General features: G+C 66.0%; 221 protein-coding genes, 2 tRNA genes and 5 pseudogenes (2 of these 228 only partly in view). 159 read left to right on the top strand and 69 right to left on the bottom strand.

Annotated elements, in window-relative coordinates:
- Together tssG and tssH are read left to right on the top strand one after the other, a co-directional pair.
- Positions 1–630: the 3' portion of a type VI secretion system baseplate subunit TssG gene (gene tssG, locus FHT98_RS01710; protein WP_465246901.1), read on the top strand. The gene continues 435 nt to the left of window position 1, outside the view; the window shows 630 of its 1,065 coding nt (coding positions 436–1,065); its start codon lies beyond the left edge, outside the window; its stop codon occupies positions 628–630.
- An 11-nt stretch (positions 631–641) separates the two neighbouring features.
- Positions 642–3,371 (top strand): type VI secretion system ATPase TssH, encoded by a 2,730-nt coding sequence (gene tssH / locus FHT98_RS01705; RefSeq protein ID WP_142111971.1) that lies wholly within the window; start codon positions 642–644, stop codon positions 3,369–3,371.
- A gap of 168 nt (positions 3,372–3,539) precedes the next feature.
- Here tssH and glpD read toward each other — a convergent pair whose 3' ends face one another.
- A complete protein-coding gene (gene glpD, locus FHT98_RS01700) occupies positions 3,540–5,075 on the bottom strand; it encodes a glycerol-3-phosphate dehydrogenase (RefSeq protein WP_142111969.1) in 1,536 nt (511 codons plus the stop codon).
- 171 nt (positions 5,076–5,246) lie between these two features.
- Here glpD and FHT98_RS01695 point away from each other — a divergent pair, with 171 nt between their 5' ends.
- From FHT98_RS01695 to rplQ, 46 genes are all read left to right on the top strand, one after another.
- Positions 5,247–7,097, top strand: coding sequence for a TRAP transporter large permease subunit (locus FHT98_RS01695; RefSeq protein WP_142111967.1), 1,851 nt, complete (start codon positions 5,247–5,249; stop codon positions 7,095–7,097).
- A 68-nt stretch (positions 7,098–7,165) separates the two neighbouring features.
- Complete coding sequence (gene pncB, locus FHT98_RS01690) at positions 7,166–8,440, top strand: nicotinate phosphoribosyltransferase (protein WP_113586707.1); 1,275 nt, start codon at positions 7,166–7,168, stop codon at positions 8,438–8,440.
- A gap of 100 nt (positions 8,441–8,540) precedes the next feature.
- Positions 8,541–9,731, top strand: a complete 1,191-nt coding sequence (tuf, locus tag FHT98_RS01685; RefSeq protein WP_091861302.1) for an elongation factor Tu — start codon at positions 8,541–8,543, stop codon at positions 9,729–9,731.
- A 193-nt stretch (positions 9,732–9,924) separates the two neighbouring features.
- Entirely contained in the window at positions 9,925–10,824 is a 900-nt protein-coding gene (locus FHT98_RS01680; RefSeq protein WP_142111964.1) for a dihydrodipicolinate synthase family protein, read from the top strand.
- Between the two features lie 61 nt (positions 10,825–10,885).
- Positions 10,886–10,961 (top strand) — tRNA-Trp (locus tag FHT98_RS01675).
- A gap of 55 nt (positions 10,962–11,016) precedes the next feature.
- Complete coding sequence (locus FHT98_RS01670) at positions 11,017–11,748, top strand: class I SAM-dependent methyltransferase (RefSeq protein WP_142111962.1); 732 nt, start codon at positions 11,017–11,019, stop codon at positions 11,746–11,748.
- A gap of 161 nt (positions 11,749–11,909) precedes the next feature.
- Positions 11,910–12,104, top strand: coding sequence for a preprotein translocase subunit SecE (gene secE / locus FHT98_RS01665; protein WP_061966725.1), 195 nt, complete (start codon positions 11,910–11,912; stop codon positions 12,102–12,104).
- 14 nt (positions 12,105–12,118) lie between these two features.
- Entirely contained in the window at positions 12,119–12,652 is a 534-nt protein-coding gene (nusG, locus tag FHT98_RS01660) for a transcription termination/antitermination protein NusG (RefSeq protein ID WP_061966724.1), read from the top strand.
- A 210-nt stretch (positions 12,653–12,862) separates the two neighbouring features.
- The gene (rplK, locus tag FHT98_RS01655; RefSeq protein WP_061966723.1) at positions 12,863–13,294 is read left to right on the top strand and encodes a 50S ribosomal protein L11; all 432 of its coding nucleotides are present in this window, start codon (positions 12,863–12,865) and stop codon (positions 13,292–13,294) included.
- Positions 13,295–13,304: 10 nt separating this feature from the next.
- Positions 13,305–14,003 (top strand): 50S ribosomal protein L1, encoded by a 699-nt coding sequence (gene rplA, locus FHT98_RS01650; protein WP_061966722.1) that lies wholly within the window; start codon positions 13,305–13,307, stop codon positions 14,001–14,003.
- 571 nt (positions 14,004–14,574) lie between these two features.
- Positions 14,575–15,090 (top strand): 50S ribosomal protein L10, encoded by a 516-nt coding sequence (rplJ, locus tag FHT98_RS01645; RefSeq protein ID WP_061966721.1) that lies wholly within the window; start codon positions 14,575–14,577, stop codon positions 15,088–15,090.
- A gap of 50 nt (positions 15,091–15,140) precedes the next feature.
- Positions 15,141–15,521: a 50S ribosomal protein L7/L12 gene (rplL, locus tag FHT98_RS01640; protein ID WP_061966720.1), complete on the top strand. Its 381-nt coding sequence runs from the start codon at positions 15,141–15,143 to the stop codon at positions 15,519–15,521.
- A 281-nt stretch (positions 15,522–15,802) separates the two neighbouring features.
- Complete coding sequence (rpoB, locus tag FHT98_RS01635) at positions 15,803–19,954, top strand: DNA-directed RNA polymerase subunit beta (protein WP_061966719.1); 4,152 nt, start codon at positions 15,803–15,805, stop codon at positions 19,952–19,954.
- A gap of 109 nt (positions 19,955–20,063) precedes the next feature.
- Positions 20,064–24,248 carry a DNA-directed RNA polymerase subunit beta' gene (gene rpoC / locus FHT98_RS01630; protein ID WP_113586820.1) on the top strand — a complete coding sequence of 1,395 codons (4,185 nt, stop codon included), beginning with the start codon at positions 20,064–20,066 and terminating at the stop codon, positions 24,246–24,248.
- 597 nt (positions 24,249–24,845) lie between these two features.
- Positions 24,846–25,217, top strand: coding sequence for a 30S ribosomal protein S12 (gene rpsL / locus FHT98_RS01625; RefSeq protein WP_057189964.1), 372 nt, complete (start codon positions 24,846–24,848; stop codon positions 25,215–25,217).
- A 73-nt stretch (positions 25,218–25,290) separates the two neighbouring features.
- Positions 25,291–25,761 (top strand): 30S ribosomal protein S7, encoded by a 471-nt coding sequence (rpsG, locus tag FHT98_RS01620; RefSeq protein ID WP_061966717.1) that lies wholly within the window; start codon positions 25,291–25,293, stop codon positions 25,759–25,761.
- Positions 25,762–25,794: 33 nt separating this feature from the next.
- On the top strand, positions 25,795–27,870 hold the full coding sequence (fusA, locus tag FHT98_RS01615; RefSeq protein WP_061966716.1) for an elongation factor G: 2,076 nt from the start codon (positions 25,795–25,797) through the stop codon (positions 27,868–27,870).
- Between the two features lie 53 nt (positions 27,871–27,923).
- The gene (gene tuf, locus FHT98_RS01610; RefSeq protein WP_091861302.1) at positions 27,924–29,114 is read left to right on the top strand and encodes an elongation factor Tu; all 1,191 of its coding nucleotides are present in this window, start codon (positions 27,924–27,926) and stop codon (positions 29,112–29,114) included.
- A 69-nt stretch (positions 29,115–29,183) separates the two neighbouring features.
- A complete protein-coding gene (gene rpsJ, locus FHT98_RS01605; RefSeq protein ID WP_043237115.1) occupies positions 29,184–29,492 on the top strand; it encodes a 30S ribosomal protein S10 in 309 nt (102 codons plus the stop codon).
- 69 nt (positions 29,493–29,561) lie between these two features.
- Positions 29,562–30,290, top strand: a complete 729-nt coding sequence (gene rplC / locus FHT98_RS01600; protein ID WP_061967345.1) for a 50S ribosomal protein L3 — start codon at positions 29,562–29,564, stop codon at positions 30,288–30,290.
- Positions 30,290–30,910, top strand: a complete 621-nt coding sequence (rplD, locus tag FHT98_RS01595; protein WP_061967347.1) for a 50S ribosomal protein L4 — start codon at positions 30,290–30,292, stop codon at positions 30,908–30,910. Before rplC ends, rplD begins: the two co-directional genes overlap by 1 nt.
- Positions 30,907–31,218, top strand: coding sequence for a 50S ribosomal protein L23 (locus FHT98_RS01590; RefSeq protein ID WP_047582026.1), 312 nt, complete (start codon positions 30,907–30,909; stop codon positions 31,216–31,218). Before rplD ends, FHT98_RS01590 begins: the two co-directional genes overlap by 4 nt.
- Before the next feature lie 10 nt (positions 31,219–31,228).
- Positions 31,229–32,071: a 50S ribosomal protein L2 gene (gene rplB, locus FHT98_RS01585; protein WP_091861300.1), complete on the top strand. Its 843-nt coding sequence runs from the start codon at positions 31,229–31,231 to the stop codon at positions 32,069–32,071.
- Between the two features lie 8 nt (positions 32,072–32,079).
- Positions 32,080–32,358: a 30S ribosomal protein S19 gene (gene rpsS, locus FHT98_RS01580; RefSeq protein ID WP_061967350.1), complete on the top strand. Its 279-nt coding sequence runs from the start codon at positions 32,080–32,082 to the stop codon at positions 32,356–32,358.
- A gap of 3 nt (positions 32,359–32,361) precedes the next feature.
- The gene (gene rplV, locus FHT98_RS01575) at positions 32,362–32,745 is read left to right on the top strand and encodes a 50S ribosomal protein L22 (RefSeq protein ID WP_061967352.1); all 384 of its coding nucleotides are present in this window, start codon (positions 32,362–32,364) and stop codon (positions 32,743–32,745) included.
- Between the two features lie 10 nt (positions 32,746–32,755).
- Positions 32,756–33,481: a 30S ribosomal protein S3 gene (gene rpsC / locus FHT98_RS01570; RefSeq protein WP_061967354.1), complete on the top strand. Its 726-nt coding sequence runs from the start codon at positions 32,756–32,758 to the stop codon at positions 33,479–33,481.
- An 18-nt stretch (positions 33,482–33,499) separates the two neighbouring features.
- Positions 33,500–33,913, top strand: a complete 414-nt coding sequence (gene rplP / locus FHT98_RS01565; RefSeq protein WP_038365403.1) for a 50S ribosomal protein L16 — start codon at positions 33,500–33,502, stop codon at positions 33,911–33,913.
- A gap of 11 nt (positions 33,914–33,924) precedes the next feature.
- Positions 33,925–34,137 carry a 50S ribosomal protein L29 gene (gene rpmC / locus FHT98_RS01560; RefSeq protein ID WP_061967356.1) on the top strand — a complete coding sequence of 71 codons (213 nt, stop codon included), beginning with the start codon at positions 33,925–33,927 and terminating at the stop codon, positions 34,135–34,137.
- Positions 34,138–34,147: 10 nt separating this feature from the next.
- Complete coding sequence (gene rpsQ, locus FHT98_RS01555) at positions 34,148–34,390, top strand: 30S ribosomal protein S17 (protein WP_061967358.1); 243 nt, start codon at positions 34,148–34,150, stop codon at positions 34,388–34,390.
- A 209-nt stretch (positions 34,391–34,599) separates the two neighbouring features.
- The gene (gene rplN, locus FHT98_RS01550; RefSeq protein WP_038365406.1) at positions 34,600–34,968 is read left to right on the top strand and encodes a 50S ribosomal protein L14; all 369 of its coding nucleotides are present in this window, start codon (positions 34,600–34,602) and stop codon (positions 34,966–34,968) included.
- Complete coding sequence (rplX, locus tag FHT98_RS01545) at positions 34,968–35,285, top strand: 50S ribosomal protein L24 (RefSeq protein WP_142111960.1); 318 nt, start codon at positions 34,968–34,970, stop codon at positions 35,283–35,285. Before rplN ends, rplX begins: the two co-directional genes overlap by 1 nt.
- Entirely contained in the window at positions 35,278–35,844 is a 567-nt protein-coding gene (rplE, locus tag FHT98_RS01540; protein ID WP_061967361.1) for a 50S ribosomal protein L5, read from the top strand. Before rplX ends, rplE begins: the two co-directional genes overlap by 8 nt.
- 36 nt (positions 35,845–35,880) lie before the next feature.
- The gene (rpsN, locus tag FHT98_RS01535) at positions 35,881–36,186 is read left to right on the top strand and encodes a 30S ribosomal protein S14 (protein WP_091861294.1); all 306 of its coding nucleotides are present in this window, start codon (positions 35,881–35,883) and stop codon (positions 36,184–36,186) included.
- 14 nt (positions 36,187–36,200) lie between these two features.
- Positions 36,201–36,599 (top strand): 30S ribosomal protein S8, encoded by a 399-nt coding sequence (gene rpsH / locus FHT98_RS01530; protein WP_061967365.1) that lies wholly within the window; start codon positions 36,201–36,203, stop codon positions 36,597–36,599.
- Positions 36,600–36,637: 38 nt separating this feature from the next.
- The gene (rplF, locus tag FHT98_RS01525) at positions 36,638–37,171 is read left to right on the top strand and encodes a 50S ribosomal protein L6 (protein ID WP_061967366.1); all 534 of its coding nucleotides are present in this window, start codon (positions 36,638–36,640) and stop codon (positions 37,169–37,171) included.
- An 11-nt stretch (positions 37,172–37,182) separates the two neighbouring features.
- Positions 37,183–37,545, top strand: a complete 363-nt coding sequence (rplR, locus tag FHT98_RS01520) for a 50S ribosomal protein L18 (RefSeq protein WP_061967368.1) — start codon at positions 37,183–37,185, stop codon at positions 37,543–37,545.
- Positions 37,546–37,687: 142 nt separating this feature from the next.
- Positions 37,688–38,251, top strand: coding sequence for a 30S ribosomal protein S5 (gene rpsE / locus FHT98_RS01515; RefSeq protein WP_061967370.1), 564 nt, complete (start codon positions 37,688–37,690; stop codon positions 38,249–38,251).
- Positions 38,252–38,261: 10 nt separating this feature from the next.
- A complete protein-coding gene (rpmD, locus tag FHT98_RS01510; protein ID WP_061967372.1) occupies positions 38,262–38,456 on the top strand; it encodes a 50S ribosomal protein L30 in 195 nt (64 codons plus the stop codon).
- A gap of 12 nt (positions 38,457–38,468) precedes the next feature.
- Positions 38,469–38,945, top strand: a complete 477-nt coding sequence (gene rplO, locus FHT98_RS01505) for a 50S ribosomal protein L15 (protein ID WP_061967373.1) — start codon at positions 38,469–38,471, stop codon at positions 38,943–38,945.
- 156 nt (positions 38,946–39,101) lie between these two features.
- Positions 39,102–40,439 (top strand): preprotein translocase subunit SecY, encoded by a 1,338-nt coding sequence (secY, locus tag FHT98_RS01500; RefSeq protein WP_061967375.1) that lies wholly within the window; start codon positions 39,102–39,104, stop codon positions 40,437–40,439.
- A gap of 1 nt (position 40,440) precedes the next feature.
- Positions 40,441–41,034 (top strand): adenylate kinase, encoded by a 594-nt coding sequence (locus FHT98_RS01495; RefSeq protein WP_091861291.1) that lies wholly within the window; start codon positions 40,441–40,443, stop codon positions 41,032–41,034.
- 237 nt (positions 41,035–41,271) lie between these two features.
- A complete protein-coding gene (locus tag FHT98_RS01490; protein ID WP_142111958.1) occupies positions 41,272–42,471 on the top strand; it encodes an ABC transporter substrate-binding protein in 1,200 nt (399 codons plus the stop codon).
- 350 nt (positions 42,472–42,821) lie between these two features.
- Positions 42,822–43,190: a 30S ribosomal protein S13 gene (gene rpsM / locus FHT98_RS01485; protein WP_061967380.1), complete on the top strand. Its 369-nt coding sequence runs from the start codon at positions 42,822–42,824 to the stop codon at positions 43,188–43,190.
- A 114-nt stretch (positions 43,191–43,304) separates the two neighbouring features.
- Positions 43,305–43,694 carry a 30S ribosomal protein S11 gene (rpsK, locus tag FHT98_RS01480; RefSeq protein WP_043237079.1) on the top strand — a complete coding sequence of 130 codons (390 nt, stop codon included), beginning with the start codon at positions 43,305–43,307 and terminating at the stop codon, positions 43,692–43,694.
- A 91-nt stretch (positions 43,695–43,785) separates the two neighbouring features.
- Entirely contained in the window at positions 43,786–44,802 is a 1,017-nt protein-coding gene (locus FHT98_RS01475) for a DNA-directed RNA polymerase subunit alpha (protein WP_061967382.1), read from the top strand.
- A 114-nt stretch (positions 44,803–44,916) separates the two neighbouring features.
- Positions 44,917–45,333, top strand: a complete 417-nt coding sequence (rplQ, locus tag FHT98_RS01470) for a 50S ribosomal protein L17 (RefSeq protein ID WP_061967384.1) — start codon at positions 44,917–44,919, stop codon at positions 45,331–45,333.
- 69 nt (positions 45,334–45,402) lie between these two features.
- On the opposite strand, the gene FHT98_RS01465 is transcribed toward rplQ, so the two are convergent.
- Positions 45,403–45,822 carry a BLUF domain-containing protein gene (locus FHT98_RS01465; RefSeq protein WP_142111956.1) on the bottom strand — a complete coding sequence of 140 codons (420 nt, stop codon included), beginning with the start codon at positions 45,820–45,822 and terminating at the stop codon, positions 45,403–45,405.
- Positions 45,823–45,969: 147 nt separating this feature from the next.
- Between FHT98_RS01465 and FHT98_RS01460 the strand changes: the two genes are divergently transcribed.
- From FHT98_RS01460 to FHT98_RS01450, 3 genes are read left to right on the top strand one after another with little or no spacing between them, the layout of a single operon-like run.
- Positions 45,970–47,406, top strand: a complete 1,437-nt coding sequence (locus tag FHT98_RS01460) for a Do family serine endopeptidase (protein ID WP_142111953.1) — start codon at positions 45,970–45,972, stop codon at positions 47,404–47,406.
- Complete coding sequence (locus FHT98_RS01455; protein WP_091861279.1) at positions 47,403–48,710, top strand: replication-associated recombination protein A; 1,308 nt, start codon at positions 47,403–47,405, stop codon at positions 48,708–48,710. The genes FHT98_RS01460 and FHT98_RS01455 overlap by 4 nt, the downstream gene beginning before the upstream one ends.
- A gap of 2 nt (positions 48,711–48,712) precedes the next feature.
- Positions 48,713–48,892 (top strand): hypothetical protein, encoded by a 180-nt coding sequence (locus FHT98_RS01450; protein WP_061967390.1) that lies wholly within the window; start codon positions 48,713–48,715, stop codon positions 48,890–48,892.
- 7 nt (positions 48,893–48,899) lie between these two features.
- Here the strand turns inward: FHT98_RS01450 and FHT98_RS01445 are convergent, their stop codons facing one another.
- Complete coding sequence (locus tag FHT98_RS01445) at positions 48,900–49,250, bottom strand: hypothetical protein (protein ID WP_113585101.1); 351 nt, start codon at positions 49,248–49,250, stop codon at positions 48,900–48,902.
- Between the two features lie 94 nt (positions 49,251–49,344).
- Between FHT98_RS01445 and crcB the strand changes: the two genes are divergently transcribed.
- From crcB to FHT98_RS01400, 9 genes are all read left to right on the top strand, one after another.
- On the top strand, positions 49,345–49,761 hold the full coding sequence (gene crcB, locus FHT98_RS01440) for a fluoride efflux transporter CrcB (RefSeq protein WP_349236259.1): 417 nt from the start codon (positions 49,345–49,347) through the stop codon (positions 49,759–49,761).
- Positions 49,758–51,011 carry an RluA family pseudouridine synthase gene (locus tag FHT98_RS01435; RefSeq protein ID WP_142111952.1) on the top strand — a complete coding sequence of 418 codons (1,254 nt, stop codon included), beginning with the start codon at positions 49,758–49,760 and terminating at the stop codon, positions 51,009–51,011. Before crcB ends, FHT98_RS01435 begins: the two co-directional genes overlap by 4 nt.
- A gap of 93 nt (positions 51,012–51,104) precedes the next feature.
- Complete coding sequence (locus tag FHT98_RS01430) at positions 51,105–51,605, top strand: hypothetical protein (RefSeq protein WP_142111950.1); 501 nt, start codon at positions 51,105–51,107, stop codon at positions 51,603–51,605.
- 74 nt (positions 51,606–51,679) lie between these two features.
- Positions 51,680–52,357 carry an HAD-IA family hydrolase gene (locus tag FHT98_RS01425; RefSeq protein WP_142111948.1) on the top strand — a complete coding sequence of 226 codons (678 nt, stop codon included), beginning with the start codon at positions 51,680–51,682 and terminating at the stop codon, positions 52,355–52,357.
- 490 nt (positions 52,358–52,847) lie between these two features.
- The gene (locus FHT98_RS01420; RefSeq protein WP_244512118.1) at positions 52,848–53,222 is read left to right on the top strand and encodes a hypothetical protein; all 375 of its coding nucleotides are present in this window, start codon (positions 52,848–52,850) and stop codon (positions 53,220–53,222) included.
- Between the two features lie 257 nt (positions 53,223–53,479).
- The gene (locus FHT98_RS01415) at positions 53,480–55,480 is read left to right on the top strand and encodes an acetyl-CoA carboxylase biotin carboxylase subunit (protein ID WP_142111944.1); all 2,001 of its coding nucleotides are present in this window, start codon (positions 53,480–53,482) and stop codon (positions 55,478–55,480) included.
- A 194-nt stretch (positions 55,481–55,674) separates the two neighbouring features.
- Positions 55,675–56,295 (top strand): glutathione S-transferase family protein, encoded by a 621-nt coding sequence (locus FHT98_RS01410; protein ID WP_142111942.1) that lies wholly within the window; start codon positions 55,675–55,677, stop codon positions 56,293–56,295.
- A 50-nt stretch (positions 56,296–56,345) separates the two neighbouring features.
- The gene (locus FHT98_RS01405) at positions 56,346–56,849 is read left to right on the top strand and encodes a lysozyme inhibitor LprI family protein (RefSeq protein WP_142111940.1); all 504 of its coding nucleotides are present in this window, start codon (positions 56,346–56,348) and stop codon (positions 56,847–56,849) included.
- 118 nt (positions 56,850–56,967) lie between these two features.
- On the top strand, positions 56,968–57,756 hold the full coding sequence (locus FHT98_RS01400; protein WP_061967406.1) for a YdcF family protein: 789 nt from the start codon (positions 56,968–56,970) through the stop codon (positions 57,754–57,756).
- On the opposite strand, the gene FHT98_RS01395 is transcribed toward FHT98_RS01400, so the two are convergent.
- Together FHT98_RS01395 and FHT98_RS01390 are read right to left on the bottom strand one after the other, a co-directional pair.
- Positions 57,757–58,023 (bottom strand): DUF3253 domain-containing protein, encoded by a 267-nt coding sequence (locus FHT98_RS01395; protein WP_142111937.1) that lies wholly within the window; start codon positions 58,021–58,023, stop codon positions 57,757–57,759.
- Positions 58,020–58,712 (bottom strand): DUF599 domain-containing protein, encoded by a 693-nt coding sequence (locus tag FHT98_RS01390; protein WP_061967409.1) that lies wholly within the window; start codon positions 58,710–58,712, stop codon positions 58,020–58,022. Before FHT98_RS01390 ends, FHT98_RS01395 begins: the two co-directional genes overlap by 4 nt.
- Before the next feature lie 132 nt (positions 58,713–58,844).
- Between FHT98_RS01390 and FHT98_RS01385 the strand changes: the two genes are divergently transcribed.
- From FHT98_RS01385 to FHT98_RS01380, 3 genes are all read left to right on the top strand, one after another.
- Positions 58,845–59,258, top strand: a complete 414-nt coding sequence (locus tag FHT98_RS01385) for a rhodanese-like domain-containing protein (RefSeq protein WP_142111935.1) — start codon at positions 58,845–58,847, stop codon at positions 59,256–59,258.
- A gap of 9 nt (positions 59,259–59,267) precedes the next feature.
- Positions 59,268–59,441 carry a hypothetical protein gene (locus FHT98_RS26065; protein ID WP_156134565.1) on the top strand — a complete coding sequence of 58 codons (174 nt, stop codon included), beginning with the start codon at positions 59,268–59,270 and terminating at the stop codon, positions 59,439–59,441.
- 324 nt (positions 59,442–59,765) lie between these two features.
- Positions 59,766–61,559, top strand: a complete 1,794-nt coding sequence (locus FHT98_RS01380; RefSeq protein WP_091861243.1) for an ABC transporter ATP-binding protein — start codon at positions 59,766–59,768, stop codon at positions 61,557–61,559.
- Between the two features lie 61 nt (positions 61,560–61,620).
- On the opposite strand, the gene FHT98_RS01375 is transcribed toward FHT98_RS01380, so the two are convergent.
- Complete coding sequence (locus FHT98_RS01375) at positions 61,621–62,139, bottom strand: gamma-glutamylcyclotransferase family protein (protein WP_142111934.1); 519 nt, start codon at positions 62,137–62,139, stop codon at positions 61,621–61,623.
- A gap of 14 nt (positions 62,140–62,153) precedes the next feature.
- Positions 62,154–63,326 carry an isovaleryl-CoA dehydrogenase gene (locus tag FHT98_RS01370; protein ID WP_061967414.1) on the bottom strand — a complete coding sequence of 391 codons (1,173 nt, stop codon included), beginning with the start codon at positions 63,324–63,326 and terminating at the stop codon, positions 62,154–62,156.
- A 158-nt stretch (positions 63,327–63,484) separates the two neighbouring features.
- Here FHT98_RS01370 and FHT98_RS01365 point away from each other — a divergent pair, with 158 nt between their 5' ends.
- Both FHT98_RS01365 and dmeF read left to right on the top strand, forming a co-directional pair.
- Entirely contained in the window at positions 63,485–63,751 is a 267-nt protein-coding gene (locus FHT98_RS01365) for a metal-sensing transcriptional repressor (RefSeq protein ID WP_061968262.1), read from the top strand.
- A 17-nt stretch (positions 63,752–63,768) separates the two neighbouring features.
- Complete coding sequence (gene dmeF / locus FHT98_RS01360) at positions 63,769–64,776, top strand: CDF family Co(II)/Ni(II) efflux transporter DmeF (RefSeq protein ID WP_142111933.1); 1,008 nt, start codon at positions 63,769–63,771, stop codon at positions 64,774–64,776.
- A gap of 22 nt (positions 64,777–64,798) precedes the next feature.
- Here the strand turns inward: dmeF and FHT98_RS01355 are convergent, their stop codons facing one another.
- From FHT98_RS01355 to FHT98_RS01335, 5 genes and pseudogenes are all read right to left on the bottom strand, one after another.
- A complete protein-coding gene (locus FHT98_RS01355) occupies positions 64,799–65,791 on the bottom strand; it encodes a CorA family divalent cation transporter (RefSeq protein ID WP_142111932.1) in 993 nt (330 codons plus the stop codon).
- 173 nt (positions 65,792–65,964) lie between these two features.
- Positions 65,965–66,930 (bottom strand): glycoside hydrolase family 25 protein, encoded by a 966-nt coding sequence (locus FHT98_RS01350; RefSeq protein WP_082617402.1) that lies wholly within the window; start codon positions 66,928–66,930, stop codon positions 65,965–65,967.
- A 349-nt stretch (positions 66,931–67,279) separates the two neighbouring features.
- Positions 67,280–68,053 (bottom strand): annotated as a pseudogene (locus tag FHT98_RS01345) (glycoside hydrolase family 25 protein); the annotation flags it as partial.
- 219 nt (positions 68,054–68,272) lie between these two features.
- Positions 68,273–68,357: transfer RNA gene (locus FHT98_RS01340), tRNA-Leu, on the bottom strand.
- Positions 68,358–68,482: 125 nt separating this feature from the next.
- A complete protein-coding gene (locus FHT98_RS01335) occupies positions 68,483–68,752 on the bottom strand; it encodes a FliM/FliN family flagellar motor switch protein (RefSeq protein ID WP_082617404.1) in 270 nt (89 codons plus the stop codon).
- Positions 68,753–68,891: 139 nt separating this feature from the next.
- On the opposite strand from FHT98_RS01335, the gene lipB reads away from it, so the two are divergent.
- The 3 genes from lipB (at position 68,892) to FHT98_RS01320 (ending at position 71,582) form a co-directional block, all read left to right on the top strand.
- A complete protein-coding gene (gene lipB / locus FHT98_RS01330) occupies positions 68,892–69,596 on the top strand; it encodes a lipoyl(octanoyl) transferase LipB (protein WP_061967419.1) in 705 nt (234 codons plus the stop codon).
- A 59-nt stretch (positions 69,597–69,655) separates the two neighbouring features.
- Positions 69,656–69,862 carry a hypothetical protein gene (locus FHT98_RS01325; protein WP_061967421.1) on the top strand — a complete coding sequence of 69 codons (207 nt, stop codon included), beginning with the start codon at positions 69,656–69,658 and terminating at the stop codon, positions 69,860–69,862.
- 112 nt (positions 69,863–69,974) lie between these two features.
- Complete coding sequence (locus FHT98_RS01320; RefSeq protein ID WP_142111931.1) at positions 69,975–71,582, top strand: carboxyl transferase domain-containing protein; 1,608 nt, start codon at positions 69,975–69,977, stop codon at positions 71,580–71,582.
- 40 nt (positions 71,583–71,622) lie between these two features.
- Here FHT98_RS01320 and FHT98_RS01315 read toward each other — a convergent pair whose 3' ends face one another.
- From FHT98_RS01315 to FHT98_RS01305, 3 genes are all read right to left on the bottom strand, one after another.
- On the bottom strand, positions 71,623–72,159 hold the full coding sequence (locus FHT98_RS01315) for a hypothetical protein (RefSeq protein ID WP_142111930.1): 537 nt from the start codon (positions 72,157–72,159) through the stop codon (positions 71,623–71,625).
- Positions 72,160–72,405: 246 nt separating this feature from the next.
- A complete protein-coding gene (locus tag FHT98_RS01310) occupies positions 72,406–72,879 on the bottom strand; it encodes a hypothetical protein (RefSeq protein ID WP_142111929.1) in 474 nt (157 codons plus the stop codon).
- A gap of 97 nt (positions 72,880–72,976) precedes the next feature.
- On the bottom strand, positions 72,977–74,197 hold the full coding sequence (locus FHT98_RS01305) for an MFS transporter (RefSeq protein WP_248309311.1): 1,221 nt from the start codon (positions 74,195–74,197) through the stop codon (positions 72,977–72,979).
- Between the two features lie 188 nt (positions 74,198–74,385).
- Here FHT98_RS01305 and FHT98_RS01300 point away from each other — a divergent pair, with 188 nt between their 5' ends.
- The 4 genes from FHT98_RS01300 (at position 74,386) to FHT98_RS01285 (ending at position 78,694) form a co-directional block, all read left to right on the top strand.
- Positions 74,386–74,838 (top strand): winged helix-turn-helix transcriptional regulator, encoded by a 453-nt coding sequence (locus FHT98_RS01300; RefSeq protein WP_091861210.1) that lies wholly within the window; start codon positions 74,386–74,388, stop codon positions 74,836–74,838.
- 221 nt (positions 74,839–75,059) lie between these two features.
- Complete coding sequence (locus FHT98_RS01295; RefSeq protein ID WP_142111927.1) at positions 75,060–75,821, top strand: SDR family oxidoreductase; 762 nt, start codon at positions 75,060–75,062, stop codon at positions 75,819–75,821.
- Between the two features lie 163 nt (positions 75,822–75,984).
- Complete coding sequence (locus FHT98_RS01290) at positions 75,985–76,677, top strand: cation efflux transmembrane domain-containing protein (protein WP_248309123.1); 693 nt, start codon at positions 75,985–75,987, stop codon at positions 76,675–76,677.
- 31 nt (positions 76,678–76,708) lie between these two features.
- Positions 76,709–78,694, top strand: coding sequence for an acetyl/propionyl/methylcrotonyl-CoA carboxylase subunit alpha (locus FHT98_RS01285; protein ID WP_142111925.1), 1,986 nt, complete (start codon positions 76,709–76,711; stop codon positions 78,692–78,694).
- A 162-nt stretch (positions 78,695–78,856) separates the two neighbouring features.
- On the opposite strand, the gene FHT98_RS01280 is transcribed toward FHT98_RS01285, so the two are convergent.
- Together FHT98_RS01280 and FHT98_RS01275 are read right to left on the bottom strand one after the other, a co-directional pair.
- Positions 78,857–79,708 (bottom strand): aminoglycoside phosphotransferase family protein, encoded by an 852-nt coding sequence (locus tag FHT98_RS01280; protein WP_142111923.1) that lies wholly within the window; start codon positions 79,706–79,708, stop codon positions 78,857–78,859.
- Positions 79,705–80,607, bottom strand: a complete 903-nt coding sequence (locus FHT98_RS01275) for an SDR family oxidoreductase (protein WP_142111921.1) — start codon at positions 80,605–80,607, stop codon at positions 79,705–79,707. Before FHT98_RS01275 ends, FHT98_RS01280 begins: the two co-directional genes overlap by 4 nt.
- Between FHT98_RS01275 and FHT98_RS01270 the strand changes: the two are divergent.
- Positions 80,506–80,861: pseudogene (locus FHT98_RS01270) on the top strand (VOC family protein). The gene FHT98_RS01275 and the pseudogene FHT98_RS01270 sit on opposite strands and share 102 nt — an antisense overlap.
- 64 nt (positions 80,862–80,925) lie before the next feature.
- Positions 80,926–81,363, top strand: a complete 438-nt coding sequence (locus FHT98_RS01265; protein WP_061967442.1) for a DUF1489 family protein — start codon at positions 80,926–80,928, stop codon at positions 81,361–81,363.
- Between the two features lie 15 nt (positions 81,364–81,378).
- Here FHT98_RS01265 and FHT98_RS01260 read toward each other — a convergent pair whose 3' ends face one another.
- The 3 genes from FHT98_RS01260 to panC all read right to left on the bottom strand — a co-directional run bounded on the left by FHT98_RS01260 (position 81,379) and on the right by panC (position 83,317).
- Complete coding sequence (locus FHT98_RS01260) at positions 81,379–81,876, bottom strand: MarR family winged helix-turn-helix transcriptional regulator (protein ID WP_142111919.1); 498 nt, start codon at positions 81,874–81,876, stop codon at positions 81,379–81,381.
- A 5-nt stretch (positions 81,877–81,881) separates the two neighbouring features.
- Positions 81,882–82,334 carry a hypothetical protein gene (locus FHT98_RS01255; protein ID WP_142111917.1) on the bottom strand — a complete coding sequence of 151 codons (453 nt, stop codon included), beginning with the start codon at positions 82,332–82,334 and terminating at the stop codon, positions 81,882–81,884.
- Positions 82,335–82,468: 134 nt separating this feature from the next.
- The gene (gene panC, locus FHT98_RS01250) at positions 82,469–83,317 is read right to left on the bottom strand and encodes a pantoate--beta-alanine ligase (protein WP_465246900.1); all 849 of its coding nucleotides are present in this window, start codon (positions 83,315–83,317) and stop codon (positions 82,469–82,471) included.
- Between the two features lie 93 nt (positions 83,318–83,410).
- Between panC and FHT98_RS01245 the strand changes: the two genes are divergently transcribed.
- Positions 83,411–84,151: a VWA domain-containing protein gene (locus FHT98_RS01245; protein WP_248309122.1), complete on the top strand. Its 741-nt coding sequence runs from the start codon at positions 83,411–83,413 to the stop codon at positions 84,149–84,151.
- Entirely contained in the window at positions 84,148–84,867 is a 720-nt protein-coding gene (locus FHT98_RS01240) for a J domain-containing protein (RefSeq protein WP_142111915.1), read from the top strand. The genes FHT98_RS01245 and FHT98_RS01240 overlap by 4 nt, the downstream gene beginning before the upstream one ends.
- 58 nt (positions 84,868–84,925) lie before the next feature.
- On the opposite strand, the gene FHT98_RS01235 is transcribed toward FHT98_RS01240, so the two are convergent.
- Positions 84,926–86,560, bottom strand: a complete 1,635-nt coding sequence (locus tag FHT98_RS01235) for a D-alanyl-D-alanine carboxypeptidase (protein WP_142111913.1) — start codon at positions 86,558–86,560, stop codon at positions 84,926–84,928.
- Between the two features lie 296 nt (positions 86,561–86,856).
- Here FHT98_RS01235 and FHT98_RS01230 point away from each other — a divergent pair, with 296 nt between their 5' ends.
- Positions 86,857–87,204 (top strand): phasin family protein, encoded by a 348-nt coding sequence (locus tag FHT98_RS01230; RefSeq protein ID WP_061967455.1) that lies wholly within the window; start codon positions 86,857–86,859, stop codon positions 87,202–87,204.
- 40 nt (positions 87,205–87,244) lie between these two features.
- On the opposite strand, the gene FHT98_RS01225 is transcribed toward FHT98_RS01230, so the two are convergent.
- Both FHT98_RS01225 and FHT98_RS01220 read right to left on the bottom strand, forming a co-directional pair.
- Positions 87,245–87,769, bottom strand: coding sequence for a GNAT family N-acetyltransferase (locus FHT98_RS01225; RefSeq protein WP_113585073.1), 525 nt, complete (start codon positions 87,767–87,769; stop codon positions 87,245–87,247).
- A 93-nt stretch (positions 87,770–87,862) separates the two neighbouring features.
- Positions 87,863–88,561: a L,D-transpeptidase gene (locus FHT98_RS01220; RefSeq protein WP_091861175.1), complete on the bottom strand. Its 699-nt coding sequence runs from the start codon at positions 88,559–88,561 to the stop codon at positions 87,863–87,865.
- Between the two features lie 555 nt (positions 88,562–89,116).
- Here FHT98_RS01220 and FHT98_RS01215 point away from each other — a divergent pair.
- The 3 genes from FHT98_RS01215 (at position 89,117) to FHT98_RS01205 (ending at position 94,519) form a co-directional block, all read left to right on the top strand.
- Positions 89,117–92,284, top strand: coding sequence for an autotransporter outer membrane beta-barrel domain-containing protein (locus FHT98_RS01215; protein WP_142111911.1), 3,168 nt, complete (start codon positions 89,117–89,119; stop codon positions 92,282–92,284).
- A 216-nt stretch (positions 92,285–92,500) separates the two neighbouring features.
- Positions 92,501–94,030, top strand: coding sequence for a UxaA family hydrolase (locus tag FHT98_RS01210; RefSeq protein WP_142111909.1), 1,530 nt, complete (start codon positions 92,501–92,503; stop codon positions 94,028–94,030).
- Positions 94,031–94,126: 96 nt separating this feature from the next.
- Complete coding sequence (locus tag FHT98_RS01205; RefSeq protein ID WP_142111907.1) at positions 94,127–94,519, top strand: hypothetical protein; 393 nt, start codon at positions 94,127–94,129, stop codon at positions 94,517–94,519.
- Positions 94,520–94,647: 128 nt separating this feature from the next.
- Here the strand turns inward: FHT98_RS01205 and FHT98_RS01200 are convergent, their stop codons facing one another.
- Positions 94,648–95,832, bottom strand: coding sequence for an aminotransferase (locus tag FHT98_RS01200; protein WP_142111905.1), 1,185 nt, complete (start codon positions 95,830–95,832; stop codon positions 94,648–94,650).
- A 106-nt stretch (positions 95,833–95,938) separates the two neighbouring features.
- Here FHT98_RS01200 and FHT98_RS01195 point away from each other — a divergent pair, with 106 nt between their 5' ends.
- The gene (locus FHT98_RS01195) at positions 95,939–96,703 is read left to right on the top strand and encodes an SIR2 family NAD-dependent protein deacylase (RefSeq protein ID WP_142111904.1); all 765 of its coding nucleotides are present in this window, start codon (positions 95,939–95,941) and stop codon (positions 96,701–96,703) included.
- Between the two features lie 92 nt (positions 96,704–96,795).
- The gene (locus tag FHT98_RS01190) at positions 96,796–97,413 is read left to right on the top strand and encodes a cold-shock protein (protein ID WP_061967468.1); all 618 of its coding nucleotides are present in this window, start codon (positions 96,796–96,798) and stop codon (positions 97,411–97,413) included.
- 116 nt (positions 97,414–97,529) lie between these two features.
- Here FHT98_RS01190 and FHT98_RS01185 read toward each other — a convergent pair whose 3' ends face one another.
- Positions 97,530–97,880: a HesB/IscA family protein gene (locus FHT98_RS01185; protein WP_061967469.1), complete on the bottom strand. Its 351-nt coding sequence runs from the start codon at positions 97,878–97,880 to the stop codon at positions 97,530–97,532.
- A gap of 100 nt (positions 97,881–97,980) precedes the next feature.
- On the opposite strand from FHT98_RS01185, the gene FHT98_RS01180 reads away from it, so the two are divergent.
- The 15 genes from FHT98_RS01180 (at position 97,981) to FHT98_RS01110 (ending at position 114,016) form a co-directional block, all read left to right on the top strand.
- On the top strand, positions 97,981–99,222 hold the full coding sequence (locus tag FHT98_RS01180) for a deoxyguanosinetriphosphate triphosphohydrolase (RefSeq protein WP_142111902.1): 1,242 nt from the start codon (positions 97,981–97,983) through the stop codon (positions 99,220–99,222).
- A 35-nt stretch (positions 99,223–99,257) separates the two neighbouring features.
- Complete coding sequence (argS, locus tag FHT98_RS01175) at positions 99,258–101,024, top strand: arginine--tRNA ligase (protein WP_142111900.1); 1,767 nt, start codon at positions 99,258–99,260, stop codon at positions 101,022–101,024.
- Positions 101,025–101,123: 99 nt separating this feature from the next.
- The gene (locus tag FHT98_RS01170) at positions 101,124–102,692 is read left to right on the top strand and encodes an SPOR domain-containing protein (protein WP_142111898.1); all 1,569 of its coding nucleotides are present in this window, start codon (positions 101,124–101,126) and stop codon (positions 102,690–102,692) included.
- A 184-nt stretch (positions 102,693–102,876) separates the two neighbouring features.
- The gene (locus FHT98_RS01165; RefSeq protein ID WP_142111897.1) at positions 102,877–103,971 is read left to right on the top strand and encodes a TRAP transporter substrate-binding protein; all 1,095 of its coding nucleotides are present in this window, start codon (positions 102,877–102,879) and stop codon (positions 103,969–103,971) included.
- A 117-nt stretch (positions 103,972–104,088) separates the two neighbouring features.
- Complete coding sequence (gene nagZ, locus FHT98_RS01160; protein WP_142111895.1) at positions 104,089–105,099, top strand: beta-N-acetylhexosaminidase; 1,011 nt, start codon at positions 104,089–104,091, stop codon at positions 105,097–105,099.
- 48 nt (positions 105,100–105,147) lie between these two features.
- Positions 105,148–105,975: a segregation and condensation protein A gene (locus FHT98_RS01155; protein ID WP_142111893.1), complete on the top strand. Its 828-nt coding sequence runs from the start codon at positions 105,148–105,150 to the stop codon at positions 105,973–105,975.
- Entirely contained in the window at positions 105,972–106,670 is a 699-nt protein-coding gene (scpB, locus tag FHT98_RS01150) for an SMC-Scp complex subunit ScpB (RefSeq protein ID WP_113584332.1), read from the top strand. The genes FHT98_RS01155 and scpB overlap by 4 nt, the downstream gene beginning before the upstream one ends.
- Positions 106,671–106,782: 112 nt before the next feature.
- Positions 106,783–107,823: an ABC transporter ATP-binding protein gene (locus FHT98_RS01145; RefSeq protein ID WP_465246927.1), complete on the top strand. Its 1,041-nt coding sequence runs from the start codon at positions 106,783–106,785 to the stop codon at positions 107,821–107,823.
- Positions 107,824–107,904: 81 nt separating this feature from the next.
- Positions 107,905–108,150, top strand: coding sequence for a twin-arginine translocase TatA/TatE family subunit (locus FHT98_RS01140; RefSeq protein WP_061967485.1), 246 nt, complete (start codon positions 107,905–107,907; stop codon positions 108,148–108,150).
- A 47-nt stretch (positions 108,151–108,197) separates the two neighbouring features.
- Positions 108,198–108,869, top strand: coding sequence for a Sec-independent protein translocase protein TatB (tatB, locus tag FHT98_RS01135; RefSeq protein ID WP_142111889.1), 672 nt, complete (start codon positions 108,198–108,200; stop codon positions 108,867–108,869).
- A complete protein-coding gene (tatC, locus tag FHT98_RS01130) occupies positions 108,866–109,678 on the top strand; it encodes a twin-arginine translocase subunit TatC (RefSeq protein WP_061967488.1) in 813 nt (270 codons plus the stop codon). The genes tatB and tatC overlap by 4 nt, the downstream gene beginning before the upstream one ends.
- 115 nt (positions 109,679–109,793) lie before the next feature.
- Positions 109,794–111,095 carry a serine--tRNA ligase gene (gene serS, locus FHT98_RS01125; RefSeq protein ID WP_113584330.1) on the top strand — a complete coding sequence of 434 codons (1,302 nt, stop codon included), beginning with the start codon at positions 109,794–109,796 and terminating at the stop codon, positions 111,093–111,095.
- A gap of 3 nt (positions 111,096–111,098) precedes the next feature.
- Entirely contained in the window at positions 111,099–111,860 is a 762-nt protein-coding gene (surE, locus tag FHT98_RS01120; RefSeq protein ID WP_113584329.1) for a 5'/3'-nucleotidase SurE, read from the top strand.
- Positions 111,861–111,879: 19 nt separating this feature from the next.
- On the top strand, positions 111,880–112,542 hold the full coding sequence (locus FHT98_RS01115; RefSeq protein ID WP_061967494.1) for a protein-L-isoaspartate O-methyltransferase family protein: 663 nt from the start codon (positions 111,880–111,882) through the stop codon (positions 112,540–112,542).
- A 244-nt stretch (positions 112,543–112,786) separates the two neighbouring features.
- Positions 112,787–114,016, top strand: a complete 1,230-nt coding sequence (locus FHT98_RS01110) for a LysM peptidoglycan-binding domain-containing M23 family metallopeptidase (protein ID WP_113584328.1) — start codon at positions 112,787–112,789, stop codon at positions 114,014–114,016.
- Between the two features lie 218 nt (positions 114,017–114,234).
- On the opposite strand, the gene FHT98_RS01105 is transcribed toward FHT98_RS01110, so the two are convergent.
- Positions 114,235–115,113 (bottom strand): ATP-binding protein, encoded by an 879-nt coding sequence (locus FHT98_RS01105; RefSeq protein WP_113584327.1) that lies wholly within the window; start codon positions 115,111–115,113, stop codon positions 114,235–114,237.
- A gap of 339 nt (positions 115,114–115,452) precedes the next feature.
- Between FHT98_RS01105 and yajC the strand changes: the two genes are divergently transcribed.
- The 5 genes from yajC to FHT98_RS01080 all read left to right on the top strand — a co-directional run bounded on the left by yajC (position 115,453) and on the right by FHT98_RS01080 (position 119,774).
- A complete protein-coding gene (yajC, locus tag FHT98_RS01100) occupies positions 115,453–115,728 on the top strand; it encodes a preprotein translocase subunit YajC (RefSeq protein ID WP_061968270.1) in 276 nt (91 codons plus the stop codon).
- Between the two features lie 62 nt (positions 115,729–115,790).
- A complete protein-coding gene (gene secD / locus FHT98_RS01095) occupies positions 115,791–117,401 on the top strand; it encodes a protein translocase subunit SecD (RefSeq protein WP_061967500.1) in 1,611 nt (536 codons plus the stop codon).
- Positions 117,402–117,434: 33 nt separating this feature from the next.
- Positions 117,435–118,397 (top strand): protein translocase subunit SecF, encoded by a 963-nt coding sequence (gene secF, locus FHT98_RS01090; RefSeq protein WP_061968272.1) that lies wholly within the window; start codon positions 117,435–117,437, stop codon positions 118,395–118,397.
- A gap of 7 nt (positions 118,398–118,404) precedes the next feature.
- Positions 118,405–118,782, top strand: coding sequence for an Mth938-like domain-containing protein (locus FHT98_RS01085; protein WP_248309119.1), 378 nt, complete (start codon positions 118,405–118,407; stop codon positions 118,780–118,782).
- Between the two features lie 80 nt (positions 118,783–118,862).
- Positions 118,863–119,774 (top strand): phytoene/squalene synthase family protein, encoded by a 912-nt coding sequence (locus FHT98_RS01080; protein ID WP_248309118.1) that lies wholly within the window; start codon positions 118,863–118,865, stop codon positions 119,772–119,774.
- 19 nt (positions 119,775–119,793) lie between these two features.
- Here the strand turns inward: FHT98_RS01080 and FHT98_RS01075 are convergent, their stop codons facing one another.
- The 3 genes from FHT98_RS01075 to FHT98_RS01065 all read right to left on the bottom strand — a co-directional run bounded on the left by FHT98_RS01075 (position 119,794) and on the right by FHT98_RS01065 (position 122,971).
- Positions 119,794–121,104 carry an MFS transporter gene (locus tag FHT98_RS01075; RefSeq protein ID WP_142111887.1) on the bottom strand — a complete coding sequence of 437 codons (1,311 nt, stop codon included), beginning with the start codon at positions 121,102–121,104 and terminating at the stop codon, positions 119,794–119,796.
- Positions 121,105–121,227: 123 nt separating this feature from the next.
- Complete coding sequence (trmFO, locus tag FHT98_RS01070; protein ID WP_142111885.1) at positions 121,228–122,631, bottom strand: methylenetetrahydrofolate--tRNA-(uracil(54)-C(5))-methyltransferase (FADH(2)-oxidizing) TrmFO; 1,404 nt, start codon at positions 122,629–122,631, stop codon at positions 121,228–121,230.
- A gap of 184 nt (positions 122,632–122,815) precedes the next feature.
- Complete coding sequence (locus tag FHT98_RS01065; protein WP_082009515.1) at positions 122,816–122,971, bottom strand: DUF1127 domain-containing protein; 156 nt, start codon at positions 122,969–122,971, stop codon at positions 122,816–122,818.
- A gap of 555 nt (positions 122,972–123,526) precedes the next feature.
- On the opposite strand from FHT98_RS01065, the gene FHT98_RS01060 reads away from it, so the two are divergent.
- On the top strand, positions 123,527–123,871 hold the full coding sequence (locus FHT98_RS01060) for a hypothetical protein (RefSeq protein WP_142111883.1): 345 nt from the start codon (positions 123,527–123,529) through the stop codon (positions 123,869–123,871).
- A gap of 85 nt (positions 123,872–123,956) precedes the next feature.
- Here FHT98_RS01060 and FHT98_RS01055 read toward each other — a convergent pair whose 3' ends face one another.
- Both FHT98_RS01055 and FHT98_RS01050 read right to left on the bottom strand, forming a co-directional pair.
- The gene (locus tag FHT98_RS01055) at positions 123,957–126,278 is read right to left on the bottom strand and encodes a heavy metal translocating P-type ATPase (RefSeq protein WP_142111881.1); all 2,322 of its coding nucleotides are present in this window, start codon (positions 126,276–126,278) and stop codon (positions 123,957–123,959) included.
- 213 nt (positions 126,279–126,491) lie between these two features.
- A complete protein-coding gene (locus tag FHT98_RS01050; RefSeq protein WP_142111879.1) occupies positions 126,492–127,976 on the bottom strand; it encodes a M81 family metallopeptidase in 1,485 nt (494 codons plus the stop codon).
- Positions 127,977–128,162: 186 nt separating this feature from the next.
- Between FHT98_RS01050 and FHT98_RS01045 the strand changes: the two genes are divergently transcribed.
- The 11 genes from FHT98_RS01045 (at position 128,163) to FHT98_RS00995 (ending at position 141,466) form a co-directional block, all read left to right on the top strand.
- Entirely contained in the window at positions 128,163–129,623 is a 1,461-nt protein-coding gene (locus FHT98_RS01045; protein ID WP_142111877.1) for a M81 family metallopeptidase, read from the top strand.
- The gene (locus FHT98_RS01040) at positions 129,614–130,918 is read left to right on the top strand and encodes an alanine racemase (protein ID WP_142111875.1); all 1,305 of its coding nucleotides are present in this window, start codon (positions 129,614–129,616) and stop codon (positions 130,916–130,918) included. The genes FHT98_RS01045 and FHT98_RS01040 overlap by 10 nt, the downstream gene beginning before the upstream one ends.
- Positions 130,919–131,134: 216 nt before the next feature.
- Positions 131,135–132,739 (top strand): ABC transporter substrate-binding protein, encoded by a 1,605-nt coding sequence (locus FHT98_RS01035; RefSeq protein WP_248309117.1) that lies wholly within the window; start codon positions 131,135–131,137, stop codon positions 132,737–132,739.
- 34 nt (positions 132,740–132,773) lie between these two features.
- Positions 132,774–133,715 carry an ABC transporter permease gene (locus tag FHT98_RS01030; RefSeq protein WP_142111871.1) on the top strand — a complete coding sequence of 314 codons (942 nt, stop codon included), beginning with the start codon at positions 132,774–132,776 and terminating at the stop codon, positions 133,713–133,715.
- A gap of 8 nt (positions 133,716–133,723) precedes the next feature.
- A complete protein-coding gene (locus FHT98_RS01025) occupies positions 133,724–134,578 on the top strand; it encodes an ABC transporter permease (protein WP_091861096.1) in 855 nt (284 codons plus the stop codon).
- Positions 134,575–135,387, top strand: coding sequence for an ABC transporter ATP-binding protein (locus FHT98_RS01020; protein ID WP_142111869.1), 813 nt, complete (start codon positions 134,575–134,577; stop codon positions 135,385–135,387). The genes FHT98_RS01025 and FHT98_RS01020 overlap by 4 nt, the downstream gene beginning before the upstream one ends.
- On the top strand, positions 135,384–136,346 hold the full coding sequence (locus FHT98_RS01015) for an ABC transporter ATP-binding protein (protein WP_142111867.1): 963 nt from the start codon (positions 135,384–135,386) through the stop codon (positions 136,344–136,346). Before FHT98_RS01020 ends, FHT98_RS01015 begins: the two co-directional genes overlap by 4 nt.
- A gap of 174 nt (positions 136,347–136,520) precedes the next feature.
- On the top strand, positions 136,521–138,029 hold the full coding sequence (locus tag FHT98_RS01010) for a M81 family metallopeptidase (protein WP_142111865.1): 1,509 nt from the start codon (positions 136,521–136,523) through the stop codon (positions 138,027–138,029).
- A gap of 32 nt (positions 138,030–138,061) precedes the next feature.
- Complete coding sequence (locus FHT98_RS01005) at positions 138,062–139,600, top strand: ABC transporter substrate-binding protein (RefSeq protein ID WP_248309116.1); 1,539 nt, start codon at positions 138,062–138,064, stop codon at positions 139,598–139,600.
- A gap of 43 nt (positions 139,601–139,643) precedes the next feature.
- Positions 139,644–140,522: an ABC transporter permease gene (locus tag FHT98_RS01000; RefSeq protein ID WP_113584316.1), complete on the top strand. Its 879-nt coding sequence runs from the start codon at positions 139,644–139,646 to the stop codon at positions 140,520–140,522.
- Positions 140,519–141,466: an ABC transporter permease gene (locus FHT98_RS00995; RefSeq protein ID WP_142111863.1), complete on the top strand. Its 948-nt coding sequence runs from the start codon at positions 140,519–140,521 to the stop codon at positions 141,464–141,466. The genes FHT98_RS01000 and FHT98_RS00995 overlap by 4 nt, the downstream gene beginning before the upstream one ends.
- Positions 141,467–141,528: 62 nt before the next feature.
- Here FHT98_RS00995 and FHT98_RS00990 read toward each other — a convergent pair whose 3' ends face one another.
- Complete coding sequence (locus tag FHT98_RS00990) at positions 141,529–142,320, bottom strand: IclR family transcriptional regulator (protein ID WP_142111861.1); 792 nt, start codon at positions 142,318–142,320, stop codon at positions 141,529–141,531.
- A 134-nt stretch (positions 142,321–142,454) separates the two neighbouring features.
- Here FHT98_RS00990 and FHT98_RS00985 point away from each other — a divergent pair, with 134 nt between their 5' ends.
- The 3 genes from FHT98_RS00985 (at position 142,455) to FHT98_RS00975 (ending at position 145,911) form a co-directional block, all read left to right on the top strand.
- The gene (locus tag FHT98_RS00985; protein ID WP_244492824.1) at positions 142,455–143,771 is read left to right on the top strand and encodes an aspartate aminotransferase family protein; all 1,317 of its coding nucleotides are present in this window, start codon (positions 142,455–142,457) and stop codon (positions 143,769–143,771) included.
- A gap of 151 nt (positions 143,772–143,922) precedes the next feature.
- Complete coding sequence (locus FHT98_RS00980) at positions 143,923–145,116, top strand: CaiB/BaiF CoA transferase family protein (protein WP_142111859.1); 1,194 nt, start codon at positions 143,923–143,925, stop codon at positions 145,114–145,116.
- Positions 145,117–145,128: 12 nt separating this feature from the next.
- On the top strand, positions 145,129–145,911 hold the full coding sequence (locus tag FHT98_RS00975; protein ID WP_142111857.1) for an enoyl-CoA hydratase/isomerase family protein: 783 nt from the start codon (positions 145,129–145,131) through the stop codon (positions 145,909–145,911).
- A gap of 24 nt (positions 145,912–145,935) precedes the next feature.
- Here FHT98_RS00975 and FHT98_RS00970 read toward each other — a convergent pair whose 3' ends face one another.
- Together FHT98_RS00970 and FHT98_RS26060 are read right to left on the bottom strand one after the other, a co-directional pair.
- Positions 145,936–147,315: a M20/M25/M40 family metallo-hydrolase gene (locus tag FHT98_RS00970; RefSeq protein ID WP_142111855.1), complete on the bottom strand. Its 1,380-nt coding sequence runs from the start codon at positions 147,313–147,315 to the stop codon at positions 145,936–145,938.
- 103 nt (positions 147,316–147,418) lie between these two features.
- Positions 147,419–147,655: a hypothetical protein gene (locus FHT98_RS26060; RefSeq protein WP_185745039.1), complete on the bottom strand. Its 237-nt coding sequence runs from the start codon at positions 147,653–147,655 to the stop codon at positions 147,419–147,421.
- A 15-nt stretch (positions 147,656–147,670) separates the two neighbouring features.
- Here FHT98_RS26060 and FHT98_RS00965 point away from each other — a divergent pair, with 15 nt between their 5' ends.
- From FHT98_RS00965 to FHT98_RS00945, 5 genes are all read left to right on the top strand, one after another.
- The gene (locus tag FHT98_RS00965) at positions 147,671–148,102 is read left to right on the top strand and encodes a 2'-5' RNA ligase family protein (RefSeq protein WP_162766140.1); all 432 of its coding nucleotides are present in this window, start codon (positions 147,671–147,673) and stop codon (positions 148,100–148,102) included.
- 118 nt (positions 148,103–148,220) lie between these two features.
- On the top strand, positions 148,221–148,928 hold the full coding sequence (locus FHT98_RS00960) for a glutathione S-transferase N-terminal domain-containing protein (RefSeq protein ID WP_061967541.1): 708 nt from the start codon (positions 148,221–148,223) through the stop codon (positions 148,926–148,928).
- A 12-nt stretch (positions 148,929–148,940) separates the two neighbouring features.
- Positions 148,941–149,297, top strand: a complete 357-nt coding sequence (locus tag FHT98_RS00955) for an ArsC family reductase (RefSeq protein WP_142111853.1) — start codon at positions 148,941–148,943, stop codon at positions 149,295–149,297.
- Between the two features lie 82 nt (positions 149,298–149,379).
- On the top strand, positions 149,380–150,543 hold the full coding sequence (gene tgt, locus FHT98_RS00950) for a tRNA guanosine(34) transglycosylase Tgt (protein ID WP_142111851.1): 1,164 nt from the start codon (positions 149,380–149,382) through the stop codon (positions 150,541–150,543).
- Positions 150,540–151,325: a hypothetical protein gene (locus FHT98_RS00945; RefSeq protein ID WP_061967544.1), complete on the top strand. Its 786-nt coding sequence runs from the start codon at positions 150,540–150,542 to the stop codon at positions 151,323–151,325. Before tgt ends, FHT98_RS00945 begins: the two co-directional genes overlap by 4 nt.
- On the opposite strand, the gene FHT98_RS00940 is transcribed toward FHT98_RS00945, so the two are convergent.
- On the bottom strand, positions 151,239–152,228 hold the full coding sequence (locus FHT98_RS00940; RefSeq protein ID WP_113584307.1) for a DMT family transporter: 990 nt from the start codon (positions 152,226–152,228) through the stop codon (positions 151,239–151,241). The genes FHT98_RS00945 and FHT98_RS00940 overlap by 87 nt on opposite strands.
- Before the next feature lie 171 nt (positions 152,229–152,399).
- Here FHT98_RS00940 and FHT98_RS00935 point away from each other — a divergent pair, with 171 nt between their 5' ends.
- Positions 152,400–153,017: a hypothetical protein gene (locus FHT98_RS00935; protein WP_142111849.1), complete on the top strand. Its 618-nt coding sequence runs from the start codon at positions 152,400–152,402 to the stop codon at positions 153,015–153,017.
- A gap of 24 nt (positions 153,018–153,041) precedes the next feature.
- On the opposite strand, the gene eno is transcribed toward FHT98_RS00935, so the two are convergent.
- Both eno and FHT98_RS00925 read right to left on the bottom strand, forming a co-directional pair.
- Entirely contained in the window at positions 153,042–154,325 is a 1,284-nt protein-coding gene (gene eno, locus FHT98_RS00930) for a phosphopyruvate hydratase (RefSeq protein ID WP_142111846.1), read from the bottom strand.
- A 200-nt stretch (positions 154,326–154,525) separates the two neighbouring features.
- Positions 154,526–154,849, bottom strand: a complete 324-nt coding sequence (locus FHT98_RS00925; protein ID WP_061967550.1) for a hypothetical protein — start codon at positions 154,847–154,849, stop codon at positions 154,526–154,528.
- Between the two features lie 275 nt (positions 154,850–155,124).
- On the opposite strand from FHT98_RS00925, the gene queF reads away from it, so the two are divergent.
- Positions 155,125–155,580: a preQ(1) synthase gene (gene queF, locus FHT98_RS00920; RefSeq protein ID WP_142111844.1), complete on the top strand. Its 456-nt coding sequence runs from the start codon at positions 155,125–155,127 to the stop codon at positions 155,578–155,580.
- On the opposite strand, the gene FHT98_RS00915 is transcribed toward queF, so the two are convergent.
- Both FHT98_RS00915 and kdsA read right to left on the bottom strand, forming a co-directional pair.
- Positions 155,565–156,788 carry an MFS transporter gene (locus FHT98_RS00915; RefSeq protein ID WP_142111842.1) on the bottom strand — a complete coding sequence of 408 codons (1,224 nt, stop codon included), beginning with the start codon at positions 156,786–156,788 and terminating at the stop codon, positions 155,565–155,567. The two genes, queF and FHT98_RS00915, sit on opposite strands and share 16 nt — an antisense overlap.
- Entirely contained in the window at positions 156,781–157,653 is an 873-nt protein-coding gene (kdsA, locus tag FHT98_RS00910; protein WP_142111840.1) for a 3-deoxy-8-phosphooctulonate synthase, read from the bottom strand. The genes FHT98_RS00915 and kdsA overlap by 8 nt, the downstream gene beginning before the upstream one ends.
- A gap of 268 nt (positions 157,654–157,921) precedes the next feature.
- On the opposite strand from kdsA, the gene clpS reads away from it, so the two are divergent.
- The 5 genes from clpS (at position 157,922) to FHT98_RS00885 (ending at position 162,389) form a co-directional block, all read left to right on the top strand.
- On the top strand, positions 157,922–158,281 hold the full coding sequence (clpS, locus tag FHT98_RS00905) for an ATP-dependent Clp protease adapter ClpS (protein ID WP_082617444.1): 360 nt from the start codon (positions 157,922–157,924) through the stop codon (positions 158,279–158,281).
- Positions 158,282–158,327: 46 nt separating this feature from the next.
- Positions 158,328–160,853, top strand: coding sequence for an ATP-dependent Clp protease ATP-binding subunit ClpA (gene clpA / locus FHT98_RS00900; protein ID WP_142111838.1), 2,526 nt, complete (start codon positions 158,328–158,330; stop codon positions 160,851–160,853).
- Positions 160,854–160,859: 6 nt separating this feature from the next.
- Positions 160,860–161,159, top strand: coding sequence for a hypothetical protein (locus FHT98_RS00895; RefSeq protein WP_142111836.1), 300 nt, complete (start codon positions 160,860–160,862; stop codon positions 161,157–161,159).
- Positions 161,160–161,307: 148 nt separating this feature from the next.
- A complete protein-coding gene (locus FHT98_RS00890) occupies positions 161,308–162,030 on the top strand; it encodes an AzlC family ABC transporter permease (protein WP_142111834.1) in 723 nt (240 codons plus the stop codon).
- On the top strand, positions 162,027–162,389 hold the full coding sequence (locus FHT98_RS00885) for an AzlD domain-containing protein (protein ID WP_142111832.1): 363 nt from the start codon (positions 162,027–162,029) through the stop codon (positions 162,387–162,389). The genes FHT98_RS00890 and FHT98_RS00885 overlap by 4 nt, the downstream gene beginning before the upstream one ends.
- Here the strand turns inward: FHT98_RS00885 and FHT98_RS00880 are convergent.
- From FHT98_RS00880 to FHT98_RS00850, 7 genes are all read right to left on the bottom strand, one after another.
- Positions 162,386–163,279, bottom strand: a complete 894-nt coding sequence (locus FHT98_RS00880; RefSeq protein WP_142111830.1) for a sigma-70 family RNA polymerase sigma factor — start codon at positions 163,277–163,279, stop codon at positions 162,386–162,388. The two genes, FHT98_RS00885 and FHT98_RS00880, sit on opposite strands and share 4 nt — an antisense overlap.
- Before the next feature lie 19 nt (positions 163,280–163,298).
- Positions 163,299–163,769, bottom strand: a complete 471-nt coding sequence (locus FHT98_RS00875) for a carboxymuconolactone decarboxylase family protein (protein ID WP_061967564.1) — start codon at positions 163,767–163,769, stop codon at positions 163,299–163,301.
- 62 nt (positions 163,770–163,831) lie between these two features.
- Positions 163,832–164,260, bottom strand: coding sequence for an HIT family protein (locus FHT98_RS00870; RefSeq protein ID WP_142111829.1), 429 nt, complete (start codon positions 164,258–164,260; stop codon positions 163,832–163,834).
- 89 nt (positions 164,261–164,349) lie between these two features.
- Entirely contained in the window at positions 164,350–165,126 is a 777-nt protein-coding gene (locus FHT98_RS00865) for a hypothetical protein (RefSeq protein ID WP_142111827.1), read from the bottom strand.
- Positions 165,119–166,357, bottom strand: coding sequence for a GNAT family N-acetyltransferase (locus FHT98_RS00860; protein WP_142111825.1), 1,239 nt, complete (start codon positions 166,355–166,357; stop codon positions 165,119–165,121). The genes FHT98_RS00865 and FHT98_RS00860 overlap by 8 nt, the downstream gene beginning before the upstream one ends.
- Positions 166,354–167,133: a glycerophosphodiester phosphodiesterase family protein gene (locus tag FHT98_RS00855; RefSeq protein ID WP_142111823.1), complete on the bottom strand. Its 780-nt coding sequence runs from the start codon at positions 167,131–167,133 to the stop codon at positions 166,354–166,356. Before FHT98_RS00855 ends, FHT98_RS00860 begins: the two co-directional genes overlap by 4 nt.
- On the bottom strand, positions 167,133–167,606 hold the full coding sequence (locus FHT98_RS00850) for a RidA family protein (protein ID WP_061967573.1): 474 nt from the start codon (positions 167,604–167,606) through the stop codon (positions 167,133–167,135). Before FHT98_RS00850 ends, FHT98_RS00855 begins: the two co-directional genes overlap by 1 nt.
- Before the next feature lie 195 nt (positions 167,607–167,801).
- Here FHT98_RS00850 and FHT98_RS00845 point away from each other — a divergent pair, with 195 nt between their 5' ends.
- Positions 167,802–168,647, top strand: a complete 846-nt coding sequence (locus tag FHT98_RS00845) for a cell envelope integrity EipB family protein (protein ID WP_162766137.1) — start codon at positions 167,802–167,804, stop codon at positions 168,645–168,647.
- Here FHT98_RS00845 and FHT98_RS00840 read toward each other — a convergent pair.
- A complete protein-coding gene (locus FHT98_RS00840) occupies positions 168,604–169,953 on the bottom strand; it encodes a DNA polymerase IV (RefSeq protein ID WP_142111821.1) in 1,350 nt (449 codons plus the stop codon). The two genes, FHT98_RS00845 and FHT98_RS00840, sit on opposite strands and share 44 nt — an antisense overlap.
- A complete protein-coding gene (locus FHT98_RS00835; protein WP_047574544.1) occupies positions 169,950–170,240 on the bottom strand; it encodes a DUF3572 domain-containing protein in 291 nt (96 codons plus the stop codon). Before FHT98_RS00835 ends, FHT98_RS00840 begins: the two co-directional genes overlap by 4 nt.
- Before the next feature lie 129 nt (positions 170,241–170,369).
- Here FHT98_RS00835 and FHT98_RS00830 point away from each other — a divergent pair, with 129 nt between their 5' ends.
- Together FHT98_RS00830 and FHT98_RS00825 are read left to right on the top strand one after the other, a co-directional pair.
- On the top strand, positions 170,370–170,738 hold the full coding sequence (locus FHT98_RS00830; RefSeq protein WP_061968283.1) for a response regulator: 369 nt from the start codon (positions 170,370–170,372) through the stop codon (positions 170,736–170,738).
- Between the two features lie 18 nt (positions 170,739–170,756).
- Positions 170,757–172,133: a PleD family two-component system response regulator gene (locus FHT98_RS00825; RefSeq protein ID WP_142111819.1), complete on the top strand. Its 1,377-nt coding sequence runs from the start codon at positions 170,757–170,759 to the stop codon at positions 172,131–172,133.
- Between the two features lie 568 nt (positions 172,134–172,701).
- On the opposite strand, the gene FHT98_RS00820 is transcribed toward FHT98_RS00825, so the two are convergent.
- Positions 172,702–173,247 (bottom strand): ureidoglycolate lyase, encoded by a 546-nt coding sequence (locus FHT98_RS00820; RefSeq protein WP_142111817.1) that lies wholly within the window; start codon positions 173,245–173,247, stop codon positions 172,702–172,704.
- A 543-nt stretch (positions 173,248–173,790) separates the two neighbouring features.
- On the opposite strand from FHT98_RS00820, the pseudogene FHT98_RS26590 reads away from it, so the two are divergent.
- Positions 173,791–173,916, top strand: a pseudogene (locus tag FHT98_RS26590) (PLP-dependent transferase); the annotation flags it as partial.
- Positions 173,917–174,013: 97 nt separating this feature from the next.
- On the opposite strand, the gene FHT98_RS00810 reads toward FHT98_RS26590, so the two are convergent.
- The 7 genes from FHT98_RS00810 to FHT98_RS00780 form a co-directional block, all read right to left on the bottom strand.
- Entirely contained in the window at positions 174,014–175,789 is a 1,776-nt protein-coding gene (locus tag FHT98_RS00810; protein ID WP_142111815.1) for a CopD family protein, read from the bottom strand.
- A 1-nt stretch (position 175,790) separates the two neighbouring features.
- The gene (copC, locus tag FHT98_RS00805; protein ID WP_113584291.1) at positions 175,791–176,144 is read right to left on the bottom strand and encodes a copper homeostasis periplasmic binding protein CopC; all 354 of its coding nucleotides are present in this window, start codon (positions 176,142–176,144) and stop codon (positions 175,791–175,793) included.
- A 38-nt stretch (positions 176,145–176,182) separates the two neighbouring features.
- Complete coding sequence (locus tag FHT98_RS00800; RefSeq protein WP_142111813.1) at positions 176,183–176,989, bottom strand: ABC transporter ATP-binding protein; 807 nt, start codon at positions 176,987–176,989, stop codon at positions 176,183–176,185.
- Positions 176,983–178,002: an ABC transporter permease gene (locus FHT98_RS00795; protein WP_142111811.1), complete on the bottom strand. Its 1,020-nt coding sequence runs from the start codon at positions 178,000–178,002 to the stop codon at positions 176,983–176,985. Before FHT98_RS00795 ends, FHT98_RS00800 begins: the two co-directional genes overlap by 7 nt.
- Positions 177,989–179,011: an ABC transporter substrate-binding protein gene (locus FHT98_RS00790; protein ID WP_142111809.1), complete on the bottom strand. Its 1,023-nt coding sequence runs from the start codon at positions 179,009–179,011 to the stop codon at positions 177,989–177,991. Before FHT98_RS00790 ends, FHT98_RS00795 begins: the two co-directional genes overlap by 14 nt.
- A 50-nt stretch (positions 179,012–179,061) precedes the next feature.
- Positions 179,062–179,598 (bottom strand): OsmC family protein, encoded by a 537-nt coding sequence (locus FHT98_RS00785; protein ID WP_142111807.1) that lies wholly within the window; start codon positions 179,596–179,598, stop codon positions 179,062–179,064.
- A 595-nt stretch (positions 179,599–180,193) separates the two neighbouring features.
- A complete protein-coding gene (locus FHT98_RS00780) occupies positions 180,194–180,430 on the bottom strand; it encodes a hypothetical protein (protein WP_142111805.1) in 237 nt (78 codons plus the stop codon).
- Positions 180,431–180,545: 115 nt separating this feature from the next.
- Between FHT98_RS00780 and FHT98_RS26055 the strand changes: the two genes are divergently transcribed.
- The 3 genes from FHT98_RS26055 to FHT98_RS00770 are packed head-to-tail and all read left to right on the top strand — an operon-like array spanning position 180,546 to position 184,710.
- Positions 180,546–180,713: a hypothetical protein gene (locus FHT98_RS26055; protein ID WP_170843491.1), complete on the top strand. Its 168-nt coding sequence runs from the start codon at positions 180,546–180,548 to the stop codon at positions 180,711–180,713.
- A 27-nt stretch (positions 180,714–180,740) separates the two neighbouring features.
- A complete protein-coding gene (locus FHT98_RS00775; RefSeq protein WP_349236258.1) occupies positions 180,741–182,909 on the top strand; it encodes a glycoside hydrolase family 3 N-terminal domain-containing protein in 2,169 nt (722 codons plus the stop codon).
- A gap of 22 nt (positions 182,910–182,931) precedes the next feature.
- Positions 182,932–184,710: an ABC transporter ATP-binding protein/permease gene (locus tag FHT98_RS00770; protein WP_142111803.1), complete on the top strand. Its 1,779-nt coding sequence runs from the start codon at positions 182,932–182,934 to the stop codon at positions 184,708–184,710.
- Between the two features lie 299 nt (positions 184,711–185,009).
- On the opposite strand, the pseudogene FHT98_RS00765 reads toward FHT98_RS00770, so the two are convergent.
- From FHT98_RS00765 to dsbD, 5 genes and pseudogenes are all read right to left on the bottom strand, one after another.
- Positions 185,010–185,331 (bottom strand): annotated as a pseudogene (locus tag FHT98_RS00765) (metalloregulator ArsR/SmtB family transcription factor).
- Positions 185,328–186,638, bottom strand: a complete 1,311-nt coding sequence (blh, locus tag FHT98_RS00760) for a bifunctional sulfur transferase/dioxygenase Blh (RefSeq protein WP_142111801.1) — start codon at positions 186,636–186,638, stop codon at positions 185,328–185,330. The pseudogene FHT98_RS00765 and the gene blh overlap by 4 nt, the downstream one beginning before the upstream one ends.
- Positions 186,639–186,690: 52 nt before the next feature.
- Positions 186,691–187,350: pseudogene (locus FHT98_RS00755) on the bottom strand (L,D-transpeptidase); the annotation flags it as partial.
- Positions 187,351–187,399: 49 nt separating this feature from the next.
- Positions 187,400–188,050 (bottom strand): DsbA family protein, encoded by a 651-nt coding sequence (locus FHT98_RS00750; protein ID WP_142111797.1) that lies wholly within the window; start codon positions 188,048–188,050, stop codon positions 187,400–187,402.
- Positions 188,051–188,098: 48 nt separating this feature from the next.
- Positions 188,099–189,835, bottom strand: a complete 1,737-nt coding sequence (dsbD, locus tag FHT98_RS00745) for a protein-disulfide reductase DsbD (protein ID WP_248309309.1) — start codon at positions 189,833–189,835, stop codon at positions 188,099–188,101.
- Positions 189,836–189,999: 164 nt separating this feature from the next.
- Between dsbD and FHT98_RS00740 the strand changes: the two genes are divergently transcribed.
- Both FHT98_RS00740 and FHT98_RS00735 read left to right on the top strand, forming a co-directional pair.
- Positions 190,000–190,662: a response regulator gene (locus FHT98_RS00740; protein WP_061969064.1), complete on the top strand. Its 663-nt coding sequence runs from the start codon at positions 190,000–190,002 to the stop codon at positions 190,660–190,662.
- Positions 190,659–191,999 (top strand): ATP-binding protein, encoded by a 1,341-nt coding sequence (locus FHT98_RS00735; protein ID WP_142111793.1) that lies wholly within the window; start codon positions 190,659–190,661, stop codon positions 191,997–191,999. The genes FHT98_RS00740 and FHT98_RS00735 overlap by 4 nt, the downstream gene beginning before the upstream one ends.
- An 811-nt stretch (positions 192,000–192,810) precedes the next feature.
- On the opposite strand, the gene FHT98_RS00725 is transcribed toward FHT98_RS00735, so the two are convergent.
- A complete protein-coding gene (locus FHT98_RS00725; RefSeq protein WP_142111791.1) occupies positions 192,811–194,130 on the bottom strand; it encodes a porin in 1,320 nt (439 codons plus the stop codon).
- A 405-nt stretch (positions 194,131–194,535) separates the two neighbouring features.
- Between FHT98_RS00725 and FHT98_RS00720 the strand changes: the two genes are divergently transcribed.
- Entirely contained in the window at positions 194,536–194,946 is a 411-nt protein-coding gene (locus FHT98_RS00720; RefSeq protein WP_139163611.1) for a hypothetical protein, read from the top strand.
- A gap of 715 nt (positions 194,947–195,661) precedes the next feature.
- Entirely contained in the window at positions 195,662–196,243 is a 582-nt protein-coding gene (locus FHT98_RS00715) for a hypothetical protein (RefSeq protein ID WP_142111789.1), read from the top strand.
- A gap of 177 nt (positions 196,244–196,420) precedes the next feature.
- On the opposite strand, the gene FHT98_RS00710 is transcribed toward FHT98_RS00715, so the two are convergent.
- Entirely contained in the window at positions 196,421–197,434 is a 1,014-nt protein-coding gene (locus tag FHT98_RS00710) for a SphA family protein (RefSeq protein ID WP_142111787.1), read from the bottom strand.
- A 182-nt stretch (positions 197,435–197,616) separates the two neighbouring features.
- Between FHT98_RS00710 and FHT98_RS00705 the strand changes: the two genes are divergently transcribed.
- From FHT98_RS00705 to FHT98_RS00620, 18 genes are all read left to right on the top strand, one after another.
- Positions 197,617–197,862 carry a hypothetical protein gene (locus FHT98_RS00705; RefSeq protein WP_091860940.1) on the top strand — a complete coding sequence of 82 codons (246 nt, stop codon included), beginning with the start codon at positions 197,617–197,619 and terminating at the stop codon, positions 197,860–197,862.
- Between the two features lie 121 nt (positions 197,863–197,983).
- A complete protein-coding gene (locus FHT98_RS00700; protein ID WP_142111785.1) occupies positions 197,984–198,802 on the top strand; it encodes a hypothetical protein in 819 nt (272 codons plus the stop codon).
- 139 nt (positions 198,803–198,941) lie between these two features.
- A complete protein-coding gene (locus FHT98_RS00695) occupies positions 198,942–200,537 on the top strand; it encodes an arylsulfatase (RefSeq protein ID WP_091860937.1) in 1,596 nt (531 codons plus the stop codon).
- An 83-nt stretch (positions 200,538–200,620) separates the two neighbouring features.
- Positions 200,621–202,090, top strand: a complete 1,470-nt coding sequence (locus FHT98_RS00690) for a DUF1254 domain-containing protein (RefSeq protein WP_142111783.1) — start codon at positions 200,621–200,623, stop codon at positions 202,088–202,090.
- Positions 202,091–202,100: 10 nt separating this feature from the next.
- On the top strand, positions 202,101–203,102 hold the full coding sequence (locus tag FHT98_RS00685; RefSeq protein WP_465246899.1) for an HAD family hydrolase: 1,002 nt from the start codon (positions 202,101–202,103) through the stop codon (positions 203,100–203,102).
- A 40-nt stretch (positions 203,103–203,142) separates the two neighbouring features.
- Positions 203,143–204,102, top strand: a complete 960-nt coding sequence (locus FHT98_RS00680) for a formylglycine-generating enzyme family protein (RefSeq protein ID WP_091860928.1) — start codon at positions 203,143–203,145, stop codon at positions 204,100–204,102.
- A 103-nt stretch (positions 204,103–204,205) separates the two neighbouring features.
- Complete coding sequence (locus tag FHT98_RS00675; protein ID WP_113584273.1) at positions 204,206–205,189, top strand: AAA family ATPase; 984 nt, start codon at positions 204,206–204,208, stop codon at positions 205,187–205,189.
- Between the two features lie 9 nt (positions 205,190–205,198).
- Positions 205,199–206,197, top strand: coding sequence for a DUF58 domain-containing protein (locus FHT98_RS00670; protein WP_142111781.1), 999 nt, complete (start codon positions 205,199–205,201; stop codon positions 206,195–206,197).
- On the top strand, positions 206,194–206,673 hold the full coding sequence (locus tag FHT98_RS00665; RefSeq protein ID WP_142111779.1) for a DUF4381 domain-containing protein: 480 nt from the start codon (positions 206,194–206,196) through the stop codon (positions 206,671–206,673). Before FHT98_RS00670 ends, FHT98_RS00665 begins: the two co-directional genes overlap by 4 nt.
- Before the next feature lie 2 nt (positions 206,674–206,675).
- A complete protein-coding gene (locus FHT98_RS00660) occupies positions 206,676–207,692 on the top strand; it encodes a VWA domain-containing protein (protein WP_142111777.1) in 1,017 nt (338 codons plus the stop codon).
- Complete coding sequence (locus FHT98_RS00655) at positions 207,689–208,597, top strand: vWA domain-containing protein (RefSeq protein ID WP_248309115.1); 909 nt, start codon at positions 207,689–207,691, stop codon at positions 208,595–208,597. The genes FHT98_RS00660 and FHT98_RS00655 overlap by 4 nt, the downstream gene beginning before the upstream one ends.
- Positions 208,594–209,226, top strand: a complete 633-nt coding sequence (locus FHT98_RS00650; protein ID WP_210244309.1) for a tetratricopeptide repeat protein — start codon at positions 208,594–208,596, stop codon at positions 209,224–209,226. Before FHT98_RS00655 ends, FHT98_RS00650 begins: the two co-directional genes overlap by 4 nt.
- Positions 209,223–210,479 carry a BatD family protein gene (locus tag FHT98_RS00645; RefSeq protein ID WP_142111774.1) on the top strand — a complete coding sequence of 419 codons (1,257 nt, stop codon included), beginning with the start codon at positions 209,223–209,225 and terminating at the stop codon, positions 210,477–210,479. Before FHT98_RS00650 ends, FHT98_RS00645 begins: the two co-directional genes overlap by 4 nt.
- Before the next feature lie 173 nt (positions 210,480–210,652).
- Positions 210,653–212,062: a DUF1254 domain-containing protein gene (locus tag FHT98_RS00640; RefSeq protein ID WP_142115645.1), complete on the top strand. Its 1,410-nt coding sequence runs from the start codon at positions 210,653–210,655 to the stop codon at positions 212,060–212,062.
- Between the two features lie 18 nt (positions 212,063–212,080).
- Positions 212,081–213,115: a DUF1254 domain-containing protein gene (locus tag FHT98_RS00635; RefSeq protein ID WP_142111772.1), complete on the top strand. Its 1,035-nt coding sequence runs from the start codon at positions 212,081–212,083 to the stop codon at positions 213,113–213,115.
- A 9-nt stretch (positions 213,116–213,124) separates the two neighbouring features.
- Positions 213,125–213,385 carry a DUF3302 domain-containing protein gene (locus tag FHT98_RS00630; protein ID WP_142111770.1) on the top strand — a complete coding sequence of 87 codons (261 nt, stop codon included), beginning with the start codon at positions 213,125–213,127 and terminating at the stop codon, positions 213,383–213,385.
- Positions 213,382–214,323, top strand: a complete 942-nt coding sequence (locus FHT98_RS00625; RefSeq protein ID WP_091860904.1) for an HlyD family secretion protein — start codon at positions 213,382–213,384, stop codon at positions 214,321–214,323. The genes FHT98_RS00630 and FHT98_RS00625 overlap by 4 nt, the downstream gene beginning before the upstream one ends.
- A gap of 41 nt (positions 214,324–214,364) precedes the next feature.
- The gene (locus FHT98_RS00620; protein ID WP_142111768.1) at positions 214,365–214,811 is read left to right on the top strand and encodes a hypothetical protein; all 447 of its coding nucleotides are present in this window, start codon (positions 214,365–214,367) and stop codon (positions 214,809–214,811) included.
- Positions 214,812–215,373: 562 nt separating this feature from the next.
- Here the strand turns inward: FHT98_RS00620 and FHT98_RS00615 are convergent.
- The 6 genes from FHT98_RS00615 to FHT98_RS00590 form a co-directional block, all read right to left on the bottom strand.
- Positions 215,374–217,209, bottom strand: a complete 1,836-nt coding sequence (locus tag FHT98_RS00615) for a TniQ family protein (RefSeq protein ID WP_091860899.1) — start codon at positions 217,207–217,209, stop codon at positions 215,374–215,376.
- Positions 217,206–218,270 carry an ATP-binding protein gene (locus FHT98_RS00610; protein WP_091860897.1) on the bottom strand — a complete coding sequence of 355 codons (1,065 nt, stop codon included), beginning with the start codon at positions 218,268–218,270 and terminating at the stop codon, positions 217,206–217,208. Before FHT98_RS00610 ends, FHT98_RS00615 begins: the two co-directional genes overlap by 4 nt.
- Before the next feature lie 5 nt (positions 218,271–218,275).
- Entirely contained in the window at positions 218,276–220,426 is a 2,151-nt protein-coding gene (locus tag FHT98_RS00605; protein ID WP_091860894.1) for a Mu transposase C-terminal domain-containing protein, read from the bottom strand.
- On the bottom strand, positions 220,426–221,094 hold the full coding sequence (locus tag FHT98_RS00600; RefSeq protein WP_162766133.1) for a TnsA endonuclease N-terminal domain-containing protein: 669 nt from the start codon (positions 221,092–221,094) through the stop codon (positions 220,426–220,428). Before FHT98_RS00600 ends, FHT98_RS00605 begins: the two co-directional genes overlap by 1 nt.
- Positions 221,095–221,359: 265 nt before the next feature.
- A complete protein-coding gene (locus FHT98_RS00595) occupies positions 221,360–221,587 on the bottom strand; it encodes a hypothetical protein (protein ID WP_142111766.1) in 228 nt (75 codons plus the stop codon).
- 1,148 nt (positions 221,588–222,735) lie between these two features.
- On the bottom strand, positions 222,736–222,939 hold the full coding sequence (locus FHT98_RS00590; protein ID WP_185745038.1) for an XRE family transcriptional regulator: 204 nt from the start codon (positions 222,937–222,939) through the stop codon (positions 222,736–222,738).
- A gap of 511 nt (positions 222,940–223,450) precedes the next feature.
- On the opposite strand from FHT98_RS00590, the gene FHT98_RS00585 reads away from it, so the two are divergent.
- On the top strand, positions 223,451–224,224 hold the 5' portion of the coding sequence (locus FHT98_RS00585) for an HAD family hydrolase (RefSeq protein WP_091860882.1). It continues 330 nt past the right edge of the window; 774 of the gene's 1,104 nt are visible here — the first part of the coding sequence; the start codon lies at positions 223,451–223,453; its stop codon lies beyond the right edge, outside the window.

Below are 224,224 nucleotides of genomic sequence, written 5' to 3'. Positions count from 1 at the left end.
GACCGGCCCGATCTCGACCGGTTCGCCGCCTATATCGGCAGCATGATCGGGATGGGCTCCAAGCCCTATCTCAAGCGCGACAGCGTGCCCGATGCCGAAAAGCTCGCCCATGCCGGGCTGATCGGCGCGCATGCGAAATCGGCCTCGCGGCTGCGGCGCTTTCTGGCCGGCTTGTTCAAGACGCAAGTCGAGATCGAGCAGTTTACGGGCATGTGGCTGGTCTTCGACCCGGCCGACCGGACGCGGCTTGGCGGCTCGCATTGCTCGCTCGGCAGCGACGCGCTGCTTGGCGGCAGCGTCTACAGCGTCGAGGACAAGTTCCGGGTCAAGATCATCGCTGCCGACCTCGAACAGTTCGAGCGCTTCCTGCCGAACGGCGACCGCTGCGAGCCCCTGGCGGATGCGGTGTTCTTCCATCTCGGCGAGCAGTTCGAATGGGATGTCGAGCTCGCCTTGCCGGTCGGCGAGGTCAAGCCGGTCCGGCTCGGTCAGTCCGGCCATCTCGGCTGGACGAGCTGGATGGCACCGAACTGGGATGTCGAGGAGGGCGCCCTGCGCCGCGACGCCCGCTTCCATCCCGCCGAAAGCCTGCGCCTGAAACGAAGCCGCACTGCCTCCACCGGACATTGAAGGAGACGACCATGGCCGATATCAGCCTCGAAGCCATGACGGGCAAGCTCAATCGGGTCGGCTACGACACCTTCCTCCAGGCGTTCAGGCAGACGAAGGGGGCCGGCAACCGCAATGTCGAGCTGGCGCATTGGCTGCTGCAGATCCTGCAGGGCACCAGCAACGACCTGACCCTGACCGCGGACCATTACAAGCTCGACCGCGCCAGGTTGCTGATGGATCTCGGCGGCATAGTCGGGGGCTTCCGCCGCAACGAGACGGAGATGCCCGGCATTGCCATCCAGATCTTCGATATCCTCGAACGTGGCTGGCACTACGCGACGCTGTTCTTCGGCGAGACGCAGATCAGGACCGGCCATCTGCTGGTCGCGGCGTTGAAATCGACCGAACTGCGCCGCGTGCTGACGGGCTTTTCCAAGGAATTCTCCAAGATCCCGGTTGAGGAACTGGCCGCAGGTCACGGCAAAATCTGGGAAAGATCGGAAGAGGAGAACCTCCGTCCGATGGACGGCTCGGGCCTGCGTGCGGCGGGCACGCCTGGCGCCGAACAGGCCGAGGGGGCGAAGGGTACGACCGCGCTCGACCGCTTCTCGCAGGATCTCACCGTCAAGGCCCGTTCCGGCACGATGGACCCGATCCTCGGCCGCGACGACGAAATCCGTCAGGTCATCGACGTGCTGATGCGCCGGCGCCAGAACAACCCGATCCTCACCGGCGAGGCCGGTGTCGGCAAGACCGCCATCGCCGAGGGCTTCGCCCAGCGCGTCGCGGCGGGCGACGTGCCGCCGCCGCTCAAGGGCGTGCGCGTCTGCGCGCTCGATATCGGCCTGATGCAGGCCGGCGCCTCGATGAAGGGCGAGTTCGAGCAGCGGCTGCGCTCGGTGATCGACGAGGTGCAGTCCTCGCCGACGCCGGTGATCCTGTTCATCGACGAGGCGCATACTCTGATCGGCGCCGGCGGGCAGGCCGGCACGGGCGATGCTGCGAACCTGCTGAAGCCGGCGCTGGCGCGCGGCACGCTGCGCACGATCGCCGCGACGACATGGTCGGAATATCGCCAGTATTTCGAGAAGGATCCGGCGCTGACCCGGCGCTTCCAGCCGGTGCAGGTCGACGAGCCCGACGTGGCGCGCTGCTGCACGATGCTGCGCGGCCTGATCGGCCCGATGGAAAAGCACCACAAGGTCCGCATCTCGGACGCGGCCATCGTTGCGGCGGTCTCGCTCTCCTCGCGCTACATCCCGGCCCGCCAGCTCCCCGACAAGGCGGTGAGCCTGCTCGATACCGCCTGCGCCCGCGTCGCCATCAGCCAGAACGCAACGCCGGCCGCGATCGAGGATGCGCGCGTCGCGATCTCCTCGCTGGAGCAGGAGAAGGCGGCGCTGACGGCAGACGCCGATCTCGGCACCGATGCGACCAAGCGGCTCGGCGAGATCGAGGCGGAGATGGCGGAGAAGGGGGAGAAGCTGACGGGGCTGGAAGGGGCCTGGACGGGCGAACTCGCCATCGTCAAGGAGATCAAGGCGCTATGGACCAAGCTCCGCGAGAAGGCGGCGCCGCAGACGACCGATGCCGCCCAGCCGGAGGCGAACGAGAATGTCGCGCCTGCGCCGGCCGAAGCCGAAGCTCCCGCACCCGAGCCAGCCGTCGATCCGGCGGAATCGCGCGCCGCGCTCAATGCCAAATTCGCGGCGTTGAGCGAGGTCGATCCGGCCAACCGGATGATCTATGCCCATGTCGACGAGCAGTCGGTGGCCTCGGTCGTCTCGGACTGGACCGGCATCCCGGTCGGCCGGATGGTCAAGGACGAGATCGAGACCGTGCTCAACCTCGCGGAGACGCTGAACAAGCGCGTCGTCGGGCAGGGCCACGGCATCGGCATGATCGCCAAGCGCATCGAGACCAACCGCGCCAGGCTCGACAATCCCAACAAGCCGATCGGCGTGTTCATGCTCTGTGGCCCCTCGGGCGTCGGCAAGACCGAGACGGCGCTGGCGCTGGCGGAATCGCTCTATGGCGGCGAACAGAACGTCATCACCATCAACATGAGCGAGTTCCAGGAGGCGCATACCGTCTCGACGCTCAAGGGCGCGCCTCCCGGCTATGTCGGCTATGGCGAGGGCGGGCGCCTGACTGAGGCTGTCAGGCGCAAGCCTTATTCGGTGGTGCTGCTCGACGAGGTCGAGAAGGCGCATCCCGACGTGCACGAGCTGTTCTTCCAGGTGTTCGACAAGGGCCAGATGGAAGACGGCACCGGCCGGCGCATCGACTTCAAGAACACGCTGATCATCCTGACCTCGAATGTCGGCACCGACGAGATCATGAGCATGTCGGCGAACGGCGCGGCCAAGCCCGATCCGGAGGCGATGGCGGTGAGCCTGCGTCCGGCGCTGCTCAAGGTCTTTCCACCGGCACTGATCGGGCGGCTCGTCACCATCCCCTATTACCCGCTGTCCTCGGACATGCTGGCCGGGATCGTGCGGCTCCAGCTCGGGCGCATCGGCAAGCGGCTCAGCGAGAACCACAAGGCGGCCTTCGTCTATGACGATGCGGTGGTCGAGCACATCGTCGGGCAGTGCAACGATCCGGATTCGGGCGGGCGCATGATCGACAACATCATCACCAACTCGATGCTGCCGGCGCTCTCGCGCGCGATCCTCAACCTGCAACTGGAGAAGAAGCCGTTGACCGAGGCGAAGGTCTCGGTCGAGGAGGGGCAGTTCGCGTATCAGGTGGCTTGACGTTTCCTATGGCCACTCCGTCATGCTCGCCCTTGTGGCGAGCATCCACGTCTTGAACACGACCTGCGACCAGCGAAGACGTGGATGGTCGGGTCAAGCCCGACCATGACGGAACATCGGTTTTCGCCAGCTCCTGGCTCGTCGCTCCGCTGCGCTTCGGGATGACGCTCACGCCTGCTGCATGAAATCGTCGAGCGCCTCGCTCTCGGCTTTCGACAGCCGCAGGCCGAGCTTGCCGCGGCGCCAGAGCACGTCCTGCGCCCGGCGCGCCCATTCCGCCTTCATCAGGTAGCGGACTTCGCGCTCGTAGAGATCCGCGCCGAAGTGCCGGCCGAGATCGGCGAGGCTCTTCGCGTCGCCGAGGATGTCGCGAGCGCGGGTGCCGTAGGCGCGGGCGAGCCGCGTCGCGCTGCGGCGTTCCAGCCAGGGATGGGTGGCTGCGATCTCACCGACCAGCTTGTCGAAACCGCCGACCGGGAAATCGCCGCCGGGCAGGGCGCCCGTCACCGTCCATTCGGCGCGGGCCGCCCAGGGCGCGAGCGGCGCGAGCCTGGCGATCGCGGCCTCGGCGAGGCGGCGATAGGTCGTGATCTTGCCGCCGAAGACGGAGAGCAGCGGTGCTTCGCCTTCGGGCGCGTCGAGCGTCAGCACATAGTCGCGCGTCGCTTCCTGCGCCTTGGAGGCGCCGTCATCGTAGAGCGGGCGCACGCCCGAATAGGTCCAGACCACCGATTCCGGCGTGACGGGCTGGCGGAAATACTCGCTCGCCGCGGCGCAGAGATAGGCGATCTCGTCCGGCGTCGCGACGACCTCGGAGGGGTCGCCGTGATAGTCGCGGTCGGTCGTGCCGATCAGCGTGAAATCCTGTTCGTAGGGGATGGCGAAGATGATGCGCCCGTCCGCGTTCTGGAAGATGTAGCAGCGGTCGTGCTCGTAGAGCCTGGGCACGACGATATGGCTGCCCTGCACCATGCGGACGCCGGCCCTGGCATTGGTGTGGATCACGCCGTTCAGGACCTCGCCGACCCAGGGGCCGGCGGCATTGACGAGCGTGCGCGCCCAGATCGTCTGCCGGCCCTCGGGGCCGTCCGTCTCAAGCTGCCAGAGGCCGTTCTCGCGCCGCGCCGCAGTGACGCGGGTACGGGTGTGGATCGCGGCGCCGCGCACGGCGGCATCCATCGCGTTCAGCACGACGAGGCGGGCGTCCTCGACCCAGCAATCGGAATATTCGAAGGCCTTGGCCTGGTCGTCCTTCAGCGGCTTGCCGACCGCGTCATGGGCGAGGTCGAGCGTGCGCGTCGCGGGCAGGAGCTTGCGGCCGCCCATATGGTCGTAGAGGAACAGGCCGAGCCGCAGCAGCCAGGCCGGGCGCAGGCCCTTGTGATGCGGCAGCACGAAGCGCAGCGGGCGGATGATATGCGGCGCGATGGCCCAGAGGCGCTCGCGCTCCATCAGGGCCTCGCGCACCAGCCGGAACTTGTAATGCTCGAGATAGCGCAGCCCGCCATGGATCAGCTTGGTCGAGCGCGAGGAGGTGGCGCTGGCGAGATCGTCCTTCTCGAACAGCACGACGGAGGCACCGCGCCCGGCCGCATCGCGGGCGATGCCGCAGCCATTGATGCCGCCACCGATGACGGCGAGGTCGTAAGGCGTGGCGGGGTCGGTGCCGAAGCCGGCTAAGGGCGGGGTCGTTTCGGAAGCCATGCGCATCTTCTGGAAGGCTGGAAAGGCTGATCGGGGACGCCATCCAATCCCGGCTGGGGCGGCGCCACAAGCCCGCTCCTGCGGTCAATTCAGGGATGATGTCAATTCGAGTGGCTTGACGCGACGGGCGCGAGGCCGGAACAGGGCATCCGGGCAGGGCATAGCGGCAGGATGAGCCAGTCGGACGATCAAGCGCGCGGGAAGCCGCTCCCGGAACGGGTCGAGGCGACCTTCCGCACGGCACTGGAACTCGCCGGCGCCGCGATCCTGGCGGCGCTGTTCCTCGTGGTCATGGCGGCCGTCCTGCAGCGCTATCTGTTCGGCGGCGGCTTCGTCTGGTCGGACGAGCTCGCGATCTGGCTGCATCTGGCGCTGATCGCGGTCGGCGCGCCGCTTGCGGTCACTGGAACGCTGGCGATGCGGCTCGATGTGCTCGTGCGGCTGTTGCCGGCGCTGCTGCGCAGGCTCGCCGCCGTGCTCGCCGATGCGATCGCCTTTCATGGTGCGTTGGTGCTGGCGGCCGGCGGGGCGAATGTCGCCGCGCTCATCGGCGGGCATTCCACCGTGCTCGGCCTGCCGGAATCCCTGCGCTTCGCCGTCTTCGCCTGCGGCGGCGGGCTGACGATGCTGGCGTTGTTCCTGCGTGCCGGGATCGAACGAGGCTGGGCGGGAGCGGTCGCGGGGCTCGGGCTCGGCGGCTGTTTCTACGGGCTAGCGCAGCTCTCCTTCGATCTCTTTCCGACGCCGAGCCTGGTCGCTGCGCTGGTCGCGGGGGCGGGGCTCCTGCTCGGTGCGCCCTTGCCTTTCGCGCTTCTGGCCGGCGTCTCGCTGACCGGGCCGTTCGGCGGGCTGATGCCGGAGCCTGCGATCGTGCAGACCCTGGTCGGTGGCATCGGCAAGTTCCTGCTGCTGGCGATTCCCTTCTTCCTGCTGGCGGGCGAATTGCTGACCACGGGCGGGCTGGCCGAGCGCCTGATCCGCTTCGCCGCGACGCTGGTCGGGCATTGGCGGGCGGGGCTGGCGCAGACGGCGCTGGTGGCGAGCGTGCTGTTCTCGGGTGCCTCGGGCTCTTCGGTTGCGAATGCCGCCTTCGGCGCGAAGGTCATGGCGCCGACGCTGGTGGCGCGGGGTTATCCGCCGGCCAATGCGGCGGCGATCGTCGCGGGCGTCTCGATGCTCGACAACATCATCCCGCCCTCGATCGCCTTCCTGATCCTGGCGAGCGCGACCAATCTCTCGGTCGGCTCGCTATTGGTCGGCGGTTTCGTCGCCGGCGGTGTCTTGGCGCTGGCGCTCGCGATCGGCATCCATCTCAGCGTTCGTGGCGTCGTCGATGCCGCGCCGAAGGCCAGCGCGGCCGAGCGGGGCAGGGCGCTGATCGGCGCCATTCCCGCCATCGGGCTCGGCATCGTCGTGGTCGTCGGCATCCGCTTTGGCGTGGTGACGGTGACGGAGGCCTCGGCGCTCGCTGTCGCCTATGCCGTGATCGCCTGCCTCGCGCTGCGCAGCCTGAACGCGCATGGCGTGCTGGCGGCCCTACGGAAATCGGCGACCGAGGCTGCGGCGATCGGCTTGCTGATCGGCGCTTCCGCGCCTTTCGCCTTCCTGCTCGCGGTCGACCGGGTCTCCGAGCAGATGGCCGGGCTCGTCACCGCGTTCGGTGCCGGTCCCTATGCGGTGATGCTGCTCGCCAATCTCGTGCTGCTGGTCGCCGGGCTCTTCCTCGATATCGGCGCGGCGATCCTGCTGCTGGCGCCGCTGCTCCTGCCGGTCGCGGTGGCAGCGGGGCTCGATCCGATCCAGTTCGGCGTGGTGCTGGTCGTCAACCTGATGATCCATGGGCTGACGCCGCCACTCGGCATCCTCGTCTATGTCGTCAGCGGCATCATGCGGGTGCCGGCCGGGGCGGTTTTCCGGGCGGTGCTGCCGCTGCTCGGTGTACTGCTCGCCGCCCTCATGGTGCTGTCGCTGGGCATGGCTGCGTGGCCTGCGCTTGCGCCGGGGCTCAAGGCACTGTTCTGATGCGCCTTCCTTCGCCCGGCGCCTGCGCCGTTCCACAGCCTATGCCGTGAGCCGGCCCGGACTTCGATATGATCTTCACCGACATCGCGACGCGGACCTACAACCACGGCTGGCGGCTCGACCCGATCATCCGCAGCCTGCTCGATACCGATTTCTACAAGCTCCTGATGCTGCAGATGATCCGGGCTTTCCACCCGGAGGTGCAGGTCACCTTCTCGCTGATCAACCGCTCCAAGCATATCCGGCTCGGCGACATCGTCGACGAGGGCGAGCTCAGGGCGCAGCTCGACCATGCCCGCTCGCTGCGCTTCACCAAGAACGAGCTGATCTGGCTGTCCGGCAACAGCTTCTACGGCAAGACCCAGATGTTCTCGCCGGAGTTCATGGGCTGGCTCGCCGAGTTCCAGTTGCCTGAATACGATCTGCGCAAGGTCGACGGTCAGTACGAACTGCATTTCGAGGGGCCCTGGACCCACACGACGATGTGGGAGGTGCCGGCGCTGGCGATCATCAACGAGCTGCGCGCCCGGCGCGTGATGGTCGGCCAGAAGCGTTTCTCGCTGGACGTGCTCTATGCCCGCGCCAAGGCCAAGATGTGGGACAAGGTCGAGCGGCTGCAGAAGCTGCCTAACCTCAAGCTCTCCGATTTCGGCACGCGCCGGCGCCATGGCCATCTCTGGCAGCGCTGGTGCGTCGAGGCCTTGAAGGAAGGCTTGGGCTCGGCCTTCACCGGCACCTCGAATGTGCTGCTGGCGATGGATGCAGATCTCGAGGCGATCGGGACCAACGCCCATGAATTGCCGATGGTGCTGGCGGCGCTGGCCGAAACGGATGAGGAATTGCTGGGCGCGCCCTATCGCGTGCTCGACGAGTGGCGCCAGGTCTATGGCGGCAACCTCCTGATCGCGCTGCCGGACGCCTTCGGCTCGCAGAGCTTCCTGCGGCATGCGCCGGACTGGGTCGCCGACTGGACCGGCTTTCGCCCTGACAGCGCCCCGCCGATTCCGGCCGGCGAGACCATCATGGCCTGGTGGCGCGAGCGCGGGCGCGACCCGCGCGACAAGATGCTGGTCTTCTCCGACGGGCTCGATGTCGAGGCGATCGAGCGCGTCTACCATCATTTCGACGGCAAGGTCCGCATGGCCTTCGGCTGGGGCACCGACCTCACCAACGATCTCGTCGGCTGCTCGCCGGATGGCTCGCGCGCGCTCGATCCGATCTCGCTGGTCTGCAAGGTCACCAGGGCGAACGGCAGGCCCGCGGTGAAGCTCTCTGACAATCCCGAGAAGGTCTCCGGCGATCCGCAAGCCGTGAAGCGCTACCGCCGGGTGTTCGGGGTCTGATTTCGAGCCCTCGCGCTACCGCCTTGCATCCCCGCTCAAAAACCCCTAATGCGACCCCCGTTTCTGGGCCCGAAGGGCCGCCTTCGAGGACAAGGGTGTCATGGCCAAAGAGAAATTTGCGCGCAACAAGCCGCACTGCAACATTGGAACGATTGGTCACGTTGACCATGGCAAGACGTCTTTGACGGCTGCGATCACGAAGGTGCTTGCGGAGTCGGGCGGCGCTTCGTTCACGGCGTATGACCAGATCGACAAGGCTCCGGAAGAGAAGGCCCGCGGCATCACGATCTCGACCGCTCACGTCGAGTACGAGACCCCGGCGCGTCACTACGCCCACGTCGACTGCCCCGGCCACGCCGACTACGTGAAGAACATGATCACGGGTGCGGCGCAGATGGACGGCGCGATCCTGGTGGTTTCGGCGGCCGACGGCCCGATGCCGCAGACCCGCGAGCACATCCTGCTGGCGCGCCAGGTCGGCGTTCCCGCGCTGGTGGTGTTCATGAACAAGGTCGATCTCGTCGACGACGCCGAGCTGCTCGAGCTGGTCGAGATGGAGATCCGCGAGCTTCTGTCGAAGTACGACTTCCCGGGCGACGACATCCCGATCACCAAGGGCTCGGCGAAGGCCGCGCTGGACAACGTCACGCCGGAGATCGGTCATGACGCGGTGATCGCGCTGATGAAGACGGTCGACGACTACATCCCGCAGCCGGAGCGTCCGATTGACCAGCCGTTCCTGATGCCGGTCGAGGACGTGTTCTCGATCTCGGGCCGTGGCACGGTGGTGACCGGCCGCGTCGAGCGCGGCATCGTCAAGGTCGGCGAGGAAATCGAGATCGTCGGCCTGAAGGACACCGTGAAGACGACCGTCACGGGCGTCGAGATGTTCCGCAAGCTTCTGGACCAGGGCCAGGCGGGCGACAACATCGGCGCGCTGCTGCGCGGCACGAAGCGTGAGGACGTCGAGCGCGGGCAGATCCTGTGCAAGCCGGGCTCTGTCAAGCCGCACACGAAGTTCAAGGCCGAGGCGTACATCCTGACGAAGGAAGAGGGTGGCCGTCACACGCCGTTCTTCACCAACTACCGCCCGCAGTTCTACTTCCGCACGACGGACGTGACCGGCGTGGTCTCGCTGCCGGAAGGCACGGAGATGGTGATGCCGGGCGACAACATCTCGATGGAGGTGACGCTGATCGCCCCGATCGCGATGGAAGAGAAGCTGCGCTTCGCCATCCGCGAAGGCGGCCGCACCGTCGGCGCCGGCGTCGTCGCATCGATCATCGCCTGATCGATTGCACGCAAAGTGATTTGGGAAAGGGCGGTGGCGACACCGCCCTTTTTCTTTTGCTTGTGTTCGGCCGCACCCATGCCTTGCACGCAAGGGCGGCTCCAGCCGCTTGGGCTGCGCGGGCTTGCCGTTCCGTGCTCTCAATGGCTGTGAGAGAGCGGGCCAGCCGCTCCCGCCGCGGAGGAGCCAGCCCATGCCATTCAAGCCGCCGTTTCCGGGTATCCATTCGATCGTCTTCGCCCTGTTCGACGCGCATGAGCGGCTCGATCGGGCGGCGATGCGCAAGCAGGCCCAGATCAGCCTCGATCTCGACGTGCAGGGCATGGCGGCGCTCGGGCTCGCGACCGAGGTCTCGAAGTTGAGCTTCACCGAGCGCTGCACTGTGATGGAGTGGATGGCGGAGGATGTGGCGGGCAGGAAGCCGCTCGCCTTCACCATCTTCGGCTCCTCGGTTGCGGAGCAGGTCGCGCTGGTGAAAGTCGCGGAGCAAAACGGTGCCGACTGGGTGATTCTCCAGCCGCCGATGGTCGGCAGCTTCGGCGCGGCGGAATATATCAGCTTCTTCGGGCGGATCGCCGAGACCACCACGCTTCCGGTCGCGATCCAGAACGCACCGGCCTACATGGGCCGCGGCCTCTCGGCCGAGGATATCCGCGAGCTGACGCGGCGCTATCCGAATATCAGCCTGATCAAGGGCGAGGGCTCGGTCGTGGAGATCGAACGGCTGATCGCGGTGACCGAAGGCCACCTGCCGATTCTCAACGGGCGGGGCGGGCTGGAGCTCATCGACAATTTCCGCGCCGGCTGCGCCGGCATGATCCTGGCGCCGGACACGATCGACTACGCACTGCGCGCCTATAACCGCTACAAGGCCGGCGACGAGGCGGGGGCGGATGCCGCCTATCGCGAGGTCTTGCCGGCGATCACCTTCATCATGCAGTCGATCGAGACGCTGCTTTGCTACGGCAAGCGCATTTTCGGGGCGCGCGCCGACATCCAGATCCATGATCGCGGCCCGGCGCTGCGGCCGACCGAATTCGGGCTGAAGCTGGTCGAGCGCTACGCGCGCGAGCTCGGCCCCTACAGCAAATGAGGATGATCAACGATTTCGACTTGAAATGCACCGCGCCTTGGGGCACATGACGCCCACCTGCAGGGGTATAGCTCAGTTGGTAGAGCGGCGGTCTCCAAAACCGCAGGTCGCGGGTTCGAGCCCTGCTGCCCCTGCCAGTCGTCCCGCTGGCGACGTCTAGCCCGGATGCCCAAGCAGGTTGGCGAGGCATCCATGACCCAGAACATCTACGACGACGAGACCTTCTTCGCGGGCTACAGCCAGCTAGCGCGTTCCGTCCATGGATTGGACGGCGCGCCGGAATGGCCGGTGCTCCGCGCGATGCTGCCGGAGTTGGTCGGCAGGAGCGTGCTCGATCTCGGCTGCGGCTTCGGCTGGTTCAGCCGCTCCGCGGCGGGCGAGGGCGCCGCGAGCGTGCTCGGCGTCGACGTCTCCGCGAAGATGCTGGAGCGGGCGCGCCGCGAGACGGATGATTCCCGCGTCGCCTATGAGCGCGCCGACCTCGAAGATTACGCGCCGCCGGTCGATGCCTTCGACCTCGCCTATAGCTCGCTCGCCTTCCACTATATCGACGATCTCGCCGGGCTGTTCGGGCGCGTGCATGCGGCACTGAAGCCAGGTGGCGCGCTGGTCTGCTCGGTCGAGCATCCGATCATGACGGCGCCCGTGCGGCAGGAATGGCTGGTCGATGCCGATGGCCGCGCGGCCTGGCCGGTCAACGGCTACCATGACGAGGGCAGGCGGGTCAGCAACTGGCTGGCGGAAGGCGTGGTCAAGCGCCATCGCACCATCGCGACCTATCTCGACCTGCTGCTGGGGGCCGGCTTTCGGCTGGACAAGCTGGTCGAATGGGCGCCGAGCCCGGAGCAGGTCGCGAACGAGCCGGGCTGGGTGAAGGAGCGCGAACGGCCCTTCTTCCTCCTCATCGCTGCGAGCCGGGCCTGAGCGGGGCTAGCCGAAAGGGTCTTGGCTAAAGGCCTCAAGCGATGTAAGAGGCTTGCAACGACGGCGCGCGACCCTCCCCGGGTTCCGCGCCGCGAATGTTTCAGGACGGCCGAATCGGCGTCGCGCGGGATCGCGGGCCGGCTCGGAACCCGAGGTGGTTCATGGCGAAATCCAATCCCTTCCAGTTCCTGCAGGACGTGCGCTCGGAGGCGACCAAGGTCACCTGGCCGTCGCGCCGCGAGACGCTGATCACCACGGGCCTCGTGCTCGCCATGGTGGTCCTGTCCAGCCTGTTCTTCCTCTTCACCGACACCGTCATCCGCTGGGTGCTCGGCCTCGTCCTCGGCGCCCGTTGAACGGAATTACGAACGTGAGCACCCGCTGGTATATCGTCCACGCCTATTCGAACTTCGAGAACAAGGTCGCCCAGTCGATCCGCGACCAGGCCGCGCAGCGCAACCTTGCCGACAAGTTCGAAGAGGTTCTGGTTCCGACCGAGAAGGTCGTCGAGGTTCGCCGCGGCCGCAAGGTCGAGGCCGAGCGCAAGTTCTTCCCCGGCTATGTGCTGGTGAAGTGCGAGATGACCGACGAGGTCTACCACCTCATCAAGAACACGCCGAAGGTCACCGGCTTCCTGGGCGCCGACAAGGCCAAGCCCATGCCGATCCCCGAGAGCGAGGCGATGCGGATCAAGGGCCAGGTGGCCGAGGGCGTCGAGCGGCCGAAGCCGACGATCGTTTTCGAGGTCGGCGAGCAGGTCAAGGTCGCGGACGGGCCGTTCGCCTCGTTCAACGGCGTCGTCGAGGATGTCGATCACGCCCGCGCCCGCCTCAAGGTCGCGGTCTCGATCTTCGGTCGCGCGACCCCCGTGGAGCTCGAATACGGTCAGGTCGAGAAGCTCTGATCCTGATCGGGAAGCCTTTCGGGGCTTCCCTTCGGTGCCGCCCTGTGTCATAGGGCGCGCCTCAACCGCGTGGGAGGCGTGCCGGTCGCCAGCCGGATCACAGGCGCCGCACCACGCACTGCAACCACCCCGGCCCCGATGAAGAGCATCGGCAGGCGGGGTCGTCGTCGTTCCGGATAGGCATCGGGGCGGACGGCAGGAGCAGCCATCATGGCGAAGAAGATCACGGGTTACGTGAAGCTTCAGGTTCCGGCGGGCGCGGCCAATCCGTCGCCGCCGATCGGTCCGGCGCTGGGTCAGCGCGGCCTCAACATCATGGAATTCTGCAAGGCCTTCAACGCGAAGACCCAGCAGATGGAAAAGGGCATGCCCATCCCGGTGATCATCACCGCGTATGCGGATCGCTCCTTCACCTTCGAGATGAAGCAGCCGCCGGTCTCGTACTGGCTGAAGAAGGCCGCTGGGCTGACCTCCGGCTCGAAGACGCCGGGCCGCGGCGGCAACGTCGGCAAGGTCAGCGCTGCGCAGATCAACGAGATCGCCGAGAAGAAGATGGCCGATCTCAACTGCGACACCGTCGAATCGGCTTCGGCCATGATCCGTGGCTCGGCCCGCTCGATGGGCCTGGAAGTCGTGGGCTGAGGGGGCGATCATGGCACATACCGGAAAGCGCGTCGTCAAGGGCCGTGAAGGCATTGACCGCACCAAGCTGTACTCGCTCGACCAGGCTGTCACGTTCATCAAGGAACGCGCCAACGCCAAGTTCGACGAGACTGTCGAGATCGCGATGAATCTCGGCGTCGATCCGCGCCACGCCGACCAGATGGTCCGCGGCGTCTGCAACCTGCCGAACGGCTCGGGCCGCACGCTGCGCGTCGCCGTCTTCGCCCGCGGCGCCAAGGCCGACGAGGCCAAGGCTGCCGGTGCCGACATCGTCGGCGCCGAGGAGCTGGTCGAGAGCGTCCAGAAGGGCGAGATCAACTTCGATCGCTGCATCGCGACCCCGGACATGATGGGTCTGGTCGGCCGTCTCGGTAAGGTGCTCGGCCCGCGCGGCCTGATGCCGAACCCGCGCGTCGGCACCGTCACCATGGACGTGACCTCCGCCGTCGCCGCCTCGAAGGGCGGTTCGGTCGAGTTCCGCGTCGAGAAGGCGGGTATCGTCCATGCGGCTGTCGGCAAGGCCTCGTTCTCGGCCGAGAAGCTCTCGGAGAACATCAAGGCGTTCGTCGACTCCGTCGCCAAGGCGAAGCCCGCCGGCGCCAAGGGCACCTATATCCAGCGCGTCGCCCTGTCGTCGACCATGGGTCCCGGCGTCAAGATCGAGCCGAACACCGTCACCGGCGCCTGATCGGCTGATCGATCAGGCCATCGGATTTATCCGAAAAGTGGAATCCACTTTTCGGTCCGATGCCAGGGGAGGGCGGCCGGATTGCCGGCCGCTCGCCTGCTCTTGATTTCGTGATGTCAAGAGCCTACTTGGCAGAAGCAGGCGAAGGCGCTATGACGCAGGCCTGTTTCCATGAGTGAAGGGGCTCCGGCGTGCCTGGCACGAAGGGGTCTGTTTCGCGTTTTTCGGCGGTTTTCGCCGAAGAATGGGTGATTTGAGCGGCGGAAAGCGATTTCCAAGGCTTGGAATCATCCAGTCCTGTCTGAGACTGCAGGTGCGCTCCGGATTCGTCCGGGGGCATAATTTCGCCAAGAGGCCTGCATAGACGGTGCAAGAGCTTAGTCCCGGATCGCGAGATCCGGACAAGACGGTTCGAACCATCTCGCCCGATCGTGACCCTCAGGGGTCGGGAGCGGGGACAGGGCACCAAGCGTCGCTTTGCGGGGCGCCGGTGTCAACCGGGGTTCTGAAGAGCGGCATTTGCAACCGGCGGCGAGCCTTCGAAAGCTTGTCGCCTACCGGAGAGAGCCCAGTGGATAAAGCGGCAAAGAAAGATGCCGTCGCGTCGCTGAACGATGTGTTTGCGAACACGTCGGTCGTCGTCGTGGCCCACTATGCGGGTTTGACCGTGGCCCAGTTCCAGAAGCTTCGTCGCGAGATGAAGGCGAATGGCGCCACTGTTAAGGTCGCAAAGAACCGCTTGGCCAAGATCGCTCTTGAAGGCACCGACGTCGCGTCCATCAGCAACCTGCTGACGGGTCCCACCCTGATCGCTTATTCAAACGATCCGGTCGCGGCGCCGAAGGTCGCCACCGCTTTCGCCAAGGAGAACGACAAGCTCGTCATCCTGGGCGGCGCGATGGGCACGACCGCCCTGAACCCCGATGGTGTCAAGGCCCTGGCCACGATGCCCTCGCTCGACGATATGCGCGCCAAGCTCATCGGCCTTATCCAGGCCCCGGCTACGAAGCTCGCGCAGCTCACGAACGCGCCCGCCGGCAAGCTGGCACGCGTGGTTCAGGCTTATGCCGACAAGAATGCGGCTTGATAGCCAGCAAACCCTTATCGTTCGAACCTCTTAAGACAGGAAGTTAAACCATGGCCGATCTCGCCAAGCTCGTCGACGATCTCTCGTCGCTCACCGTTCTCGAGGCTGCTGACCTCGCCAAGATGCTCGAAGAGAAGTGGGGCGTTTCCGCTGCCGCCGCCGTCGCCGTTGCGGCTGGCCCGGCTGCTGGCGGTGGCGCCGCTGCCGCTGCTGAAGAGCAGACCGAGTTCACCGTCGTTCTTGCCGCCGCCGGCGACAAGAAGATCGAGGTGATCAAGGAAGTCCGCGCCATCACCGGCCTGGGCCTCAAGGAAGCCAAGGACCTGGTCGAAGGCGCTCCGAAGCCGGTCAAGGAGTCGGTTGCCAAGGACGAGGCCGAGAAGCTCAAGAAGCAGCTCGAGGCCGTCGGCGCCAAGGTCGAGCTCAAGTGAGCTTGGGCCGGCTGACGCCGGTCCATCTCTAATACTACAGGCAGTCCCGGGGCGCTCCACGCCTCCGGGGCTGTCGCGTCGTTTCCGCAAGGGGCGACGAATCGATGAGGCAGATCGGTGCGATTTGTCTCGAACGGCTGACCCGGCGGCCTTGCCGTCGGCTCGGTGGGACCTCCGGGTCAGCCGTCTGCAACAGCGGTTCATCGTCGGATGAATGCGCGCGGATGTGTCAAGGTTGGGCATGGCGTTCTCCGCCGGGCCCGAAGAACGCGAGGAACAACATGGTCAATTCGCTCCAGGGCCGCAGGCGCGTCCGCAAGTTCTTCGGCAAGCTCAAGGAAGTGGCGGAGATGCCGAACCTCATCGAGGTTCAGAAGGCGTCCTACGATCAGTTCCTGATGGTCGACGAGCCCAAGGGCGGTCGCGGCGACGAGGGCCTGCAGTCCGTCTTCAAGTCCGTCTTCCCGATCGGCGATTTCTCCGGCGCCTCGCTGCTGGAATTCGTGAAGTACACCTTCGAGCCGCCGAAATACGATGTCGACGAGTGCCGTCAGCGCGGCATGACCTTCTCGGCGCCGCTCAAGGTGACGCTGCGCCTGATCGTGTTCGATATCGATCCCGACACCCAGGCCAAGTCGGTCAAGGACATCAAGGAGCAGGATGTCTACATGGGCGACATGCCGCTCATGACCGACAACGGCACCTTCATCGTCAACGGCACCGAGCGCGTCATCGTCTCGCAGATGCACCGTTCGCCGGGCGTGTTCTTCGACCACGACAAGGGCAAGACCCATTCCTCGGGCAAGCTGCTCTTCGCCGCGCGCATCATCCCCTATCGCGGTTCCTGGCTCGACATCGAGTTCGACGCCAAGGACATCGTCTATGCCCGTATCGACCGGAAGCGTAAGATTCCGGTCACGTCGCTGCTGTTCGCGCTCGGCATGGACGGCGAGGAGATCCTCAGCCGCTTCTACAACACCATCACCTACACCAAGGACGCCAAGGGCTGGCGCGTTCCCTACGACGCGGAGCGCATGAAGGGCTTCAAGGCGACCGAGGACCTGATCGACGCCGACACCGGCGAGGTCGTGGTCGAGGCCGGCAAGAAGCTCGTCGCCCGCACCGCCCGCCAGCTCGCCGAGAAGGGTCTGAAGTTCCTGCGCGCCTCGGACGAGGATCTCGTCGGCCAGTATGTCGCCGAGGACATCGTCGATCCGGAAACGGGTGAGGTCCACGCCGAGGCCGGCGAAGAGCTGGCTATGGCGGCCGAGGCCAAGACCGGCGAGATGAAGGGCAACCTCGTCGACCTGATCGCCAAGGGCTATACCGAGATCCCGGTGCTCGACATCGACCACATCACGGTCGGCCCCTATATCCGCAACACGCTGAACGTCGACAAGAACTCGCGCCGCGAGGAAGCCCTGTTCGACATCTACCGCGTGATGCGTCCGGGCGAGCCGCCGACCCTCGAGACCGCCGAGAACATGTTCCAGTCGCTGTTCTTCGACTCGGAGCGCTACGACCTGTCGGCCGTCGGCCGCGTCAAGATGAACATGCGCCTCGACCTCGACGCCGAGGACACCGTGCGCATCCTGCGCAAGGAGGACATCTTCGCGGTCGTCAAGGCGCTGGTCGACCTGCGCGACGGCAAGGGCGAGATCGACGACATCGACCATCTCGGCAACCGCCGCGTGCGCTCGGTCGGCGAGCTCATGGAGAACCAGTATCGCCTGGGCCTGCTCCGCATGGAGCGCGCCATCAAGGAGCGCATGTCCTCGGTCGATATCGACACGGTCATGCCGCAGGACCTGATCAACGCCAAGCCGGCGGCTGCCGCCGTGCGCGAGTTCTTCGGTTCCTCGCAGCTCTCGCAGTTCATGGACCAGACGAATCCGCTCTCGGAAGTCACCCACAAGCGCCGCCTCTCGGCGCTTGGCCCGGGCGGCCTGACCCGTGAGCGCGCCGGCTTCGAGGTGCGCGACGTGCACCCGACCCATTACGGCCGCATCTGCCCGATCGAAACGCCGGAAGGCCCGAATATCGGCCTGATCAACTCGCTCGCCACCTTCGCCCGGGTGAACAAGTACGGCTTCATCGAGAGCCCCTACCGCCGCATCCGCGACGGCAAGGTCACCGACGAGGTGATCTATCTCTCGGCGATGGAAGAGGCGAAGTACAACGTCGCCCAGGCGAATGCCGCCGTGGATGCCGAAGGGCGTCTGACGGACGACCTGATCGTCTGCCGCCGCGCCGGCGAGGTCATCGTCACGCCGGTCGACAAGGTCGACTTCCAGGACGTGTCGCCGAAGCAGCTCGTTTCGGTCGCCGCGGCGCTGATCCCGTTCCTCGAGAACGACGACGCGAACCGCGCGCTGATGGGCTCGAACATGCAGCGCCAGGCGGTGCCGCTGGTTCGCGCCGACGCGCCCTTCGTCGGCACCGGCATGGAAGCGGTCGTCGCCCGTGACTCGGGCGCTGCGATCGCGGCCCGCCGCGGCGGTATCGTCGACCAGGTCGACGCGACCCGTATCGTCATCCGCGCGTCGGACGAGATGGACCCGACCAAGCCGGGCGTCGACATCTACCGTCTGCAGAAGTTCCAGCGCTCCAACCAGTCGACCTGCATCACGCAGCGCCCGCTGGTCCGCGTCGGCGACATCATCAAGAAGGGTGACATCGTCGCCGACGGCCCGTCGACCGAGTTCGGCGAGCTCGCGCTCGGCCGCAACGTGCTCGTCGCGTTCATGCCGTGGAACGGCTACAACTTCGAGGATTCGATCCTTCTCTCCGAGAACATCGTGTCCCAGGACATCTTCACCTCGATCCATATCGAGGAGTTCGAGGTCATGGCGCGCGACACCAAGCTCGGCCCGGAGGAGATCACGCGCGACATTCCGAACGTTTCGGAAGAGGCGCTGAAGAACCTCGACGAAGCCGGCATCGTCTATATCGGCGCCGAAGTGGCGGCCGGCGACATCCTCTGCGGCAAGATCACGCCGAAGGGCGAGAGCCCGATGACGCCGGAAGAGAAGCTGCTTCGCGCCATCTTCGGCGAGAAGGCTTCGGACGTGCGCGACACCTCGCTGCGGGTTCCGCCCGGCGTGCAGGGCACGATCGTCGAGGTCCGCGTGTTCAACCGCCATGGCGTCGACAAGGACGAGCGCGCCCAGGCGATCGAGCGCGAGGAGATCGAGCGTCTCGCCAAGGACCGTGACGACGAGCAGGCGATCCTGGACCGCAACACCTTCGCGCGTCTGGCCGAGATCCTGACCGGCAAGACCGGCCTCGCCGGCCCGAAGGGCTTCAAGAAGGACACGGTCATCACCCGCGAGGTGATGAGCGAGTTCCCGCGTTCGCAATGGTGGCTGTTCGCCACCGCCGAAGACTCGCTGATGACCGAGATCGAGGCGATGCGGAAGCAGTACGACGAGTCGAAGAAGCGCCTTGAGCAGCGCTTCCTCGACAAGGTCGAGAAGCTGCAGCGCGGCGACGAATTGCCTCCGGGCGTGATGAAGATGGTCAAGGTCTTCGTCGCGGTGAAGCGCAAGATCCAGCCGGGCGACAAGATGGCCGGCCGCCACGGCAACAAGGGCGTGGTTTCGCGCATCGTGCCGGTGGAGGACATGCCGTTCCTCGAGGACGGCACCCATGCCGACATCGTGCTGAACCCGCTCGGCGTGCCCTCGCGCATGAATGTCGGCCAGATCCTGGAAACCCATCTGGGCTGGGCGGCTGCGGGCCTCGGCAAGCAGATCGGGCAGGCGCTGGACGCCTACAAGAAGTCGAGCGACTACAAGGCGCTGAAGGCCTCCTTCGACGCCGTCTACGAGGATAACGAGATCATCGCCTCGATGGACGAGAACGAGCTCGTCGAGATGGGCCAGAACCTGCGCCGCGGCGTGCCGGTGGCGACGCCGGTCTTCAACGGCGCCAAGGAAGCCGATATCGAGCGGCTGCTGGAGCAGGCCGGCCTGCATTCGTCGGGACAGTCGACGCTCTATGACGGGCGTACGGGCGAGCCCTTCGATCGCAAGGTCACGATGGGCTACATCTACATGCTCAAGCTGCACCACCTGGTCGACGACAAGATCCACGCGCGTTCGATCGGTCCGTACTCGCTCGTCACCCAGCAGCCGCTGGGCGGCAAGGCGCAGTTCGGCGGCCAGCGCTTCGGCGAGATGGAGGTCTGGGCGCTCGAAGCCTACGGCGCCGCCTACACCCTGCAGGAGATGCTGACGGTGAAGTCGGACGACGTCGCGGGCCGCACCAAGGTCTACGAGTCGATCGTGCGCGGCGAGGACAACTTCGAAGCGGGCATTCCCGAGAGCTTCAACGTTCTCGTCAAGGAAATGCGCTCGCTCGGCCTCAACGTCGAGCTGATCAACAACAAGGTGAAGCCTGGCGAGTTGCCGCCGGCCGAAGCGGCTGAATAAGCCGTTAACCAAACCTTGGGTACATGCCGGCGGCGCTGATGCCGCCGGCCACGGATTTCAGAAGCCGGGCAGGGTGGCCTTCGTCCCCGCCGGCTAGAGGAGACAGGCGATGAAGCAAGAGGTCATGAACCTTTTCGGCCAGCAGCCGGTCCAGCAGGCCTTCGACGCGATCAAGATCTCGATCGCGAGCCCGGAGAAGATCCTGTCCTGGTCCTTCGGCGAGATCAAAAAGCCGGAAACCATCAACTACCGCACATTCAAGCCGGAGCGTGACGGCCTGTTCTGCGCGCGCATCTTCGGGCCGATCAAGGACTACGAGTGCCTGTGCGGCAAGTACAAGCGCATGAAGTTCAAGGGCGTCATCTGCGAGAAGTGCGGCGTCGAAGTCACGCTCGCCCGCGTCCGGCGCGAGCGCATGGGCCATATCGAGCTCGCCGCCCCGGTGGCGCATATCTGGTTCCTGAAGTCGCTGCCCTCGCGCATCGGCCTCCTGATGGATATGCCGCTCAAGGACCTCGAGCGCATCCTCTACTTCGAAAGCTACGTCGTCATCGAGCCGGGCCTGACCCCGCTCAAGGACCGTCAGCTTCTGTCGGAAGAAGAGTACGTCCGCTGCCAGGAAGAGTACGGCGCGGACACCTTCACCGCCATGATCGGCGCGGAAGCCATCCGCGAGATGCTGCGCGCGCTCGACCTCGACCAGATCAACGCCGATCTCAAGCATGAGATCGCGACGACGACGTCGGAGCTGAAGCCCAAGAAGCTGATGAAGCGCCTCAAGATCATCGAGGCGTTCCAGGAGTCGGGCAACAAGCCGGAATGGATGGTGATGACCCAGATCCCGGTCATTCCGCCGGATCTGCGCCCGCTCGTGCCGCTCGACGGCGGCCGTTTCGCGACCTCCGACCTGAACGACCTCTATCGTCGCGTCATCAACCGCAACAACCGCCTGAAGCGCCTGATCGAGCTGCGCGCGCCGGACATCATCATCCGCAACGAGAAGCGGATGCTGCAGGAATCCGTCGATGCGCTGTTCGATAACGGCCGCCGCGGCCGCGTCATCACGGGTGCCAACAAGCGCCCGCTGAAGTCGCTCGCCGACATGCTGAAGGGCAAGCAGGGTCGCTTCCGCCAGAACCTGCTCGGCAAACGCGTCGACTATTCCGGCCGCTCGGTCATCGTCGTCGGCCCGGAGATGAAGCTGCACCAGTGCGGCCTGCCGAAGAAGATGGCGCTCGAGCTGTTCAAGCCGTTCATCTATGCGCGCCTCGACGCCAAGGGCTACTCGACCACGGTCAAGCAGGCCAAGAAGCTCGTCGAGAAGGAGAAGCCTGAGGTCTGGGATATCCTGGACGAGGTCATCCGCGAGCATCCGGTGATGCTGAACCGCGCGCCGACGCTGCACCGTCTCGGCATCCAGGCGTTCGAGCCCGTGCTGATCGAGGGTAAGGCGATCCAGCTGCATCCGCTGGTCTGCGCCGCCTTCAATGCGGACTTCGACGGCGACCAGATGGCCGTGCACGTCCCGCTGTCGCTCGAGGCGCAGCTGGAAGCGCGCGTGCTGATGATGTCGACCAACAACATCCTGCACCCGGCGAACGGCATGCCGATCATCGTGCCCTCGCAGGACATCGTGCTCGGCCTGTACTATCTCTCGATCGTCTCGGACGGCGAGCCCGGCCAGGGCAAGGTCTTCGGCGATTTCGGCGAGCTCGAGCACGCGCTGCACGAGAAGGTCGTGACGCTGCATTCGAAGATCAAATATCGCTGGACCGGCACCGGCAAGGACGGCAAGCCGTACACGAAGATCTACGACACGACGCCGGGCCGCGTGATCCTCTCGACCGCGCTGCCGGACCACCCGGCCGTGTCCTTCGACGTCAGCAACCGCCTGATGACCAAGAAGGAAATCTCCGGAATGATCGACGCCGTGTATCGCGGCTGCGGTCAGAAGGAATCGGTGATCTTCTGCGACCGCGTCATGGCGCTGGGCTTCCGCCACGCGTTCAAGGCCGGCATCTCCTTCGGCAAGGACGACATGGTCGTGCCGGAGAACAAGTGGGAGATCGTCGACACGACCCGCGCGCTCGCCAAGGATTACGAGCAGCAGTACCAGGACGGCCTGATCACCCAGGGCGAGAAGTACAACAAGGTCGTCGACGCCTGGGCGAAGTGCTCCGACAAGCTCGCCCAGGAGATGATGGCCCGTATCTCGACCGTCCAGAAGGACGACACCGGCCGCGACAAGCAGATCAACTCGATCTACATGATGTCGCACTCGGGCGCCCGTGGTTCGCCGGCGCAGATGCGCCAGCTCGCCGCCATGCGCGGCCTGATGGCCAAGCCGTCGGGCGAGATCATCGAGAGCCCGATCATCTCGAACTTCAAGGAAGGCCTCGACGTTCTCGAGTACTTCAACTCGACCCACGGCGCCCGCAAGGGCCTCGCCGACACGGCGCTCAAGACGGCCAACTCGGGCTATCTTACCCGTCGTCTCGTCGACGTGGCGCAGGATGCGATCATCTCCGAGACGGATTGCGGCTCGGATAACGGCATCAAGATGCGCGCCATCGTCGATGCCGGCCAGGTCGTGGCTTCGCTCGGCATGCGCATCCTGGGCCGCGCCACGGCCGAGGACATCGTCGACGTCGAGGGCAAGGTCATCGTCGCCAAGGGCATCGTGATCGAAGAGAGCGACATCGCGAAGATCAACGCCGCCGGCATCCAGGAGGTGAAGATCCGTTCGGTTCTCACCTGCGAGACCAAGAACGGCGTCTGCGCCACCTGTTACGGGCGCGATCTGGCCCGTGGCACGCCCGTCAACATGGGCGAGGCCGTCGGCGTCATCGCGGCGCAGTCGATCGGCGAGCCGGGCACGCAGCTCACCATGCGTACCTTCCATATCGGCGGCGCGGCCACCATCGCCGACCAGTCCTTCGTCGAGTCGAACTTCGAAGGCACGGTCAAGATGCGCAACCGCAACGTCGCGCGGAACTCGGACGGCGATCTCATCGCCATGGCGCGCAACATCGCCATCGTCATCGTCGGGCCTGACGGCGCCGAGCGCGCGGTCCATCGCGTCCAGTTCGGCTCTAAGCTGCGCGTGGATGAGGGCGACAAGGTCAAGCGCGGCCAGCGCCTGATCGAGTGGGACCCCTATTCCCGCCCGATCCTGGCGGAAGTGGACGGCAAGGTCGGCTACGAGGACCTCGTGGACGGCATGTCGATCACCGAGACGACCGACGAAGCGACGGGCATCTCCAAGCGCGTCGTCATCGACTGGCGCGGCTCGGCCCGTACGGCAGACCTGAAGCCGGCCATGGTGATCTTCGGCGCGGACGGCAAGGTGGCGAAGCTCGCCCGTGGTGGCGAAGCCCGCTACATCCTGCCGGTCGACGGCATCATTTCGGTGGAGCCGGGCCACGCGATCAAGGCCGGCGACGTGCTCGCCCGTGTCTCGACCGACTCGGCCAAGACCCGCGACATCACCGGCGGTCTGCCGCGCGTCGCGGAGCTGTTCGAGGCGCGTCGTCCGAAGGATGCGGCGATCATCGCCGAGAAGTCGGGCGTGATCGGCTTCGGCAAGGACTACAAGAACAAGCGGCGCGTCACGCTGACGCCGCATGACGGTTCCGACGGGGTCGAGTACCTGATCCCGAAGGGCAAGCACATCCATCTCCAGGACGGCGACGTCGTGGAGGTCGGCGACTACATCCTCGACGGCAACCCGGCCCCGCACGACATCCTTGCGATCAAGGGCGTCGAGGAGCTGGCGGCTTATCTGGTCAACGAAATCCAGGAGGTCTATCGCCTCCAGGGCGTGACCATCAACGATAAGCACATCGAGGTCATCGTCCGGCAGATGCTGCAGAAGGTCGAGATCACCGAGTCCGGCGACAGCGACATCCTGACCGGTGACCAGATCGACAGGATCGAGCTGGAAGAGGTCAACGCGAAGCTGCGCGAGGAGGGCAAGAAGCCGGCTTCCGGCGTTCCGGTCCTGCTCGGCATCACCAAGGCCTCGCTGCAGACCCGCTCCTTCATCTCGGCTGCGTCCTTCCAGGAGACCACCCGCGTCCTCACCGAGGCGGCGGTCAACGGCAAGTCGGACATGCTCGAGGGCCTCAAGGAGAACGTCATCGTCGGCTCGCTCATCCCGGCCGGCACCGGCGCCCAGGTCGCCCGCATCAAGCAGGTGGCCACGCGTCGCGACGATCTCATCGTCGGCCAGAAGGCGGATGCGGCGGCGAAGGCCGCCAAGGCAGCCGCGGCGGTTCTCCCGGCCGCCGAATAAGCGGCCTGGCGAAAGCCTCACGTCATCGAACGGCCGCCCTCGGGCGGCCGTTTCTTTTTGGTCGGGCCAACGCCAGTCAGCGGTGGCGCCGTTCAAGCGGGGCGCGTCCTCTCCGGCCGATGATTCTTTTCCGGGGATCGTGCGGTCGGCGAGATCGAAGGAACTTTACGCCCTGTTTCGGGCGGCTATGCTGGCGATCGGCGCTGGGCAGCGCGGCCGCATGCGGCTTGCAGCCGTCATTCGCTCAATGGATGGCGGAAATGCAGGCGTGAACGCGCCTGGAGCCGCAATCCGGGGTTGACGCGAATCTCCGTTCGAGTCATAAGCGCGCCACTGTCGACGGTTGTCGGACACGTTTGTCGCTCGCGCATGGTTCGCGAGCGAGTTTCGCGACCGAAACTCCGTCGGAATTCCAGCGTCGATTGACGACATGGCAGGATGCATGAACGCGGGACTTGTTCCGTGTTCCTCTGCTGGCGAACGCGCCTGAGGCCCCTGTATGGGCGCCGATGGCGCGGCTTCGTTTATGCCATGGCTTTGCTCGACCTGGGAGATTGACCAGGAATTTCCAAACGCTCAGTGGGGCGAGAGGCCAGAATGCCGACAATCAGCCAGCTCATTCGCAAGCCGCGGTCGCCCGTGAAGGCGCGTAACACCGCCCCGGCGCTTGAGAATTGCCCGCAGAAGCGCGGCGTTTGCACGCGCGTCTATACGACGACCCCGAAGAAGCCGAACTCGGCGCTCCGCAAGGTTGCCAAGGTTCGTCTGACCAATGGCTTCGAGGTGATCGGCTACATCCCCGGCGAGGGTCACAACCTCCAGGAGCACTCGGTCGTCATGATCCGTGGCGGCCGCGTCAAGGATCTTCCCGGCGTGCGCTATCACATCCTGCGCGGTGTGCTCGACACGCAGGGCGTCAAGAACCGCAAGCAGCGCCGTTCGAAGTACGGCGCCAAGCGTCCCAAGTAATTTTCTGCCAGGCCGGCGGGGTCGTTCGATCCGAGCCGGTCCGCAGCGTTCCAGATTGACCGGAGACTAGACGATGTCCCGCCGCCACAGTGCCGAAAAGCGCGAAGTTATCCCGGACCCGAAGTTCGGCGATATCGTCGTGACCAAGTTCATGAACTCGGTCATGTACGAAGGTAAGAAGTCGACCGCCGAGCGGATCGTCTACGGTGCCTTCGACATCATCGAGGCGAAGACCAAGAGCGAGCCGCTCGGCGTCTTCAAGTCGGCGCTCGAGAACGTCGCTCCGGCGATCGAGGTCCGCTCCCGCCGCGTCGGTGGCGCGACCTATCAGGTTCCGGTCGAAGTCCGCACCGAGCGCCGCCAGGCGCTCGCCATCCGCTGGCTGATCACGGCTGCCCGCGGCCGCAACGACAAGACCATGGTTGAGCGCCTGTCGGCCGAGCTGATGGACGCCGCCAACAACCGCGGCAACGCCGTCAAGAAGCGTGAAGACACGCATCGGATGGCGGAAGCCAACCGCGCCTTCTCGCACTACCGCTGGTAAGCGGCGTACTGCACCGAGACACAGAGCACGATCATGGCCCGTTCCCATCCCATCGACCGTTATCGCAACTTCGGCATCATGGCCCACATTGATGCCGGCAAGACGACGACGACCGAGCGCATCCTTTTCTACACCGGCAAGTCGCATAAGATCGGCGAAGTCCATGACGGCGCCGCGACCATGGACTGGATGACGCAGGAGCAGGAGCGTGGCATCACGATCACCTCCGCCGCGACGACCTGCCTGTGGCGCGACCATCGCCTGAACATCATCGACACCCCCGGCCACGTCGACTTCACCATCGAAGTCGAGCGTTCGCTGCGCGTGCTCGACGGCGCCGTCTGCGTTCTCGACGGCAACCAGGGCGTCGAGCCCCAGACCGAGACCGTCTGGCGCCAGGCCGACAAGTACGACGTCCCGCGCGTCGTGTTCGTCAACAAGATGGACAAGATCGGCGCCGATTTCTATCGCTGCGTCCAGGACATCATCGACCGCGTCGCCGGCAAGCCCGTCTGCCTGCAGATCCCGATCGGTTCCGAGGCCAATTTTGCCGGCGTCGTCGACCTCATCAAGATGAAGGCGATCGTCTGGAACGGCGAAGCGCTGGGCGCTTCCTTCGAAGAGAAGGAGATCCCCGCCGATCTGCTCGACAAGGCCACTGAATATCGTGGCAAGCTCGTCGAGGCCGCCGTCGACATGGACGACGCGGCGATGGAAGCCTATCTCGACGGCACCGAGCCGGACGCCGAGACGCTGCGCCGCCTCGTGCGCACCGCCGTGCAGCGCCGCGCCTTCCATCCCGTGCTCTGCGGTTCGTCCTTCAAGAACAAGGGCGTGCAGCCCCTGCTCGACGCCGTCGTCGACTTCCTGCCGTCGCCCGTCGATCGCGGCGCGGTCGAAGGCATCGACTTCAAGACCGAAGAGCCCGTCGTCCGCAATCCGACGGACGAGGATCCCTTCGCGATGCTCGCCTTCAAGATCATGGACGACCCCTTCGTCGGCACGATCACCTTCTGCCGCATCTATTCGGGCAAGGTCGACGCCGGCCAGGGCGTCATCAACTCGACCCGCGACAAGAAGGAGCGCGTCGGTCGCATGCTGCTGATGCATGCGAACAACCGCGAGGACATCAAGGAGGCTTATGCCGGCGACATCGTCGCCCTGGCTGGTCTCAAGGACGTCCGCACCGGCGACACGCTCTGCGATCCCGTCAACGCGGTCATCCTGGAGCGCATGGAGTTCCCCGAGCCGGTCATCACGATCGCGATCGAGCCGAAGTCCAAGGCCGACCAGGAGAAGCTGGGCCTCGCCCTGTCGAAGCTCGCGAACGAGGATCCGTCCTTCCGCGTGTCGACCGACCAGGAGAGCGGCCAGACCATCCTGAAGGGCATGGGCGAGCTCCATCTCGACATCAAGGTCGACATCCTGAAGCGCACCTACAAGGTCGACGCCAATATCGGCGCGCCGCAGGTTGCGTATCGCGAGACGCTGACCAAGAAGGCCGAGATCGACTACACCCACAAGAAGCAGACCGGCGGTACCGGCCAGTTCGCCCGCGTCAAGCTGGTGATCGAGCCGAACGAGACCGGCAAGGGCTTCGAGTTCGAGTCGAAGGTCGTCGGCGGCTCGGTGCCGAAGGAGTATATCCCCGGCGTCGAGAAGGGCCTGAACTCGGTCATCGGCTCGGGCGTGCTCGCCGGCTTCCCGGTCGTGGACGTCAAGGTCACGCTGATCGACGGCGCCTTCCACGAAGTCGACTCGTCGGCCCTGGCCTTCGAAATCGCTTCCCGTGCAGCGCTGCGCGAAGGTCTGCAGAAGGGTGGCTCCGTGCTGCTCGAGCCGATCATGAAGGTCGAGGTCGTGACCCCGGAAGACTATACCGGTTCGGTCATCGGCGACCTGAACTCGCGTCGTGGCCAGATCCAGGGCCAGGACATGCGCGGCAACGCCGTCGTGATCAACGCCATGGTTCCGCTGGCCAACATGTTCGGCTATGTGAACCAGCTGCGCTCGTTCTCGCAGGGCCGCGCCAACTACACGATGCAGTTCGACCACTATGAGCAGGTTCCGTCGGCGGTGGCCGCCGAGGTCCAGGCCAAATACGCCTGATCACCAGCCCGACCTGCTTTAACGCAACAACGATTTGACTGACGGAGGCTACGATGGCCAAAGAGAAATTTGCGCGCAACAAGCCGCACTGCAACATTGGAACGATTGGTCACGTTGACCATGGCAAGACGTCTTTGACGGCTGCGATCACGAAGGTGCTTGCGGAGTCGGGCGGCGCTTCGTTCACGGCGTATGACCAGATCGACAAGGCTCCGGAAGAGAAGGCCCGCGGCATCACGATCTCGACCGCTCACGTCGAGTACGAGACCCCGGCGCGTCACTACGCCCACGTCGACTGCCCCGGCCACGCCGACTACGTGAAGAACATGATCACGGGTGCGGCGCAGATGGACGGCGCGATCCTGGTGGTTTCGGCGGCCGACGGCCCGATGCCGCAGACCCGCGAGCACATCCTGCTGGCGCGCCAGGTCGGCGTTCCCGCGCTGGTGGTGTTCATGAACAAGGTCGATCTCGTCGACGACGCCGAGCTGCTCGAGCTGGTCGAGATGGAGATCCGCGAGCTTCTGTCGAAGTACGACTTCCCGGGCGACGACATCCCGATCACCAAGGGCTCGGCGAAGGCCGCGCTGGACAACGTCACGCCGGAGATCGGTCATGACGCGGTGATCGCGCTGATGAAGACGGTCGACGACTACATCCCGCAGCCGGAGCGTCCGATTGACCAGCCGTTCCTGATGCCGGTCGAGGACGTGTTCTCGATCTCGGGCCGTGGCACGGTGGTGACCGGCCGCGTCGAGCGCGGCATCGTCAAGGTCGGCGAGGAAATCGAGATCGTCGGCCTGAAGGACACCGTGAAGACGACCGTCACGGGCGTCGAGATGTTCCGCAAGCTTCTGGACCAGGGCCAGGCGGGCGACAACATCGGCGCGCTGCTGCGCGGCACGAAGCGTGAGGACGTCGAGCGCGGGCAGATCCTGTGCAAGCCGGGCTCTGTCAAGCCGCACACGAAGTTCAAGGCCGAGGCGTACATCCTGACGAAGGAAGAGGGTGGCCGTCACACGCCGTTCTTCACCAACTACCGCCCGCAGTTCTACTTCCGCACGACGGACGTGACCGGCGTGGTCTCGCTGCCGGAAGGCACGGAGATGGTGATGCCGGGCGACAACATCTCGATGGAGGTGACGCTGATCGCCCCGATCGCGATGGAAGAGAAGCTGCGCTTCGCCATCCGCGAAGGCGGCCGCACCGTCGGCGCCGGCGTCGTCGCATCGATCATCGCGTAACGCGTTTGCGTGAGGGGCAGGGGCCCTTCGGGGCCTTTGCCTTTTCTCACGTCACGGAGAACTAAGACCATGAACGGTCAGAACATTCGGATCCGCCTCAAGGCGTTCGACCACCGTATCCTCGACGCTTCGACGCGCGAGATCGTGTCGACCGCGAAGCGGACGGGCGCCCAGGTCCGCGGACCGATTCCGCTGCCCACGCTCATCGAGAAGTTCACCGTCAACCGCTCGCCCCACATCGACAAGAAGTCGCGCGAGCAGTTCGAGATGCGGACCCACAAGCGGGTTCTCGACATCGTCGACCCGACCCCCCAGACGGTCGACGCCCTCATGAAGCTCGATCTCGCCGCCGGCGTCGACGTCGAAATCAAGCTCTGATCCGATTAAACGGGTCCTCTGTTTCCGGTTCCCCCGGATGGACATGACCCCAAAGGAAGGTATGCACCGATGCGTTCCGGTGTGATTGCACAGAAAGTCGGGATGACCCGCATCTTCACGGATGCTGGCGAGCACATCCCGGTCACCGTGCTGAAGCTCGACAACTGCCAGGTCGTCGCGCATCGCACGATCGAGAAGAACGGCTATGCGGCCGTGCAGCTGGGCTCCGGCACGGCGAAGGTGAAGAATGTCTCGAAGGCCGAGCGCGGTCATTTCGCGGTCGCCAAGGTCGAGCCGAAGCGCAAGGTGGTCGAGTTCCGCGTCAGCAACGACGCGCTGATCCCCGTCGGCGCCGAGCTGACCGCGGACCACTTCGTCGTCGGCCAGTTCGTCGACGTCTCCGGCACCACCACCGGCAAGGGCTTCGCCGGCGGTATGAAGCGCTGGAACTTCGGCGGCCTGCGCGCCACGCACGGCGTGTCGGTCTCGCATCGTTCGATCGGTTCGACCGGTGGCCGTCAGGACCCGGGCAAGACCTTCAAGAACAAGAAGATGCCGGGCCATCTCGGTGCCGAGCGTGTCACCACGCAGAACCTGCGCGTCGTCCAGACGGACGTCGAGCGCGGCCTGATCCTCGTCGAGGGCGCCGTTCCTGGCGTCGCCGGCGGCTGGATCCATGTCCGTGACGCCGTCAAGCGCGCCCTGCCGAAGGATGCGCCGCTGCCGGGCAAGTTCAAGGTTTCCGGCGAGGCCAAGGCGGATGAGGCTCCTGCGGCCCAGGCTGAGGAGAACGCGTGATGAAGTTCGATATCACCACTCTTGAGGGCAAGTCGGCCGGTTCGGTCGAGCTGTCGGATGAGGTGTTTGGCCTGGAGCCGCGCGCCGATCTGCTCGCCCGCATGGTCCGCTATCAGCTCGCCAAGCGTCGCGCCGGGACTCACAAGTCCAAGGGCCGCTCGGAAGTCGATCGCACCCGCAAGAAGATCTACAAGCAGAAGGGCACCGGCGGCGCTCGCCACGGCGCGGCTTCGGCTCCGCAGTTCCGCGGCGGCGGCAAGGCCTTCGGCCCGGTCCTGCGCGACCACGGTCATGATCTTCCCAAGAAGGTCCGTGCGCTGGCCCTGCGTCACGCTCTCTCGGCCAAGGCCAAGGATGCCGGCATCATCGTGATCGACGATGCCACGCTTTCCGAGCCGAAGACCAAGGTGCTGCTCGGCCATTTCGGCAAGCTCGACCTGTCGAGCGCGCTGATCATCGGCGGCGCCGAGATCGACACCAATTTCGGCCTGGCCGCTCGCTCGATCCCGAACGTCGACGTGCTGCCGGTCCAGGGCATCAACGTTTACGACATCCTGCGTCGCGACAAGCTTGTCCTGACGCGCGCGGCCGTCGATGCGCTGGAGGCGCGCTTCAAATGAGCCAGTCCGCCAAGAACCTCGACCCGCGCCACTACGATGTGATCGTGGCGCCGGTCATCACCGAGAAGGCGACGATGCTCTCGGAGCATAACAAGGTCGTCTTCAAGGTTGCCAAGACCGCAACGAAGCCGCAGATCAAGGCGGCGATCGAGAAGCTCTTCGACGTCAAGGTCAAGAGCGTCAACACGATCGTCACCGAGGGCAAGGTCAAGATGTTCCGTGGCCGTCCCGGCCAGCGTTCGGACGTCAAGAAGGCGGTCGTGACCCTCGAAGAGGGCCACTCCATCGACGTGACCACGGGCCTGTGAGGGAATCATCATGGCTTTGAAACATTTCAAGCCGATCACGCCGAGCCTTCGCCAGCTCGTGATCGTCGACCGCAGCGAGCTCTACAAGGGCAAGCCGGTCAAGGCGCTGACCGAGGGCCTTTCGTCCTCGGGCGGCCGCAACAACACCGGTCGCATCACCGTCCGCTTCCGCGGCGGTGGTCACAAGCGCACGCTGCGCCTCGTCGACTTCAAGCGTCGCGGCAAGGCCGGCATCCCGGCGACCGTCGAGCGGCTCGAATACGATCCGAACCGCACCGCCTTCATCGCCCTGATCAAGTATCAGGACGGCGAGCAGGCCTACATCCTGGCGCCGCAGCGCCTGGCTGTCGGCGACACGGTGGTTGCCGGTGACTCGGTCGACGTGAAGCCCGGCAACGCGGCTCCGATGGGCTCGCTGCCGATCGGCACGATCGTCCACAATGTCGAGCTGAAGATCGGCAAGGGTGGCGCTCTGGCCCGTTCGGCCGGCAACTACGCCCAGATCGTCGGCCGCGACCAGGGCTACGTCATCGTTCGCCTGAACTCGGGCGAGCAGCGCCTGATCTCCGGCCAGTGCTACGCCACGGTCGGCGCCGTCTCGAACCCGGATCACATGAACCGGAACGACGGCAAGGCCGGTCGCTCGCGCTGGCTCGGCCGCCGTCCGCATAACCGCGGCGTCTCGATGAACCCGGTCGACCATCCGCATGGTGGTGGTGAAGGCCGGACGTCGGGTGGTCGCCATCCGGTTACGCCCTGGGGTCTGCCGACCAAGGGCAAGAAGACCCGCTCGAACAAGCGGACCGATACGTTCATCGTGTCGAGCCGTCACGCCCGCAAGAAGAAGAACTGAGGTCCGTCATGGCGCGTTCGCTTTGGAAAGGTCCGTTCGTCGACGGATACCTCCTGAAGAAGGCCGAGGTCGCCAGGACCTCGAGCCGTAGTGAAGTTATCAAGATCTGGAGCCGTCGCTCCACGATCCTGCCGCAGTTCGTCGGTCTGACGTTCGGCGTCTACAACGGTCACAAGCATGTGCCGGTGTCCGTGTCCGAGGAGATGGTGGGCCACAAGTTCGGCGAGTTCTCGCCGACGCGCACCTTCCACGGCCACGCTGCCGACAAGAAGGCGAAGAGGAAGTAAGCCATGGGTAAAGCATCAGCCCCCCGTGCGCTGCCCGAGAACGAAGCCACTGCGATCGCTCGCAACCTTCGCGTCTCGCCGCAGAAGCTGAACCTCGTCGCCCAGCTGATCCGTGGCAAGAAGGTCTCGACCGCGCTCGCCGATCTCGAGTTCTCGCGCAAGCGGATCTCGCTCGACGTGCGCAAGTGCCTGCAGAGCGCGATCGCCAACGCCGAGAACAATCATGATCTCGACGTCGACGATCTCGTCGTGGCACAGGCCTTCGTCGGCAAGGCCCTCGTCATGAAGCGTTTCCACGCTCGTGCCCGTGGTCGTGGCGCCCGCATCCTGAAGCCCTTCGCGAACATCACGATCATCGTGCGCGAAGTCGCTGCGGCCAAGGCCTGAGGAGAGAACGATGGGTCAGAAAATCAATCCGATCGGCCTTCGCCTCGGCATCAACCGCACCTGGGACTCGCGTTGGTTCGCGGCCAAGGGCGAGTACGGCCAGCTTCTGCATGAGGACATGGCCATCCGCGCCGCCCTCATGAAGCTGTTGAAGCAGGCCGCCGTCTCGAAGATCATCATCGAGCGTCCGCACCGGAAGTGCCGCGTCACCATCCACTCGGCTCGTCCGGGCGTGGTGATCGGCAAGAAGGGCGCTGACATCGAGAAGCTCCGCAAGGAAGTCTCGAAGCTCACCAAGGCCGACGTGACGATCAACATCGTCGAGGTGCGCAAGCCCGAGATCGACGCGACGCTCGTCGCCGACTCGATCGCCCAGCAGCTCGAGCGCCGTGTCGCCTTCCGTCGCGCCATGAAGCGCGCCGTTCAGTCGGCGATGCGTCTCGGTGCCGAAGGCATCCGCATCAACTGCTCGGGCCGCCTCGGCGGCGCCGAGATCGCCCGCCTCGAATGGTATCGTGAGGGCCGCGTGCCGCTGCATACGCTGCGCGCCGACGTCGATTACGGCGTCGCCACCGCTTTCACGACCTACGGGACGTGCGGCATCAAGGTCTGGATCTTCAAGGGCGAGATCCTGGAACATGACCCGATGGCCCAGGACAAGCGCCTCTCCGACGAGGGCGGCCGCTCAGGCGGCCGTGATCGCGACCATCGCGATCGTCGTGAGCAGGCTGCGTAAGGCTGATCGAGAAGAGCCATGCTGCAACCAAAACGCACCAAGTTCCGCAAGCAGTTCAAGGGACGCATCTCCGGCGTCGCCAAGGGCGGCACGGATCTCAACTTCGGCCAGTTCGGCCTGAAGGCCCAGGAACCCGAGCGCGTCACCGCCCGGCAGATCGAGGCGGCCCGCCGCGCGATCACCCGCGCCATGAAGCGCGTCGGCCGTGTCTGGATCCGCATCTTCCCGGACGTGCCGGTTTCGAAGAAGCCGACCGAAGTCCGCATGGGTAAGGGCAAGGGTTCGCCCGAGTTCTGGGCGGCCAAGGTCAAGCCGGGCCGGATCATGTTCGAGCTCGACGGCGTGTCCGAGGAGATCGCCCGCGAGGCGCTCCGCCTCGGCGCCGCCAAGCTGCCGATCAAGACCCGCTTCATCCAGCGCATCGCCGAGTAAGGGAGGACAATATGAAGATTGCACAGCGTCAGTCCGACCTGAAGGCCATGAGCACGGACCAGCTCCAGGACGAGCTGCTCAAGCTGAAGAAGGAGCAGTTCAACCTGCGCTTCCAGAAGGCGACCGGCCAGCTTGAGAACACCGCGCGCGTCACCGAAGTGCGCAAGGACATCGCCCGCATCAAGACGCTGCAGCGGTCGAAGACCGTCGCAGCGAGCGCGTGAGGAGAGAATAATGCCTAAGCGCGTACTGCAGGGCGTCGTCGTCAGCGACAAGCAGAACAAAACTGTTGTGGTCAAGGTCGAGCGGCGTTATACGCACCCGCTCCTCAAGAAGACGGTGCGCCGCACGAAGAACTATCACGCCCATGACGAAGTGGGTGCGTTCAAGGTCGGCGACACGGTCTGGATCGAGGAGTCCAAGCCGATTTCCAAGCTGAAAAGCTGGGTTGTGCTCGAGGACGCCCCCAAGGCGTGATTCGAGACGGCTTCGCCCGGCCCCGAATCAGGGGCGGGCGCGGCAGGAAAGAAGCCGGGCATGTTTCTCCGCAAGAGTGGTTCCCACTTTTGCGGATCGTGTTTTGTTTTGAGGCCAGGGGGCGATCGACCCCCGTCAGTCGTAGTCCCCGCCAGCGCTGAGGCTGGCCGGGAAACCGCGCTGATACACAGATTGGAAGGATCAAGGCCATGATCCAGGTGCAGACGAATCTCGACGTCGCCGACAATTCCGGCGCCCGTCGCGTGATGTGCATCAAGGTTCTCGGCGGGTCGAAGCGGCGCTATGCCCGCATCGGCGACATCATTGTCGTCTCGATCAAGGAAGCCATTCCGCGCGGTCGCGTGAAGAAGGGCGACGTCATGAAGGCGGTCGTCGTTCGCACCGCCAAGGACGTCAAGCGCCAGGACGGTTCGGTGATCCGCTTCGACCGCAATGCGGCGGTGCTGATCAACAACCAGAAGGAGCCGGTCGGCACGCGTATCTTCGGACCGGTTCCGCGCGAGCTGCGCGCCAAGAACCACATGAAGATCATCTCGCTGGCGCCGGAGGTGCTGTGATGGCTGCTAAGATCAAGAAGGGCGACAAGGTCGTCGTGCTCGCTGGTCGCGACAAGGGCAAGTCGGGTGAAGTGCTCCAGGTCCTGCCGAAGGACGGCCGTGCGGTCGTTCGCGGCATCAACCTGGTGAAGCGTCACACCAAGCAGTCCGCGCAGTCCGAGGGCGGTATCATCAGCAAGGAAGCGACGATCGACTTGTCGAACATCGCTGTTGCCGATCCGAAGGATGGCCAGGCCACCCGCGTCGGTTTCAAGGTGCTCGATGACGGCCGCAAGGTTCGTTTTGCCAAGCGTTCGGGGGATCTGATCGATGGCTGAGGCTCAGCAGGCGGCTCTCTCGCCGCGCATGAAGAAGCATTACGAGGACGTCGTCCGTCCCGCGATGATCGCCGAATTCGGCTACAAGAACGTCATGGAAGTGCCGACGATCGAGAAGATCGTCATCAACATGGGCGTTGGCGAAGCGACTGCGGACCGCAAGAAGGTCGACGTCGCTGCCGCGGATCTCGCCATGATCGCCGGCCAGAAGCCGGTCATCACCAAGTCCCGCCTCGCCATCGCCGGCTTCAAGCTGCGCGAGAACATGGCGGTTGGCTGCAAGGTCACGCTGCGCAAGACCAAGATGTTCGAGTTCGTCGACCGGCTCGTCACCATCGCCTTGCCGCGCGTGCGCGACTTCCGGGGCCTCAACCCCAAGTCGTTCGACGGGCGCGGCAATTTCGCGCTCGGGATCAAGGAGCACATCGTGTTCCCCGAGATCAACTACGACAAGGTCGACCAGGTCCTGGGTATGGACGTCATCGTCTGCACGACTGCGAAGTCGGACGACGAGGCACGCGCCCTGCTCAAGCACTTCAACTTCCCGTTCCGGCAGTGAACCTAAGCGTTCATACGCGGAAACCAGGAGAGATCGATGGCTAAGAAAAGCTCCGTCGAGAACAACGAGCGTCGCAGGAAGCTGGTGAAGAAATTCGCCGGCCGCCGGGCTCGCCTTCTCGCGATCGCCAATGACGACAACCAGCCCATGGACGAGCGCTTCCTCGCCCGCCTGAAGCTGGCCGAACTGCCGCGCAACTCGGCCAAGATCCGCATTCGCAACCGTTGCGAAGTGACGGGCCGCCCGCGCGCGGTTTATCGCAAGCTCAAGATGTCGCGTATCGCGCTGCGTGAGCTCGGCAACAAGGGGCTGGTTCCCGGCCTCGTTAAGTCGAGCTGGTAAGGAGGACTGGAACAATGGCAATCATTGATCCGCTCGGCGATATGCTGACCCGCATCCGCAATGCGCAGATGCGTCGCAAGTCCCGCGTTTCCACCCCCGGCTCGAAGCTGCGCGCCCGCGTGCTCGACGTGCTGCAGTCCGAGGGTTACATCCGCGGCTACAGCCAGACCGAGTTCGGCAACGGCCGGACGGAGTTCGACATCGAGCTGAAGTATCACGAGGGCCTGCCGGTCATCCGGTCGATCTCGCGTGTTTCGAAGCCCGGCCGCCGCGTCTACTCGTCGGTCGAGACAATGCCGCGCGTGGCCGATGGCCTTGGCGTGACGATCGTCTCGACGCCGCGTGGCGTGATGGCCGATCATGTGGCCCGCGAGCAGAACGTGGGCGGCGAAGTGCTCTGCAAGGTCTTCTGACCTTACAGGCGCCCCGCTCACTTTCAGGAGAGATCCAAATGTCTCGTATCGGTAAGAAGCCGGTTTCGGTTCCCGCGGGCGTCACTGCCTCGGTCACCGGCCAGCTGGTCAAGATCAAGGGCTCGAAGGGCGAGCTCTCCTTCACGGTTCCCGAGGACGTCTCGGTTGCCATGGAGGACGGTGCGATCGCGGTCCAGCCGCGTTCGCAGTCGAAGCGCGCCCGTGCGCTCTGGGGCACCTCGCGTGCCCGCATCAACAACCTCGTGATCGGCACCACCGCCGGTTTCGAGAAGCGCCTCGAGATCAACGGCGTCGGCTACAAGGCCGCGGTCAACGGCAAGGTGCTGAAGCTGTCGCTGGGCTACAGCCACGACATCGACTACGCCATCCCGGAAGGCGTCGCGATCACCACGCCGAAGCCGACGGAAATCGTCGTCGTCGGCATCGACAAGCAGATCGTCGGCCAGACCGCCGCGGAAATCCGCGACTATCGCGGCCCCGAGCCTTACAAGGGCAAGGGCGTCAAGTACGCCGGCGAATTCATCTTCCGCAAGGAAGGCAAGAAGAAGTAAGGACGCCAGCCATGAGCAAGCAGAACGATGTGACTGCGCGCCGCAAGGCCCGCGTCCGCCGCGCGATCAAGGCGGTTGCCAATGGTCGCCCGCGCCTGTCGGTGCATCGCACCGGCAAGCAGATCTATGCCCAGGTCATCGACGACGTGAAGGGGGTCACCCTCGCTTCCGCCTCGTCGCGGGACAAGGATGTGCGCGAGCAGATCAAGTCCGGCGCGAATGTCGAAGCCGCCACCCAGATCGGCAAGATCGTTGCCGAGCGCGCGGTCAAGGCCGGCGTGACGGATGTGGTCTTCGACCGTGGCCCGTACATGTACCATGGCCGCGTCAAGGCGCTGGCCGATGCAGCCCGCGAGGGCGGCCTCAGCTTCTGAGGTTATCGGGTTTCGCCCGGCAAGGCGTTTCGCGCCGGCCGGGCGGCATCCGTTTTAGGCTTCCCCGCGCAATGACGCACGGGGTTAGGCTCGAGCGAGCGGCGGGGCTTCGATCCTCGTCCGCGCAAGTAAGAGGACAGACATGGCTAGAGAGCCGCGTGAGCGTAGGGACCGGGAAGCGGAAGTTTCCGAGTTCGTGGACAAGCTCGTCCACATCAACCGCGTCGCCAAGGTGGTGAAGGGCGGGCGTCGCTTCGGCTTCGCTGCGCTTGTCGTCGTCGGCGACCAGAAGGGCCGCGTCGGCTTCGGCCACGGCAAGGCCCGTGAAGTTCCCGAGGCGATCCGCAAGGCGACGGAAGCCGCCAAGCGCGGCCTCGTCCGCATCCCGCTGCGCGAGGGCCGCACCCTCCATCACGACGTGCAGGGTCGCCATGGCGCCGGCAAGGTCGTGCTGCGTGCGGCTCCGGCCGGTACCGGCATCATCGCCGGCGGCCCGATGCGCGCCGTCTTCGAGGCGGTCGGCATGCAGGACGTCGTGTCGAAGTCGCTCGGCTCCTCCAACCCGTACAACCTCGTGCGCGCCACGTTCGACGCGCTGAAGAACGAAGACAGCCCGCGTTCGGTCGCGGCGCGTCGTTCGCTCAAGGTTTCGGCCCTGCAGACCCGTCGCCGCGATGCCGGCACGGATGCGGCCGCGGAAGCGTGAGGGGGGTATCATGGCAAAGGCTGAGAAGACCTTCACCATCGAGCAGATCGGTTCGCCGATCCGCCGCGAGGCCACCCAGCGCCAGACCCTGATCGGTCTCGGCCTGAACAAGATCCGCCGCCGCTCGACCCTCCAGGACACCCCCGCGGTGCGTGGCATGGTCGAGAAGGTCAAGCACCTCGTCCGCGTCGTCGACGCGAAGTGAGGAGGGCGTCACATGAAACTCAATGATATCCGTGACAACGAAGGCGCTCTGAAGCAGCGCATGCGAGTCGGCCGTGGCATTGGCTCCGGCAAGGGCAAGACCGGTGGTCGCGGCGTGAAGGGTCAGACCTCGCGCGCCGGCGTCGCCATCAAGGGCTTCGAAGGCGGCCAGATGCCGCTGTATCGTCGCCTGCCGAAGCGCGGTTTCCACAACCTGTTCGCCAAGGATCTGAACGAGGTGAACCTCGGCCGCATCCAGCAGGCAGTGGAAGCCGGCAAGCTCGACGCCAAGGGCGCCGTGACCATCGAGGCGCTCGTCGCCGCCGGTGTCATCACCCGTCAGGCCAAGGATGGCGTCAAGATTCTCGGCGTCGGCGAGCTCAAGACCAAGCTCGCTTTCGAGGTCTACGGCGCGTCCAAGTCGGCCGTGGCTGCGATCGAGAAGGCTGGCGGTTCGGTCAAGATTCTGGCTGCCGCTTCACAGGCGTGATCCGAACGCCTACATGACGTTTGCGAACGGCGGCCGGGCCCAGCGCCTTGGCCGCCGTTTGACTGTTTGACGCAAGGCACGAATCCGCAGACAGCACGCACGCGTGCGTTGGGGGATGTGCTTCAACGACCAGTTTGAGACCCAGGGACCGGACGCATGGCATCGGCGGCTGAACAGCTTGCGGCGAACCTCAATTTCGGGGCCTTCGCCAAGGCGGATGAACTCAAGAAGCGAATCTGGTTCACGCTGGGCGCGCTCGTCATCTACCGGCTTGGTACCTACATCCCGCTGCCGGGCATGAACCCGGACGCGGTGGCCGACCTGTTCCGCCAGACCCAGTCCGGCATGCTCGGCATGTTCAACATGTTCTCTGGCGGTGCCGTCGGGCGCCTTGCGATCTTCGCGCTGGCGATCATGCCCTACATCTCGGCCTCGATCATCGTGCAGCTGCTCTCGAGCGTCGTGCCGACTTTCGAGGCGCTGAAGAAGGAAGGCGAGCAGGGTCGCAAGACCCTGAACCAGTACACCCGCTACCTGACCCTCGTGCTGGCCGTATTCCAGGCTTACGCGATCGGCGTGGGTCTCCAGGGTTCGGGTAACCTTGTGCTCGAACCCGGGCCGTTCTTCCTGCTCTCGACCACGATCACGCTCGTCGGCGGCACGATGTTTCTGCTCTGGCTGGGTGAGCAGATCACCAGCCGCGGCATCGGCAACGGCACCTCGATGATCATCTTCGCGGGCATCATCGCCGAATTCCCCTCGCAGCTCGCCCAGACCTTTGAGCTCGGCCGCCAGGGCGCGATCTCGACCGGCCTGCTGCTCGGCGTGCTCGTGATGGCGATCTGCGTCATCGCCTTCTGCGTGTTCATGGAGCGCGCCCAGCGCCGCCTGCTGATCAACTATCCGAAACGCCAGGTCGGCAACCGCATGTACGAGGGCCAGACCTCGTTCCTGCCGCTGAAGCTCAACACCTCCGGCGTCATCCCGCCGATCTTCGCCTCGTCCCTGCTGCTGCTGCCGACCACCGTCGCGAGCTTCTCGCAGGCCTCGGGCGGCACCGGCTTCCTGTCGACGATGGCGACCTATCTGGCGCATGGCCGGCCGGCGTTCATGATCCTCTACGCCGCGCTGATCATCTTCTTCTGCTTCTTCTACACCGCGATCGTGTTCAATCCGGTGGAGACGGCGGACAATCTCAAGAAGCATGGCGGCTTCATGCCGGGCATCCGCCCGGGCGAGCGGACCGCCGAGCATATCGATCGCATCCTCACCCGCATCACCGTTCTCGGCGCAGGATATTTGACGATTGTCTGCCTTATCCCCGAGTTCATGATCACCTATGCTCAGATCCCGATCATCCTGCTGGGCGGCACCTCGCTGCTCATCGTGGTGACGACGACGATGGACACCGTGGCGCAAGTTCACGGGCACCTGCTGGCCCATCAGTACGAAGGGCTGGTCAAGAAGGCCAAGTTGCGAGGAGCGCGGAGATAAGATGCGGTTGATTTTCCTGGGGCCGCCGGGGGCGGGTAAGGGCACTCAGGCGGCGCGCATCGTCGCGAAGCACGGCATTCCGCAACTCTCGACCGGCGACATGCTGCGCGCAGCCGTCGCCGCCGGCACGCCGGTCGGCCAGAAGGCCAAGGCCGTGATGGACGCGGGCGGGCTGGTCTCGGACGAGATCGTCATCGGCATCGTCGCCGACCGCATCGAAGAGGCCGACGCCAGGAAAGGCTTCATCCTCGACGGCTTTCCGCGGACGCTGGCGCAGGCCGAGGCGCTGGACAAGATGCTCGACGGCAAGGGGCTGAAGCTCGATGCCGTGCTCGAGCTCAGGGTCGACCAGACCAAGCTTGTCGACCGCATCGTCCGCCGCGCCGAGGAGGCGAGGGCGGCTGGAGAGCCGGTGCGCAAGGATGACGATCCGGAGGTCTTCAAGACCCGGCTCGAGGCCTATAATCGCGATACGGCGGTGGTTGCGCCCTATTACGACAAGCGCGGCCAGCTGACTGCGATCGACGGCATGCAGCCGATCGACGACGTCTCGCGGGCGATCAGCGATGCGCTTTCGGTGGCGGCGCAGGGCTGAGCGCTCCTAGGCGAACAAGTTCGAACCCGGGCGGACTTTGCGGTCCGGCCGGGTTTTTCATTTCCGCGGTGCGCTTTTGCGGGACTGCCTTTGCCTTTTCTCGCTCCACCCGTGCGTTGACAGGCTTACCCCCGGCGGATGTGCTGAGACCCAATCCGCGCAAAGCGGTGGCAAGCGTCCGTCGACCAGGTGGCGAAGCGCCTTTCCGGGTCCGGATGCAGGACAGGGAGCAGGCACATGACGAGGTTTGGTGCGTTGCTGGTCGCGAGCACGCTGGCGCTGATGCCGGCGGCGGCGCGGGCGCAGGATGCGGTGAAGATCGGCATCCTCAACGACCAGTCGGGCAATTATGCTGAATTCGGCGGTCTCGGCTCGGTCGAGGCTGCGAAGATGGCGATCGAGGATTTCGGCGGCTCGGTGCTGGGCAAGCCGATCGAGATCGTCGCAGCCGATCACCAGAACAAGCCGGATATCGCCGTCGGGCTGGCCCGGCGCTGGTATGATGTGGACGGCGTCACCGCGATCGCGGACCTCACCAACTCCGCCGTTGCACTGGGGGTGGCCGGCATCGCCAAGGAGAAGCAGAAGGTCGCGCTCTATAATGGCCCGGCGACGACGCGCCTCTTCAACGAGGACTGCTCGCCGACCGGCTTCATGTGGACCTTCGACACGGCGACCTCGGCCAAGGGCACGGCGCTGTCGGTGCTGCGCGAAGGCGGCGACAGCTGGTACATCATCGCCGCCGACTATGCCTTCGGCCACCAGCTCACCGCCGATATCGAGTCGATCGTGAAGGCCAATGGCGGCAAGACGCTGGGCACGGTGCGCGCGCCGTTGGGGACGTCGGACTTCTCCTCCTTCCTGCTGCAGGCGCAGGCCTCCAAGGCCAAGATCGTCGCCTTCGCCAATGCCGGCACGGACACGATCAACTCGATCAAGCAGGCCGGCGAGTTCGGCCTGGTCGATGGCGGCCAGAAGCTCGCGGCGATGGTCGTGGTGCTGAGCGACGTCCACGGGCTCGGCCTCGACAAGGCCAAGGGGCTGATCACGACCACCGCCTACTATCATGACGCCGACAAGCCGAGCCGGGCCTTCGCCGACCGCTACATGGCGAAGACCAAGAAGATGCCGGGCATGATCCAGGCCAGCGTCTATTCCTCGGTGCTGCACTATCTCAAGGCGGTGAAGGCGGCCGGTACGGCAGCGGGCCCTGCGGTCGCGGCGAAGATGAAGGAGATGCCGGTCGACGATTTCTATGCGCCGGGCGCCAAGATCCGCGAGGATGGCCGGCTGATGAACGACATGCTGCTGGTCGAGGTGAAGAAGCCCGCCGATTCGAAGGCGCCGTGGGATTACTTCAAGGTCGTCCGCAAGATCCCGGCGGCCGAGATCATCGCGCCGCTCTCTGAGAGCAAGTGCAGCCTGGTGAAGAAGTGAGGGTTCTCGCTTGAGTCCGTCGTTCCGGGCGCGGTTCCGCCGCTTGCCTGGAATGACGGGGCCCTTATATAGCAATCGCGGCTACCGCCTTGACCTCGCAGCGCTTCGGCCACTTCGCCGGCCTTGGCATGTTTCTTGGTTGCGACGGGTTGACTCGTTGCGCCCAACCCGTTAACGAGCCGCAATCCGGTTTCATGGGAGCGATGCCGTTGCCTTCGCGAGAAGGGACGACGTCGCATTATCGCGTGGAGCCGTTCAACGTCCTGCATGAGCCGGCCTCCACCGGACGCAGGATTTTTTCCCACCGCCGGGGTGCCATCGGGTGCTTCGGCCGACATGGAGATGAGACCATGGCTCGTATCGCGGGCGTCAACATTCCCACCGGCAAGCGCGTCGTCATCGGCCTGCAGTACATCCACGGCATTGGCGCGTCCAAGGCCCAGGAGATCTGCGAGAAGGTCGGTATCGCTGCCGAGCGTCGCGTCAACCAGCTGACCGACGCCGAAGTCCTGCAGATCCGCGAGACGATCGACCGCGACTACCTCGTCGAGGGCGATCTGCGCCGCGAAGTCTCGATGAACATCAAGCGCCTGATGGACCTCGGCTGCTATCGCGGCCTGCGTCATCGTCGCTCGCTGCCGGTCCGCGGCCAGCGCACGCATACCAACGCCCGCACCCGCAAGGGCAAGGCGAAGCCGATCGCCGGCAAGAAGAAGTGATCTCAGTGGGCCGCTAGTCGGCCCGCTGTCTATACGCCGGACGGTCCGCTCACGGGCCGCCGGCATCCCCAGCGCCTGGCATGACGGGCGCGCCTGAAGGATGGAAGAAGAGATATGGCCAAGGAAGCCCAGCGCGTCCGTCGTCGCGAACGCAAGAACATCGTCTCCGGCGTCGCGCATGTGAACGCCTCGTTCAACAACACCATGATCACCATCACCGACGCGCAGGGCAACACGATCTCGTGGTCGTCGGCCGGCACGATGGGCTTCAAGGGCTCGCGCAAGTCGACCCCCTATGCCGCCCAGGTCGCCGCCGAGGATGCCGCCCGCAAGGCTGCCGAGCACGGCATGCGCACCCTCGAGGTTGAGGTGACCGGTCCGGGTTCGGGCCGCGAGTCGGCTCTTCGCGCTCTCCAGGCCGCGGGCTTCACCGTGACCTCGATCCGCGACGTGACGCCGATCCCGCACAATGGTTGCCGTCCGCGCAAGCGTCGCCGCGTCTGACGTCTGACCATTGCATGAGGCGCCCGCAGGGGCGGGCGCCTGTCCGGGGCGGCGGTGGCCGCCAGATGAATTCAGCACCAGGAGTGCGGTCGTGATCAGCAAGAACTGGCAGGATCTTTCCAAGCCGAACAAGCTCGAAGTGAAGGTCGGAGACGACCCGAAGCGTCAGGCGACTGTGGTTGCGCGTCCGCTCGAGCGCGGCTTCGGCATGACGCTCGGCAATGCGCTCCGTCGCGTGCTGCTGTCGTCGCTCCAGGGCGCGGCCGTGACCGCCGTCCAGATCGACGGCGTTCTCCACGAGTTCTCCTCGATCCCGGGCGTCCGCGAGGACGTCACCGACATCGTCCTCAACATCAAGGCCATCGCGGTCAAGATGCAGGGCGAGGGCCCGAAGCGCATGACGCTGCGCAAGTCCGGCCCGGGCACCGTCACCGCCGGCGACATCAACACCATCGGCGACGTGGCGATCCTGAACCCCGACCTCGTGCTCTGCACGCTGGACGACGGGGCCGAGATCCGCATGGAGTTCACGGTCAATACCGGCAAGGGCTATGTCCCGGCCGAGCAGAACCGTCCCGAGGACGCGCCGATCGGCCTGATCCCGGTCGATAGCCTGTACTCGCCGGTCAAGAAGGTCTCCTACCGCGTCGAGAACACCCGCGAGGGCCAGAACCTCGACAAGGACTCGCTGACGCTGGCGATCGAGACCAACGGCTCGGTCACCCCCGAGGACGCGCTGGCGCTCGCCGCCCGCATCCTGCAGGACCAGCTCGCGGTGTTCATCACCTTCGAGGAGCCGCGCAAGGAAGAGGCCGTCTCGACCGCGCCGCAGCTGCCCTTCAACCCGGCACTGCTCAAGAAGGTCGACGAGCTCGAGCTTTCGGTCCGCTCGGCGAACTGCCTGAAGAACGATAACATCGTCTATATCGGCGACCTCATCCAGAAGTCCGAGGGCGAGATGCTGCGCACCCCGAACTTCGGCCGCAAGTCGCTGAACGAGATCAAGGAAGTGCTCGCCACCATGGGCCTGCATCTGGGCATGGACGTCCAGGGCTGGCCGCCGGAGAACATCGAAGAGCTCGCGAAGCGCTTCGAAGAGCACTACTGAGAAAAGACGGCGCGGGAGGCATCCCGCGCCAACCCCGCCCGGCTCATCTGAGCCGGAGCATAACGAACGGCCGTTCCGTGGCACGGCGGCCGTAAGCAACGAAGGAGCCAAACAATGCGTCACGGTTTCCGCGGTCGTCGTTTCAACCGCTCGGCCGAGCATCGCCAGGCGATGTTCGCCAACATGGCCCAGGCCCTGATCAAGCACGAGCAGATCACCACCACGCTGCCGAAGGCTAAGGACCTGCGTCCGGTCGTCGAGAAGCTGATCACCCTCGGCAAGCGCGGCGACCTGCACGCCCGCCGTCAGGCGATCGCGCAGATCAAGGATGTCGAGCTGGTCGGCAAGCTCTTCGCGGTCCTCGGCCCGCGCTACAAGGAGCGCAACGGCGGCTATCTCCGCATCATGAAGGCGGGTTTCCGCTTCGGCGACAACGCCCCGATGGCGATCATCGAGTTCGTCGACCGCGACGTCGATGCCAAGGGCAAGGATTCGGGCCCGGTCTTCACGGCGGAAGACGAAGCCGCCTGATCGGCTTCCTCTGACTGAATTGGAAAAGGCGGTCCTTCGGGGCCGCCTTTTTCTTTGGTTGTGCAGTCCTTAGATGGGCCGTCCCGCGAGCTCCCCAGCGAGGTCGATGAGGATCTCCAGCGGCTGGGCGTGGAGGTCGGCTTCGGGTGTCACCCCATACAGGCCGAAGATGAAGCTGGTGGTCTCTTCGCGCTCGGCGATGCCCATCGCCCAGCCGGCGAAGGAGCGGGCGACGATCGGTTCTTCCGAAAGCACCCGAAAGGCCGTGTGGCGCGGGTCCATCACGATCCGGCCATAGGTTTCGGCCACGTTGTCCCGCGATCCTTCCAGCACCTGCGCGAAGGCCTTCTCCGTCGCCAACAGGAAGCCGGTGATACCGTTCTGGTCGTTGAAGCGGCGGGCGCTTGTCAGGATCCTGTCCAGCTCCGCACGGCGATTGGCGTCGACGAGCCGGCTCTCGCTGGCGTACACAAGCCGAATCAGGCTCATCCTGCTCTTCCTATCCGGCCAGAAATGGCCATATCGGGTTGGGGGATGCCGCTGCGGGAACCGCAGGGCGTTACACGGGTATAGCGGGTGCCACGCCTGAACGGAAAACTCCGCGCCGGCGCTTTTTGTTTCTGAACGAGGACGAGCATGATCCACCGCCCCGCACCCTATCGGAAGACCCTGGCCGCGGCTGCCCTGGCGGGCGCTCTGCTGGCCGGCGTCGCGCCGTGGCCGGCGCTTGCCCAGCAGCGGCAGGTGCCTGAGACCCGCGAGCAGGTGACGCTCTCCTTCGCGCCACTGGTCAAGCAGACGCAGGCCGCGGTCGTGAACGTCTATGGCGCGCGCGTCGAGAAGCGCCCGCAGAACCCCTTCATGGACGACCCGTTCTTCCGCCGCTTCTTCGGTGATGGCGGCTTCGGCGTGCCGCGCGAGCGGGTACAGCGCTCGCTCGGCTCCGGCGTGATCGTCGATGCCGGCGCCGGGCTCGTGGTGACCAACAACCACGTCATCGAGAACATGAGCGAGGTGAAGGTCGCCTTCGCCGACAAGCGCGAGGTCGAGGCCACGATCCTGCTGCGCGATCCGCGCACCGATCTTGCCGTGCTCAAGCTTGCCGACGCGAAGAACCTGACCGCGATCGCGCTCGCCGATACCGACGAACTCCAGGTCGGCGACATCGTGCTGGCGATGGGCAACCCCTTCGGCGTCGGCCAGACGGTGACGCAGGGCATCGTCTCGGCCCTGGCGCGCACGCAGATCGGCGTCGGCGATGCGCAATCCTTCATCCAGACCGATGCGGCGATCAATCCCGGCAATTCGGGCGGCGCGCTGATCGACATGAAGGGCCGCGTCGTCGGCATCAACACCGCGATCTATTCGCGCTCGGGCGGCAGCGTCGGCATCGGCTTCGCCATTCCCTCGGCGATGGTGCGCCTCGTCGTCGACAGCGCCAAGGCCGGCGTCAAGACGGTCAAGCGCCCCTGGTTCGGGGCGCGGCTGCAGAGCCTCACGGCCGAGGTCGCGGACGGGCTCGGGCTCGACCGGCCGGCGGGCTCGGTCGTCGCCAGCGTCGTCGAGAAGGGGCCGGCCGACCAGGCGGGCCTGAAGCGCTCGGACGTCATCCTCTCGGTCGATGGCGTCAATGTCGACGATCCCGAATCCTTCGGCTACCGCTTCGCCACCCGGCCGATCGGCGGCACGACGATGCTCAGCGTGCTGCGCAGCGGCAAGCGCATCTCGATCCCCGTGAAGCTCATCGCTGCGCCCGAGACCCGGCCGCGCGACATGGTGAAGCTGACGAGCCGTTCGCCGCTTGCCGGCCTGACCGTCGGGAACATGTCTCCGGCGCTGGCCGAGGAACTCTCGATCGACACCGGCAATGAAGGCGTCGTCGTCAGCGAGGTCGAGGAGGGCAGCACCGCGGCCAATGTCGGCTTCCAGAAGGGCGACATCATCAAGGCGCTGAACGGCGAACAGATGACCACTTCGCGCGAAGTCGAGACGATCCTCAAGGATCGCAGGCGCGCCTGGGAGGTGACGATCACCCGCAACGGCCAGACGATCACCTCGGTCTTCCCAGGGTGAGCGACCTGTTCTCAGCCTCGGGGCTGGACAAGTCCGGCCCGCGGCCGCTTGCCGACCGCCTGCGTCCGACGACGCTCGCCGAGGTCGCGGGCCAGGAGCATCTGACCGGGCCGGACGGGGCGCTGACGCGGCTCGTCGCCTCCGGCACGATCGGCAGCCTGATCTTCTGGGGTCCGCCGGGTACCGGCAAGACGACGGTCGCGCGGCTGCTCGCCGGGCTGGTCGATCTCGGCTTCGAGCAGATCAGCGCGATCTTCTCGGGCGTCGCCGATCTCAAGAAGGTGTTCGAGGCGGCGCGCGGGCGCCGTTTGGGCGGCCGGGGCACGCTGCTCTTCGTCGACGAGATTCACCGCTTCAACCGCGCCCAGCTCGACGCCTTCCTGCCGGTCATGGAAGACGGCACGATCACGCTGATCGGCGCGACCACCGAGAACCCGTCCTTCGCGCTCAATGCGGCGCTGCTGTCGCGGGCGCGCGTCCTGACCTTCAAGTCGCTGGACGAGGGCTCGCTGCTCTTCCTGCTCGGCCGGGCCGAGGTCCTGGAGAGCCGGGAGCTGCCATTGACGCCGGAGGCGCGATTGGCGCTGGCGCGCTTCGCCGACGGCGACGGGCGGGCCGTGCTGACGCTGGCCGAGGAAATCTGGCGAGCGGCGAAGCCGGGCGAGATTCTCGACGAGCATGGCCTGTCCGAGGTGATCCAGCGCCGCGCGCCGATCTACGACAAGGCGCAGGACGGCCATTACAACCTGATCTCGGCCCTGCACAAGACGATCCGCGGCTCCGATCCCGATGCGGCGCTCTACTATTTCGCGCGCATGCTCGATGCCGGCGAGGATCCGCGCTTCCTGGCGCGGCGGCTGGTCAGGATGGCGGTGGAGGATATCGGGCTCGCCGATCCGCAGGCCCTGATCCATGCCCGCGCGGCGGCGCAGACCTATGAGCAGCTCGGCACGCCCGAAGGTGAGCTCGCGCTGGCCAATTGCGTGATCTATCTGGCGACCGCACCGAAATCGAACGCGGCCTATATGGCTTACAAGGCTGCCGCGCGGGTGGCGAAGGAGCGGGGCTCCCTGACGCCGCCCAAGACCATCCTCAATGCGCCGACCAAGCTGATGCGCGAGGAGGGCTACGGCGCCGACTATGCCTATGACCACGACCAGCCCGATGCCTTCTCCGGGCAGAACTACTGGCCGGATGTGCTGGGCCGCCAGCGCTTCTACGATCCGCCCGAGCGCGGCTTCGAGCGCGAGATCCGCAAGCGGCTGGAATATTGGGAGAAGCTCCGGCAGGAGCGGGGGGAGTAGGGATGTTCTTGCTGGCGCGCCTGTTCATGATCGTGCCCTCGGTGATCGCGGGCTGGTTCGTCTCGAAGGACGATGTCTCCTATTGGGTCGTGGCCTTCGCCATCGCGCTCGTCTTCATCGTGCTGACCATCGCCTTCGAGCTCTACGTCCATCCCCGGCTGAGGCAGCGCCGCCAACGTTGAGCCGGGCTCAGTTGCGGCAATTGAACGGCAGGAAGGTGCTGGACATGCCGCTGTTCATCGCCATCACGACGAGCCGGTTGGCAAGCTCGAGCTCCTCCTTGCTGCGGGCGCAGACCTCGGCACGGGCCTGGCAGTTCGAGGCAAGGAAGGCGTCGTGGCTGGCGAGGAATTCCGCGCCCAGGCCCTTCTTGCCGAGGCGCGCCAGCGACTGGTCATAGGCCTTCCTGTAGCGGTTGCATTTTTCCGTCGGCCAGTCGGTGCCCGTGCTGCCGCTCTGCTGGGCGAAGGCGGCCGCGCTGCCGAGGATGACCATGGCGGCAAGCAGCCCTGCGCCGCCGATCCGAAGCTGAAGACGCATCCTTGCCGTTCCCATCGTTCCCGCCGGGCCTATTCCTGACGCTGGGCTTCCTGCCCGGCCACACCGAGCCGTGCAATTGCGGCGGATTTCGTTTGTGCAAGGCGAGCGTGCGCTCTATTCCACAACGATGATCTCCACCGCTTTCGTTTTTATCGGCGCCGGCATCGGCGGCGCCTTGCGCCACGGCATCAATGTCGTTTCGCCGCGCTGGTTCGGCATGGGCTTTCCCTACGGGACCATGGCCATCAACATCATCGGCTCGGCCCTGATGGGGCTCGTCGCCGGCTGGTTCGCCTTCCGTGCCGGCGAGGGCGTGCCGCAGGACCTGCGGCTCTTCCTCGCCACCGGCGTGCTCGGCGGCTTCACCACCTTCTCGGCCTTCTCGCTCGATGCCGTCCTGCTCTGGGAGCGGGGCGAGGCAATGCTGGCGGCCACCTATGTGATCGGCTCGGTCGTGCTGTCGCTGGCGGCGCTGCTCGGTGGCCTCGCGATGATGCGGAGCATGTCATGAAGACGGGCGGCAAAGGTCCCGGTAACAAGGGCGCTGGCGGCAAGGGCCCCGGCGGCTCCGGGCGCGGTGGCAAGCCGCCATCCGCGGGGGCTCCGCGCGGCAAGCGGCCGAACCACGACGCCCGGCGCAGGGCAGCCGCGCGCCCGGCGGCCGGCGAGGAGCGCGTGCAGCGCTCGCCGCGGCCGCGGCCGGTGGAGGAGGCCCCCAAGCCGACCCGCGCCCAGGTCAAGGCCGAGACCTCCGAGGTGCTCTCGACCGGCGTGCAGCAGCTGGTGGTGACGCCGGACGAGAACGAGATGCGGATCGACCGCTTCCTCGAGGCGCGTTTCCCGCAGCTCTCCTTCAGCCATATCCAGCGCATCGTCCGGAAGGGTGAGCTGCGCGTCAACGGCAAGCGCGCCGACAGCAAGGATCGGCTCGAAGAAGGCCAGACGGTGCGCATCCCGCCGCTCAAGCTCGAGCCGCAGGAGCAGCGCCCGCGCTCGCTCAAGGCGGATACCGACACGGTTGAATTCCTGCGTTCGATCACGCTTTACGAGGATGACGACGTCATCGTGCTCAACAAGCCGGCTGGCCTTGCCGTGCAGGGCGGTTCCGGCACGACGCGGCATGTCGACCAGATGCTCGAGGTGCTGACCGACAAGAGCGGCCAGAAGCCCCGCCTCGTCCACCGTCTCGACAAGGACACCGCCGGCTGCCTCGTCATCGCCAAGTCGCGCTTCGCGGCGGCGACGCTGGCCAAGACCTTCCGCTCGCGCTCGGCCCGCAAGGTCTACTGGGCGCTGGTGGCGGGCGTGCCGCGCGTGCGCCAGGGCCGGATCTCGACCTATCTCGCCCGCGAGGAGGCCTATGACGGCGACCAGCGCATGGCCGTCGCCAAGCATGGCGAGGACGGCGCGATGCATGCCGTCACCTATTACGCGGTGGTCGAGACGGCGGCGCAGAAGCTCGGCTGGCTGTCGCTCAAGCCGGTGACCGGGCGCACCCACCAGCTGCGCGCCCACGCCGCCCATATCGGCCACCCGATCATCGGCGATCCCAAATATTTCAACATCCAGAACTGGGAATTGCCCGGCGGCATCCAGAACAAGCTGCACCTGCTGGCGCGGCGGATCGTGCTGCCGCATCCGCGGGGCAAGGGCACGATCGATGTCAGCGCGCCGCTGCCGCCGCATATGCGCCAGAGCTGGAACCTGCTTGGCTTCGATGACGCGCCCTACGATCCGATCGTCGAGGCGCCGGACGAGTGAGGCCTCTCCCAGGCGGTGACGAAACGTCAGAGAACAGTTGCGGAACAAAACGCTTTCTGTTCTAACTATGTTCTCGTCATCGGAGGGCTGACCATGCGTTCGGTTTTGATCGTTTCCAGCTTTGTTCTCGGTCTTGCGGGAGCCGCCCAGGCGCAGACCACCGCGCCGGCGACGGCCCCCGCGCCGGCTGCCGTGGCGGCGTCGGCGGATGAGCCGATCCCGCGCGCCGAGCGGGCGAAGGCCCGGCAGGATTGCGTGTCCGAGAATATCGCGCTCGCCGGCGCGGATTTGCGCGCGGCGATGCGCATCTGCATGCAGGGCAAGTTCCCGGGCGTACAGCTCTATGCCCATGATGGTCTCACGCGCGACGGCAAGCCGACGGCGGTGGCGGCGCGGGCCGCCTGCAAGGAAGAGGCCGACGGCCGCAAGCTGCAGGGCCCGGAACGCATCGCGGCATTGACCGCCTGCTTCAACGGCAAGCGGCCGGATCTCGCCCAGCGCTCCGAATGCCGCAAGGAGGCGCGTGCCAAAGGGCTCGATGGCGCCGATCTGCGCAAGGCGGTCGATGCCTGCGCCCGCGAAGCCAGGGGCTGAGCCGGTCACGCGCGGGATGATGCCATGACGGGCTTGCAGTGGATTGCCTCGGCAATCCGGGATAAAGCCCCGGCATGGATCTCATCATCTTCGATCTCGACGGCACGCTGATCAATTCCGAGGCGATCATCCTCGGCGCGCAATACGAGACTTTCAGGCGCTGCGGACGGGTTCATCCCGGGCGTGAAGCTGGTCTCGGCATCGTCGGGCTGACGCTCGACATCGCGATGGCGCGGCTTGCCGGTCTGGCCGAGCCCGACGATGTGCTGACCGAGACCTATCGCCAGGTCTTCAGCGCGATGCGTGTGCAGGCCGAGACCGATCCGTCGCTGGACGAGCCGCTCTTCGCGGGCGTCGCCGAGACGCTGGCCGAGCTGAAGCGCCATGGCGGGCTGAAGCTCGGCATCGCCACCGGAAAGTCGCGCAAGGGGGCGGAGTTCATCGTCGCCCGGCATGGCTGGCAGGGCCTGTTCGATACGGTGCAGTCGGCTGACGATGCTCCCTCGAAGCCGCATCCCGGGATGATCCAGCGGGCGATGGCGGAGACCGGTGCGGCGGCGGAGCGCACCGCGATGGTCGGCGACAGCTCTTTCGACATCGAGATGGCGGTTGCCGCCGGCGCCGTGCCTGTCGCCGTCTCCTGGGGGTTCCAGCCGGTCGAGAGCCTCGTCGCGCTCGGTGCCCGGCATGTTTTGCGCGCGTTCCCGGAGCTGCCGACGGCGCTCGGATTGCCGAAGGCTGTGGCAGCGTAGGGCTGTCTAAAACGGATCATCGCCGCTTCGGGGCGCAGCCTTTGTCATTCCGGGGCGCGCCAGCGGCGCGAGTCCTGGAATGACAAGGGTGGTTCCGGCCGGAGGCGATTGATCTCCAGGCCGCGTCTGCGTCACAGAATGTCTTCACCCAATTGGGCCTTGTCCGTGTTCGCCTGCATGATTTCGCAGCGGCGATATCATCCGGCGCCCTTGCCGCCGACACGGGCTGAGGGCCGCTCTTCGCCGCGCCTGCGCTGCCCGCAGTAACACCCTCGCAACCAAGTCGACTCAGTTCCGTTTAACCTGAATATCCGTTCAGATTTGCGCGTTAACCACCTGATGCGGGGACCGGGTTCATGGTGTTCCCACAACAGGAACGTACCGGCACAAAACAACGCCGGACAGGGGTTCGAACATGATGGGTCATGAGCTTCGTGAATTCGTCGATCGCGTGATGGATCGTCGCGCGGTCGACGAAGAAGACGTCAAGATGCTTCAGCGTAACATCTTGAATGACGTCGTCGTCACGCGGGATATCGTCGATGTTCTGGTCGCGCTCGACCGGGCCGTGCCGCAAAGCTGCAAGGCCTATGCAGATTACCTCGTGGCGCTGGTTGTCGACTTCGCCGTCTGGGAAAACCGTCCCACCGGCGTGATCGACCGCGACAAGGCGCATTGGCTGGTGACGACGCTCTCCGCCGGCGAGGGGCCGACCGCCACCGCCCAGCGCATCGCCAACGAGATCGTCCGCGAAGCCGAGCATTGCGATGAGACGCTGCTCGCCTTCGCCTTCGCCAAGGGGGCAGCGAAGGATGTGGTTCGCTTCGGCATCGGTGCTGCGCCGCGCGTCCTGCTCGCAAGCTGAACCCGGCGCCATTCTCCGGCTTGGCTCGAGAGTCCTGGACGGGAGAAGGTAAGCGCTTCTTGCGAGAGATGCCCGGGGCAGGCCCGGGCATGACGGCGTCGGCTCGACGCTTCCTTCACAAGGGCAGGATGCCGGGTCTGGGCATCCGTGCACAACGATCTGGCGGGCTGCCGACTTTCGCATCGGTGGACGGCAGTTGCGGCGTCCCATACACCCCGGCTATTGCAGTCTGGTCTGAAGCTGGGGGTGGTCCGCGCATGTTCTCGAAGATCCTGATCGCGAACCGCGGCGAAATCGCCTGCCGTGTCATCAAGACGGCGCGGCGCATGGGCATCAAGACGGTCGCCGTCTATTCCGACGCGGATCGCGATGCGCTGCATGTCGAGATGGCCGACGAGGCTGTGCATATCGGCGCCGCGCCCGCAGCGCAGTCCTATCTCCTGATCGACAAGATTATCGACGCCTGCAAGCAGACCGGCGCCGAGGCCGTGCATCCCGGCTACGGCTTCCTCTCCGAGCGCGAGGCCTTCGCCCAGGCGCTGAAGGATAACGGCATCGTCTTCATCGGCCCCAATCCCGGCGCCATCGCCGCGATGGGCGACAAGATCGAATCGAAGAAGGCAGCGGCCGCTGCCAAGGTCTCCACCGTTCCCGGCTTCCTCGGCATCATCGAGAGCCCCGAGCACGCCGTGACGATCGCCGACGAGATCGGCTATCCCGTGATGATCAAGGCCTCGGCCGGCGGCGGCGGCAAGGGCATGCGCATCGCCCATTCTTCAGGCGAGGTGGCTGAGGGCTTTGCCCGCGCCAAGTCGGAAGCCGCGTCCTCCTTCGGCGACGATCGCGTCTTCGTCGAGAAGTTCATCGTCGATCCCCGCCATATCGAGATCCAGGTCCTCGGCGACAAGCACGGCAACGTCATCTATCTCGGCGAGCGCGAATGCTCGATCCAGCGCCGCAACCAGAAGGTGCTGGAGGAGGCGCCGTCGCCGCTGCTCGACGAGGCGACTCGCAGGAAGATGGGCGAGCAGGCGGTCGCGCTGGCCAAGGCCGTGAACTACGACTCGGCCGGCACGGTCGAGTTCGTCGCCGGCCAGGACAAGTCCTTCTATTTCCTGGAGATGAACACCCGCCTCCAGGTCGAGCACCCGGTGACCGAGATGATCACCGGCATCGATCTGGTCGAGCAGATGATCCGCGTCGCCTATGGCGAGAAGCTCGCGATTTCGCAGGCGGATGTGAAGCTCGACGGCTGGGCGGTGGAAAGCCGTGTCTATGCCGAGGACCCGACCCGCAACTTCCTGCCTTCGACCGGCCGGCTCGTGACCTATCGGCCGCCGAGCGAGGGGCCGGATGGCGAAGCGGTTGTGCGCAACGACACCGGCGTCTTCGAGGGCGGCGAGATCTCGATCTATTACGACCCGATGATCGCGAAGCTCGTGACCCATGCGCCGACGCGCGAGGCTGCGATCAAGGCGCAAGCGCGGGCGCTCGATGCCTTCGCCATCGACGGCATCCGCCACAACATCCCCTTCGTCGCGGCAGTGATGCAGCATCCGCGCTGGATCGCGGGCAATCTTTCGACCGGCTTCATCGCCGAGGAGTTTCCGGAAGGCTTCTCGCTGCCGGCGCCGCAAGGCGAGACCGCGCAACGCATGGCGGCGATCGCGATCGCCTGCGACCACCGCATGAACCAGCGCAAGCGTCATGTCTCGGCGCAGATGGAAGGCTGGCGCAAGGTTTCCTTCGACCGTTTGCGCATCGTCCAGCTCGGCGCTGAGCGCTTCGAGGGTGAGGTGACGGAGCAGGGCGGGGCGATTGACATCGCCTTCGCGGGCCGCAGCGTCAGCGTCGTCAGCGAGTGGGTGCCGGGCGAGCCGGTCTGGCATGGCACGCTCGACGGGGTGAAGGTCGCAGCGCAGGTCCGGCCCATCCTGAACGGCGTCGCGCTCGGCCATGCCGGCGCCTATGCCAATGCCCATGTCTATACGCAGCGCGAGGCGGAATTGGCCGCGCTGATGCCGGAGAAGGTTGCTGCCGATACCGGCAAGTTCCTGCTCTGCCCGATGCCGGGCCTGGTCAAGGCGATTTCGGTTGCCGTGGGCCAGGAGGTCAAGGCTGGCGAGCCGCTCGCCATGGTCGAGGCGATGAAGATGGAGAACGTGCTGCGCGCCGAGAAGGACGTCACCATCGCCAAGATCCTGGCGAAGGAAGGCGACTCGCTCGCGGTCGATGCCGTCATCATGGAATTCGCCTGAGCATCGTTTGAGCACCCGCGAGCCCTCATCCTGAGGAGCAGCCGAAGGCTGCGTCTCGAAGGATGATCCAGTAGGCTCCTGCGCTCTCTGGAACATCCTTCGAGACGCCGCGTGCCGCGGCTCCTCAGGATGAGGGCTGTCGGAACTGTATTGTCGCCTTCCGTCCGGGAGCGGACGCGGTTGAGGAGCCTGTCATGCTGACGATCTGGGGACGGTTGAGCTCGATCAACGTCCAGAAGGTGGTCTGGGCAGCCGGGGAGGCCGGACAGGCCTTCGAGCGTATCGATGTCGGCGGGCCGTTCGGTGGGCTCGATACCCCCGAATTCGCCCAGATGAATCCCAACAAGCAGATCCCCGTGCTGCGTGACGGCGAGCTCGTCCTCTGGGAATCGAGCAGCATCCTGCGCTACCTTGCCGCCCGTTATGCCGCGGACGTGCTCTGGGACGAGGATCCGGCGCGGCGGGCGCTGGCCGATCGCTGGGTGGACTGGATGCAGTCCGAGCTCCAGCCGGCGCTGGCGCCGGTGCTCTGGGGCGTGGTGCGCAAGGTGCCGGCCTTCACCGATCCGAAGGTGATAGCCGATGGTGTCGCACGGGCCGAAGCGCTGATGACGATCCTCGAGGCGCAACTGGCTGACCGGCCCTACCTGGCCGGGGAGCGCTTCGGTATGGCCGATATCGCTGTCGGCTGCGGTGTCCATCGCTGGCTCAACATGCCGGTCGAGCGGATCGCAAGGCCAGCGGTGCAGCGCTGGTACGAGGCGCTCTTCGCAAGGCCGGCAGCGCAGGCCGCGCTGCCGTTGCCGATTACGTGAAGGCAGCGCGACGGGCTTGATCCCGGCGCCGCCGCTGGCATGATGGCGGCATGAACATTTTTCGGATGGTCCTGCTCCTGTGCAGCTTCGCTGCCGCGCCGGCAATCGCACAGACCTCACCGACGCTGCGGACAGATCTCGCGGCGCTCTCCGGCTGCCTGCGTGACAGCAACGCCTCGCCTTCGATGTGCGTCGGCTCGGTGGCGGTGGCTTGCGTGCGCGCCGCCAGCAACGATCCGCGCGGGGCTGAAGCCGCCTGCGCCCGGCGCGAGGAGGCGGCCTGGCGGGAGCGCCTGACGCTTGCCCTGCAGGTGACGGGGCGAGGGCTCGATGCCGGCCAGCGCAGCCGGCTCGCGGCGCTGCAACTCGCCTGGGAAAGCTATGTCACGCAGAAATGTGCCTTCTACGGCGCGACCCAGCGAGAGGCGCTGCAAGCCGGAAGGCAGGCAGGCTGCGAATTGCGGGAGGTCGCCGGCCGGGCGATCGAGCTTGCAAAGGCCCTGCCGCGGGCCGGCGGCCGACGCCCGCAAGCGCCGCCTCGGATCATTCGCTGAAGCTGCCTGCCGCTTGCGCCGGAGCGACTGCGGCGGGACCATCATGCCGATATCCTCGAATAGCGATCGCGGCTAAAGCGAGCGCAGTCGCCGCCCCGCCTCATCCTTGCGAGCCCCGATGTTCTTCGTTCTGTCCAAGGTCGTCTGGTTCGTCCTGTCGCCGGTCAATCTCGCCATCCTGCTCGCCGGGCTTTCGGGGCTGCTGGCCTTCACGCGTTTCGCGCGGCCCGCGCGCTGGATCGGGCTGATCTCGCTGATTGCGCTCGGCCTGATGGCGTTCAGCCCGCTGCCGCGCATCGTGCTCCGGCCGCTGGAGGACCGGTTTCCGCAGCAGGACGCCCGCAAGGGGCCGGTGACCGGCATCGTCGTGCTCGGCGGCGCGATCGGCGTCGCGCGGGGCGACGTCGTGATGAATTCGTCCGCTGTACGTATGACCAAGGCGGTCGAACTGGCACGTCTGCATCCGCAGGCGAAGATTGTCTTTACCGGTGGGGCCGCCAACCTGATCTCGGAAGCGACCGTGACCGAGGCCGATGGCGCGAAGCTGCTGTTCGAAGGGCTGGGGCTCGATCCCGCCCGGCTCATCCTGGAGGACAAGTCGCGCAACACGCGCGAGAACGCCGCCTTCACCCGCAGGCTCGTCGATCCGAAGCCCGGCGAGCGCTGGCTGCTGGTAACCTCTGCCTGGCATATGCCGCGCTCGATCGGCGTCTTCCGCAAGGCCGGGTTCGCGGTCGAGGCCTTTCCGGTGGATTTCTGGTCTAGCGGCGAGCCGGGCGATTTCATCCGTCCCTACAGCCGTGCCCCGCGCGCGCTCGAGATCGCCGATAATGGCTTCAAGGAATGGGTCGGGCTCCTGGCCTATCGGCTCGCAGGCTATACGGACGAGCTCTTTCCGGGGCCGTGATCACGGCCCCGCGGGCAGGACCAGCCTGTAGACGCCGCGAAAGTCGTCGGGATCGACCGGGCGGCCCTTGCGGGTGATGACGAGCCGGCCTTCCTTCATCAGCTTCACGGCGACCCGGCGCACCGGCTGCATCAACGGCCCCCAGCCATCCGGGTGATCGCCGCCGAGGCGACGGGCGACATCCATCGGCGAGATCGTCAGCCCTGCCTCCCGCTGCGACAGCAGGTCGAGGATCGTGCTCTCGATCACCTCGGGTTCGATGCTCATGATTGGCCCGGATAGTTGAAGACGCGGGTCGCGTCGGAGGCGAACTGGCGCCGGTACATCGCGACCAGTACGGCGCCGGTAAAGCCGATGAAGCTGACCGGGCCGAGGAACCAGCCGAGATAGGCGAGCGCGAAGAAGAAGGCGCGCTGGCCGCGGTTGAAATGCCGGCCGGCGGCGATGTTCATCTCGGTGGTCTCATGGATCGCATGGGCCATCGTCGCCTCGTCCTTGCTGTCGAACGGGGGCAAGGCGCCGACCAGGATGACGCAGTAGTTGAAGAGCCGGTAGCTCCAGGCGAACTTGAAGAAGGCGTAGCCGAAGATACCGACGAGCCCGATGATCTTCAGTTCCCAGACGGAGCGAAGGGTTGCCGGCACGAAGGGCAGGTCGCTGAAGATGGCGACGGCGCGGTCCGTTGCGTTCAAAAGGGCGAGCGTGCCGCCGATCGCGAGCAGCGAGGTCGAGGCGAAGAAGGCGGTGCCGTTCTGCAGTCCGCCCATGACCTGAGTATCGACGATCCTGACCTCGCGGGCCGCCGACTCACGGATCCAGCGGGCGCGGCGCAGGTTCATCCGCATGTTCAGTGTCCGGGCGGCATAGGGACCCATCTCGACCACGTAGTGGTAGCCGAGCCAGGACAGGATGAAGAACGCCAGGGCGATCAGGTCGAGATTGCTGAAGCCGAACATGTCGCCGCTCTGCCATTTCGCCCGGGGCTGAGGCAAGCAGCTTGTGCGCTGTGCTGCGTGGCTGCAAGGCGGCAGCATTGACGCTGCATCGGCAAGGCGCCACGGTGCGGCCGGAATCGGGGAGGCCCAAGCGTGCCGCAGACCATCACCAAGGGTTACAAGGCGCTGGTCGCGGAGGCCGAGAGCCGGATCGAGACGTTGTCGGTCGAGCAGGCGCAGGCGCTGCATGGCAGCGACGATGTGGTCTTCGTCGATCTGCGCGATCCGCGCGAGCTGGAGCGGGAAGGGCGGATGCCTGGGGCCTTCCACTGTCCGCGCGGCATGCTCGAATTCTGGATCGATCCGGAAAGCCCCTATGCCAAGCCGGTCTTCCAACAGGACAAGCGCTTCGTCTTCTTCTGCGGCGGCGGCTGGCGCTCGGCTCTCGCCGCGCAGGTAGCGCAGGAGATGGGGTTGAAGCCGGTCGCCCATGTCGCGGGCGGGTTTGGTGCCTGGAAGAAGGCCGGTGCGCCCGTCGATTCAACCCCCGCCGACAAGAAGGCTTAAGACCCGACCTTGTCCCATTACGTCATCGTTCTGCTGGTCGCGGCTTTCGTTTTCCGCAAGCCGCTGGGCAGGCTGCTCGCGCGGCGCTGGCCCAACCATGCCAAGCGCCAGCAGGTGCTCGGCACGATCATCGCGGCCTTCCTGCTGGTGATCGCGGTTCGCTTGGTGGCATTGTTCTGGTAAGGCGACGCGCAACTTCGCCTTGAATTGGGCGAAGACGCCCCGTGCAGTCATTGCATGAGGGGCGGGCTTGCGCGCTGCTTAAACATCAGGCATCTTCCTTCGCCTTGGCTCCAACTCAAGAAAGGGAGGGCTGAATGAAATTCATCAACACCGCAGCCACTCCCATGCGACCAACCCGGCACTAGGTCGGTCTCGCACGAGGCCCGCCTCCGGGCTGCCTCCTGAGCCTTTTTCCAATTTTTGTCTTTCATTGCCGAAGCCGGCGCGCGTCGTCGTCTTCGCCTGATTTCGGAGTCGGCAGCCGTCCTGGCGCCGAATGACGCTATGTCTCACGATACTCAAACCGGGCGGCGCGAGCCGTTCCGGGCCGTTCTCGGCTTCACTTTCAGCCACTGGGCCCGCCAGCCCGGGCAGGTCGCCTGGGTGGCCGGCGTCACCGTAGCCGCCACGCTCGCAGAGCTGTTCACGCCGGTCTATGCCGGGCGCCTCGTCGACGCCGTGTCGAGCGGGGCGGGCGGCACGGAGGCGGCGCTGTGGGCGCTCGGCGCGATGATGGTGCTCGCCGCCATCATGGTGCTCGGGCGGCATTTCGCCTTCGTCGGGCTGACCGTGATGACGCTGCGCACGATGAGCGACGTCTCGCAGGAGGCCTTCGCACGCCTGCAGCGCTTCTCGACCGACTGGCACGCGAACAATTTCGCGGGCTCGACGGTGCGCAAGATCACGCGCGGCATGTGGGCACTCGACCTGCTGACCGATACGGTTCTGATCGCGCTCCTGCCGTCGCTGGTCATCCTGCTCGGCATGACGGCGGTGCTGGCCTGGCACTGGCCGGCGATGGGGCTCGTCGTGGCGCTCGGCGCTCTCGCCTATATCGGGCTGACGCTGGCGCTGTCGCTGCGCTTCGTCGCCCCGGCGGCGCGGCTGGGCAACGCCTGGGATACGCGGCTCGGCGGCGCGCTGGCCGATGCCATCACCTGCAACCCGGTGGTGAAGGCCTATGGCGGCGAGGCGCGCGAGGACCTGCGGCTCGCGACCGTCGTGTCGAAGTGGAGCCTCAGGACGAGTCGCGCCTGGATTCGCGGCACCTGGTCGGGCACCGGCCAGAACATCGTGCTGCTTTTCCTGCGCGCGGCGGTGATCGGTCTGGTGATCTGGCTCTGGGCCAACGGGCAGGCTTCGCCCGGCGACGTCGCCTTCGTGCTGACGGCCTATGCAGTGGTGCATGGCTATCTGCGCGATGTCGGCCAGCACGTCCACAACCTGCAGCGCTCGGTCAACGACATGGAGGAGCTCGTCTGGATGCACGACCTTCCCTATGGCGTGCCGGACCGGAAGGGCGCGGTGGCAATGGGCGTTACCGCGGGCGAGATCGCCTTCGAGGATGTGACCTTCCACTACGGAGGTCATGCCGATCCGCTCTACCGCGATTTCTCGCTGACCATCCGTGGCGGCGAGAAGGTCGGCCTCGTCGGCCGCTCGGGCTCCGGCAAGACGACCTTCGTCAAGCTGGTGCAGCGGCTCTACGACGTCACCTCGGGCCGCATCGCGATCGACGGGCAGGATATCGCCGATGTCACGCAGGCGTCCTTGCGCCAGCAGATCGCGATCGTGCAGCAGGAGCCGGTGCTGTTCCACCGCTCGCTGGCGGAGAACATCGCCTATGGCCGGCCGGGCGCGAGCCAGGCGCAGGTCGAGCAGGCGGCGAAGCTCGCCAATGCGCATGAGTTCATCATGCGCCTGCCCAAGGGCTACGCCACGCTCGTCGGCGAGCGCGGCATCAAGCTCTCGGGCGGCGAGCGCCAGCGTGTTGCGCTGGCCCGCGCCTTCCTGGCCGATGCGCCGATCCTGATCCTGGACGAGGCGACCTCGAGCCTCGATTCGGAATCGGAGGCGCTGATCCAGCAGGCGATCGAACGCCTGATGGAAGGCCGCACCACGATCGTGATCGCGCATCGTCTCTCGACGGTGCGAGCCATGGACCGCATCCTGGTCTTCGATCGCGGCCAGGTGATCGAGGAAGGCCCGCACGAGGCTCTGCTGACCCGCAAGGACGGCGCCTATCGCGCGCTGTTCGAGAAGCAGGTCAGCGAGCTGGCCAAGGGACTGGCGGCATAACCGCCGCCAGCTTCCCCGAACAAGGAAAGGGCCGCGCAAGCGGCCCTTTTCGTTTTGGGATCTATTTTGGCGCCAGCGCCCTTGGCCGTACGCCCTTCACGGGGCCGGGCGGCAGCGGCGCGTTCGTATCCTGATTCAAGCCCTTTAGATCGAGATTCGGCTTCATCAGAAAACGATTCAAGCCGGTGACGTAAGTCTCTGGCAGGCCGAAATGTTTCGCCCCGACGATGACCGCTTCCATATAGCCCGGACGCGGCCGTCCGGGATCGGCCGAGCGGCCGATATAGATCAGCGCGCGCTTGGCGCCGCCCGGTACGATCACCGGCTGGTTGAGCTTCACATAGAGCCCGCTGGCGAGTTCCTCGAACTTGTCGAGGACGCGCATCTCGCCGAGCGAGCAGTCCCAGAGCACGCCATGGACCTCCTCGCGCGGATCGCGGATCACCGAGGCATAGCCGTCGCGGGTGACGATGAAGCGGTGCCGGGGCAGGCGGGCCGGGCCGAGCGGCTGCGCCTTGGGGCAGCGCTGCGCCATCCCGACGGGGTCCATGTTGAGGCCGTAGGCGAAATAGAGGGGCATCAGGCCCTCTAACCTCACTTCGTCTTGTTGAACAGCTCCCGGCCGATCAGCATCCGCCGGATCTCGCTGGTGCCGGCGCCGATCTCGTAGAGCTTGGCGTCGCGCAGCAGGCGGCCGGTCGGATAATCGTTGATATAGCCGTTGCCGCCGAGGAGCTGGATCGCGTCGAGCGCGACCTGCGTCGCCTTCTCGGCCGCGATCAGGATCGCGCCGGCGGCATCTTCGCGGGTGGTTTCGCCGCGGTCGCAGGCCTTGGCGACGGCATAGACATAGGCGCGGCAGGAGTTCATCGCGACATACATGTCGGCGACCTTGCCCTGGACGAGCTGGAACTCGCCGATCGACTGGCCGAACTGCTTGCGCTCATGGACATAGGGCATGACCACGTCGAGCGCCGCCTGCATGATGCCGAGCGGGCCTGCCGCCAGTACGACGCGCTCGTAGTCGAGGCCCGACATCAGCACGTTGACGCCGCGCCCGACGGTGCCCAGCACGTTCTCCTCCGGCACCTCGCAATCCTGGAAGACGAGCTCGCAGGTGTCGGAGCCGCGCATGCCGAGCTTGTCGAGTTTCTGGTGGGTCGAGAAGCCCTTCATGCCCTTCTCGATCAGGAAGGCGGTGATGCCGCGCGGGCCGGCTTCCGGATCGGTCTTGGCGTAGACCACCAATGTTTCGGCGATCGGGCCGTTGGTGATCCACATCTTGTTGCCGTTGAGGACGTAGCGGTCGCCCTTCCTGTCGGCGCGGGTGCGCATCGAGACGACGTCGGAGCCTGAGCCGGGCTCGGACATGGCGAGCGCGCCGACATGCTCGCCCGAGATCAGCTTCGGCAGGTATTTCCGCTTCTGCGCCTCGTTGCCGTTGCGGCTGATCTGGTTGACGCAGAGATTCGAGTGAGCGCCGTAGGAGAGGCCGACCGAGGCCGAAGCGCGCGAGACCTCCTCGACTGCGATGCAATGCTCGAGATAGCCGAGCCCGGTGCCGCCATGCTCCTCATCGACCGTCATGCCGTGCAGGCCGAGCGCGCCCATTTCCGGCCAGAGATCGCGCGGGAACTGATTGGTCTTGTCGATCTCCTCGGCGCGTGGGGCGATCTTCTCCTGCGCGAAGGCGAAAACGGTGTCGCGGATTGCGTCGGCGGTCTCGCCGAGGTCGAAATTGAACGGGCGCGGCGCGTTGGCAAGCATGGCTGGTTCTCCCGGCAAAGCGTTGGGAGCGTCGCTCCCTTTGCCCCGTTATAGCGGCCCGCAGCAGGAGCGTCAGTGCGCAGCCGCGCCCGCCGCGTCTTGGCGTCGGCGCGGCAGAGGGCACTTGCATATCCCCTCCAGGGGGATAGGATATACTCATGAGCCACGCGATGAACCCCGATATCCTTAATCGCCTGCGCCGGGCGCAGGGGCATCTCGGCACGGTCGTCGGCATGGTCGAGGCGGGGCGGGAGGTCCCGGACGTCGTGCAGCAGCTCCAGGCCGTCGAGAAGGCGCTGGAGAAGGTCAAGTCGCTGCTGATTTTCGACCATATCGAGCATCACCTGTTCGACCACGCGCAGGTGGCGACGCCGGAGGCGCGCCGCACGATCGAGGGCCTCAAGGCCCTGACCAAATATCTCTGAAGACCCGGAGCGAACCGATGCCGGCTGCCAACAGCTTTCCCGCCCAGCATCAGCACGTCTTTCTCGGCGGCGAGCACGAACGCCACGAGCGGCGCACCTGGCTCGTCGTCGGCCTGACCACCGTGATGATGGTGGCCGAGATCGCTGCCGGCACCGTCTTCGGCTCGATGGCGCTGGTCGCCGATGGCTGGCACATGTCGACCCATGCGGCGGCGCTCGGCATCGCGGCCTTCGCTTATCGCTTCGCGCGGCAGCATGCCCATGACCGTCGCTTCAGCTTCGGAACTGGCAAGCTCGGTGATCTCGCCGCCTTCGCCAGCGCCTTGCTATTGATGTTCATCGCGCTCGCGGTCGCAGGCGAATCGGCGCTGCGACTCTATTCGCCGATCGCGATCGACTTCACCCAGGCGACGGCGATCGCAGTGCTCGGGCTCGCGGTGAACCTGGCGAGCGCCTGGCTGCTCAGGGACGGGCATGGCCATCAGCACCATGGTCATAGCCATGGCGGCACCGGGCATCATGGCCATGGGAACGTTCACGGCCATCACGACCACGGCGAGCACCATCACGGCCACCATTCCCATGGCGGGCATGGCGCCGATACCAACTTGCGCGCGGCTTATATGCACGTCGTTGCCGATGCTTTCACCTCGGTTCTGGCAATCGCGGCGCTGCTCGGCGGGCGGTTCTATGGCTGGGTCTGGCTCGATCCGGTGATGGGCATCGTCGGTGCCGGGGTGATTGCGCATTGGTCGATCGGGCTGCTGCGCAGCTCCGGCGCGGTGCTCCTCGACACCGTCCCGGACGAGACCCTGGCGGAGCGCATCGGCGAGCGGCTGGCAGCCGAGGGGGCCGAGGTCGCCGATCTCCATCTCTGGCAGGTCGGGCCGGGCCATCGCAGCGCCATCGTCTCGATCGTGACCGGCGCGCCCAGGCCGCCCGCGGCCTACAAGGCCCTGCTCGCCGACCTGCCGACGCTGTCCCATGTCACCATCGAGGTGAATGCGCGCCCGATCGCGGCGTGAGCGAAGAAGGACGCCGGCCGGTTCAGCTTCCGATCACGCCGCGGCGCCGGAGCAGGACGAGGGTGAGCAGGGCAGCGGCGATGCAGGTCAGCGCGACGAAGACAGCGCCCCCCTCCGATTCGACCCAGGGCAGGCCCTTCACATTGATGCCGAACAGGCCGGTGATGAAGGTCGCGGGCAGGAACAGGGCGGTCAGCAGCGAGAGCACGTAGAGCTGCCGGTTGGTGCGGCTGGCCGAGCGGGCGGCGATCTCGTCCTGCAGCAGCCTGGCGCGATCCTGCACCGACTGGACATCGTGATGCAGCCCGTCGACGCGCTGGAGCAGCCGCGACGCAGCGGCCTTGACGGCATCGGGCGCGCTGCGGCCCGACTGGGTCTCGGCGAAGCGGCGGAACAGGACATGCAGGCCGCTGAGCTGGCGATGCAGCCGGACAGCGGTGCGGCGCACAGAGCCGACGCGCTGGGGCCCGTCATGCAGCCGGTCCAGCAGGATATGGTCCTCGACGCTGTCGGTCTCGTCGACAAGGCGCACCACGGCGTCGGTGACGTCGTCGATGATGTATTCGATGATCTGCTCGAACAGCTCGGCCGGGCTTCCGGCCGGATCGCCGCGATCGAGCGCCTCGGCGGTCATCCGGATCGAGTGCAGGGCCTCGCGCCGGCCGGTCAGCAGGAACCTGTCGCCGACGATCCAGCGCAATGCGCCGACTTCCTCGGACTTGTCGGCAATGTCCCGGATCAGGTCGTGCGAGACGCCCCAGGCGAGATTGGCGGAGTGGTCGAGCCGCTGGTGGGGTTCGTGCGAGAGGAAGGCTTCCTGCGTCGCGTTCGGCAGGTCCTGTTCGGTGACCCAGCTCTGCGCCCGCGTGTGTACGAGGTCGAGATGCAACCAGACGAAGCCTTCGGATGGCGCGACGTTCGGCATCTCGTCGCGGGGGACGCGGCCGGGCCGTCCGTCCTCGGCGAAGCGATAGGCCCAGATGATGCCGGATTGGGATTGGACGTCGCTGTGCATGCCGGGTTTCCGCTGCCGCCGCAGGGCGGCTCCCGGCAGCGCGGCGCCTGTCGCATCGGATCAATCCGATGCGACACTCGTGAGATAGATCATCGTTATCGCGTCCGATAGGACGCGCGATGATCTAAGGCGCCGCGGATGTGACAGCGGCGTGACAGCCGGCAAAAGGTGCCTCAGTTCTTCCCGATCGAGCCGGTGACGCCGATATCGCGGTTAGCGGCCGTGCGTGACGGGATGCGGCCGGGTGGGGCGAACTTCAGCTTGGTCCCACCGGCTGCTTTCGGAGCGCGCAGGCCGGCCGGGGTCGGTGGTGGTGTGCGGATCGCCACCTTCGGCTCGCCGCCATGCCATTTGCGCGAGCCGATGTCGAAGCGGCCCTGGCGCCAGGCGTCGAATTCGCGCTCGCTGCCGAAGAAGGCGTTGCGGTCGACATCGCCGCTGACGCCCGGCACGCGGCCGGTGGTGGTGAACTGCCAGAACTCCCAGCGGTCGCGCTCATAGCGCTTCGCCAGCGGAGCGGCGGTCGAGCGCAGCCAGAACGGGTGGTCCTTGAGCTCGCCTTCCAGCACGTCCTCGTGGAAATTGATGTCGGTATAGATGATCGGCTTCTTGCCGGTGTGCTCGCGCAGGCCCTTCAGCATCTCGTTGATCTTGGCGAGCGCCAGCTCCTTCGAGATCCTGCGGGTGCATTGCGAGCCGTTCTGCCATTCGACGTCGAGCACCGGCGGCAATGCGTCGGGATCGCGGGGAATGTGCTTCTTGAACCAGCGCACCTGCTCCTTGGCCGAGCGGCACCACCAGACGAAGTGATAGGCGCCGCGCGCGACGCCGTGCTTCTTCGCCTCGGCCCAGTTGCGCTTGAAATTGGGATCGAGATGGTCGCCGCCCTCGGTCGCCTTGATGAAGGCGAAGCGCGTGCCGGCGTCCTTGACCCTCGCCCAGTCGATCTCGCCCTGCCAGCGGGAGACGTCGATGCCCTGAATCACCTTGCGCCGTGCGTCGCGGACGCCGTGATGCGGGGCGCTGTCGCCCTTCTTCGGATAGAGCGCCTGCGCCGGCTCGACGACACAGGTCAGAAGCGCCGCAAGGGCGAAGGCTCCGAGGCCTGACCGTCGACTGGTCAGCTTGCGCGCTGGCATGTGTTTCTCCTGCATCACAGGTCCAGATGCGAGGAGCGTGGTTAAGCGCCGGTTAGAATTGCGGCGCAGTCTAAGAATCAATTTCAGCTTTGGTTAACCGGCCGGATTCAGGCCCGTAGGCTCAGTCGATGACGACGGGCTCGACCTGGTTGTCGACGGCACGCAGGGCAGAGGTGACCGCGGGCACGCTGCCGGGAACACGCGCCATCGGCACGTCCTGCTGCGGCGCCAGCGGCTCCGGCCCGAAATCCGGGCTGGGAACGGCCGGGATCGGCGCTGGCTGCGGCGCGGGAGCAGGTTGCGGCGCTGGTGCCGGCTCCTCGCGGCGGTTCCAGCGGCGCGTGCCAATGTCGTATTCGCCGCGCAGCCAGCCGGCGAACTGGCTTTCGCTGCCGAAGAAGGCGTTGCGGTCGACATCGCCCTTGATGCCCGGCACGCGGCCGGTGGTGGTGAACTGCCAGAAGGCCCAGGGGCGGTTGCTGTAGCGGGCTTCCGGCAGCGCTGCGGTCGAGCGGATCCAGTAGGGGTAGTTGTTGAACTGCCCCTCCAGCACCTCGCGGTGGAAAGTGATGTCGGTATAGATCACCGGCTTCTTGCCGGTGAGCTGCTCGAGCTCGGTCAGCATCAGCTGAATCTTCTCGCGGGCAAGCTCGCGGTCGATCTTCTGCGGGCAGGTCCGCGAATGGCCGTTCCACTCGACATCGAGCACCGGCGGCAGGGCGTCGGGATCGTTCGGGATCTGCTGCTTGAACCAGACGGCCTGCTCATGGGCCGGGCGGCACCAGAAGACGAAGTGGTAGGCACCGCGCGGAACGCCGGCGCGGCGCGCGCCTTCCCAGTTGCGGCGGAAGTTCGGGTCGACATGGTCGCCGCCCTCGGTCGCCTTCATGTAGACGAAGCGGGTGCCGGCCGCCTTGACGGCGCTCCAGTCGATCTCGCCCTGCCAGCGCGAGATGTCGATGCCGTGGACCGGGTATTTATGCGCGGCCGCGACACCGGGATGCGGCCGGGCGTCGCCCTTCGACGGATAGCTGTCGAGCGCGACGCAGCCGCCAAGGGCCGCAAAAGCGGCGGCAGCCAGAAGGGGCAGGGCACGGAAGCTTGGCATGCGGCGGGCGTTCATATCCCGGAGAATTGCTTGGAATGCTTGATGGCCGGTTTACGTTACCAAAGTTTTGCCATCTGTCAGCCAAATCGGGGGCAGGGGTGTGTCGGGCCGCTGTGAACACGGCGAATCGCGATTGTCGCAGAGCTCGAAGATTCGGGTGCAAGCGATTGGCATCAACCGGAAACACGAAAGGCGACCCGCTGGGTCGCCTTTCGTTGGATTTTCATCCGAATTTGGTGCGGTCGAGAGGACTCGAACCTCCACGGGTCTCCCCGCTACCACCTCAAGGTAGTGCGTCTACCAATTCCGCCACGACCGCAGCTCGGTTCCGGTTGCGGGCGGTGCAACCAGGGAGCGGCGCCGATCTAGCAAATCGAATCCGCTGCCACAAGGGTGTCATCGCGGAAAAACGCAGAAGCGCGACTTTTCCCCCGATCGGCCGGATCAGGCGGCCTCGGCGACGGCCTGCAGGGTGTAGATCGTCGGCCGTTTCAGCATCTGGGTGATCTCGACGGAAATCCGCGCGCCGCTGACCACGACGATTCCCTTGGCGAAAGGGTGGTTGTTGGCGAGAATCTGAACCTCGTCGGTCTCGCTGGTGTTCAATTCGATGATGGCGCCGCGGCCGAGGCGCAGCAGCTTGTAGATCGGCATTTCGGTCTGGCCGAGCACCACCGTGAGTTCCACCGGGACGAGATCGAGATCGGCCTTCAAGTCCTGCCTCCGGAACCCTACTTCAGAATTCGACCAGCGAAACTTGCCTGCCTGCCGGTTTTCGGCGCAAGAGGCGGTTCGAGGGTCGCGCCGGATGATGTCGCCGGCCCGGAAACTTTGGACGGAACATGGTTAAGCCATGGTGAAGATGCGTGAGGAGCTGGCCGTTTCCTTCCTGCCGGAAGGGGTGTCCGAGCCGGTCGAATGGGTCATAGCCGAGGGGCTCGTCGGCTATGACGACGCCGTCGCCGAAATGGAGGCCCGTGCGGGGCTGATCGCGGACGGCCTGGCGCGCGAGCGCGTCTGGCTGGTCGAGCATCCGCCGCTCTATACGGCCGGCACCTCGGCCCGCGACGAGGACCTGATCGCGCCGGAGCGCTTCCCGGTGTTCCGTTCGGGGCGGGGGGGGCAGTTCACCTATCACGGCCCCGGCCAGCGCGTGGCCTATGTCATGCTCGACCTGAAGCGGCGCCAGCCCGACCTGCGCCGTTTCGTCGCCGCGCTGGAGAGCTGGCTGATCGGCGCGCTCGACGATTTCAATATTCGCGGCGAGCGGCGCGAGGACCGCGTCGGCGTCTGGGTGCGCCGGCCGAACAAGGGTGTCGACACCGAGGACAAGATCGCGGCCATCGGTATCCGCGTGCGGCGCTGGGTTTCGTTTCACGGCATCTCGCTGAATGTCGAGCCGGAGCTGTCGCATTTCGACGGCATCGTGCCCTGCGGCGTCAGCCAGTACGGCGTGACCTCGCTGGTTGATCTGGGCCTGCCGGTGACGATGCCGGAGGTCGATTCGGTGCTGCGCGAAGCGTTCGAGCGGGTGTTCGGGCCAACCGTTCAGGCCTGATTTACCATCCGTTAGCCATGCCGCCGCCATCCTCGACCCGGGCCGGGGCGAAGATGGGGATGACAATGCGAAGCGTTTTTCTGGCGGGGAGCCTCGCCGTGCTGCTCGCGGCCTGCAATACGACGGACCAGCGCATCGCCGGTGCTGCGGCCGGCGCGGGCGCCGGTGCGCTCGTCGGCGGGCCGATCGGAGCCATTGCCGGCGGAGCAATCGGCGCGGTCGCGGCGCCGTCCGTGACCGGATCGATCAACAAGATGAGCGAATGAGCCCGTCCAGCGGCGCGGATTTGCACGGCCGCGTCCGTGTGTCCGCGCCGGTTGGCGTTTTCGACGCGGCGCGCCATAACCTCGGCAGAGATTGTTACCGAGGAGCGCGCCCGTGCCTGTCATCGAGAGCAAGGTCGATCTGAATTCGGCCGAGACGCGCGCCAATGCCGAAGCCTGGGCTGGATTGCGCGACGAGCTCCAGCAGCATCGCGCTACCGCCGCGCTCGGCGGCAATGCCAAGTCCCGCGAGCGCCATACGGCGCGCGGCAAGCTGTTGCCCCGCGAGCGCGTGCTGCGCCTGACCGATCCGGGCTCGGCCTTCCTCGAGATCGGCTCGCTCGCCGCTTTCGGCATGTATGAGGGCGATGTCCATGCCGCGGGCATGATCGCCGGCATCGGCCGCGTCGCCGGCCGCGAATGCATGATCGTCTGCAACGATGCGACGATCAAAGGCGGCACCTATTACCCGATGACGGTGAAGAAGCATCTGCGGGCGCAGGAGATCGCGCGCGAGAATCGCTTGCCCTGCATCTATCTCGTCGATTCCGGCGGCGCGAACCTGCCTCACCAGACCGACGTCTTCCCCGACCGCGAGCATTTCGGCCGCATCTTCTACAACCAGGCGACGCTCTCGGCCGAGGGCATCCCGCAGGTCGCGGTGGTGATGGGCTCCTGCACCGCTGGCGGCGCCTATGTGCCGGCGATGTCGGACGAGACGGTGATCGTCCGGAAGCAGGGCACGATCTTCCTCGGCGGTCCGCCGCTGGTGAAGGCTGCGACCGGCGAGGTCGTCTCGGCCGAGGATCTCGGCGGCGCCGATGTCCATGCGCGCCTCTCCGGCGTCGCCGACCATTATGCCGGCGACGATACCCATGCGCTCGCGATCGCCCGGCGCATCGCCGGCAATCTCAACAGCGTGAAGCGTCCGGATCTCGACATCGCCGAGCCGGTCGAGCCGCTCTACGACCCGGCCGAGCTCGAAGCCGTCGTACCGACCGACCTCAAGAAGCAATACGACATCCGCGAGGTGATCGCGCGGCTGGTCGACGGCTCGGAATTCGACGAGTTCAAGAAGCTCTACGGCACGACCTTGGTCACCGGCTTCGCCCGCATCCACGGCATCCCGGTCGGCATCATCGCCAATAATGGCATCCTGTTCTCGGAAAGCGCGGTCAAGGGCGCGCATTTCATCGAATTGTGCTGCCAGCGGCGCATCCCGCTGCTCTTCCTGCAGAACATCACCGGCTTCATGGTCGGCCGCGATGTCGAGACGCGCGGCATCGCCAAGGACGGCGCCAAGCTGGTCACGGCGGTGGCTTCGGCGCGGGTGCCGAAGATCACGGTGCTGGTCGGCGGCTCCTTCGGCGCCGGCAATTACGGCATGTGCGGCCGGGCCTATTCGCCGCGCTTCCTGTTCACCTGGCCGAATTCGCGGATCTCGGTGATGGGCGGCGAGCAGGCCGCGAGCGTGCTCGCGACCGTGCGCCGCGACAATATCGAGGCCGAGGGCAAGAGCTGGCCTCCTGCCGAGGAGGAGGCATTCAAGGCGCCGATCCGCAATCGCTATGAAGAGGAAGGCTCGCCCTATTTCGCGACGGCGCGGCTCTGGGACGACGGCATCATCCTGCCCTCGGAGACGCGGCGCGTGCTGGCGCTGGCCTTCTCCGCGACGCTGAACGCCGAGGTGCCCGAGACCAAGTTCGGCGTGTTCCGGATGTAATAGGGCTCGGATGAGGCAGGTGTAACCCGCGCCTTGTCGCCTAGTTCTTCACAGTCGAAACGATGCGAACTTCGCCCGGCGCGGTCTGTGGGGCGGGACGCTCGACCTGCAGAGCCGTCGCCGCTCCGGCCTTGAATGCCCTGACCGCACCGTTGAAATAGTCGGTGAACGCCCGGATACGGCTGCGCTCCTTCAGCGAGACGAGGCGCGTTCTCAGAAGGTCCTCGAAGTCGGACCGGCGTCGCTCGCCCCTGTTGCCGTTGAAGACGACGATCTTGCCCGGCAGAACCACGACATCTCCCTTGCGAAGGGTCGGGTCGCTCAAGAACCAGTTGGGGTCCTTCACCGGGTCCATCGGCGTGACCAGGACGGGCGGTCGCTCGACCTGCACCTTCTTCGGCGCCTTGGCCGATCGCCGCTTGGCGCGGATCGTCATCTCCAGCGGCGTCGAGACATAGGGCGTTTCGGTGCGAGGCGGAGGGCCAAGCAGAAAGTCAAGAAAGCCGGCATAAGCGGGCCGCAGAGCGAAAAGCTCCAGAACAAATACGCTTGCAACGACAACGACGGCGCTTTTCATGGAATGCACCAATCCCTAGGCATACGCATATTCGACTGTGGGGATAACATCTGTCCTTTTTCATTCCAAGCTATCGATGCGCCAAGTCCACAATGGCGTTAACCGCCGTCATACGCTGCTAACATCTTGTTCAGTATGATCTGAAAACGGGGTCGCAGTCCGTTAGCAGATCGTCATGACAGAGACATTGCAGGCGCTGCCGCCCCGACAGGCGCGCGGTTTGAAACGCCCCCCGCGCGTCCGCTCTCAGCGCAATTCGATCTTCACGACCTCGTAAACGGCTCGCGCTCCGCGCTTGTCGCCGGGTGCCACGAGGCGCCAGCCGCCGTCGAGCGCCTTGCCGTCCACCGCCGAGACGAGAAGCAGGGGCAGGTTGCCGAAATCGGGATGGATCTCGCCGACCGAGAAGGCGATCTGGTAACCGTCCCTGGCGCTGACGAGGAAGGTCTTCTTCAATTGCTCTGCCGGCTTGAGGCCATCGAGTGCCTTGTTGGCCTGCAGGACGTCCCAGAGCAGCACGCCCTTGTAGCGTCGCGTCGCCGGCCCTTTCGATGTCTCGAAAGCCACCTCGCGTTCGGCGACGGGCAGGGCCGCGAGCGATTGCGGTGTCAGCTGGATCGGCCCGGAGCCGATGCCGGTGAGCGCGACGGCAGGCTCCTCGGCGCGGAGCACCGGGACGGCTGCGAACAAGGCGAGCAGGATCAGCAGGGGGCGAAGCAAGGCGAGCATCCTCTGTGGCGTTCGGCGCTATCAGGGCATCATCGGCTGTGCCTGTCGATATCGGATACGTGCCGCTTCCCGATGACCCCGTCGGCTCTCAAATGTGCAGTGGCATCGTGGCCGCGGCTGGCGTCGCCCTTCGCGTCGCGATCCAGAACAGCAGCGTGGCCAGGCTGATCGCGGCGCCCAGCACGCAGACTCTGGTCCAGCCCGCATGAGCGTAGACGACGGTCGAGACCGACGAGCCGGCGGCGCTCCCGATGGAATAGAAGACCATGTAGGCTGCCGTCAGGCGGTTCTGCGCCTCGGGCCGGACCCGGTAGATCATCGCCTGATTGGTGACATGGACGGCCTGAAGCCCGAAATCGATGATCAGCACCCCGGCGATCAGCCACAGGATCGAGTTGTGCAACTGGGCGATCAGCAGCCAGGACAGCAGCATCAATCCCAATGCGATTCCCGTGGTCCGCTGGCCATGACCACGGTCGGTCCATCGTCCGGCGCGGGTGGCGCCCAGCGCGCCAGCGACGCCGGCCAGTCCGAACAGGCCGATCTGCGTATGCGAAAGGGAGAAGGGCGGGGCGCTCAGCGGCAGGACGAGCGGAGCGAGCAGCGTCGTGATGTTCGCGAAGATCAGCATGGCGATGATCCCGCGAATGCGCAGGACGGGCTCCTCGACGATCAGCGTGACCAGCGAGGCGATGAGGCGGCCATAGGAGAGACTGCCGGTAACGCGCTCCTGTCGCGGCAGCATGCGCCAGAGCAGGATCGTGATCGCCAGCGTCAGCACCGCGGAAGCGAAATACACGGTTCGCCAGCCGGATAGGTCGGTCAGGGCGCCTGCGATGGTCCGCGCCAGCAGGATGCCGACGACGATTCCGCTCGTGACGATGCCGACGACATGACCTCGCGCGGACGGGTGCGCCAGGCTTGCGGCATAGGCGACGAGCGCCTGTGTCACCACGGCCAGAAGTCCGACAGCAGCCATCGCGCCGAGCAGCATCGCGGCCGATTGCGAAACGCCGACGCTGGCGAGCGCAAGCACGGAGAGCAGGGACTGCCCGAGGATGAGCTTGCGGCGATCGAGCAGATCGCCCAGCGGGACGAGGAGGAACAGGCCGAGGCCGTAGCCGAGTTGTGTTGCGCCGACGATCAGCCCGGCTATGGTCCGCGACAGGCCGAGATCGTCGGCCATCACGTCGAGCAGGGGATGGGCGAAATAGGCATTCGCCACCGCCAGTCCGCTGGCGACGGCGAAGAGCAGGATGGTCCGGCCATTCAAGGGAGCGGGCGGGGCGGTCCCTGCCGGCGAGGCCATAGCGGCCGGCTTTTGCGGACATGCGTCCTCCTTCGCGGGCGCCGATGGCGCCGCGTCCTGATCCAATTTCATTGCAGACTCCGGGTGGTTTGGTTTTATAATGAAACCGACACGATCTGTAACGATATTGGTTTTATCATGCAACCGAAAATGCCGCTGCCGGCACGAAGCGGGGAAAGGCTGCGCTGATGGTCGCCCGCAAGAGCCTCAAGGGGGATTATTGTCCGAGCGCGCGGTCTCTCGACGTGATCGGGGACTGGTGGTCGCTCTTGATCGTCCGCGATGCTTTCGACGGAATGACCCGCTTCGGCGAATTCCAGAAGAGTCTCGGGATCGCCAAGAACATCCTGACGGATCGGCTCAAGACGCTCGTCCAGAGCGGCATTCTCGAAGCCGTTCCCATTGGCGACGGCAATGCGCGCCTGGAATATCGCCTGACGACCGTGGGCAAGGACCTCTTCCCTGTGATGGTCGCGCTGCGACAATTCGGCGAGCGCCATCTTTTCGCGCCGGAGGAGGAGCGCTCGCGACTCGTCGAGCGCGAGACCGGCCTGTCGGTGCGGCTCGATGTCCGCACTGAAGACGGCCGCGCGATCGGCCCCGATCAGGCGGTCATCCTGAAAGTGCCCGAGCCGGATTGAACGCCTGACCCGCCTCGCTCCGTCCATGTCGCTGGCCGCAAGCCAAGGCGACGGTTCAGGCTGGTCATCGCGTCGCCCTCCGGACTACACCGATAAGGCAGGGCCGGCGGGCGGAAAGCGCATGAAACGACCGCCGCCTCATGGTTCCCCTGGGCGATTTCGCCCGTTATGGTCGGATGCCATCTCAAACGATTTAGGCCTAGGGAAACACGAGGAAACGCATGTCTGGGCATAACAAGGTCGCGATCATCACCGGCGCCGGCTCGGGCGTGGGGCGCTCGGTCGCCATCGCCTTCCTGAAGGACGGCTACCGCACCGTGCTGGCCGGTCGCCGCGCCGATGCGCTGGAGGAGACGATCGCGCTCTCCGGCGCCGACAAGGGCCGCGCGCTCGCGGTGCCGACCGATGTCACCGACAAGGCCTCGGTCGAGAACCTGTTCGCCAAGACCAAGGCCGCGTTCGGCCGTGTCGACGTTCTCTTCAACAATGCCGGCGTCAATGCGCCGGGCGGCGTGCTGCTGGAGGACCTTTCGCTTGAGGACTGGCAGAAGGTCGTCGACACCAACCTGACCGGGCCGTTCCTCTGCACCCAGGCCGCCTTCAGGGCGATGAAGGATCAGGAACCGCGCGGCGGGCGCATCATCAATAATGGCTCGATCTCGGCCCATGCGCCGCGGCCGAACTCCGTCGCCTATACCGCGACGAAGCATGCGATCTCGGGCCTGACCAAGACGGCCGCGCTCGACGGGCGCAAATACGACATCGCCGTCGGGCAGGTCGATATCGGCAATGCGCTGACCGAGATGGCGAAGAAGATGACCACGGGCGTGCCGCAGGCGGACGGCTCGGTGAAGGTCGAGCCGGTGATGGATGTCGACCATGTCGCGACGACCGTGCTGCACATGGCTGGCCTGCCGCTCGAAGCGAACGTGCTGTTCGTCACGGTGATGGCGACCAAGGCTCCGCTCGTCGGGCGCGGGTGAGGAGCACGCCCTTCGTTAGCCTTCCCCTTGCCGTCATCCCGGGCGGAGCGCAGCGTAGACCCGGGATCCATTCCGGAACGGCTCAGCATGGATCCCGGATCGGCGCCGCTGACGCGGCTTGTCCGGGATGACAGGGGTGAGGGTGGCCGCAGCGGCGCAAGACGTGGATGGTCAAGACAAGCCCGACCATGACGGGGGCGGAGAAGGCTCGACATCGAGTCCCGCCGTCGCCCGCGCCTATACGCTGACGATCTGGGCCATTGCGCTCGGCATCCTGATCCAGGCGGTGGCGACCGTCGTCTGGGCGCTCGCCATCGGCAATGCCCAGCTCTTCAAGGACGGCGTCGACTGGGTCTATGACGTCGCGCTCTATGGCATCGCCGCGATCGTCTTCGGCCGTGATGCGCGGATCGAGCGGCTCGCGGCCGTCGCGATCGGTGCGGTCATGGCGGTCGCCGGGCTGCACACGCTCTACGATCTCTGGGACAAGATCGCCCGGCCGCGGCCGATCGAGATCTGGACGCTCGGATTCGCGGCGGCGAGCGCCATCGTCATCGCCTTCCTCGTGGTCGCGGCGCTCTGGCGCTTCCGGCGTGAGGAGAACCCGGTCATCAAGGCGACATGGCTGTCGAGCCGCAACGACACGATCTCGACGACCGGGTTCGCGCTGGTCGGGCTCGCCGCGCGTGTCGCTCCGATGCGCTGGCCGGAATACCTGTTCGACCTCGTCGTCGCCGGCATCTGCTTCCAGGCGACATGGGCGATCTGGCGCTCGCTGCGGCGGAGCGCGGAAACGGAAGCGTCCCAAACCGGTTTGCGCAACAAGGCGCAGACAGACGCCACGGGCGGGCTATAAAGGCGGCACGTCTCCTGAGGATGCCGCCGCCATGACGATCGCCGCCAAGCTGCCCTCCATCCTGATCGCCAATCGCGGCGAGATCGCCTGCCGGGTGATCCGCACGGCGAAGCGGCTGGGCCTGCGCACCATCGCCGTCTATTCGGACGCCGATGCCGAGGCGCTGTTCGTCGAGATGGCGGACGAGGCCTATCGTATCGGCCCGGCCCCCGCCCGTGAGAGCTATCTCGACGCCGACAAGATTCTCGCCGTGGCGAAGGAAGCGGGCGCTGCCTGCATCCATCCGGGCTATGGTTTCCTCTCCGAGAATGCGGAATTCGCCGATGCCTGCGCGGCAGCGGGCATCGTCTTCGTCGGCCCACCCGCCTCGGCCATCCGGGCCATGGGCCTGAAGGACGCCGCCAAGGCGCTGGTCGAGAAGGCCGATGTGCCGGTGGTGCCGGGCTATCACGGCGCCGAGCAGGGCGCCGATTTCCTCCGCTCGGAAGCGCGGCGCATCGGCTACCCCGTGCTGATCAAGGCGGTCGCCGGCGGCGGCGGCAAGGGCATGAAGAAGGTCGACCGGCCCGAGGATTTCGACGATGCGCTGACCAGCGCTCAGCGCGAGGGCAAGAACGCCTTCGGCGATGCCCGCGTGCTGGTCGAGAAATACGTGCTTTCGCCGCGCCATGTCGAAATCCAGGTCTTCGGCGACAGCCATGGCAATGTCGTCCATCTCTACGAGCGCGACTGCTCGTTGCAGCGCCGCCACCAGAAGGTGATCGAGGAGGCTCCCGCGCCAGGCATGAGCGCCGAGGTCCGTGCCGCGATGGGCAAGGCCGCGACGGAAGCCGCCAAGGCGGTCGGCTATGTCGGGGCCGGCACGGTCGAGTTCATTGCCGACGGGCGCGACGGTCTGAAGGCCGACGGCTTCTGGTTCATGGAGATGAACACGCGTCTCCAGGTCGAGCATCCGGTGACGGAGGCGATCACCGGGCTCGATCTCGTCGAATTGCAGTTGAAGGTCGCGGCGGGCGAGCCGCTTAGCTTTACTCAGGCCGATGTCTCGGCCACGGGGCATGCCGTTGAGGCGCGGCTCTATGCCGAGGACCCGGAGAAAGGCTTCCTGCCTTCGACCGGCAAGCTCTGGGCGCTGCAATTCCCGGAGGGCGAGGGCATCCGAATCGATACCGGCGTCGAGGCCGGCGATACCGTGACGCCGTTCTACGACCCGATGATCGCCAAGGTCATCGCCCACGGGTCTACCAGGGACGAGGCGCTCGACCGGCTGGGTGCGGCTTTGGGCGAGACGGTGGTCGCCGGCCCGCGCACCAATCTCGCGTTCCTCAAGAAGCTGACCGAGGCGGAGGGCTTCCGGAAGGGGCCGTTCGATACCGGCTTCATAGACCGCAATATCAGTGCGCTCGGCGCGGAGCCACAGCCGCTCGATGCCGCTGCGGTGGCGGCTGCGGCCTTGCAGCTCGAGGAGGAGCGGCAGGCAGCGGGCATGATCGCGGCGGCCGGCCGGGCGGAGGGCGAAGCGCGCTCGCCCTGGCTCGATCCCGACGCCTTCTCGCTGATGCCGCGCCAGCCGCTCGGCCTGCCGCTGACGGTCGATGGCGAGCGCATCGAAGCGCGGATCGAATGGCATGGCGACGATGCGCGCGTCAGCCTGCCCGGTCACGAGATCGGCGAAGGCGAGCACGAGATCGCGCTGGCCGAAGGCGAGGGCGGCACCTGGTTCGCGCTGCATCGCGGCCGGCAGACGGCGGTCTCGCTGTTCGATCCGTTCAGTGTCGATCTCGACGCGGCAGCGGGCTCGGGCGGTGTGGTCAAGGCGCCGATGCACGGCAAGCTCGTCGCGCTCTTCGTGGCGCCGGGCGAGGCGGTGACCAAGGGCCAGCGCCTCGCCATCGTCGAGGCGATGAAGATGGAGCATGTGCTGACCGCCCCGCGCGACGGCATTGTCAGCGAGGTCGTGGGCGAGCCCGGCGCGCAGGTGGCCGAGGGCGCGAAGGTGGTCGTGCTGGGGGAATAGCTGAGTCGGCGGAATCGCTTGCTGGCGATTGCTGAGGTTTTGATTCAGGTAGGGCCGTCATGCTCGGGCTTGACCCGAGCATGACGGAAACCAGTGCCTTCTCGTCATGAGATTCTCGGGTCTACGCTCCGCTTCGCCCGAGAATGACGCCGCAACGGCGTTTCACTGGCGTGCATCCAAAGCCACGATCGCCCGCTCCGCGACGGCGAGATTGATCTCCGCCAGCGGGTCCTCGTCCTCGAGGAACCAGCTTGCCGACAACCCGCACCAGGCGATGATCCAGCGCAGCAGGCGCTGACGCTCCAGCCCCGACTTCGCCAGCACGATCTCCAGCCGACGCTCGAAGGCACCCGCCGCGACGGCAACCGGCGGCTCGGGATCGGCGAGGTCGGGGTCGCAGAACAGGATCGTGTATTCGAAGGCGCGGTCGCCGATCACCGCTTTCGGATCGATGGCGAGCCAGCCGCGATTCTCGAAATCGAGGACGTTGTCGTGATGCAGGTCGGCATGGAGCGGCAGGATCTCCTGCTGGGCGGGCAGGAGCATGCTCGCCTCCGCCGCAGCGCGGGCGAGCATGCCGCCGTGCTTCGCCGCCGCCGGAAACAGGCCCCTGAACCAGGTGTCGAGCGCGATCAGTCCGGCTGGCGCCGGGCCGCGCGATTTCTGAAGAGCCGCAATGGCCTCGCAAAGGATGACGGTGGCGTCGTCGTCTCCCGTGGCGCCGCTGCGGGCCATGGCGGCGAGCGAGCGCCTGCCGGTGGCGCGCTCGATCAGCATGGCCTCGCCGTTCTCGCTGCGGGCGAGCAGGCGGGCGGCGCCGTCGCCGTTCCAGTATTCCAGCGGCAGGTAGCCGCGCCGCTCGTCCTCGGCCTCGGGCAGCTTCAGCATGGCGGGCGCGCTGCCTTGCAGGACGGGCAGCAGGTGGCTGGCATGGGTCCTGATCGGCTCGCCGTCCGGAACGAGACCCCAGCGGATCAGCCAGGGTTCGAAAACCTTCGCGGAGAGGTCGCTCATCCGCGGCCGATCACCGGGAACTGCTCGGCCTCGTAGATCTGGCCGGAGACTGGCGCGCTATCCTCGGAGAGCCAGAAGGCGGTGTGGGCGGCGATCTCCTCCGGCTGCATGATCCGGCCTGTCGGGGCGTCGCGCAGCGGCAGATGGTTCTGCCAGCCGGGCTTGCGACCCTCGCGCTGCTGGGTGGCGTCCTCGTTGGCGGTCCAGGTCCAGCCGACATTGAGCTGGTTGGCGCGGATGCGTTCGGGGCCGAGCGTATTGGCGAGATTGCGCGTCATCGTCATCAGCGCGCCCTTCGACATCGAATAGACCGTGAGGTTCGAGAGGCCGCAATAGGCGTTGATCGAGCCGACCGTGACGATGGCGCCGGGCGATTTCTGGGCGCGGAAAGCGCGGATCGCGGCCTCCGCGCAGAGCAGCGGCGCGCGGGTGTTGATCGCGAAAATATGGTCGAAGAAGGTGGCGGTGGTCTCGGTGAGAATGCCGCGCGGATAGATGCCGGCATTGTTGACGAGCCCGTCGATGCGGCCGAAGGCTGCGATCGTCGCATCGACAATGGCTTGCGCGGTCGCGGGCTCCGCGAGATCGCCGGTCGCGCCGGCGGCCGCGGCGCCGAGCTTGGCGACGGCGGCATCGACTTCGGCGGCGTCGCGGCCGTGGATCAACACCCTGGCGCCCTCAGCGACGAGACGTTCGGCCATCGCAAAGCCGATGCCGGTCGACGAGCCGGTGACGAGGATGGCCTTGCCTGCTAGTCCGCGTATGGGAAGCGTCCGTGTCTGGTTCGGGAGGTCGGAATGATCGTGAAGCGAATCGTCGCGAATATCGCAACCGCGGAGCCAGGGCTGGCGCAAGCGTTCTATGGCGATCTCTTCGGCCTCACCCTCGCCATGGATCATGGCTGGATTCAGACCTATGCGGCTGAAGCCGTATCGGGCGCGCCGCAATTGAGCTTCGCCAGCGAAGGCGGCTCGGGCGCGCCGGTGCCCGATCTCTCCATCGAGGTCGACGATCTCGATGCGGTGCTCGATCGAGCGCGTGCCGCCGGTCATGCGATCACATATGGTCCGGTCGACGAGCCCTGGGGTGTCCGCGCTTCTTCCTGCGCGACCCGTTCGGGCGGCTCGTCAACGTGCTGGCCCATCGGGCCTGAGCCGGGCTGTGGAGAAGCGTAGCAGAGACTGGCCTGGCGACCGGCGCAGGCCTATTTTGAGATCATGTCCCTTCATCTGCTCAAGCTCTGCGTCGGCGCCGAATCGATCGTTGATCTTGAGGAATGGATCGCTGAACGCCAGGCGCAGCGCCGTGCCCGCGGCGAGCCGGCCGAGCAATTGCACACCACGCGGATGGTGCCGAAGAAGATCGAGGAGATTCTCAGCGGCGGCTCGCTCTACTGGGTGATCAAGGGCCAGATCTCGGCCCGCCAGCGCCTGATGGATATCCGCCCCTTCACCGACGCGGACGGCATCGGCCGCTGCCATCTGGTGATGGAGCCGATCGTGGTGCCGGTCGAGCCGCGGCCGTTCCGCCCCTTCCAGGGCTGGCGCTATCTGCAGGCGAAAGACGCGCCGCGCGATCTCTCCGAGCATGGCGGCGATCTCGGCGAGATGCCGGAAGAGCTGCGGCGCGAGCTGGCGGGGCTGGGATTGTTGTAGCAGGCAGGCCGCGCATCAGCGCGGTTCGGTTGTATCGGATACGGCTGGAGCCGGCGTGGCAAGGTCCCGGGTGCAGCGGGCGAGCAGTTCCGTGCTGCGTGTCAGGAAGTCGGTGACGGCCTGTAACGTCTGGTCGTCGAAGCTCGACCAAAGCGCCTGCATCGCGATCCTGCGCGGCTCATAGGCGGCCTCGATCGGAGCTGTCGCTGCCCGCACGACGCTGATCAGCACTCGCCTCCGATCGGCTGCATCCCTGCGACGGGTGACATAGCCACGCCGTTCCAGTCGATCGATGAGCGCCGTGACCGAGCCCGAGGTCAGGCCGGTGGCGGCCGCGAGCTCGCCGGCCGTGACGGTTTCGCGCAGGAAGACGAGGTCGAGCACCTCCAGATCAGTCGGGTGCAGCCCGACATGCCTGGCCATGGCCGCGCCGCTGAGCACGCTCTGCGCGCCCATGCGCCTGACGGCCTCACCGAGCTGCCGCAAGAGCGCGTCCTTGTCGCGATCCGACATGGCGGTCAGATGCCGGTGCCGTGGAGCGCTGTCCGGAACGCCATGAGCAGGGCTGCCAGCGTCGCGAGATCGAGGGGCATTCGCAGGCGGCTCCGTCTGGTCCAGCGCCGCGCCGCTTCGAGCGATACGTCGTCAGCCCTCGCGCGTTCGAAGGCGAGGGCCTTGGGGATGAAGTCCAGCGCCGACCAGATGCGCATCGCTGCATGGATGGCGAGGGCGATCAGAAGCCATTGCCGAATGCCGGCTGCCTGCCAGGCCGCCACCAGCGCGGCGATCAGCAGAAGCTCGAACACGGCATGCGCCGATATCCAGAAGCGTTTGCGGGACACTCCGCCATGCTGGGGCTGTACGAGGGAAGGGCGGTGCGGCCAGGCTGGGTCGAGCACGGCGAACTCGTAAAGCCCGCCGCCGATGCCGATAGCCGCCGCCAGGATCGCCATGCCGATGAGCAGCTCCATGGGCGTTGCCTCCGTCCTGCGCCGGTCACTTGAAAGGGTTTTGCCGACACTGTCCCGATTTATCTTGATGATCAAGATAAATCGGGACTGGCTCTCTTGCTTCCGCGAGCCGGCGAAGAGTGGCGTTGCCGCCGCTAGACGGGAATATTGTCGAGCAGGCGCGTGCTGCCGATGCGGGCGGCGAGGATCAGGCGGATCGGCCCATCCGCCAGCGAGGCGACGGGTGCCAGCGTCTCGGCATGGCGCGCTTCCAGGTAGTCGAGCTCGAAGCCGGCGGTGATGATCGCGTTCTGGGCCTCCGTGACCGCCTTGAGCAGGTCGTCGCGGTTGCGGAGGCGGGCGGCCAGATCCTGCATCACCTGATGCAGCAGGGGCGCCAATGCCCGGTGCTCCTCCGAGAGATAGCGGTTGCGCGAGGACATGGCGAGGCCGTCGGCCTCGCGGATCGTCGGGAGCGGAATGACGTCGATGCCGAGGTCGAGATCAGCAGCCATGCGGGTCACGACCTTGAGCTGCTGGTAGTCCTTCTCGCCGAAGATCGCATAGTCGGCGCGCGATTGCGTGAAGAGCTTGCAGCAGATCGTCGCGACGCCCTCGAAATGCGTCGGGCGGAAGCGGTCCTCCAGTCCGACGGCAGCGGGGCCCAGAAGCAGGACGCGGGTCGCGAAGCCGGCCGGGTACATTTCCTCGACGGCGGGAAAGAAGACCGCATCGGCACCGGCCGCGACGAGCTTGGCGCAATCGTCGTCGAAGGTGCGCGGGTATTTCTTGAAGTCCTCATGCGGGGCGAATTGCGTCGGGTTGACGAAGATCGTGACGATGACGCGCTTCGCATGGCGCTGGCCTTCCGTGACCAGCGCGATATGGCCCTCGTGCAGCGCGCCCATGGTCGGCACCAGCGCAACCTTTTCGCCGGCAGCGTGCCAGCCGGCGACGGCCTCGCGCATCGCGGCAACCGTCTCGAAGATCGTGATTCCAGTCACTCGCGCATCCTCCGTTCGGCGCACGGGTAGCAAATGCGGCCGCCATGGCCAATATCAGGGCCAGGGGATGATTCAGACGGATCGAAGGGGTCGATGAGCGAGAGGAAGGACCGTGTGGTCGGCAAGGCGGGAGCGACCGCGCCGGCGACGCATTCGCAGCCGGGCGAGATCGACCGTTTCCTCGGTGCGGCGAAGCAGCTCGCGCCCTTGGCGACGGGGCAGGCGGGGCGGCTGGTCTTCGCGCTCGACGCCACGATGAGCCGCCAGCCGACCTGGGACCTCGCCTGCTCGCTGCAGGCGCGGATGTTCGAGGTCACCTCCCAAAGTGGCGGGCTTGCGGTGCAGCTCGTCTATTTCAGGGGCATCGGCGAATGCCGCGCCTCCGGCTGGGTCGGCGAGCCCGCGCGCCTGACCGGGCTGATGCGGGGTATCGCCTGCGAGGGCGGGCAGACCCAGATCGCCCGCGTGCTGCGCCATGTCCGCGACGAGGCGAAGGCCGTGCCGGTGCGGGCCTTCGTCTATGTCGGCGATGCGATGGAGGAGGATGTCGATGCGCTGGCAGCGCTTGCGGGAGAGCTCGGCCTGCGCGGGATCCGCGGCTTCGTCTTCCAGGAGGGGCATGATCCGGCGGCCAGCGGCGCCTTCGCGACGATCGCGCGATTGACCGGCGGCGCCCATGCCCGCTTCGACGTGAACGCGCCGGGCTCGCTGCTCGATCTCCTGCGCGGTGCGGCGGCCTATGCTGCCGGCGGACGCGAGGCGATGCTGCGCCTCGCCGGCTCGAATACGGCCGTGAAAGGATTGATCGCTGCCATGGATGGAGGCCACCGGTGAGCCTGCTTTACGGCGTTGCCGTGCTGATCCTGGTCTGGTGGCTGGCGAAGCTCTTTGCCGGATCGAATCCCAAGGTGCTGGCGCGGCTGGCGAAGACCGGTGGTGGTGTCGTTGCGCTCGGCGTGGCCGGGCTCCTGATGCTGCGCGGCCGGATGGACATGGCGATCTTCCTCGGCGGTGTCGGCGCCTGGCTGCTCGGCTGGAGCGCGACCGGGCCGGGCGGCATCCGCTTTCCCTGGGCCGATCGAGCCGGCCCGACGGCGGGCGCGACCTCGAAGGTCAGATCCACCCTGCTGGAGATGGAGCTCGACCACGACAGCGGCGGGATGAGTGGCCGCGTCACGGCCGGCCCCTATGCCGGGCGGGTGCTCGACAGCCTGGGCGCGGACGATCTCGCCGCGCTGATGCGCGACTGCCTCACCCGCGATCCGGACGGAGCGCGGCTGCTAGAGGCATATCTCGACCGCCGGTCGCCCGGCTGGCGTGAAGACGCTCAGCGTGACGGAGACGCGGGGCAGGGCGGCGCGCCGGGCGCGGGCGCGATGTCGCAGCAGGAGGCCTACGATATCCTGGGGCTTCAGGCGGGGGCGGGCGAGGAGGCGGTCCGCGAAGCCCACCGGGCCCTGATGAAGCGCATCCACCCGGATGCCGGTGGCACCAGCGGCCTTGCCGCTCGCGTCAACCAGGCCAAGGACGTCCTTATGAAGCAGCGATAGGGACGGGCTCTGGGAGTGGGTCTGCGACATCTCGTGAACTCCTTTCCCTGGTCCTCGTTCAGCTGCGCGTGGCGAAGCAGGAGAAGCCGCCGCGCTTCAGCTTGTTGCAGGCGTTCTGCGCATCCTTCGAGTCGTCGAAGCCGGCGAAACGTGCCCGGAACAGGGTGGAGCCGCCCTTCTCGACCTTCTCGGTGAAGGGCGAGGCACTGGCGAGCGAGGCCGAGGCCTTTGCCTTGGCACGAGCCAGGATTTCCTTGGCCTTGCCCTCGTCATCGGTGGCGCCGAGCTGGATCACCCACTTGCCGGAGGCGATGACGGCGGCCTGGTGCGACAGGACCGGCGCCGGCTCCGGAGCCTGCATCCTGGCGGGGGCCGCTTCAGCTTTGCGGGCAACCGGGGCCTCGGCCTTGGCTTCGGCGATCTTGACCGGCTCGGCGACCGGCTCGGGCACCTTGGCGATCGAGGAGGTGACGTCGACATTCGCCGGCGGGCGCAGGACCTTCGCGTCGGCCGGCTGGGCGCCGATCGACCAGCGCATGGCGGACGGGGTCGTCGTGGCAGCGACGGGGCGCATGCCGGATATCTGCAGCGGCCTGCCGCCGGCGACCGCGATCGGGCGCGGCGGCGCGATCGGCGTGGTGGTCGGCATCGGGGCATAGGCGCGGGCGGCGGCCGGGAGGGCCTGCGGCTCTTCAGCCTGCTGGCGCGGGCGCGGCACCGGGATCGGCGTCGGCTCGGCGGCGGCCTGCTGGATGGGAAGCGAGCGCGGCCGCTCTTCCGGCGCCGGAGCCTCGGCGACCATCACCGAGGCGCGGCCGCTGGTCGAGGCGCGGGGCAGGCTGGCAAGCACGAGATCGGTCATGATCTTGTCGCGCGAGGCGCCGGACCGCCCGCCGAGCACGACCGAGACGACGTGCCGGCCTTCCGACCTGGCCGAAGTCATCAGGTTGAAGCCGGAGGCGCGGGTGTAGCCGGTCTTGATGCCGTCGACGCCCTCGACCTTGCCGAGCAGACGGTTATGGCCGCGGATGGTGCGGCTGCCGTACTGGAACGCCCGCATCGAGAAGAGCGGGTAGTATTTCGGGAAGCGTTCCTGGATGGCGCGGGCGAGGATCGTGAGGTCGCGCGCCGTCGTGATGTTCGGCGGGGAATGGGGCAGGCCGTGCGGGTTGTAGAAGCGAGTGGAGCCCATGCCGAGCGAGCGGGCCTTGCGCGTCATCTGGTCGGCGAAAGCCTCTTCGGAACCGGCGATGTTCTCTGCGACGACGACCGAGGAATCGTTGGCGGAAAGCGTGATCATGCTCTTGATCGCGTCCTCGACCGCGATGGTCGAGCCGGCGCGCAGGCCGAGCTTGGTCGGCGGCTGCGAGGCCGCATAGGACGAGACCTTGAGCTCGGAATCCATGCTGAAGCGGCCGCGCTCCATCTGCTCGAACAGCATGTAGAGCGTCATGACCTTGGTCAGCGAGGCCGGAATGCGGGCGGCATCCTCGTTGACCGCATGCAGCGTGCGGCCGGTCTTCGCGTCGACCACCATCGCGGCATAAGGAGGGGTATAGCCGCCGCCTGCGTGACGGCGCTTGCGCGCCTCCGCAGGAGAGGACACGATCGTGGCCGCAATGGCGGCGACACCGACCAGACCCGCAACGGTTCGCAGACGCGACCGCCGCAACCCAACGCAACCAGACAACATGAACCCGCCTCGAACTCGCAACCATGGGCCGATCCCGCGCCTGGCTCATCGTGGCGCAGGGGACACAGTTGGAGAGGTTAGGCGGATGCGGTTACGGAGCCGTTAAAACTTGAACGGTTGCTAACGGAACGATCTGCGTTTGGTGCATTGCAGCGTTCTCTTGACATTCATGCTGCAATGCACAATATGCAGCCAGTCCCCGGTGGTGATCACGGTCACACGACCTTGGGGCGACATATCGGGCCGATCCGGCCTATCACCTGAGGCGGCACCGCAGAGTGCCGAGGAGACGACCCATGATCCAGCAGTTCGAGACCATCCAGAAGGCTTCCAAGGACAACGTCGACGCCGCCCTGAAGGCTTTCGGCGCCACCTCGAAGGGCGTGCAGACGATCGCCGTCGAGACCACCGACTATGCCAAGAAGTCCTTCGAGGCCGGCACCGCCACGCTCGAGAAGCTCGCTGGCGTGAAGACCTTCGACAAGGCCCTCGAGATCCAGGCCGATTTCGTCAAGACCTCGTTCGAGGGCGCCGTTGCCCAGCTCACCAAGATGGGCGAGCTCTACACCGCTCTCGCCAAGGACGCCTACAAGCCGTTCGAAGGCATCGTCTCGAAGGCCGTCCCGGCCGCTTCGAAGGCGTGATTTCAGCCGGCGGCCGGAAGGCTGCCAGAGCTGCGTGAGTTCAGTTGCGTTTTTGAGAGCCCCGGCCCGCAAGGCCGGGGTTTTTCGTTGGCGGTATTGCTTCCTGTTCGGCGCGCACGGGAAGCCGTCTGGCCTGAAAGCCTGTCTTGGATTGCTCGAAGCCGGCGGCCTCGTAGAAGGCCAGCGTGGCCGGCTTCTTCGAGCCCGTCATCAGCATCACCTTGTAGCATCCGGCAGCCCAGGCACGATCGAGAGCAGCCTTCAGGATTGCCTTTCCCAGCCCGCGGTTGCGATGGCCGGCGTCGGTAACGACATTCTCGATCAGAGCATAGGGCGTGCCGCCCCGGGTCAGGTTAGGGATGACGATTACGGTGCAGCTTGCGACCAGATCGGTGCCGAGGAGGCCGATCAGGACGGCACTGCCCTCAAAATTCCGTAGCCGGCCCAGAATATCCGCCGCCTCGTCATCCGGGCAGCGCGCGTCGTCCGGAACGAGGTGGCGATAGAGATCCAGAAGCGCGGGCAGGTCGGCCTGCTCCGCTGGACGAATGACGAGTTCGGTCATGCCGACAGGGATAGACGATCCCGCCGCTCATGAAAAACCCCGGCCGAGGGCCGGGGTTTTCAATGCGGCAGGATGTGCCAGAGGTCTCCGGCCTCAGGCCGGAAGGACGACGACCTTCGTCTTCACCGGCGTCTGATCGTAGAGATCGATCATGTCCTGGCTCAGCAGGCCGACGCAGCCGCTGGTGATGCCGGAGCCGATCGATTCCTCGTCGCTCGAGGCATAGATCGTGTAGAGCGTGTATTTGCCGTTCTGATAGAGATGCAGCGTACGGGCTCCGAGCGGGTTGTCGAGACCTCCCGGCATGCCGCGGGCGTATTTGGCGGCCTCGGGCTGGCGCTTGATCATTTCCGGCGGGGGCGTCCAGGTCGCCCATTCGGATTTGCGCCCGACATAGGCGTCGCCGTTCCAGCGGAAGCCGTCGCGGCCGACATTGGCGCCGTAGCGGGTGGCGTTTCCGTCGCCCTCGATGCGATAGACGTAGTAATTGGCCGGATCGACGATGATGGTGCCGGGCTCTTCCTTGCTCTCGTAGCGGACGGTGCGGCGCCAGTATTTCCGATCGACCTTGGTGACGTCCGCGGCCGGGATCGCGAATTTCTTGTCGGGTACGGGTCCGTACATCTGCTGCGCTTCGGCGAGGCTCATGCCGTCGCCGGCGCAGCCGCCGAGCCCCAGCGCGCCGAGGCTGACGGCCGAACCGACCAGAAACGAGCGGCGGTCGACAAGCCCCGACCGGCGCCCGAACGAAGCCGCCTCGCCGACACCGGCATTCCTACCATCGATGATCATGATCTTGGACTTCCCATGTCCTGACTGCCGCACGAGGCGATGCTCCCGCATACACCTGTCGAATGTCTTAACCAACCCGAGATTGCCGTCAGACGAGACGGCTGGCAAGCGCGAGTCTTCGCTGCGCAGGACTGGCGCTGCGCCGGAGCCGATAGCGTCCACGCGGCTTGGCAGGGCGATCGCGTCTCGCTGGGCCTCATCCAATCCGATCGCCGGCCTCGGCATCCGCACGGCCCGGGAAACGACATCCGACGAACGTCGCGAGACAGCATGCATATCCGGCCGAGCCAACATCGTGATCCGAGTTGAGGTTCGTGCGCGCTTAGCCATGGCGCCGCTAAGCAATAGTTTGTTCCGGCTCTCCGATGAGCAACGGTATATTACCATGGGTCAAGTTGGGGCGACTTATTCCAGTGGTTTTGATTTGAATTGTTGCACCTCGGCTTAAGTATGCGCAAAATTCGGCGCTGGACTGGAGAAAAAGACCCTCCCAATATTCTCTGGTAACAATCGGTGAGTCGTGCGGATACCGAACGCGATGATCGGTTATCCGGCATGCGACGCGAAGGGGACAGGGAATTGCCCAATCTCAACCGCGCACGCTCTTTTGCCTGGCTGTCAACCACCTCGATGCTCGCCACGGCAATGCTGTCGGGCACGGCCGCAGCAGGATGCGGCGCAACATCCGCTGGCAACGATACCGTCGTCTGCGATGCGGGCCCGCCCGATCCGACGCTCGCCCCGGTCGACCTCCAGGCCGGCGACGACCTTCTCACCGTCAACGGCGGCACCTACAGCGCCGGCATCACGGGGGGAGCGGGAACCAAGACGGTCGTCATCGCCGGCGGCAGTATCGCGAGCTATCTCAACACGATCGGCACCAGCCTGATCACATTCCCGGCGGGCAGCACCGCGACAATCACCGGCGGCGTCACGACCGGCCCTGGCGCCGACCGTTTCGAGATCAACGCCGGCACGGTCGGCGGCGCGGTCAGCCAGGGGAGCGGCATCGACAGCTTCATCATGACCGGGGGCAGCATCGGCTCGCTCGCCCAGGGCGACCAGCGCGACACCTTCTTCATGTCCGGCGGCACGATCGTCGGCGCCTTCGAGGACGGCGACGTCGCCATCATGACCGGCGGCACCATCGGCCGCGTCGACATGAAGCTCGACAACAACGTCTTCGACATGTCCGGCGGCCGGATCAACGGCAATCTGGTGACCGGCTTCGGCAATGACACGATCACGATCTCGGGCGGCTCGATCGGCGGCAATGTCAGCGTCAGCGGCGGCACCGACAGCGTCACCGTGACCGGCGGTGCGATCGGCGGCGAGATCCGGATGAGCACCGGCGCGGATACCTTTCTGTGGCAGGGCGGCGGCACGATCGGGGGCCTGATCGATATGGGCACCGACAACGACACGGTGACACTGCGAAACCTGGGCGCCGGCACGATTTCTCCGACGCAGCGCATTACAGGCGGCGACGGCACCGACCTGCTGGTACTTGCCGGGAACGGCCCAGCCTCCGTCAGCGCGAGCTCGATCACCGGCTTCGAGATTCTGAACAAGATCGAGCCGGGAACGTGGACCCTCGATGGTTCGCTGACCGATATCCAGGTGGCGACAGTGCAGCAGGGCACGCTGCGCCTCATCGGCAACAACACCGCCTATGCCGGCCGGATGATCGTCGATCCGGCCGGCACGCTCGAAGGCCCGGCGCAGGGAATCACCCCGGCGGTGACGAATAACGGCCTCGTTCGTTTCACGCAGCCGGATGTCGCAACCTATGCCGGGACGATCAGCGGCACCGGCGCGGTCGAGAAGACCGGGGCGGGCACGACGATACTGACCGGGTCCAACAGCTATTCCGGCGGCACCACCATCACCCAGGGCACGCTTCAGCTCGGTGCGGGAGGGGCCACCGGCAGTATTCTCGGCAATGTCAGCAATAGTGGCAGGCTTGCTTTCAACCGTTCCGACATCCTCACGTTCGCGGGCACGGTCTCGGGCACGGGCGCGCTCGCCCAGACCGGCTCGGGCACGACGGTGCTGACGGCAAACAATCCCTATTCCGGCACAACGACCGTCTCCGCCGGAACCCTGGCCATCGGCAACGCAGCCAACCCGGCGGCTGCACTCTCCGGCGGCGGGGCCGTCTCCGTCGCATCCGGGGCGACGCTCGGCGGCTATGGCAGCGTGGCGGGATCGGTCAGCAACAACGGCCGGATCGCGGTGGCCGATGCCGTGGCGGCTTTCGCCGGGAGCGCCAAGGGCAATTTCACCATCGGCGGCACGCTCACCAATGCCGGCCTGGCACAGGTCGGCGGTAGCGGGATCGGCAATACGCTGACGGTCTCGAACTATATCGGCCAGAGCGGCACCGTCGCGCTGAACACCTTCCTGGGCACGGATGGATCGCCCTCGGATCGGCTCGTGATCGATGGCGGTACCGCGAGCGGCACGTCACGGCTTGCGATCACCAATGTCGGCGGCCCCGGAGCCACCACGACAGGCAACGGTATCCTGGTGGTCGATGCCATCAACGGCGCAACCACGAATGCAGGGGCCTTCGCGCTGGCGGGGCCGGTTGCGGCCGGCGCTTATGAGTACGTCCTGTTCCACGGCGGCGCGACGGCGGGCTCGACACAGAACTGGTATCTGCGCAACCAGATCGAGCCGGTGGCTCCGGATGTGACGCCGCCGGTCGCCGCTCCGGGGAGCCCTTCGTTGCCGCCGGCGCCGCCCGCCGGTTCGGCACCGATCCCGCTCTACCGGCCGGAGGTGCCTGTCTATGCGGCCATTCCGGCCACGGCACGCCGTCTCGGCCTGGCGACGCTCGGGACGTTCCATCAGCGCAGGGGCGAGCAGAGCCTGCTTAGCGGTCAGGGGAGCTTCTCGGCGGGTTGGGGACGCGTCTTCGGCGAGCGCATGGATCAGCGCTGGTCCGGCACCGTCGACCCCGAGTTCAACGGCCGTATCTGGGGTCTCCAGACCGGCCTCGATCTCCTTGCCATCGATCGGGCGAGCGGGCATCGCGACAGCTTCGGTCTGTTTTACGGATTTGCCCGCGCCGAGGGCGATATTCGGGGCTTCGCACTCGGCCAGCTCCGCAGCAAGGTTGGCAAGCTCGACCTCGATTCGAACAGCCTGGGCGCCTACTGGACGCATGTCGGCCCGTCAGGCTGGTATCTGGACACGGTCGTGATGCATAGCTGGCTCGATGGCAGCGGCGGCTCGGACCGTGGGGTGCGCGCCGATATCGGCGGCTCGGCCGTCACCGCCTCGGTGGAAGGCGGCTATCCGCTGGCTCTCGGCGCAGGCTTCGTGCTGGAGCCACAGGCGCAACTGATCTGGCAACACCTCTCGCTGGACCGAACCCGGGACCGGTTTTCCGCAGTCTCCTTCGATGATGGCGACAGCTTCACCGGCCGTATCGGCGCCCGCCTGCAGACGAGCTTCCTGATCGGTTCCTCGCAGATCCAACCCTATCTCACCGCCAATCTCTGGCACAATTTCAGCCGCACCGACAAAGTCACGTTCGACGCGGTCGATGTGATCCCGACCCGATTCCGGGGCTCGTCCCTCGAGATCGGCGGCGGGATCGTCGCTAAAGTAACCTCCAACGTCAGTCTCTATGCCGCGGGCGGCTATACGACCGCGCTTGGCGACGACAAGGGTCACAGCATCCAGGGCAACCTTGGCCTGCGCGTCACCTGGTAGGCATCTCAAGCTGAAGGTCGTGCTCTGCGGAGCGTGAATTCCAGCATGGCCACGCGAGGGTCGAAATCAGGCTGTGCCCAGGCCGGCGGCTTTTCGCCCCGTGCACGGCGGCGCATGGCCGTTTCCTGATTTGAACCGATTGAAAACACCGGCGGTTGGGGGCATCTCTAGAGGCGTGCGCCGCCGTCGCGGCGCCGAGAGGTTCCGGTTTCCGCCATGCTCGACAAATCCGCGCCGCCCCGCACGCTCAAGCTCAACGCTGCCGACAACGTCGTCGTCGCGGTCGATCCCGTCGATCTCGGCGTGACGGCGGCCGGGGTCGAGGCGCTGAAACGCATCCCGCGCGGGCACAAGATGGCGATCGTGCCGATCGCCAAGGACCAGCCGATCCGCAAGTTCGGCCAGATCATCGGCTTCGCGACGGCCGATATCGTGCCGGGCGATTGGGTGCACGAGCACAATACCGGCTTCCACGCCTTCGATCGCGACTATGCCTTCGCTGCGGAGGCAAAACCCGAATTCGTCCTGCCGGTCGAGCAGCAGGCGACCTTCGAGGGCTTCCGCCGCGCCAATGGCAAGGCCGGAACGCGCAATTATGTCGGCATCCTGACCTCGGTGAACTGCTCGGCCTCGGCCGCACGCTTCATGGCCGAGGAGGTGAAGCGCTCCGGGCTGCTCGCCGACTATCCCAATGTCGACGGCGTGATCGCGCTGACCCACGGCACCGGCTGCGGCATCGACTACAACGGCGAGAGCTTCGAGGTGCTGAAGCGCACCACCTGGGGCTATGCCTGCAATCCGAACATGGCGGCGGTGCTCGTCGTCGGCCTCGGCTGCGAGGGCTTCCAGATCAGCCGGATGAAGGAAGCTTATGGCGTCACGGAAAGCGACGTCTTCCGCACCCTGACGATCCAGGAGACCGGTGGCACCAAGAAGGCGGTCGCCGCCGGCATCGATGCGCTGAAGGTGATGCTGCCGATCGCCAACAAGGCGGTCCGCGAGACGGTACCGGCCTCCGAATTGATGCTGGCCCTGCAATGCGGCGGCTCGGACGGCTATTCCGGCATCACCGCCAATCCGGCGCTGGGCGCGGCCGTCGACATCCTGGTCGAGCACGGCGGCACGGCGATCCTCTCCGAGACGCCCGAAATCTACGGCGCCGAGCACCTGCTGACGCGCCGCGCGGCGACGCGGGAGGTCGGCGAGAAGCTCGTCGGCATCATCAAGTGGTGGGAGGATTACACCGCGCGCGCCCGGATGAGCATGAACAACAACCCCTCGCCGGGGAACAAGGCGGGCGGGCTTACCACGATCCTGGAGAAGTCGCTGGGCGCGGCTGCCAAGGGCGGTACCAAGACGCTCTCGGCCGTCTACCACTATGCCGAGCCGGTGAAGGAAAAGGGCTTCGTCTACATGGACACCCCCGGCTACGACCCGGTCTCGGCGACGGGCCAGGTGGCAGGCGGCGCCAATATCCTCGCCTTCACCACGGGTCGCGGCTCGGCTTATGGCTGCAAGCCGACGCCCTCGGTCAAGCTCGCCACCAACACGCCGATGTATCTGAAGCAGACCGACGACATGGACATCAATTGCGGCGATGTGCTCGACGGCGTGACGCTGGAGGAGAAGGGGCGCGAAATCTTCGACTACCTGCTGCGCGTCGCTTCGGGCGAGCACTCCAAGTCGGAAGAGATGGGTTATGGCGATGCCGAGTTCGTGCCCTGGCAGATCGGCGCGACGATGTAGTTTTTCAGCGCGCCGATTGAACCCGGCGCGCGGTCGAGGCGACCAAGGATGGCTCCGGCGCTGCCGGGGCCATTTCTTTTGTCGGCTCGGATCTCCATGAAGACCTTTTTTCTCGTCACCATCCCGCGCGTCCTGCTCGGGGTGATCTTCCTCATCAGCGCCGTCGACGGCTTCTGGTGGCTCGCCACGGGCATGAACCTGATCCATCCGCCGACCAGCCCGCGTGGCGTCGTGTTCGAGACCGCCCTGCAGGATTCCGGCTTCCTCTGGCCCTTCCTGAAGGCGGTTAATCTCACGGGCGCGCTCAGCCTGATCGCGAATGTCGTGCCGGCCTTCGGGCTGGCGCTGATCGCGCCCGTGATGGCGGTGATCGTGCTGTTCCATGTCACGATCAACCCGCAGGGCCTGCCGGTCGCGGTGATCTTGGTGGTGCTGGGCTCGATGCTGGTCTGGGCCTATCGCGATCGCTACGCGGCGCTGTTCCGGTAAGCCTGCGACCCATTCTTGCGTCATGGTCGGGCTTGTCCCGACCATCCACGTCTTCCTTCAGCGCGGGCGGTGTTCAAGACGTGGATGCTCGCCACAAGGGCGAGCATGACGGCTCGGCCAGCCGCCGGTCAGAGCGAAAACCCCGTCAGCCGCTCGCGCAGCCCTTCGATCCTGTCGGCCGCGACATTGGCGATGGCGATGCGCAGGTGGCTCTCCTGTCCCGGGCCGAAATACGGGCCGGGCAGGGCGAGCACGCCGCAATCCGCGACGAGGCGGCGCGCCACCTCGGCCGCCTTCGCGCCCTCGAACGGATGCGCGACATAGGCAAAATAGGCGCCGGCCGAGAGCACGCGCCAGCCGTTGAGCGGTGCCATCGCCTGGCGGAAGAGATCGGCGCGGGCATTGATCTCGGCGCGGTTGCGCTCGCGCCAGTCGCGGATGCCGTCGATACCCCAGGTCACGGCGGCCTGGCCGGCCCGGACCGGGCTGATCTGCACGCAGTCGAGCACCTTGCCGATCTGGGCGAGCGCCGGATCGCCGGCCGTGATCGCGCCAAGGCGCCAGCCGGGAATCGCATAGGCCTTCGAGAAGCTGTAGAGGCCGATCAGCGAATCCTGCCAGCTCGTTGTGGCGAAGACTTCATGCGGCTTCGCAACGTCCGCGGGCAGGAAATCGCGATAGGTCTCGTCCAGTACGAGCCAGATGCCGCGCCTTGCGCAGAGCGCGGCGAAGGCTGCGATGGTCTCGGGCGGATAGACCGCGCCGGTCGGGTTGTTGGGCGTGACCAGCACGATGGCGCGGGTGCGCTCGTCGATCAACGCCTCGGCGGTCGCGGCATCCGGCACGAAGCCGGCTTCCGGCGCGCAGGGCAGCGGGCGGGCCTCGACGCCGAGCATGGTCAGCGTCATCTCGTGGTTGAAGTACCAGGGCGTCGGCAGCAGTACGTTGTCGCCGGCCCGCGCCAGCGCCATCATCGTCACGACATAGGCCTGGTTGCAGCCCGAGGTGATCGCGACCTCGGCCGGCGCGAAGGCCGTGCCGTAGATGCGGGAGATCTCGGCGGCATAAGCCTCGCGCAAGGTCGCATCGCCGGTGATGCCGCCATAGCGCGTGTTGCCGGGCTCGGCCGCCGCAATGGCGAGCTTCTCGAGCAGGGCTGTCGGGGGCGGGGCGCCGGGCACTGCCTGCGACAGGTCGATCAGCGGGCCGCGGGCGCCGCCATAGGCGCGGGCCCAGCCCTGCGCCTCCGGGATCGGTGGCGTGCCGGTATCGATGAGATCGGGATTGAGCGAGGGGCTGGCGGTCGTCGGCATGGTGCATCTGATTTGCTGCGTGCGTGCGCTGGCGTCAATCGCCTTGGAAGCGCAGCAAACCCGCGCCATATCTGGAGCACTTCCAATCCAGCGATCGGGCGAATGCATGCAGGACGCGACCGAGGATGCCATTGCCGCGCTGCATGCGCTGCTCGACGAGGCGGACAGCATCGTCAGCTTCACTGGCGCCGGCATCTCGACTGAGTCCGGCGTGCCGGATTTCCGCACACCCGGTTCGCCCTGGATGGTCAACAAGCCGATCCCCTACGATGCCTTCGTCGAGAGCCGGGAGGTCCGTATCGAGGCCTGGCGCCGCAAATTCACGATGGACGACCATTATCGCGGTGCCGCGCCGAACAGCGGCCATCAGGCGCTGGCCCGGCTGGTGGCGGAGGGGCGTTCGCCCGCCATCGTCACCCAGAATATCGACGGTCTGCACCAGGCTTCCGGCGTGCCCGAGGACAAGGTGATCGAGCTGCACGGCAACGGCACCTATGCGACCTGCCTGAGCTGTGGCTGGCGGCATGAGCTGGCGGCGATCCGGCCCGCTTTCGAGGCCACCGGCGAGCCGCCGGAATGCACGATCTGCGCCGGACCGGTGAAATCGGCGACGATCTCCTTCGGGCAGGCAATGCCGCAGGAGGCGATGAAGCGGGCGCAGGCATTCGCGCTGGAATGCGACCTCTTCCTCGTCGTCGGCTCGTCGCTCGTGGTCTACCCGGCCGCGACGCTGCCGGTGATCGCCAAGCGACAGGGCGCCAAGCTCGTCATCCTCAACCGCGAGCCGACGGAGCTCGATCCGGTGGCCGATCTCGTCATCCGCGCCGAGAGCGGGGCGGTGCTGGGAGGGCTCGCTTCCAGACCCGGATGATGTGGACGATTTTTCGGGGGCTGTTTCCTGAATCCGCAGCAATGGTATCGTGACAGCGCGAATCAAGCGTTGTGCGTGGGGGTGAGCGGCACATGTCCGACGAATTCGGTGAGAGCGGGCGGCCACCGATGGGTCCCATCCAGTCACTCAATCGCGTCGTGCGGCTCGATGGGGCGGGCGATCACGCGCCGGAGGTGCCGGTCGAGGTCACCGGCTACGTCAAGTGGTTCGACGTCTCCAAGGGCTATGGCTTCGTCGTTCCGGAGGCGGGCGGCGCCGACGTTCTGCTCCATGTCACGATCCTGAAGCGCGACGGATTCAACACGATAGCCGAAGGCGCTCGCATCGTGCTCGAAGCCGTCGAGAAGCCGCGAGGCCGCCAGGCGGTGCGCGTGCTGTCGATCGATACCTCCTCCGGACGCCATCCGTCCGAGATGCCGATGGCGCGCACCAATGTCGCGGTGTCGCCGACGAGCGGGCTCGAGCGCATGGTCGTGAAGTGGTTCAACCGCCTGCGCGGTTTCGGCTTCGTCTCGAAGGGCGAGGGCGCGCCGGACATCTTCGTGCATATGGAGACGCTGCGCCGCTACGGGCTCGTCGAGCTGGTGCCGGGCCAGACCGTGCTGGTGCGCTATGGGCCGGGGCCGAAGGGCCTTATGGCCGCGGAAATCCACCTGGAGCAGGATGTGGCCGCGACGGCGGCGCATTAACTTTCCGGCTCGGTTGAATGAAAAAGGCGCCCCGTGGGCGCCTTTTCTTTTTGCCACGCAGGCTTGGCGTCATCCGCGGGGCAAGCCTAGGCAAGACGCCCGTCGATCGGCGGCAATCAAATCCCGAAGGACGTGCCGCAGCCGCAGGAACTCGTCGCGTTCGGGTTGGTGATCCGGAAGGACTGGCCGATCAGGTCGTCGACGAAATCGATGGTGCAGCCTTCGAGCAGATCGAGCGAGGTCTCGTCGATCAGCACCTTGGCACCGTCGCGCTCGATCATGAGATCGTCTGGAGCTTTTTCCTGATCGATATCGAAGATGTACTGGAAGCCGGAGCAGCCGCCGCCGGCGACGCTGACACGCAGCATCGCGCCCGGCGCTTCGCTCGCCATCACCGAGAGAATGCGTTTCGCGGCATTTGCGGTCACCGCGATGCCGCGTGGATTGACCGCGAGATCGGTCGACATATTCGGGGCTCCTTGGGCAGATGCGCCTTGCACCCTGGTTACCCGGGAAGGTAATGGCCCGACAGCGGCTCTACAAGCATGGGGTCGCAACGAGGCTGCCATGCCCTATCCACAGAGCCCGACCCCGCCCGCCGGCCACGAGCCCGGAGAGCGCTGGCGCGCGCCCTATGCCTGCCGCTCCAGCACGAGCCGCGGGCGCCTCGTGGCGGAGCCGGCCTCGGCGACGCGCGGCGAGTTCCAGCGCGACCGCGACCGCATCATCCATTCGACCGCGTTCCGCCGGCTCAAGCACAAGACGCAGGTCTTCGTCTCGCATGAGGGCGACCACTATCGGACCCGCCTGACCCATACGATCGAGGTGGCGCAGATCGCCCGCGCCCTGGCGCGCGCGCTCGGCCTCGACGAGGACCTGGCCGAGGCCCTGGCGCTGGCGCATGACCTCGGCCACACGCCCTTCGGCCATACCGGCGAGGATGCGCTGGAAGAATGCATGGCCGGTTTCGGAGGCTTCGACCACAACGCCCAGACGCTCCGGATCGTGACCCGGCTGGAGCGGCGCTATGCCGATTTCGACGGGCTCAACCTGAGCTGGGAGACGCTCGAAGGACTGGTCAAGCATAACGGTCCGCTGCTCGACCACGAGGGCAAGCCGACGGCGCGCTATGTGAAGTCAGGTATTCCCGTCGCGATCGTCGAATACCAGCAGCGCCAGGACCTCTGGCTCGACAGCTATGCCTCGGCCGAGGCGCAGGCCGCGGCGCTGGCCGACGACATCGCTTATAATGCCCATGACATCGACGACGGCCTGCGCGCCGGGCTGTTCGGCCATGCCGAGCTCAGGGCGGTGCCGTTCCTCGCCGAACTGCTCGACGAGATCGAGCGCTTGCATCCCGGGCTGGAGCGAGCGAGGGCGACGAACGAGCTGGTGCGACGGGTGATCACGCGCTTCGTCGAGGACGTGATCGCGGAATCGCAGAGACGTCTCGCGGCGCTGGCGCCAGATGATGCCGATGCGATCCGGAGGGCCGATGCACCCGTTATCGCCTTCTCGCCGGTGATCGAGGCGGCCGACCGCGACATCAAGGGTTTCCTCTATCCGAACATGTATCGCCATCCGCGTATCGCGCCGATCCGGGCCGATGCGGCACAGGTGGTGCGCGAGCTGTTCCAGCGCTTCAGCTCCGACCCGGCAGCGATGCCGGCGGAATGGGCAGCGGGCTGCGATCCGCTCGACGAACACCGCCGCGCGCGGCGTATTGCCGACTATATCGCCGGGATGACCGACTGGTACGCGCTCGACGAGCACCGCCGGCTGTTTGACGCCACCCCCTCGCTGCGATAGGGCCGGGCGGCTCCCCATCCGCAATCGTGGCCGCAATGAACCTGTTCGAGATCTATTCCGCCCGTCTTCATGCCGCGCTCTCGGCCCTTGCCGAGCGAGGCGCGCTTCCGGCGGGCCTCAATCTCGCGCGCGTCGTGGTCGAGCCGACCAAGGACCCGGCTCATGGCGATCTCGCCACCAATGCCGCGATGGTGCTGGCCAAGGATGCCGGCACCAACCCGCGCGCGCTGGCCACGCTGCTGGTCGAGGAATTGTCCAGGGATCCGGAGATCACCAAGGCTGAGATCGCCGGCCCCGGCTTCATCAACCTGACGCTGCAGTCGGCCGTGTTCACGGCGGTGCTGAAGACCGCGGTCGAGGCGGGGCTGGATTACGGGCGCGGTACGCCGAAGCCCGAGCCGAGAGTCAATGTCGAGTATGTCTCGGCCAACCCGACCGGGCCGATGCATGTCGGCCATGGCCGCGGTGCGGTGTTCGGTGATGCACTGGCGAGCCTGCTCGCCTTCGCCGGCCATGACGTCACCCGCGAATATTACATCAACGACGCCGGCGCGCAGGTCGATGTGCTCGCCCGCTCCGCCTTCCTGCGCTACCGCGAGGCGCTGGGCGAGGATATCGGCCCGATCCCCGAGGGGCTTTATCCCGGCGATTACCTGGTCTCGGTCGGCAAGGCGCTTGCCGAGCAGCATGGCGACGCCTTGCGCAACAAGGCCGAGTGGGACTGGCTCCCGCTCGTCCGGCAGGCGGCGATCGACGGCATGATGGCGATGATCCGCGACGATCTCGCTGCGCTTGGCGTTGTCCACGACCTGTTTTTCTCGGAGCGCTCGCTGCAGGGCCGGGACGGCAATTCAAACGCGGTGCACCAGACCATCGAGGACCTGCGCTCGCGCGACCTTGTCTATGAAGGGCGCCTGCCGCCGCCGAAGGGCCAGAAGGACGAGGACTGGGAAGACCGCGAGCAGACGCTGTTCCGCGCCACCAAATTCGGCGACGATGTCGACCGGCCGCTGCTGAAATCGGATGGCAGCTACACCTATTTCGCCAACGACATCGCCTATCACCGCTCCAAGTTTGTGCGCGGCTTCCCCGAAATGATCGACGTCTGGGGCGCCGACCATGGCGGCTATGTCAAGCGCATGCAGGCGGCCGTGAAGGCGGTGACGGGCGGGCAGGGCTCGCTCGACGTCAAGCTCTGCCAGCTCGTGCGGCTGCTGCGCAACGGCGAGCAGGTCAGGATGTCGAAGCGCTCCGGCGATTTCGTCACGCTGCGCGAGGTCATCGACGAGGTCGGCCGCGATGCGGTGCGCTTCATGATGATCTTCCGCAAGAACGACGCGACGCTGGATTTCGATCTCGGCAAGGTGGTCGAGCAGTCGAAGGACAATCCGGTCTTCTACGTCCAGTACGCGCATGCGCGCTGCGCCTCGATCTTCCGGCAGGCGCGCGAGGTCTATCCCGATCTCGACCTGTCGTCGGCGGCGCTGGCCGGGGCCGATCTCTCGATCCTCGTCGACGAGGCCGAAGTCGGCATCATCAAGACGATCGCGGCCTATCCGCGAATCATCGAAGGTGCGGCGGCCGCGCACGAGCCGCATCGCGTGGCATTCTTCGTTCATGAACTGGCGAGCGCTTTCCACTCGCTCTGGAACAAGGGCAAAGACTCGCCGCAATTACGGTTCGTTAATCAAACTGATCGAAAGTCGACCTTGGCGAGGTTGGCGTTTGTGCATGCGGTGCGCAGCGTTCTTGCTTCCGGTCTGGCTGTCGCCGGAGTTGCGGCGCCGGAAGAGATGCGCTGACGGAGGTTTTTCCGCTGGCGCGCACAAGGTCAGGTTGACCGCACAGAGTTCCCGGTTCTTCCATAGGAGGAAGCGGCTTGTGCTGGAATGGATCATACCATGAGTGAGCCAGCTAGGAATCGTTTCGCGCTCGATCTCGAAGATCTCGAGCGCCAGCTGCGCGGAGCAGGGCAGACGCCCCGCCCGGGGCAGCAGGCCGATCCGCTTGCGGAACTGACCCGCATCGTCGGGCAGGAAGATCCGCTCAAGGACATTTTCGCCGAGCGGCGCCCGCCGCCGCGCCCTGCGCCGCGCCAGGAGCCGAGCTTCGAGGTCGTCCCGCAGCAGCCGGCGCCGGCCGCTCCCGAAATGAGCGCGCCTCCAGCCGAAATGCGCGGCGCGCTCGACGAGTTCGAGGCGCTGCTGCGACGCACCGAGCCGAAGCGGGCGGAAGCTGCGCCTCCGCCTGCGCCCCCGGCCCAGCCTGCTCCCCAGGATGATTTCGAGCCCGATTTCGATCTGCCCGAGCCGCTGCCCTATGCGCGCCCGGCCGTGCTTCAGGGTGCGGCTCCGCCGCGCGACCTCGACCAGGGCGCGCCATACCGCCCGGCGCCGGCCGCCTATGCGCCGGAAGAGCCTGCCTATGACTATGGCCACGCCCAGCAGGGCATGCCAGCGCCGGAATACGGCGAAGACGACATGCCCGACCTGGAGCCGCGCCGTTCGCGCAAGGGACTCTGGGCTGCGGCAGCGGTCATCGCCGTCGGCCTCGTCGGCGTCGGCGCTGCGTTCACGTGGCGCGGCGGCTCCGTCTCGAAGGATGGTCAGCCGCCGGTGATCGCGGCCGATGCCGGGCCGGTCAAGGTCGAGCCGGTCAATCCGGGCGGCGCGGAGATCCCGAACCAGAACAAGCAGATCTACGATCGCAATCCTGACGCCCCACCGGCGCAGAGCAAGGTCGTGAACAACGAGGAGCAGCCGATCGATGTCCAGCAGGCGGCCCGCTCGATGCCGCCGCGCGTGGTCGTGCCCGGCCCGACCTCCGGTGCCGGAACGGCACTCGCCGCGGCTCCGGGCGCGCCCGAGCGCAGCATCGCTCCGCTGGAGCCGGCCCTGACGCCGACCCCGCCGGTGCCGGGCCTCGGCGAGCCGCGCAAGGTTCGTACCGTCTCGATCCGTCCCGACGGCACGCCGGCACAGAACCCGATCGCCGTCGACAGCAACCAGCCGATCGCGACCGGCTCGGCGCCTACCCGCTCGCTTGCCAGCCTGGCGGCGCAGCCGGCGCCGCGCCCCGCACCGGCTGCCGCGGCACCGAAGGTTCAGGAACGGGCGACGACGCCGCCGGCCGCGACCACGCCTGCCGCGCCGACCCGTCTCGCCAGCGCTGCTCCGGACGCCGTGCCGCCGGCACCGGCGACCGCAGCCGTCCGCGCCGGCACCGGCGACTTCGTCGTGCAGCTCGGCGCGCCGGGCAGCGATGCCGAGGCCCGCGCCACCTTCGCGGCGCTCCAGCGCAAATATCCGCAACAGCTCACCGGGCAGTCGCCGATCATCCGCAAGACCGAGCTGGCGGGCGGCAAGACCGTCTTCCGCCTGCGCGTCGGGCCTTATTCCCGCGAGGATGCGACCTCGATGTGCACGCAGCTCCAGGCTGCCGGCGGACAGTGCTTCATCGCCAAGAACTGATCCGAACGATCAGCGTCGGATATCAGCGGCGGCACCCGGTGGGTGCCGCCGTTTTCATTTGAATCGGACGCATGACAGGGTGTGACGCCACGCTTGTTTCATGCGTTAGGCCGTGCGAGTAGCCTCCCCAACAACGAGTGGTCTGTTCCAAGAGGGCAGGCTGGCCGAATGCTGGAGGTAACCCATGGATCGCCGCAAGTTCGTCAAGGTCGCTGCCGCCGGCGCGGCCGGAAGCGCTGCCATCGCCGCGCCCGCCATCGCGCAGTCGCAGCCCAAGATCAATTGGCGCCTGACCTCGAGCTACCCGAAGAGTCTCGACACCCTGTTCGGCATCTCGACCCATGTCGCGAAGCGCGTGGCCGAGGCGACCGACAACAACTTCCAGATCCAGGTCTTCGCGCCGGGCGAGATCGTGCCGGCCCTGCAGGCGCTCGACGCCGTGCAGAACGGCACCGTCGAGTGCAGCCATACGCTGGCGAGCTTCTATATCGGCAAGGACCCGGCCTTCGCCTTCGAGACCTCGCTACCCTTCGGCTTCAATGCCCGCCAGCAGAATGCCTGGCTCTACCAGGGCGGCGGCCTCGAGCTCTGCCGTGCCTTCATGAAGGGCTTCAACGTCCACACGATTCCCTCGGGCAATACCGGCGCGCAGATGGGCGGCTGGTTCCGCAAGGAGATCAAGTCGCTGGATGACCTGAAGGGCCTGAAGTTTCGTATCGCCGGCCTCGGCGGGCGGATCATGGCGCGTCTCGGCGTCGTGCCGCAGACCATCGGCGGCGCCGACATCTACCCGGCGCTGGAGCGCGGCACGCTCGATGCCGTCGAGTTCTCCGGTCCCTATGACGACGAGAAGCTCGGCTTCGCGAAGGTCGCCAAGTACTACTACTACCCCGGCTTCTGGGAGGGGAACGCCAATGTCAGCTTCCTCGCCAACCAGGACAAGTGGAACGAGCTGCCGGCTTCCTACAAGGCGATCGTCGAGGCCGCCTGCGCCGAGGCCAACATGAACTGCCTGGCCAAGTACGATCACAACAACCCCGACGCGCTGATTCGCCTCGCCGGCACCGGCGCCGAGCTGCGTCCCTTCCCGCAGGAGGTGATGGCGGCGGCGTTCAAGGAGGCCTTCGCCATGTATGGCGAGCTCGCCTCCAGCAATGCCAACTTCAAGACCTTCTACGATTCCTTCCTGCCGTACTGGAAGAAGGAGCAGCTCTGGTTCCGCATCGCCGAGCTGCCTTTCGATGCCTTCAATGCGCAGAACTACCAGCAGGTGAAGTGAGCTTACACGCGGGCGCGGATCGTTCTTGACCGCGCCCGTGGCACATTTTGCTTTCTCGCATCGGCCTAGTCCGAAAACCGCATTTGCCTTTTCAGGCCGATGCCGTAACCCGATGTCATGACATCGCGCGCCTTCATCGCCGGCTGCCTCGGCACGAGCCTCACTGCGGACGAGCGGGCTTTCTTCCGCGACGCCCGGCCCTGGGGCTTCATCGTCTTCAAGCGCAATACGCAGTCGCCCGAGCAGGTCGCGGCACTGACCGCGGAGATGCGCGAGACTGTCGGCTGGCACGCGCCGATCCTGATCGATCAGGAGGGCGGGCGCGTCCAGCGCATGGGGCCGCCGAACTGGCCGAAATACCCGTCGGCGCGCGCCTTCCTCGCGATCAATGACCCGATCCGCCAGCGCGAGATCGTCCGGCTCTCGGCCCGCCTGATGGCGCATGACCTGAAACAAGTCGGCATCGATGTCGACTGCCTGCCGGTGCTCGACGTGCCTGTCGCCGGCAGCCACGACGTGATCGGCGATCGCGCCTATGCCCACGACCCCGATCATGTCGCACGGCTCGGCCGGGCGGCCGCCGAGGGACTGATTGCAGGCGGCGTGCTGCCGGTGGTCAAGCACATGCCCGGTCATGGCCGCGCGCGGGCCGACAGCCATCATGACCTGCCGATCGTCGATGCCTCGCTGGACGAGCTCCGGGCGCATGATTTCCGGCCGTTCCGGCATCTCGCCGACATGCCGCTGGCGATGACGGCGCATCTCGTCTTCACCGCGCTCGACGCCAAGAACCCGGCGACGATCTCCCGCAAGATCGTGCGCGAGATCATGCGCGACGAACTCGGCTTCGACGGCTTGATCATGACCGACGACATCTCGATGAAAGCGCTGTCGGGCTCGTTCGAGGCCAAGTCGCGGGCCGCGATCCGGGCCGGCGTCGATGTCATCCTGCATTGCCACGGCATCATGGACGAGATGATCGCTGTCGCCGGTGCCGTCCCGGAGATGACGGGCGCGCGTGCGCGCCGCGCCGCCGCTGCGCTGGGTCGCATCCGGCACGAGCCGGAACCGGTCGATCTGGAGGCCGTGCGCGCTGAGATCGCGAGCGCGCTTGCGTTGAGCGCCTGAACGGCCGAATCTGCATCTTCGGGGATGACAGGTGGGGCAGGGCCTTCGATGACGGCCGAGTTGCCATTCGAGGAAGACCGCACCGAGCGCGCGGGCGAGCCTTCGCTCGTCGTCGATGTCGACGGCTATGAAGGGCCGCTCGACCTGCTGCTCGATCTCGCGCGCCGGCAGAAGGTCGATCTGCACCGCATCTCCATCCTGGCTCTTGCCGAGCAATATCTCGCCTTCGTCGAGGAGGCGCGGGCGCTGAGGCTCGAACTTGCCGCCGACTATCTCGTGATGGCGGCCTGGCTCGCCTATCTCAAGTCGCGCCTGCTGCTGCCCGAGCCGCCCAAGGGCGAAGAACCGAGCGCGGCCGACCTTGCGACCGCGCTCGCCTTGCGCCTGCGCCGGCTGGAGGCGATCCGCGCCGCCGCGAACAAGCTTTCCGCCCGCGAGCGGCTGGGGCAGGACGTGTTCGCCCGCGGTGCGCCTGAGGAGATCGTGGCTGGCGCCCGGCCGGTCTGGGAGGCCGAGCTCTACGACCTGCTCGCAGCCTATGCCCAGCAGCGGCAGAAGCGGGTGCAAGGCCATATCTCGGTCGGGCACCGCGTCGTCTGGTCCCTGGTCGAGGCGCGCGAGGCCCTGCAGCGGCTGGTCGGCGAGGCCGGCGACTGGACGGAGCTCGACAGCTATCTGACGCGGTACATGGCCTCGCACGGCCTGCCCGTGCGGGAGATGCGGGCGACGGTGCAGGCCTCTGCGCTGTCGGCGATGCTCGAGATGGTGAGGGAAGGGGTCCTGGACCTCAGGCAGGACAACGCCTTCGCGCCGATCGAGGTGCGCCGCCGCTCGGCCAGGCCGGAAGGGCTGCCCTTCGTCAAGGACGCTTCATGACCGGGGCGTGGGTCGAACCCGAGGATGCCGAGGCCGATGGCGGGGCGGAAGCCTTTTCGCAGGCTGTTCGCGTGGTCGAGGCCTTGCTCTTCGCCTCGGCCACGCCGCTGACCGCCGAGGTGCTCGGCCGGGCGATTCCCGCCGGTATCGTGATCGAACAGGTGCTGGCCGGGCTCGTCGAGAGCTACGCGCTGCGCGGGGTCAATCTGCGCCAGATCGCCGGTGGCTGGGCCTTTCGCACGGCGCCGGACCTCGGCTATCTCCTCGCGGCCGAGGCCGAGCCGCCGAGGCGCCTGTCGCGGGCGGCGCTCGAAGTGCTGTCGATCATCGCCTATCACCAGCCGGTGACGCGGGCCGAGATCGAGGAGATCCGTGGCGTCGCCACCGCCAAGGGCACGCTCGACATCCTGCTGGAGGCGGGCTGGGTCCGCCTGCGCGGACGGCGGCGCTCGCCGGGCCGTCCGATCACCTACGGCACGACGCCGGGCTTCCTCGACCATTTCGGGCTCGACCGCATCGACGACCTGCCGGGGCTGGAGGAATTGAAGGGCACGGGCTTCATCGAAGGGCGCCTGACGCGCGACCTTGCGGTGCCGGTGCCCGACGACGATCCGTCCTTGCGTGACGACGAGGACCCGCTCGGCGATCTGTTCAGCCCGCTTGACGACGGCGAGGGCGGACCGCAACAGGGGTAACGACCCGGCCGTCGGCCGGGGTGGAATGGCCGGAGCGGTATCGACCTTGGCGGAAACCAAATCAGGATGGCTCGGCTGGGGCCGGCGCGGCACGGCCGGCGCGGCGATCCCGATGGCGCTCGGCTTCGAGAACGTGACGCAGCGCTTCGGCGCGGTGACGGCGCTGTCTCATGTCTCGCTCTCCGTCAAACCCGGCGAGATCGTCGCGCTTCTCGGCCAGTCCGGCTGCGGCAAGACGACGCTGCTCAGGCTCGCCGCCGGGGTCGAGCGGCCGAGCGCTGGGCGCGTGCTGCTGGAGGGACGCGACGTTTCGACACCTGAGCGCTTCGTCGAGCCCGAACATCGCGGCGTCGGTTTCGTCTTCCAGGACTATGCGCTGTTTCCGCATCTTTCCGTGCGCGACAACGTTCGCTTCGGCCTGCGCGGCCAGGCGCCTGCTGCTGCCGATGCGACCGCCTTGCGGGCGCTGGGACGGGTCGGGCTCGCGGAACTCGCCGATTCCTATCCGCACATGCTCTCGGGCGGTGAGCAGCAGCGCGTCGCGCTGGCGCGCGCGATCGCGCCGCGGCCGGGCGTGCTGCTGATGGACGAGCCCTTCTCCAATCTCGACCGGCGCCTGCGCGACGTGGTGCGCGACGAGACCGCTGCGCTGCTGGAGGAAACCGGCGCCACCTCGATCATCGTCACGCATGATCCCGAGGACGCGATGCGCATAGCCGACCGGATCGTACTGATGCGGGCGGGGCGGATCGTCCAGGTCGGCACGGGCGAGGAGCTTTACCGACAGCCCGGCAGCCTCTTTGCCGCCCGATTTTTCTGCGATCTAACCGAGGTCGAGGGCCGGGTTTCCGACGGCGCGGTCGATACGCCGTTCGGCCGCTTCGCGGCGCCGGGCATCGCGGAGGGAATGATGGCGGTCGCCTGCATCCGGCCGCATCGCGTCCGCATCGTACCGAAGGGGTATTACCTGCGCGGACGGTTGACCGGCCGGCGCTTCCTCGGGGAGGCCGACCATCTGCAGGTGATGGTGGACGGCTTCGATCGGGCCTTGTCGGTTCGCGCGCCGCTCTCCGGCGAGATCGCGGTGGGCGACGAAATCGGGGTCGAGATTCCGTCGGACGAAGTCCTTGTGTTTCCGGCCGCGGATCAATAGGTTCCGCCGCCGAACGATCGACCGGACAAGGATTTGGTTGGGGCCATTCCCCGGTCGACGCAATTTCGGAGGAGTTTCGCCATGGGTGGCGTGAGCATTTGGCACTGGATTGTCGTCGGCGTCATCGTGATGCTGCTGTTTGGACGCGGCAAGGTTTCCGAGTTGATGGGCGACGTCGCCAAGGGCATCAAATCGTTCAAGAAGGGCATGGCCGAGGATGACGAGGCGACGCCGACCGCGACGAACGTCGATCCCAAGGTGATCGACCAGACGAAGGCCGACAACGCTGCCGCCCAGGCCCAGGCCAAGGCCGAGCACAAGGCCTGATGCCGCTGCACCCCTCTGGGGTGTAGGCTTGAGAGGACGAGCCGTCGATGTTCGACATCGCCTGGAGCGAGATGGTGCTGATCGGAGCGGTAGCGCTCGTGGTGATCGGCCCGAAGGACCTGCCCAAAGCCCTGCGTACCGTCGGTCAGACGGTTGCCCGGGTGCGACGCATGGCGTCGGAATTCCAGGGGCAGTTCAATGAGGCGATGCGCGAGGCCGAACTCTCCGACCTGAAGAAGCAGGTCGAGGATGTCGGCGGATCGGTGTCGAGTGCGCTCAACAGCGACTTCAAGCCGATCGATTCCCTCAAGGACTTCGAAACCCCGAAGCCTGACGAAGCAGCGCTGAAGGAGGCCGAGGCCAAGCTCGCCGCGCTGCCGCAGCCCGAGCCGCTGCCGCCCGTCCAGATCGAGACGCCGAAGCCCGCCGACAAGCCGAAGCGGGCGCGTAAGACCGCGGCCGAGCCGGCTGTCGAGGCTCCGGTTGCTGTGGTCGAGCCGAGCCCGGCGAAGCCTGCCCGCAAGCGCAGCGCCAAGGCTGCCGAAGGGCCGGCCGCCGTCGAAGCACCGGCTCCGGCGCCTGTCGCAACCGTGCCGGCCAAGCCTCCGAAGGCTGTCGCTGCTGCGCGCAAGCCGAAGCTCGCTGCTGCCCCGACTGAGCCCGCCAAGCCTGCCGCCCGCAAGCGCAAGACCGCCAAGGGCGAGGAGAATTCCGCATGAGCGTCGCCAATCCTCGTGCGGGCGAGGACGAGATCGAGGCCTCGCGCGCGCCGCTCATCGAGCATCTGGTCGAATTGCGCTCTCGCCTGATCAAGTCGCTGATCGCCTTCCTGATCATGTTCTTCATCTGCTTCGGCTTCTCGACGCAGATCTACAACATTCTGGTGCTGCCCTATGTCTGGGCCGCCGGCAGCGCCGCCAATGCGCAGTTGATCTATACCGGCCCGCTCGAACTGCTCTTCACCCATATCAAGGTGGCGGCCTTCGGCGCCGGCTTCTTCGCCTTTCCGGTGATCGCGACGCAGATCTACAAATTCGTGGCGCCCGGCCTCTACAAGAACGAGAAGGCCGCTTTCGCGCCTTATCTGATCGCGACGCCGGTGTTCTTCACGCTCGGCGCCACGCTGGTGTTCTTCTTCGCCATGCCGGTGTTGATGAAGTTCTCGCTCGGCATGCAGCAGGCCGCGACCGAGACCCAGGCCGGCATCGCGCTCCTGCCGAAGGTCAGCGAATATCTCTCGCTGATCATGACGCTGATCTTCGCCTTCGGCATCGCCTTCCAGCTGCCGGTGATCCTGACCCTGCTCGGGCAGGCCGGCATCATCGATTCGAAGTTCCTCAAGGAAAAGCGCCGCTACGCCATCGTCTTCGTCTTCGTCGTGGCGGCGGTGCTGACGCCGCCGGACGTGATCTCGCAACTGATGCTCGCGATCCCGATGATGCTGCTCTACGAGCTCTCGGTGTTCTCGGTGCGCCGGGTCGAGAAGAAGAGCGAAGCGGCGAAGGCCGAAGAGGACGCGGCGGAGTAGTCTATCTCCGCCCGGATTGACGGCGGAGATGGCGACAACGGTGGTTCCCTCGCGCGTGATCCCGGTCTAGAGCATCCATCGCTGCATTCCGCAGCGATGGCATGGCCGGACGACGATGTACGACATCAGATGGATTCGCGAGAACGCCGCGGCGTTCGACAAGGGGCTTGAACGCAGGGGCCTGGCGCCGCTGTCGTCCTCGCTGCTCGAACTCGACGATGTCCGCCGCTCGTCGATCGCCAAGGCGCAGGCCACGCAGGAGCGCCGCAACGCGCTCTCCAAGGAGATCGGCAAGGCGATGGGCGCGAAGGATGTCGCGCTCGCCGATAAGCTGAAGGCCGAGGTCGCAGCGCTCAAGGAGCAGCAGCCGGCGCTGGAGGACGAGGAGAAGGCCGCCAAGGACGCGCTCGACGAGACGCTTGCCGCGATCCCGAACGCGCCCTTCGACGACGTGCCGGATGGCGCCGACGAGCACGGCAATGTCGTGCTGCATGTCCATGGCGTGAAGCCGGAAGAGCGTGGGCTGCTCAAGGGCGTCAACGCCCCCAAGCAGCATTTCGAGCTGGGCGAGGCGCTCGGCCAGATGGATTTCGAGAAGGCGGCCAAGCTCTCCGGCTCGCGCTTCGTCGTGCTGCAGAGCCAGATCGCGCGGCTATCGCGCGCGATCGGGCAGTTCATGCTCGACACGCACACGGAAGAGCACGGCTATACCGAGGTCAATCCGCCGCTGCTGGTGCGCGACGATGCGATGTTCGGCACGGCGCAATTGCCGAAGTTCCGTGAGGACCAGTTCCGCGCCGGTGAGGACCATTGGCTGATCCCGACCGCCGAGGTGCCGCTGACCAATCTCGCAAGGGAATCAATCCTCTCCGAGGAGGAGCTGCCGCTTCGATTCACCGCGCTCACGCCCTGCTTCCGCTCGGAAGCCGGCTCGGCCGGGCGCGACACCCGCGGCATGCTGCGCCAGCACCAGTTCGAGAAGGTCGAGCTCGTCTCGATCACGGCGCCCGAGAAATCGCGCGAGGAGCATGAGCGCATGCTCGCCTGCGCCGAGGCCGTGCTGAAGAAGCTCGACCTGCATTATCGCGTGATGACGCTCTGTACCGGTGACATGGGTTTCGCTTCGCAGAAGACCTGGGACATCGAGGCCTGGCTGCCCGGCCAGAAGACCTATCGCGAGATCTCGTCCTGCTCTGTCTGCGGCGATTTCCAGGCGCGGCGGATGAACGCCCGCTACAAGACCAGGGACGGCAAGGGGCCGTTCTTCGTGCACACCCTCAACGGCTCGGGCACGGCGGTCGGCCGCGCGCTGATCGCGGTGATGGAGAACTACCAGAACGCCGACGGCTCGATCACCGTGCCCGACGTGCTGGTGCCCTATATGCGCGGCGTGACGCGGATCGAGAAGGCGGCCTGAGACATGCGTATCCTCGTCACCAATGATGACGGCATCCATGCCGAGGGCCTGGCCGTGCTGGAGCGCATCGCGCGCCAGCTCTCCGAAGATGTCTGGGTCGTGGCGCCCGAGACAGACCAGTCGGGCGTCGCACATTCACTGTCGCTGTCCAATCCGCTGCGTCTGCGCCAGATCGAGGAGAAGCGCTTCGCGGTGCAGGGCACGCCGACTGATTGCGTGATCATGGCGGTGCGCGCCGTCATGAAGGAGGCGCGGCCCGATCTCGTGCTCTCCGGCGTCAACCGGGGCTCGAACGTCGCCGAGGACGTGACCTATTCCGGCACCATCGCCGCCGCCATGGAAGGTACGCTGCTCGGCGTGCCCTCGATCGCGGTGAGCCAGGCCTATATGCCGGGCAATCGCGATTCGATCCGCTGGGACTGCGCCGAAAGCCACGCGCCGGGCATCATCCGGCGCCTGCTGGAGGAGGGCATTCCGGAGGGCGTGCTGTTCAACCTCAACTTCCCCAATGCCGGGCCGGACGAGGTCGAGGGCGTCGCCGTCACGGTGCAGGGGCGGCGCGACCAGGAGATCGTGCAGCTCGAACCGCGCAAGGACGGCCGCGGCAATCCCTATTACTGGATCGCCTTCCAGCGCAGCGGCAAGGAGCCGGCCAACGGCACCGACCTGAAGGCGCTGGCGGAGAAGCGTATCTCGATCACGCCGCTGGAACTCGACCTGACGCATGAACCGACGCTGACGCGCTTCGCGCGACTGTTCGCCTGAGCGGGAAGCGGGGAGGGGCATGAGCGAGGACGCGCCGGCCAGCGAAGGCGAGCGTACCGTCGCCTTCCTGCTTTCTCTCCGCGCACGGGGCGTGCGCGATCTCGCGCTGCTGCGCGCGATGGAGCGGGTGCCGCGGGACCGCTTCGCACCGGCTCGCTTCGCCGATCTCGCCCGGCAGGACGTGTCCGTGCCGCTGCCTTGCGGCCAGACGATGACAGCTCCGCACACCGTCGCCAACCTGCTCGTGGCGCTCGACATGCAGCCGGGCGCACGCGTGCTCGAAGTCGGGACCGGCTCGGGCTACGTCTCGGCCCTGCTCGCCGCCATGGGCGGCGAGGTCGTTTCGCTGGAGCGCTATCGCTCGCTGGCATTGGCTGCGCATGAGCGCGTCTCCGATAGCGGCTTCGGCGGAGCCGTCGACCTGCGCCATGCCGACGGGTTCCAGCCCGACCGGACGCTCGGCCGCTTCGACCGCATTCTCGTCAACGGCGTCACCCAGGCGGTGCCCGAGGCACTGCTGGCGCGACTCTCGCCCGGCGGGCGCCTGGTCGGCGCGCTGCGCGTCGAGGGCGCGGCGCGACGGGTGGTGGTCACCCATCTCGATGATGGACAGTTCGACCATGCGACCGGGCCGGTCCTGCGCCTGCCGCCGCTGATTCCGGGCCGCTCGCGCGCCTTGTGAGACCGCCGCCATGCCAATGGCGTCTATGCAGGCCATTTGAAAAATCCAAAAAAATGAAGACGGCGGGCTGAGCGAAACGCTTTCGTAACCTCAACGGGACTTTAATCTCCGTCATCGAGTTGCGTCGTTCGCGAGTACTCAGTTCATGCGTAGCCAAGCCGGATCGATCAATCCCCGCACTCTTCGTCGGTTGTCGACGGTGTGCCTGTTCGCTCTCAGCGTCAGTGCATGCTCGTCGGACGCGATGCGTTTCACCGACACGCCCTTCGACAGTCCGTTCAAGTCGGCCCAGGCTCCGACGCCTTTCCGCGATCCGGCCACCACCGGCTCGATCGGGCGGGTGGCGAGCGCGCCGCTGCAGCCGGTCAATCCCGCGCCTGTCGTCCGGTCGCAGCCGCTGCCGCCGCCGCAATCGGCCGTCGCGCTGAATGCCGCGCCGCCGCAGGCCGTCTCGGGCAGTGCTGCCGGCTGGTCCGCGCAGGGCGGCACGCCGGTCGTGCTCGCCCAGGGCGAGTCCCTCGATACGATTTCGTCGCGCTACGGCGTGCCGCGCGCCGCGATCATGTCGGCGAACGGGCTGAGCAACGCGAATGTCGCTCCCGGCACGCGGATCACCATTCCCGTCTATAACGCGGCTGCTTCAGCGGCTCCCGCTCGTCAGGTTGCCCAGGCTCCGGCCGAGACCCAGCGCTTCGTTGCCGGGCCGTCTGCCGCCACGCGCTCCCCTTCGCCGGCCGCCGATTCCAGGGCGCAGGCCAGGGCGGCCGCCGAGGAGAAGGCCAGTGCCGCCGCGGAAGCCAGGGCGAAAGCCACGGCCGACGCCCAGGCCATGAAGGAATCCCGCGCCCGCTTCGCCGCCGAGGCCAAGGCCAAGGCGGCTGCCCGCAAGACCGCGGCTCTGCCGACGCCGGCGGCCAAGCCTGCTGCCACGGTCGCCGCCGTGAAGCCGGTGCCCGAGGCGAAGCCGGCCAAGCCCGTCGTCGTGGCCAGCGCGCCTGCGGCCGAGCCGAAGGCGAGCGCGATCCCCCGGTCCGAGCCCGTCGCCGAGCCGAAGACCACCGCCAGCATTCCGAAGCAGGAGACCGAGGCGACCGCTGCGTCCGACAAGGCGGATTTCCGCTGGCCAGCTCGTGGCCGCGTGATCTCCGGCTATAGCGGCAAGGGCGGCAACGAGGGCATCAATATCGCGGTTCCCGAGGGCACGCCGATCAAGGCGGCCGAGGGCGGCACGGTCGCCTATGCCGGCAGCGAGCTGAAGGGCTACGGCAATCTCGTGCTGATCCGCCACCCGAACGGCTATGTCTCGGCCTATGCCCATAACGGCGAGCTCAAGGTGAAGCGCGGCGACGCCGTCAAGCGCGGCCAGGTCGTCGCCAGCTCGGGCCAGACCGGCAATGTCTCCTCGCCGCAGCTGCATTTCGAGCTACGCAAGGGCTCTGCCCCGGTCGATCCGACGCCTTATCTGAACAACTGAGCTGCGGACGACGTTTCAGCCTTCGATCGGTTCCGCGAGACCCTCCCGATCGAAAAGAACGGGGCTGCCCTAGAAAAGGGCGGCCCCGTTTTTCGTTTGCCCGGCCTCGTCATGCCCGGGCTCGACCCGGGCATCTCGGGCAGAAAAGGGCGCCTCTTCCGGAACGAGATTCTCGGGTCTTCGCTACGTTTCGCCCGAGAATGACGGTGGCGTTCGGCTTACCCCTCCAGCCGCTTGCCCAGCCGGCCTGCCAGATCCTGGATGTACTGCCAGGCGGTGCGGCCGGAGCGCGAGCCGCGCGTCGTCGACCATTCCAGCGCGTCGCGGCGCAATTCGTCGGCAGCGACGTTCAGACCGAAATGGCCGGCATAGCCGTTGATCATCTCGAGATACTCGTCCTGGCTGCATTTGTGGAAGCCGAGCCAGAGACCGAATCGGTCCGAGAGCGAAACCTTCTCCTCGATCGCCTCGCCCGGATTGATCGAGGTCGAGCGCTCGTTGTCCATCATGTCGCGCGGCAGCAAGTGGCGGCGATTCGAGGTCGCATAGAACACGACATTGTCCGGTCGCCCTTCGACGCCGCCGTCGAGCACCGCCTTCAACGACTTGTAGGAGGTGTCGTCGCTGTCGAAGGACAGATCGTCGCAGAAGACGATGGCGCGGTGCGGATCGTTGCGCAACTGGCTCATCAGCGCCGGCAGGCTCTCGATGTCCTCGCGGTGGATTTCGATCAGCTTCAGCGGCAGCATTTCCCTGGCGAGGCGCTGGTTGGTGTCGGCATGAACCGCCTTGACCAGCGAGGACTTGCCCATGCCGCGTGCGCCCCAGAGCAGCACGTTGTTGGCCGGCAGGCCTTTGGCAAAGCGCTCGGTATTCTCGGCCAGCGTGTCACGCACGCGATCGACGCCGCGCAAAAGCGAGAGCCCGACGCGATTGACCTTCGGCACCGGCACGAGCTCCGAACCCGCCGCCTGCCAGACGAAGGCGTCGGCGGCCTTGAGGTCGGCGGCCTTGCGCCGGGGCGGGGCGATGCGCTCCAGGGCATCGGCGATGCGCAGCAGCGTGGCCAGCGTCTGGTCGGGAGCGGTCGTGGTCATGGCATCCGTGCCTTCGTTTCGTGCCGTTGAACCGTACCGTACCGTCCGGTACGGTTCTTGCCGCTAGCTAAACCACGCCGTGGATCGCGCGCAAGGGGCATTGCGCGAATGGCGGCCAACCCATAGGTGAGGGGCTGCGTGCGGGCGACCGGGCGCGTCCGATTGATTTCACGGCGTTGCTGGCTATAGTCCGCGCGATTTTCCGGCCGGGCGATGGTTTTGCCGCGTCTTTCTGTCTAGAGACCTGCGGTCGGCGGCGTGCCGCCGCCGTACCAGAGGAGTGTATTCGTGATCACCCCCGCTTTCGCCCAGGCGACAGGAGCCGGTGGCGGCACCGACATGCTGATCCAGCTCGTGCCGTTCCTGCTGATCTTCGTCATCATGTGGTTCCTGATCATCCGGCCGCAGCAGCGCCGGGCGAAGAGCCATCAGGAGCTGATCAAGAACGTGCGCCGCGGCGACACGGTCGTCACCTCCGGCGGCATGATCGCGAAGGTCTCGAAGGTCGTCGACGACGGCGAGCTGGAAGTCGAGATCGCCGACGGCGTGCGCGTGCGCATCGTGCGCGGCATGATCCAGGACGTCCGCTCCAAGAGCGAGCCGGTCAAGAACTGAGAATGCCACGGTCAGGCTCCGCTTGCGGAGCCTGAGCCACGACAACAAGGCTGTTCACGCAGATGCTTCGTCTCCAGGCCCGCAAGGTCATCCTCGTCCTGCTCGTGCTGTTCGTCGGCTGCGGGCTCGCCGTGCCGAACCTCTTGTCGCCTGAGACGCGCAAGGCCATCGAAACCAACGCGCCGTCCTGGATTCCGCGCGCATTGCTGCCGATCCACGCGGTGGTGCTCGGCCTTGATTTGCAGGGCGGCTCCCACGTCCTGCTGGAAATCGACCGGGCCGAGCTGGTGCGCAGCCAGGTCGTCCAGCTGCGCGACGACGTTCGCCGCATCCTGCGCGAGGAGCGCGCCGCACCCCAGGGCGGCATCCAGACGACGCCCCGCGGCGTACAGGTCCGCGTTCCCGATGCAGCCGAGCGCGGGCGCGTTCTGCCCAAGCTGCGCGAGCTCGCCCAGCCGATCGGCACGCTCGGCGCCTTCGGCCCCTCCGGCAACCAGTCGATCATCATCGCCGAGCAGCCCGACGGGCTGATCCAGCTCACGGTCACGGAAGCCGGCTCCAACGAGCGCATCCGCCGCGCCGTCGAGCAGGCGATGGAAGTGCTGCGCCGGCGCGTCGACGCGCTCGGCACGACCGAGCCGAACATCCAGCGCCAGGGGCTCGACCGCATCCTGGTGCAGGTGCCGGGCCTGCAGGACCCGCAGAAGCTGAAGGATATCCTCGGCCAGACCGCGAAGCTCGAATTCCGCCTCGTCGGCGACGCCAACAGCGCCGATATCGACATGCTGCCGTCGCAGGATGCGGGCGGCCAGATGGTGCCGGTCCTGCGGCAGCCCTCGGTCGAGGGCGCCGACCTGATCGACGCGCAGCCGGCCTTCGATTCGCGCTCGGGCACGCCGATCGTCAATTTCCGCTTCAATATCCGCGGCGCCCAGCGCTTCGGCCAGATCACCACCGAGAACCTCGGCCGCCCGCTGGCGATCGTGCTCGACAACAAGGTGATCTCGTCGCCGGTGATCCAGTCGCCGATCACGGGCGGCTCCGGCCAGATTTCCGGCAACTTCACGGTCGAGCAGGTCAACAACCTGGCGATCCTGCTGCGCGCCGGCGCGCTGCCCGCCCGGATGACGATCGTCGAAGAGCGTACCGTCGGCCCCGGCCTCGGCGCCGACTCGATCCAGGCCGGCAAGATGGCGACCCTGATCGCGACCGTGCTGGTGGTGATCTACATGCTGGCGACCTATGGCATCTTCGGCATGATCGCGAGCATCGCGCTGCTCGTCCATGTCGGCCTGATCTTCGGCCTGATGTCCTTCCTCGGCGCGACGATGACGCTGCCCGGCATCGCCGGCATCGTGCTGACCATCGGCACCGCGGTCGACTCGAACGTGCTGATCTACGAGCGCATGCGCGAGGAGGAGCATCAGGGCCGCAGCCTCGTCTCGGCGCTCGAAGCGGGCTTCCAGCGCGCCTTCGCCACGATCATCGACTCCAACGTCACCATGCTGATCGCGGCCGTGGCGCTGTTCTCGCTCGGTTCCGGCCCGGTTCGCGGCTTCGCGGTCGTCTTCATCCTCGGCATCCTCACCACCGTCATCACGGCGGTGACGCTGACCCGGATGCTGATCGCGATCTGGTACCGCTGGGCCAAGCCCAAGCACCTCCCGTTCTGACGCTGCCAACCCCTCAGGAGATTGGCCATGCGCATGCGCCTGCTTCGTATCGTTCCCGACAACACCAAGTTCAAATTCGTCTGGTTCCGTCGCTTCAGCTATCCGCTGTCGGCTGCCTATTCGATCCTCGTCCTCGCGCTCTTCCTGACGGTCGGCCTGAATTTCGGCATCGACTTCAAGGGCGGCACCCTGATCGAGATGCAGACGAAGGGACAGGCCGTCGACATCGCCCAGATCCGCCATACCGCCAACGGGCTCGGCTTCGGCGAGGCCGAGGTGCAGGAATTCGGCTCGGGCGGCGAGGTCTCGATGCGTTTCGGCATGCAGCCGGGCGGCGAGACGGCGCAGCAGGCGGTCGTCGTGAAGGCGCGCGAGGCCTTCGCCTCCAGCTATGATTTCCGCCGCGTCGAGACGGTCGGTCCGCGCGTCTCGGGCGAACTGGTGCAGGCCGGCACGCTCGGCGTCGTGCTCGCGATCGTCGGCGTGCTGATCTATCTCTGGTTCCGCTTCGAGATGCCGCTGGCGATCGGCGCGATCCTCGGCACGCTGCACGATATCGTGCTGACCATCGGCTTCTTCCTGATCACGCAGCTTGAGTTCAACCTGACCTCGATCGCGGCGATCCTGACAATCGTCGGCTATTCGCTGAACGAAACCGTCGTGGTGTTCGACCGCACGCGCGAATTGCTGCGCCGCTACAAGACCATGCCGGTGGCCGAACTGCTCGACCTCTCGGTGAACTCGACGCTGTCGCGCACGGCGATGACGGCAACCACGACCTTCCTGTCGCTGCTGGCGCTCGTGCTGTTCGGTGGCACGGCAATCGAGGGCTTCGCCCTGGTCATGCTGTTCGGCGTCGTGGTCTGCACCTATTCCGCGATGTTCATCTCGACCCCGGTGCTGCTCTACATGGACGTCCGCTCGGCCGGCGCCCGTGAGGAAGCGCAGGAGGCGGCGCGCGTCGCCAAGGCTTCCGCTGCCAAGGCCAAGGCCTGAACGCGGCGTGCCGCGCTTCGAGGGCTTCGTTCCCGGCCGCTTTCCGCTCGACGCCATCGGCGCGGGCGGGTTCCGCTTCGCCGAGATGAGCCACAAGGGCTCGATCATCGCGACGCCGGCCGGCATCCGCATCTGGCCGGTGATGCGCTTTTCCGAGGTGACGATCGAGAGCCTGCAACCGGTGCTCGACGAGGCCGGGACGATCGATTTCCTGCTGATCGGCACAGGCGCGGATATCGCCTTCATTCCGCCCGCTCTGCGTGATCCGCTGAAACAGGCCGGGATCGCCGTCGAAGGCATGGCGACCGGAGCCGCGGCGCGGACCTACAATGTTCTGGTGGGCGAGGATCGGCGCGTGGCTGCGGCTTTGATCGCGGTCGACTGACGAATGGCGATTCGGGAAACCGGGCATGCCGACGACGCGTAGCGGGGGCAGGGCGCTTGCCCTAGATTGAAGGCGGCCACATGACGACGGGCCGAGGCGGGACGATGCCGCAGACCGATACCGACGACCGCAGGGAGATCGCGCCGGCGCGCCTGCCGGAGACTTATGCCCATTGCGCGGAGCTCGTCCGCGAACAGGATCAGGATCGCTATATCGCTGGTCTCTACGCGCCCGAGGACCGCCGGGCGGCGCTCTATGCGCTCTATGCCTTCAGCCTCGAGATCGCGCGGGTCCGGGCACTGGTGAGCGAGCCGCTGCCCGGCGAGGTCCGGCTGCAATGGTGGCGCGACGTGCTCGAAGGTCAGGCAGGCGGCGAGACGCAAGGACATCCGGTCGCCGCGGCCCTGCTCGACACGGTCAAACGCTATCGCCTGCCGGTCGCGCCGCTGACGGCGCTGATCGATGCGCGCATCTTCGATCTCTACGACGATCCGATGCCGTCGCTGCGCGACCTGGAAGGTTATGCCGGCGAGACGGCGAGCGCGGTGATCCGCCTGGCCTGCATCATCCTCGCCGGTGGGCGCGACCCCGGCGGCGCGACGGCCTGCGGCCATGCCGGCGTCGCCTATGCGCTGACCGGGCTGATGCGTGCCTTCCCATGGCACGCGGCCGAGGGGCAGGTCTATCTGCCGGCGGATATCCTCGCCCGCAACGGCGTGACACGCGACGATATCGTGCGCGGGCGCGGCGGGCCGGGCGTGCTCTATACGCTCAAGGAATTGCGCGAGATCGCGCGTGGGCACCTGAAGAAGCTCACCAGCCTGAGCGAGTCGATTCCGTCCGGGCTGAAGCCGGCCTTCCTGCCGGTGGCGCTGGTCGAGCCCTATCTCAAGCGGATGGAGGTCGGGGGATACGATCCCTACCGCACCATCATCACCCTGCCGGCCTGGCGCCGGCAGTGGGTGCTGTGGCGGGCGTCGCGGTCCCGCTGATCGCGACGCCTTCGGCCTGTCAGACGTGGACCGAGCGGCTCCGGATGATCAGGATCGCCGCGATCGAGAGCACGCAGCAGCCGATGATGTAGAGCGCGACATAGGTCGGCCGGCCGCCGGCAGCGCCGACCAGCGCCTGCGCGATGAAGGGCGTCGGACCGGCGACGAGCACGCCGTTGAGTTCCCGCGACATCGCCAGCCCCGAGAAGCGGTAACGCGTCGGGAACAGGTTCGTCAGGAAGGCGCCCTGTGCGCCCGAGGTCGAGCCGAAGCCGAGGCCGTAGCCGAGCGCGATGCCGATCGTGCACCAGAGCAGGCTGCCGGTGTCGAACAGCCAGAACAGCGGGAAGGCGAGCACGCCGATCACCAGCGAGCCGAAGATATAGACGGCTGCCGCCCCGATCTTGTCGGCCAGCGCGCCCATGAAGCCGACGCCGACGATGCCGAAGAGCGAGCCGATGGTAACGGCGATCAGCGCGTCCGTCCGGCTCATGCCGACCGTGTTGATCATGTAGCTCAGCGAGAAGGCACTCAGGATATAGGCGTTGGCGTTGTGGGCGGTCACCGACAGGAAGCCGAACAGCACCTCCTTCGGGCTCTCCCGGAAGAGCTGGCCGAGCGGGACCGACTGCTCGTGCCTGCGCTCCTCGGCGCGGGCCATCGCCTCGACATATTCCGGCGTCTCGTCGAGATGCTTGCGGATATAGAGCGCGACGAAGAACAGCACGCCGGAGAGCAGGAACGGTACGCGCCAGGCCCAGCCGAGCAGGGTCTGTTCCGGCAGATAGGAGATCGCGAGGAAGGACAGCGTCGCCAGCATGATGCCGACGAGCGTCGCGGCGTTGGGCAGGCCGGTATAGAAGGCGCGCTTGTTGGCCGGTGCGTATTCGGCCACCAGCACGATCGCGCCGGCGAGCTCGGCGCCCGCGCCGAAGCCCTGGATCAGTCGCATCAGCACCAGCAGGACCGGCGCCATGATGCCGATCGTCTCATAGGTCGGCAGCAGGCCCATCAGCACGGTGGCGAGGCCCATCAGCGTGATGGTCAGGATCAGCGCCGGCTTGCGGCCGAACTTGTCGCCAATATGCGAGATCACGATGCCGCCGACGGGCCGGGCGAAATAGCCGACGGCGAAGGTCGCGAAGGCGGCGAGCACGCCGGTCGTCGGGGAGAGATTGGGGAAGAACAGCTTGTTGATGATCAGGCCGGACGCCGCGCCATAGAGGGCGTAGTCGTACCATTCGATCACGGTGCCGACCGTCGCCGCGGTCACTGCCTTGCGGATATTCGCCTGGCTTGCGCCGCCGGCTGTTGCTGTCGTGGTTGCCATGGTTCCTGGGGCCTCCGGATTCTTGTCGGAGACCTGTAATCGACAATCGCAGCTCGGCCCATGCGCAGAGAGCTTGGCTTCTATGCGATGGTCCTTCCGGCAACCGTTCTGTGCATGGCGCGATCAGCCCGCGCTGGCTTCCGGAGCGGTGGCCCAGCGTTCCATCTCGGCCTTGGCACGGGCCGTCAGGGCCTGCTTGCGGGCGACGGTCTTGGCCGGGCCTTTCAGGCGCTTGCCGTCGGGGCCGGTGGTCGCGACGCCTTCGATCGGCGGGAACAGGCCGAAATTGATGTTCATCGGCTGGAAGGAGCGCGGTCCCTCGTCGATGGTGACGATGTGGCCGCCGGTGATGTGGTTGACCAGCGCGCCGAGTGCCGTCGTCGCGGGAGGGAGGGGCAGGTCGCGGCCGAGACGCTCGGCGGCGGCCATGCGGCCGGCGAGCAAGCCGGTGGCGGCGCTCTCGACATAGCCTTCGCAACCGGTGATCTGGCCGGCGAAGCGCAGGCGCTGGTCGGCCTTGAGGCGCAGACGGCCATCGAGCAGATTCGGCGAGTTCAGGTAGGTGTTGCGGTGGATGCCGCCGAGCCGCGCGAATTCGGCGTTCTGAAGACCGGGAATCATCCGGAAGATCGCAGCCTGCTCGCCATATTTCAGCTTGGTCTGGAAACCGGTCATGTTGAACAGGGTGCCGAGCGCGTTGTCCTGCCGGAGCTGGACCACGGCATAAGCCTTCACCGTCGGGTTATGCTTGTTGGTCAGGCCGACCGGCTTCATCGGCCCCCAGCGCAAGGTCTCGCGGCCACGCTCGGCCATCACCTCGATCGGCAGGCAGCCGTCGAAATAGGGCGTGCCCTCCCATTCCTTGAACTCGGTCTTCTCGGCGGCGAGCAGCGCGTCGATGAAGGCCTCGTACTGGTCGCGGTCGAGCGGGCAGTTGATGTAGTCGGCGCCGGTGCCGCCGGGGCCGGCCTTGTCGTAGCGCGACTGGAACCAGGCCTGATCCATGTCGACCGAATCGAAATGGACGATCGGGGCGATGGCGTCGAAGAAGGCGAGCGCGCCCTCGCCGGTCAGTGATTGCAGGCCCTCGGCCAAAGCCGGCGAGGTCAGAGGGCCGGTGGCGATGATGACGTTGTTCCATTCGGCCGGCGGGAGGCCGGCGATCTCGCCGCGATCGATGGTGACGAGGGGGTGGGCTTCGAGCGCCGCGGTGACGGCCTGCGAGAAGCCGTCACGGTCGACCGCGAGCGCGCCGCCGGCCGGCACCTGATGGGCATCGCCCTTGGCTATGATCAGCGAGTTCAGCCGGCGCATCTCCCAATGGAGCTGGCCGACGGCATTGCTGGAGGAATCGTCGGAGCGGAAGGAGTTCGAGCAGACGAGTTCGGCAAGCCCCTCGGTCTTGTGGGCGTCAGTGCCGCGGACGGGGCGCATCTCGTGGATGACGACGGGGACGCCGGCCTCGGCGATCTGCCAGGCGGCTTCGGAGCCGGCGAGACCGCCGCCGATGATGTGAACGGGTTCCATGGCTGGGATGTGTCCGCAGCCGGGGCGCAGGTCAAGGGACAGGCGGCCTGAAATGCAAAATGCCCGCCGTGAGGCGGGCATTCGCTCTTCGACCGAAGCTCGAGGGGAGGGGAATCACGAGCCTCAGGAGAAACTACACGGAACGCGCCGCGCCCGATGCGCGGCGGTTCTCATTCTCAAGCCTTCAGGCCGCGGCGTGCGAACGCGCGATGAAGGAGATCTCCGAGCGCGACAGGCCGAGATCGTCGAGCTCGCGGTCGGTCAGACGGGAGAGCTCGCGAACGGTCTCGCGATAGCGGAGGTAGGCGCGGATTTTAGCGGCGATCATGGTGACGAACATGGTGGTCTTCCTTGCGAGTATTCCGGACCGGGGCGGTGCCCACAGCGATAATTTCGTTGTGCACTGCATATAAACCGGACAGCCTGCTTCCAACAGGGGCACGCGATCAGCTCCGATATGCAATCAATGCATGACGAGTTAAGGTTCCGGTCATTTTCCTGGGATCGTTCTGCGCTGAACGTAACGCTTGCGGCAAAATTGCGGAAATCGGCAGCCTAATAATTGCTCATGCGATCGGATGGACGTGAGGGTAGTTATCGATTGCCTATAAAATAGTCATGTTGCAACTGCTAAATGGCGAGCGGGTGCGCCGGGGCACTTTTGCGTTGCAGCGGAGATCGGTCCGGCGGTGTTTTCGGACGATCGAAGGAGCGCATTTTCGCCACGAAGCAATCGGCATCCGGCAGCGTTTGCCGGGCAGATCTTGCCGAATTCCCTGGAGAGCATGGCCACGAATCGTGCGCCCTCCCTGTAAACGGCTGATTCTCGGGCGGTTTCGTGAAGCGGCCCCGGCGGCCCGAAGCTTGCCTGGCGGTTTGCTCAAAGGAGCAAGCCATGTCGAACCCGATCACGAACCGGCCGATCAGCCTGCCATTTACGAATCCGGTGAAGCCGGCGGCGCAGAACGACAGCAGCGCGGACAACAGCAACAGCGCCTCGGTCGCGGCGCCGTCCTCGATCGAGGACGAATTCCTGAAGATTGCGCGGATGTCGCCGGAGGAGCGGGTTCAGGCCGCGATCCTCGCCAAGCTCGGCATGAGCGAGGACGAGTTCAACAAGCTCGACGCCCAGGCCAAGGCCGACGTCATGACCAAGATCCGCGACGAAATGCTCAAGCAGATGGAAGCCAAGGGCGAGAACGCGAACAAGACCGGCGCGCTCGCCGACATCCGGGTCTGACAGACGCTTCAAGTCACCTTGTCATTCCGGGGCTTCGCGCCTGCGGCGCGCCCCGGAATGACAAGCGCATGCAACCTTTTCGCCGTCAGCTCGCCTTACCCGCATCGAAGCGCAGCAGCCGCAGCGCATTGGCGGTGACGATCACGGTCGCGCCGGTATCGGCGAGGATCGCGACCCAGAGGCCGGTATAGCCGAGCACGCTGGTCACGAGGAACACAGCCTTCAGCCCGAGCGCGATGGCGATATTCGTGCGGATATTGCCCATCGCCGCCCGCGCCAGCCGGATCAGCGCCGCGACATCGCGCACGCGGCTCTTCAAGACGGCGCCATCGGCCGTCTCCAGCGCGACATCGGTGCCCGAGCCCATGGCGATGCCGATGCTGGCGGCGGCCAGCGCCGGCGCGTCGTTGATGCCGTCGCCCACCATCATCACCGCCGTCTCGCCGGAGAAGGCCTTGATCGCCGCGACCTTGTCGTCGGGCATCAGCTCCGCCTTGTGCTCCATGCCGAGGCCAGCCGCGATGGCCGCGCCTGTGCGGGCATTGTCGCCGGTCAGCATGGTCGAGCGAATGCCCATCGCCTTGAGCTCGGCGATGGCCGCGGCCGCATCCTCGCGCGGCTCGTCGCGCAGCGCGATGAAGCCGGCGAGCGCACCGTCGACGATGACGGCGGCGACGGTCTTGCCGGCAGCCTCCAGCTCCTCCGCTGCCATGCGCGCCCGCTTGTCGAAGGGCGCGCGGCTCTCGGCATGGCGCGGGGCGCCGACGAAGACCGCACGGCCGTCGACCTTGCCGGTGACGCCCTGGCCGGCCAATGCCGCAGCTTCGGCCGCCGGCTTGTAGGCGATGCCGTCGGTGCGGGTGCGCTCCAGCACCGCCTCGGCCAGCGGATGCGACGAGCCGTGTTCGACCGCGGCGGCGAAGGCCAGGACCTCTGCCTCGCTGCCGGTGAGGGCAACGACATCGGTGACGCGTGGCTTGCCCTGGGTGAGGGTTCCCGTCTTGTCGAAGGCGACCAGCCCCGTCTTGGCGGCGGTCTCGATGACGACGCCGCCCTTCATCAGCAGGCCCTGGCGGGCGCCTGCCGACAAGGCGGCGGCGATCGCGGCGGGAACCGAGATGACCAGAGCGCAGGGGCAGCCGATCAAGAGCAGCGCCAGAGCCCGGTAGATCCAGACCGACCATTCGGCGCCGAGCAGGAGCGGGGGCACCAGCGCGACCAGCACCGCAAGCCCGACGATCGCCGGCATGTACCAGCGCGAGAAGCGGTCGATGAAGCGCTCGGTCGGGGCACGCGCCTCCTGCGCCTCCTCGACCAGACGGATGATGCGGGCGATGGTGTTGTCCTCGGCCGCCTTGTCGACGCGCACGCGCAGAGCTGCCTCGCGATTGACCGAGCCCGCATAGACGGGCTCGCCGACGCCCTTGGTCTTCGGCACGGATTCGCCGGTGACCGGGCTCTCGTCGATGCCGGAGGTGCCGTCGGTGATCTCGCCATCGGCCGGGATGCGGTCGCCAGGGCGGACCAGCACGACCTGGCCGATCCTGAGGCTCGCCGCGTCGACCTGACGGGTCGCGCCGTTTTCCTCGACGATGGCGGTCTTGGGGACGAGGTCGCCGAGGGCGCGGATCGAGGCGCGGGCGCGGTCCGCCGCGACGCCTTCCAGCACCTCGCCGACCGCGAAGAGGAAGACGACCAAAGCTGCCTCCTCGGCCGCGCCGATGAAGAGCGCGCCGATGGCGGCAATCGTCATCAGCATCTCGATGGTGAAGGGGATGCCGGCGCGGGCCGCGGCGAAGGCGCGCCTCGCCACGGGGGCGACGCCGACGACGCAGGCCAGGATGAAGGCCCAGTGGCCGATGCCCGGCCAGATCAGGCCGGCAGCATAGGCGGCGCCGAGAAACAGGCCGGTGGCAATGACGAGCCGGCCCTTGGCCGTCTGGTACCAGCTCGCGCCATCGGGCGTGGCCTCGTGGACATGGCCGGGCAGGCCGTGGCCGTGATCCTTTGCCGCGGCGGCGGACTTGGCGCCTTTCGGGGCGTGGTCATGGCCGGCATGGTCGTGGCCGGAATGATCGTGCTTGCGATCATGGTCATGTGCATGGCCACCATGGTCATGGCCGCAGCCGCAGGCGTCCTGTTCCGCCGCGGGGTGCGCGGTGGCCGGTGTCGCCAGTGCGGCAGTGGTGTAGCCGAGGCCGTTGACGCGCTTCTCGATCGCCTCCGGCGTGGTCGCGCCGGGGCCGAGCGCGAGCGTCAGCGTCTCCGACATCACTGAGAGTCTGACGTCGCTGACACCGGGCAGGCGCTCGACCGCGCCGCGAATCTTCGCCGCGCAGCTCGCGCAATCCATGCCGCCGACCTTCCAGGACAGGGTCTGGGCGGTGGTTTCGGGATGGGCGGCCATGAGGTGTCTCCGTCTCTCTTTCGCTACGGGACATCTCTCTACAAGCTGTAGCCACTTCAGGTTCAAGAGGGAAAATGCACTTGGAGGGCATGGCTGTCATGCTCGGGCTAGACCCGAGCATCTCAGGCCGAAGGAGGCTCCTTGCGCCCTCTCGTCATGAGATTCTCGGGTCTGCGCTGCGTTTCGCCCGAGAATGACGGCGTGAGGGCGGCCTCAATCCAGCGGAAATACCGGCCGGCGCAGGCGCTTGTAGGGAAGGCCGGTGATCCGACTGGTGCAGGGGCCGGGCGTCGCCACAGTGAAGCTGCCCTTGGCGATCTTGTCGTAGGCGCGCCGATGCGCGACCGCAGCTTTCACGCCGATCGCTTTCAGCGTCTCCGGCTCGATGCCCTGCGAGCGGAGCTGGCCGAGGTCGAAGGGCGGCGTCTTGCGGCTGCTCAGCAGCACCGTGACGCCCGCGACCTGCACGACCACGCAGGGCCCCATGCTGAAATGCGAGCCCTGCGCGGCGGCGAGATGGCTGTTCAGGTCCTCCAGCGCGAATTCGCCGTCGCTGGCGCTGACGAAGCTGGCCTCGATCTCGACCGGGCCTTCGGCGATGGCGCTGCCCTTGCCGCCGATCGAGAGCTTCCGGGTCTCGCCGGGTCTGGCGCCGGCCATGGCGGCAACGGCGGCGGGGTCCGCGATGGCGACGGCGCAATTCTCGATGCCATGACGCAGGAAGGCACGCAGCACCGAGGTCGCGTCGCCCGGCGCGCCGCCCCCGATATTGTCCGCCGGTTCGACCACGATATAGGGGCCGCCTTCCGAGCGCAGGATTTCCGCGACGGCTTCGTCGATGTCCCATTCCGCCGGCAAGCCGGATTCGCGAAGTTCGATTGCAGTCGCGGTGAGGCGCTCCAGCGCTTCGCGGGCGGGAGCCTCCGGGCCGGTGAAGGCGATCGCGAAGGCGACGCCGGCCTCGGGCACATCGGAGAAGGAATAGCCGCCGACGACGCTGGCGACCCAGATCGCCGGATTCTCCTGCTCGATCCCGCGCGCCAGCGCTTCAAGGTCGCGCATCGGCCGGTCGGCGGTGCCGGTGCCGGTCGGCGGCCAGATCACGGGGGCGTTGCAGGAGAGCATGCGCGGCAGCTCCCCGCTCGCGAGCGACTTCGCCAGCAATCTCGCGGAGCGGACGGCGGATTCGCGGGCGTCCGTGTGGGGGTTCTCGCGATAGGCGACGAGAGCGTTGGCATGCTGTGCCATGGAAGCGGTGAAATTGGCGTGCAGGTCAAAGACGGCGAAGATCGGCAGGGTTTCGCAGCCGGGCACCGAGCGGATATGGGCCAGCAGCGCGCCTTCCGGGTCGAGGCAGGCGGTCGTGACCATCGCGCCGTGCAGCGCAAGCCAGATGCCGTCGAGGCCGCCATCCGCGAGGGCCGCTCTCAGCCCGGTATCGAATTCCGCGAGGAAGCGCTCGAAGACCGCATGAGCGACCGTGCCGGCCGGCAAGGCGCCGTAATCGATCGTCGGCAGGACCTCCCAGCCCTCGGTTTCCGCCACCTCGAGGAAGCCGTCGATGGTCGAACCGTCGCCACGGCGGGCCAAAAGCTCGGCGCCCTTGCGGATGGTGAAGTCGGCGAGCGTCGTCTCTTCGTCGACGAAGCTGTGGGTCTCGTGGAAGAGCGATCCCAGCAGGATGCGGCGGCGGGACATGATCGGTTGAATCTCCCAGGCTTGCGAAGCCTGCGCATCTCGGCCGCCGATCTGTTCCAGATCAAGCCTGTATTGTTCCATTGCAAGGAACGCGGACGCTTTGACAGTCCGCATCCCGTCCCGGTTTCATGGGCGGGTCGGCGGTCCGAAGGGGCGGCTGCCGCCTCAGACCGAGAGAGCATGCGGATGCGCGTCTTCACTGCGTCGCTGGCGACGGAAACCAATACGTTCGCGCCGCTCTTCGTCGATCGCAGCGCCTTCGAGGGCGCCTTCTACTGTCCGCCCGGCACGCACCCGGATACGCCGACCCTGTGCTCGGCGCCGACCGTCGCGGCACGCCGCCGCGCCGCCAGCGAGGGTTATGAACTGGTCGAGGGCACGGCGACCTGGGCCGAGCCGGCTGGCCTTGTCTCGCAGGACGGCTATGAGAGCCTGCGCGACGAGATCCTCGGCCAACTCAAGGCGGCGCTGCCGGTCGATATCGTGCTGCTCGGCCTGCACGGCTCGATGGTGGCGCGTGGCTATGACGATTGCGAGGGTGACCTGATCGCGCGGGTGAGGGCGCTGGCCGGACCGGATTGCGTCATCGGTGCCGAGCTCGACATGCATTGCCATCTCACCGCTGAGATGGTCGCGGGCGCCGACATCATCGTCGCCTTCAAGGAATTCCCGCATACGGATTTCCTGGCGCGGGCCGAGGACCTGCTGGAGCTCTGCCTGAAGACGGCGCGCAAGCAGGTGAAGCCGGTCAGCGCCGTGTTCGATTGCCGCGGCCTCGCCGCCTTCATGACCAGCCGCGAGCCCGGCCGCAGCTTCGTCGACCGGCTGATGGCGATGGAGGGGAAGGACGGCATCCTCTCGATCTCGGTCGCGCATGGCTTCCAGGCGGCGGACGTCGCCGATGTCGGGACCAAGGTGCTCGTGATCGCCGATGGCGACAAGGCGAAGGCGGCTGCGCTGGCGAAGCAGCTCGGGCTGGAAATCCTGCGCTGGGGGCAGGGCGGCTCGCCGAAGCACTACAAGCCGGAGGAGGGCATTGCGGCCGCGCTCGCACTGGCCGAGCCCGGCAAGCCTGTTGTGCTGGCCGATCGCTGGGACAATCCGGGCGGCGGCGTCGCCGGCGATTCCTCGGTGATGGTCGAGGCGCTGCTGCGGCATCCGGAAATTCCGGCGGCGATCGGGGCTCTGTGGGACCCGGTGGCGGTGAGCCTGTGCCGCGCGGCCGGTGTCGGCACTGAGATTCCCCTGCGCTTCATCGGCAAGGCGGCGCCGTCTTCAGGCCGGCCGATCGATGCGGTGGTGAAAGTCGTCGGCACGACCGAGGACCTGCTGATCCCGTTCGAGCAGAGCTGGGTCTCGCTCGGCCCCGCCGCGGCGATCCGGATCGGCAAGCTCGATATCGTGCTGGCCTCGACGCGGGCGCAGACCTTCAGCCCGCCGGTCTTCACCGATCTGGGCATTGATCTCAGCGCCAAGAAGGTGGTGGTGGTGAAATCCTCCAACCATTTCCATGCCGCCTTCGCGCCGATCGCGGCACAGGTGCTTTATCTCGACAGCGGTGGACCTTATCCGCCGGATGCGAGCAAGATCCCCTATACCAAGGTGAAGCGCCCCTTCTCTCCGCTGGACCCGAACCCATGGCTGTGACTGCTTCCGCCCCGCTTCCGCGCCTGTCGCTCCGCGAGATCGAGGACCAGCATCTCGACGTGCTGGCCAAGGGCCTGCCGCCGGGCGCATCGCTGCGGCTCGGCGATGTCGGCAAGCAGGGCTGGAACGTGCTCGCCGGTGACATGCCGATGCCGCTCGCGGTGATCCGCGAAAGCGTATTGAAGGCCAACAGCGCCTGGATGAGCGCCTTCACCAGGGCAAATGATCTGCTGATCGCGCCGCACGGCAAGACGACGATGGCGCCGCAGCTCTTCGACCTGCAGATTGCCGACGGCGCCTGGGCGATCACGGTCGCGACGATGCAGCAACTCGCCGTTGCCCGGCATTTCGGCGTGAAGCGCGTCATCCTCGCCAACCAGCCGATTGGGCGGCAGGAGGTGGCCGCCTGTTTCGAAGCGCTGCGGGAACCCGGCTTCGAGCTCTACTGCCTTGCCGACAGCGTCGCCGGGGTCGGCTTGCTGGCGGAAGCTGCCAAGGGGCATGCGGGTGCCAATCCGCTGCGTGTTTTCGTCGAGATCGGTTTCATGGGCGGGCGCACTGGCGCCCGGACGCGGGAAGAAGCGCTGGCCGTGGCGCGGGCCGTTGCGAGCGCGCCTGGCCTGCGGCTCGCCGGCTTCGAATGCTTCGAGGGCCTGCATAGCGACAGTGCCGGCGCGGATAAGCTGCTCGACGAGGTGATCGCCGTCGCGGCGGCCGCGAGTGCCGAGGGCCTGCTCGGCCCCGAGCCGCTGGTCCTGAGCGCCGGCGGAACCGCGCTGTTCGACCGCGTCGGCGAAAAATTCAACGCGGCGAGCCTCGGGCGTCCGCTCCTCAAGGTGCTGCGCTCCGGGTGCTATCTGACGCATGACGATCTCGGTTATTCCGCCTCTTTCCGCCGGATCATGCTGGAGACCAGCCTGAAGCTGCCGCCCGGCGGGCTCGAACCCGCTCTCGAGGTCTGGGCCTATGTGCAGTCGCGGCCGGAGCGCGGGCGCAGCCTGCTCACGCTCGGCAAGCGCGACGTCACCTATGATTCCGCCTTGCCGGTGCCGCTGCGCTGGTATCGGCCGGGCGGGGCGATGGCCCGGCCGGAGCCGATGCCGGCTGGCCATACGGTCCTGGCGCTCAACGACCAGCACTGCCATCTCGGCACGCCGGACGAGAGCCCGCTTCAGGTCGGCGATATGGTGGCCTTCGGTATCGCCCATCCCTGCCTGACCTTCGACAAATGGGCCGTGCTGATGCTGGTCGACGATGACTGGAACGTCACCGGCGCAATCCGGACCTTCTTCTGACGCGCTTCCGAATCTGTTCCTTCTGGTGAAACCTGTGATCCTTGACGTGAATTCGGGCCGTTCCTAGCCTGTATCTCACAGAGGGAAGGCTTGCCATCCGCGACGCGGACGAGACGGGCCGGGCAGCGATGACGGGATGCACGGCGCAGGCCGGCCCCTGTCTCGCGCAGAAGCGGCCGGGATCGGCCGGCAAGCAGGATGCTGGGAGGATTGCTCGTGACGACACCGTCATTCCCGATGACCGACGAGACCGACGCCGCTGTCCAGGGCCTGCAGCGGCGCAGCCTGCTGCAGTTGCTGACGGCGGGCGGTGCGGCGTTGGCGGCGCCCGGCCTGTGGAGCGGCCTCGCCTTGGCTCAAGGCCAGACTCCGGTTGCCGGCGGCACGTTGACGATCGGCGCCGATGCCGACCCGATCGGGCTCGACCCGGTCACGGTCAACGCCTTCTCGTCCTATGATTTCACCAGCCTGCTCTATTCCGGCCTGCTGCGCTGGAATGCCGAGATGAAGATCGAGCCGGACCTGGCGACCGGCTACGAGCAGCCCGATCCGAAGACCTATGTCTTCAAGCTCCGGCAGGGCGTGAAATTCCACAATGGCAAGGATTTCTCTGCCGCCGACGTCAAGAACACCTTCGACCGGATCATGAACCCGGCCACGGGCAGCCGGCTCAGGCCGCTCTATTCGAGCATCGAGTCGGTGACGGTGGTCGATCCGTTCACCGTGAAATTCCAGCTCAACGCCACCGATGCGGCCTTCCTCAGCAATCTCGCCAGCAATCCGAACGGTGCGATCGTGCCCGCCGGCGTCGAGAACCTCGCCACACAGCCGATCGGCACCGGGCCCTTCGCCTTCGAGGCCTATCAGCCGAACCAGCAATTCTCGCTGACGCGCTTCGACGGCTATTACGAGAAGGGCGAGCCCTATCTCGCGAAGGTGATCTTCAAGTTCTACAAGGACCAGGCGACGCTGACCTCGGCGCTGCGCTCGCGCGCCATCGACATGACCTGGGTGAAGGACCCGAAGGTGGCGACCGCGATTTCGCGCGCCTCGCGGAATTTCGTCTCGGCACCGGGCCAGACCTCGCGCACCTTCCCGATCTGGCTGAACATGAAAGCCAAGCCGCTGAACGACGTGAAGGTGCGTCGGGCGCTCAGCCTCGCGACGGATCGCAAGGCCTGCCTCGACACCGTGCTCGGCGGCTCCGGCAAGATCGGTGCGATGATCCCCGAAAGCCAGGTCGGTGGCTATGACGGCGTGAGCGAACTGCCCTATTACAAGCACGATCCGGCGGCGGCGAAGGCGCTGCTGGCCGAGGCCGGCTATCCCGGCGGGATCGACCTCGGCGATTATATCATCGTCGCGGCCAATCCGCTCGACGTCGCCTGTGCGCAGATCCTGCAGCAGCAATGGCAGGCGGCGGGCATCACCGTGAAGCTGGTGCCGATGGAGACCGCGCCGCTCCTGGCCAAATGGGCGAGCGGTGACTGGCCGACGCTGCTTTCGGTCGCGCTGTCCTGGACACCGGATCCGGACGGCGTGTTCCAGTACATCACCTCGACCAGCGGCTACGGCAAGGGAATGGGCTCGAACGATCCGGAGCTCGACAAGATGATTTTGGAGGCGCGGGCCGAGCTCGACACTTCCAAGCGCGCGGCCAAGAACCTCGATATCCAGAAGCGCATAGCCGAGAACGCCTATGTCATCCAGATCTACCAGTACCCGCTGCGCTGGGAGATCTGGTGGAACTACGTCCAGGGCTATGTGCCGCTTGCCGCGAATATCCGCTCCTTCGTGCGTACGACATGGCTGAAGAAATAGGCCCGGCCTGCCGCCGCCCGGCGGAGGTCTGCCGATGACGCGCTTCATCCTCGGGCGCCTCGCCTGGATGGCTGCGATCCTGCTCGGCGTCTCCTTCGTCGCCTTCATGCTGATGCGCGCCATTCCCGGCGATTTCGCCATCGCGGCGGCAGGCTCTCAGAGCGTGGCGCCGGAGGTTCTGGCGACGATCCGGCGCGACCTCGGCCTCGATCAGCCGCTGATGGCGCAATACCTGAGCTGGCTCGGAGCGGCGCTGACCGGCGATTTCGGCAAGTCATTCGTCACCCGGCAGCCGGTGCTCGGCGAGTTGCTGAACAGGCTTATCGTCACCATCCAGCTCACGCTTCTCGCCGCGGTCATCGCGGCCGTGATGGGCGTCGCCTCCGGGCTTGCCGCCGCGCGTTTGCGTGGCGCGACAGACTGGCTGGTCCGGCTCTGGAACGGGTTGATGCTGGCCGTGCCGAACTATGTCGTGGCGACGCTGATCGTGCTGCTGTTCGGGCTCTATTTCCCGGAGATCACGGTGCTCGGCTACACGCCCTTCCTCGAAAGCCCGCTCGGCAATCTCGCCAGCCTGCTGCTGCCGGCCATCGCGCTGGCGCTCGCGGTCTCCGTGACCATTGCCGAGAACACCCGCGCCGCCGTGCTCGAGGTCGCCAACCAGGATTTCGTCATGGTCGCCCGCGCCAAAGGCCTGACACCGGCGGCGATCCTGCGCGACTACCTGATGCGCAATGCGCTGACGCCAGTGATCACCGCCGCCGGGCTCAAAATCGCGGCGCTGCTCGGCGGCAGCATTCTGGTCGAGACCATCTTCGCCATTCCCGGCATGGGCCAGTACCTGTTCGATTCCATCAACAGCCGCGACTATCCGGTGATCCAGGCGATCGTGCTGGTCGCCGCCGGCATCGTCGTGCTGGTCAACACGATGATCGACATCGCCTATGCTCGCGTCGACGCACGGGTGCAGATGTGAGCAGCTCGATGCAGGACAGCGCGCCGGTTGTGGCGGCGCGCAAGGGGGCGGGGATCACGCAGGGCTGGCTCCTGCTCGGCGTCGGCCTCGCCATGCTGGCGGCGATGCTGGTGCTGACGATCTTCGCACCGCTGGTCGCACCCTATGATCCTTCGGTGACCTCGCCGGATTCGCTGGCGCCGGCCAGCGCCGCCCATTGGCTCGGCACGGATTCGATCGGTCGCGATGTGCTGAGCCGGTTGATCGTCGGCGGCCGCACGACGCTGCTCATAACGGTCTCGGCCGTGCTGATCGCGCTGGTGGCCGGGCTGATCCTCGGGCTCGCGGCGGGTTATCTCGGCGGGCGCACGGACGAGATCATCATGCGGCTGCTCGATGTCGTCTTCGCCTTCCCGGTGCTGCTGCTGGCGATCGCGGTGGTCGCTGCGCTGGGGCCGAGCGTGCCGAACCTGATCCTGACCATCGCCATCGTCTATACGCCGGCCATGGCGCGGGTGGTGCGGGCGCCGGTGCTCAGCGTCAAGCAATGGGACCATGTCGAGGCGGCCCGCAGCGTCGGCATGAGCGAGATGCGTCTCGTGCTGCGCCATATCCTGCCGATCGTGGTCTCGCCGATCCTCGTTGCGACCAGCCTGACGCTGTCACAGACGATCTTCACGGTGACGGCGCTCTCCTTCCTCGGCCTTGGCCCGCCGCCGCCCGATCCGAACTGGGGCGGCATGCTCTCGGAAGCCCGCCAGTTCATGGAGCTCGCGCCGCTGACCGTGGTTGGCCCGGCGCTGGCGATTGTCTTCGCGACGCTGACCTTCATCATCATCGCCAATGGCTTGCGCGAGGTTCTCGACGTGGGGAGCGTGCGATGACCGGCTCGCTGCTCAGGGTGAGCGACCTGACCGCGATGGTTACGACCCGCCGCGAGGTGATTCAGGCGGTGCGCGGCATCTCCTTCGATATCAACGCCGACGAGGCGGTCGGCTTCGTCGGCGAATCCGGCTGCGGCAAGAGCGTCACCGCCAAGGCGCTGATGCGATTGGCGCCTGAGGGCGCCTCGATCGGGCTCGGCGGCTCCGTCGCCTTCTGGGGGCAGGAGCTGCTCGGGCTCGGCGAGGACGAGATGCGCGACCTGCGCGGCCGGCGCATCGCCATGGTCTTCCAGGACCCGATGACGTCGCTCAACCCGGTGATGAGCATCGGCGCGCAGATGGGCGACATGCTGCGCCGCCATCTCGGCCTGTCCGCCAAGGCAGCGCGCGAGCGCAGTGTCGAATTGCTCGACCTCGTCGGCATTCCCGATCCGGCGCGGCGCGTCGACGATTTCCCGCACCAGTTCTCGGGTGGGCAGCGCCAGCGCGTGATGATCGCCATCGCGATCTCCTGCGAACCCGACCTGTTGATCGCCGACGAGCCGACGACGGCGCTCGATGTCACCGTGCAGGCGCAGATCCTGCGCCTGCTGCTGCGGCTTCGGGAGGAACGCGGCATGGCGCTGATGCTGATCACCCATGATTTCGGCGTCGTCGCCGGCATGGTCGACCGGGTGAACGTGATGTATCGCGGCGAGATCGTCGAGGCTGGGCCGGTCGATGATGTCTTCGCGCGGCCGCAGCATGCCTATACGCGGGCGCTGCTCGATGCCGTGCCGCGGCTGCAAGGGGCGGGGGCGGTGCGATGACGGAGCCCTTGCTGCAAGTCCGCGATCTCTCGGTGCTGTTCCCGGCGCGTCGCGGCGCCTTGCCGGTCAAGGCGGTCGAGCGGGTCTCCTTCGATATCGCTCCCGGCCAGACGCTCGGGCTCGTCGGCCAGTCCGGCTCGGGCAAGACCACGGCCGGGCGCGCGATCCTCCAGCTCCAGAAGACGAGCGAAGGCTCGGTCCGGCTGCTCGGGCAGGAGTTGACGACGATGCGGACCGGCGAATTGCGCCGCATGCGCCGGCATATGCAGTTCGTGCTGCAGAACCCTTATTCCAGCCTGCATCCGCGGATGACGATCGGGCAGATCCTGAGCGAGCCCTTGCAGGTCCATGGCACGGTGCCGGCGAACCGCATCCGCGAGCGTGTCCAAGAACTGCTGGAGCTGGTCAGTCTCGATCCGTTCGTGATGCAGCGCTATCCGCACGAATTTTCCGGCGGGCAGCGACAGCGCGTCGTCATCGCCCGGGCGCTCGCGGTCAATCCCGATTTCGTCGTCTGCGACGAGCCGGTCTCCGCTCTCGACGTGCGGACGCAGGCGCAGATCGTCGCGCTGCTGCAATCGCTGCAGGAGAAACTCGGCCTGTCCTATCTCTTCATCGCGCATGACCTCGCGATCGTCCGCGAGATGGCGCATCGCGTCGCCGTGATGTTCCGCGGGCGCATCGTCGAGATGGGCAGCGCGGGACAGGTCTATGACAGCCCGGCGCACCCTTACACGCAGCTGCTGCTCGATGCGGTGCCGGTACCCGATCCCGTGCTCCAGCGCGAGCGTTTGCGGCGCCCGCCGCCTGATCTGCGCTTCCTCGACGGCGATGGCGGCGCTTGCGTTCATGGTGTCGATCATGCGCGGGACGGGACGCGCGAATGGCACGAGGTCGCGCCGGGGCATGGTGTGTCGTGCCGCTATTGGCCGAAGAGCCGGACCGAAATTGCCGCCTGATTGCGTGTTCCTTTGGGTGGAACATCCAATCCTTGACGCGAAATATCTGTGGCAACTACGCTTTTGACCATGCTGCTGGCCTGAAAATGCAGGCTGGCGCGATGCCCTGAAGACCGACAAGTCGCTTCGCCCGGCATCGGCCGGATCAGCGGAGCCGCAATCCGGGAGGATGCCGTGCGTCTGGCGCTGATCCACATCGTTCAGGAGACGAACGACTTCAATCCGTTGCTGACGACGCTCGCCGATTTCGAGGCTTTCGGCCTCGTCGAGGGCGAGGAGATCGCCCGGCAGTTCGGCGAGATCGGCCAGATCGGCGGGCATTATGCGGCGGTGAAGGAGAGCGGCCTCGCGATCGAGACGATCCCGATCATCCGCGCCTGGGCCGTGGCGGGCGGGCGCATCTCGCGCGAGGCCTTCGACTTCTTCCAGGCGAAGATCCGGGCTGGCCTTGAGACGGTGGGGCCGATCGACGGGCTCGTTCTGCATCTGCACGGCGCCTGCGCGGCCGAAGGCATCGACGATGTCGAGGGCGAGCAGGCCGAGCTCTGCCGCAGGATTCTCGGGCCGGACGTGCCGATCCTGCTCGGGCTCGATCACCACGCCAATATCACGCAGAAGATCATGGCCAATTGCACGGCCATCGTCGGGCACCGCACCCAGCCGCATGACGTGTTCGACACCGGCAAGGTCGGCACCGAGGTGCTGCTGCGCATCCTCACCGAGAAGTGCAAGCCGGTGATGGCCTGGCGGAAGATTCCGCTGCTGTCGCATCAGGAGCAGTTCCTGACCTCGAAGGGGCCGATGAAAATCTGGTTCGATCGGGCCCGCGCCATCGAGGCCGACCGGCGCGTACTCCAAGCCTCGAACTATCCGATGCAGCCTTGGCTGGATGTCGCCGAGGGCGGCTGGTCGACCATCGTGGTCACCGATGGCGATCAGGCGCTTGCCGAGACGCTTGCCGACGAGCTGGCCGATCTCGCCTGGTCGATGCGTGACGATTTCCAGGTGCGCGAGGCGGTCTCCATCGACGATGCCGTGCGCAAGGCCGATGCGGCGGAGCGCGGCATGGTCGTGGTCAGCGATACCGGCGACACCGTCTTCGGCGGCGCGGCGGGCGACAGCAACCTGCTACTGGAATCGATGCTGCGGCTCGGCATCAGGAGCAAGGCGCTGATTCCGCTGATCTCGCCCAAGGCCGTCGCGACGCTGACGGCGGCGGGTGAGGGCGCCGAGGTGACGTTGCCCCTGGGGGGCGATGCGGCGACCGCTTTCTTCAAGCCGCTGACGGTGACTGGGCGGGTGCGGAAGCTCGGCGGCGGCTCGATCCCGCTCAAGTTCAACCACCAGCCGGAAGTCGACATGGGCCGCGTCGCGGTCTTCGATGTCGGGCCGGTGACGCTGCTGATCTCGGAACTGCGCGGCGTCGCGGGCAATGTGCCGGATGTCTACGAGGCCTTCGGCATCGACCTCTCCGACTACAAGATGGCCGTGCTCAAGACCGCCTCGAATTTCCAGTATTTCGACCGCATCGCCTCCGGGCTCGTTCGCGCCGACACGCGCGGGCCGGGGCAATCGGACGTGTTCACCCTGCCGTGGCAGCGGATTCCGCGCCCGGTCTATCCGTTGGAGACAATAAGCGACTGGCGGGCGCATTCGTCCCAGCCGGGAGCGGGGACGCGCTGAGACGAAACTAAACACAACAAGAGGGGAAAGCGATGACAAAGCTGTCGCGACGTCAATTCGGCATGGCCGGCCTTGCGCTGGCGGGCGTATCCCTGGCAGGAGCCTTGCCGGCTTTAGCCCAGCAGCTCAAGGGCGGGAAGCTGCGTGTGGCCGTGCTGAGCGAGCTGGCGAATTACGATCCGCAGCAGCTCTCGACGGTGAATTTCCACGTCATCAAGAACCTCTATGACAGCCTGATCGAGTACACCCCGGAGGGGAAGCCGGAGCCGAGCCTGGCGACGGAATGGAAAATTGCGCCCGACAAGACCTCGGTGACGCTGAAGCTGCGCAGCGGCGTGACCTTCCATAGCGGCACGCCGTTCAAGGCGGATTCCGTGCTGGCGACCTTGCAGAAGGGCGCCGATCCCAAGCGCGGCAAGAACGTCTTCGCGACGATGTCGATCGTAAAGGACTGGTCGGCGCCGGACGATGCGACGGTGACGATCAACTTCAAGGCACCGGTGCCCGAGCGCCAGATCCTCGACCTGCTTCAGTTCCTGCTTCCGATCGACCCCAAGGGCATCGACACGGTCGAGACCGTGCCGGCCGGCACCGGACCCTACACGCTGGTCAACCGGGCCGTCGGCCAGAGCCTGACGCTCAAGGCCAATCCGAAATACTGGCGCGAGAAGCAGCCGATCGTTCAGGACCTCGTCTTCACCGTGTTCAGCGAGGATGCTTCGGCGAGTGCGGCGCTGGAATCGGGCGCGGTCGACATCGTCTATAACGGCTCCTCGCGCAGCGCGGTCAGGCTCAAGAATGCCGGTTTCCAGGTCTTCGCCGGGCCGGGGCCGTTGGTGCAGGTCTTCCGCATCAACTCGACGCGCGGACCGTTCCGGAACAAGGCGTTCCGGCAGGCCTTCAACCACCTGATGGACCGCGCGAGCATCCTGCGCGTCGGCTATGCCGGCCTGGGCAAGGTCGTGGCGCTGCCCTGGGCGCCGGCGAGCCCGGCCTATGACGAGAGCTACAATGCGACCTATGCCTATGACCTGGAGAAGGCGAAGAAGCTGATCGCCGCTTCCGGCCTCTCCGCCGACGAGATCAAGAACTGGAAGCTGCTGGTCAACGGCAGCGACGAGTCCTCGGTCGCGATCAGCCAGATCGTGCAGGGCTCGCTGCAGAAGATCGGCATTCCGGTTGAACTGGATATGCGCCAAGGCGCGGAATACGTCACCGCGCTGCTCGGCGGCGATTTCGCCGCGACCTTCGGGGCGGTCGGCAACGTCCAGAAATTCCCGTCGCGCGTCGCTACCAACTCGATCTACCGCACCTCGGGCAATCCGGTCCTGAAGGACCCGCATCCGCATCCCGACTATGTCGCGGCGATCGCCAGGGTCGATGCCGCCTCGGGTGGCGCGGCCGAGGTCAAGGCGGCTTACGACAACCTCAACAAGGTCATGGTGGACGAGGCTTTCGGTATCCCGACCAACTCCTACGATGTCGGCCTGATCGTCGCCTCCGACAAGATCGGCGGCATCACGCTCGACATCGACAACCTCTTCGTCGCCCGCACCATCGGGTTCAAGTGATGCGGCATGACGCGGCCGGGCGGCGCCGGAGCGGCGCCCGGCAATGACGGAGACGCTTGCCCGGCTGAAGCTGCTGCTGCGCCGGCTGCTCGCCCGGCGCGGCGCTGCGCTGGGGCTCGGCTTCCTCCTGCTGGTCGCGCTTGCGGCGGCTTTCGCTACCGTGCTGCCGTTCGACCCGCTGGCGCAGAGCGTCGCGGCCTCGCTGCTGCCGCCCTCGGCCGAGAACTGGTTCGGCACGGACGAACTCGGCCGCGATATCCTGGCGCGCGTCATCTATGGCGCGCGGACCTCGCTGCTGACGGCGGTCGGCGCAGTCGTCATCGCCGCGCTCATCGGCGTGCCGATCGGGCTCGCCGCCGGCTTCTATGGCGACTGGCGCGATTCCCTGCTGATGCGTTGCATCGACGTGCTGCTGGCGCTGCCGAACATCCTGTTCGCGATGGCGCTGATCGCCGTTCTCGGACGCAGCCAGGGGGCTGCGCTGATCGCGGTCGGCATCGCCGGCATTCCTGGCTTCGCCCGCATCGCGCGGGCGCAGGTCATGGCCTTGCGCCAGCTCGATTTCGTCACGGCGGTGCGTGGCTTCGGCGGAAGCCCCGGTTACATCATGTTCAAAACGATCCTGCCCAACGCCTTGAGCCCCTTGGTGGTTCAGGCGATCGTGCTGGCCTCGATCGCGATCCTGCTGGAGGCTGCGCTGGCCTTCCTCGGGGTCGGCGTCCCCCCGCCGACGCCGAGCTGGGGCGAGATGCTGCGGACGGGGAAGTCCTATCTTTACGAGGCGCCGACCTATGCGGTTCTGCCCGGCATCGTGCTGACGCTGACGATCCTGTCGCTCGACACCATCGGCCGGGCGCTGACGGCGATCCTCGATCGCGACGAGACCGATGCCAGCGGCGAGACGATCGGGGGGCGGCGATGACAGCCTATGTCCTGCGCCGCCTCTTCCAGATGCTGCCGGTGATCCTGATCGCCTCCTTCGCGATCTTCGCGATGATCTATGCCGTGCCGGGCGGGCCGGTCGCGGTGATCGTCGGCGAGAATGCCGGGCCGGAGGAGATAGCCGCCACGATCCAGCGCTACGGGCTCGACCGGCCGATGGTGGTGCAATATGCCGACTGGCTCGGCCGGGCCGCGACGGGAGATTTCGGCCTGTCCTTGCATAGCCGTCAGCCGGTGCTGCAACTGATCGGCGAGCGCTTGCCGGCGACGCTTCAACTGGCGCTGGCTGCGATCTTCGTTGCGCTCATCATCGGCATTCCCGTGGCGATCGCGAGCGCCGTGAAGCCGAATTCATGGCTCGACCGTCTGCTCAGCGGCTGGAGCGCGCTGGCGCTGGGCGTGCCGACCTTCTGGCTCGGCATCCTGCTGATCCTGCTCTTCGCCGTGGAACTGCGCTGGCTGCCTTCGGCTTCGCGGCATGTGCCGTTATGGGAGTCTCCGCTCGATGCGCTGCGGAGCCTGGCGCTGCCGGCGATCACGCTCGGCACCTATGTCTCGGGCATCCTGGCGCGCTTCCTGCGGGCCTCGCTGATTGGCGAGGCGCGGGCCGATTATGTCCGCACCGCCCGCGCCAAGGGCGTGCCGGAACGCCGTATCGTCGGCTTCCACATCATGCGCAATGCGCTCCTGCCCTTCGTCACCATCGTCGGCCTGATGATGGCGAATTTCATCGGCGGGGCCGTGGTGACGGAGGCGGTCTTCACCTATCCCGGGCTCGGGCGCCTGCTGATCCAGGCGATCAGCACCCGCGACTATCCGCTGATCCAGGGCTGCATCCTGGTGATCCTGGTCGCCTATATGCTGATCAACCTCACGGTCGACATGCTCTACGCCTGGATCGACCCGCGGATCGAATACCGATGACGGCGCATTTTCAAGCGAAGTGGATGCCGGTTCGCGTGAAGAAAATGCGCGAGCAAAAAACCTCAGCGCAGATCGGCGGTCGGGCGCGAGCCGAGATGGGTCGAGATGCCGGCCGAGACCTCGCGCAACCGCGTTCCGACCTTGGCCGCCAGCGAGTGCGGCATCCGCATCAGCGGCGCGGAGACGCTGAGCGCCGCGACCGGATAGCCGTCCTCGTCGAGGATCGGCACGCCGACGCACATCGCCCCGTCCTCGTTCTCGCCCATCTCGGTGGCGTAGCCGGTGCGCGCGACCTGCCGAAGCTGCCGCTCGATCTCCTCGCGCTCGAGCAAGGTGCGGCCGGTGCGCTCGGTCAGAGGCAGGTCGAGCTGTCGCTGCCGCTCCACCTCGGGCAGGAAGGCGAGGATCGCCTTGCCGAGCGCCGTCGAATGCATCGGGTGGCTCTCGCCGATGCGGGCCTGCATCCTGAGCGAGCGGTTGGCCTCGATCAGGTCGATATAGACGACCCTGCCATTGCCCTTCACGGCGAGATTCACCGTCTCGTTGAACTCCCGCATCAGCTCGATCATCGCAGGCCGGGCCAGTTCGCGGATCTTACTGACGCTGGCATCGGCACGCGCGATGGCGCGCAATTGCGGCCCGAGATTGTAGCGATCGGTGGCGCGGTTGTGGTCGAGGAAGCCGGCGGCGGCGAGCGTCTGGAGATAGCGGAAAGTCGTCGTCTTCGGGATCCTGAGCTCCTTGCTGACGGCGGTGAGTGCGATCTCGTGGCCATGGCGGGCGACCAGCTCCAGCACCTTCAGCGCCTTCATCACGGGCTGCACGACATAGGGGTTGTCGGTTTTCCTGGGCATGGCCGCTCCGCTGGTCGGGCTCGCTTCCGAGCCAGCATGGCCAACCAAATCGAATTCCGCAAGGCGAAACCGCTGTTCCTTTACACGGTGAGGGCGCTCTGGTCTGGTCGGTGCAACAGCAGGAGGCAACGCAGGTGACAGGCAATGGCAGCCAGCAGGCGGGCGCACTGCGCTTCGACGAATCCGCCCGGCAGATCGCGGCGAATGCGCGTTTCATCGCCGGCGGCGTAAACAGCAATTTCCGGTTGGGCATGCAGCCCGGGCCGCTCGTCTTCGAGCGCGGCGAGGGCGCCTATCTCATCGACGCCGACGGCAACCGGATCATCGATTATTACTGCGGCATGGGCGCGACCGTGCTCGGCCATACCCCTGCAACGGTCATCGAGGCGGTGAAGCGCCAGGCCGAGAAGGGCATCCTCTTCGCCGGCCAGATGCCGATCGAGGCGGAAGCCGCGCAACTGATCTGCGAGCGCATTCCCTCGGCGGAGCGCTTGCGCTTCGGCTCATCCGGCTCGGAGGTGGCGCAGGCGGCGATGCGATTGGCGCGCGCGGCCACGGGCAAGCACACCATCGTCAAGTTCGAGGGGCATTATCACGGCTGGTTCGACAACATCCTGTGGTCGACGGCGCCGGGGTTGAATGCGGCAGGTCCCGACGAAGCGCCGACGCCGGTGATCGGCAGCAAGGGCCAGGACCCGGCGGCGGGTGAGGGGCTTTCGATCATCGGCTGGAACGATCTCGCGGCGTTGGAGGCACGGCTCGCCAAGGGCGATGTCGCGGCCGTGCTTATGGAGCCGGCAATGTGCAACCAGGGCGCTATCGCGCCGGCGCCGGGCTATCTGGAAGGCGCGCTCGCCGCCTGCCGCAAGCATGGTGCGATCCTGATCTTCGACGAGGTCATCACCGGTTTCCGGCTGGGCCGAGGCGGGGCGCAGGAGCGCTTCGGCGTGACGCCTGATCTCACCCTGATGGCCAAGGCGATCGCCAACGGCTTCCCGGTCGCGGCGATCGCCGGGCGGGCCGATCTGCTCGACCTGTTCGCCGACGGCGTGCTGCATGGTGGCACCTTCAACGCCCAGCCGGTCTCGATGGCGGCGCTGGTCGCGACCCAGAAGGCGCTGACGCCGGAGCATTACGAACGCAGTTCCGTTCATGGCCAACGCCTGCAGGACGGCATCCGCACGATCCTGAAGGAAGCGGGCATCAAGGCGCAGGTCGCCGGCTTCCCGCTGATGTTCCACGTCGCCTTCGGCCTCGATGCGCCGGCGCGGAACTACCGGGACGTCGCGCGCGCCGACAAGGCCGCCTATAGCCGCTTCGCGCATGAACTGCTCAAGCGCGGCGTGCGCGTGCTGGAACGCGGCGCCTGGTTCGTGTCGTCGGAGCATGATGCGGCGGTGGTCGATGCGACGCTTGCCGCCGTGCGCGACGCGGCGCGGGCTGTCGCTTAGCATCCCGGAACGAGAGGCATTCAAGCAGCGCCCGGCCTCAAGCCGGGAGCTTTTTCGCCATGCGCTCCGCTCCTGCATGCAGCATGCACGGCGCCATTGACCGCGCCGCACGCCGTACCGGATAGTTCGCCCCAACAGGGAGCGAAGACCGATGCCGCAGCCGAGACCGTCCACCGCGCTTGCCGGGCTCAAGGTGCTGGATTTGACGCGGGTGCGGGCCGGGCCGACCTGCGTGCGCGTCTTCGCCGATTTCGGGGCCGACGTGATCAAGGTCGAGAGCCCGCCGGGGCTCGATCCCAACGAGAACATGAGCGGGCCGCGCCTCGGCTACGACATGCAGAACCTGCATCGCAACAAGCGCTCGCTCGCGATCAACCTCAAGACGCCCGAAGGCAAGGCGATCCTGATGACGCTCATCGACGAGGCCGATCTCGTCGTCGAGAACTTTCGTCCGGACGTGAAGGAGCGGCTCGGGCTCGATTTCGAGACGCTGCATGCGCGCAATCCTCGGCTGATCCTGGTCTCGATCTCCGGCTTCGGCCAATCCGGCCCGTACCGGACGCGCGCCGGCTTCGACCAGATCGCGCAGGGCATGGGTGGGATGATGTCGGTGACCGGCCTGCCCGGTCAGGGGCCGGTGCGGGCGGGAATCGCGCTCGCCGATTCCTCGGCCGGGCTTTATGGCGCGGTCGGCGCGCTGGTCGCTCTGCAGGAGCGGACGGTCTCGGGCAAGGGGCAGTGGGTGCAGACCTCGCTGCTCGAAGCCCAGATCGCGATGATGGATTTCCAGGCCGCACGCTATCTCGTCGAGGGCTCGGTGCCGCCGCAATCCGGCAACGACCACCCCTACCAGACGCCGATGGGCGTCTACCGGACGCGCGACGGCGCTATCAATCTCGGCGTCGGCGGCGAGGAGCAATGGCGCGCGTTCTGCCGGGCGATCGGGCGGCCGGAATGGGGCTTGGATGCGCGCTATGACAGCTCGGAGAAGCGCTTCGCCCGCCGGCCGGAACTGCGGGAACTGATCGAGAAGGTCTTCGCTGCGGCCGACAGCGCCCATTGGCTGGAGGCGATGGAGCGCCATAGCGTCCCGGCCGGGCCAATCTATGCGGTCGACGAGATGTTCGAGGACCCGCAGGTGCGCCATCTCGGCATCGCCAAGCCGCTGAACCACCCCGAGCTCGGCGATATCCGCCTGATCGGCCAACCGGTGACGCTGTCGCGCACGCCGGCCGATGTCGCGACGCCGACGCCTGCGGCCGGCGCGCATAACGACGAGATCCTGGCCGAACTCGGCTATGACGAAACCGGGCTCGCGCGCTTGCGGGCCGATGGCGTGATCTGACGGAGAGCCTGCGTGAACGACGAAATCCTGTATGCGGTCGAGGGCGGGGTCGGCACGATCACGCTCAACCGGCCCCAGGCGCGCAACGCGCTGACCTTCGCCATGTATGAGCGCATCGCCGAAATCTGCCGCGACCCGGCCGCGCATGGCGATCCGCGCGTCATCGTCATGACCGGGGCGGGCGACAAGGCCTTCGCGGCCGGCACCGACATCGCCCAGTTCCGAGCCTTCTCCGGCGCCGAGGATGCGCTGGCTTATGAAGAGCGGATCGAAACCGTGATCGGCACGATCGAGAGCTGCCCGGTGCCGACGCTGGCCGCGATCTCCGGTGCCTTCACCGGTGGCGGGGCGGCGATCGGGCTCGCCTGCGACCTGCGCATCGCGACGCGGACCGCGCGTTTCGGCTTCCCGATCGCGCGCACGCTCGGCAATTGCCTGTCGATGGAGAATTACGGGCGGCTCTACGCCATTCTCGGCCCGGCGCGGGTCAAGGACATCGTCTTCACCGCCCGGTTGGTCGAGGCGGAGGAGGGCGCGCGGATCGGCCTCTACAACGAGCTGGTGCCGGATCATGAGGCGCTGATGCGGCGGGCTCGCGAATTGGCGGAGACCATTGCCGGCCACGCGCCGCTGACGATGCGCGCGACCAAGGAGGCAATGCGCCGCCTGACCGCCGCGACCGCCGCCGGCATCGATGGTCATGATCTCGTGACGCTCTGCTACACCAGCGCCGATTTCCGTGAGGGCATGGAAGCCTTCCTCGGCAAGCGGACGCCGAACTGGAAGGGCAGGTAGCGCCCTTCCAATCCGCGATATCGCTCAGCCCTGCTTCCCCAACTGGCCGAGCTCGTGCAGCAGGGCTGCGCCGGTGCGAACGCCGCTATGGAAGCAGTCCAGCGTCATGTTCTCGTTGGGGGCGTGGTTGGCCTCGTCGTGATTGGCGTAGGGCGTCACGAAGGCGGGGATGCCCAAAATCTTGGTGAAGACGTAGTTCGGCAGGCTGCCGAAGCCGGCCGGGATCAATAGCGGCTCCTCGCCCTGAGCCGCCACGAAGGCGCGGCGGAGCGGCGCGGTATAGGGCGAGGCGATCGAGGTCTTGGAGGGCTGCATGCCCTTCTCCTCGGCGATGAATTCGACCTCCGGCGCGTGCTTCTCAACGTGAGCCTTGACCTTGCGTAGGATGTCCTCCGGGTCCTGCGCCTCGACGAGGCGGATGTCGCATTTCACCAGCGCCTCGTTCGGCAGCACGGTCTTGGTGCCCGGCCCGCCATAGCCGCCATGGAAGCCGTTGATGGTCAGCGTCGGCCGGAAGCAGAGGCGCTCGTAGAAGGGCCGGTCGGCTGGGGCGTCAAGACGGGTGAGGCCAACTCCCTTCTTGAAGGCCTCGATGTCGAGCGGCAGGCGCGCGACCGCTTCCAGCTCCTCCGCGGTCGGCGGCTCGACGGCATCATGCAGGCCGTCGATGGTGATCTCGCCCTCGGTATTCTTCATCGTCGCGAGGAGATGGACCAGCGTCCAGATCGGGTTCGGCACGACGCCGCCGAAATTGCCGGAATGGACGTCGCGGCTGGCATGGCGGCAGCGCAGGTCGAAGGAAACGACGCCGCGCGAGCCGAACTTGATCGAGGGCGCGCCGCTGGCATGGCGCGGGCCGTCGGCGGTGACGGCAAGGTCGGCCTGCAGCAGATGCGGGTTGGCGCGCACGAAGCCGGCGATGTTCGGGCTGCCGATCTCCTCTTCGCCCTCAAGGACCAGGATGACGTTGCAGGGCAATTCGCCATGGACCTTCAGATGGGATTCGATCGCGAGGATCTGGGCAAAATGCTGGCCCTTGTTGTCGCCGACGCCGCGCGCATAGAGCCGGCCATCACGGATCGTCGGCTCGAAGGGCGGTGAGACCCATTTGTCGAGCGGGTCCGGCGGCTGCACGTCGTAATGGCCGTAGAGCAGCACGGTCGGCTTGCCCGGTGCCTTCTCCCAGCGCGCGACGACGACCGGGTGGCCCTCGGTCGGAATCAGGCTGGTCTTGAGGCCGATTTCCGTGAGCATGTCGACGAGCAGCCGGCCGACCTCGGCGATGCCGATATTCTCGGCGCTGATGCTGGGGTGGCGCAGATAGGCGATGAGGCGGTCGAGGAAAGTGCTGCGATTGGTCTCGATATGGTCGAAGACCGCGGCGAGTGCGTCTGAGGAAGCCATGACGATGCCTGACAGGAGAGGAATCCGTGCCTCCCGCCAGGCGGGGGCGCAAGCGGCGGCCCTGCGGCCACCACGGGCAGCCTAGACGTGAGGCCGGTGCTGCTCAAGCGCGGGCAGGGCTGTCGCGGCGACTGGCCGCCTTGCGATTTTCGCTGGGCAGCGTGTGGCTTGTCTTGTTCTTGATTTGTTCTATTGTGCGGCGATGCAGCTCGTTCTCGACCTCGATGGTGGGCGAGAGTTTCGGCCGCGAGAAGGCCGCCGCCCGCCCCGCTATTTCTTCGCGCTCCTTCCTGATGCGGATGTCGAACCGCAGATTCACGGATTGGCGCAAGCCCTGCACGAACGGCTTCGCCCCATGAAGCCGCCGCGTGGCTTGGGCAAATACCATGTGACTTTACGTGGAATTGCGGTGCCCGATGGGCCGTTCGGGCAGACCGTCGAGATGGCACGCACGATTGCAAAGGAGATTCAAAAGACTTCCTTCGCAGTCAAACTCAACCAGGGGGCGAGTTTCGGTGCCGCGCCGAAACATGCTTTCTCACTGACGACGTGGGAGGACTTGCCTGGGGTCAACGGCTTGTCAGTCTCTCTTGACGGAGCCTTACGGCGTGCCGGGATCATGACTGACAAGCAGAAATTCTGGCCACACGTGACTATATTCTATGATCGAATTGCGCGCCCGCCCATCGATGTGCCAGCGTTGCACTGGCAAGTGCGAGAGTTCTTCCTGATCGAGAGCATCGATCGCAGGCCCTATCAGATTCTGGGCTCCTGGCCGCTCGGCTGAGCTCCATGCAGTCGTGCAAGGCCGGTTTGCGGCAATCGGGAGCGCGTGCCGTTGCTTTGGGCGCGGCCGGCTCTATCGTTCCCGGCCGAAGCCTCATCCGATTCAGACGGAGCCTTTCATGGCCGATTTGTCCGCTTTCCCGATCACCAAGCGCTGGCCGGCAGCGCATCCCGACCGCATCCAGCTCTATTCGCTGCCGACGCCGAACGGCGTGAAGGTCTCGATCGCGCTGGAGGAGCTGGAGCTGCCCTACGAGCCGCATCTCATCGATATCGGTAAGAACGAGACCTGGGGGCCGGAATTCCTGTCGCTGAACCCCAACGGCAAGATCCCCGCGATCATCGATCCCAATGGCCCGGACGGAAAGCCCTTCGGTCTGTGGGAATCCGGCGCGATCCTGCTCTATCTCGCCGAGAAGACCGGCAAGCTCCTGCCGAAGGACCCTGCCGCCCGCTACGAGACCATCCAGTGGGTGTTCTTCCAGATGGCGGCGATCGGGCCGATGTTCGGCCAGCTCGGCTTCTTCCATAAATTCGCTGGCCGCGAATACGAGGACAAGCGCCCGCGTGATCGCTACGCCAACGAGAGCAAGCGCCTGCTCGGCGTGCTGGAGAGCCGGCTGGCGAGCCATACCTGGATCATGGGCGACGACTACAGCATCGCCGATATCGCGATCCTCGGCTGGGTGCGCAATCTCGTCGGGTTCTATGGCGCGGGCGAGCTCGTCGACTATGCCAAGCTGACCCATGTGCCGATCTGGCTGGAGCGCTGCCTGTCGCGCCCGGCCGTGCAGCGCGGTCTCGACAGCCCGAAGCGCCCGGCCTGAGAGGTTCGCGACGTGGCTATCACGATCTACGGCATCAAGAATTGCGACACGATGAAGAAGGCGCGAACCTGGCTCGACGGCCATGGCGTCCCGGTCGCCTTCCACGACTACAAGGCGAGCGGGATCGACAAGACTTCGCTTGAGCGCTGGGTCAAGGAGCACGGCTGGGAGACGGTGCTGAACCGCGCCGGCACCACCTTCCGTGCGCTCCCCGATGCCGAGAAGCAGGGGCTTGATGCGGACAAGGCGATCGCGCTGATGCTGGCGCAGCCCTCGATGATCAAGCGGCCGGTGCTCGACTTGGGCAAAGGCAAGACGGTTGTCGGCTTCAAGCCGGCGATCTACGAGGCGGCAGTGCCGAAGGGCTAAAGCCCGCTCATGACGGCGGCGAACGGCCATCCGGCGCGCGGGTCTCTTCCCTAAACCCGCGCGCTGCTCTACCTCGCAGGCCATGACCGCTCAGCCCCATCCCGCGCAGCCCGAGATCGCTGCCACACCCGAGTTCACCTTCAAGGTTGCGGCCCGCGACGGCGCCGCGCGCACCGGCGCGATCAGCATGCCGCGCGGCGTTATCCGCACGCCGGCCTTCATGCCGGTCGGCACCGCCGCGACCGTCAAGGGCATGTATCCCGAGCAGGTGAGGGCGCTCGGCGCCGATGTCGTGCTCGGCAATACCTATCACCTGATGCTGCGGCCGGGCGCGGAACGCATCGCCAAGCTCGGCGGCCTGCACAAGTTCATGAACTGGCCGCACCCGATCCTGACGGATTCCGGCGGGTTTCAGGTGATGTCGCTCGCCAATCTGCGCAAGCTGACCGAGGAGGGCGTGACCTTCCGCTCCCATATCGACGGCTCGAAACACATGCTGAGCCCGGAGCGCTCGGTCGAGATCCAGAACCTGCTTGGCTCCGACATCGTCATGCAGCTCGACGAATGCGTCGCGCTGCCCTGCGAGGAGAAGGTCGCGGAGAAGGCGATGCGCCTGTCGCTGCGCTGGGCCGAGCGCTGCAAGACCGCGTTCGGCGACCATCCGGGCCGGGCGCTGTTCGGCATCGTGCAGGGCGGGGACGTGCCGCATCTGCGCGTCGAGAGCGCGCGCGAACTCGCCGCGATGGACCTCAAGGGCTATGCCGTCGGCGGCTTGGCCGTCGGCGAGCCTCAGGACGTGATGCTGGCGATGATCGAGACGGTTGAGCCGCATCTCCCGCAGGAGAAGCCGCGCTACCTGATGGGTGTCGGCACGCCCGACGACATCGTGAAATCGGTGGCGCGCGGCATCGACATGTTCGACTGCGTGATGCCGACGCGGGCGGGCCGCCACGGCCAGATCTTCACCCGCTTCGGCCGGATGAACCTGAAGAACGCCAAGCATGCCGAGGACCCGCGCCCGGTCGACGAGCAATCCTCCTGCCCGGCCGCCAATAGCTGGTCGCGCGCCTATCTGCACCATCTCGTCAAGGCCGAGGAGATGCTCGGCAAGATGCTGCTGACCTGGGTGAACCTCGCCTATTACCAGGACCTGATGGCGGGCCTGCGTGCCGCGATCGCCGCCGGACGGCTCGAGGATTTCATCGCGGAGACCCGCGAAGGCTGGGAAAGGGGCGAGCCGGCTTGAGCACGGGCCTCGCCCTGCTGCCTCTCAAGATGGCGCTCGCGGCCTCGGTGGTCGTGAGCTGCTCGATGCTGGCCGAGCGGGCCGGGCCGCTGATGGCGGCGATGATCGCGACCCTGCCGATCTCGCTCGGGCCTGTCCTCGTTTTTCTCGCGCTCGACCATGGCCCGGACTTCATCGCGGGCGCTGCGCTCGGCACGATGAATGCCAATGCCACCCATGCCAGCTTCGTGCTGAGTTATGTGCTGCTGGCCCAGCGCCATGGCGTGGTCGCCTCCCTCGGCGGAGCGCTGGCGATCTGGACGGTGCTGCTGCTGGCTCTCCGCAGCATGGCGCTGCCTGTGCTCCCGCTCACGATGTTGACCGTGCTGGCGCTGTTCGTCGTGCACCAGCTGGTGCGGCCCTATCTCAAGGTGCGCGCCAAGCCGCCGGCCGGGATCTCGCGCTATGCCATCCCGATCCGCGCGGCCTGCGTCGCGGCGCTGGTCGGCATCGTGACCGGCCTCAGCGAACGCGTCGGCCCGCAATGGTCCGGCATCCTCGCCGGCCTGCCGATCATCCTGTCGAGCCTGATCATCATCCTGCATACGCGCGCCGGCGGCCCTGCTGCAGCGGCGGTCATCGGCAGCAGCGCGCTCGGATTGCTGGGTGCCGGGCTGGGGCTGGCGGCGGTGCATCTCGCCGCCGTGCCCTGGGGCTCATGGACGGCGCTGGGGCTCGGCCTCGCCATTGCCGTGATCTGGAACCTGATCCTGCTCGGCCTTGCGCGTCGGTCGGCGCCATGACGCCACGAACAGGCCGCCGATGATCAGCACGATGCCGACGAGCTGAAGCGAGGAGGGGATCTCGCTCAGGATCGGGATGGCCAGCAGCGTACCGGTGACCGGGATCAGCGGCGGAAAACGTCCGACCACGGACGGCCCGAGCACATGCGCGGCCCAGCCCCAGACCCAGAGGCCGACGATGACGTTGAGCACGCCCTGGTTGAAGCCGTGTAAGGCGAGAACCCACCAGGGCGCGACGTCGAAGCCGCGGAAATAGAACAGGAAATAGATCGGCAGGTAGATGAGCGACAGGACCGAGACGATCGCCGTCGCCTTCAGCCCGTCGACCTGCCAGAGCTGGATCAGCAGCGGATAGAAACCCCAGAGCAGCCCGACGCCGAGAAAGCAGAGGTCGCCGCGCAGCGTCATGGCGCTCGCACCCGCACTGCCGGCGATGCCGAGGCAGATCAGGCCGGCGAGTACGCCGGCGACGCCGATCATCAATCGCCCGGTCAGGGCGGCGCCGAACATCACGACGGAGCCGATGATGCCGATCATCGTGACCGTGCCCGGCCCGATCGTGGCGCCATGCGCGGCGGGCGCCATGGTGAGCCCGGTCAGCATCAGATAGGTCATCGGGAAGCCGCTGCTCAGCGTGAGCCAGAACCCGCGCTTCCAGCCGACGCCACCGCAGGAGGCTAGGCCCGGCCGCAGGAAGACCGGCAGGAGCAGCAGGCCGGCGATGGCGAAGCGCAGCGCCATCAGGTCGTGCTGGGTCAAGCCGTTGAGCACGGCGTGGCGGCTGATGACGAAATTGGAGCCGTAGATCAGCACCGCCAGCAGCATGCCCAGAGCCGCGAGGCGCTTGCGACGGCGCACCCTCGCATCGGTCTCGAGCATCGTGGCGGGGGTGATCTGATCCATCGCCCCTCTCTAGCGCCGGGCGAACGGGCCGGTTACGGGCCGGCGCGCATGGCGCCCGCGCGTGCGGCGGCAGACCGTATTTGCGCCCCGTTTCGGCCCTGCTGGTGCCCAGACGCGACGGCTTCCTTGTGCCGTGAGGTTCAAGGGGCGCAGCGATACGGAGCGCAACCGATGTCGAGACAATCTGATTTTCCCGCGCCGGCCACGATGGCTGCGCGATTGGGGAGCGACCTGTTGCTCTCCCTGGGCATCGCGACGGCGACGGCCCTTCTGGTGATGGTGCCGGCTCTCCTATCCGACGCGACGCCCGATCGTGCCAAGGCGCCAGCCCTGACCTTGCTGCGCGACGGCAAGATCGGCGACCGGCTCGCGGACACCGGATGGGTCGATGAGGGGAGTTTCGAGGTCGGACGTCCACTCACGCCTGCGGCGCTGGCGATGCCGATGTCGCTTGCCTGGCCTGAGGAGGGCGATTGGACGCCATCGCAGGGTGCCGCTCAGGCCCGGGCGCGTGTTGCCGTGAACGTGGCAACATTGCCGCCGCGCCGTTTGGCGGCGCTGTCCAAGACAAAGGGGCAGGTGATCGGCGCGCCCCTGGTGATCCTGCCTCCGGCGGCTGTCACGGATGCGGAACCGTCTGGCGGCGAGCCCGCCGATTCATCGCTGCGCCAGTTCGTCGTCGCGCCGGTGATGAAGGTCGCCGACGCGGTGTCCGGTGCGGCAGGAAGCATGCAGGCGGCAGGGTCATGGACCCTGACGCAGGCGAATGGCCTGCTGCCGCGCTGGTGAGCGCGGCAGCGTGAGGCTTATCGATCAGGCCAGCGCCTTCAGCGCGGTGCGGCCGGCATAGATCGCCTGCGCGCCCAGCTCTTCCTCGATGCGCAGGAGCTGGTTGTACTTCGCGGTCCGGTCCGACCGGGCGAGCGAGCCGGTCTTGATCTGCCCGCAATTCGTCGCGACGGCGAGGTCGGCGATGGTCGCGTCCTCGGTCTCGCCCGAGCGATGCGACATCACGGCGGTGTAGCCGGCGCGCTGCGCCATCTCGACGGCGGCGAGGGTCTCGGTCAGCGAGCCGATCTGGTTGACCTTGACCAGGATCGAGTTCGCCGTCTTCGTCCTGATGCCCTGCGACAGGCGGGTGACGTTGGTGACGAAGAGATCGTCGCCGACGAGCTGGCACTTCGAGCCGACGAGATCGGTCAGCGCCTTCCAGCCCTCCCAGTCGTCCTCGGCCATGCCGTCCTCGATCGAGACGATCGGGTAATTGCCGACGAGCTTGGCGAGGTACTTGGCCTGCGCCTTGGGATCGCGCGTCTTGCGCTCGCCCTCGTAGACGTAAGCGCCGTCCTTGAAGAACTCGGTCGCGGCGCAGTCGAGCGCCAGCGCGACATCCTCGCCCGCCTTGTAGCCGGCGGTCTCGATCGCCTGCATGACGAAATCGAGCGCGGCCTCGGCCGACTTGATGTTCGGGGCGAAGCCGCCCTCGTCGCCGACATTGGTGTTGTGGCCGGCGTCGTGCAGCTTCTTCTTCAGCGTGTGGAAGATCTCCGAACCCATGCGCAGGCCTTCCGCGAAGGAGGGCGCGCCGATCGGCATCACCATGAATTCCTGGAAGTCGATCGGGTTGTCGGCATGGGCGCCGCCATTGACGATGTTCATCATCGGCACGGGCAGGACGCGGGCCGAAGTGCCGCCGACATAGCGATAGAGCGGCAGGCCGGACGCCTCGGCGGCCGCCTTGGCGACGGCGAGCGAGACGCCGAGGATGGCGTTGGCGCCGATCTTCGACTTGTTGGGGGTGCCGTCGAGATCGATCATCACCTGGTCGATCGCGGTCTGGTCCTCGGCATCCATGGCGACGATCGCTTCGGCGATGGAAACGTTGACCGCCTCGACCGCCTTGAGGACGCCCTTGCCGAGATAGCGCGACTTGTCGCCGTCGCGCAGCTCGACCGCCTCATGCGCGCCGGTCGAAGCGCCCGACGGAACGGCGGCGCGGCCCATCGAGCCGTCTTCCAGCACGACATCGACCTCGACCGTCGGGTTGCCGCGGGAATCGAGGATCTGGCGTCCGATGATGTCGATGATCGCGGTCATGGCAGGCTCCGGGAGAGGCGGGGCGAATGGATAAGGCGCTTCTAGCCAACAGCCTGCCGCGGGGAAAGCCTCAATCGGCAGGCCGGTGACGGTGGGGCGGCCCCCGATGGCGCGCGGCTTGCGGATTGACCGGTTGTTCCGACGCTTCGTCCCATCGGGAAACGATCATGTTCCAGACCATGCCTAACCGCCGCCGACCCTCACTCGCCTCTGTCCTGTTCTGGTCCGGCCTGACCGTCCTGTGGTGGGCGGGTCTTTGCCTCGCTGCGGGGCGGCCGGTCTGGCTCTGGTAGGTCCTGTTCCTCTTCCGGCAGGCCGAGATAGCCGCCGAGCAGGAAGCCGGCCTGGAGGGCGAAGAGGTATCCGATCCAGACGAGCACGACGAACAGGCCGAGCTCGCCGCGGATGATCCATGTCGGGAAAGCGATGAGCGTGACCGCGGCGCTGGCGAGAATGATGGCCGGATAGCCGTAGGACAAGCCGATCAGAAGGCCGATCAGGAACAAGATGCCGGCAATGATCATGGAGTTCGGTCTAGGCTTCTGATTGCGCGAGTTAGACCTGGAACATGCTGCCTATCCGCACAAATATGCGTGTGGAAATTCCGGAAATATTTAAGCAAACAACCCGGCTTAATTGCGCAGAACTTGAGGCTTTCATCGAACGCTTCATTTGCGAGCGGGTGGTCGTTCGCACAGTTGCGGGCGCCGGGCTGGACTGCTTTCCCATGCCGCAAACGGCGGCAGTTCCCATATCGGCGGCAGATGCTCTAGAACCCCGCCAAATCCAGGAGCATCCCATGACCATCGACGCCTCGACCTTGCAGCTCGGCCAGAGCAGCGCCTTGCCCGCCTCGCCGGAGGAGGCGCGGCTCGACCGCGTGCCCAATCCGCATGCCGGCACGCATTATCTCGCCCGCTTCACCTGCCCGGAATTCACCTCGATCTGCCCGGTCACTGGCCAGCCCGATTTCGGTATCCTCGTCATCGATTATCTGCCGGGCCAGTGGCTGGTCGAGTCGAAGTCGCTGAAGCTCTATCTCGCCTCGTTCCGCAACCACGGCGCTTTCCATGAGGATTGCACCGTCGGCATCGGCAAGCGGCTGGTCGACCTGCTGGAGCCGGAATGGCTCCGCATCGGCGGCTACTGGTATCCGCGCGGCGGCATTCCGATCGACGTGTTCTGGCAGACGGGGGAGCCGCCGAAGGGCCTCTGGCTCCCCGACCAAGGCGTCGCGCCCTATCGCGGGCGCTGAGCCTCAGCCGCGCCGAGCATCGGCAGGATGCGCGGCGCGGCAAAGCCCAGCAGTCCGATCCCGACGGCAAAAAGGCTGACGGCGCCGGTCGTGCCGAGCAGGGCGAGCGCTGTGCCCATCAGCACGGGGCCGAGCGCATGGCCTGCAAAAAGCGAGCAGGCGAAGAGCGACACGGCCGAGCCACGGGCCTCGGGGGCGAGTTCGGTCGCCTGCGCCTGGAACGTGCCGTGCATCAGGAAGAAGCCGAAGCCGTTGACCACGAAGAACGGCACGGCGCTCCACCACGGCAGGAAGGGCAGCGCAAACAGCCCATAGCCGATCGCCATCAGGACGCCGCCGACGATCGGCATGCGGACGGGGCCGATCCGATCGACCAGGATACGGGTCGAGAGACCGTAGATCAGCCCGCCGATGCCCGTTCCGGCGATGACCAGCCCGGCGAGCGACGGGCCGATGCCGGCCCGCTCCTGCAGGATCGCGGCGACGAAGGGAGGCATGCCGAAGATCAGGCAGCCTTCGGTGATGACCAGCGCATAGAGCAGCTTCGAGCGTGGGTTCGAGAAGACGGCCGCGTAACTGGCGACCGCTCCCCGCAGTGTCGGACGGCGGCGCACCGCGCCGGCACGGGGCCGCATCGTCAAGGTGAGCATCAGGAGCGCGAGCCCGGCAATGCCGCCCGCCATCAAGAAGACGCCCCGCCAGCCGACATATTCGGCGATCACGCCGGAACAGGCGGCGCCCGCCATCTGACCGAAGATCATGATGACGGTGAAGCGGCCGAGCGTGATCTGGCGCTGTGCCATGGTCGCGCGATCGCCGATCGCCGCCATCGCGATCGGGATAATCCCACCGGCGACGATTCCGCTGGCGGCGCGCAGCGCGAGCAAGGCCTCGAAATTCGGCGCGAAGGAGCAGGCGATCGACAGCAGGACCAGAAGGGCGAGGCAGGTGCCGATCGTGCGGATCTTGCCGACCGCGTCGGCGATGGGGCCGAGGATCGGCTGCCCGAACGCGTATGAGAAGGAGAATGCCGTCGCCATCACCGCGACCTGCGCGATCGACCGACTGAAATGACCGGCGAGCGTCGGCACCAGCGGATCGATGAGCCGCATGGTGAAGGTCGAGGCGAAGCCACAGGCTCCCAGGACGAGAACGAGCGTTCGTAGCGATGTCAGCGATGGGTCTGCCGACGAAGCGGGTTCAGACATCAGCGACGGCCGCCGGGGCGGTCCGCAACTTGGCCAGGCGGTCGAAGCCCTGAAGCTCCTCGATCAGCGCTTTGAACTCCGATAGCGGCACCATGTTGGGGCCGTCCGACGGTGCCTTGTCGGGATCGGGATGGGTCTCGATGAAGAGGCCGGCGACGCCGACGGCGACCGCCGCGCGCGACAGCACCGGCACGAATTCGCGCTGGCCGCCGGTCGAGGCGCCCTTGCCGCCGGGCTGCTGCACCGAATGGGTGGCGTCGAAGATCACGGGCGCGCCGATTTCGGCCATGGTCGGAAGGGCGCGCATGTCGGAGACCAGCGTGTTGTAGCCGAAGGAGACGCCGCGCTCGGTCAGCATCACGTTCGGATTGCCGCTCTCGGTCACTTTGGCCGCGACATTGACCATGTCCCAGGGCGCGAGGAACTGGCCCTTCTTGACGTTGACGACGCGGCCGGTCTTCGCGGCAGCGACGAGCAGGTCGGTCTGGCGGCAGAGGAAGGCCGGGATCTGGAGGATGTCGACCACTTCGGCCACGGGTGCGCATTGATCGGCTTCGTGGACATCGGTCACGACCGGCAGGCCGGTGCGCTCGCGGATCTCGGCATAGACGGGCAGGCCGGCCTTCATCCCCATGCCGCGGGCGCCTTTGACGCTGGTGCGGTTGGCCTTGTCGAAGGAGGCCTTGAAGACGAGGCCGATCTTCAGCTCCTCTGCGATCTCCTTCAGCGCCAGCGCGCATTCGAGCGCGTGGTCGCGGCTTTCCATCTGGCAGGGTCCGGCGATCAGGGCGAGCGGCAATGCATTGCCGAAGCGCACAGGGCGGGCGAGATCCTCGCCGATGGTCACGATGGCGTTGGGAGTCATGGCGGCGTCCTTGTCCGGCGGGCTGCCGGGCTTATGTCTGTGAGCCCTGCCGGGTCAAGTCAGGGCAGCCCTGCGGACAGCTTATGGATCAAGCTTGCCTTCAAACGGGCTGGCGAAGCAGGGGCGAGGTCTGTAAATTCACAGGCGAAGCACTATCTCGGGTGGCGATGCAGGATCGATGGATACGGCGCGGACGGGAATGATGCAGTCAGGCCAGGACAGGGCAAGGCAGGCAGGGCGTCCGGTGCGCGCGGGCGACGGGCTCACCATGGCCGACCGCCCCAGGCGCGGCCAGCCGCCGAACGATGGCGGCGGGCGCGAAGGCAATGGGCGCGAGGGCAGCGGCACTGCCGTCCTCACCCGGACGCGGACGCGCAAGCCCAATCTCTATCGCGTCCTGCTGCTCAACGACGACTACACGCCGATGGAGTTCGTCGTTCACGTTCTGGAGCGCTTCTTCAACAAGGACCGCTCCGAAGCCACGCAGATCATGATGCATGTGCATCAGAACGGCGTCGGCGAATGCGGCGTCTTTACCTACGAAGTCGCCGAGACCAAGGTTACGCTCGTCATGGATCTGGCGCGCAAGCACATGCATCCGCTGCAATGCGTGATGGAGAAAAAGTAGTCTTGGGTCATCGAGTTCTTTTGGAAATCAGATAGGAGCGCGCCCCTTGCCGAGTTTCTCGCGCAGTCTCGAACAGGCGCTTCACCGGGCTCTGGCTCTGGCCAACGAGCGCCGTCACGAATACGCCACCCTCGAACACCTCCTGCTTGCGCTGGTCGATGACCAGGACGCAGCCGCGGTGATGCGCGCCTGCAGCGTCGATCTCGACCTGCTCAGGCGCAATCTCGTCGATTATATCGACGCGGAACTGACCAATCTCGTCACCGATGGGCGTGACGATTCCAAGCCGACCGCCGGCTTCCAGCGCGTCATCCAGCGCGCGGTGATCCATGTCCAGTCGTCCGGTCGCGAGGAGGTGACCGGCGCGAACGTGCTCGTCGCGATGTTCGCCGAGCGCGAGAGCCACGCCGCCTATTTCCTGCAGGAGCAGGACATGACCCGCTACGACGCGGTCAACTACATCAGCCACGGCATCGCCAAGCGCCCCGGCGCGAGCGAGAGCCGGCCTGTCCGCGGCTCCGAGGAGGAGGGCGAACCGCAGCGCGAGCAGCGCGCCGAGCAGGGCCAGACCGAGGACAAGGACAAGAAGAAAAAGGAAAGTGCGCTCGACGCTTACTGCGTCAACCTCAACCGCAAGGCGAGGGACGGGCGCATCGATCCGCTGATCGGCCGCGAGGCCGAGGTGCAGCGCACGATCCAGATCCTGTGCCGTCGCCAGAAGAACAACCCGCTGTTGGTCGGCGACCCCGGCGTCGGCAAGACCGCGATCGCCGAGGGCCTCGCCCTCAAGATCACGCGCGGCGAGGTGCCCGAGGTGCTGGAGGACGCGACCGTCTTCTCGCTCGACATGGGCACGCTGCTCGCCGGTACGCGCTATCGCGGCGATTTTGAAGAGCGCCTCAAGCAGGTGATGAAGGAGATCGAGCAGCACCCGAAGGCGATCATGTTCATCGACGAGATCCACACGGTGATCGGCGCCGGTGCGACCTCGGGCGGCGCGATGGACGCCTCGAACCTGCTCAAGCCCGCGCTGGCCTCGGGCTCGCTGCGCTGCATCGGCTCGACCACCTACAAGGAATACCGCCAGTATTTCGAGAAGGACCGGGCGCTGGTGCGTCGCTTCCAGAAGATCGACGTCAACGAGCCGTCGGTGCCGGACACGATCGAGATCCTGAAGGGGCTGAAGCCTTATTTCGAGGAGTTCCACAAGCTGCGCTACACCAACGACGCCATCAAGGCGGCGGTGGAGCTCTCGGCCCGCTACATCCATGACCGCAAGCTGCCCGACAAGGCGATCGACGTGATCGACGAGACCGGCGCCTCGCAGATGCTGGTGACCGAAGCCAAGCGCAAGAAGACGATCGGGGTCAAGGAGATCGAGGCCGCGATCGCGACCATGGCCCGCATCCCGGCCAAGACCGTCTCGAAGGACGATGCCGAGGTGCTGCGCAACCTCGAGACGACGCTGAAGCGCACGGTCTATGGCCAGGAGAAGGCGATCGAGGCGCTGTCCTCGGCGATCAAGCTCGCCCGCGCCGGCCTGCGCGACGGCGAGAAGCCGATCGGCAGCTACCTCTTCGCCGGTCCGACCGGCGTCGGCAAGACCGAGGTCGCGCGCCAGCTCGCCTCTTCGCTCGGCGTCGAGCTGATCCGCTTCGACATGTCGGAATACATGGAGCGCCACACCGTCTCGCGACTGATCGGCGCGCCTCCCGGCTATGTCGGCTTCGACCAGGGCGGGCTCCTGACCGACCAGATCGACCAGCATCCGCACAGCGTGCTGCTGCTCGACGAGATCGAGAAGGCCCATCCCGACCTGTTCAACATCCTCCTGCAGGTGATGGACCACGGCAAGCTGACCGACAACAACGGCAAGCAGGTCGATTTCAGGAACGTCATCCTGATCATGACGACCAATGCTGGCGCCGCCGACATGGCCCGCAACGCCTATGGCTTCACCCGGACCAAGCGGGAGGGCGACGATACCGAGGCGATCAACAAGCTGTTCGCGCCGGAATTCCGCAACCGGCTGGACTCGGTCATCTCCTTCGGCCATCTGCCGAAGACGGTGGTCGCCCGCGTCGTCGACAAGTTCGTGCTCCAGCTCGAGGCGCAGCTCGCCGACCGCAACGTCACGATCGAGCTTTCGGACGAGGCGCGCGAATGGCTGGTCGAGAACGGCTATGACGAGGCGATGGGCGCCCGCCCGATGGCACGGCTGATCCAGCAGACGATCAAGACGCCGCTCGCCGACGAGGTGCTGTTCGGGCGCCTGAAGAACGGCGGGGCCGTGAAGGTCGTCGTCGTCCAGTCCGAGACCGGCATCAAGGTGCTCGGCCTCGAATTCCCGGACGGGCCGGCCAGCCCCAAGCCGGAGAAGGATGTCGAGGCGGCAACCGCCAAGCGTGTGCCGAAGCCGCGCGCGAAAGCGGCTGCCACCGGCAAAACGACCAAGACTCCGCCGCGGCGAGCGCCTAAAGGTGGCGGCACTCCGGGTGGGACGGGTGGCGCAGCGAAGGCCTCGGCCAAGACCGTCCGCACCGTTCCCAAGGTCCCGCTGACGAAGGCGTAAGGCACCGTGCTGTTCAAACGAAAGACCGCAAGCCTCGCCGCCGAGAGCGGCGAGGTGCTTCAGGAGGCTCCGGCCCCGTCCTCGGCTCCCGCTCGCCCGGCCAAGGAAAAGCTCGGCTGGTTCGAAAAGCGCGACCGCCGCCGGCGCCGCCGCAAGATTTTCGAGGAAGTGCTGGGCTGGATCCTGGTGCCGGCCCTCATCTACCTGATCTATCTGGGCGTCCAGGCTGTCGGTGGCATCCCCAAGGAATTGATCGATTTCGCCAATGAGATCATCGCCATTGCGATGAAGGGCGGCAAAGGCTGAGAGGCGGCACGACCCGCGCTTGCAAGAGATGCAGAGCCGGCCGGCCTGCCGGTGCCTAGGCAAGCGTCGCGTGCATGAGCGATAGAGGAATGGGCTCGAACTGCTCCGGGCCGGAAACCTGTCGAACCCATTCCGCCCCGATGGCCTCATGAGCGTATCCGCCGACTGGAGCTGGCAGCGCGTCGCGCTGGCCGGCATGCGCGATGCGCTGATGCTGCCGGCCTGGATCGTCGGCTTCGGGCTGATCGGCATCGGCTCGCTCGCCCGCGATGTCGGCTATCCCGTCGATGTCGCCGTGCTCTCCACGATCCTGGTCTGGGCCGGCCCCTCGCAGGTGCTGTTCTTCGCCTCGATCGCAGCCGGTGCCGCCTGGAGCGCGATCGTGATCGCGATCGCCTTCGCCTCGCTGCGCTTCCTGCCGATGACGATGGCGATCCTGCCGCTGCTGCGTCGGCCCGGCCAGGGCATCTGGCAGCAGCTTCTCCTTGCTCACTTCGTCGCGGTCACCGCCTGGAGCGAGGGCCTGCGGCGCCTGCCGGCCATCGCCCCGCATCAGCGCGTCGCCTATTTCCTCGGTTTCGCCGGCACCTGCATGGTGGTGAGCTCGATCGGCACCTTCGCCGGTTATTACCTGCTGGGCGCGCTGCCGATCCCGTTCGCGGCAGGGCTGCTCTGCCTCACGCCGATGTTCTTCCTGGTCTCGCTGATCGCGGGCCTGCGCCATCGCGGCGATGTGGCGGCGCTGATCCTCGGGCTGGCCTTCGCGCCAGTCTGCGAGCACTTCATCGGCGGCGGCTTCGACCTGATCGTCGCCGGGCTCGCCGCCGGAAGCCTGGCCTTTCTCATCGGGCGGAAACGGAAGCCGGCATGACCCAGCCGATCGCCATGCTCGACGGGCCGCTCTGGCCCTATCTCGCGCTGATGCTGTTCGCCGTGCTGCCGACGGAGATCTGGCGCTGGCTTGCGGTGGGCTTCTCGCGCGGGCTCTCCAACGATTCGCCGTTGCTCGAATGGGTGAGGGCGGTCGCGACCGCGCTGCTTGCCGGGATCGTCGCCAAGCTGATGGTCTCGCCGCCGGGCGTGCTCGCGGCCGCTCCGGGATGGGTGCGCATCGCGGCGCTGGCGGCGGCGGCCGCCGTCATGCTGTTCGACAAGCGCCGGATGATGCTCGCGGTGCTCGCCGGCGAAATGATCCTGATCGGCGGCGTCTGGCTCTTCGCGGCAGGTTAGGCTGCTTCCAGCAACCGCCGGACATGGCCGAGCTTGTCGGGGTTGCGGATGATGTAGACCGCGGTGACGCGCCCGTCGCGGATGTCGAAGGCCGTGGCCTGCACGGTCTCGCCGCGCTCCAGGCTGACATAGCCGGGCAGCCCGTTGATCATCACGAATTCATAGCGTGTGGTCGAACGGCCTTCCCGCTCGACATGGCGGCCGATGCCTTCAAAGAATCGGCCGATCTTGTCGCTGCCGAGGATCGGGTTCAGCACCGAATTGACCTTGCCGCCGCCATCGGCGCGCAGCACCGCGTCATGGGCGAGCATGCTCTTCAGGATCGTGGCATCGGTGCTGTGAGCGGCCTGGAAGAAGGCCTGGGCGTAGCGACGCACTTCGTCAGGCGAGAGCGGATGGCGCGGGCCGTCCTCCTCCCTCGCATGGCGGCGTGCCCGTGAAACGAGCTGCCGGCAGGCAGCCTCGCTGCGCCCGAGCGTCTCGGCGATTTCACCGAACGGCAGGTCGAAGACGTCGTGCAGCAGGAAGGCCGCGCGCTCCAATGGCGAGAGCCGTTCCAGCGCGAGCTGCAGCGCATAGGGCACGTCGATCGCCTCGTCGGCGCTGGGCGCGCCGCCGATGGCCTCGATCAAGGGCTCGGGCAGCCAGGCGCCGACATAGGTCTCGCGCTTGCGCCGTGCCGATTTCATCAGGTCGAGGCAAAGCCGCGTGACCACGCGCCCGAGCCAGGCGCGCGGGTTCGCGATCGCCTCGGGCGCGGCGCCATGCCAGCGCAGCCAGGCATCCTGCACCACATCCTCGGCGTCGCTGAGCGAGCCGAGCATGCGGTAGGCGAGGCGGGTCAGGTAGGACCGGTTCGCCTCGAAAGGGCTGGCAGGCGCGCCTGTCATGCGCGCCGGGTTGGTGTCATCAGGCGGCAGCCTCGGTCTTGTGCGGCCGGTCGGCCGGATGGCGCGTGCGGAAGCCGACATTGACGCGGTTCCAGGTGTTGATCGCGCCGATGGCGAAGGACAGGTCGACGCTGTCCTTCTCGTTGAAATGCTCGCGGAGCTCGGCATAGGCGGCGTCGCTCGGGCTGCGCTCGGAGGCGCGGGTCAATTCTTCCGTCCAGCGCAGGGCGGCGCGCTCGCGTGGCGTATAGAGCTCGGATTCCTCCCAGGCATTGAGCAGGTTGATGCGTGCCTCGGTCTCGCCGGCCTTGCGCGCGTCGAGCACATGCATGTGCAGGCAATAGGCGCAGCGGTTGATCTGCGAGGCGCGGATCTTCACCAGCTCCATCAGGCTGTGCTCCAGCGCCGACTTGTTGACATAGTCCTGCAGGACCAGCATGGCCTTGTAGGCTTCGGGCGCGATCTGGAAGGCGTTGAGGCGTTGGCTCATGATTGTCTCCATCGGTTGATGACGACAAGACGAGGCAGCTCACCCCGCTGTGACATGGCCCGTCAGATTTTTTTCAGGGCCTCGCGGATTTTCTCGGCATTGCTGGCGAGCACCTCGTTTCTCTCCATCGCGCCGGTATGCGGGCGCAGTGCCACGCCCTCGAAGCGCGGCATGACATGAACATGAAGATGGAACACCACCTGGCCGCCGGCCGCCTCGTTGAACTGCTGGATGGTGACGCCTTCGGCCGAGAACGCGGCCTTCACGGCGCGCGCCAGCTTCTGGGTGGTCAGCGCCACCGCCTTGAGCGCATCGGCGGGGGCATCGAAGACATTGCGGCAGGCAGCCTTGGGGACCACCAGCACATGGCCGTCGGCGCGCGGCATGATGTCCATGATCGCGAGCGTCTCGCCATCCTCGTAGACGGTATGGGACGGGAGTTCGCCGCGCAGGATCTTGGCGAAGACGTTGGATTGATCATAGGCGGTCATGGCGGGTCCGGCAGGATCGAAAAGGGTAGGCGCAAGCTGCGGCGCCCCGGTCGAGGCGTCAAGCTCACGGACCGGATAATGGCCCCACCTCAGGCGCCGAGCGGCAGAACCGTCTCGACATGGGCATCGAGCACGAGGTCATCGTGCGCGCCCATCACCTGAAACTCCGTCACGGCGAGGTTGAGTAAAGGCTTGTTCCACCAGCGCGTGATGATGTCGGCCAGCGCCGCGGTCTCAGTCGCATCGAGATCGTCGGTGAGGTTGTAGAGCCCGACGAGCCAGAGATTGCCCGGTTCTCGGCCGAAGGCGGCCTGTACTTGCTGCAACGTGTTCCGGCCGGCGCGCTTCTCCGGATAGACCGCGAGATAGAGTCGGCCGCGATTGACGCTGCCGGAGAAGAGCCCGCGCAATTCCACCGCGAAGGGCTCGATCTTACGCAGGGCTTCGTGTGTTTGACCCGAGATCGTTGGAGGCTCGGCAAGACTGAGAGAGCCGCAGATTGTCGCGTGCAGGCGGTCCTGCCGCTTCGGCAGGATGTCCCAGGCGATCTTGCCGGCGAAGGGGGCCGCCTTCAGCTCGTTCTCCAGCGCGAGGAAGGCTGGAGAGGCGCGCAAGGCCTGGTCTTCCAACGGCAGGACCAGCGAGTAGACCGCCGGGTGCCGGCCCATCTCGTAGAACTTGCCCTCGCGCCGGGCGATGACACCGGGATGCTCCGGGGCAACCAATGGCAGATGCGCCAGCCGGTAGCTCTCGTCGAGCGTCAGAGGGCTCGTGAAATCGGTGAGGCTGCGGCGATAGCCGAGCTCGTCATCCTCGCAGAAGATGGGCGTCGCGGAGACCGGGCTTGCAAGGGGGGCGTCAGTCATCGGCGGTGCCCGTCTTGCGGAAGGGGCTTTCGGCTGCCAGCGCTTCGCGCGCTGCCGCGATCTGCTCGCGCTCCTGCGCGAGATAGGCGGCGACGGGGCGGCGCAGGCCGGGATCGGCGATCTGGTGCAGCGAGCGGGTGATCACCGGCCGATAGCCGCGCGCCAACTTGTGCTCGCCCTGCGCGCCGGCCTCGACGCGGGCGAGGCCATGTGCGATCGCGTAGTCGATGGCCTGGTGGTAGCAGACCTCGAAATGCAGGAAGGGATGGTCCTCGATGCAGCCCCAGTTGCGGCCGTAGAGGGTGTTGGCGCCGCGGAAATTGATCGCGCCGGCGATATGGCGCCCGGCGCGTTTCGCCATCACCAGCACGATACGCTCGCCCATCGCCGCGCCGACCGCTGAGAAGAAGGCCCGGTTGAGATAGGGCCGGCCCCATTTGCGCGCGCCGGTATCCTCGTAGAACGAGAAGAAGTCGTCCCAGACTGTCTCGGTGAGATCATTGCCGGAGAGGACATCGATGCTGATCCCGGCCGAAAGCGCTTCGCGCCGTTCGCGCTTCAGCGCCTTGCGCTTGCGTGAGGCCAGCGTCGCGAGGAAGTCGTCATAGCTGCCGAAGCCCTCGTTCTGCCAATGGAACTGCAGATCGTTGCGCTCGATATAGCCGGCCTGTTGCAGGGCGGCGATGTCCGGCTCCTGCGCGAAGGTGACATGGACCGAGGAGGATTGCGTCTGCCCCCGCAGCGCCTCCAGCCCACTGATCAGGGCGGCGCGGGCTTCCTCGGCGCGCGGAGTGTCCGCGACCAGCAGGCGCGGGCCGGTTGCCGGGGTGAAGGGCGCGGCGACCAGCAGCTTGGGGTAATAGCGCCCGCCGGCGCGCTCATAGGCATCGGCCCAGCCATGGTCGAAGACATATTCGCCCTGGCTGTGGCTCTTCAGGAAGCTGGGTGCCGCGGCCAGGAGCTGGCCGGCCTCATCCTCGACCAGGAGATAGGCCGGCGACCAGCCGGTGCGGCCGCCGATGCAGCGGCTATCCTCCAGCGCCATGAGGAATTCATGGCTGATGAAGGGATTGTCCCGGTCTAGCGCGGGAGCATCCGAAGGCGTGGCGGACGCCGAGATTGCGTCCGTCAGTGCGTGGGGATTGGCGCAGGCGTTCCATGCGCCTGCGGGAACGGCCTTGAGGGAGGTCGCGACACGAACGGTGAGATCGCCGCCCTCCGCTTCGCTCAAGGGCGAAAACCCTCGAAGACCATCTGGTCGGCCATCGCTGCGGCCCGCTGCCGCTCCTCCGGCGTGCGCACCGTCCAGCTCATCAGCGGCAGGCCCAGCGCGTTGCGGCAGAGATAGGGCGCGGCGCTGTCGAGATCGGTGACCTTCCAGGAAATGAAGTCCGGTCGGCTCTCGGTGAAGTGAAGGAGGTTGGCGAGGGCATGCTTCCGCTCGACTGAAAGCTTGTCGTAGTCGCCGTAATCATAGGCGTTCATCGCCACGATGCCGCGCGGAATCTGCGGGGCGAGCTCACGCAACGCCGTCACGATCGCGGGATCGAAGGATTTGATCACGATTGGATGGCTCTTGTAGCCGGCGAGGACTTCGACGGTCCGCCTGGTCAGGGCGAGGTCACCATCAAAGCGGCTCTTGATCTCGACCACGAGCGGCACGCGCCCGCCGATCAGGTCGAGGAAGGCCGACAGCGTCAGGATTTTGTCGCTCGAACCCTTGAGCGTGATTGCAGTGAGTTCCGCAGCTTTGCGCGCGACGACGGCTCCTATCTCGCCCGTCAGCCGGTCGAGCACGAAATCATGGAACACGACCGCTTCGCCATCGGCGGTGAGCTGGACGTCGCATTCGATGCCGAAGCCGCCGGCGATCGCGGCCGTGGCGGCAGACGGGCTGTTCTCGATCACGCCGGCTGCCAGATCATGCAGGCCGCGATGGGCGATCGGCTTCGCCACCAGCCAGCCCAGATCGGGCCGGCCGGCGTCCTTGAGCGTTCCCGCTGTCATCAGGCGATCTCGAACATCGCTTCGACTTCGACGGCGGCATCGGCCGGCAATTCGGCGACGCCCACGGTCGAACGGGCATGGCGGCCCTTGTCGCCGAGGACCTCGACCATCAGGTCGGAGGCGCCGTTCATGATCGCCGGGAGCGCGGCGAAATGCGGGGTGGCATTGATGAAGCCGCCGAGGCGGACGCAGCGCACGATGCGGCCGAGATCGCCGCCGAGCGCGGCCTTGGCCTGCGCGAGAACGTTGATGGCGCAGAGGCGGGCGGCTTCGAGGCCGGCCTCGTTGAAGATTTCGGCGCCGAGCTTGCCCTTGTGCTTGTCCGCGAGCTTGCCGTCGAGCCCGAAGCAGATCTGGCCGGAGATGACCAGCAGGTTGCCGGTGATCACATAGGGCACATAGTTGGCGATGGGCGCGGCCGGGGATGGCAGGGTGATGCCGAGTTCGGCGAGGCGGGTGTCGGCGGCGTTCATGGGCTTGGCTCCGCGATCGAGGCGAGGGTGCCTTCGGGCATGCCTTTCATGGCCGAAGCCGGCGGGCCTCGCAAGCATGCGGGCATGCCGGGCGGGCAGGGCTGATGCGATGCTCAAGAGCGGGGGCTTCGCCATGTTTGCGCCATTGCCGCGATGCACCTAGATTTCGCACAGGTCACAATGGACAAGCGGCGCATGAACGGAACAGTCTCGAAGCTCGCGACGAAGGCGAGCGGGGTTTTCGCGGGGGCGCTGGTTCTGGCCGCGGCGCCCGCCTGGGCTCAGGCAGCGACGGAGCGGGTGGTGCTCGCGCCGCATCGTGCGGTCTACGATCTCGTGCTCGACAACGGCAAGCCGTCCGGGAATATCGAGACGGCGAAGGGCCGCATCGCCTTCGAGTTCACCGGCGATGCCTGCGAGGGCTATGCGCTGTCCTTCCGGCAGGTGACGCAGCTCGGCACCGAGGCCGGGCCGCGCCTGATCGATGCCCGCACCACCAGCTTCGAGGCCGGCGACGGCGCGAATTACCGCTTCAAGACCGAAAGCACCGCGGGCGGCGCCAAGCCCGATACCGTCGACGGCACTGCCCAGAAGAACGGCAGCGGTTATGAGGTGAAGCTGCGCCAGCCCAAGGCCGAGATCTATCGCGAGGCGAGCGACGCGTTGTTCCCGAACGCACAGATGAAGGCCGTGATCCAGGCTGCGCGCGCCGGCCAGAAGACGCTGAGCGTGCGCCTCTATGACGGTGCGAATTCCGGCAAGGAGGTCTATGACACGCTCTCGATCATCGGAAAGCGGATCGAGGCGGAGCCTTCCGAGAAGCCGCTGCAGCGCCCCGAATTCGAGAAGATGGCGCGCTGGCCAGTGACGATCTCCTATTTCAAGGCGGGATCGGGCGAATCGACGCCGGCCTACAGCATCGCCTTCGAGCTCTACGAGAACGGCGTCACCGGCGCGATCCGGCTCGATTACGGTTCGTTCGCGCTGCGCGGCACGCTCACGCGTCTGGATCTTCTTCCTCAGGAGCCTTGCGCGAAATAGCGGGTTCCGACGAGCGACGCTGCGGCAATCTGAGGCTCAGGCCCTTGCCGATCGCCTCGTCGCCGAAGCGGGCGCGCAACTTGTCGAGCGCGCCCTCCATCGCCTTCAGGCGCGGCGTCGCGATGTCGGCGAGATCGCCATGGTCGGCGGCCTCCGGTGGGCTGAAGTCGCTCGCGCCGATGCCGATCAACCGGTAATGCGCGCCGTTGCATTCGCGCTTCAGCAGGTCTCGCCCCGCCGTGAAGAGGCGGGCGGCGAGCTGCGTCGGTTCCGGCAGGCGGGCGGCGCGGGTGATGATCTGGAAGTCGGCCGTCTTCAGCTTCAGGGTGATGGTCCGGCCGGCAAGCTCCTGTGCTTTCAGCCGTTTCGAGGTCTTCTCGCAGAGCCGCCACAGGATCGGCTCCAGCTCCTCGAAGCGGGCGAGATCGACGTCGAGCGTGGTCTCGCTTGAGACGCTCTTGGTCTCGCGTTCCGGCGTGACCTGGCGGGCATCGATGCCGTTGGCGAGGTTGCGCAAGCGCGGGCCGTCTTTGCCGGCGAGCTTGAAAAGCTTGTCGACGGGCGCCTCACGCAGGTCGCCGATGAGCTTGAAGCCGCCTTCCGCCAGTTTCGCGACACCGGCCGGGCCCATGCCGGGGATCAGGCTGATCGGCTTCCCCGCGAGGAAGGCTATCGCCTCGCCCCGCCCGATGATCGAGAAGCCGCGCGGCTTGTCGAGATCGGAGGCGACCTTGGCCAGGAACTTGGCATAGGAGAGGCCGACCGAGATGGTGATGCCGAGCTCGGCCTCGACACGCCCCGCGAAGCGCGCCAGCGTCACCGCCGGGCTGGCATCGTGCAGCCGCTCGGTGCCGGAAAGATCGAGGAAAGCCTCGTCGATCGAGAGCGGCTCGACCAGCGGCGTCAATTCGCGCATCAACTGCCGGACCTCGCGGCCGACCGCGACGTATTTCGCCATGTTCGGCTTGACCACGACAGCCTCGGGGCAGGCCTTCAGCGCCTTGAACATCGGCATGGCCGAGCGCACGCCATAGGTGCGGGCGATGTAGCAGCAGGTCGAGACCACGCCGCGCTTGCCGCCGCCGACGATGACCGGCTTGTCCTGCAACGAGGGATCGTCGCGCTTCTCGATCGTGGCGTAGAAAGCGTCGCAATCGATATGGGCGAGGCTCAAGCTGTCGCGCTCGGCATGGCCGAGCAATCGCGGCGAGCCGCAGGCCGGGCAGCGCTTCGGCGGGCCGAGCGCGTCGTGGTCCGCCAGGCAGTCGCGGCAGAGCCAGCGCGACGAGGGCGCGGCCGCGCTCAAGAGAAGTCGTCCGGCTCCGGCCCGGCGAGGACGCGCCTGGCATCGGCGACGATTTCGGGATTCAGCCTTAAATTTCCGGCAAATTCCAGGAGGAGCGAATCGCTCGAGCCGATATGGTCGAGCACGGCGGCGAGGAAGCCGGGCTCGCCGGCAGCCTGGCGCAGATTGGCCGGGTTGAGGCCGGTCGTGCTCAGAAACGGCTCGATCCGCTCGGGTTCGGAAGCCAGGAAGGCCAGAGCCTGCAGCGCGAGCGCCTCTGCCTCGTCCGTTGTGGGGCGTCGTATCATGGGATGGAGTCGCGTATCCGGTTTGCGTTTCGTCAACTGCTCGCGTGCTACGCAATCATCTGATGATGCCGCCAATTTGGAAAGCCCGCCATCGGTGTGGCGCTCCCGGCGCAAATGAAGGGCGGCCCGATGAAGACTGTTCTGATCGTCGAGGACAACGAGCTCAACATGAAGCTCTTCAACGATCTGCTCGAAGCCCATGGCTATGCGACGCTGAAGACGTCGGATGGCATCGAGGCGATCGAGCTGGCGCGGACGCATCATCCGGCGCTGATCCTGATGGATATCCAGCTTCCGGAGGTCTCGGGGCTCGAGGTCACCAAATGGATCAAGGAGGATGACGACCTGAAGTCCATCCCGGTCGTCGCGGTCACGGCCTTCGCGATGAAGGGCGACGAGGAGCGGATCCGGGAAGGCGGCTGCGAGGCCTATCTCTCCAAGCCGATCTCGGTCGCGAAGTTCCTGGAAACCGTCCGCACCTATGCCGGCGCGGCCTAAGCCGGCGAAAGCACAGCCATGACTGCCCGCGTCCTCGTCGTCGACGACATTCCCGCGAATGTGAAGCTGCTCGAAGCCAAGCTTTCGGCAGAATATTTCGGCGTGGTCACGGCGACGAACGGGCGTGATGCAATTGCCCTCTGCGAGCGCGGTGAGGTCGATATCGTCCTGCTCGACGTGATGATGCCGGGCATGAACGGCTTCGACGTCTGCCGGCGGCTGAAGGGTGCACCCGCGACCGCGCATATCCCCGTCATCATCGTCACCACGCTCGACCAGCCCCGCGATCGCCTGCAGGGGCTCGATGCCGGCGCCGACGACTTCCTGACCAAGCCGCTGGATGATACCGCGCTCTTCGCCCGCGTGCGCAGCCTCGCGCGGCTGAAGGCGATGACCGACGAATTGCGCAGCCGCGCCATCGCTTCCGTCCGGCTGGGCATTGCCGATCCGCTGGCGACGGCGGCGGCCGAGACCGGCCTGAACGGCCGCATCCTGCTGGTCGAGGACCGCCCCAACGTCGCCGAAAGGCTGCAGAGCGCGCTCTCGGCCTTTCATGCCGTCGAGGTCGAGAGCGATGCCCAGCAGGCCGTCATACGCGCTGCCGAAGGCGAGTTCGACGCGGTCGTCGTCAGCCTGGACCTGCAAGGGCAGGACGGCCTGCGCCTGTGCAGCCAATTGCGCTCGCTGGAGCGCACCCGCAACATCTCCGTGCTGCTGATGGGGGAGACCGAGGACCGCGACCGCATCCTGCGTGGCCTCGAGATCGGGGCGCATGATTTCCTGCTGCGTCCGATCGACCGCAACGAATTGCTGGCGCGCGTGCGCACCCAGGTGCGCCGCAAGCGCTTTACCGAGCGGCTGCGCGACAGCGTCCAGTCCTCGATGGAAATGGCGGTGATGGACCAGCTCACGGGGCTGCATAATCGCCGCTTCATGGATAACCGGCTCGCGGCGATGTTCGACGAATCGGCGCTGCGCGCCCGCTCCTTGTCGCTGCTGGTCCTCGACATCGACCATTTCAAGTCGGTCAACGACAGCTGGGGCCATGATGTCGGCGACGAGGTCCTGCGCGAATTCGCCGATCGCGTGCGCGCCTGCACGCGCGGCATCGACCTCGTCGCGCGCATGGGCGGCGAGGAGGTTGTCGTGGTGCTGCCCGATACCGGGCGCGATGCCGCCTATCGCGTGGCCGAACGTATCCGCGAGCGCGTCGAGAACGCCCCTTTCGCGGTCCAGAACAATACGCGCGACATCAAGGTCACGGTGTCGGTCGGCGTCTCGAGCCGGCGCGCCGGCGATGCCTCCTCCGCCGACATGATGAAGCGGGCCGATGATGCGCTCTACCGGGCCAAGGCGAGCGGCCGCAACCGCGTGATCGTCGCCAGCGCGGCATAGAGCATCGGCCCGAAAAGTGGCTCGCGGTTTTCGGAAAACGCCGATGCCGGATCAAAAGCTAGAGCATCGGACTGAACACGGCATTCAGTCCGATGCTCTGGCCGATCAGCCGGGCGTCGGAGCCTGCTCCAGCCATCGCTCGGGGAGGGCGCTTGCATGTGCAGCGAGCGCTTGGCGCAGCGTTTTCACGGTGCCTTCGTGCTTTCTCTCAAGTCCCTGAGGCAAGCTTCTGAAGTCGATGCGTGAATAGCGTTGCTGCTCCGGCGGCGATCGCGAGCTTTAAGCTTAGTGGGTAGGGTTAACGATCGATGAAGAGGGTCGATCGGTCGGATTTGATTGATTCGGATGCGGCGCATTGTAGAGATTGTGCGACGCAGCGATCTCAAAGACCGCTCCGAAACGCCCCTCGGGTGCTCAGGTCCGCCGCATCTCCTGGGAAACCGAAGGGCTCGGCCGGTCGGTGACGGAATTCTGGCCTCCTCAGAACCGCCGCCGGCCGGCCACCTCGCGTTGCGACGCGACACTTGCACAAATCATACGAATACTTCACGCGATACTTGGCGGGTGCTCAGAGGACGTCCTGAGCCAGTGCCACGGGCCCGATGGCGCGGATTTCGCAATCGGCCTCGGTGCCGTTCTGCGAGGACTGGACGAGGAAGCGGGCATCCGCGCCGACCGCCATGATCGGATGGTGCCAGAGCCCCTTGCGGTAGACCATTCCCTGCGACGCGGCGAAGGCGAAGGCGGCGAGCGTCGCAAGATCGGGCATGCCGTCCGCGCCGGCTTGGCTGACGACGACGATGTGGCCGGCGCCACCCAACGGCATGATCAATTGAACCGAATTCACATGCCGCTCGAGCATCGTGATGGCGGGAGCCGGCTGCTGCCGCGTCGCTTCGAAGATCGAGGTGACGAGCCTGGACCCTGGCGGGACATCGGCGGCGGCCTGCGCGTGGACGTCGTGCCGGCGCGCCGTCCCGTTATTCGCAGCCCGGCCGGAATCGCCCGTTTCCACCAGCCAGCCGAAGGGCTCGAAGGCGGCCTTCGTGACCGGGATCACGCGCAACGGGTGAGGCGAGGGAAGCCCGCCCTTGATCTCATTGCCAGGCATCATGTCGGTCTTTCTCCCGCGGCATTCGGGGCGGATATGCGCGCCCGATGCTGCCGTTCTGGCTCATGCCATCACGATCTGTCGAGCTGCGTGATGGCGGATGATCATCGAGCGACCCAGGCGATGACCTTCCCGGCATGGCGGGCTTCGAGGCCACCATCTTGCCGCGCGGCCTTCACCGGGACGGCCGTGAAGACGAAGTCGTTCGCGGCTTGCCCGACATGGCAGGATCGACAGCGGTCGAGATTCTCTCCGGCCTTCGGACTCCGATCGGGATTGAATCACTGGAGCTCCCAATCACCGGTCCTGAGCTCCGGCGCGTGGCCGGCGCCCAGCCGGTCCGTTTCTCCATGACCAGGTAGCGATAGAGTTTGCCGTCGCGGTGATCTTCCATGGTGATCACCGTGCCACTCGGCATCGGGCGGCCAACCTTTACGGCCTCGATGGCTTCAGGGCTGACGAACAGCTCCTCGCGGATGGTCTCGCGATTGACCGTGGCGTAGTGGACGCCCTTAGCATAGTCGGCCTTGGAGTCCGATCCTAGCCCGAACGCTGAAGCGGGCCGATGCCGAGGACACGCTCATCCGCCTCCAGATCGGCCTCGAGGATGTCGAGGACCTGATCGCGGATCTGGAAAGAGCACTCGTCGCAGCCAATCGGGGTGGTTCCTGACCATCTCGTGCCCACGCGTTCGCCTGGAGCCCGACATCCCGCGCCGGAATGCCGTCGATCTGCGTCTCAGGGATGTCTTCGGCGGCAAGGGCGGCCATCAGTGATGCAGAGCGGTTCCATCCAGAGGGCTCCGGCGAATCTCGGCGAGTTCGGACGCGACCATGTCCGGTGCGGCGCTGCTTTCCGTCTTGAATGCGCGTCGTAGCCAACCATTCGCATCGACGAGAACCAGCGCCGGCGCCGAAGCGCTGGCGGTGACTTCGGCCAGGGCTGCCGCCAATGGCTCGGGATCCTCGACAGGGCATAGCCGCGCGGAATCGTCGACCTGCACCCGTGCGCCGGCCCCATGCTCGTCACCCTCGATCCAAACACGCAAGGGGGCTCCGTTGCCGGGAGTGACGAGGGTGCCGTCGGCGCAACGGGCGACGAAACCCGGCATCCGCGCCGCTCCGGACCAGCGCATCTCCGGCGGCGAGAAGATGCGGGCTCCGGCACGCAAGCGGATGAAGTCGACCAGCGACCAGATCGCGGCATCGTCCAGTTGCGCGGCCGGCGGCATCGGGCCGCTGCCGTGGCGGATCGACCAGAACAGTTCGCCGCCGGGGCGCCCGGCGATCAGCGGCGCGGAGAGGTCTGGTGGCCAGACGGATTGCGCGACCGCGACCGGGCCGCGCCCGCGCGCGTCCGCGCCGTGACAGCTTGCGCAATCGCGTTGGAACAGCTCGCGCCCTGCCGCGATCGAGCGTGCGCCATAGCCAGTGGGAGATAGCTGGAAGCTCGTCGGAACCGCAGCGACGACATAGGGACGCCAAGGCGGAATCTGGGCGAAGGTCAATGCGGCGGCCCCGGCGAGAAGGGCTGGCCAGCGTAATTTTCGGAACGCGGCCGCCAGGGCGAAAAGCGCGAGGGCAATGGTGGCGGGGACAAGCAGGCGAGACAGCCCGTCGCGAAGATAGGCGTCGTTCCATGGCGCCGGCACCGGCCTGAAAGCGAAAGGCCAGGTCGGCTGTTCGTGGATCGCGGGGGGCTCGTTGGCCAGTGCCGCCGCAACGGCCACGATCGCCAGCCCGAGCCCGGTTTCCGCGGCGATCGACAGGGCGAGGGCACGCGTCGAGCCTGATGCCGCCGCTGCGGGTACGAAGCGGATGCGATTGGCGGCAGCAAGCAGCAGGAGGCCGCCGAACAGGGCGATCTTGGCGATGGCAAGCCGGCCATATGCGGTGCCCAGCAACCCGGGCAGGGTGCCGACCAGTGCTTGCACCTGAAGGATGGATGTCGCGGCGAGAACGGTGACGCAAGCCAGGCCGAGCGGCGTGAAACGGCGGGCGAGCAGGGGCGCCTGGGCCGGCAGCATCCGGCAGACGGCCAGAAGCGGGGCCAATGCGCCGAGCCAAAGGCCGGCTGCCAGGACGTGAAGGCCCAGAGCTGCTGTCGTCCAGAAGTCGGTGGCGGCTCCATGCCCGAGCAGACCCTGCATCAGAGCCGCGATGGTCATGAGAAGCAGCGCGCCTGTTCGGACAACGCCGTCGCCACGCAGGAGCAAGCCCGCAAGGGCGAGTAAGCCGGCGCGCGACAGCAGCACTTCGCCGAAGCGTGTCTCCGCTACGGCGGCAATGCTCTCGAGGCTGCCGAGGGGACGCCCCAGCATGGCGCTGCCTTGCAGCCAGAACCAGAGCGCCCCGCCCGCGAGCGCCAAGATGACCGAGAACCGGCTGCAGGAGGACAGGCGGCGCAGCAGTTGCCGGCCCCCCGGCGTTGTGGCGAGCGGGCCTTGCGACAGCAGGCGAAAGGCCTCGATGCCCAGGCCGGAGAGCAGGGCGGCCAGGTGGAGCCAGCGGGCCGCCGGCAGCGCCGCCCCGATTAGAACATCCACATCAAGGCCTGACGGTGAAACGATACTGCCCGGTGACGCGGTGGGTATCGACCGAAGTCGCGGCCCATTCGACGGTGTAGGTGCCCGCCGAAACCGGCTTGAGCCGGACCTTCAGCGCCTTGCGATCGCCGGGCACGGCCTCTGCCGGTGCTGTGCTGACGACCCCACCGCGGGCATCCCTGACAGTGATGCTGCTTAGCTTGGCTTCAAGGTCCTCGGTGAAGCCGAGGGTGATTTCCGCCGGAGCGGCCACCGTTGCGCCATCGGCCGGAGAGGCGGTCTTGAGATGCGCATGCGCGAAGGCCTGCGATGCGGCGAGAGAAAGGGCAAACGCCAGCCCGATGCGTCGAGACATGGATAGGGTCCTGCGATGAAAGAAGTGAGATTGCGGGCCTACCAGCTCGCGTCGAGCCCGAGATGGGCGAGCGCCTGCCCGCGCAATTCCGCCAGGCGCGGATCGCTACGATGGCGTGGGTAGGGCAGGTCGTTGACGATCTCGGCCTTGATCCGGGCCGGACGCTCGCTCAGCACGATGACGCGCTGGGCCAGGAACAAGGCCTCCTCGACATCATGCGTGACGAGCAGCGTAGTGAAGCCGCGCTGGCGCCAGAGTTCAGCGATCTCGGTTTGCATCGCGATCCGCGTCAGCGAGTCGAGCTTGCCGAGCGGCTCGTCGAGGATGAGTACGCTGGGATCGTTGACGAGGGCGCGGGCCAGTGCGGCGCGCTGGGCCATGCCGCCTGAAAGCTGACGCGGGAACGCCCGTTCGAAACCGGCGAGGCCGACTGTCTTCAGGGCGTCGTCGACGCGACCCTTCTGGCTGGCGAGCAGGCCGCGTGCCTCGAGCCCGAGCGCGACGTTCTTCCAGACGGTGCGCCAGGGATAGAGCGTCGGGTCCTGGAAGACGACGACGCGAGAGGGATCGGGCGTGGTGATCTCCTCACCCGCCGCCGCGATGCGGCCCTGCGAGGGCTGTTCGAGCCCTGCGACCAGCCTGAGCAAGGTCGACTTGCCGCAGCCGCTCGGCCCCAGCAGGGCGACGAACTCGCCAGCCCGGATGTCGAGATCAATATCGTCGAGCACCGGTAGAGGGCGCCCTTCGAGATCGAATTCATGCGAGACGCCGGCGATCGAGAGCTCCGCACCGTTGGACACGAGAGCGCTGGTCGAGGGCGAGACAGCGAGCTGCACGGCTACCATTTCACCACATCCTTCTGCCAGCCGAGCAGACGATCGCGCAGCGCGAAGAGCAGCGTGATCAGCCCTGAGAAGATCAGCGCCATCACGATCAGCGCGCCGTACATGTTGGCATAGGCGGCCCAGCCCTGCGCCCATTGCAGGTAGTAGCCGAGCCCGGATTTGACCCCCATCATCTCGGCCGCGACCAGCACCGAGAACGAGGCGCCGAGCCCCATGAACAGGCCGACGAAGACATGGGGCAGGGCGGCAGGGATCGCGACCTTGAAGATCAGGAAGGCACGGCCGGCGCCCAGCGTCCGGGCTACGTCGTAATAGGCCTTGTCGACGCTGGCGACACCGGACCAGGTCAGCACCGTGACCGGAAACCAGGTGGCGAGCGCGATCAGGAAGATCGCGGCCGAGAAGCTCGACGGGAAGAAGAAGAACGCCATCGGCAGGAGCGCGGTCGAGGGGATCGGCCCGAGGAAGCGCAAAACCGGGTGGACCCAGTAGCCGAGCCCGCGCGACCAGCCGATCGCGATGCCGGTGACGAAGCCGGAGATCGTGCCGAACAGGAAGCCGAGCGCCAGCAGCCGCAGCGAATGCAGCACGCTCTCGCCGAGCCGCGGCCAGTCCTCCGCATAGACCTCAACCAGTGAGGACGGCGGGGCGAAGAAAGGCACCGGTAGTACGCCGAGCTTCGCCGTCAGCAGGTCCCAGATGCCGACGAAGAGCGCCAGCACAACGAGCCAGGGCGCAGCGCGGCCGAGGCGCCGGCCGAGCGGTGGCCAGAGCGCGCCGACGGCTGTCGCCAACGCCAGCAGGACGGCCCAGCCGATGAAGCCGGCATTGGTCTCGCTGACATAGAGCGGGTCGGCAAAGCCGACCTTCCTGTTGGCGAGCAGCGTGACGGAGGCCGCCACTGCGGTCCAGGCTGCGGTGGCGAGCGCGCCGCGTGCCAGGACCGAGCCGTCGACCTGCAGACGTGGCTGGTCGAAAGCCGATGCGGTGCCGGTCTGTTCAAACGGGGACATGGGGCACGATCTTCTGCGCGAAGGCCTTGGCGTCGGTGTTCTTGCGGATCACGTTGACGAGCTTGAGCTGCTCGGTGAACAGCGCGACGTCGTCGCGCAGCGCCGCGCCGGTGGAGTGATGATCATGAGTGTGGCTGCGCAGGATCGCGGCCACCGTCTCGGGCGTGACCTTGGCCGGGACGAAGGGTGCGAAGATCTCGGCCGTCTTGTCGGGATTGGCCGCGGTCCAGGCCTGCGCCTCGACAATCGCGCGCGAGACGGCCCCGGCAACCTCGGGCTGGTCGCGGATCAGGGCGCCACGCAGGCCGAGCACGCAGCAGGTCGATTTCGCATACTGGCCTTCGAGATTGGTGGCGAGCTCGATGAGCTTGTCGCGCTCGCGGATCAGGTAGAGATGCGGGTCGTCGCCGGCGAGCGCCTGAACCTCTCCCTTTTTCAGCGCCTCGCCGAACAGGTCCTGCGGATACTGCACCCAGCTCACGTCCTTCTCGGGATCGAGCCCGATCTCGGCGAGGCGGATGGCGAAGAAGTTGCGCACCGGGCTTGCCGGATCGGTGACGGCGATGGATTTGCCCTTCAGGTCTTTCAGGCTGCCGATATTGGCGGCCTCGGGCACCAGCAGGCGCATGCAGCCGCCATGAGTGCCGACGGTGAGGCCGACATCGAAGCCCTGCTCCAGCGGCTTCAGCCAGCGCAGCGCCATGCCGATGCCGCCATCGGCATGGCCGGTCGCGATCGCTTGCAGCAGGGCGTCGGTCGGGCCGCTGAAATTCACCGGCTCCACCGCGAGATTGTACTTTTCGAACAGGCCTTGCTTCAGCGCGACCGAGATCGGCGACTGGCAGACGGCCGTCTGGCCCCAGGCGAGCTTGATCGTCTGACGCTGCTTCAGCGGCGATGCTTGAGCGAAAGCATGTTGCCCGGCCAAACCGGCCAGCGGTGCGGCGGCAAGCGCGGCGGCTCCGCGCAACAAGGTGCGGCGGGAGGGGAAGGTCGTCTGCTGGGTCATGGTCGCTCCTTGCCGCTCTGCACGCGGCTGCATGGTCATTCGGGAAAGGGTCAGGCTGCCGCGCGTTTGGCCGGCACGCGGTCGACGGTGCCGCGTACTTCGACACCCTGCCGGAGCAGGTTCAGGATCGGGCAGAAGCGCTCGACGGCGGCATTCAGGGCGTCGAGCTCGGTCGCGTCCGTCGTGAGCCTGACGGTGTAGGACAGGTCGTGCGGATAGATCGGTGTGGTCTCGTGACCGGGCGTTCCGGCGCGCGGGTCGAGTTGGCCGTGAACCTCGACCCAGACATCCTCCAGAGCGATCTGCTGGTCGGCGGCCTGGATCAGATAGGTATGGGTCAGGCAGCTCGACAGTGCGCCGAGCAGCAGTTCAGGCGAGCTCGGCCCAAGATCGTAGCCGGCGAAATCCGGCGGGCTGTCGCTGATCACCTGGAAGTCGCGGATGCGGATGCGCCGGACGCCGCTGCGACCCTCGGCATGGGCTTGCGCCTGCAGCTTCAGCGGACTGGCTTCTCCCGAGCGGGCATGGGCCTTGCGGCGCAGCAGGGCGTCGCGTTTCTGGGCGAGATATTCCGTGAGATTGGACATGGTGGTGTCCCGGTCTGGCGTGATGCAGGGATCTGGACAGACGTGCGCACTCGGTCACGCAGCCGCGATTGCGGCTGGCGCGAGATTGCTTTGTCTGAGCTGTGGATGGGCTCGAAGTGAGCGCGGAGAGGCGGCCCGTCCTCAGGCTCCGACGGTCAGAGCCGTCGGTGGAAGAGCGAGCCGGCTGCGAACTCTGCTGTGCTGAACGTCATGGACATTCGCGTCTCCAAAACAAAAGGAGCCCACGAGACATCGTGGTGCTTTTAGCGTTGTTGACGCGGCGCAAGCTGCTCCAGCAAATCCCGCGGCGAAGACGCTGAAAACGCCATCGCTTTCAATATTATTGCTTGGGTCATTATTATTGGCAATGAAATAGAATATGCGTTTTTCGTGGCAGAACGCGATGATTTGTTTTGCATCCGGCGACGCGACGAGGTGATCGACATCTTCACCGCATCGACCGGATGTCGGACCGTGGCGATTTCCGGGGCTTGCGTTCGCGCCGGCAGGCGGCGACCTTATCCGCTGTGCGCGGGGAGGGCCCCCGAGCCGGGGAGGTTGCGTCCTTCTGGCTAGGCGCCCGGACACCTCAAACTTAGCCCGCGATGGCGACCAAGATGTCGGGTTGACTACGGATGACGTCGGCTATGGCCATTCCGTTCTCGCCACCTCGCTCCTCGAGAGCCGCTATGACGCGGAGCCGATCTTTGATCGACTTGTCCCGGTTCAGCTTCATTTTACCCTCGATGGCGTCGAGCGGTATGCCAACGCCGACGATGGTGCGCAGCCTCGCCTGGGCCAGAGTGTCCGGAACTGCCCGGAAATGGCCCATAGCGGACGTCGGGAATGTCTGCTTCCGGGCCAGCGGTTCGGGGGACGACAGCGGGGTTTAAGCTGACTCATAGCCGACATCTGGAGCGTCCGGTTGTCGCAACCCAACGCAACGGTTGGCCATCGCTGCCGGAAACGGAAAACTGCGTGGCCGAGTTCAACCGGTCCTCGACGACATCCTGCTTGCCTTCGTCGTTGAGGGGCTGCTGCAGCAAAAATGCGCGCGAATGCCTATGGTGGCAAACGGCATCCTGACCCATTTGTTTTATGAGGGATGGTTTTGAGATGCCTGAGGTCTGAAGGAACGGTCGATGACAGCGCCGATGGATCGCCAGGGGATCGAAAAGCTCATCGACGGAATGACGCTGAAGGAGAAGGTCGGACAGCTCACCATGCTGAGCGGCGAGCTGGTGCAGACGGGCCCGGCCTCCGCGCCAGTCACCTCCGCCGCCATCCAGAACGGTGAGGTCGGCAGCCTCCTGAACCTGGTCGGGCCGGAGCGCATCCGGGATGCGCAGCGGCACGCCGTCGAGGGCTCGCGCCTCCGGATTCCCCTCTTCTTCTCGCTGGATGTTCTCTATGGGCTGAGAACGATGTTCCCGATCCCGCTTGGGGAATCGTCGGCCTTCGATCCAACGCTGTGGGAAACGACCGCTCGCGTGGCGGCCGAGGAATGCGCAGTCGAGGGCATCGACCTGACCTTTGCTCCGATGATCGACATCGCGCGGGATCCGCGCTGGGGACGGACGCTCGAAGGGCCAGGCGAAGACCCGCTTGTCGGCCAGCGGATCGCGCGGGCGAAGGTGCGGGGCTATCAGACGGCCGATCTCGCCTCGCCGACGGCGATCGTTGCGACCGCGAAGCATTTTGCCGGTTACGGAGCGGTCCTCGCCGGCCGGGAATATGCCTCGGTCGACATGTCGGAGCGGCTGCTGCACGAAGTCTACCTGCCACCGTTCAAGGCCGCAGTCGAAGCTGGCGTCGCCTGCATCATGCCGGCTTTCGTCGATCTCAACGGCACGCCGATGTCCATTCATGTGCCGCTTCTGCGAGGCCTGGTGCGCGAGCGCTGGGGGTTCGAGGGCGTGATCGTGAGCGACTGGAGCTCCATCGCCGAGCTGTTGCTGCACGGCGTCGCAGCCAAGCCCGAGGCCGCCGCGCTTGCGTTAAATGCAGGTGTCGACATCGACATGATGGGCAAGGGCGCTTATGTCGATGGGCTGCCCGAGGCGCTCGATCGCGGTCTCATCACCATGGCACGCATCGACGAAGCGGTGCGGCGCATCCTGCTGCTCAAGCTGAAACTCGGCCTGTTCGACGATCCCTATCGCCGATGCGGTTCGCCAGAGGCCGTCGCGGCCATCGGCGCCCAGCCGGCGCGCAGAGCTCTGGCGCGGGAGGCCGCGCGCAAGTCGATCGTGCTCCTGACCCATTCCGGGGACACGCTGCCGCTCAAGAATAGCCTGAGCTCCATCGCGATCGTCGGCCCCTTCGGCGAAATCGTGGGAGGCTCCTCGGAGCCGGCGGCCGACGAGCGCGTCGCCGAGTTGGTCGACCGGCTTAAGACAGCCTTTCCCAAGGCTGCGATATCAGTTGCCACCGGTAGCCACGTCGAACAGCCCGATGACAGCGGTCTCGAAGCGGCGCGTCGGGAGGCGGGGCAGAGCGACGCGATTCTCCTGTGCCTCGGCGAACGCGTCGACATGGCAGGCGAAGCCAGCAGCCGGGCCCATCCCGACGTGCCCCAGCCTCAGCAGGAGCTGGCGCGGGCGATGCTGGATACGGGCCGGCCCGTCATCGTCCTGCTGTTCTCGGGCCGGCCGCTGATCTTGCCGGATTGGCTCGCTGCAGGCGCCAAGGCGATCCTCGCGTGCTGGCATCCGGGCTCGGAAGGCGCCGGCGCCATTGCCGATGTGCTGAGCGGTGCTCATAATCCGAGCGGTCGACTCTCGATGTCGTGGCCCGCCGATGTCGGGCAGATCCCGATTTTCTACGCCGAGCGCCCCACAGGCCGTCCAAGGCTGGAAACCGAGCATTTTTCCAGCAAGTATCTCGATATTCCGAACGAGCCCCGCTTCACGTTCGGCCACGGGCTGTCCTACACGACGTTCCTCCTGACCAATCCGCGCGCGACCAGATGGACGATCACCGCGGGTGAAGCCACCGAGATCCTGGTCGACGTCAAGAATACGGGGGCGATGGCCGGCGAGCACACCGTGTTCCTGTTCATCCGCGACGTCGTGTCCTCGATCACGCGGCCTCAGCTGGAATTGAAGGACTTCACGAAGGTCGCGCTCGCCCCCGGTGATATGAACACCGTGCGCTTCACGCTCTCCTCCGACCAGCTTCGCTTCCTGGGGGCCGATCTCGAACCGCTGCTCGAACCCGGGCTCTTCGACGTCTTTGTCGGGCCGAGCGCCGACCCGGCGCAGCTGCAGATGCTCGAATTGCGGGTGAACCCGCCCCCGAGCGTCGCCTGATGCCCGGGCCGGTGGTCGAGCCTTGAGCGCCGCGATGGACGGGAGCCCGACACCGCCCGCAGCCGCTTCCGCGCTGGACGTTTCGGCAAGCGGGGTCCTGCACCAGCTTTGGATCCTCATCACGGCGATGCGCGCCTCGCCGCGCCGGCTGGCATTGCTGTTCCTGCCGATGGGCAGCATCGTTGTCATCGCGACGAATGCCGTGTTCCAGATCCAGCTGAACAACTGGCAGGGCGCGCTCTACGATGCCCTCCAGAACCGTGACCTGGGAGCCTTCGGCCATCAGCTCCTGGTGTTTCTGTCGCTCATCGGCGCGCTCCTCCTGCTCGTCGTCGCCCAGGCCTGGCTCACCGAAGTCGGCAAGGTCAGGCTACGGGGCTGGCTGACGCGGGACATGCTCGACGAATGGCTGAAGCCCAAGCGCGCCTATCTGCTCGCCTTCGCCGGTGAGGCCGGCGTCAATCCCGATCAGCGCATCCACGAGGATGCCCGCCACCTGACGGAGCTCTCCGTCGATCTCGGCAACGGCCTGCTGCAGGCCTCGCTGATGCTGGTGAGCTTCATCGGCGTGCTCTGGATCCTCTCGACGCAGGTCGTGTTCAATTTCGGCCATGGCGACTTCACCATTCCCGGCTACATGGTCTGGTGCGCGATCGCGTATGCCTCCATCGGCTCGTGGCTGGCATGGCGGGTCGGCCGGCCGTTGATCGCGCTGAACGCCGAGCGCTATGCGCGCGAGGCCGATTTCAGGGCGTCCCTGATCAAGGTGGCCGAGCGGTCGGAAGCTATCGTGCTCTATCAGGGTGAAAGCGACGAGCGCGCCCATCTCGACCAGGCCTTTCACAAAGTCCAATCGCTGGCGCGCCAGCTCGCCAACGGCATCGTCTCGCTGACCTGGGTGACGTCGGGCCATGGCTGGCTCGCCATGGCCGCGCCCTTCGTGATCGCGTCGCCCGGTTATTTCGGCGGCCGGCTCTCCCTCGGAACCCTGATGGTCGCGGTCGGCGCCTTCAACCAGGTCCAGTACGCCCTGCGCTGGTTCGTCGACAATTTCTCGAAGATCGCGGATTGGCGGGCAACGTTGTTTCGGATCATGGCCCTGCGCGACAGGCTCCAGCGTATCGAGGAGCTGCACGCCGACCAGCACCGGATCACCTTCTACGAAGCCCCGGCCGGCGTCCTAGTCCTCGAACAGGTGGAAGCCTATCTGCCCGGCTCGCTCGTCGAATGCGCCGCGATCGAGGAAAGCAGGATCGAGCTGAAGGCCGGCGAGCATGTCCTGATCGAGGGCGACAGCGCGGCGGCGAAAACAACGCTCTTCATGAGCCTCGCCGGGCTCTGGCCCTGGGGCGACGGCCGCATCGGCCTGCCGCCGCGAGCCGACATGCTGTTCCTGCCCGAGCGCCCCTATTTTCCGCGCGCCACGCTGAGGATCGCGCTGGCATATCCCGCCGACGCGCAAGACCATACGGACGAGCACTATGCCAGCGCGCTGCACGCGGTCGGCCTCGACCGTCTGGTGGAAGACCTCGACCGCGTCGCCGACTGGGACCGGCATCTGTCGCTGGAAGAGCAGCAGACACTCGGCTTCGCGCGCGTTTTCCTACACACGCCACGATGGGTCTTTCTCAATGATTCACTGGGCGCCGTTCGCGAAAAAAGCCGCGCCGCATTGCTGGCGGCCTTCGCGGCCAAGCTCAACCAGTGTACCATTGTCAGCACCGGCGGTGATATCGGCCATCATTTCTTCCAGCGCAGCATCCACCTCCAGCATGTCCCTCGGACCGCGAGCCGCTCCTGAAAAGAGCCGCTCCAAGAAGCCACCGGCAAAGCGGCCTCCGAAGGCGGCCTCCTCCTCCGGCGACAAACCGGTCAAATTCGGTGCTCAGGATAGTCCTGCTCCTGGTTGCCAGCGGGATCAGCCGCGTCAAGCTGCGCGCGCACAGCATTCCCGAGGTGCTGGTCGGCTTCACTGTGGGCGCGCTCGCGCTTGTGGCATGAGCCCCTTGCGGACGAGTTCGGAGAGGCCGATGCCGACCGACTTCTGACTTGAGCAGCGCCCTCTATCAGGAACGGCGGGTAGGCAAGGCCAATGGGCGGTCATAGGACAGGCTTCGGCGCGCAGAAGATGGTATGAGCGCCGAGACAAGACTTACAACCTTCCGTAAGGTCAACCGATAGAAGGTCTGCCGGGCCTCGCGTGGTGTCTCGACGATGCCGGCTCCCCTCAACATCGGAGCTGCTGCGAGAGCGTCGGCTGGTGAACGTCCAGCATCTTCTCGAGCTGGCCGACGGCATACTCCCCCTCCACCAGCGTGCAGACGAGCATCAGCCGGCTGGGACGGGCGAGCGCCTTGAGCAGGCCGGCGACCTTCGCCACTCGGCTCGTCAGCTCCGCCAGGTTCATCGGCACCTGAGTCATGGCGCCGTCTCGTCCCAGGCCGCTCCGGCGAAGGCATCGAGCGGGATCTTGAGATAACGCCGGCCGTTCGCTTCCGGCTCGGGCAAGCGACCGCCGCGGAGGTTCACCTGCAGCGCATGCAGGATGAGCTTGGGCATGGGGAGCGTTTTGTCACGCGCCTGACGCAGGGCGACGAACGAGGCTTCGTCCTGCCCGGCGACATGCGGGTTCGTCAGCTTCTGCTGGCCGACCGTGCTCTCCCAGCGCGGCGCGCGGCCATGGGGCTGGTAGTCATGCCCCGTGAACAGCCTCGTCTCGTCGGGCAGCGCGAGAATGGCCTGGATCGAAGCCCAGAGCGCGCTGGCGCTGCCGCCGGGGAAATCGGCCCGCGCCGTGCCGGATTCGGGCATGAACAGCGTATCGTGGACGAAGGCGGCGTCGCCAATGACATAGGTGATCGAGGCCAGCGTGTGTCCCGGCGAAAACAGCACGGAGGCCTCCAGCGAGCCGAGCCTGAACCGCTCACCATGGGCAAAGAGCCGATCCCATTGCGAGCCGTCAGTGGCGAGATCCGGGAGGTTGTAGAGATCCTTCCAGAGCTTCTGCACGGCGACGACCTGCGCGCCGATCGCGGTCTGCGCACCGGTCTTGCCCTTGAGATACTGCGCGGCGGAGAAGTGATCGGCATGGGGATGGGTGTCGAGGATCCAATCCACGCGCAGGCCCTTCTCACGGACGAAGGCGAGGATGGCGTCGGCCTGGGTCGTGGCGGTCGCGCAGGATTTCTCGTCATAGTCGAGCACGGGATCGATGATGGCGCAGGTCTTCGTCGCAGGGTCGGTGACGACGTACTGGATGCTGCCGCTCCTCGGCTCGTAGAAGCCGGTGACCTGTGGCGCCCGGGCCGCACGACGGTCGAGCCAGGCCTTGGCTCCGGCGAGGTCGAAACCGAACGTCTGACCGAGTCCAACGACCGCATCGGCCGACAGACGGTCGTCGAGGACTTCGCCCAGCACATGAAGAGTCAGCGCGCGGGTGCCGCTTTTGCAATGTGCGAATACTGGCCCCGGCGCCCGCGCGACCGCCGCGCGGAAGGCCGTTACGTCAGCCTCGGTGATGGTCGGGCCGGTCACCGGAATGAAGCTGTAGACCATACCGGCCTCCTCGGCCGCCTTCCTCTCGGCAGCCGAGCCCGGCTGTCCCGCCTCCTCGCCAGCAGGCCGAACGTTGACGACGGCCTTGAAGCCCTGCGCAGCGAGAGGCACGAAGTCGGCCAGAGCCGGCTGACCGGCGATCGACAGTGTTTCCGTGATCTTGATGGGGTGCATGGCCGGCCTCCAGGACTCGCCGCGAATGTATATTAGCAACTTGCAAGCGTCAGAGAACGACCACCTTCGAGCCGCTCGGGATGCGGTTGTAGAGGTCGATGACGTCCTGGTTCATCATGCGGATGCATCCGGAGGAAACGGCCTCGCCGATCGTTTCAGGCTCGTTGGTCCCGTGGATCCGGTAGAGGGTGTCGTTGCCGTTCTTGAACAGGTAGAGCGCACGCGCGCCCAGCGGGTTGCTTTCGCCGCCGGCCATGCCGCCCGACCATTTCGCGTAGCGCCGCGGATCGCGCCGGATCATGTCGGGCGTCGGTGTCCAGCGCGGCCATTGCGCCTTGCGTTGGACCGTCGCCGTTCCGGTGAATTCGAGGCCGGCCTTGCCGACGCCGACACCGTAGCGCAGCGCCTTGCCATGCTCCTGCACCAGATAGAGGAAGCGCTGATGTGGATCCACGACGAGCGTCCCGGGCCGGTGTTTCGTCGGGTAGTCGACGAGTTGACGCATATTGCGGGGCTGGAGATCGTCGAGATCGACCGCCGGCACCTTGAACTTCTCGGTCTCGATCGCGGCATAGCGCTGCGCGACGTGAGGCGGGATGGCGCTGTAGGAGGCCGTTGCAGGCGGTTGCGGCTGGACCGTGGTGCAGGCGGCGATCAGCAGCGGCAAGGCGATGACGGCGAGCGGCTTCGCCGCTCGTGGGGCGCGGATCATTCTGATCTTTCCGATGAGGCTAGGGTGGCCGGCGATGCGAGGACGGCGATCAATTCTGTTTCGCCGCCTGCTTGGCGCGCGCATCGGCCACGACCTGCTTGAAGCCGGCATAATCCAGCGTCGAGGTCCGGAACGGGCCGACGAGATAGGCCGGCGTCCCCTGGAGGTCGATGGAGTCGGCCTGGGCGAGGTTGCGCCGCAGCAAGGCGGTGATGGCGTCCGCCTTGGCGTCGAGATCGGCTTGGAGGCGGACCATGTCGACGCCCGATGCCCTCACGGCTTCCAGCATCCTCTCCTTGGAAATCCGCCTGCCGGGAATGCCCATCAGCGCATGGTGCACGGCGTCGTACTTGCCCTGATAGTGGGCTGCGACCGCGAGCTGCGCGCCATAGACCGAGGCCTCGGACAGGATCGGCCAATCCTTGTAGACGAGCCTGATCCTGCCGTCGGACTTGACGATGCGAACGAGATCAGGCGCCGATTGCTTGCAGAAAGGGCAGTTGTAATCGAGGAAAGCGACGATGGTGACGTCACCCTTCGGATTGCCGGCGGTGGGCGCCTCGGGGTCGTTGAGGATGGCGTTGGTGTCGACGTCCTGGCCCAGGGCAGAGGGAATTCCCAGCAGTGCGGGCCAGATCGTGGCGAGAACGCCCGAGGCGCTCAATCCAGCGAAGCGGGAGATGAAGGTTCTGCGGTTCATGGCAAGCTCCAGGGGTGACGAGATGGACATGCGAGGGGAGAGGCAGTGTCAGGCGCCGGCTTTCGTGAGCATCGCCGCGAAGGCATCGACGGTGGTGGCGCCCGTCGTGCGGGCCCCATCGACCTCACGGCCGCTGCCGGCATCGATGAAGAGCAGGGTCGGCGGGCCCACGACGCCGAAGCGGTCCATCAGGGCCTGCCCCTCGCTGCCATAGACGGTCAGGTCGGCGCGGATGATCGTGAGCCTGTCGAGGCGGGCGCTGATGGCGGGATCGCGCATCACGCCGCGGTCGATCTCCTTGCAGATTGTGCACCAGTCGGCGGTGAAATCGACGAGGATCGGCCGCTTCGCCGCTCGAGCCTCAGTGAGCGCGGCATCAAAGGCGGCGGGCGTGGAGACGACTCTCGCCGTTGCCCACGCCATTGCCGCAGCTGGCTCCGACGCGCCGGCCCCGTCGAGAAAGACCGCGAGGCGTAACGGATCCGGTCGCCCCGTCGCAGCCGCCCCGACCAATACCAGGCCGTATAACGCAAGAGCTGCTCCGGCAAACCGCGGCAGCAGGCGCAGATGGTCGCGGATTAGCGAATAGCCACCGAACCAGGCGCCGGCCGCGATCGCCAGCAGGCCCCACAGCAAGAGCGTAATGCCGGCCGGCAGCACGCGCGCCAGCATCCAGATGGCGAGGCCGATGAAAACGAAACCGAAACCCTGCTTCGCCTTGACGAGCCATGGGCCCGACCGCGGCAGAATGCGAGCGCCGAACGTGCCGAACAGCACGAGCGGCAGGCCCATGCCGAGGCCGAGCGCAAACAGCGCCGCCGCCCCGCGCACCATGTCTCCGGTCTGCGCGACATAGAGCAGCGCGGCCGCCAGCGGCGGCGTTACGCATGGACCGACGATCAGCGCCGAGCTGAAGCCGAGCATCGCCGCACCGCCCGGCGAGCCGCTGCGACCGCGGCCGGTTCCCGCAAGCCGCGTGCCCCAGCCCTGCGGAAGCTGCAGATCGAAAAGGCCGAACATCGACAACGCCAGGGTGACGAAGACGAGGCTCATCAGCCCGAGGGCCAAGGGTGTCTGCAAAGCGATCTGCAAGTTGCGGCCTGACATCGCCGCGGCGACGCCCAGGGCGGCATAAGCCGAGGCCATGGCGAGCACATAGGCCCCCGACAAGACGAAACCACGCCTGGCCGACAGTTGCGCGCCCGTCTGAGCCAGCAGGCCCGACAGGATCGGGATCATCGGAAAAATGCACGGCGTCAGCGACAAGAGCAGGCCAAAGCCGAGAAAGCTTGCCAGCGTCAACGCCAAGCTGCCGGAGAACAGACCGGCCGGTGCTACGGCTGTCGCTGCGTTGCTGGGAGAGGAAGCGACAGCCGGCGACGTGTCCGGGACGGAGGTGGACTGCGCCTTCGACAGGGCACCCGTCGCCAGATCGACAGCCTTGACGATCGGCGGATAGCAGACGCCCTGCTCGGCACAGCCCTGATAGGTCACGACAAGAGTGCCTGTTGCCGGCGCGTCGCTGGCCGCGATGCGGGCCTGCGTCTGGCCGTGATAGATTTCGGTCAGTCCGAAATTGGGATCGTCCTTCTGCTCGCCGGCCTCAGTGGAAAGCGTCAATGGCGTGCCGTCCTGCCGCTGCGCTTTCAGGCTTTCGCGATAGAGGTAATGGCCCGGCAAGGCCGTCCAGGTGAGGATGAGGCTACGGTCGGCAGCGCGATCCACGCCGAGGCGGAAGACCTCGTCGGCCGGGCGCGTCGTGGCGGCGGACGCGACGCCCACCATCGCCATGAGGCAGAGGGCGAGGCTGGCGAGCGCTGCGAGAAACGGACGGTGCATGGCGACCTTCGATCGGTTGAGGCCGCCATCTCGACATCGCAGCTTAAGCCAGCCTTAAGGCTGGGCTGCCTGATCGCCGGGATCGATGATGCGAGGGAGGATACCGACACATGCGCATTCTCGTGGTCGAGGACGATCCGGTTCTGGCCGATGGGCTCAAGGTGGGGCTCGGCCTCGCCGGCATGACGGTGGACTGCGTCGGGACATGCGCCGATGCGCGCGCCGCATTGTCCACCTCTGTCTTCGATACGGTCGTGCTCGACCTGATGCTGCCGGATGGCTCCGGCCTCGATCTGCTGCGCGAGATGCGCGGATCGGGCAACCAGACCCCCGTTCTGCTGCTCACGGCGATGGACGAGACATCCGACCGCATCCGCGGCCTCGACACCGGGGCGGACGATTATCTCGGCAAGCCATTCGACCTCGACGAGCTCGGTGCCCGCGTCCGAGCCATCGCCCGGCGTGGCTCGGGGCGGGCGTCGCCTTGCCTTGCCGCCGCAGGCATCATGCTGGACCCGTCGAATCTGTCGGTCGCCCTGCACGGCGTGCCTCTCTCACTGTCCCGGCGCGAGTTTTCGGTGCTGGCGGCCTTGCTGGAGCGGCCCGGCACGGTGCGCTCCAAGGCCGAGATCGAGGATCGGCTCTATGGTTGGCAGGAGGAGATCGAGAGCAATGCGGTCGAAGTCCATATCCACCACCTGCGGGCCAAGATCGGCCGTGACGTGATCGAGACGGTTCGCGGCCTCGGCTACCGGATCAGGGTGACGTCATGACCTCCTTGCGCGGGCGCCTCTTCGCGATCCTGCTGAGCGCGACCGGGGTGATCTGGCTGTCGGCCGTCCTGTGGATCTACGCTGGGACGCGCGGGGAGCTGGAGCACGTCCTCGATACCCGTCTGCAGGAGGCGGCGCGGATGGTGAATTCGCTCGTTGCCAGCGCCGACATGACATCCCCCGCTGCCGTCCTTCCGAGCCTGCCCGCAGAAGGGGCGGGCTATGAGCGCCAGCTTTCGTGCCAGATCTGGTCGCTGGACGGCCGCCTGATGGCTCGGTCGAGCGGTGCGCCCGATAGCCGCCTGACGGAAGCGGCGGCGGGCTTTTCCGACCGCGTCGTCGATGGCGAGACCTGGCGCATCTACACCATCGCCAATGCCGCCACGGGCGCGCGGGTCATGGTCGGAGACCGGCTCGGCCTGCGCGACCGCCTCGTCTCCGATCTGATCAAAGGGCTGCTGGCGCCAGCCCTTTTGATCGCACCGCTGCTCGCCCTGCTGATCTGGATCAGCCTAGGGCGAGGCCTGCGGCCGCTGCGGACGATGGCCCGCGACGTCGGCGGGCGTGACGCCGACGATATGAGCCCGATCGATCCCGTTCGCGCACCAGCGGAGGTCAAGCCGCTGACGCAGGCACTGAACGGTCTGTTCGCCAAGGTCGAGGCGGCCCGGCGGCACGAACGGGAGGTCACGGCCTTCGCGGCGCATGAGCTGCGGACGCCGCTTGCAGGGCTCAAGATGCAGGCCCAGATCGCGATGAGCGCCGCCGCCCCGGAGGTCAGACAGGGGGCGCTGCAGCAGATCGTGCTCTCCGTCGACAGGACCACGCGCCTCGTGCGCCAGCTGCTGGCTCTCGCGAAGCTCGACGCGAATGCCGAGCCGCAGGCTCGCGAGCCCGTCATCATCGGTGACGTCTTCGACGAGATCACGGCCACGGCCCCCGCTCCCGAAGCGGGCATTTCGGTCACGATCGAACCCGCGCTCAGGGAGCTGACCGTGGTCGTCAGCCGCGAACTGCTGACGCTCGCCCTTCGCAACCTCCACGACAACGCTGTGCGGCACATGCCCTCAGGCGGCATGGTGACCTGGCGCAAGGCTGCGGCCGGGAACGGGATCGTGGTCGAAGACGAGGGTATGGGCATTCCAGAGGATGAAATCCCCCTCGTCACGCAGCGCTTCTTCCGCGGCCGCAACAAGAGCGCGATCGGAACCGGACTTGGGTTGGCGATCGCCGATGCTGCCGTGCGGCGCATGGGCGGACAACTCCGTCTCACCAACCGCGGCGACCATGGCGGCCTGGAAGCAACGCTCCAGATGGCACCCGATTCCCGCAGTTGACTTGCTGCGTAGCCAATGTTCGCTGCTTGATCCGGCCGCATTGGACCTGTCGAGCGGTTCAGTCGTAGAAAGTAGAGAAGACGAACAAGATGATCCCGTTTTTGCCTGAGGCAGACGTAGTGACACACTCCGCGCAGCCGGCCTCGGCTAAACGATCGAACGCCTTTCTGACTTCCGCCCAACGCCTACCACGCGGCTGAGGCGGAGGCTGACGCGGTCGCGACCGATCTATTGGCGCGCCGCGACGCCTCCATGCTTGCCATTTTTGGAACTGGCCACCAGGCCCGCTACGAAGTCGCGGCGCTCGCCCGTATCCGGATGGATCTAACCGGCGAGGTGTTGGGTAGGATGCTGATGCCGATATCACCGTGTTCGATAGCTCCGGGTTGGCCATTCAAGACCTACTCGTCGCACGGGCGACCAGCCCGCTCCCGAAATCTAACGTCCACTCGGCGACGGCAGAGGATACCCCTTGCAGGACGGTCGTCCTCAGATTCGGCGCCTATCCCTCGCGAACGTCAGCTTCTGGGTAAGCTCCCAATGTCCGCAACTGACGCATCTCACCCGGAAGAGCGACCTGCGTTTGTGGCCCTAAGCGGACTCTGAAGGTGTCTGCTTTCGGGCTGTCTCATTAGCGAAGCTAATGTGCATGCGACGAGCCCTTGCTGCCTTTGTCGGCGGGCCGACAGCGAAGAGGAAGGCCGAGTAAAAAGTTTGCCTTATTTCGAAGGACGACGCTGGCGGGGTTCAGCTCGACACATTGCTTCCACACTGCAGATCATAATCGCGCATGCGTAATCGAGGATGGTCCTCAGAAGGTTCGTTCGAAGAAAAGCTGCGCCGAACTTTGCCGGCCCGAGAGGCTCGCCGCGCGTGCATTCCCGGCGATGTCGAGCTTCTGCCAAGCGATGGAACCTTCGAGGCCGATGCGCAGTCCATCGACCGGCGCCCAGACCAGATTTGCCGCGACCCGGTCGATCTGAATCAGGCCGGCCAACCTGGAAGGGGTCGGAATCGAAAGCCGATACCGGCTGACATAGGTGTTGGTCGACCATTCATCCGTCCATTCACGCCCGATAGCGACTACGCCGGACCAGCCGCGCGTTGTCAGGTCTCCGGTCAGGGCCGAAAAGGCCGTGCGCTGGTCAAGCCTGGAACCGATATAGGGGGCCGCGTCCACGGCCCCGGCGATCTGGGCGGTCAGCGTCAACGGCCGTTCCAGCAGCGTCTTCTCCCAGGTCGCGCCGAGGATCGCAGCCCGGCCGACGCGGCCGGAACCACCGCCCGGCACGTCACGCGCCGCGATGGCTCCGTGCAACGTCAAACCGCCCTGCTCGTAGAGCAAACGCGCGACACCGTCGGGCACGCGATTGCCCCGGTTTGGCAGCACCGTGCGCCGGTCGGCGGAGGTGTCTTCGACCGACAGCGACAGGCTAAGCTGTTCGGTCAGCTGTCGCTCGTAGCCGATCAGCGCAACGGTGCGGCTCGGAATCCGACCGATGAAGGCGAAGTCGTCGCCGGTCCAGAAATCAAAGCGCGAGCCCGCCAACCCGAAGGCGAACGCGCCGAACGTAACGCTGGCCTCGCTCATCGTGAGCTCGCTGCCACCGTCGCTGGACGTGTCGATCGAGAACTCGAAGGCGCTCGCCAGATAGTGTCCATCGGAAAGCGTTTGCCCGGTTTCGATGCGGAAGGAGGCGCTCAGCGGGAAACTGATGGCCCCCTGCGGTACCAGACCGGTCGCCCGGGCCAGCGCGTTCGCCTTGTAGCTGTCGCGCTGGAGCCCCGCATTCACCGTGCCGGAGACGGCTACGCAGGCGCCTAACCCCGGCGATACGAAGCCGCGGGGGCTTTCGTCATCCTCATCATCGTCTTCGTCATCGCTTGCCGCAGCAGGCTTCGAGGCGGCAGGAAATGAAAAAACCGGACTCGGTTCAGGAGGGGTGATCGTGCAGCTGCGCAGGAACAGGGGAGGCTTGCTGGCCGCGAGCGCATGTGGGCTTACGAATACGGGAATACAGATAGCGGCAAGCGCCATTGCCGCATGCATTCTGGTCGCGATCGACAGAGCGCCGCGCCGAACCGGCGGAACGCGCTTCTCGTCAGGCAGCATGCGTTTAGGAACGAACATCGACTTCTCGTTTGATCGTCGCGTTTGAGCGCCACGAATGCCGCGAAATCCCCAACCTGCTTCGAGACCCCTCATCCAATGATCTCGCTTCTTGTGAGCAAGGGAGCTGCGTAATGCCGACGGTTCCGCCATCAGGCGTACCAACGCTCCGGCTTTGCAAGTCGGCGCTTACGCGGCGCGTTAGCGGCTTGGTGGAGCGCGCATGTTTCCGGCGGCCCCGCGAAATTTCTGGCTGGGTCTGCAAATTCGAGCGTCTTCGTCCGGTAGCTGTCGAGCATCCGCATTCTGGAGTGTAACAGTTACGGCCGCCAAACTGCTTCCGACTCTGCGGAGTTCGTTCGAAGATATTGCCTGCCGCGACATGCGGGCAAGGTCGATCGGGCCGACACTTCAGTGGATGAAAGCATGAAACGAGGTACGAAACCTGTCGCCTTGGCGCTTCTCGCGGTCGCCGCCACGGCCATCGGGCAGCCGAGCCTGGCGGTCGAGCGTCTGCAAGGCGCGTGGGCAACGAGTGCGGCGAGCTGCGACCAGGTCTTCGCCAAACGCAACGGGCAACTCGTCTTCAAGCACTCAGCCGAAGGTTGGTCGGGATTTATTGCGACCGGCAAGCATATTCGCGGTGCGAACGCCACCTGCGATGTGATCTCCTCGAAGCAGAAGGGGGACGTGTTGACCGTTCTGCTCGGCTGCAAGACTGCAGTTATCTTCGAGACGTCGAGCGTGTCCGTCCGCTTCAAGCCCGACGGCGATGTCTTGCGCTTCGACCCGGAGTTTCCGGAGGTCGAGACCAGCTACCACAGGTGCGACAAGTAACAGCGGCCCGCCAGCACAGAACCTGGCTCTGCTTTTTCTCGTTGATGAGACGGATCGGGACAGAAGGAGATGGATGATGTCGTTCTTGAGTGCGAACGCGGCCCGCTCCCTTCGGGCAGCGTCGATCGTCGGCCTTGTATCGAAGGCCATGGCCGTGACGCTGTTGCCGATCTCGCTCGTTTCGTTTGACGCACAGGCATTCACGCCGATCGGATCGAGACTGGGGAATGTCGCGCCCGAGTTCGTCGAGCCGACCCAATACCGCCGGGGTTTTGCTGAACGGGGCGTGGCCGTCGGGCCGAGAGGCGGCGTAGTCGCCCGGCGCGGCTATGTCGCTCGCGGGCCGCGCGGTGCTGTGGCCGGCAGGGGTTATGTCGCGCGCGGGCCACGAGGGAATGTCGTTGCGGGTCGTGGGGCCGTTGTCCGCCCCGGCTATCGGCCTGCGCCCGTCCCGGTCCGTCCCTGGGTCCGCCCAGCCGGCTATTGGTGGCATCCGGGCCTGGCGGTCGTGTCGGGGGCGGCAATCGGCTTCGCAACGGCCGCGGCAGCCCGAGCCTATGTCAGTTCGCAACCGCCGGCACCCGGCTATTGCTGGTTCTACACAAATCCGCAGCGAACGCAGGGCTTCTGGGACGTCTGCCCACCCTGAGAAGACTGGCCATTGCGAGAGAAACCAGACCGGCCTGCAATAGGCCGATTCAAGACGGAGGTATTCATGCCGAGGCATATCAGCCTGATCGTCGCGCTTTCGATCGCTGCGGGCGTCGCAGCTTGCGCCCCGTATCCCGAGATCGCCAGCGAAACCGTCATCGTCGCCGGCGTCGGCCCGGTCGAGATCGAACGCCTGAATGTCCGGGTGGTGTCGATCGACCGGACCGATCGCTCGGTCGTCGTCGAGCAGCAGGGCAACACCTGGCGCGTCGACGTCCCGCCGGCGTTCGGCAATCTCGAACGGCTTCGCGAGGGCGACAGGGTCGAGATCCGACGGATCGAGGGCGCGCTCTTGGATATCGGACGCAGCAGGCGCGGGGCCAGGCCGGGGATCGTCTACACGGAAGCGGCCGGCGAACCGCAATTCCAGAACCTGCCGGACAGGTTCGTCGTGCGGACGATCACGCTGACCGCGCGGTTTGAAAGGTTCGACGCGGCCACGAGCGTCGTGAGCTATGTCGGCCCGTTCGGCGCGCGTTCGCTCAAGGTCGCCGATCCCACGCTCAAGGCCGATCTGCTGCGTCTGCGGAGGGGCGACATGGTCGATCTGACCCTCGCCGAGGCATTCTACATCATCCTGAACTAGACGTTCGTCCCCAGCGCCTCGACGGTGGCTTTCCTCTCGTTTTGGTTCGAGGGGGAAGCCGGCGCCGTGGATTACCACGCTGGGCGAGGCTGACGATGCCGGCGGGGTGAGGCCGCAGCCTGCGTTGCCCGGGGCGTTTTCAGCCGGAACGCTATTGCGGACGTGTGTACTGATTTATCAGCGCTTGACGACCGTCGGAGACGGAGCAGCGGGGGCTGGAACATGTCCCAATGGGAAGGCGAAGGCGAGACTGATCAGGGCGATCGTTCCCTGGGGCCGATTCTCAACGCTGACCTCGCGTAGCACCTTGAGATGTGCGGCGACCGGAGTGCCCGCGACGCTGAAATTATAGCCGATCGAGCCGCCGACTGCGGTGACACGGCCCTTGTAGGAGCCGAGCGAGGTCCCGCCGCCGCCATCGCCGCTGACCTGCTGGTAATGCGAGGCGATCACGCCGATCGAGAATTCCTTGCTGAGATACTGCGTGATCGCGAGGTCGGCATGCACGGCATTGCCGCTGCGGTAGTCGGTGTCTTTATTCTTGCCGTTGATCTCGAAACCCACGGCAGCGGAGATGTCGAGGCCGATTTTGGGGTCGAGCCAGGTCCCTGCCGCGAAAACGTCGCCGATCCAGCGATTGAACGCCAGATTGGAGAGCTCGCCCTCCTGGTAGGCGCCGGCCGGAATGCTCAGCGAGCCGCCGACCTGCCAGTGGAAATTGCCGGCATGCCAGCCGATAAAGCTGGAGACGATGGGATCGCCGAGATTGAAGGTGGCATCGCGGCTGCTGAGCCCGAAGGAGCGGCCAAGACGGGGCGCCGCAATCACGGCACCAGCGCTGATTCGCGGCGTGCCGAATGGGATGGAGACGGCAAAAGCGAGGTTGCCGCCGAATATCTGGAAAGGAGTGACCCAGGTCGGGGTCATGAAATTGGCCCGCGCCTCGACTTTAACATTGGCTAGTACGGCGCCGCCGAACTGCGTCTGGGTTCCTGCCGAAAGCCGTCCAGAATAAGAATAGAAGTCATTCTCGAAATAGAAGCCGGGTGGCGGCAGCATGCCGGCTCCGGGGCCGTGCAATCCCGGGAGAAACAGGCTTGCGCCGCCTTCCGTCGCTGCAAGTTGGCTATGGGTCAGGCTGCCACACAAGGCGACCGTGGCCCCAAGAAGCGCGGTCCTGAATCGCTTCATGATCTGCGCCCTCCCGTCGCGAGAACGGACGGTCCGATGATTCAGCGCGTAGCGTCAAGTTGAGGAGGTAAATAATCGGACTGAGCGTAACAGCCGGCATTGCAACTGTATCGACTGCATCCGGGGCAGGATTACGGGCGTATAGGCTCTGGATGCGTTCAGCGCTTCGACGGATGTCTCATATGGAACAGGCGCAAAAACGCGGGCTTGCCCGCCTGATGCTCCGCTGGCCGGATCGGCGCGCCGCGCTGCGTGAGAAATACGGCCAAGACATCCGCCTGGCGGAACTGTGCGAAGCCTACGAGGCCGCCTGGGAGGCAGCGGCCTATTGGGCAAAATCACCTTCGGTGGTTGGCCGGGAACGCGCGGAGGAATACAACGCGCTCGCTTCCGCGACAGAACAAGATATTCTGGAGAGGATTTCCTAACGGTGTCGCTCTTGGCCATGCCGTGGCGAGGGTCTGTGCTTGCCAAGCTCGCTATAGTTGCGTCACTGTTACAACGATTGTTGAGAGATAGTTTTTCGATCCAGGCTTTGGAGGCGGAGCAATGGACGGAAAGGTGTTGACCGAGGGTGAGGAGCCCTCGCCTGGAGAAGTACTTTCGGCTCTCGAAGCATTGGTAGCCAGCGGTTCGTTCAGAATCTCGGAAAGAAATAGGCGCTTCCTGAGCTTCGTCGTGAATCAGACGATCGGTGGGCGTTCCGACCGGATCAAAGCCTACTCGATCGGCGTCGACGTCTTCGGTCGGGATGACAGCTTCGACCCGACCGTCGATCCCATCGTTCGCATCGAGGCGACGCGCCTGCGTTCGGCGCTGAACGCCTATTATGATGGTGCGGGAAGCGGCGATCGCATCAGGATCACGATACCGCGCGGCAGTTATGTGCCGACATTCGGCTGGGCAGCCGGATTGGCCGGACGGGAGGGGCGCGATTGCCTCCTTGAAGGCATGGTCGCCGAGATTGCGGACGGGTCGCTAGCGGCGGTGGTGATCCATGATCACTCGGATCAGGCGGACCCCGAAGTTGCTTTGCGTGGTGAGCTTTTCACCGATGCCCTGCTTCCCCTGTTGCGAAAGGCCCGCTTCAAGACGCTCGTCGTTCCATCGGTAGAGCGCAGCGCGGCGACCGGCTCGATCAACGCACTTTTCGCTCATCCCGGCGAGACCTATTCCCTCGACATCGCCGTGCGTCCGCTGGCCGAGCGGCGCCGCTATTCCTGGCGTTTCAGCGATCTGCGCAACGGCGAGGTGCTGGCTTCCGACTTCCGGGATTTTGTCGCGAAGGCGACGCCCTGCTTCGAGCTGATCGACGATCTTGCTGAGACCGCGGCGCAATCCATCTCGGCCGTGATCGCCTCCCATTGAGCTCGGGAAGGGCGCTGTCGATACAGTTACGGCCTTAAGCGCGCGATACCTCCATGCGACTTTCCGGCGTCGCGCACCCAGGCTTGCGCTCTCGCAGAGACGCAATCCCCGGCGACGGATCCGCAACCGGGAGTGTTTCATGGGACGCCATAAATTCCTTGCCGCGGTCGGCCTTGTGGTCGGATTGGGCCTGTCGGCGCTGCCGGCGCAAGCGCAACCCGCTCCAAGCCCGCCAAGTTCGGCCAGGCCGAACATCCTCGTCATCTTCGGCGACGATATCGGCCAATCCAACATCAGCGCCTATTCGCACGGCCTGGTCGGCTACAAGACGCCGAATATCGACCGCATCGCCAAGGAAGGCATGATGTTCACCGATTACTATGCGGAGAACAGCTGCACGGCCGGGCGCTCGACCTTCATCACGGGGCAGGTCTGCCTGCGCACGGGCCTCTGCAAGGTCGGCATCCCCGGAGCGACAGTCGGCCTGCAGGATCGCGACGTGACGATTGCGGAGGCCTTGAAGCCGCTCGGCTATGCCACCGGGCAGTTCGGCAAGAACCATCTCGGCGACCGCGACGAATACCTGCCGACGCGGCATGGCTTCGACGAGTTCTTCGGCAATCTCTACCACCTCAATGCCGAAGAGGAGCCGGAAGGCCCCTACTATCCCAAGAACGACACGAATTTCGTCAAGTCGGGCTCGCCGCGCGGCGTGCTCAAATCCTCCGCCGACGGCAAGATCGAGGATACCGGCCCGCTCACCCGCAAGCGCATGGAAACGGTCGACGACGAGACCACGGCCGGGGCGATCGACTTCATGCAGCGTCAGGTGAAAGCCAACAAGCCGTTCTTCACCTGGATGAACACCACGCGCATGCATGTGTTCACCCATATCCGCGAAGCCAACAAGGGCATCAGCGGCATGCCCGGGAACGACTACGCCGACGGCATGGTCGAACACGATCGCGATGTCGGCAAGCTGCTGAAGGCGCTCGACGATCTCGGGATCGCCAACAACACCATCGTCGTCTACGCCACCGATAACGGCCCTAACCAGTGGTCCTGGCCGGATGCCGCGACGACGCAGTTCCGCTCCGAGAAGGACACGAACTGGGAAGGTGCCTTCCGTGTGCCGGCGTTGATCCGCTGGCCCGGCAAGATCAAGGCGGGCGAAATCTCGAACGAGATGGTCTCCGGCCTGGACTGGTTCCCGACCCTTGTCGCTGCCGCGGGCGACGGCGAGATCAAGGACAAGCTGCAGAAGGGCACGAGCCTCGGCAGCAAGCAGGCCAAGGTCCATCTCGACGGCTACAACCAGCTGCCCTACCTCACCGGTCAGCAGCCGAAATCGGCCCGCAACGAGTTCTTCTACTTCAACGACGACGGCAATCTCGTCGCCTATCGTTACGACAACTGGAAGGTCGTGTTCTGCGAACAGCGCAAGCCCGGCGGTTTCGAGGTCTGGGCCAATCCCTTCACCTGCCTGCGCGCCCCGAAGGTCTTCAATCTGCGCATGGATCCGATGGAACGGGCCGACGTCGTCTCCGACCAGTATTACGACTGGCTCGCCCGGAACGCCTATCTGATCCAGTACGGCGTCTACAAGGTCGCTCCCTTCCTGGGCACCTTCAAGGACTACCCGCCGAGCCAGCGGCCGGCGAGCTTCAGCGTCGACCAGATGGTGGACGCCCTGATGAAGAACCTCGATCAGGCCGCCGCCCGGACCTCGAAATAGGGGTGAGTTCTCGCCACGGGCCGTTCGATCGAGCGGCCCGTAGGCTTTCGACGCAAGAGCGTCAGGCGAGGGAGGAGACTTCGATGCGGGCCATTCATTCTGGTGCGTTGCTTGGCGTCGTCGCGCTTTTGATCGGCATGCCGGCCCTGGCTCAGGGACCCGCCTTACAGGCTTCGCCCGGCTGGAGCCGCGCCTTGCCGCCCGGCCCCGATACGCGTGTGAAGATCACCGAGGAATATGCGCGTCTCGTCGGTCGCGACGCCTATTTCTGGACCTGGCCGATGGTCAATATCTTCAACCGTCGCCTGCATTTCGCCCAGGTAAAGGAGACCGCTCGCTCCGGTCCGTTGATGCAGGCTCCGCTTAATCGACTCGCCATGCTGACGGACTATGTCGAACCGGAGGAGCGCTCCATCGCCTGCCCGAACCAGGATGTCGTCTACGGGATCGGCTCGCTCGCGCTCGACATCTCCCCGGTCGTCATCCAGGTACCCGATTTCGGGGATCGCTTCTGGGTCTATCAGACCGTCGATCTGCGCACCGACAGCTTCGTCCAGCTCGGCAAGATGTACGGCACGATGCCGGGCTTCTATCTGCTGGTAGGGCCGAACTGGAACGGGGATGTCCCGCCCGGGATCACCAAGGTGTTTCGATCCCCGAGCAATACCGGGCTGATGGCCCCCCGAATCTTCCAGGACGACACGCCCGAGGACAAGCGGGCGATCCAGTCCGTCTTGCCGGGCATCATGATGTACCCGCTCGCCGAGTTCGACGGGACGGTGAAGACGATGAACTGGACGAACCTGCCGGTCGTGCCGCCTCCGCCTCCGAGCGAAACAGAGACCCGCTGGGTGTTTCCGGAGAAATTCGTCGACGAATTGGCCCTCGTCCTGGCCGACGCACCGCCGCTTCCGGGAGAGGAAGCTCGCTATGCGCAGGTGCTCGCCGTGCTCACCGCAGCGAAGACCGATCCCAAGCTGAAGCGGGCGATGACCGAAGGTGCCGCCGAGGCCGATGAGAGGTTGGTGACGCCGCTCTTCCAGTTTCGCAATTACGGCCAGCAGCTCCCGCATAACTGGTCGACGATTTCGAACGAGTCCGCTTTCGGCACCGATTATTTTACCCGAACGGCAGTGGCGAAGTCGAACATCATGGTGAACTCGCCGAACGAGACCAAGTATTTCTACCAGGACCTCGACAATGCGGGTGGCCGCCTCAATGCCGCGAGCCGCTATACCGTCACCTTCCCGAAGGGGGGCACTCCGCCGGTGAACGGGTTCTGGTCCCTGTCGATCTACAACGAGCACCACTTCTTCGTCGCCAACCCGATCAACCGCTTCTCGGTCGGCACGAAGAACAAGGACCTGAAGCTCAACACTGACGGATCGTTGACCATCTACGTTCAGTCCGAAGCTCCCAGCGATCCCGCACAGCGCGCCAACTGGCTCCCGGCCCCGAAAGGCGACTTCTCGCTTTACGTCCGCGCCTACTGGCCGAAGGCGGAGGTGATGCAGGGAGCGTGGACCCCGCCCCCGGTGCTGAAAGCGAACTGAGGAGGGCGCGATGGCCATGCTGCGCCGAACCGTCCTTGCTCTGCTTGCCGCCGGTCTATCGAGCTTGGGCGCGCCGGCCTTCGCCCAGACCGAGCCCCTCCCGTCCTGGAACGACGGCAAGGCCAAGCAGGCCATTCTCGATTTCGTCGGGAAGGTCACGCAGGAGGGCGGCCCGGACTTCGTACCGCCCGAAAGGCGGATCGCCACCTTCGACAATGACGGCACGCTCTGGGCCGAGCAGCCGGTCTATTTCCAGCTTCAGTTCGCGCTCGACGAAATCAGGCGGCTGGCCGCCGAGAAGCCCGAGCTCAAGGGCAAGGAGCCTTACCGCTCGGTCCTCGCCCGTGACCTCAAGGCACTTTCCGCCGACCATGGCAAAGGCCTGCTGCAGGCCATGATGACGACCCATACCGGGATGACGACCGACGCTTTCGCTAACATCGTCGGCAATTGGCTGGACACGGCTCGGCATCCGACGAAGCAGCGGCGCTATGACGAGATGGTCTACCAGCCGCAAGTCGAATTGCTGCGCTTTCTTCGCAGCCAAGGCTTCAAGACCTTCATCGTCTCGGGCGGCGGAGTCGAGTTCATGCGGGTCTTCGCCGAGAAGACCTATGGCATCCCGCCGGAGCAGGTCGTGGGCTCATCGGGCGTCGTCACCTATCGTCTCGATGCCAGCGGCAGGCCGGACCTGTTCAAGCAGGCGAAGGCCGAGTTCATCGATGATGGTCCGGGCAAGCCGGTCGGCATCAACCGCTTCATCGGGCGCCGCCCGATCCTTGCCTTCGGCAATTCCGACGGCGACCTGCAGATGCTCCAGTATACCGCCGCAGGCAACGGTCCCAGATTGGCGCTGATCGTCCATCACACCGACGCCGAGCGCGAATGGGCCTATGATCGCAACTCGCCGATCGGCAAGCTCGACAAGGCGCTGGACGAGGGCCGGGCCAAGGGCTGGACCATCGTCGACATGAAAGCCGACTGGAAGACGGTCTTCCCCGGCAAGCCGTGACCATGGCAGCATAGGGACGATCGAGGGAGCGCGAACCATAATGAACGCCGCGATCGCAGAGGCGCGTTTGCTTACGGACGGCATGGTCCGCATTCAAGGCGGGACCTTCCGCATGGGCTCCGACCGGCACTATGCCGAGGAGGCGCCGAGCCATCGCGCCAACGTCGACGGCTTCTGGATCGACGCGACGCCGGTGACCAACAGCCAGTTCCGCAGCTTCGTCGAAGCGACCGGCCATGTCACCTTCGCCGAGCTCGCCCCCGATCCCAGGGATTATCCGGGCGCCCTGCCTCACATGCTGCGGGCGGGGTCGCTGATGTTCGACCCGCCGAGGCATCCGGTCGCCCTGCACGACTGGGCGCAGTGGTGGACGTTCAGGTTCGGTGCGACCTGGCGCAAGCCCTATGGCGCCGGCTCCTCGATCAAGGGCCTGGACGATCATCCCGTCGTCCACGTCGCCTATCGCGATGCCGAGGCCTATGCCGCGTGGGCGGGCAAGGCGCTGCCGACCGAAGCCGAATGGGAATTCGCGGCCTGGGGCGGGCGCGAGGACAGCGAGTTCGCCTGGGGCGACGAGTTCATGCCGGATGGCCGCCACATGGCCAATACCTGGCAGGGCAGCTTCCCGCACGAGAATACCAGGGAGGACGGCTGGGCGCGCACCTCGCCGGTCCGGGCCTTTCCGCCCAACGGCTACGGGCTCCACGACATGATCGGCAATGTCTGGGAATGGACCGCCGATTTCTGGTCCGTGCGCCATCAGGCCGATGCGCCGAAAGCCTGCTGCGTGCCGCAGAATCCGCGTGGCGGCCCGGAAGCCGAAAGCTACGATCCGCGTCAGCCGGCGATCCGCATTGCCCGCAAGGTGCTGAAGGGCGGTTCGCACCTCTGCGCCCCGAGCTATTGCCGGCGCTATCGCCCAGCGGCGCGCCATGCCGAACCGGTCGACACCTCGACCAGCCATGTCGGCTTCCGCTGCGTGCTGCGCGAGCGCGGCTGACGACCTCCCGGTGCGACCGTAACCGTAACAGGGCTGACTTCGCCGGGCCTGCCGCCCAAATCTCCGGATCGACGCAGATGTCGGCGTTTTCGGGAATGGGACGATGGATGGAGCCGGACCGAGCGCACGCGATGCCGTCCGGGAACTCCAGAACCGGATCAACCAGGACATCATCGGCCAGGAAAAGGTGGTCGAGCGCATCGTCATCGCGCTGCTCGCCGACGGCAACGTCCTGCTGGAAGGCTTGCCGGGCCTCGCCAAGACCCGGGCGATCAAGAGCCTGTCGAAGAATCTCGAATCCGATTTCAGCCGCATCCAGTTCACGCCGGACCTGCTGCCCTCCGACGTGACCGGCGGCGAGATCCTGCGTCCCGACGGCCAGTTCGAGTTCCGCAAGGGCCCCGTCTTCGGCAATCTCATCCTCGCCGACGAGATCAACCGCGCCCCGCCCAAGGTCCAGTCGGCCCTGCTCGAGGCGATGGAGGAGCGGCACGTCACCGTCGCCGGCAAGCGCTATGATCTGCCGCTGCTCTTCATGGTCCTGGCGACCCAGAACCCGATCGAGCAGGAGGGCACCTATCCGCTGCCGGAAGCGCAGATGGACCGCTTCCTGATGCATATCCGGATCGATTACCCATCCGACGCCAACGAAGTGAAGGTGATGCGGCTGGTCCGCTCCGAGAACGCGGCCGCCTCCGGCAGTCCGGCGCCATCTCCTGCGAAGATCCCGCAGGAGGCCGTTCTGCGGGCCAGGGCGGAAATCGACCGGGTCGCGACGAAGGACGTCGTCGAGACCTACATGGTCGCGCTCATCGCCGCGACGCGGCGGCCGGCCGAATTCGGCGAGCATCTCAAAAGCTGGATCGCGGTCGGCGCGAGCCCGCGCGGCTCGCTCGCGCTCGACCGCTGCTCGCGAACCCATGCCTGGCTGCAGGGACGCGATTACGTCACGCCCGAGGACGTCCAGTCGGTCGTGCATGATTGCCTCAGGCATCGCGTCTCGCTCGCCTATGAGGCCGGTGCCGACGGCGTGAATGCGGATGCGGTGCTGGACGAGGTGGTGAAGCAGGTCGCCGTCGCGATCTAGGAGCCGGACATGGCACTGATGCGGGAACGGTCAGGAGTGGGGACGAAGCCAGCGGCATCCGCACGCGCCTTCGTCCCCCTCGACGAACTGCTGCGCCTCAAGCACCGCGCCCATGGCTTCAGCTTCCAGCCTCGCCAGCCGGTGCACAGCCTGCTCGCCGGCCGCCATGCCTCGCGCCTGCGCGGGCGCGGGCTGAATTTCGAGGAGTTGCGGCACTATTTCGAGGGTGACGATACCCGTACCATCGACTGGCTCGCGACGGCGCGGCTCGGCAGCCCGCATATCCGGGTCTATTCGGAGGAGCGCGACCGGCCAGTGCTGCTGCTCGTCGACCAGCGCAGCACGATGTTCTTCGGCAGCCGCCGGATGATGAAATCGGTCGCCGCCGCGGAGGTCGCGGCGCTCGCGGCCTGGCGCGTGACCTCGCTGGGAGATCGTGTCGGCGCCGTCGTCCTCAGCGATGACGGCATCGTCACCGTCAGCCCGCAGGCCCGCGACCACGGCGTGGTCCGCGTCCTCGCGGAGGTCGCCCGCCAGAACGCTGCCCTGACACCGCTCTCGCCGAGCGGGCGCGGAGCCGCGCGGCTGAACGAAGCGCTCGCCGCCGCGGCCCGGATGGTCGCACATGACGGATTGATCTGCCTGATCTCCGACGCCGCCGGCGAGGATGACGACACCCATCGTCTGGTGACTCGCCTGTGTGCCCATAACGACGTTCTGGCCGTCTTCATCCATGATCCGCTCGAGCAGGACCTGCCGGATATAGGCCTTGCGGTTTTCAGTTCCGGATCGGCACAGCTCGAGGTCGATGTATCATCCGCCACTCTGCGGAGCCGGTTCAGTGAAGAGCGCGTGCAATGGCGTGCACGGCTCGCGGCGCTGTCGCGCAATCGAGCCATTCCGGTCTTGCCGATCTCGACCGAACGCGACGTCGCCACGCAATTGCGCGCGCTGATCGGCCGGCGCCAGGCTCAGAGATTGAGCCGCCTCGGCGGGAGAGCGCCATGAGCAGCGACCCCGGCGATCTCGCCAACATGGCCGACCTGGCCTTGCCGGAGCCGATATCGTTCTGGCCGCCCGCAGCCGGTGTCTGGATCGTCGGCGTGACGGTTGGGGCAATGCTGGCCGTCGTGGCGTGGCGGGCGCTTCGGCGCTACCGGGCCGATGCCTATCTCCGAGGCGCCGAAGCCGAGATCGATGCATTGGCCGGAGGTGGAGCCGAGACGGCGGAAGCGGTCTCGGCTGTCCTGAAGCGCGCGGCGATCGTCGCGTACGGCCGGGAAGAGGTGGCGTCGCTGACAGGGCCGGGCTGGGCAACATTCATCAAGCAGACCACCCCGGCCGGCATCCAGACGGCCGATCTGGGTGAGGGCCTGACGGACATGTTCGTTCCCGGTGCACGCGCGCCTGGGGAGAGCGCGCTTGTCGCGCAGGCCAAGGACTGGCTGCGCGGACAACGCGGGCGAGCGGCGAAGGAAGCGTGACGATGCTGAGCTTCGCCTATCCCTGGATCGCGCTTCTTATCCCGCTGCCGTTGCTTGTCTGGTTCGGGTTGCCTGCGCATGCCGAACGGCGCACCGGTCTGACTGTGCCGTTCTTCGACAGGCTGGTCCGGCTCAGCGGGCGGCAGCCCTTCTCAGGCGGCGTGGTCGCGAGGCGCAAGCCCGCCAGCCTCGTTGTGCTGGTGGTGGTCTGGCTGCTCGTCATCGCGGCGCTTGCCCGGCCGCAATGGATCGAACCGCCCTTGCATCGCGACTTGCCGACGCGCGACCTGCTGCTGCTGGTCGACCTCTCGGGATCGATGGATACGCGCGATTTCGTCGATGCATCCGGGGCAACCGTTGATCGCCTCACGGCGGTGAAGCAGGTGCTCGACGATTTCCTGTCGCGCCGCAAGGGCGACCGTGTCGGGGTCGTCGTGTTCGGCGACGCGCCTTTCGCGCTCGTACCGTTCACCACCGATCTCGATCTCTGCCGCGCCATGCTGCGTGATACGGCCGTCGGCATGGCCGGGCCGCGCACGGCTTTCGGCGACGCGATCGGCCTCGGCATCGGGCTGTTCGCCCGGAGCACGGTCAAGGCGAAGACCATCATCGCGCTGACAGATGGCAACGACACGCTGAGCAAGGTGCCGCCGGCCGAGGCCGCCCGCGTTGCGAAGGACAAGGGCATCGTCATTCACACGGTGGCGGTCGGCGACCCGCAGGCGGCCGGCGAGGACAAGCTCGACGAGGCCGCGCTGAAGGAGGTCGCGACGACGACGGGCGGCGGCTTCTTCCGCGCGCTGGATCGGGCCGGGCTCGCGCAAATCTATCAACGGCTCGACGCTATCGAGACGCGCCGCATCGACAGCGTCAGCTTTCGTCCGCGGCGCGATGTGTACTGGGTGCCGCTCGCCGCAGCGCTCACGCTGGTTTTGCTCGCGCAGGCAGTCGGCACCCTGCGCCGGCATATGCGCCGCCTTCCTGCCCGGCCGGCTATGGTTACGGAGGCCGGGCCATGATGAACGCACTCGCCGCCCTCCATGTCGAACGCCCGCTTTGGCTGTTGTCGCTCGTGCCGGCAGCCGCCCTCTGGCTTCTGGCGCGCCGCGGCTCCGATCCCGCACAGCAATGGCGCGGTGTCATCGATCCGGCACTGCTTCCCTATCTCCTGACCGGGGGCGACCAGCGCGCGCGCATCCCCCCCGCCGACTGGCTGTTCGCCGCAATGGCGCTGGCGGCCACCGCGATCGCCGGACCGGCCTGGCAGCGCGAGCCTTCGCCTTTTGCCGAGGCCAAGCCTCCCGTCGCGATCGTGCTCAGGGTCACGCCGTCCATGCTGACCGAGGACCTTGCTCCGACGCGGCTCGACCGCGCCCGGCAGAAGCTGGCAGATATCCTGGCGGCCCGGGAGGGCGCCTCGACGGCATTGATCGCCTATGCCGGCTCGGCGCATCTTGTCCTGCCGCCGACGCCGGACAGCGCCGTCATCCTCGACCTTGCCAAGGCGCTCTCCCCCGAGATCATGCCGAAGCAGGGTGACGATCTTGCCGGCGCGCTCGCTCTGGCAAGACGCGCGCTTGCCGGCATCGGTCAGGGCGGGGCGATCCTCCTCCTCGCCGATGAGACCCTACCGGGCAGCGTGGAATCACTGCCGGCTGGTTCGCCGCCGGTGACGATCCTGGCCCTGCGCGATGCCGAGTCGGCCGGGCTCGCCGAGGTGGCAAAGACCTTGGGCGGCATGGTGGTCCCAACCACGCCCAACCAGTCTGACGTCGCGGCCATCGTCCGCCGTCTCGACCGTGGCGACAATGCTGCCGGCATCGCTGGCGAGGGGGATCACTGGAGCGAGGCTGGCTACTGGCTGGTCCCGATCCTCGCGCTTCTGGCGCTGCCCTGGTTCCGGCGTGGCTGGGGGGTGGCATGATCCGCTCGCACCGTCTTACGCCCTATGCGGCCCTCGCTTTTCTCGCGACTCTGGCTTTGCTGGCGGTCGGATGCTGGCTGGGCTTTCGCGATCTGTGGCTGAGCCCGGACCAACGCGGCCGCCTGCTTCTGCAACGGGGCCAGACGGTGGAGGCTGCGCAGGCGTTTCGCGACCCGCTCTGGCGTGGGGTCGCCCTGTTCAGGGCCGGAGATTTCAAAGGCGCGGCCCAAGCCTTCGCGGCGCGCGATACGGCCGCGGCAGCCTTCGACCAGGGCAATGCGCTGGTGATGCTCGGTCAGTATGACGAGGCGTTGAAGCGCTTCGACCGGTCGCTCGTGCTGCGACCGGGCTGGCCGGAAGCGCTGCGCAACCGCGAGATCGCCCGCATCCGCGCCGAGCGCCGCAAGACGGAGGGGGGCGAGACCGGGCAAACCGACTCTCGGCCGGATCAGGTCGTTTTCGACAAGACCAAGCCCGGCGGCGAGGACACGACGGTCCAGGCGGCGACCCCGATGTCGGACGAGGCGGTGCGCGCGCTCTGGCTGAAACGCGTGCAGACCCGCCCGGCGGATTTTCTGCGGGCCAAGTTCGCCTATCAGCTCGGTACGCAGCCGGGAGCAGCGCCGTGAGAGCTCTTCTCCTGCTTCTGTTGCTCGCTGTCCCGATGATCGCGCTCGCGCAGACGCCTGCCGAGCCGGCGATCATCCGCACGACGCTCGATCCCGCGAGCGGGATCGTCATCGGCCAGCCGGTTCGGCTCACCGTCGCGGTGCTGTTCCCCGGCGAGATGCAGCACCCGCCGGTCGTCCGCGTGCCGGAAGCGACCGGCGTCCAAATCCTGAGATTCGAGACGCAGGCGATCACCATCCGTGACCGGATCGATGGCCGGGACTATGTCGGCCAGAGCTTCGAATTCGTCGTCTTCCCGCGGCGCGGCGGCGAAATTGCGATACCGGCGCCGGCCGTCACGCTGCTGACGCGGGACGGCGACCCCACGGGTTCGATGACCGGCACGAGGACGCATTTCACCGCCAGCGTGCCTCCCGGTATCGACCCGTCCGGCCCGGTACTTGTCGCCGATAGCGTGAGCGCGAGCGAGAGCTGGTCGCCGGAGCCGCGGGAGCGTTCCTTTCGCGCCGGAGATGCGGTGGTCAGGTCGATCCGGCGTCAGGCGGCGGGCGTGCCGGCGCTCGGGATGGCCGAGTTCCGGTTCGAGGCGCCGGACGGTGTGCGGGTCTATGTCGACCCGCCGGTGATCGAGGATCGCAGCAACCGCGGCAGCGTGGACGGACTTCGCACCGACAAGGTCACCTACGTCTTCGAGCAGCCGGGGACTTTCGCGCTGCCGGCCCTGTCGCAGCCCTGGTGGAGTCTCGCCGACAAGAGGGCGAGGACCGAAACGCTGCCGGGGCTGACGGTCATGGTTGCGGCCGCAGCGCAACCCTCCCGCTCCGGCAGACCTGCCATATGGCCGTGGGCGCTTGGGGGATTGGCTCTGATCCTGATCGCGCTGCTCTCGCTGGCGTTGCTGCGCGAGCGCCTCCACGCGGTTTGGCGGCAGGCCGTCATCGGGCTTGGTGGCTCGGAATGGTTCGCGCGCCGGCAGTTGCGGAGAGCTGCGAGGAGCGGAGAACCCGGCGCAAGCTATCGTGCCTTCGCGATCTGGCATGGCCGCCTGTCCTCGGCTGACCGGGAGGCCTTGTGCAGAGACCCGCGCGTAGCCCCACGCCTGGCGGAACTCGAGCGCGCGGTATTCGGCGGCGGGGGCTGGAACAGGCGAAGCGGGCGGGAGCTGGCGCGTGCTGTTTCGGCGTGGCGGCACGCCCCTCGGTCTCATCGAAGCGCGGGTGGTCCATTGCCCCCGCTCAACCCAGCGACGTGAATCCGCCTATCGCAGCGTGCCAGGGCAAGCGGTACCTGCTGCTCACTCTCGTAACCGTTACAGTCTTAAACGCGGCAACGGCGCGTGCGAGCTTTCCTCGTCACGCAGACAGAGAAGACGCAAACCGCTCTTCGGCAGATGTGGTCGTGTGACGCCGATCGTGGGAGCCCATGATGAGAGCGGTCTTCACTGCCATTTTCGCCTTGCTCTTCGCGGCCGCGCAGGCGCAGCAGCCAGCCCCTGGTGACCTTGAACGCCGGTTGGTTGAACGGCGCGCAGTCGAGGCCGTCATCTGGGGGATGCCTGCGGTCAATTACGATCTGATGCTGCAGGAGATGCTGACCAAAACACCGGGCAAGGTGCATCAGGTCATCTATTGGGGCCGTCCGCTTGATTCGAAGAATCAGACGCTGACGCCGAATCCCGACGCGCTCTACTTCATGGCTTTCTTCAATACGAAGGACGGGCCGATCGTACTCGACTTGCCGCCCGGCGACGCGAAAGGCTCGTTCAACGGTAATATCGTCACGATCTGGCAAATGCCCCTCGAAGATGCCGGGTTGCTCGGCGCCGACAAGGGCAAGGGTGGCAAGTATCTCGTCCTCCCGCCGGGCTACAAGGGCAAGCCGCCGCGCGGCTACATTCCCCTGCAATCCGACACGTTCGGCGGCTACATGCTGCTTCGCTCGAACCTGAAGAGTCACAGTGAGGCCGACGTCGCCAGTTCGGTTGCCTATGGCAAGCGGATGAAGATTTACCCACTGTCGCAAGCGGCACATCCCCCCGCGACAGTGTTCAACGACGTCAAGGACATCGGCTTCGATTCGACGATCCGCTACGATGCGAGCTTCTTCGCGCATCTCGACCGGATCGTGCAGACGGAGCCCTGGCTGCCGCGCGACCGGGCGATGATCGACCAGCTCAAGTCGCTGGGCATCGAGAAGGGCAAGCCTTACCGACCGGACGAAGCGCGAACGACGGAGCTGACTGCCGGCGTGCAAGAGGCACGCGATTGGCTCGAACGGACATACGATGCCGGGCTGCCACCTTTCTTCTCGCCGACGAGCCGCTGGACCTTCCCGGCGCCCCCCGAACTGATCAAGTTGGCGCAGGGCGGCTACAACGACACCGATGCCTATCCGACCGACCTGCGCGGCCTCGCCTATAGCTACGCCTATATCGGCATCAAGCGGCTTGGCGCTGGCCAATTCTACATGATCTCGATCCGTGACAAGGATGGCGACGCCTTCGACGGCGCCAGGACCTATCGCCTGACGGTGCCGCCCAAGGCACCGGTCGAACAATACTGGTCGGTGACGGCCTATGATCGGCAGACACATGCGTTGATCCGGGGAATGCCGCGTGCCAGTCGCTCCTCGCAAATCCCTGAGATGCAGAAGAACGCCGATGGTTCGCTCGAGGTCTATTTCGGGCCGAAGCCGCCGGCCGGCAAAGAGACGAATTGGGTGCCCACCGATCCGGGGCGCAAGTTCGAGCTGATGTTCCGCGCCTACGCGCCGACCAAGGCGCTGTTCGACAAGAGTTGGGTACTGCCCGACGTCGAGAAGGTCGCAACCCCCTGAATCGAGATGAGATCGGCCATGAATGTCAGTCTGATATCCCAGGTCGTGCTGTCGCTCGCTATGGCGAGCGTTGCCTTCGCCCAGCAAAGCGCCGGGCCAGGCAGCGCCGTTCCGGTCACGGTCGATAACTTTCCGCGGGCGGAATCCGACCTCTACATGAGCAGGACCGTCCAGGACGGCGGCCTCGGCAAATTTATTCATCGGAGAATGCCGGCGGAGATCGAGAACCAGACCGTTATCCGCCTGAATCGCGACACGCTCTATTCTTCGGCTGTCGTCGACCTCGATGCCGGCCCGGTGACGATCACCCTGCCCGATGCCGGCAAGCGCTTCATGTCGCTGCAGGTCATCAACGAAGACCACTATGTGCCGCTCGTCTCCTATAAGCCCGGCCCGGTGACGCTGACGCGCGCCAAGGCCGGCACCCGCTACGCGATGGTCGGCGTGCGCACGCTGGTTGATCCCAACGATCCGAAGGATCTCCAGCAGGTCCATGCGTTGCAGGACGCGCTCAAGCTCGGGCAGAAGGGCTCCGGCACGTTCGAGATACCGAAATGGGACGAGGCCAGCCAGAAGAAGGTTCGCGATGCCCTCCTGGTGCTGGCCTCCACCATAGGCGGCTTCAAGAACGGCTTCGGCCAGAAAGGGCAGGTCGATCCGATCCGCCACCTGATTGTGACCGCCGCGGGCTGGGGCGGCAATCCCGACAAGGACGCGACCTATCTGAGCTTCACGCCCGCGAAGAATGACGGCACGACCGTCTACAGGCTCAAGGTCGGGTCCGTGCCGGTCGACGCCTTCTGGTCGGTCAGCGTCTACAATGCCGAGGGCTACTACGAGAAGAACGCCTACAACGCCTATTCGCTGAACAACATCACCGCGAAGAAGAGCGCCGACGGCGCCGTCGACGTCCAGTTCGGCGGCTGCGACGGCAAGATCCCGAATTGCCTGCCGGTGATGAAGGGCTGGAACTACACGGTCCGGCTCTATCGCCCGCGAGCGGAGGTTCTGAACGGCCGCTGGAAATTTCCAGAGCCGCAGCCCGTGCAGTGAGGCCCCGGCATGTCCGGTCTCGATATCTTCGCCTGGATCGTCCTGGTCGTGCTCGTCGTCAGCACGGTCTTCGTCATCGTCTTCATGGCGATGTGGCCGGGCATGGTCGCCAGGCGCCGCAACCATCCCTGGGCTGATGCGGTTGCCGTCGGCGGCTGGGTGACGCTCTTCCTTGGCTTCGTGCTCTGGCCGGTGGTGCTGATCTGGGCCTATGTCGACGTGCCGGCAAAACCGGGCCATGGCACTGGCGATGCGGAGACGGCGCGATGATCGTTGTCCTGCTCAACACCTATCTGGCGCTGCTTTTCATCCTGGTGAAGCTCAAGGTCGTGCCCTTCAACCTGTTCTGGAAGGTTTCGCCGGTCCTTGTTCTCCTCGTCCTGCTGATCGGGCTGTTCATCCCGATGAACTGGGGCGCGCCGCAGGGACCGGTGCTGGTCGTGCGCAATTCGGTCGCGATCGTGCCGGACGTTGCAGGCGAGGTAGTCGACGTGCCGGTCACAGCCAATACGCCGCTCAAGACCGGCGACGTGCTCTTCCGGATCGATCCGGTGCCGTTCCAGGCTCAGGTCGATGCCTTGGCTGCGCAACTCAAGTTTCAGGAGACGCGCCTTGCCGAGATGACCCAGCTCCAGTCGCGCGGCACGGGCCGGGCGTTCGATGTCGAGCAGCGCGAGGCCGAGGTAGAGCAGCTCAAGGCCCAGCTCGCCGGCGCGAAGTGGAATCTGGACAAGACGACGGTGCGCGCACCGGCCGACGGCTATGTCACCAATCTCGCTCTGCGCAAGGGCGCGCGGGTGACCAGCCTGCCGCTGGCGCCGGTGATGGCCTTCATCGATACCGCCGACACCCTCCTCGGCGTCGAGATCAACCAGATCGACGCGCGCTATGTCGCGGCGGGCCAGCCGGTCGAGCTCACCTTCAAATGGGCGCCGGGAACGGTGCAGACGGGCAAGGTCGAGAGCGTGCTCCAGGCCGTCGCGACAGGCCAGGTGCAGACCTCCGGCATCGCAGTGGCGCCGAAATCCGTCCAGGCAGCGCCCTTCGTTGTCCGCGTGAAGCTCGACGACGAAGCCTTCGCCCGCATGCTGCCAGCCGGCAGCGCCGGCGATGCCGCGATCTTCACCGACCGGGTCAAGGCAGCCCATGTCATCCGGAAGGTCCTGCTGCGCCAGATCGCCATCACGAACTACGTCAACCCATTCTAGCTCATCGTAACCGACATTCGCGTCATGGAAGGGAAGACAACATGGGGTTTCTCAGAGCGACCTTGACCTTCCTTGCGGCTGCCTTCCTGTCGGCCTCCGCCGCATCAGCGCAGCAGCGAAATCTCGGTCCGGAAACAGGTAAGGTTTCCATCCGTCAGTTGCAGGTCGCTTTCATCGGTTCGGGTGCAATCGGAGGCGGCACTCTCACTTATCGAGGACGATCCTACGGGATCACAGTGGGCGGTCTGGGCATTGGCGGCATCGGTGCTTCGCGCTTGACCGCGACGGGGAGCGTCTATGGCCTGACCCGCCGGGAGGATTTCGCGGGCGCTTACGTCCAGATTCGTGAGGGCTGGGCTATTGGCGATCATGGGCGGGGTCGTCTCTGGCTTCGCAACCCCAGCGGCGTAATCCTCAGATTGGCGGCGCGCCGGCAGGGCTTGCAGCTCTCGCTCGGCGCGGACGGTGTTCTTATCGGCTGGAAATAGCGTCCGTCTGGTTCAAATCAATCGCGCCGCAACGCCTCCGATGCTCGTCAGGTCTGTTGCAATCGCGCCGTCTTGTTGACCGCAATCCAAGGACCTTGAAAGAGGGTTGGGAGCCTGGCGGATTTATCCCCAGGTCTGCTTCCCGGTCACTAGCCGATGTCTGCTGTTGGCGCGGAGCTGAACGGCGACATGCTTCGATTTTGAATGGAACTTCCTCGAATTGGAACGGCCGACGCAGTTCGCCGGCCGTTCTCTTCGATTGATTAGCGGGCCGGCCTCTTGCAGGCCGGTGCCAATCTATGTGCTTCTTGGTGCCACACTAACGCTTCGAGGTGCCAAACTTTCTGCGTCCTGAGAGAACTTGAAGAGAGAGGCATAGTGTTTCCGCTCGCGCGTGCGTATGTCATTGAAATCATTCAATCGTGGCTTGCGGTTTCCTTGGGCTAAGTTCCGCAGTTTGAGGGATAGTACTTCCGCAGAATCTGGCGCAACGGCTGTTCTAAAGCGCAAAAAAAGCCCGGCCTGGAAGGCCGGGCTCCATTCAGACGAATGGGAAATGGATCTACAGATCCGGTGGAATGACAGACCGTAGATAGAATGAAGCTACCGCCTGCTCTTGCCTCAATGCCGGTTCGATGCCCCGCGTTGCCAATTCGCGCTTCAGGATGGGCATGTGCTTTCCGCGGCTGCGAGCGAGTTCATGGAGCGATGCAAACTGAGACTTGAACGCTTCGGCGGCTTTTCGAGGGACGGCGAGGTAGGGGCATCGGTTCTTTGGGCTGATACGACTCTCGCTCGAAAGCAGCAGACGCTCGACGAGCGCGCTTACGACCCTGTCGGTGGTGCCGAGGAACTCTGCGGCTTGGCGGATCGTAAGATGGTCGCCGTCCTCACGGTGTATAAGCTTTTTGACCTCGGTGACATCGACCAATACGGACTGGTAGCCGGTCGTGGCGGTCCAAGAACCGACCCAACGGAGCTGGTGGTCCAGGATCAGTCTGACAATCTCCATGGCCGAGCAGCAGGTTCGCTTGGCTGCCTCGGCAATCGTCATCTGGGGCCATTCGGGCTCTTTGACCCATACGACATTGGCGAAAAGGCGCTTCATGAATTCATCGAGTTGGCGACGATCATAGCGCTGGTCGCCGAGCTCTAGGCGTTCATGCCCCTCGACGGGTTCGACGAAGCCGTGTGCGGCCAGCAGCTTGGTGTGGACCCGCCCGGCGTTCAGATACGTCTCGGCCTGCTTCAGGGTGATCAAATTCTGAAGCAGATCCACGATCGGGGCGGAGGCAGCAACCGGGAACGTCACCACGTTGGCCGTGAGGTGCAGACTGTCAGGCGGCAGTACGCCGGCGGCGCTCAGAACCCGTCTGAGGCGCTTATGGTGGATCCCGCTCTCTCTAGAGGCCGAATGAATCGAATGCCGCCGACGCTCCGGCACGATCTGCCTGCCGAAGATCATTTCGTCCGGAGCTACAGGGGCGGTATCCGCGACAAAGTCGATTACGAGGTTGCGAACCGGATCATAGTTCGGATCGGACTTCATGGAGTAAAGCCATTTGAAAAATTGACCAAACCGAGCCTGCGGACCCGCAGAACCCTCCCTGCCGTGATCGCCCGTCGCCCTAAGCGCGTTCAAAAATTCTCGAACGCCGCTTTTGCCGCTGGCCGCGATGGCATAGCCGCGATCACCGGCGCGTCGCCAATCCGCTTCGCTGAGGTCACGCATGGGCGCGTCACGACCGTTGAGATCAACGGCGCCAATGACCTCGCACGTTCTCCAGGCAACGTAGCAGGGCAACGTATCGAGCCACTCGGGGCCGGCATGACCGCCTAGACGAGCTGCGAGATAGCGTTCCAACTTCGTCGCATCTGACGGGCTTGCCTGGCGAGCAAGTGCTGGAATGCTGGCGATGTGGGATGCGGTTCGCCGCGCGAAGTCGTGAGTAGGGTGGGGATCGCTCGCATCGCCTAGTTCCACAAGCTCGACACAATGCTTCAGGCAGATTCGATAGTGCTGGAAGAGCCAATCACTGCGGCCGCTCGCCAGCCATGGATCGCATCCTCCGGCTATATCCTCTGTCAGGCATTGAGGGCAGGCCATGACCCGTGCTCGACGCAACGACGCGCGCGCAAACTTATGCCCGCGATAGAGGTAGTGGTCCTCGTGGCGGACAATGGCATTGTCGAAGAGCTGCTCCAGCGATGCGCCGGAGATCCTTGCAAGCCTCGTAAGGGCGGTGGTGTCGCCGTCAACGACGGCCTGAAGCTCGAAGCCCATGTCGAGTGCGAAGACGTTCTGGCTCTGAGCGCGGTGCAAGAGAGCCAGCCGCGACACGAAGCTCGCAGGAGACTCTCCAGTCCGCAGCGGGAGAGATGGATAGAGGTCGCTCATGAGCGGCCTCCCTTCCTGCCCGTGCGACTTCCACGACGCGGCGGGTCCAGCGGCAGAACGGGCTCGATCGGCGGCTCATCAGTCAAAACCAGCGAGCAATCGACTTCGGCCCAATTGGGCGCAACGAACGGGTTCATCAGCGCCCCGGAGCCGGTTCGATCGACGAATGCTGTTGCAAAATGTTCGATCGAGAGGGACTTCTCCTCCAGCATAGCGAGCTCAATGGCTTCGTGGGTCAGCTCGATCGCGATCCCGAAGCGGCGCAATGAGGCATGGATCAGGCGCGGGGCGATCTCTCCTGCGGCTTCCTCCCCGATCGTAAGGCCAACGACCTCGGCCAAGCCGCCGACGATACCGGCGACCATTTCATTGTCGTCAGGCATCGTGAGCAGCGGAACAGAGACAAATTGTCCCCGCCGACGGATCTCGTCGATTTTCCGCATCTCTGGGATCAAGCTGGGCAGGCCGGAGATGATCAGCCCGACTGGCCAGGACGAGACCATCAGCATTTTGAAGGTCTTCCTGATGTTGTCCATCTGAACGACATTGGCGTTGTCTGTCAGGTTGTGCGTCTCATCGAAGTGGATGATGAGCACGCCCGCCGCCGGCAGCAGCTCCTGGATGCGCGCCCAGATAATGTGTTCAGCGAGCTCTCGGGCGAGGGGATATCCCAAAGCCCTAAGAACCTCCCGTCCAAGCGTTTTGAGCGTGCACGGGGCCGGCACGATCACCCGAAGGAGGGGAGAGCGCTGCCCTCCTCTCGGCTGAAGGACAGGAAGTGTCCGAAATAGCCGCTCTAGGGAGGCGGTCTTGCCTGTTCCTGCGTCTCCGGTGACGAAGAGGCACCGGCCTTCGTGACGACCGTGTGCGGCCGAAGCTCCACCGTGCTGCTGTGGGACCATGACCGATCGTACGAGCGACTCGCCTTTGCGGCGCAGCTCCGGATCCCAATCTGTCTCGATGTGCGTGTTTTTCAGCTTCTGTCGAGCCGCGAGAACGACACGTTCTGACTCGGACAGGAGCGCGCGATACTTTTCAATGAAATCAGAGTTATGGGTCATGAAAATTAATCCGTAATCTTGAATGAGCGGGGCTTCGCCTTGGGGGCGGCCGGGGAGAGCGCGGCATTTTCGCAGGCGCCTGTTGGGATAGAGCCCTCGAGCAAATTGCCGGAGAGCGATGTCCCACCTTCAGGCAGCTGCGCCGGTCGGTCGAACGCGAAGCCGAGCTCGTCCTCCGTGTAGTTCAGCTCCTCGGTGCTGGGCCGCGTAGAGAAGATGCTCACGCGGGCCGCGCTGGCCTTGCCGAGCTCCCAGGCATCCTTGACAGCCTTGGCAACGACTTCGTCGGCGAGGACTGCCTGAGCCTTGAAGCGGCGCTTCAGGTCCGCCTCGGCAGCGAGCCAGACCGTCATCGGCACATCGTCAAAGCCTGACCTGACGTTGGGGACGGGGAGCCAACCGCCGTCGTCCAACCTCACGGAGACATGGCCGAGATCCATGTGATTGAGACGGACCTCAAGGGTGACGTCGCCGTTGCGGCGGCGAAACTCCTGCAGCTCCCGGCTATTGTAGTGAAGACCGAGCATCCGTACGCCTTTGGGCGTAAGGCAGCGGTTGGCCTTAACGCCGAATACAGCTCGGCGGCGGTGGCGGTCGGGTGCGGGGATGACCCCGTAGGCTTTGACCAGGCGCTTCCAGCAGTTGGCAGGCGTCTCGCCCTTCAATCCGGCGTGCGGCGTATTGTGGTAGATGTCGAGCACCCATCGGGTGATGACGTCGCAAAGCTCCAGAAGAGTCAGGCTGACCCGGGCGACGGGGTCGTAGTCGCCCTTTGCGGCAATCGATTCAAAGGTCCGACCCGTAAACGGGCAAAGCGCTTGCGTGCCCGCGGTTCTGAAAAACCGCTCGATTCGACCCCGAAGGGCCGGAAGTCCAGCCGGAGGTGCCTCTGCGTCGGCTTCGAGATCGATGATGGCTCTGCGAAAGCGCAACGACAGGAATGCAGCTCCCTGGTCGGTTACGATACGTTCTGGCGAGCCGTAGTAGTCGTCACGGCTAAGGGCTCCCGCAGCCAAGGCGTATGGAGCCTTGGGCGTGACCACCATCTCCAGCGTGTCCATCGCCAGATCGGACGATGGGGTGAGGGCGATCTTGAATCCCACGCAGACGGAGGTTGCGCTGTCCAAGGCGGCACACAACCAAGGCCGAGCCGTTGCGATTTCGGACTTCAGCTTGTCTGAAAGCTTGTCCAGGATACCGAGATCCGCGCAGAGCGTTTGGAGATTGATCCGCCACTCGTCGATCTCGACACGCTGCAGCGGCCTCTCCACATCCACGCCATTTCGCACCATTGCAAAGCGCTTTCTGGCGGCGTCGAGACCGTGTCGGCATGCCTGAACATCGAACTCAGGAAATGAGTTAATCTCCGCCGCCAGGCGTTCATAGCTCGGAACGCGAAGGGGCTTTTCACTCGCAGCGAGACGCTTCGGGTTTTCCTCATCGACGATATGAGCCTTCATCAAGCGGTAGACGTCTCGCTTGGTCGGCCGAGATTCTGACATGTACTCCAGCGCGAAGCGGTGCATGATTTGCCGCTCCGGCAGGCCCAGCCGCTCAGTTACGCGATTGCCCGATCTGAAATAGCGCTTCCGGAGAGCGATGGCTCGTTCTCCGCCCTCCAGGAACCACTTGCGCCATTTGCGGTAGGTGCGCGCGCTCGGTGGTTTGCGGCAGCCTAGCTCTCGCTCGCCCGCCTTCGGCTTGATGATTTCGCCATCGGCGTTGCGCTTTTTAGTACGGAGCAGCTCCGCGTCGTGAATCCTCTGCGCGACGATAGGCGCCCGATTCTTGTATGACGCATCGGACAGGGTGGCGTTGCGCGCCTGGATCTCCTTCTCGTATTCCCCGCAGAAGTTGGTGCGCCAGAGCACCTCTTCCTGCTGCTCTTCGGGAAGCCAGCCGATCAGCCCATCCACCGAGCCTGCTGTTGCAGACGCTTTGCTTTCAGCAAATGCATTGCGCTCGAAACGGAAATCGGACTTGGCCGAAGCCAGCAATAGATCCCTGTCAGTGAACGTCTCCGCTACGTCGGGATCCTCGACACGCTCAAGCACGTAACCGTTCGCCAGGCGGTTACGGCGCTTGTAGGCAATATTGTTGATGACCAGGCGATCTTGGCGCGACAGGCTGAAGCGCGGGGTGAAATCGGTGCTCATCACGCGACCTCCTCGTTGGTGCGGGAGGCGGCAGCCAGTTCAATCAAGGCGTCATAGCTGACACGGGCATTGTCAACGACGCGAATGATGCCAGAGGCAACAAGTCGGATAATCGCCTGGAACGCTTGGCCCTCCAGGCCGCTAGTTTCGACGATCTGCGCAATTGAAGCCCGGCCTTGCTCAGTCAGCAGGTTTTTGACGAGCGCGTCGTGCTCCGGGTTTGAGGTGCGGAGCATGTGCTTGCGCAGCACCGCATTATGGACTTCATCAAGGGGCAGATTCTCGTCGGTGACGAGTTTGACCCCGTCGGCAAAACTCTTCGGGACTTGCCGGGCGATGAGACGGAGTGTTTCACGGAAACGGGTGCGTTTCACGACAGCCATCGGTTTGACTGCGATAGCGATCTTCTTTCCGCATCGAAGCGTTGCGAGAAAATCGAAAGTATGACGCCGCGGCGTCCCCTCCGCGTCGAGCCAGGTCACCGCCGGGGGCTGCTCCCGAAGGTCGATAACATCAGGATCGGAAGCGATGATGAGTGCTGTATCTCGCTCTTCGCCCGATTCGCACATGACCTCGCGATCATGGATGACGACGCTGGGGCGGCAGGCGCCACGGCTTTTTGAGTGGACGTTTCGAGAAGAGCGATGCTCACCCGGCAGGTAGATCATCGGAGCCGGGGAGGTAGGTAGGCTTTCAATATTTAGCATTTGGGATTCACTTCGGTAGGCGCACTGCCCCGATCCCAGTTTCTCGTAAAAACTGCTTGCGCTTTATTGCACGTACAGGTATAAACGAGAGATTGAGTTCGGCAGCTGCCGGATTTGGTGTAGGCTTGCTCCGTAGGTTGCTAGGCCGTCGTGGAGCTTGCCGCTGAAGGGGGTGTCCTGATTCCAGTCAGGATGCCCCTTTTGCTTTCGAGCTTTGGTCGCGTCTCTACATCTGCGGTTCCTGATCGGGTTGGGGCCGATTGTGAATGATCACCGGAAAGACGATGATCTTCGCGCTCGGTGCTGTTTTGAGCCGTGCTTCCGCCTCAGCCTCTGCCAGCACCACCTGTGCGGCGGCCACGGACGCTGCATGAATTGCCCGTGAGCCAACTTCCTCGCCAAACTCAATTCTGATCTGACTGAGTCTGATTACCAGCGAGGCGAGCTTATCCATTGCTTCCTCCATGCGTTCAGCAGGTCTGGGGAGCGATAGGCAGGCTCTGCTCAACAAGGCAGGCGGGTCTCTACTGCAATGCATGGGCGTTCCTTCTTGGCGTCGAGGGAAAACCTGAGAGTCACGACGCGTCGTGCCCAAAGGCATTCCCTCAACAGTGAGTGAGTGATTTTCGCTGTGAGCACTGGCCCCGACAAACGAGGGCGCTGGCCTCCCGCCAGTGGCGGGGAACGAGACTCAGCTACAAGTGAGTTCATCACCATCTCGAACTGAGCCTCGGCAGTTCGAAGTAGGGATGTTCTATTCGATCGGGGAGGGGGGATGTAAAGCGTAATCTATCGGAGGATTTTTTTAACTATCCGGGCAAGTGACTTTTATAGACTCCTTGTCCTTCTACAATTGTCGCTCATTTTTACATTAACAAAGGCGCGCGTGACTTCTTCCGGATTAATTTTTGGTTGATTTATTTCGGTGCCTTTCGCTTAGATTGCGGGCGTTCGTGCATGGGTAGCCTGCGTTCTACGCAGGGATTGCACAACATTGTCGGCTGCGTGAGGCCTGGAACCATCGCCGTACGCTGCGCCTCCGTTCTGAAATATCGTGAGACCGAGAGCGCGGTGCGCGCCTGGTCGCGGGCGCTACGCGAGCTCGGCGATGCCAAGCCGAGATGGAGCGGCTTTCGATGCGGAAGCGCGCTCGTGGTGCAGCTGTCTGCCGCGAAAAGGGCGCCGCGATGAGACTGCTTGTTGGTTCTAGGGTTGATTTACGATCTTAAGGAGGATCGACGTTTCGCAGCCCATCTCGTCAAAGAGGGGGTCGAGAAGCATCGGGTCGCATAGAACGTCCCCGTCTGATAGCCGGTGACGCCACAGGGGGTCCCGGGCGCCCGGCGATTTCACCGGAGCGGATTTAAGGGTCTGGGAGCGGGATAGGACAGGCCGCACGACGTGGATCATTCAAGTCCTCGCGTTTTGAGTGAAGCCGGGAAGGTGGTGGGAGGCCTAGGCGCTCGGTTACTGAGCCCCTTCGATCGGCAGGGGAAGTCGTGAGCTCAATGTGGATAAATTATACAAAATGTAAAATAAAATGCATTGATGGCTTACGATTATGGTTAACAGGAGTGCTGATGCCGCTTGTGGCTCGCGCGCCTAGGCTGCTGGCCGTGAGTACACCGCCACGCCAACAACGCCTTCTCCGACAACGAAACTCGCTCCCCAGTCCTCCAAAGCTTTCCGAATGCGATTATTTATGGCGATTTTTGGCTCGATGTCTCCTGTTTCGAAGTCAAAGAGTGTTTTGCGAGAAACTGGAGCCGCAGCCGCAAGGTCATCCTGATTTTGATCGAGGAGCATCCTTGCGGCCTTACACACGAAGCCCTTGATTGGGGCCCCGGGAGGCATGGGGACGAATGCGTTTCCGGTTAGGAGAACAGGGCCGGTATCATTTAGGTGGAATAGTTTTATGGAACTTGTATAATAACGTGCGTCGCTGAACGGCTTGGGGGAGCTCAGCGGCGTTTTCTTTCGAGACTGTGCCTTCGACGGAGAATCCATCCGTTCCGCGCTCTTTGCCCAAAAATCCTACGGAACTCCCACAACCATGGCTGCTCGGCTCGCTGATCACAGCGAGCGCACCTGAGAGATAGGGCACCGGTTGGTGTCGAGTTCCGTCGTTTGCTGAGCATGACAAATGCCCAGCTTCCGGTCGAGGGCAGCGGATGGCTTTTCCTTGAACATTCGCCGCGGCACGGCCGCATCGAAAATCTGACTTAGCGGACCCGTGCGAGAGGCTACGCCGGTCCGCAGCCTCGTTACGTCCGATTGCCTCTCTGCGATTCCTTATCCGAACCGAGGGATTTCCGTGATGGAAGAGCGAAGCTTCGAGGAGCGGGCGCGCTTGAGCGCGCCCTGCATGCGGACATTCGTCAATATCGCGCGTCGTTGGCAGTTGACTGAGCGCGAGCAAGCTTATCTGCTGGCCGCCGACATCCCCACACTGCGCGGCTGGGCCGCGACCGCCGTAGGGCAAAGGCACCTCGTTCTCGAGACGAGGACCCTTATGCGTCTATCAGTGATCCTCGGTGTGTTCGCCGATCTTCGTCGATTCCTGGCGACTGTCGCTGGGGAGCGCGAAGAGCGAGCCTGGCTAACAGCCCCGCAGAAATTCGCGCCCTTCAACGGACGCGCTCCGCTCGAAATCCTGAGCAGGGGCTTCGAAGAGCAAATGGACGTCCGGCGGCACCTGGCAGCTATCGCAGCCAATGCCGATCCTTACCGCGCGTCGGGGTTAGAGCATCGCCCTGATTTAGATTACGACTTCTTGGATGCGCGATTTGCCATGGCTCCCATCGAAGCCATCGCCTTTGACGGGTATGGCACGTTGGTCGACATCACGGACAAGCGACGGCCATTTCGGGCGCTGGTCGCAAACGAACCTTCGAATGCGCTGCTCCACCGGGCGATGAAATACCCCATTGGTCTGCGGGAACTGTCACAGCAGTTGTCCTCGCCGGTTTCGGAAGAACGCCTAGACGAACTTGAGGCCGATTTGAGCGCGGAATTGAAATCCGTGCGACTTCGGCCGGGCATGGATTTTGTGTGGCAGGCGGTCCAGCGGGCCGGCCTTCCAATTGCAATA

The sequence above is a fragment of the Allobosea sp. AK1 genome, from assembly GCF_006714945.1.
GTDB classification, from domain to species: Bacteria; Pseudomonadota; Alphaproteobacteria; order Rhizobiales; family Beijerinckiaceae; genus Allobosea; species Allobosea robiniae.
Note: the sequence above shows the minus strand (reverse complement) of the source record. Positions and strands in the feature narration are given on the sequence as shown.

Bases quoted from the DNA above. Each gene is read 5' to 3' on its own strand.
- nagZ (WP_142111895.1), top strand. From the start codon at position 104,089: ATGACATCGCGCGCCTTCATCGCCGGCTGCCTCGGCACGAGCCTCACT.
- FHT98_RS00965 (WP_162766140.1), top strand. From the start codon at position 147,671: ATGAAGCCGCCGCGTGGCTTGGGCAAATACCATGTGACTTTACGTGGA.
- FHT98_RS01265 (WP_061967442.1), top strand. From the start codon at position 80,926: ATGTCCCTTCATCTGCTCAAGCTCTGCGTCGGCGCCGAATCGATCGTT.
- rpsK (WP_043237079.1), top strand. From the start codon at position 43,305: ATGGCCAAGGAAGCCCAGCGCGTCCGTCGTCGCGAACGCAAGAACATC.
- rpoB (WP_061966719.1), top strand. From the start codon at position 15,803: ATGGTCAATTCGCTCCAGGGCCGCAGGCGCGTCCGCAAGTTCTTCGGC.
- FHT98_RS01680 (WP_142111964.1), top strand. From the start codon at position 9,925: ATGCCATTCAAGCCGCCGTTTCCGGGTATCCATTCGATCGTCTTCGCC.
- FHT98_RS00850 (WP_061967573.1), bottom strand. From the start codon at position 167,606: ATGAACGCCGCCGACACCCGCCTCGCCGAACTCGGCATCACCCTGCCA.
- rplD (WP_061967347.1), top strand. From the start codon at position 30,290: ATGAAGTTCGATATCACCACTCTTGAGGGCAAGTCGGCCGGTTCGGTC.
- yajC (WP_061968270.1), top strand. From the start codon at position 115,453: ATGCTGATCCAGCTCGTGCCGTTCCTGCTGATCTTCGTCATCATGTGG.
- kdsA (WP_142111840.1), bottom strand. From the start codon at position 157,653: ATGACTCCCAACGCCATCGTGACCATCGGCGAGGATCTCGCCCGCCCT.
- rplB (WP_091861300.1), top strand. From the start codon at position 31,229: ATGGCTTTGAAACATTTCAAGCCGATCACGCCGAGCCTTCGCCAGCTC.
- FHT98_RS00845 (WP_162766137.1), top strand. From the start codon at position 167,802: ATGAACGGAACAGTCTCGAAGCTCGCGACGAAGGCGAGCGGGGTTTTC.
- rplP (WP_038365403.1), top strand. From the start codon at position 33,500: ATGCTGCAACCAAAACGCACCAAGTTCCGCAAGCAGTTCAAGGGACGC.
- rplK (WP_061966723.1), top strand. From the start codon at position 12,863: ATGGCGAAGAAGATCACGGGTTACGTGAAGCTTCAGGTTCCGGCGGGC.
- FHT98_RS00940 (WP_113584307.1), bottom strand. From the start codon at position 152,228: ATGGATCAGATCACCCCCGCCACGATGCTCGAGACCGATGCGAGGGTG.
- FHT98_RS01450 (WP_061967390.1), top strand. From the start codon at position 48,713: ATGTTCTTGCTGGCGCGCCTGTTCATGATCGTGCCCTCGGTGATCGCG.
- FHT98_RS01020 (WP_142111869.1), top strand. From the start codon at position 134,575: ATGACCGGCTCGCTGCTCAGGGTGAGCGACCTGACCGCGATGGTTACG.
- FHT98_RS01460 (WP_142111953.1), top strand. From the start codon at position 45,970: ATGATCCACCGCCCCGCACCCTATCGGAAGACCCTGGCCGCGGCTGCC.
- rplE (WP_061967361.1), top strand. From the start codon at position 35,278: ATGGCTGAGGCTCAGCAGGCGGCTCTCTCGCCGCGCATGAAGAAGCAT.
- FHT98_RS01300 (WP_091861210.1), top strand. From the start codon at position 74,386: ATGGTCGCCCGCAAGAGCCTCAAGGGGGATTATTGTCCGAGCGCGCGG.
- FHT98_RS01235 (WP_142111913.1), bottom strand. From the start codon at position 86,560: ATGTTGTCTGGTTGCGTTGGGTTGCGGCGGTCGCGTCTGCGAACCGTT.
- FHT98_RS01065 (WP_082009515.1), bottom strand. From the start codon at position 122,971: ATGTTCGTCACCATGATCGCCGCTAAAATCCGCGCCTACCTCCGCTAT.
- blh (WP_142111801.1), bottom strand. From the start codon at position 186,638: ATGCACCCCATCAAGATCACGGAAACACTGTCGATCGCCGGTCAGCCG.
- rplO (WP_061967373.1), top strand. From the start codon at position 38,469: ATGAAACTCAATGATATCCGTGACAACGAAGGCGCTCTGAAGCAGCGC.
- FHT98_RS01370 (WP_061967414.1), bottom strand. From the start codon at position 63,326: ATGCTTGCCAACGCGCCGCGCCCGTTCAATTTCGACCTCGGCGAGACC.
- FHT98_RS00590 (WP_185745038.1), bottom strand. From the start codon at position 222,939: ATGCTCCTCGATCAAAATCAGGATGACCTTGCGGCTGCGGCTCCAGTT.
- FHT98_RS01155 (WP_142111893.1), top strand. From the start codon at position 105,148: ATGACGGCCGAGTTGCCATTCGAGGAAGACCGCACCGAGCGCGCGGGC.
- FHT98_RS01260 (WP_142111919.1), bottom strand. From the start codon at position 81,876: ATGTCGGATCGCGACAAGGACGCGCTCTTGCGGCAGCTCGGTGAGGCC.
- tatC (WP_061967488.1), top strand. From the start codon at position 108,866: ATGAGCGTCGCCAATCCTCGTGCGGGCGAGGACGAGATCGAGGCCTCG.
- FHT98_RS01355 (WP_142111932.1), bottom strand. From the start codon at position 65,791: ATGCACAGCGACGTCCAATCCCAATCCGGCATCATCTGGGCCTATCGC.
- FHT98_RS00990 (WP_142111861.1), bottom strand. From the start codon at position 142,320: ATGCCCAGGAAAACCGACAACCCCTATGTCGTGCAGCCCGTGATGAAG.
- tatB (WP_142111889.1), top strand. From the start codon at position 108,198: ATGTTCGACATCGCCTGGAGCGAGATGGTGCTGATCGGAGCGGTAGCG.
- FHT98_RS01195 (WP_142111904.1), top strand. From the start codon at position 95,939: ATGCAGGACGCGACCGAGGATGCCATTGCCGCGCTGCATGCGCTGCTC.
- rpsH (WP_061967365.1), top strand. From the start codon at position 36,201: ATGGCAATCATTGATCCGCTCGGCGATATGCTGACCCGCATCCGCAAT.
- copC (WP_113584291.1), bottom strand. From the start codon at position 176,144: ATGTCTCGACGCATCGGGCTGGCGTTTGCCCTTTCTCTCGCCGCATCG.
- FHT98_RS00780 (WP_142111805.1), bottom strand. From the start codon at position 180,430: ATGGGCCATTTCCGGGCAGTTCCGGACACTCTGGCCCAGGCGAGGCTG.
- FHT98_RS00725 (WP_142111791.1), bottom strand. From the start codon at position 194,130: ATGTTCGTTCCTAAACGCATGCTGCCTGACGAGAAGCGCGTTCCGCCG.
- FHT98_RS00625 (WP_091860904.1), top strand. From the start codon at position 213,382: ATGATCGTTGTCCTGCTCAACACCTATCTGGCGCTGCTTTTCATCCTG.
- FHT98_RS00665 (WP_142111779.1), top strand. From the start codon at position 206,194: ATGAGCAGCGACCCCGGCGATCTCGCCAACATGGCCGACCTGGCCTTG.
- FHT98_RS00710 (WP_142111787.1), bottom strand. From the start codon at position 197,434: ATGAAGCGATTCAGGACCGCGCTTCTTGGGGCCACGGTCGCCTTGTGT.
- FHT98_RS01395 (WP_142111937.1), bottom strand. From the start codon at position 58,023: ATGAGCATCGAACCCGAGGTGATCGAGAGCACGATCCTCGACCTGCTG.
- FHT98_RS00885 (WP_142111832.1), top strand. From the start codon at position 162,027: ATGACCCAGCCGATCGCCATGCTCGACGGGCCGCTCTGGCCCTATCTC.
- FHT98_RS00690 (WP_142111783.1), top strand. From the start codon at position 200,621: ATGCGGGCCATTCATTCTGGTGCGTTGCTTGGCGTCGTCGCGCTTTTG.
- FHT98_RS01435 (WP_142111952.1), top strand. From the start codon at position 49,758: ATGAAGACGGGCGGCAAAGGTCCCGGTAACAAGGGCGCTGGCGGCAAG.
- FHT98_RS01045 (WP_142111877.1), top strand. From the start codon at position 128,163: ATGCGCGTCTTCACTGCGTCGCTGGCGACGGAAACCAATACGTTCGCG.
- secY (WP_061967375.1), top strand. From the start codon at position 39,102: ATGGCATCGGCGGCTGAACAGCTTGCGGCGAACCTCAATTTCGGGGCC.
- FHT98_RS00680 (WP_091860928.1), top strand. From the start codon at position 203,143: ATGAACGCCGCGATCGCAGAGGCGCGTTTGCTTACGGACGGCATGGTC.
- FHT98_RS01215 (WP_142111911.1), top strand. From the start codon at position 89,117: ATGCGACGCGAAGGGGACAGGGAATTGCCCAATCTCAACCGCGCACGC.
- FHT98_RS01420 (WP_244512118.1), top strand. From the start codon at position 52,848: ATGCTTCAGCGTAACATCTTGAATGACGTCGTCGTCACGCGGGATATC.
- rpmC (WP_061967356.1), top strand. From the start codon at position 33,925: ATGAAGATTGCACAGCGTCAGTCCGACCTGAAGGCCATGAGCACGGAC.
- FHT98_RS01375 (WP_142111934.1), bottom strand. From the start codon at position 62,139: ATGCCCCTCTATTTCGCCTACGGCCTCAACATGGACCCCGTCGGGATG.
- FHT98_RS01280 (WP_142111923.1), bottom strand. From the start codon at position 79,708: ATGAGCGACCTCTCCGCGAAGGTTTTCGAACCCTGGCTGATCCGCTGG.
- FHT98_RS01080 (WP_248309118.1), top strand. From the start codon at position 118,863: ATGACGACGGGCCGAGGCGGGACGATGCCGCAGACCGATACCGACGAC.
- FHT98_RS01695 (WP_142111967.1), top strand. From the start codon at position 5,247: ATGAGCCAGTCGGACGATCAAGCGCGCGGGAAGCCGCTCCCGGAACGG.
- FHT98_RS00890 (WP_142111834.1), top strand. From the start codon at position 161,308: ATGAGCGTATCCGCCGACTGGAGCTGGCAGCGCGTCGCGCTGGCCGGC.
- surE (WP_113584329.1), top strand. From the start codon at position 111,099: ATGCGTATCCTCGTCACCAATGATGACGGCATCCATGCCGAGGGCCTG.
- FHT98_RS00740 (WP_061969064.1), top strand. From the start codon at position 190,000: ATGCGCATTCTCGTGGTCGAGGACGATCCGGTTCTGGCCGATGGGCTC.
- FHT98_RS01295 (WP_142111927.1), top strand. From the start codon at position 75,060: ATGTCTGGGCATAACAAGGTCGCGATCATCACCGGCGCCGGCTCGGGC.
- FHT98_RS01410 (WP_142111942.1), top strand. From the start codon at position 55,675: ATGCTGACGATCTGGGGACGGTTGAGCTCGATCAACGTCCAGAAGGTG.
- FHT98_RS01350 (WP_082617402.1), bottom strand. From the start codon at position 66,930: ATGCCAGCGCGCAAGCTGACCAGTCGACGGTCAGGCCTCGGAGCCTTC.
- FHT98_RS01040 (WP_142111875.1), top strand. From the start codon at position 129,614: ATGGCTGTGACTGCTTCCGCCCCGCTTCCGCGCCTGTCGCTCCGCGAG.
- FHT98_RS01115 (WP_061967494.1), top strand. From the start codon at position 111,880: ATGAGCGAGGACGCGCCGGCCAGCGAAGGCGAGCGTACCGTCGCCTTC.
- FHT98_RS00595 (WP_142111766.1), bottom strand. From the start codon at position 221,587: ATGGATAAGCTCGCCTCGCTGGTAATCAGACTCAGTCAGATCAGAATT.
- FHT98_RS00640 (WP_142115645.1), top strand. From the start codon at position 210,653: ATGAGAGCGGTCTTCACTGCCATTTTCGCCTTGCTCTTCGCGGCCGCG.
- FHT98_RS01190 (WP_061967468.1), top strand. From the start codon at position 96,796: ATGTCCGACGAATTCGGTGAGAGCGGGCGGCCACCGATGGGTCCCATC.
- rplN (WP_038365406.1), top strand. From the start codon at position 34,600: ATGATCCAGGTGCAGACGAATCTCGACGTCGCCGACAATTCCGGCGCC.
- FHT98_RS01005 (WP_248309116.1), top strand. From the start codon at position 138,062: ATGACAAAGCTGTCGCGACGTCAATTCGGCATGGCCGGCCTTGCGCTG.
- FHT98_RS00775 (WP_349236258.1), top strand. From the start codon at position 180,741: ATGACAGCGCCGATGGATCGCCAGGGGATCGAAAAGCTCATCGACGGA.
- FHT98_RS01415 (WP_142111944.1), top strand. From the start codon at position 53,480: ATGTTCTCGAAGATCCTGATCGCGAACCGCGGCGAAATCGCCTGCCGT.
- FHT98_RS00960 (WP_061967541.1), top strand. From the start codon at position 148,221: ATGGCCGATTTGTCCGCTTTCCCGATCACCAAGCGCTGGCCGGCAGCG.
- clpS (WP_082617444.1), top strand. From the start codon at position 157,922: ATGGCCGACCGCCCCAGGCGCGGCCAGCCGCCGAACGATGGCGGCGGG.
- FHT98_RS00735 (WP_142111793.1), top strand. From the start codon at position 190,659: ATGACCTCCTTGCGCGGGCGCCTCTTCGCGATCCTGCTGAGCGCGACC.
- FHT98_RS00880 (WP_142111830.1), bottom strand. From the start codon at position 163,279: ATGACAGGCGCGCCTGCCAGCCCTTTCGAGGCGAACCGGTCCTACCTG.
- FHT98_RS01495 (WP_091861291.1), top strand. From the start codon at position 40,441: ATGCGGTTGATTTTCCTGGGGCCGCCGGGGGCGGGTAAGGGCACTCAG.
- FHT98_RS00600 (WP_162766133.1), bottom strand. From the start codon at position 221,094: ATGATCTACCTGCCGGGTGAGCATCGCTCTTCTCGAAACGTCCACTCA.
- FHT98_RS01140 (WP_061967485.1), top strand. From the start codon at position 107,905: ATGGGTGGCGTGAGCATTTGGCACTGGATTGTCGTCGGCGTCATCGTG.
- trmFO (WP_142111885.1), bottom strand. From the start codon at position 122,631: ATGGAACCCGTTCACATCATCGGCGGCGGTCTCGCCGGCTCCGAAGCC.
- scpB (WP_113584332.1), top strand. From the start codon at position 105,972: ATGACCGGGGCGTGGGTCGAACCCGAGGATGCCGAGGCCGATGGCGGG.
- FHT98_RS00865 (WP_142111827.1), bottom strand. From the start codon at position 165,126: ATGACTGACGCCCCCCTTGCAAGCCCGGTCTCCGCGACGCCCATCTTC.
- secE (WP_061966725.1), top strand. From the start codon at position 11,910: ATGGCGAAATCCAATCCCTTCCAGTTCCTGCAGGACGTGCGCTCGGAG.
- FHT98_RS00835 (WP_047574544.1), bottom strand. From the start codon at position 170,240: ATGATACGACGCCCCACAACGGACGAGGCAGAGGCGCTCGCGCTGCAG.
- tgt (WP_142111851.1), top strand. From the start codon at position 149,380: ATGACCGCTCAGCCCCATCCCGCGCAGCCCGAGATCGCTGCCACACCC.
- FHT98_RS01430 (WP_142111950.1), top strand. From the start codon at position 51,105: ATGCGTTCGGTTTTGATCGTTTCCAGCTTTGTTCTCGGTCTTGCGGGA.
- FHT98_RS01275 (WP_142111921.1), bottom strand. From the start codon at position 80,607: ATGATCCATGGCGAGGGTGAGGCCGAAGAGATCGCCATAGAACGCTTG.
- FHT98_RS01305 (WP_248309311.1), bottom strand. From the start codon at position 74,197: ATGGCCTCGCCGGCAGGGACCGCCCCGCCCGCTCCCTTGAATGGCCGG.
- FHT98_RS01365 (WP_061968262.1), top strand. From the start codon at position 63,485: ATGAGCCACGCGATGAACCCCGATATCCTTAATCGCCTGCGCCGGGCG.
- glpD (WP_142111969.1), bottom strand. From the start codon at position 5,075: ATGGCTTCCGAAACGACCCCGCCCTTAGCCGGCTTCGGCACCGACCCC.
- FHT98_RS01200 (WP_142111905.1), bottom strand. From the start codon at position 95,832: ATGCCGACGACCGCCAGCCCCTCGCTCAATCCCGATCTCATCGATACC.
- FHT98_RS00635 (WP_142111772.1), top strand. From the start codon at position 212,081: ATGAATGTCAGTCTGATATCCCAGGTCGTGCTGTCGCTCGCTATGGCG.
- secD (WP_061967500.1), top strand. From the start codon at position 115,791: ATGCTTCGTCTCCAGGCCCGCAAGGTCATCCTCGTCCTGCTCGTGCTG.
- fusA (WP_061966716.1), top strand. From the start codon at position 25,795: ATGGCCCGTTCCCATCCCATCGACCGTTATCGCAACTTCGGCATCATG.
- rpsC (WP_061967354.1), top strand. From the start codon at position 32,756: ATGGGTCAGAAAATCAATCCGATCGGCCTTCGCCTCGGCATCAACCGC.
- rplC (WP_061967345.1), top strand. From the start codon at position 29,562: ATGCGTTCCGGTGTGATTGCACAGAAAGTCGGGATGACCCGCATCTTC.
- FHT98_RS01245 (WP_248309122.1), top strand. From the start codon at position 83,411: ATGAGCGAGAGGAAGGACCGTGTGGTCGGCAAGGCGGGAGCGACCGCG.
- FHT98_RS01315 (WP_142111930.1), bottom strand. From the start codon at position 72,159: ATGAAAAGCGCCGTCGTTGTCGTTGCAAGCGTATTTGTTCTGGAGCTT.
- FHT98_RS01405 (WP_142111940.1), top strand. From the start codon at position 56,346: ATGAACATTTTTCGGATGGTCCTGCTCCTGTGCAGCTTCGCTGCCGCG.
- rpoC (WP_113586820.1), top strand. From the start codon at position 20,064: ATGAAGCAAGAGGTCATGAACCTTTTCGGCCAGCAGCCGGTCCAGCAG.
- FHT98_RS00800 (WP_142111813.1), bottom strand. From the start codon at position 176,989: ATGGTAGCCGTGCAGCTCGCTGTCTCGCCCTCGACCAGCGCTCTCGTG.
- rpsM (WP_061967380.1), top strand. From the start codon at position 42,822: ATGGCTCGTATCGCGGGCGTCAACATTCCCACCGGCAAGCGCGTCGTC.
- FHT98_RS01015 (WP_142111867.1), top strand. From the start codon at position 135,384: ATGACGGAGCCCTTGCTGCAAGTCCGCGATCTCTCGGTGCTGTTCCCG.
- tuf (WP_091861302.1), top strand. From the start codon at position 8,541: ATGGCCAAAGAGAAATTTGCGCGCAACAAGCCGCACTGCAACATTGGA.
- FHT98_RS00855 (WP_142111823.1), bottom strand. From the start codon at position 167,133: ATGACAGCGGGAACGCTCAAGGACGCCGGCCGGCCCGATCTGGGCTGG.
- FHT98_RS01185 (WP_061967469.1), bottom strand. From the start codon at position 97,880: ATGTCGACCGATCTCGCGGTCAATCCACGCGGCATCGCGGTGACCGCA.
- tssH (WP_142111971.1), top strand. From the start codon at position 642: ATGGCCGATATCAGCCTCGAAGCCATGACGGGCAAGCTCAATCGGGTC.
- rpsL (WP_057189964.1), top strand. From the start codon at position 24,846: ATGCCGACAATCAGCCAGCTCATTCGCAAGCCGCGGTCGCCCGTGAAG.
- FHT98_RS00620 (WP_142111768.1), top strand. From the start codon at position 214,365: ATGGGGTTTCTCAGAGCGACCTTGACCTTCCTTGCGGCTGCCTTCCTG.
- rpsJ (WP_043237115.1), top strand. From the start codon at position 29,184: ATGAACGGTCAGAACATTCGGATCCGCCTCAAGGCGTTCGACCACCGT.
- rpsN (WP_091861294.1), top strand. From the start codon at position 35,881: ATGGCTAAGAAAAGCTCCGTCGAGAACAACGAGCGTCGCAGGAAGCTG.
- FHT98_RS00615 (WP_091860899.1), bottom strand. From the start codon at position 217,209: ATGAGCGACCTCTATCCATCTCTCCCGCTGCGGACTGGAGAGTCTCCT.
- FHT98_RS00720 (WP_139163611.1), top strand. From the start codon at position 194,536: ATGAAACGAGGTACGAAACCTGTCGCCTTGGCGCTTCTCGCGGTCGCC.
- FHT98_RS00715 (WP_142111789.1), top strand. From the start codon at position 195,662: ATGCCGAGGCATATCAGCCTGATCGTCGCGCTTTCGATCGCTGCGGGC.
- FHT98_RS00695 (WP_091860937.1), top strand. From the start codon at position 198,942: ATGGGACGCCATAAATTCCTTGCCGCGGTCGGCCTTGTGGTCGGATTG.
- eno (WP_142111846.1), bottom strand. From the start codon at position 154,325: ATGACCGCGATCATCGACATCATCGGACGCCAGATCCTCGATTCCCGC.
- FHT98_RS01325 (WP_061967421.1), top strand. From the start codon at position 69,656: ATGACAATGCGAAGCGTTTTTCTGGCGGGGAGCCTCGCCGTGCTGCTC.
- FHT98_RS00915 (WP_142111842.1), bottom strand. From the start codon at position 156,788: ATGTCTGAACCCGCTTCGTCGGCAGACCCATCGCTGACATCGCTACGA.
- rpsE (WP_061967370.1), top strand. From the start codon at position 37,688: ATGGCTAGAGAGCCGCGTGAGCGTAGGGACCGGGAAGCGGAAGTTTCC.
- rplV (WP_061967352.1), top strand. From the start codon at position 32,362: ATGGGTAAAGCATCAGCCCCCCGTGCGCTGCCCGAGAACGAAGCCACT.
- FHT98_RS01380 (WP_091861243.1), top strand. From the start codon at position 59,766: ATGTCTCACGATACTCAAACCGGGCGGCGCGAGCCGTTCCGGGCCGTT.
- dsbD (WP_248309309.1), bottom strand. From the start codon at position 189,835: ATGGTGGGCGTCGCGTCCGCCGCCACGACGCGCCCGGCCGACGAGGTC.
- FHT98_RS01670 (WP_142111962.1), top strand. From the start codon at position 11,017: ATGACCCAGAACATCTACGACGACGAGACCTTCTTCGCGGGCTACAGC.
- FHT98_RS01180 (WP_142111902.1), top strand. From the start codon at position 97,981: ATGCCCTATCCACAGAGCCCGACCCCGCCCGCCGGCCACGAGCCCGGA.
- rplF (WP_061967366.1), top strand. From the start codon at position 36,638: ATGTCTCGTATCGGTAAGAAGCCGGTTTCGGTTCCCGCGGGCGTCACT.
- FHT98_RS00875 (WP_061967564.1), bottom strand. From the start codon at position 163,769: ATGAGCCAACGCCTCAACGCCTTCCAGATCGCGCCCGAAGCCTACAAG.
- FHT98_RS01110 (WP_113584328.1), top strand. From the start codon at position 112,787: ATGCGTTTCACCGACACGCCCTTCGACAGTCCGTTCAAGTCGGCCCAG.
- FHT98_RS00995 (WP_142111863.1), top strand. From the start codon at position 140,519: ATGACAGCCTATGTCCTGCGCCGCCTCTTCCAGATGCTGCCGGTGATC.
- FHT98_RS01205 (WP_142111907.1), top strand. From the start codon at position 94,127: ATGAAGACCTTTTTTCTCGTCACCATCCCGCGCGTCCTGCTCGGGGTG.
- FHT98_RS00655 (WP_248309115.1), top strand. From the start codon at position 207,689: ATGATGAACGCACTCGCCGCCCTCCATGTCGAACGCCCGCTTTGGCTG.
- FHT98_RS00700 (WP_142111785.1), top strand. From the start codon at position 197,984: ATGGACGGAAAGGTGTTGACCGAGGGTGAGGAGCCCTCGCCTGGAGAA.
- FHT98_RS00790 (WP_142111809.1), bottom strand. From the start codon at position 179,011: ATGACCCAGCAGACGACCTTCCCCTCCCGCCGCACCTTGTTGCGCGGA.
- FHT98_RS00750 (WP_142111797.1), bottom strand. From the start codon at position 188,050: ATGAACCGCAGAACCTTCATCTCCCGCTTCGCTGGATTGAGCGCCTCG.
- pncB (WP_113586707.1), top strand. From the start codon at position 7,166: ATGATCTTCACCGACATCGCGACGCGGACCTACAACCACGGCTGGCGG.
- rplL (WP_061966720.1), top strand. From the start codon at position 15,141: ATGGCCGATCTCGCCAAGCTCGTCGACGATCTCTCGTCGCTCACCGTT.
- FHT98_RS00785 (WP_142111807.1), bottom strand. From the start codon at position 179,598: ATGTCCAATCTCACGGAATATCTCGCCCAGAAACGCGACGCCCTGCTG.
- FHT98_RS01165 (WP_142111897.1), top strand. From the start codon at position 102,877: ATGGATCGCCGCAAGTTCGTCAAGGTCGCTGCCGCCGGCGCGGCCGGA.
- FHT98_RS00825 (WP_142111819.1), top strand. From the start codon at position 170,757: ATGACTGCCCGCGTCCTCGTCGTCGACGACATTCCCGCGAATGTGAAG.
- FHT98_RS00925 (WP_061967550.1), bottom strand. From the start codon at position 154,849: ATGATCATTGCCGGCATCTTGTTCCTGATCGGCCTTCTGATCGGCTTG.
- argS (WP_142111900.1), top strand. From the start codon at position 99,258: ATGAACCTGTTCGAGATCTATTCCGCCCGTCTTCATGCCGCGCTCTCG.
- FHT98_RS01055 (WP_142111881.1), bottom strand. From the start codon at position 126,278: ATGGCCGCCCATCCCGAAACCACCGCCCAGACCCTGTCCTGGAAGGTC.
- rpsG (WP_061966717.1), top strand. From the start codon at position 25,291: ATGTCCCGCCGCCACAGTGCCGAAAAGCGCGAAGTTATCCCGGACCCG.
- rpmD (WP_061967372.1), top strand. From the start codon at position 38,262: ATGGCAAAGGCTGAGAAGACCTTCACCATCGAGCAGATCGGTTCGCCG.
- FHT98_RS01425 (WP_142111948.1), top strand. From the start codon at position 51,680: ATGGATCTCATCATCTTCGATCTCGACGGCACGCTGATCAATTCCGAG.
- FHT98_RS01390 (WP_061967409.1), bottom strand. From the start codon at position 58,712: ATGTTCGGCTTCAGCAATCTCGACCTGATCGCCCTGGCGTTCTTCATC.
- secF (WP_061968272.1), top strand. From the start codon at position 117,435: ATGCGCCTGCTTCGTATCGTTCCCGACAACACCAAGTTCAAATTCGTC.
- FHT98_RS01060 (WP_142111883.1), top strand. From the start codon at position 123,527: ATGTCGAACCCGATCACGAACCGGCCGATCAGCCTGCCATTTACGAAT.
- FHT98_RS01050 (WP_142111879.1), bottom strand. From the start codon at position 127,976: ATGTCCCGCCGCCGCATCCTGCTGGGATCGCTCTTCCACGAGACCCAC.
- FHT98_RS00705 (WP_091860940.1), top strand. From the start codon at position 197,617: ATGGAACAGGCGCAAAAACGCGGGCTTGCCCGCCTGATGCTCCGCTGG.
- FHT98_RS00980 (WP_142111859.1), top strand. From the start codon at position 143,923: ATGCCGCAGCCGAGACCGTCCACCGCGCTTGCCGGGCTCAAGGTGCTG.
- FHT98_RS01220 (WP_091861175.1), bottom strand. From the start codon at position 88,561: ATGATCATCGATGGTAGGAATGCCGGTGTCGGCGAGGCGGCTTCGTTC.
- queF (WP_142111844.1), top strand. From the start codon at position 155,125: ATGACCATCGACGCCTCGACCTTGCAGCTCGGCCAGAGCAGCGCCTTG.
- FHT98_RS00870 (WP_142111829.1), bottom strand. From the start codon at position 164,260: ATGACCGCCTATGATCAATCCAACGTCTTCGCCAAGATCCTGCGCGGC.
- FHT98_RS01030 (WP_142111871.1), top strand. From the start codon at position 132,774: ATGACGCGCTTCATCCTCGGGCGCCTCGCCTGGATGGCTGCGATCCTG.
- FHT98_RS01025 (WP_091861096.1), top strand. From the start codon at position 133,724: ATGCAGGACAGCGCGCCGGTTGTGGCGGCGCGCAAGGGGGCGGGGATC.
- FHT98_RS01075 (WP_142111887.1), bottom strand. From the start codon at position 121,104: ATGGCAACCACGACAGCAACAGCCGGCGGCGCAAGCCAGGCGAATATC.
- dmeF (WP_142111933.1), top strand. From the start codon at position 63,769: ATGCCGGCTGCCAACAGCTTTCCCGCCCAGCATCAGCACGTCTTTCTC.
- FHT98_RS01445 (WP_113585101.1), bottom strand. From the start codon at position 49,250: ATGCGTCTTCAGCTTCGGATCGGCGGCGCAGGGCTGCTTGCCGCCATG.
- FHT98_RS00650 (WP_210244309.1), top strand. From the start codon at position 208,594: ATGATCCGCTCGCACCGTCTTACGCCCTATGCGGCCCTCGCTTTTCTC.
- FHT98_RS00660 (WP_142111777.1), top strand. From the start codon at position 206,676: ATGCTGAGCTTCGCCTATCCCTGGATCGCGCTTCTTATCCCGCTGCCG.
- FHT98_RS00830 (WP_061968283.1), top strand. From the start codon at position 170,370: ATGAAGACTGTTCTGATCGTCGAGGACAACGAGCTCAACATGAAGCTC.
- tuf (WP_091861302.1), top strand. From the start codon at position 27,924: ATGGCCAAAGAGAAATTTGCGCGCAACAAGCCGCACTGCAACATTGGA.
- rpsS (WP_061967350.1), top strand. From the start codon at position 32,080: ATGGCGCGTTCGCTTTGGAAAGGTCCGTTCGTCGACGGATACCTCCTG.
- FHT98_RS01225 (WP_113585073.1), bottom strand. From the start codon at position 87,769: ATGACCGAACTCGTCATTCGTCCAGCGGAGCAGGCCGACCTGCCCGCG.
- FHT98_RS01170 (WP_142111898.1), top strand. From the start codon at position 101,124: ATGAGTGAGCCAGCTAGGAATCGTTTCGCGCTCGATCTCGAAGATCTC.
- FHT98_RS01285 (WP_142111925.1), top strand. From the start codon at position 76,709: ATGACGATCGCCGCCAAGCTGCCCTCCATCCTGATCGCCAATCGCGGC.
- FHT98_RS01210 (WP_142111909.1), top strand. From the start codon at position 92,501: ATGCTCGACAAATCCGCGCCGCCCCGCACGCTCAAGCTCAACGCTGCC.
- FHT98_RS00795 (WP_142111811.1), bottom strand. From the start codon at position 178,002: ATGTCCCCGTTTGAACAGACCGGCACCGCATCGGCTTTCGACCAGCCA.
- FHT98_RS00820 (WP_142111817.1), bottom strand. From the start codon at position 173,247: ATGATGCCTGGCAATGAGATCAAGGGCGGGCTTCCCTCGCCTCACCCG.
- FHT98_RS01230 (WP_061967455.1), top strand. From the start codon at position 86,857: ATGATCCAGCAGTTCGAGACCATCCAGAAGGCTTCCAAGGACAACGTC.
- rplQ (WP_061967384.1), top strand. From the start codon at position 44,917: ATGCGTCACGGTTTCCGCGGTCGTCGTTTCAACCGCTCGGCCGAGCAT.
- FHT98_RS00630 (WP_142111770.1), top strand. From the start codon at position 213,125: ATGTCCGGTCTCGATATCTTCGCCTGGATCGTCCTGGTCGTGCTCGTC.
- FHT98_RS00675 (WP_113584273.1), top strand. From the start codon at position 204,206: ATGGATGGAGCCGGACCGAGCGCACGCGATGCCGTCCGGGAACTCCAG.
- FHT98_RS00685 (WP_465246899.1), top strand. From the start codon at position 202,101: ATGGCCATGCTGCGCCGAACCGTCCTTGCTCTGCTTGCCGCCGGTCTA.
- rplX (WP_142111960.1), top strand. From the start codon at position 34,968: ATGGCTGCTAAGATCAAGAAGGGCGACAAGGTCGTCGTGCTCGCTGGT.
- FHT98_RS01400 (WP_061967406.1), top strand. From the start codon at position 56,968: ATGTTCTTCGTTCTGTCCAAGGTCGTCTGGTTCGTCCTGTCGCCGGTC.
- serS (WP_113584330.1), top strand. From the start codon at position 109,794: ATGTACGACATCAGATGGATTCGCGAGAACGCCGCGGCGTTCGACAAG.
- FHT98_RS00970 (WP_142111855.1), bottom strand. From the start codon at position 147,315: ATGGCTTCCTCAGACGCACTCGCCGCGGTCTTCGACCATATCGAGACC.
- rpsQ (WP_061967358.1), top strand. From the start codon at position 34,148: ATGCCTAAGCGCGTACTGCAGGGCGTCGTCGTCAGCGACAAGCAGAAC.
- FHT98_RS00605 (WP_091860894.1), bottom strand. From the start codon at position 220,426: ATGAGCACCGATTTCACCCCGCGCTTCAGCCTGTCGCGCCAAGATCGC.
- FHT98_RS00670 (WP_142111781.1), top strand. From the start codon at position 205,199: ATGGCACTGATGCGGGAACGGTCAGGAGTGGGGACGAAGCCAGCGGCA.
- rplA (WP_061966722.1), top strand. From the start codon at position 13,305: ATGGCACATACCGGAAAGCGCGTCGTCAAGGGCCGTGAAGGCATTGAC.
- FHT98_RS00610 (WP_091860897.1), bottom strand. From the start codon at position 218,270: ATGACCCATAACTCTGATTTCATTGAAAAGTATCGCGCGCTCCTGTCC.
- FHT98_RS01255 (WP_142111917.1), bottom strand. From the start codon at position 82,334: ATGGAGCTGCTCATCGGCATGGCGATCCTGGCGGCGGCTATCGGCATC.
- rplR (WP_061967368.1), top strand. From the start codon at position 37,183: ATGAGCAAGCAGAACGATGTGACTGCGCGCCGCAAGGCCCGCGTCCGC.
- FHT98_RS01590 (WP_047582026.1), top strand. From the start codon at position 30,907: ATGAGCCAGTCCGCCAAGAACCTCGACCCGCGCCACTACGATGTGATC.
- FHT98_RS01490 (WP_142111958.1), top strand. From the start codon at position 41,272: ATGACGAGGTTTGGTGCGTTGCTGGTCGCGAGCACGCTGGCGCTGATG.
- FHT98_RS01145 (WP_465246927.1), top strand. From the start codon at position 106,783: ATGGCGCTCGGCTTCGAGAACGTGACGCAGCGCTTCGGCGCGGTGACG.
- lipB (WP_061967419.1), top strand. From the start codon at position 68,892: ATGGTGAAGATGCGTGAGGAGCTGGCCGTTTCCTTCCTGCCGGAAGGG.
- FHT98_RS00935 (WP_142111849.1), top strand. From the start codon at position 152,400: ATGTCGAGACAATCTGATTTTCCCGCGCCGGCCACGATGGCTGCGCGA.
- FHT98_RS01000 (WP_113584316.1), top strand. From the start codon at position 139,644: ATGACGGAGACGCTTGCCCGGCTGAAGCTGCTGCTGCGCCGGCTGCTC.
- FHT98_RS01105 (WP_113584327.1), bottom strand. From the start codon at position 115,113: ATGACCACGACCGCTCCCGACCAGACGCTGGCCACGCTGCTGCGCATC.
- FHT98_RS01465 (WP_142111956.1), bottom strand. From the start codon at position 45,822: ATGAGCCTGATTCGGCTTGTGTACGCCAGCGAGAGCCGGCTCGTCGAC.